General features: G+C 37.6%; 150 protein-coding genes, 5 tRNA genes, 5 pseudogenes and 1 CRISPR repeat array (1 of these 161 running past the window's edge). Of the genes and pseudogenes, 63 read left to right on the top strand and 97 right to left on the bottom strand.

All coding sequences use genetic code 11. From position 1 onward, the window contains the following. The 5 genes in view from H8R91_RS03450 to murD are tightly spaced (at most 17 nt apart) and all read right to left on the bottom strand, a layout consistent with a single transcriptional unit that may run on beyond the window. On the bottom strand, nucleotides 1-727 hold the 5' portion of the coding sequence (locus tag H8R91_RS03450) for a methionine gamma-lyase family protein (RefSeq protein WP_207722720.1). Its footprint begins 539 nt before the window's first position; the window shows 727 of its 1,266 coding nt (coding positions 1-727); it begins with the start codon at nucleotides 725-727; the stop codon falls past the left edge of the window. Between the two features lie 6 nt (nucleotides 728-733). Beyond that, nucleotides 734-1,510: a GNAT family N-acetyltransferase gene (locus tag H8R91_RS03455; RefSeq protein ID WP_186934870.1), complete on the bottom strand. Its 777-nt coding sequence runs from the start codon at nucleotides 1,508-1,510 to the stop codon at nucleotides 734-736. A gap of 17 nt (nucleotides 1,511-1,527) precedes the next feature. Next, complete coding sequence (locus tag H8R91_RS03460) at nucleotides 1,528-2,559, bottom strand: M42 family metallopeptidase (protein ID WP_186934871.1); 1,032 nt, start codon at nucleotides 2,557-2,559, stop codon at nucleotides 1,528-1,530. Beyond that, the gene (locus H8R91_RS03465; protein WP_186934872.1) at nucleotides 2,552-3,574 is read right to left on the bottom strand and encodes a M20/M25/M40 family metallo-hydrolase; all 1,023 of its coding nucleotides are present in this window, start codon (nucleotides 3,572-3,574) and stop codon (nucleotides 2,552-2,554) included. Before H8R91_RS03465 ends, H8R91_RS03460 begins: the two co-directional genes overlap by 8 nt. A 7-nt stretch (nucleotides 3,575-3,581) precedes the next feature. Beyond that, nucleotides 3,582-4,973: a UDP-N-acetylmuramoyl-L-alanine--D-glutamate ligase gene (gene murD / locus H8R91_RS03470; RefSeq protein ID WP_186934873.1), complete on the bottom strand. Its 1,392-nt coding sequence runs from the start codon at nucleotides 4,971-4,973 to the stop codon at nucleotides 3,582-3,584. A 193-nt stretch (nucleotides 4,974-5,166) separates the two neighbouring features. Between murD and H8R91_RS03475 the strand changes: the two genes are divergently transcribed. Continuing rightward, nucleotides 5,167-5,925, top strand: a complete 759-nt coding sequence (locus tag H8R91_RS03475; protein WP_186934874.1) for an SDR family NAD(P)-dependent oxidoreductase — start codon at nucleotides 5,167-5,169, stop codon at nucleotides 5,923-5,925. 40 nt (nucleotides 5,926-5,965) lie between these two features. Next, nucleotides 5,966-7,414, top strand: a complete 1,449-nt coding sequence (gene pdxR, locus H8R91_RS03480; protein WP_186934875.1) for a MocR-like pyridoxine biosynthesis transcription factor PdxR — start codon at nucleotides 5,966-5,968, stop codon at nucleotides 7,412-7,414. 122 nt (nucleotides 7,415-7,536) lie between these two features. On the opposite strand, the gene H8R91_RS03485 is transcribed toward pdxR, so the two are convergent. After that, on the bottom strand, nucleotides 7,537-7,797 hold the full coding sequence (locus tag H8R91_RS03485) for a helix-turn-helix domain-containing protein (RefSeq protein ID WP_022235179.1): 261 nt from the start codon (nucleotides 7,795-7,797) through the stop codon (nucleotides 7,537-7,539). Nucleotides 7,798-8,231: 434 nt separating this feature from the next. Between H8R91_RS03485 and dinB the strand changes: the two genes are divergently transcribed. Genes dinB through H8R91_RS03500 form a run of 3 tightly spaced genes read left to right on the top strand, consistent with a single transcriptional unit; the run spans nucleotide 8,232 to nucleotide 10,662 of the window. Continuing rightward, nucleotides 8,232-9,506, top strand: coding sequence for a DNA polymerase IV (gene dinB / locus H8R91_RS03490; protein ID WP_186934876.1), 1,275 nt, complete (start codon nucleotides 8,232-8,234; stop codon nucleotides 9,504-9,506). Between the two features lie 23 nt (nucleotides 9,507-9,529). Next, entirely contained in the window at nucleotides 9,530-9,769 is a 240-nt protein-coding gene (locus tag H8R91_RS03495; RefSeq protein ID WP_022235181.1) for a hypothetical protein, read from the top strand. 8 nt (nucleotides 9,770-9,777) lie between these two features. Beyond that, complete coding sequence (locus tag H8R91_RS03500) at nucleotides 9,778-10,662, top strand: SPL family radical SAM protein (RefSeq protein ID WP_186934877.1); 885 nt, start codon at nucleotides 9,778-9,780, stop codon at nucleotides 10,660-10,662. Nucleotides 10,663-10,753: 91 nt separating this feature from the next. Here the strand turns inward: H8R91_RS03500 and H8R91_RS03505 are convergent, their stop codons facing one another. From H8R91_RS03505 to H8R91_RS03545, 9 genes are all read right to left on the bottom strand, one after another. Next, the gene (locus H8R91_RS03505; RefSeq protein ID WP_186934878.1) at nucleotides 10,754-11,245 is read right to left on the bottom strand and encodes a DUF2798 domain-containing protein; all 492 of its coding nucleotides are present in this window, start codon (nucleotides 11,243-11,245) and stop codon (nucleotides 10,754-10,756) included. Between the two features lie 310 nt (nucleotides 11,246-11,555). Next, nucleotides 11,556-14,384: an excinuclease ABC subunit UvrA gene (gene uvrA / locus H8R91_RS03510; protein ID WP_186934879.1), complete on the bottom strand. Its 2,829-nt coding sequence runs from the start codon at nucleotides 14,382-14,384 to the stop codon at nucleotides 11,556-11,558. Nucleotides 14,385-14,448: 64 nt separating this feature from the next. After that, nucleotides 14,449-16,410, bottom strand: coding sequence for an ATP-dependent zinc metalloprotease FtsH (gene ftsH / locus H8R91_RS03515; protein ID WP_186935008.1), 1,962 nt, complete (start codon nucleotides 16,408-16,410; stop codon nucleotides 14,449-14,451). A gap of 91 nt (nucleotides 16,411-16,501) precedes the next feature. Next, a complete protein-coding gene (hpt, locus tag H8R91_RS03520; RefSeq protein WP_186934880.1) occupies nucleotides 16,502-17,047 on the bottom strand; it encodes a hypoxanthine phosphoribosyltransferase in 546 nt (181 codons plus the stop codon). Beyond that, nucleotides 17,040-18,383, bottom strand: a complete 1,344-nt coding sequence (gene tilS, locus H8R91_RS03525; RefSeq protein ID WP_186934881.1) for a tRNA lysidine(34) synthetase TilS — start codon at nucleotides 18,381-18,383, stop codon at nucleotides 17,040-17,042. Before tilS ends, hpt begins: the two co-directional genes overlap by 8 nt. Next, entirely contained in the window at nucleotides 18,376-19,743 is a 1,368-nt protein-coding gene (gene dnaB / locus H8R91_RS03530) for a replicative DNA helicase (protein ID WP_022235188.1), read from the bottom strand. Before dnaB ends, tilS begins: the two co-directional genes overlap by 8 nt. Nucleotides 19,744-19,775: 32 nt before the next feature. Further along, nucleotides 19,776-20,222, bottom strand: a complete 447-nt coding sequence (gene rplI / locus H8R91_RS03535) for a 50S ribosomal protein L9 (RefSeq protein ID WP_022235189.1) — start codon at nucleotides 20,220-20,222, stop codon at nucleotides 19,776-19,778. Nucleotides 20,223-20,240: 18 nt separating this feature from the next. Further along, a complete protein-coding gene (locus tag H8R91_RS03540) occupies nucleotides 20,241-22,193 on the bottom strand; it encodes a GGDEF domain-containing protein (protein WP_186934882.1) in 1,953 nt (650 codons plus the stop codon). A 29-nt stretch (nucleotides 22,194-22,222) separates the two neighbouring features. Continuing rightward, nucleotides 22,223-24,106, bottom strand: a complete 1,884-nt coding sequence (locus H8R91_RS03545; RefSeq protein WP_366477067.1) for a ribonuclease J — start codon at nucleotides 24,104-24,106, stop codon at nucleotides 22,223-22,225. Nucleotides 24,107-24,615: 509 nt separating this feature from the next. On the opposite strand from H8R91_RS03545, the gene rnhA reads away from it, so the two are divergent. The 4 genes from rnhA (at nucleotide 24,616) to H8R91_RS03565 (ending at nucleotide 27,475) form a co-directional block, all read left to right on the top strand. After that, on the top strand, nucleotides 24,616-25,059 hold the full coding sequence (gene rnhA, locus H8R91_RS03550; RefSeq protein ID WP_022234884.1) for a ribonuclease HI: 444 nt from the start codon (nucleotides 24,616-24,618) through the stop codon (nucleotides 25,057-25,059). A 42-nt stretch (nucleotides 25,060-25,101) separates the two neighbouring features. Further along, a complete protein-coding gene (nifS, locus tag H8R91_RS03555) occupies nucleotides 25,102-26,301 on the top strand; it encodes a cysteine desulfurase NifS (RefSeq protein ID WP_186934884.1) in 1,200 nt (399 codons plus the stop codon). 15 nt (nucleotides 26,302-26,316) lie between these two features. Further along, a complete protein-coding gene (gene nifU / locus H8R91_RS03560; protein WP_186934885.1) occupies nucleotides 26,317-26,745 on the top strand; it encodes a Fe-S cluster assembly scaffold protein NifU in 429 nt (142 codons plus the stop codon). A gap of 559 nt (nucleotides 26,746-27,304) precedes the next feature. Continuing rightward, nucleotides 27,305-27,475 (top strand): hypothetical protein, encoded by a 171-nt coding sequence (locus tag H8R91_RS03565; protein ID WP_022234881.1) that lies wholly within the window; start codon nucleotides 27,305-27,307, stop codon nucleotides 27,473-27,475. Nucleotides 27,476-27,515: 40 nt separating this feature from the next. Here the strand turns inward: H8R91_RS03565 and sigK are convergent, their stop codons facing one another. From sigK to H8R91_RS03635, 14 genes are all read right to left on the bottom strand, one after another. Then, the gene (sigK, locus tag H8R91_RS03570; protein ID WP_186934886.1) at nucleotides 27,516-28,211 is read right to left on the bottom strand and encodes an RNA polymerase sporulation sigma factor SigK; all 696 of its coding nucleotides are present in this window, start codon (nucleotides 28,209-28,211) and stop codon (nucleotides 27,516-27,518) included. Between the two features lie 84 nt (nucleotides 28,212-28,295). Then, nucleotides 28,296-29,984, bottom strand: a complete 1,689-nt coding sequence (locus tag H8R91_RS03575) for an ABC transporter ATP-binding protein (protein ID WP_186934887.1) — start codon at nucleotides 29,982-29,984, stop codon at nucleotides 28,296-28,298. 2 nt (nucleotides 29,985-29,986) lie between these two features. Beyond that, nucleotides 29,987-30,700, bottom strand: a complete 714-nt coding sequence (locus H8R91_RS03580; RefSeq protein WP_186934888.1) for a hypothetical protein — start codon at nucleotides 30,698-30,700, stop codon at nucleotides 29,987-29,989. Between the two features lie 87 nt (nucleotides 30,701-30,787). Then, nucleotides 30,788-31,669 (bottom strand): leucine-rich repeat protein, encoded by an 882-nt coding sequence (locus H8R91_RS03585; RefSeq protein ID WP_186934889.1) that lies wholly within the window; start codon nucleotides 31,667-31,669, stop codon nucleotides 30,788-30,790. Nucleotides 31,670-31,730: 61 nt separating this feature from the next. Then, complete coding sequence (locus H8R91_RS03590) at nucleotides 31,731-31,883, bottom strand: hypothetical protein (protein ID WP_022234876.1); 153 nt, start codon at nucleotides 31,881-31,883, stop codon at nucleotides 31,731-31,733. A 21-nt stretch (nucleotides 31,884-31,904) separates the two neighbouring features. Beyond that, nucleotides 31,905-37,604: a hypothetical protein gene (locus H8R91_RS03595; RefSeq protein ID WP_186934890.1), complete on the bottom strand. Its 5,700-nt coding sequence runs from the start codon at nucleotides 37,602-37,604 to the stop codon at nucleotides 31,905-31,907. Between the two features lie 472 nt (nucleotides 37,605-38,076). Further along, nucleotides 38,077-38,169: transfer RNA gene (locus H8R91_RS03600), tRNA-Ser, on the bottom strand. Between the two features lie 69 nt (nucleotides 38,170-38,238). After that, nucleotides 38,239-39,117, bottom strand: a complete 879-nt coding sequence (mnmL, locus tag H8R91_RS03605) for a tRNA modification radical SAM protein MnmL/YtqA (RefSeq protein ID WP_186934891.1) — start codon at nucleotides 39,115-39,117, stop codon at nucleotides 38,239-38,241. Nucleotides 39,118-39,457: 340 nt separating this feature from the next. Beyond that, entirely contained in the window at nucleotides 39,458-40,114 is a 657-nt protein-coding gene (locus H8R91_RS03610) for a TIGR03936 family radical SAM-associated protein (protein WP_186934892.1), read from the bottom strand. Beyond that, nucleotides 40,089-41,945: a TIGR03960 family B12-binding radical SAM protein gene (locus H8R91_RS03615; protein ID WP_186934893.1), complete on the bottom strand. Its 1,857-nt coding sequence runs from the start codon at nucleotides 41,943-41,945 to the stop codon at nucleotides 40,089-40,091. Before H8R91_RS03615 ends, H8R91_RS03610 begins: the two co-directional genes overlap by 26 nt. A 13-nt stretch (nucleotides 41,946-41,958) precedes the next feature. Continuing rightward, nucleotides 41,959-42,567 (bottom strand): site-2 protease family protein, encoded by a 609-nt coding sequence (locus H8R91_RS03620; RefSeq protein WP_186934894.1) that lies wholly within the window; start codon nucleotides 42,565-42,567, stop codon nucleotides 41,959-41,961. Beyond that, entirely contained in the window at nucleotides 42,557-42,919 is a 363-nt protein-coding gene (locus tag H8R91_RS03625) for a hypothetical protein (RefSeq protein WP_186934895.1), read from the bottom strand. The genes H8R91_RS03620 and H8R91_RS03625 overlap by 11 nt, the downstream gene beginning before the upstream one ends. Before the next feature lie 42 nt (nucleotides 42,920-42,961). Beyond that, a complete protein-coding gene (locus H8R91_RS03630) occupies nucleotides 42,962-44,314 on the bottom strand; it encodes an MATE family efflux transporter (protein WP_186934896.1) in 1,353 nt (450 codons plus the stop codon). 32 nt (nucleotides 44,315-44,346) lie between these two features. Further along, on the bottom strand, nucleotides 44,347-44,829 hold the full coding sequence (locus H8R91_RS03635; protein ID WP_186934897.1) for a VanZ family protein: 483 nt from the start codon (nucleotides 44,827-44,829) through the stop codon (nucleotides 44,347-44,349). Between the two features lie 225 nt (nucleotides 44,830-45,054). On the opposite strand from H8R91_RS03635, the gene H8R91_RS03640 reads away from it, so the two are divergent. Genes H8R91_RS03640 through H8R91_RS03650 form a run of 3 tightly spaced genes read left to right on the top strand, consistent with a single transcriptional unit; the run spans nucleotide 45,055 to nucleotide 48,357 of the window. Next, the gene (locus H8R91_RS03640; RefSeq protein ID WP_186935009.1) at nucleotides 45,055-45,504 is read left to right on the top strand and encodes a COG2426 family protein; all 450 of its coding nucleotides are present in this window, start codon (nucleotides 45,055-45,057) and stop codon (nucleotides 45,502-45,504) included. A gap of 46 nt (nucleotides 45,505-45,550) precedes the next feature. Further along, complete coding sequence (locus H8R91_RS03645; protein ID WP_186934898.1) at nucleotides 45,551-46,768, top strand: BaiN/RdsA family NAD(P)/FAD-dependent oxidoreductase; 1,218 nt, start codon at nucleotides 45,551-45,553, stop codon at nucleotides 46,766-46,768. Beyond that, nucleotides 46,765-48,357: an NAD(P)/FAD-dependent oxidoreductase gene (locus H8R91_RS03650; protein WP_186934899.1), complete on the top strand. Its 1,593-nt coding sequence runs from the start codon at nucleotides 46,765-46,767 to the stop codon at nucleotides 48,355-48,357. Before H8R91_RS03645 ends, H8R91_RS03650 begins: the two co-directional genes overlap by 4 nt. A 74-nt stretch (nucleotides 48,358-48,431) precedes the next feature. Here the strand turns inward: H8R91_RS03650 and H8R91_RS03655 are convergent, their stop codons facing one another. The 9 genes from H8R91_RS03655 to H8R91_RS03695 all read right to left on the bottom strand — a co-directional run bounded on the left by H8R91_RS03655 (nucleotide 48,432) and on the right by H8R91_RS03695 (nucleotide 57,050). Next, entirely contained in the window at nucleotides 48,432-49,256 is an 825-nt protein-coding gene (locus H8R91_RS03655; protein WP_186934900.1) for a leucine-rich repeat protein, read from the bottom strand. Between the two features lie 346 nt (nucleotides 49,257-49,602). Next, complete coding sequence (locus tag H8R91_RS03660; RefSeq protein WP_207722721.1) at nucleotides 49,603-50,448, bottom strand: hypothetical protein; 846 nt, start codon at nucleotides 50,446-50,448, stop codon at nucleotides 49,603-49,605. A 93-nt stretch (nucleotides 50,449-50,541) separates the two neighbouring features. Next, on the bottom strand, nucleotides 50,542-51,738 hold the full coding sequence (locus H8R91_RS03665; RefSeq protein WP_186934901.1) for a serine hydrolase domain-containing protein: 1,197 nt from the start codon (nucleotides 51,736-51,738) through the stop codon (nucleotides 50,542-50,544). Between the two features lie 12 nt (nucleotides 51,739-51,750). Next, nucleotides 51,751-53,985 carry an ATP-dependent helicase gene (locus H8R91_RS03670; RefSeq protein ID WP_186934902.1) on the bottom strand — a complete coding sequence of 745 codons (2,235 nt, stop codon included), beginning with the start codon at nucleotides 53,983-53,985 and terminating at the stop codon, nucleotides 51,751-51,753. Between the two features lie 73 nt (nucleotides 53,986-54,058). Beyond that, nucleotides 54,059-54,520 (bottom strand): DUF4358 domain-containing protein, encoded by a 462-nt coding sequence (locus tag H8R91_RS03675; protein ID WP_186934903.1) that lies wholly within the window; start codon nucleotides 54,518-54,520, stop codon nucleotides 54,059-54,061. A 65-nt stretch (nucleotides 54,521-54,585) separates the two neighbouring features. Then, nucleotides 54,586-54,662 (bottom strand) — tRNA-Pro (locus tag H8R91_RS03680). Between the two features lie 33 nt (nucleotides 54,663-54,695). Further along, a tRNA-Gln gene (locus H8R91_RS03685) sits at nucleotides 54,696-54,769 on the bottom strand. 246 nt (nucleotides 54,770-55,015) lie between these two features. After that, the gene (locus H8R91_RS03690; protein WP_186934904.1) at nucleotides 55,016-56,011 is read right to left on the bottom strand and encodes an ATP-binding protein; all 996 of its coding nucleotides are present in this window, start codon (nucleotides 56,009-56,011) and stop codon (nucleotides 55,016-55,018) included. Nucleotides 56,012-56,024: 13 nt separating this feature from the next. Then, on the bottom strand, nucleotides 56,025-57,050 hold the full coding sequence (locus H8R91_RS03695; RefSeq protein ID WP_186934905.1) for a DnaD domain protein: 1,026 nt from the start codon (nucleotides 57,048-57,050) through the stop codon (nucleotides 56,025-56,027). A gap of 161 nt (nucleotides 57,051-57,211) precedes the next feature. On the opposite strand from H8R91_RS03695, the gene H8R91_RS03700 reads away from it, so the two are divergent. Then, a complete protein-coding gene (locus H8R91_RS03700) occupies nucleotides 57,212-57,463 on the top strand; it encodes a TIGR03905 family TSCPD domain-containing protein (protein ID WP_186934906.1) in 252 nt (83 codons plus the stop codon). Between the two features lie 422 nt (nucleotides 57,464-57,885). Here the strand turns inward: H8R91_RS03700 and rpiB are convergent, their stop codons facing one another. From rpiB to H8R91_RS03775, 15 genes are all read right to left on the bottom strand, one after another. Further along, nucleotides 57,886-58,338, bottom strand: a complete 453-nt coding sequence (rpiB, locus tag H8R91_RS03705) for a ribose 5-phosphate isomerase B (protein ID WP_022233957.1) — start codon at nucleotides 58,336-58,338, stop codon at nucleotides 57,886-57,888. Next, a complete protein-coding gene (gene tsaB, locus H8R91_RS03710; RefSeq protein ID WP_022233956.1) occupies nucleotides 58,332-59,042 on the bottom strand; it encodes a tRNA (adenosine(37)-N6)-threonylcarbamoyltransferase complex dimerization subunit type 1 TsaB in 711 nt (236 codons plus the stop codon). Before tsaB ends, rpiB begins: the two co-directional genes overlap by 7 nt. Beyond that, on the bottom strand, nucleotides 59,039-59,464 hold the full coding sequence (gene tsaE, locus H8R91_RS03715; protein WP_186934907.1) for a tRNA (adenosine(37)-N6)-threonylcarbamoyltransferase complex ATPase subunit type 1 TsaE: 426 nt from the start codon (nucleotides 59,462-59,464) through the stop codon (nucleotides 59,039-59,041). The genes tsaB and tsaE overlap by 4 nt, the downstream gene beginning before the upstream one ends. Beyond that, the gene (locus H8R91_RS03720; protein WP_186934908.1) at nucleotides 59,464-61,131 is read right to left on the bottom strand and encodes a formate--tetrahydrofolate ligase; all 1,668 of its coding nucleotides are present in this window, start codon (nucleotides 61,129-61,131) and stop codon (nucleotides 59,464-59,466) included. The genes tsaE and H8R91_RS03720 overlap by 1 nt, the downstream gene beginning before the upstream one ends. A gap of 170 nt (nucleotides 61,132-61,301) precedes the next feature. Then, a CRISPR array of direct repeats spans nucleotides 61,302-72,936; the repeat unit is 30 nt; unit sequence ATTTAAAATCCAATATGGATAGATTTATAG. 185 nt (nucleotides 72,937-73,121) lie between these two features. Continuing rightward, nucleotides 73,122-73,400, bottom strand: a complete 279-nt coding sequence (gene cas2 / locus H8R91_RS03725) for a CRISPR-associated endonuclease Cas2 (protein ID WP_022234509.1) — start codon at nucleotides 73,398-73,400, stop codon at nucleotides 73,122-73,124. A 3-nt stretch (nucleotides 73,401-73,403) separates the two neighbouring features. Then, nucleotides 73,404-74,396 carry a type I-B CRISPR-associated endonuclease Cas1b gene (gene cas1b / locus H8R91_RS03730; RefSeq protein WP_022234508.1) on the bottom strand — a complete coding sequence of 331 codons (993 nt, stop codon included), beginning with the start codon at nucleotides 74,394-74,396 and terminating at the stop codon, nucleotides 73,404-73,406. Between the two features lie 9 nt (nucleotides 74,397-74,405). Further along, nucleotides 74,406-74,903, bottom strand: coding sequence for a CRISPR-associated protein Cas4 (cas4, locus tag H8R91_RS03735; protein ID WP_022234507.1), 498 nt, complete (start codon nucleotides 74,901-74,903; stop codon nucleotides 74,406-74,408). 9 nt (nucleotides 74,904-74,912) lie between these two features. Next, nucleotides 74,913-77,120, bottom strand: a complete 2,208-nt coding sequence (cas3, locus tag H8R91_RS03740) for a CRISPR-associated helicase Cas3' (protein ID WP_186934909.1) — start codon at nucleotides 77,118-77,120, stop codon at nucleotides 74,913-74,915. A gap of 10 nt (nucleotides 77,121-77,130) precedes the next feature. Further along, complete coding sequence (gene cas5, locus H8R91_RS03745; protein WP_186934910.1) at nucleotides 77,131-78,195, bottom strand: CRISPR-associated protein Cas5; 1,065 nt, start codon at nucleotides 78,193-78,195, stop codon at nucleotides 77,131-77,133. 12 nt (nucleotides 78,196-78,207) lie between these two features. After that, the gene (gene cas7i / locus H8R91_RS03750; RefSeq protein WP_177377674.1) at nucleotides 78,208-79,086 is read right to left on the bottom strand and encodes a type I-B CRISPR-associated protein Cas7/Cst2/DevR; all 879 of its coding nucleotides are present in this window, start codon (nucleotides 79,084-79,086) and stop codon (nucleotides 78,208-78,210) included. A gap of 18 nt (nucleotides 79,087-79,104) precedes the next feature. Then, a complete protein-coding gene (cas8a1, locus tag H8R91_RS03755; protein ID WP_186934911.1) occupies nucleotides 79,105-80,499 on the bottom strand; it encodes a type I CRISPR-associated protein Cas8a1/Csx8 in 1,395 nt (464 codons plus the stop codon). Further along, the gene (cas6, locus tag H8R91_RS03760) at nucleotides 80,499-81,239 is read right to left on the bottom strand and encodes a CRISPR-associated endoribonuclease Cas6 (protein ID WP_186934912.1); all 741 of its coding nucleotides are present in this window, start codon (nucleotides 81,237-81,239) and stop codon (nucleotides 80,499-80,501) included. Before cas6 ends, cas8a1 begins: the two co-directional genes overlap by 1 nt. Before the next feature lie 531 nt (nucleotides 81,240-81,770). Beyond that, nucleotides 81,771-82,577 carry an IS30 family transposase gene (locus tag H8R91_RS03765; protein WP_243237680.1) on the bottom strand — a complete coding sequence of 269 codons (807 nt, stop codon included), beginning with the start codon at nucleotides 82,575-82,577 and terminating at the stop codon, nucleotides 81,771-81,773. Between the two features lie 78 nt (nucleotides 82,578-82,655). Beyond that, nucleotides 82,656-83,099, bottom strand: coding sequence for a helix-turn-helix domain-containing protein (locus H8R91_RS12025; RefSeq protein ID WP_243237682.1), 444 nt, complete (start codon nucleotides 83,097-83,099; stop codon nucleotides 82,656-82,658). 347 nt (nucleotides 83,100-83,446) lie between these two features. Beyond that, nucleotides 83,447-83,683, bottom strand: a complete 237-nt coding sequence (locus tag H8R91_RS03775; protein ID WP_186934913.1) for a hypothetical protein — start codon at nucleotides 83,681-83,683, stop codon at nucleotides 83,447-83,449. Between the two features lie 419 nt (nucleotides 83,684-84,102). Here H8R91_RS03775 and H8R91_RS03780 point away from each other — a divergent pair. After that, a tRNA-Gly gene (locus H8R91_RS03780) sits at nucleotides 84,103-84,176 on the top strand. 700 nt (nucleotides 84,177-84,876) lie between these two features. Here the strand turns inward: H8R91_RS03780 and H8R91_RS03785 are convergent. After that, nucleotides 84,877-84,961, bottom strand: a tRNA-Leu gene (locus tag H8R91_RS03785). Nucleotides 84,962-85,146: 185 nt separating this feature from the next. Here H8R91_RS03785 and H8R91_RS03790 point away from each other — a divergent pair. Further along, nucleotides 85,147-85,794, top strand: coding sequence for an HAD family hydrolase (locus tag H8R91_RS03790; protein ID WP_186934914.1), 648 nt, complete (start codon nucleotides 85,147-85,149; stop codon nucleotides 85,792-85,794). A gap of 2 nt (nucleotides 85,795-85,796) precedes the next feature. On the opposite strand, the gene H8R91_RS03795 is transcribed toward H8R91_RS03790, so the two are convergent. From H8R91_RS03795 to proA, 5 genes are all read right to left on the bottom strand, one after another. Next, a complete protein-coding gene (locus H8R91_RS03795; protein WP_186934915.1) occupies nucleotides 85,797-85,985 on the bottom strand; it encodes a FeoB-associated Cys-rich membrane protein in 189 nt (62 codons plus the stop codon). Nucleotides 85,986-86,068: 83 nt separating this feature from the next. Further along, nucleotides 86,069-87,280 (bottom strand): cofactor-independent phosphoglycerate mutase, encoded by a 1,212-nt coding sequence (locus H8R91_RS03800; RefSeq protein ID WP_186934916.1) that lies wholly within the window; start codon nucleotides 87,278-87,280, stop codon nucleotides 86,069-86,071. Between the two features lie 21 nt (nucleotides 87,281-87,301). Continuing rightward, nucleotides 87,302-88,420 (bottom strand): peptide chain release factor 2, encoded by a 1,119-nt coding sequence (gene prfB / locus H8R91_RS03805; RefSeq protein ID WP_186934917.1) that lies wholly within the window; start codon nucleotides 88,418-88,420, stop codon nucleotides 87,302-87,304. 203 nt (nucleotides 88,421-88,623) lie between these two features. Continuing rightward, nucleotides 88,624-88,764 carry a hypothetical protein gene (locus H8R91_RS03810; RefSeq protein WP_186934918.1) on the bottom strand — a complete coding sequence of 47 codons (141 nt, stop codon included), beginning with the start codon at nucleotides 88,762-88,764 and terminating at the stop codon, nucleotides 88,624-88,626. A gap of 100 nt (nucleotides 88,765-88,864) precedes the next feature. Further along, complete coding sequence (gene proA, locus H8R91_RS03815; RefSeq protein ID WP_366477082.1) at nucleotides 88,865-94,621, bottom strand: anti-phage protein ProA; 5,757 nt, start codon at nucleotides 94,619-94,621, stop codon at nucleotides 88,865-88,867. Between the two features lie 211 nt (nucleotides 94,622-94,832). Between proA and H8R91_RS03820 the strand changes: the two genes are divergently transcribed. Both H8R91_RS03820 and galU read left to right on the top strand, forming a co-directional pair. Then, a complete protein-coding gene (locus H8R91_RS03820) occupies nucleotides 94,833-95,915 on the top strand; it encodes an RING finger protein (protein ID WP_186934919.1) in 1,083 nt (360 codons plus the stop codon). 21 nt (nucleotides 95,916-95,936) lie between these two features. Next, complete coding sequence (gene galU / locus H8R91_RS03825; RefSeq protein ID WP_186934920.1) at nucleotides 95,937-96,809, top strand: UTP--glucose-1-phosphate uridylyltransferase GalU; 873 nt, start codon at nucleotides 95,937-95,939, stop codon at nucleotides 96,807-96,809. A 225-nt stretch (nucleotides 96,810-97,034) separates the two neighbouring features. Here galU and H8R91_RS03830 read toward each other — a convergent pair whose 3' ends face one another. Continuing rightward, on the bottom strand, nucleotides 97,035-97,859 hold the full coding sequence (locus H8R91_RS03830; protein ID WP_186934921.1) for a histidinol-phosphatase HisJ family protein: 825 nt from the start codon (nucleotides 97,857-97,859) through the stop codon (nucleotides 97,035-97,037). 175 nt (nucleotides 97,860-98,034) lie between these two features. On the opposite strand from H8R91_RS03830, the gene H8R91_RS03835 reads away from it, so the two are divergent. The 11 genes from H8R91_RS03835 to H8R91_RS03885 are packed head-to-tail and all read left to right on the top strand — an operon-like array spanning nucleotide 98,035 to nucleotide 108,406. Beyond that, complete coding sequence (locus H8R91_RS03835) at nucleotides 98,035-98,304, top strand: ACT domain-containing protein (RefSeq protein WP_186934922.1); 270 nt, start codon at nucleotides 98,035-98,037, stop codon at nucleotides 98,302-98,304. A gap of 36 nt (nucleotides 98,305-98,340) precedes the next feature. Beyond that, complete coding sequence (locus H8R91_RS03840; protein ID WP_186934923.1) at nucleotides 98,341-99,702, top strand: PFL family protein; 1,362 nt, start codon at nucleotides 98,341-98,343, stop codon at nucleotides 99,700-99,702. 17 nt (nucleotides 99,703-99,719) lie between these two features. Continuing rightward, on the top strand, nucleotides 99,720-100,028 hold the full coding sequence (locus H8R91_RS03845; protein WP_022234490.1) for a hypothetical protein: 309 nt from the start codon (nucleotides 99,720-99,722) through the stop codon (nucleotides 100,026-100,028). Between the two features lie 45 nt (nucleotides 100,029-100,073). Beyond that, nucleotides 100,074-101,108, top strand: coding sequence for a V0D/AC39 family V-type ATPase subunit (locus H8R91_RS03850; protein WP_186934924.1), 1,035 nt, complete (start codon nucleotides 100,074-100,076; stop codon nucleotides 101,106-101,108). 33 nt (nucleotides 101,109-101,141) lie between these two features. Then, nucleotides 101,142-103,085, top strand: a complete 1,944-nt coding sequence (locus H8R91_RS03855) for a V-type ATP synthase subunit I (protein ID WP_186934925.1) — start codon at nucleotides 101,142-101,144, stop codon at nucleotides 103,083-103,085. 56 nt (nucleotides 103,086-103,141) lie between these two features. Then, nucleotides 103,142-103,579 carry an ATP synthase subunit C gene (locus H8R91_RS03860; RefSeq protein WP_022234487.1) on the top strand — a complete coding sequence of 146 codons (438 nt, stop codon included), beginning with the start codon at nucleotides 103,142-103,144 and terminating at the stop codon, nucleotides 103,577-103,579. 27 nt (nucleotides 103,580-103,606) lie between these two features. Beyond that, the gene (locus H8R91_RS03865; RefSeq protein ID WP_022234486.1) at nucleotides 103,607-103,915 is read left to right on the top strand and encodes a V-type ATP synthase subunit F; all 309 of its coding nucleotides are present in this window, start codon (nucleotides 103,607-103,609) and stop codon (nucleotides 103,913-103,915) included. Nucleotides 103,916-103,936: 21 nt separating this feature from the next. Next, nucleotides 103,937-104,533, top strand: a complete 597-nt coding sequence (locus H8R91_RS03870) for a FliH/SctL family protein (RefSeq protein ID WP_186934926.1) — start codon at nucleotides 103,937-103,939, stop codon at nucleotides 104,531-104,533. Between the two features lie 41 nt (nucleotides 104,534-104,574). Then, nucleotides 104,575-106,326 carry a V-type ATP synthase subunit A gene (locus H8R91_RS03875; RefSeq protein ID WP_022234484.1) on the top strand — a complete coding sequence of 584 codons (1,752 nt, stop codon included), beginning with the start codon at nucleotides 104,575-104,577 and terminating at the stop codon, nucleotides 106,324-106,326. A gap of 14 nt (nucleotides 106,327-106,340) precedes the next feature. Next, a complete protein-coding gene (locus H8R91_RS03880) occupies nucleotides 106,341-107,717 on the top strand; it encodes a V-type ATP synthase subunit B (protein ID WP_022234483.1) in 1,377 nt (458 codons plus the stop codon). A gap of 26 nt (nucleotides 107,718-107,743) precedes the next feature. Beyond that, nucleotides 107,744-108,406, top strand: coding sequence for a V-type ATP synthase subunit D (locus H8R91_RS03885; RefSeq protein ID WP_022234482.1), 663 nt, complete (start codon nucleotides 107,744-107,746; stop codon nucleotides 108,404-108,406). A gap of 545 nt (nucleotides 108,407-108,951) precedes the next feature. Here the strand turns inward: H8R91_RS03885 and H8R91_RS03890 are convergent. From H8R91_RS03890 to H8R91_RS03910, 5 genes are all read right to left on the bottom strand, one after another. Further along, the gene (locus H8R91_RS03890; RefSeq protein WP_186934927.1) at nucleotides 108,952-110,058 is read right to left on the bottom strand and encodes an SLC13 family permease; all 1,107 of its coding nucleotides are present in this window, start codon (nucleotides 110,056-110,058) and stop codon (nucleotides 108,952-108,954) included. A 59-nt stretch (nucleotides 110,059-110,117) separates the two neighbouring features. Further along, nucleotides 110,118-111,491, bottom strand: coding sequence for a thioether cross-link-forming SCIFF peptide maturase (gene scfB, locus H8R91_RS03895; RefSeq protein ID WP_186934928.1), 1,374 nt, complete (start codon nucleotides 111,489-111,491; stop codon nucleotides 110,118-110,120). A gap of 99 nt (nucleotides 111,492-111,590) precedes the next feature. Continuing rightward, complete coding sequence (gene scfA, locus H8R91_RS03900) at nucleotides 111,591-111,743, bottom strand: six-cysteine ranthipeptide SCIFF (RefSeq protein WP_022234662.1); 153 nt, start codon at nucleotides 111,741-111,743, stop codon at nucleotides 111,591-111,593. A 100-nt stretch (nucleotides 111,744-111,843) separates the two neighbouring features. Next, on the bottom strand, nucleotides 111,844-113,190 hold the full coding sequence (locus H8R91_RS03905) for an MATE family efflux transporter (protein WP_243237684.1): 1,347 nt from the start codon (nucleotides 113,188-113,190) through the stop codon (nucleotides 111,844-111,846). A gap of 19 nt (nucleotides 113,191-113,209) precedes the next feature. Continuing rightward, nucleotides 113,210-113,746, bottom strand: coding sequence for a histidine phosphatase family protein (locus H8R91_RS03910; RefSeq protein WP_186934929.1), 537 nt, complete (start codon nucleotides 113,744-113,746; stop codon nucleotides 113,210-113,212). A 167-nt stretch (nucleotides 113,747-113,913) separates the two neighbouring features. Between H8R91_RS03910 and H8R91_RS12030 the strand changes: the two genes are divergently transcribed. From H8R91_RS12030 to H8R91_RS03925, 3 genes and pseudogenes are all read left to right on the top strand, one after another. Next, nucleotides 113,914-114,117, top strand: a complete 204-nt coding sequence (locus tag H8R91_RS12030; protein ID WP_294657101.1) for a spore coat associated protein CotJA — start codon at nucleotides 113,914-113,916, stop codon at nucleotides 114,115-114,117. After that, nucleotides 114,110-114,364, top strand: coding sequence for a spore coat protein CotJB (locus tag H8R91_RS03920; protein WP_186934931.1), 255 nt, complete (start codon nucleotides 114,110-114,112; stop codon nucleotides 114,362-114,364). Before H8R91_RS12030 ends, H8R91_RS03920 begins: the two co-directional genes overlap by 8 nt. After that, a pseudogene (locus H8R91_RS03925) lies at nucleotides 114,364-114,456 on the top strand (manganese catalase family protein); the annotation flags it as partial. The gene H8R91_RS03920 and the pseudogene H8R91_RS03925, both read left to right, overlap by 1 nt. Nucleotides 114,457-114,523: 67 nt before the next feature. Here the strand turns inward: H8R91_RS03925 and H8R91_RS03930 are convergent. The 9 genes from H8R91_RS03930 to H8R91_RS03970 form a co-directional block, all read right to left on the bottom strand. Then, on the bottom strand, nucleotides 114,524-115,015 hold the full coding sequence (locus tag H8R91_RS03930) for a lipocalin family protein (protein ID WP_186934932.1): 492 nt from the start codon (nucleotides 115,013-115,015) through the stop codon (nucleotides 114,524-114,526). Continuing rightward, nucleotides 115,015-115,668, bottom strand: coding sequence for a hypothetical protein (locus H8R91_RS03935; protein WP_186934933.1), 654 nt, complete (start codon nucleotides 115,666-115,668; stop codon nucleotides 115,015-115,017). Before H8R91_RS03935 ends, H8R91_RS03930 begins: the two co-directional genes overlap by 1 nt. Beyond that, complete coding sequence (locus H8R91_RS03940) at nucleotides 115,649-116,656, bottom strand: DUF624 domain-containing protein (RefSeq protein ID WP_186934934.1); 1,008 nt, start codon at nucleotides 116,654-116,656, stop codon at nucleotides 115,649-115,651. The genes H8R91_RS03935 and H8R91_RS03940 overlap by 20 nt, the downstream gene beginning before the upstream one ends. 17 nt (nucleotides 116,657-116,673) lie before the next feature. After that, nucleotides 116,674-117,348 (bottom strand): stage II sporulation protein M, encoded by a 675-nt coding sequence (locus tag H8R91_RS03945; RefSeq protein ID WP_186934935.1) that lies wholly within the window; start codon nucleotides 117,346-117,348, stop codon nucleotides 116,674-116,676. Nucleotides 117,349-117,427: 79 nt separating this feature from the next. Then, on the bottom strand, nucleotides 117,428-118,228 hold the full coding sequence (gene proC / locus H8R91_RS03950) for a pyrroline-5-carboxylate reductase (protein WP_186934936.1): 801 nt from the start codon (nucleotides 118,226-118,228) through the stop codon (nucleotides 117,428-117,430). A 43-nt stretch (nucleotides 118,229-118,271) separates the two neighbouring features. Beyond that, nucleotides 118,272-120,371, bottom strand: coding sequence for an SH3 domain-containing protein (locus H8R91_RS03955; RefSeq protein WP_186934937.1), 2,100 nt, complete (start codon nucleotides 120,369-120,371; stop codon nucleotides 118,272-118,274). A gap of 14 nt (nucleotides 120,372-120,385) precedes the next feature. Continuing rightward, nucleotides 120,386-120,952 carry a hypothetical protein gene (locus H8R91_RS03960; RefSeq protein WP_186934938.1) on the bottom strand — a complete coding sequence of 189 codons (567 nt, stop codon included), beginning with the start codon at nucleotides 120,950-120,952 and terminating at the stop codon, nucleotides 120,386-120,388. A 1-nt stretch (nucleotide 120,953) separates the two neighbouring features. Beyond that, the gene (locus H8R91_RS03965; protein WP_186934939.1) at nucleotides 120,954-121,571 is read right to left on the bottom strand and encodes a J domain-containing protein; all 618 of its coding nucleotides are present in this window, start codon (nucleotides 121,569-121,571) and stop codon (nucleotides 120,954-120,956) included. Then, the gene (locus H8R91_RS03970; protein WP_186934940.1) at nucleotides 121,564-122,454 is read right to left on the bottom strand and encodes a DUF5685 family protein; all 891 of its coding nucleotides are present in this window, start codon (nucleotides 122,452-122,454) and stop codon (nucleotides 121,564-121,566) included. The genes H8R91_RS03965 and H8R91_RS03970 overlap by 8 nt, the downstream gene beginning before the upstream one ends. 176 nt (nucleotides 122,455-122,630) lie before the next feature. Between H8R91_RS03970 and H8R91_RS03975 the strand changes: the two genes are divergently transcribed. After that, complete coding sequence (locus H8R91_RS03975) at nucleotides 122,631-123,197, top strand: HAD-IB family phosphatase (RefSeq protein WP_022234647.1); 567 nt, start codon at nucleotides 122,631-122,633, stop codon at nucleotides 123,195-123,197. 81 nt (nucleotides 123,198-123,278) lie between these two features. On the opposite strand, the gene H8R91_RS03980 is transcribed toward H8R91_RS03975, so the two are convergent. Then, the gene (locus H8R91_RS03980) at nucleotides 123,279-123,473 is read right to left on the bottom strand and encodes a hypothetical protein (protein ID WP_186934941.1); all 195 of its coding nucleotides are present in this window, start codon (nucleotides 123,471-123,473) and stop codon (nucleotides 123,279-123,281) included. A 194-nt stretch (nucleotides 123,474-123,667) separates the two neighbouring features. Between H8R91_RS03980 and H8R91_RS03985 the strand changes: the two genes are divergently transcribed. Next, a complete protein-coding gene (locus tag H8R91_RS03985; protein WP_186934942.1) occupies nucleotides 123,668-125,107 on the top strand; it encodes a recombinase family protein in 1,440 nt (479 codons plus the stop codon). Continuing rightward, nucleotides 125,088-125,666: a manganese catalase family protein gene (locus H8R91_RS03990; protein ID WP_186935014.1), complete on the top strand. Its 579-nt coding sequence runs from the start codon at nucleotides 125,088-125,090 to the stop codon at nucleotides 125,664-125,666. The genes H8R91_RS03985 and H8R91_RS03990 overlap by 20 nt, the downstream gene beginning before the upstream one ends. A gap of 158 nt (nucleotides 125,667-125,824) precedes the next feature. On the opposite strand, the gene H8R91_RS03995 is transcribed toward H8R91_RS03990, so the two are convergent. The 3 genes from H8R91_RS03995 to H8R91_RS04005 all read right to left on the bottom strand — a co-directional run bounded on the left by H8R91_RS03995 (nucleotide 125,825) and on the right by H8R91_RS04005 (nucleotide 127,835). Next, on the bottom strand, nucleotides 125,825-126,043 hold the full coding sequence (locus H8R91_RS03995; protein WP_186934943.1) for a hypothetical protein: 219 nt from the start codon (nucleotides 126,041-126,043) through the stop codon (nucleotides 125,825-125,827). 81 nt (nucleotides 126,044-126,124) lie between these two features. After that, complete coding sequence (locus H8R91_RS04000; protein ID WP_186935015.1) at nucleotides 126,125-127,261, bottom strand: recombinase family protein; 1,137 nt, start codon at nucleotides 127,259-127,261, stop codon at nucleotides 126,125-126,127. After that, nucleotides 127,245-127,835 (bottom strand): hypothetical protein, encoded by a 591-nt coding sequence (locus H8R91_RS04005; RefSeq protein ID WP_186934944.1) that lies wholly within the window; start codon nucleotides 127,833-127,835, stop codon nucleotides 127,245-127,247. The genes H8R91_RS04000 and H8R91_RS04005 overlap by 17 nt, the downstream gene beginning before the upstream one ends. Before the next feature lie 211 nt (nucleotides 127,836-128,046). On the opposite strand from H8R91_RS04005, the gene H8R91_RS04010 reads away from it, so the two are divergent. Beyond that, nucleotides 128,047-128,358, top strand: a complete 312-nt coding sequence (locus H8R91_RS04010; protein WP_186934945.1) for a hypothetical protein — start codon at nucleotides 128,047-128,049, stop codon at nucleotides 128,356-128,358. 50 nt (nucleotides 128,359-128,408) lie between these two features. Here H8R91_RS04010 and H8R91_RS04015 read toward each other — a convergent pair whose 3' ends face one another. Further along, nucleotides 128,409-129,335 (bottom strand): ParM/StbA family protein, encoded by a 927-nt coding sequence (locus H8R91_RS04015; RefSeq protein WP_186934946.1) that lies wholly within the window; start codon nucleotides 129,333-129,335, stop codon nucleotides 128,409-128,411. A 106-nt stretch (nucleotides 129,336-129,441) separates the two neighbouring features. Between H8R91_RS04015 and H8R91_RS04020 the strand changes: the two genes are divergently transcribed. From H8R91_RS04020 to H8R91_RS04080, 12 genes and pseudogenes are all read left to right on the top strand, one after another. After that, nucleotides 129,442-130,035 carry a DUF6076 domain-containing protein gene (locus H8R91_RS04020; protein ID WP_302186616.1) on the top strand — a complete coding sequence of 198 codons (594 nt, stop codon included), beginning with the start codon at nucleotides 129,442-129,444 and terminating at the stop codon, nucleotides 130,033-130,035. 31 nt (nucleotides 130,036-130,066) lie between these two features. Then, nucleotides 130,067-130,972, top strand: a complete 906-nt coding sequence (locus tag H8R91_RS12040; protein ID WP_243237686.1) for a sigma-70 family RNA polymerase sigma factor — start codon at nucleotides 130,067-130,069, stop codon at nucleotides 130,970-130,972. 171 nt (nucleotides 130,973-131,143) lie between these two features. Then, nucleotides 131,144-131,266: a hypothetical protein gene (locus H8R91_RS12250; RefSeq protein WP_279287555.1), complete on the top strand. Its 123-nt coding sequence runs from the start codon at nucleotides 131,144-131,146 to the stop codon at nucleotides 131,264-131,266. A gap of 251 nt (nucleotides 131,267-131,517) precedes the next feature. Next, nucleotides 131,518-133,329 (top strand): potassium-transporting ATPase subunit KdpA, encoded by a 1,812-nt coding sequence (kdpA, locus tag H8R91_RS04040; RefSeq protein ID WP_186934947.1) that lies wholly within the window; start codon nucleotides 131,518-131,520, stop codon nucleotides 133,327-133,329. Between the two features lie 12 nt (nucleotides 133,330-133,341). Beyond that, nucleotides 133,342-135,410, top strand: a pseudogene (kdpB, locus tag H8R91_RS04045) (potassium-transporting ATPase subunit KdpB). A 12-nt stretch (nucleotides 135,411-135,422) separates the two neighbouring features. Next, on the top strand, nucleotides 135,423-136,025 hold the full coding sequence (kdpC, locus tag H8R91_RS04050; RefSeq protein ID WP_186934948.1) for a potassium-transporting ATPase subunit KdpC: 603 nt from the start codon (nucleotides 135,423-135,425) through the stop codon (nucleotides 136,023-136,025). Nucleotides 136,026-136,174: 149 nt separating this feature from the next. Further along, nucleotides 136,175-137,515 (top strand): TrkH family potassium uptake protein, encoded by a 1,341-nt coding sequence (locus tag H8R91_RS04055; protein ID WP_186934949.1) that lies wholly within the window; start codon nucleotides 136,175-136,177, stop codon nucleotides 137,513-137,515. 12 nt (nucleotides 137,516-137,527) lie between these two features. After that, on the top strand, nucleotides 137,528-138,175 hold the full coding sequence (locus H8R91_RS04060) for a potassium channel family protein (RefSeq protein WP_117704736.1): 648 nt from the start codon (nucleotides 137,528-137,530) through the stop codon (nucleotides 138,173-138,175). 22 nt (nucleotides 138,176-138,197) lie between these two features. Then, nucleotides 138,198-138,716 carry a type 2 periplasmic-binding domain-containing protein gene (locus H8R91_RS04065; protein ID WP_186934950.1) on the top strand — a complete coding sequence of 173 codons (519 nt, stop codon included), beginning with the start codon at nucleotides 138,198-138,200 and terminating at the stop codon, nucleotides 138,714-138,716. Between the two features lie 60 nt (nucleotides 138,717-138,776). After that, nucleotides 138,777-139,688 (top strand): magnesium transporter CorA family protein, encoded by a 912-nt coding sequence (locus H8R91_RS04070; RefSeq protein WP_186934951.1) that lies wholly within the window; start codon nucleotides 138,777-138,779, stop codon nucleotides 139,686-139,688. Between the two features lie 49 nt (nucleotides 139,689-139,737). After that, nucleotides 139,738-140,517, top strand: a pseudogene (locus H8R91_RS04075) (sensor histidine kinase); the annotation flags it as partial. Nucleotides 140,518-140,528: 11 nt separating this feature from the next. Next, a pseudogene (locus tag H8R91_RS04080) lies at nucleotides 140,529-140,816 on the top strand (winged helix-turn-helix domain-containing protein); the annotation flags it as partial. Between the two features lie 72 nt (nucleotides 140,817-140,888). Here H8R91_RS04080 and H8R91_RS04085 read toward each other — a convergent pair. The 3 genes from H8R91_RS04085 to H8R91_RS04095 all read right to left on the bottom strand — a co-directional run bounded on the left by H8R91_RS04085 (nucleotide 140,889) and on the right by H8R91_RS04095 (nucleotide 141,898). After that, the gene (locus tag H8R91_RS04085) at nucleotides 140,889-141,266 is read right to left on the bottom strand and encodes a TnpV protein (protein ID WP_186934952.1); all 378 of its coding nucleotides are present in this window, start codon (nucleotides 141,264-141,266) and stop codon (nucleotides 140,889-140,891) included. A 2-nt stretch (nucleotides 141,267-141,268) separates the two neighbouring features. Next, nucleotides 141,269-141,454 (bottom strand): hypothetical protein, encoded by a 186-nt coding sequence (locus tag H8R91_RS04090; RefSeq protein ID WP_186934953.1) that lies wholly within the window; start codon nucleotides 141,452-141,454, stop codon nucleotides 141,269-141,271. Between the two features lie 114 nt (nucleotides 141,455-141,568). Then, entirely contained in the window at nucleotides 141,569-141,898 is a 330-nt protein-coding gene (locus H8R91_RS04095) for an RNA-dependent RNA polymerase family protein (RefSeq protein WP_186934954.1), read from the bottom strand. 495 nt (nucleotides 141,899-142,393) lie between these two features. Here H8R91_RS04095 and H8R91_RS04100 point away from each other — a divergent pair, with 495 nt between their 5' ends. The 11 genes from H8R91_RS04100 to H8R91_RS04145 all read left to right on the top strand — a co-directional run bounded on the left by H8R91_RS04100 (nucleotide 142,394) and on the right by H8R91_RS04145 (nucleotide 149,586). Continuing rightward, nucleotides 142,394-142,678, top strand: coding sequence for a hypothetical protein (locus H8R91_RS04100; RefSeq protein WP_242956362.1), 285 nt, complete (start codon nucleotides 142,394-142,396; stop codon nucleotides 142,676-142,678). 44 nt (nucleotides 142,679-142,722) lie between these two features. Beyond that, the gene (locus H8R91_RS04105; protein WP_186934955.1) at nucleotides 142,723-143,010 is read left to right on the top strand and encodes a hypothetical protein; all 288 of its coding nucleotides are present in this window, start codon (nucleotides 142,723-142,725) and stop codon (nucleotides 143,008-143,010) included. Continuing rightward, a complete protein-coding gene (locus H8R91_RS04110; protein WP_186934956.1) occupies nucleotides 142,997-144,604 on the top strand; it encodes a hypothetical protein in 1,608 nt (535 codons plus the stop codon). The genes H8R91_RS04105 and H8R91_RS04110 overlap by 14 nt, the downstream gene beginning before the upstream one ends. A gap of 342 nt (nucleotides 144,605-144,946) precedes the next feature. Beyond that, nucleotides 144,947-145,294: a hypothetical protein gene (locus tag H8R91_RS04115; protein ID WP_186934957.1), complete on the top strand. Its 348-nt coding sequence runs from the start codon at nucleotides 144,947-144,949 to the stop codon at nucleotides 145,292-145,294. Next, entirely contained in the window at nucleotides 145,272-145,397 is a 126-nt protein-coding gene (locus H8R91_RS12255; protein ID WP_279287556.1) for a hypothetical protein, read from the top strand. The genes H8R91_RS04115 and H8R91_RS12255 overlap by 23 nt, the downstream gene beginning before the upstream one ends. 29 nt (nucleotides 145,398-145,426) lie before the next feature. Next, complete coding sequence (locus H8R91_RS04120) at nucleotides 145,427-145,777, top strand: DUF1643 domain-containing protein (RefSeq protein ID WP_243237687.1); 351 nt, start codon at nucleotides 145,427-145,429, stop codon at nucleotides 145,775-145,777. A 524-nt stretch (nucleotides 145,778-146,301) separates the two neighbouring features. Next, a complete protein-coding gene (locus H8R91_RS04125; protein ID WP_186934959.1) occupies nucleotides 146,302-146,739 on the top strand; it encodes a hypothetical protein in 438 nt (145 codons plus the stop codon). A gap of 2 nt (nucleotides 146,740-146,741) precedes the next feature. Next, entirely contained in the window at nucleotides 146,742-147,080 is a 339-nt protein-coding gene (locus H8R91_RS04130) for a hypothetical protein (RefSeq protein WP_022234622.1), read from the top strand. 191 nt (nucleotides 147,081-147,271) lie between these two features. Then, on the top strand, nucleotides 147,272-147,433 hold the full coding sequence (locus tag H8R91_RS04135) for a hypothetical protein (RefSeq protein ID WP_186934960.1): 162 nt from the start codon (nucleotides 147,272-147,274) through the stop codon (nucleotides 147,431-147,433). 110 nt (nucleotides 147,434-147,543) lie between these two features. Next, the gene (locus H8R91_RS04140; RefSeq protein WP_186934961.1) at nucleotides 147,544-149,052 is read left to right on the top strand and encodes a recombinase family protein; all 1,509 of its coding nucleotides are present in this window, start codon (nucleotides 147,544-147,546) and stop codon (nucleotides 149,050-149,052) included. A gap of 162 nt (nucleotides 149,053-149,214) precedes the next feature. Next, nucleotides 149,215-149,586 (top strand): TnpV protein, encoded by a 372-nt coding sequence (locus tag H8R91_RS04145; RefSeq protein WP_186934962.1) that lies wholly within the window; start codon nucleotides 149,215-149,217, stop codon nucleotides 149,584-149,586. A 127-nt stretch (nucleotides 149,587-149,713) separates the two neighbouring features. On the opposite strand, the gene H8R91_RS04150 is transcribed toward H8R91_RS04145, so the two are convergent. From H8R91_RS04150 to H8R91_RS04195, 10 genes and pseudogenes are all read right to left on the bottom strand, one after another. After that, a complete protein-coding gene (locus H8R91_RS04150; protein ID WP_186934963.1) occupies nucleotides 149,714-150,391 on the bottom strand; it encodes a DUF4405 domain-containing protein in 678 nt (225 codons plus the stop codon). Beyond that, nucleotides 150,388-150,837 (bottom strand): flavodoxin family protein, encoded by a 450-nt coding sequence (locus H8R91_RS04155; protein WP_186934964.1) that lies wholly within the window; start codon nucleotides 150,835-150,837, stop codon nucleotides 150,388-150,390. The genes H8R91_RS04150 and H8R91_RS04155 overlap by 4 nt, the downstream gene beginning before the upstream one ends. Nucleotides 150,838-150,857: 20 nt before the next feature. Then, complete coding sequence (locus H8R91_RS04160) at nucleotides 150,858-151,760, bottom strand: prolyl oligopeptidase family serine peptidase (RefSeq protein WP_243237688.1); 903 nt, start codon at nucleotides 151,758-151,760, stop codon at nucleotides 150,858-150,860. After that, nucleotides 151,747-152,394 (bottom strand): flavodoxin, encoded by a 648-nt coding sequence (locus tag H8R91_RS04165; protein WP_186934965.1) that lies wholly within the window; start codon nucleotides 152,392-152,394, stop codon nucleotides 151,747-151,749. Before H8R91_RS04165 ends, H8R91_RS04160 begins: the two co-directional genes overlap by 14 nt. Before the next feature lie 23 nt (nucleotides 152,395-152,417). Then, nucleotides 152,418-153,263, bottom strand: a complete 846-nt coding sequence (locus H8R91_RS04170) for an aldo/keto reductase (RefSeq protein ID WP_186934966.1) — start codon at nucleotides 153,261-153,263, stop codon at nucleotides 152,418-152,420. Between the two features lie 60 nt (nucleotides 153,264-153,323). Further along, nucleotides 153,324-154,493: an iron-containing alcohol dehydrogenase gene (locus H8R91_RS04175; protein WP_186934967.1), complete on the bottom strand. Its 1,170-nt coding sequence runs from the start codon at nucleotides 154,491-154,493 to the stop codon at nucleotides 153,324-153,326. Further along, nucleotides 154,486-155,262 carry an EFR1 family ferrodoxin gene (locus tag H8R91_RS04180; RefSeq protein ID WP_186934968.1) on the bottom strand — a complete coding sequence of 259 codons (777 nt, stop codon included), beginning with the start codon at nucleotides 155,260-155,262 and terminating at the stop codon, nucleotides 154,486-154,488. Before H8R91_RS04180 ends, H8R91_RS04175 begins: the two co-directional genes overlap by 8 nt. A gap of 2 nt (nucleotides 155,263-155,264) precedes the next feature. Further along, nucleotides 155,265-156,272: pseudogene (locus tag H8R91_RS04185) on the bottom strand (aldo/keto reductase). Nucleotides 156,273-156,281: 9 nt separating this feature from the next. After that, on the bottom strand, nucleotides 156,282-156,911 hold the full coding sequence (locus H8R91_RS04190; RefSeq protein ID WP_021949630.1) for a flavodoxin family protein: 630 nt from the start codon (nucleotides 156,909-156,911) through the stop codon (nucleotides 156,282-156,284). Between the two features lie 108 nt (nucleotides 156,912-157,019). Beyond that, nucleotides 157,020-157,916, bottom strand: a complete 897-nt coding sequence (locus H8R91_RS04195; RefSeq protein WP_021949629.1) for a LysR family transcriptional regulator — start codon at nucleotides 157,914-157,916, stop codon at nucleotides 157,020-157,022. A 488-nt stretch (nucleotides 157,917-158,404) separates the two neighbouring features. Here H8R91_RS04195 and H8R91_RS04200 point away from each other — a divergent pair, with 488 nt between their 5' ends. The 5 genes from H8R91_RS04200 (at nucleotide 158,405) to H8R91_RS04220 (ending at nucleotide 161,910) form a co-directional block, all read left to right on the top strand. Continuing rightward, nucleotides 158,405-158,545, top strand: a complete 141-nt coding sequence (locus tag H8R91_RS04200) for a hypothetical protein (protein ID WP_186934969.1) — start codon at nucleotides 158,405-158,407, stop codon at nucleotides 158,543-158,545. A gap of 165 nt (nucleotides 158,546-158,710) precedes the next feature. Further along, on the top strand, nucleotides 158,711-159,046 hold the full coding sequence (locus H8R91_RS04205; RefSeq protein WP_186934970.1) for a replication initiator protein A: 336 nt from the start codon (nucleotides 158,711-158,713) through the stop codon (nucleotides 159,044-159,046). Between the two features lie 96 nt (nucleotides 159,047-159,142). Further along, a complete protein-coding gene (locus tag H8R91_RS04210) occupies nucleotides 159,143-159,964 on the top strand; it encodes a ParB/RepB/Spo0J family partition protein (RefSeq protein ID WP_186934971.1) in 822 nt (273 codons plus the stop codon). Further along, nucleotides 159,961-160,134 (top strand): transposon-encoded TnpW family protein, encoded by a 174-nt coding sequence (locus tag H8R91_RS04215; protein ID WP_186934972.1) that lies wholly within the window; start codon nucleotides 159,961-159,963, stop codon nucleotides 160,132-160,134. Before H8R91_RS04210 ends, H8R91_RS04215 begins: the two co-directional genes overlap by 4 nt. Before the next feature lie 87 nt (nucleotides 160,135-160,221). After that, complete coding sequence (locus H8R91_RS04220) at nucleotides 160,222-161,910, top strand: recombinase family protein (RefSeq protein WP_186934973.1); 1,689 nt, start codon at nucleotides 160,222-160,224, stop codon at nucleotides 161,908-161,910. 550 nt (nucleotides 161,911-162,460) lie between these two features. On the opposite strand, the gene H8R91_RS04225 is transcribed toward H8R91_RS04220, so the two are convergent. The 5 genes from H8R91_RS04225 to H8R91_RS04245 all read right to left on the bottom strand — a co-directional run bounded on the left by H8R91_RS04225 (nucleotide 162,461) and on the right by H8R91_RS04245 (nucleotide 171,991). Further along, nucleotides 162,461-162,907: a phage holin family protein gene (locus tag H8R91_RS04225; RefSeq protein WP_186934974.1), complete on the bottom strand. Its 447-nt coding sequence runs from the start codon at nucleotides 162,905-162,907 to the stop codon at nucleotides 162,461-162,463. Between the two features lie 4 nt (nucleotides 162,908-162,911). Continuing rightward, the gene (locus H8R91_RS12045; protein WP_243237690.1) at nucleotides 162,912-163,361 is read right to left on the bottom strand and encodes a crAss001_48 related protein; all 450 of its coding nucleotides are present in this window, start codon (nucleotides 163,359-163,361) and stop codon (nucleotides 162,912-162,914) included. 18 nt (nucleotides 163,362-163,379) lie between these two features. Further along, nucleotides 163,380-164,300, bottom strand: coding sequence for a peptidoglycan recognition protein family protein (locus H8R91_RS04235; RefSeq protein WP_186934975.1), 921 nt, complete (start codon nucleotides 164,298-164,300; stop codon nucleotides 163,380-163,382). 2 nt (nucleotides 164,301-164,302) lie between these two features. Then, nucleotides 164,303-166,510: an LVIVD repeat-containing protein gene (locus tag H8R91_RS04240; protein WP_186934976.1), complete on the bottom strand. Its 2,208-nt coding sequence runs from the start codon at nucleotides 166,508-166,510 to the stop codon at nucleotides 164,303-164,305. A gap of 93 nt (nucleotides 166,511-166,603) precedes the next feature. Continuing rightward, a complete protein-coding gene (locus H8R91_RS04245; RefSeq protein WP_186934977.1) occupies nucleotides 166,604-171,991 on the bottom strand; it encodes a hypothetical protein in 5,388 nt (1,795 codons plus the stop codon). Between the last annotated feature and the right edge of the window lie 63 nt (nucleotides 171,992-172,054).

The following is a 172,054-nucleotide window of genomic DNA, read 5'->3' on the forward strand; positions in this document are numbered from 1 at the left end:
CCGTAGGAGCAATGCCGCCGCCTGCATTCTTAATGAGCGAACCTGCCATAATATCAACGCCGACAGACATTGGAGTAACCTTTTCAACAAACTCGCCATAGCAGTTATCGAGCATAATAATTGACTTTGGTGACGCTTTTTTGGAAATTTCACAAAGTTTTTTGATTTCTCTGTATGTAAGCGAAGGTCTTATGCTGTATCCTCTTGAGCGCTGGATATAAACCATTTTCGGCTTTTCTTCTCTGATTCTCTGCTCGACCGCCTCATAATCAACAGTGCCGTCAGCCTTTAAATCAACCATTTCAAAGTTAATGCCAAAATCTTTTAGCGACCCGGGATAATTGCCCTCAAGTCCGATTGCCGAGCGGATTGTATCATACGGCATACCTGTTACGGAAAGCATGGTATCGTTCGGTCTTAAAATACCAAAAAGAGCAACCGTAAGAGTATGTGTGCCGCTTGCAAAGTTATGTCTTACAAGTGCGTCCTCGGCGTCAAAAGCATAGGCATACACACGGTCGAGAGCATCTCTGCCGAAATCGTCATAGCCATAGCCTGTTGAACCCGAAAAATGACTTTCTCTTACCCCTGCCTCCTGAAAGGCTTTTATCATCTTCTGCTGATTGTATTCCTGAATATCGTTAATTTCATCAAGTTTGCTTTTGCAAAGCTCCATAGCCTTTTGCGAGGCCTCGATTATTCTGTTGTCTATATCAAAAAAACTCAAAATTTATCATCCTTTAAAATGGTATTCACTCCAGCTGTCAAAGCATTTGAATTTTAAATAATCGTAAAATGCCTTGTTTGCCTGCTCTGCCCTATGCACAAACACACGCTTGCCCTCTTTTACAAGAATGTTTGTAAGGTGATTTACTATGTATGTGCCGTATCCTTTGTTGCGGAATTTCGGTAAACACGCAACCGCACCGATTACAGCGCCCTGCCTGCTTTCCGCAACAGTCATTGCAACAGACGCAAGGTCGTTTCCGTCATACAACCCGAGAAGCCGCATTGTGCCGTGGCGCAATTTGTGGTTTATATCCACATAAAAATCCTCAAATTTCGGCGGAGTAAAATATTTATCCGCCGCCTTTGCAATAAGCTCGTAAGCCTCTTTTATCTGCGGTGTATCTATTCTTAAGTTATCGCTTTCAGATAATTCTTCTTTGCGTACAAGTATAGGACCTTGCGATTTTTCGTATCCGAACAAATCAAGATTGTATTTATTACTGCAAATCACCGAGGCTGCGCCTGCAACACGCATAAACGATGAAACCTCGTTTATGTCCGACTTATCGGTTAAGAATAAAATAAAATCAGTTCCGTTTCGTGCTATTGCGCCTGTCGGATTTTTGGTTTTGTCATCAAATACAGTCCAATAATCAACAAACGGAAGTACAGGCTGATAGCTTGTGCAAAGCGAAATTATGCGGCAGGCAAAAGGATCAAGTGCATCAAGACTTTCTATTGTGCTGATAAGTTCTTCGTAATTATCGGCAGTCAATATCATTTTTCATAATCCTTTCGTCAATATTCTCCGCCTGCAATTTTGTTTGCAAGCATTGAAGTGATTTTTAAAATATCATCGCAGTCGCTTGTATTTGCAACGGTAACACTGCTATGCAAATATCTGCAAGGAAGTGAAATTGCAAGGGTTTTTACTCCGCCTCTGCTCTGGTGAATTACGCCCGAATCGTTGCCGCCTGCAACCGCTCTTTTATATTGAGCCTTTGCACCCGTTTCCTCGGCACATTCAAAAGCCATTTCAGACATTCTCTTATCGTAAATTGTGCGTCTGTCCATTACAGAAATAACCGCACCGTCACCGAGATTGCACACCTGTCTTGTTTCTTCAACACCTGCAATATCCGCTGCGGTCGTGGTTTCCACAACAATGGCAAATTCAGGGTCTACGCTGTACGCCGCAACCTTTGCACCACGCAGTCCGACTTCTTCCTGTACGGCAAACACAAAGTGCATATCGTACTCAAGTTCGCTTTTTATAAGCTCAATAAGCGCAAGACAGCCAAAACGGTCGTCAATAGCCTTTGATTTGATTGTATAGCCGTTATTTTCGTATATAGAATTAAAATTCACACTGTCGCCGTAGCTTACAACGCTTAGCGCATCATCTTTGCTTGTTGCACCGATATCAATGTACATTTCGCCGTACTTCGGCACAGCGGTTCTTTCATCTGATTTGCTTAAATGAATAGGCTTTACACCGATTACACCGTTTACCTTATTTTTGCCTACGGTTACAGTTTTGCCGAGTACAACCCGTCTGTCAAGACCGCCGACTTCATCAAACTTAAGGTAGCCGTCAGAAGTAATATCCGTTACCATAAAGCCCACTTCGTCCATATGAGCCGAAAGCATAAGTTTTGCCTTTGCTCGGTTTTTGCCTTTTTTAAACACAATGATATTGCCGAGGTTATCCGTTTTGATTTCATCGGCAAACGGCTTTATTTCGTTTATAATAATTTCTCTTACACTGCCCTCGTCACCCGAAATACCTTCGACAGTGCAGAGTTTTTCAAGCAATTTAAAATCAGTCATTAAAAGCACCTCCGCCGATAATATATTCAGCAAGCAGAGCTGCCGTATTTTCCACATCAGAAATATCAATAACTTCAATCGGAGTATGCATATATCTTTGCGGAATCGAAACAACGGCAGAAGCAACACCGCTTTTTGTAACAGAAATATGGTCAGCGTTTGTGCCCGTTGTACCCGAAATAGGCTCATATTGAAAAGGAATGTTCTTTTCCTTAGCGACAGAAATGAGTTTATCGCTCATAGCCTTGCTAAGAATCGGAGAAATGCAAATCATCGGACCTTTTGCAAGTTCAACGCCTGCATACTGACCGCTTACATCGGGTTGAGATGCAAAACTTACATCAACGGCAATTGCCTCGTCGGCATTAATCCGGTAAGCACCTGTTTTCGCACCTGTTCCGTAAGTTTCCTCCTGAACGCTCAAAAGAATAACAACCTTGTACGAAAGTTCTTTTTTACCGATAAGCTCGGCGCATCTAATAAGAGCGGCAATACCGCATCTGTCATCAAGTGCGGGAGCGGTAATTCTGTTATTCATAAGTTCCTTCGGTTCGCCGTAAAATGTAAGAACATCACCGATTTTGATTTTCTCGGCTACCTTTTCATAAGGTAAACCGAAGTCAATCCATACCTTGTCAATAGGAGCTGCTTTATCTTCTCCGCCGTCAGACAGGTGCGGAGGCATACAACATACCACTCCTTTAACAGGCTCGTCCGAACAAGATACAAGTACAGCGTCTGACAATACCCTTACATCAATTCCGCCGCAGGAGGCAACCTTAACAAAACCGTTTTCATTAATCGAAGTCACAATAAAGCCTATTCTGTCAAGATGTGCGTCAAGCAAAATTGTTTTGTCTGCATTTGCATTGCCGAGTGTAGCGATTACATTTCCGTTTTTATCTATAGTTGTATCTGCAAAGGCAGAGAGTTTTTCGGCACAGAACTTTGCGATTGGCTCTTCACTGCCCGATACTCCGCCTATGCGGCATAAATCAAATAAAAGCTGTTTCATATTCACATTATTTCAAAGCGTTTACAATAGCCTTGAAATGATTTCCTCTTTCCTCAAAATTCTTGTACAAACCAAAACTTGCGCTTGCCGGAGAAAGCGAAACAATGTCGCCTTTTTCGGCGTGGTTTACGGCAGCCTCAACTGCCTCTTCCATATTTGTAACATTTATGATTGTAATTTCATTTTCGTTGTAGTTTTCAGCCTCAACAACTGCTTTTTCAATCTTCGGAGCAGTATCGCCGAGAAGAATGAGAACCTTAACCTTATCGTTGATTACAGGGCCGAGCGGCTCATAAGGAATATGTTTGTCGTAACCGCCTGCAATGATGATGATTTTTTCATCATAGAGCGAGAGCGTGCCGAGTGCTGTTCTTGTAGGGCTTGATGCAATGGAATCGTTGTAATACTTAACTCCGTTGTACTCCCTTACAAACTCCGCTCTGTGTTCAACACCGCCGAAAGTCTTTGCAACAGCCTTAATAGTTTCAATATCAACCATTCCCCATACAGCGGAAATAGCGGCAAGATAGTTTTCAACATTGTGCATACCCGGAATTTTAATATCCTTGATGTCCATAATCTTTGTAACCTTGCCGTAGTCGCTGTAGCAAACAGTTGTACCGTCAAGATAAGCGCCGTTTGCAAGGCTTTCTTTTACACTGAATTTTGCAAGCTGACCACGAACGCTGTCAGAGAAAGAATTTGCAATTTCATTGTCAAGGTTAAGCACCGCCTTTGAAAAAGCATTCTGGTGAAGTACGATGTTTTTCTTTGAATCCACATACTCCTGCATATCCTTATGTATGTCGAGGTGGTTAGGCGCAAGGTTTGTAACCACTGCAACATCAGGACTTTTTCTCATTGAAATAAGCTGAAAACTTGAAAGCTCAACCACTGCCACATCGTCCTCTTTAATGCTCTCGATTTCAGGGAGCAAAGGCTTGCCGATGTTGCCGCCGAGGTGTACATTCACACCGCTTGCTTTCAAAAATTCGGAGATAATTGTTGTGGTTGTGGTTTTGCCGTCGGAACCTGTAATTGCAATGATTTTACATGGGCAGAGGTCAAAGAACACTTCCATCTCGGAAGTGAGTACAACGCCTTTTTCTCTTAATGCAACAAGTTCAGGTCTGTAAAACGGTGTGCCCGGACTGCGGAAAATAATGTCGCCGTCAAGTTTTGAGAGGTAATCCTCACCCAAAACAAGCTCTGCGCCGTATTCTTTGGCTTTTACGGCATTTTCGCCGAGTGATTCAAAATCTTTTTTGTCATATGCAGAAACTACTGCGCCTTTATCCGAAAACAGTTTTATCAAAGGCAAGTTACTTGTGCCTATACCGATAAAACCGACTTTTTTACCCTTTATACTTTCAAAAAACTTATCTGCTAAGTTGTTCATAGAACTATCCCCTTTTTATAAAGTAAGAATTACATACATATTTAATTATACCTTGTTATAACAGAAAATTCAACCGTAAACAGCATATTGCAATATAAATTTTCGCAAATGCTTTTCGACTTTAAAAACTTGATTTAAACAAGTACATATGATACAATTATTTTTACAGATACAGTACGCAAAAGGAGGATTTATGTATAATTTAAAAGGAAAAACCGCTGTAATTACAGGCGGTAATTCAGGAGTAGGTGCTGCAACGGCTATGCTCTTTGCAAAAAGCGGAGCAAATGTTGTAATCAGTGCACGCCGTCAGGCGGCTCTTGATGAGGTTGCATCTAAAATCAAAGCAGAAGGCGGTAATGTGCTTACCGTTTTGACCGACATTTCAAAAGATGAAGATTGCAAAAATCTTATGAAAGCAACCGTAGATAAATTCGGCGGTATTGATATTTTGGTAAACAATGCGGGTGTTCTCGACACCGGTCTTGCACCTATTGATAAGTTTGACGATGTTGAAATTCAAAAATTGATTTCAATTAATCAGGTCGGTACAATGCAGTGTATTCGTGCGGCTCTTGAATATATGCAAGAGGGTTCGTCTATCGTAAATGTTGCTTCTGTTGCGGGAGTAAACGGCGGTGGCGGCGCTGCTTATGTTTCCACAAAATCCGCAATCATCGGTATTACAAAGCATACCGCTTTACTTCTTGCCGACAAATACATTCGCTGTAATGCAATTTGTCCGGGTACAATAGTTACACCTATGACTATGAATATGAAGCCTGAAAATCTTGATATGAAAATGTTTGGTGCAATGAGCAAACACGCTGACTTAAAGATAAAGCCTTGTATGGCAGAAGATGTTGCAAATATTATAGAATTTTTCGCATCCGATAATTCAAAGGCACTTACAGGTCAGATTTTAGTAAGCGATTTCGGTGCGTCGCTCTAATACTCTGTCACATACAATTAAATTTATACGGGAGTAGGATTTGTCTTACTCCCGTTTTTTATTTTGCGTATTGCTTAAAAACAAGTTAAATGCTAAAATATCTAAGGGTGATACTATGCTCTATGACTTTATAATTATTGACAAAACTTCTTCTGCTCCGCTTTATATGCAGATTTACGCATCAATAAGGCGTTCCGTGGAAAACGGAAGTCTTGTAAAGAATACAAAGCTGCCGTCAGTGCGCCAGCTTTCAAGCGGACTTGAGGTATCAAAAACCACTGTATCCGCAGCTTACGAACAACTATGCGTTGAGGGTTACATCAAAAACAAGCCGCAAAGCGGATATTATGTTGAGGCACAGTTTGAAAACGCCCCAAAGAAAAGCGAAAATACTCACAGCTCCGCAATTGCACACATTAAAAGATATGACTACGATTTCAGCGGCAAAAGCATTGACGATAAAATCATTAATATTGACGAATGGAAAAAGTATGTCAAAGAGGTAATAAACACGGGATATATGCTTATGTCGTACGGCGAACCGCAGGGCGAAACCGTGCTTAGAAATGCACTGCAAAAATACAGCCTCGGAGTGCGGAGCGTAAATACAAGTGCCGAAAACATTGTTGTGGGCGCAGGAACACAGCTTTTGCTCTACCTTTTGTGTTCTCTTGTGGGCACGAACAAAACCGTTGCAATGGCAAAATCAAGCTACATTCAGGCGGAATTTATTTTTAAAACCTTAGGACTTGATATAAAGTATTTTGATACGGACAGCAAGGGAATTACCATATCCTCTCTTGAAAAAATAAAGCCCGATATGGTGCTTATAAATCCGAATTTTATTGCGGAAAACGGTATGAGTATGCCCGTAAGCCGCCGACTTGAGCTTATTAAGTGGGCAAAAGAAAACGATTGCATCATCATTGAGGACGATTATAACGGCGAGCTCAGATACAGTACACACCCTATGCCGTGCGTACAGAATTACGACATTGAAAACACGGTATATCTCGGCTCATTTTCAAAAATTCTTTTGCCGTCGGTCAGAATCAGCTATATGGTACTGCCCGACAAGCTGCTGAAAAAATACCGACAAATCAGCCCGTACATAAATCAGACCGCCTCAAAAACCGAGCAGAACGCACTTGCAAAATATCTTGAAAACCGCAGACTTGACGCTCATTTAAGAAAAGCAAGGCGAGTTTATCTTGAAAAAAGCAAACAAATAACAGACTGCGTATATAAGTATTTTGGCAGCGACACACAGATAATATTCAACGAAACCTCGCTTTATATTTCTGTAAAAATAAAAGGAATTTCCGATTATAACGAAATACGAAAAAAACTTGACGAAAACAACATTGCGGTAATGCCCGAAAAAGCAGAAATCAATGCACTGAACCTAAGTTTTTCGGGTATTTCCGTTGACAAAATAGACGCAGGTATAAAGAGAATATGCGATGTAATACAGCAAGAGAAAAAGTAAACTTTTTAAAGTCCGAATTTCTCATTTCACAAACAACCGCACAAAGCAAACAGGTGACCTTACTTTTGTAAAGTCACCTGTTTAATGGTAGGAAATAATATAATAAAAACAATCAAGCAAAATTAATTTTTAATCTTCTCATCTCTGCCAAGAAGATAATCGACAGATACCTCAAGAATGTCTGCAAGCGCAACAAGCTCAACATCTGTTACAAATCTGATCTGTCCCTCGAGCTTAGAAAGACCCGATGCGTTCATATCTACTCCGCTTACCTGAAGCTGAGCAAGGAGTTCTTTTTGTTTCATTCCCTTTTGCTTACGAACGCTCTCAACTCTGTGTCCAATCAAGTTTCTGTCGCCCAAATCCTGTTTACGAAGTCTCATTTTTTTCTCTCCCCAAAATTTATATTTCTTTTTTAAAATTCTTTAAAAACATTGTAGACTTATTATATTACTTTATCAGAAAAAAAACAAGACTTTTTTGTAAATATTTTTAAAAAATTGAAATTTTTTTGAAATTTCAATTGCAATAGCATAATATTTAGCGAATACTAACAAATAAAGTTAATTTATATTGTCGATAATTCACAGATTATTAAATTTTTAGTTCATATGTGGAAAAATGTGAGTTATGTTAATATTCCTTTTTGGAATGTTGAAAGATGTTAAATACATAAAAACATATATTTAAGAGATATTCTTTACAAAAGTTACAAACGGTTACAAAATGTAATCATTTAGAAATTTTAAATTACCTCTTGACTTTTAAGAACATCTGTTCTATAATTTAATAAAACATTTGTTCGAGATGATTTTGTATGAAAATTTGTGACACAGTAAATTCAAAGCTATATAAAAATGACCGTGCTATTCTGCACAGCGACTGCAACTGTTTTTATGCAAGCGTGGAATGTCTTTTAAATCCGAATATAAGAGATTTACCCGTTGCGGTGAGCGGTGACGCCGAGAACAGACACGGAATCATCCTTGCGAAAAACGAAGAGGCAAAAAAGTACAATATAAAAACAGGAGAAGCTATATGGCAGGCAAAGAAAAAATGCCCTCAACTTCTGACTGTTCCCGCAAGACTTGATGTTTACAAGAAGTTTTCCGACAAGGTACGCCGAATTTACTCCGATTACACCGATATGGTCGAACCTTTCGGTCTTGATGAAGCGTGGCTTGACATTTCAGAAGACTATAAAAATGACGCACTCACCATTGCCAAGGAGATTTCACAGCGTGTAAAGGACGAAATCGGTATCACGGTAAGCATAGGCGTCAGCTTTAACAAGATTTTTGCCAAATTCGGCAGTGATTACAAAAAGCCTGACGCAATCACCTGCATTACCCGGGATAACTACAAGACGCTTGTATGGAATTCACCTGCCGGCGATTTGCTGTATGTAGGCGGTGCTACACGAAAAAAACTTGAACAGATAGGAATATACACCATAGGCGACATTGCAAATGCTCCGATCGGTCTGTTGAGGACTCACCTCGGCAAATGGGGCGACCTGATTTACGGCTTTGCAAACGGATATGATTCCTCACCCGTTGCTCGAATCGGTGAATATTCAGAGGTAAAATCTATCGGAAATTCAACCACGGCGGTGCGTGATTTAAAAAATCTTGACGACATCAAGGTTATAGCCTATGTCCTTTGCGACAGCGTATGCAGACGAATGCGTGAACAAGGATTTGTGGGCAAAACTGTGTGTGTGAGTATGCGTGACACGGGGCTTTCCACAATTACAAGGCAACATACTTTAAATACCTACACTTCCCTGACAAGCGACATTACAAAAGCCGCTATGGCACTGTTCAAAGAAAATTTTGACAATAAATCACCTCTAAGAAGCATCGGCGTATCAGTTACGGATTTTGCACACAATAACATTCCCAGACAAATGGATATTTTTTCGGACGAAAGAAAAATAATTGCAGAAGAAAAGCTTGATAAAACCTTGGATAAATTAAAGCAACGCTTTGGAAATTATATCATTCGTCCCGCATCACTTTTAACCGACAGAGAGCTGTCTGCCTTTAATCCAAAAGACGAACACACAATTCACCCTGTCGGTTATCTGTGAACTAACGCTTATCGGAGGCTATTATGTTTAAGAAATATGTTAAGGTTACTGCAACATTTGACTGTGACGGCAGCCTCGTACCGAATTATATTTTCTGGGATGACAACAAACGCTATCCCATCGACCGCATAACAGATGTACGCTATGCCACATCTTTAAAAGCAGGCGGTTGCGGTATTCGATATACCTGCAGAATTTTAGGAAAAGAAAGATATATTTTTCTCGAAGAAAATAAATGGTTTGTTGAAGTAAAAGAAAATTGAGGTATTTTATGCATAAAGTCAAAGCAAAGGGAATTTTATCCGCCTCAAACGGCATTAATATATACAGAGGTTGTCTGCACGGATGTATTTACTGTGATTCACGCAGTGACTGCTATCAGATGAAACATAAATTTGAAGATATTGAAGTAAAAGAAAACGCACCCGAACTTCTGGAAAAGACTTTATCGTCTAAAAGAAAACCGTGTATGATTGGTACGGGCGCTATGAGCGACCCATACATTCCGCTTGAAAAGGATTTAAGAATTATGAGAAAATGCCTTGAAATTATAGAAAAATATTCTTTCGGAGTTACCGTTCATACTAAATCGTCAAGCGTTATGCGTGATATTGATATTCTTGAAAAAATTAATCGAAAGAGCAAATCCGTACTGCAAATGACTCTTACAACCGCCGACGAAAAACTTTGTAAAATTCTTGAACCCAATGTTTCGACAACCGAAGAAAGAGTAAACACTCTGAAAGAATTTCAAAAGGCTAAAATTCCGACTGTTGTATGGCTCTCTCCGTTTTTACCGTTTATAAACGACACCAAAGAAAATATAGACGCTTTGCTTGATTATTGTGTCAAATCGGGCGTTAAGGGCATTATTTGCTTTAACATAGGAGTTACACTGCGAAACGGGGACAGAGAATATTTTTACAGTCAACTCGACAGATTTTTCCCCGGTATGAAAGAACGATATATGAGAACCTACGGAAATTCATATGAAGTTTTAAGTCCGAACAGCGATTACCTTATGAAAAGGATTGAAAATGTCTGTCAAAATGAGGGCATTATGTTTGGAATTGACAGGGTGTTTTCATACCTTCACAAATACGAAAATAAATATGAAAACCAGAATATACAGCTAAGTTTGTTTGATAATTTATAAAAGGATAATTTAGCATCAACAAATTCTAATAAATAAAAAAGATATACAATGAAAATTAAATCGACTGTATATCTTTTGTAACTAAAATATATTAATCTTTTTTCGCAGAAATATGCTTGTTTTCTTCTTTGTTTTTTCCTCTGCGGAAAATTAATCTGAAAACAAGACGAACAAACGGGCCGCAATAAAACATCTGATAACAAATAGCCATCGGAAAATTAAGCGCCCATGTCTGCACCCATGTACCGACTGACGGTATTTTGAACAAACAGGTTGCAATAAGGCTCATTATCGGGCACATAATACAGCAAATACATATTGAAATTGCATATGTAATAAACTGCGGTCTGTCAGTGGGCTTCATTACCGTAAACGCAAGTTTTGCGGCAATTTTGCCGACTATAAAAAATTCAAGAATAAAAGCGATCGGAGCCATAAAAATCAGTTCGTGCGTTGCCGCAAGAAAAGTTGTTCCGTCAACCTTGCCCGTATTAAGTGCAACATTGTAAACAATCATTCCGTACACCATAACGGTCGCCATAATGGCGGTGAATACTGCATCTTCAAGTTTGTTTTTTGGCATAATAAAGTCCTCCCATGATAACAATGTTTATGTGTTGTTCGTTATCATCACGGAGGATGTGCGTTTCCAATAAGACCATATTATGTTGTATTTTACTGAAATCAGCTTGAATATAATAGCATACTAACAAATAAATGTCAAGAATTTTTTTATTAAACGCAGGCAATACTTAGATTTCTAAGTATCAGCCTGCGTTTTGTTTAGTAATTTTTATTAAGTTTTTCAATAGTTGGGGTAAATTATGGTTTATAGAAATATTCATAAAACAATTATAAAAGTTTGTTAAACCATAATTATCCCACAACGCTGTTTAATTCATATTTAAAAACGGTTTTAAATACTGACCCGTAAATGAATTTTCATTTTTTGCAACTTCTTCGGGAGTACCCTCTGCAATTACAGTTCCGCCCATATCTCCGCCCTCGGGTCCAAGGTCAATAATATGGTCGGCAGTCTTTATAAGGTCAAGGTTATGCTCGATAACCACAACCGTATTTCCCGTATCAACCAGCTGTTGAAGAACATCAATAAGTCTGTGAACATCGGCAATATGAAGTCCCGTAGTCGGCTCATCAAGGATATACACCGTCTTGCCCGTCGGTCGCTTTGCAAGCTCGGTTGCGAGTTTTACACGCTGTGCCTCACCACCCGAAAGTGTAGTAGCAGGCTGACCGATTTTGATATAGCCAAGCCCCACATCACAAAGCGTTTTCAGTTTGCGGTAAATCCTTGGAATATTTGCAAAGAATTCCATTCCCTCTTCGGCAGTCATCTCTAAAACATCATTAATCGACTTGCCTTTGTACTTCACCTCAAGGGTTTCACGATTATATCTCTTGCCCTTACACACCTCACAAGGAACATAAACATCGGACAGGAAATGCATTTCGATTTTTATAATACCGTCGCCCTGACACGCCTCACATCTGCCTCCTTTTACATTAAAAGAAAATCTGCTTTGTGAAAAGCCTTTCATTTTAGCGTCTTGAGTTGTGGCAAAAAGTGCTCTTATGTCGGTAAACACACCCGTATAAGTTGCAGGATTTGAGCGTGGAGTTCTTCCGATCGGGCTTTGGTTGATGTCGATTACCTTATCCAGATTTTCAATGCCTTTTATGCCCTTGTTTTTACCCGGAATAATCTTGGCTTTGTTTAAATCACGGGCAAGAGTTTTGTATAAAATCTCATTAATCAGTGAACTTTTTCCCGAACCCGAAACGCCCGTTACGCAAACAAGTTTCCCGAGCGGAATCTTTACATTTACATTTTTAAGATTGTTTTCGGCGGCACCGAGAATTTCAATAAATTTTCCGTTGCCCTCCCTGCGTTTTTCGGGAACAGGAATAACTCTTTTATGGCTTAGATACTGACCTGTAATTGATTTTTCGCAAGCCTTGATCTCATCAACATCGCCTACGCACACAATTTCTCCGCCGTGCACACCTGCACCGGGTCCGACATCGACAATACAGTCGGCAGCGTACATAGTATCCTCATCGTGCTCAACAACAATAACCGTATTGCCCAAGTCACGAAGTCTTTTAAGCGTGCTCAAAAGTTTTTCGTTGTCACGCTGGTGCAAACCGATACTCGGCTCGTCAAGAATATAAAGCACACCCATAAGACTGCTGCCGATTTGAGTTGCAAGTCTTATACGCTGACTTTCACCGCCGCTAAGCGTTCCTGCAGAACGGGAAAGCGTAAGATAGCCAAGACCGACACGCTGTAAAAAGTTAAGTCGTTCACGGATTTCCTTTACAATCTCGGCAGAAATAATCTTTTCTTTTTCGGTAAACTCAATTGTATCAAGAAATTCAAGGGCAGATACAACGGATTTTTTACAGAAATCCGCAATATTAATTCCGCCGACCGTTACGGCAAGGCTCTCTTTTGACAGTCTGTCGCCGTGACATTCATCGCAATGAATTTCCGACATATATGTTTGGATTTCTTCCTTTATCCAATTACTCGAAGTATCCTTATATCTGCGCTCAAGATTATTTATAATTCCCTCAAATTTATGCTCATAACTGCCACTGCCGTAAACCGATTTACGATGAATAGTCAAGGTTTCGTCACCTGTACCGTAAAGCAAAATTTTGATAATTTCAGGTGATAGTTCCGACAACGGTGCGTCAAGTGAAAAATTATATTTTTCGGCAAGTGCCTCAAAGTACATAGCCGCAATGGAACTGCCCTCCATTGCCCAGCCGCTTCCTTTTATAGCGCCCTGTCGCACACTTTTACTCATATCGGGAATAATTTTATTTTCGTCAATCTTAAGAAATACGCCCAAGCCCGTACATTTAGGGCAAGCACCGAACGGATTATTAAAAGAGAACATTCTCGGCGATAAATCTTCAATACTCACACCGTGGTCCGGGCATGAATACTTCTGTGAGAACATTACATCTTCTCCGCCGACAATATTCACAAGAATGATACCGTTTGAAAGTTTAGAGGCGGTTTCTATACTGTCAGAAAGTCTTGAAGTAATTTCAGGCTTTACTACAAGTCGGTCAACAATTACTTCTATATTATGTTTTTTATTTTTCTCAAGCGGAATTTTTTCTGACAAATCATACACAATTCCGTCTGCTCTTACTCTCGCAAAACCCGATTTTCTTGCACTTTCGAGTACCTTTACATGCTCGCCTTTTCTGCCACGCACAACAGGAGCCAAAACCTGAATTTTTGTGCCCTCGTCGTAAGACATAATTTTATCTACTATCTGGTCAACCGTCTGCTGTCTGATTTCTCTGCCGCAAACAGGGCAGTGCGGAATACCGACTCTTGCATAAAGCAAACGCAGGTAATCGTAAATTTCGGTTACGGTGCCGACGGTTGAACGAGGATTTTTCGATGTGGTCTTTTGGTCAATGGAAATAGCAGGTGACAATCCCTCAATGCTCTCTACATTCGGTTTGTCCATTTGTCCCAAAAACATTCTTGCATAAGAAGAAAGGCTTTCTACATAGCGTCTTTGTCCCTCGGCATAGATGGTATCAAAAGCAAGCGAGCTTTTGCCCGAACCCGAAAGACCTGTTATTACAACAAGTTTATTTCTCGGAATTTCAACATTGACATTTTTCAGATTATGCTCTTTAGCTCCTCTTACTATAATTTTGTCGTGTTCCATCTCTTTCCCCTTTTTCCTTTATTCAGCAATTATAGCCTCTCATAAAGAGAGGCTATAAAAATTATTATTCGTTATCTTTGTTTTCAGCAGTATTTGCATTATCTTCTTCGGATTCGGCATCTTCTGCCTCAACAGGCTCAACATAAGTGCCGTTCATAACAGCCTCAAAGTCTTCGCCGCCCATTTTTTCATGCTTAATAAGGTAAGCTGCAACCTCATGAAGTTTATCAATATTATCCTTCAAAATGGTTTCTGCTCTGTCGTAAGCATTGTTGACAATCTCAAGAATAAGCTCGTCAATCTTAGCGGCAGTTCTCTCTGAATAATCTTGAGTATGACCCATATCTCTGCCAAGGAATACGGCACTGTTGTCTTTGCCGTAACAAATACAGCCGAGTTCCTTAGTCATACCGTACTTTGTAACCATATCACGGGCAGTCTTTGTAGCCTTTTCAATATCGTTAGACGCACCGGTTGAAATATCATCAAGAATGATTGCCTCCGCAACTCTACCGCCAAGACATACTACGATGTCTTCAAGCATTTCTGTGCGTGAGTTGTAAGACTTATCTTCAGACGGCAACGGCATTGTATAACCGCCTGCCATACCTCTCGGAATAATTGAAATCTCGTGAACAGGGTCTTGTGTAGCAAGCTCGTGGAAACAGATTGCGTGACCTGCCTCGTGATAAGCGGTAAGTTTCTTTTCCTTGTCGCTCATAACTCTTGTCTTTTTCTCTGCACCGACTACAACCTTGATTGTAGCTTCTTCGATTTCTTCCATAGTAATGGCTTTTTTATTCTTTCTTGCAGCAAGCAAAGCAGCCTCGTTAAGGAGATTCTCAAGGTCTGCACCTGTGAATCCTGCTGTTGTCTTTGCAATAGTCTTGAGCTTAACATCAGGAGCAAGCGGCTTTTTGCGAGCATGTACCTTAAGGATAGCTTCTCTGCCGTTGATGTCAGGATAGCTTACGATTACCTGTCTGTCAAATCTACCCGGACGCATAAGAGCAGGATCGAGAACATCAGGTCTGTTAGTTGCGGCAATAAGGATAACGCCCTCGTTTGCTCCGAAGCCGTCCATCTCTACAAGCAACTGGTTAAGTGTCTGCTCACGCTCATCGTGACCGCCGCCAAGACCTGCGCCTCTCTGGCGACCTACGGCGTCAATCTCATCAATGAAGATGATACACGGTGAGTTCTTCTTAGCCTGTTCAAAGAGGTCACGAACTCTTGACGCACCGACGCCGACAAACATTTCTACAAAGTCGGAACCTGAAATTGAGAAGAACGGAACGCCTGCCTCGCCTGCAACAGCTCTTGCAAGCAATGTTTTACCTGTACCAGGAGGGCCTACAAGGAGTACACCCTTAGGGATTCTTGCGCCGAGTTTATTATACTTATCCGGAGCTTTAAGGAATTCAACGATTTCTTCAAGCTCTTCCTTTTCTTCGTCTGCACCTGCAACATCTTCAAATGTGGTTTTGCGCTTTTCGTCATTTGTATTTTTGATTTTAGCCTTGCCGAAGTTCATTTCTTTTCCGCCAAGACCGCCGCCCATTTTCTTCATAATGAATATCCATACAACTACAAAGAGGATTCCCGTTACAAGTATAGGCAAAAATTCATATAAAAGTGTGTTGTCACTGCCTTTGATATAATCATAAGAAACAGCTTCGTCCGCCGATGCGGTGTAAACTGAAACATCGTCAATAAATCTTTCAATATCGGCAAGAGTACCTCTTACAACAACATTTTTTGCTGAGCTCTTGGCATTTTTTCCGTCAGGATCTGTAGCTGTGATATTATCATCCGTTGTATCCTGAATAATGCTGTCAGATGTAGCGATGTCCTTTGCGGGTTTAAGTTTTACACCCTCTTTAAGTGTAATTTCAATCACACCTGTTCCGTAGTTGACGGTATAACTCTGAACCTTGTCCTCTTTAAAAAGATTTACCAGTTGAGAGGTTGTGTAACTTTCAGATGAATTTTTGGTCATCAAAAATGCCACACCGAGCACAACCATAACCGCAACAGTGATATAAATAATTATGTTACGCAGTTTTTTGTCCAATAGGAATCACTCCTTTTTATATTATGAATTTAAAAGCGTAATTTTATGTATCCTGTGAATAAACAGACTCCTTAAGAACGCCTACATAAGGGAGATTTCTGTAACGCTCCGCATAGTCAAGTCCGTAGCCTACAATAAATGCGTCGGGAATTACAGAACCGACATAAGCAACATCAATATCGGTAACTCTTCTGTCAGGCTTGTTGAACAATGTACAAATCTTTACAGACGTAGCATTTTTTGCATAAAGATACTGTGAAATAAAAGCAAGTGTTCTGCCCGAGTCCACAATATCCTCAACAATGAGAATATGCTTGCCGTCAACAGAAGTTGAAATATCTTTCTGAATATTAACTCTGCCCGAGCTTACAGTTGAGTTGCCGTAGCTTGAAACAGCAAGAAAATCTATGCTGAAATCAAGGTTTACTTCCCTCATTAAATCAACCATAAACGATACGCAGCCCTTAAGCAAGCCTACCATTATAAAGTCCTTGCCATTATAATCCTTTTCAATCTCTTTTGCAAGCCTTTTCACAATATTTTTAATATCCTGCTCACTGTAAAGTATTTTTTCGATGTCCTTATGCACAAAAAATCCTCCCTTGTTCACATATTATAATAAATTTTCTTTTTTCTGCACTATAAGATGTCTGAACCGAATTTATCCCCTCACACCACAATATTTCATTATTCACTGCCACAAGCGGAAGTTTATCCCTCAATTCAGACGGAATTTTAAATTCATTCATAGCCTTTCTTAAAGGCTTGGTAATATTTCTGTCCTTGAAAAAAATTTTATCGCCCTGTCTGCGTGTGCGTATCACGGCATTTTTCGTTTCTTTTTCGGACATATAAATCGGATTATCGGTTAAATCGTCAAAATCTGTAATTTCTTTTACAAAATATTTTATATTATCAAATGTAAATTCTTTATTAATAACATTGGCAAATAATATTTCTTCACCGAAATTATTAACAGCTTCGGTATTTTCTATCCGCAGTATTCCCTGTTTTACCACAGCTCGGAAATTACCGCACAAATCAACACAACCGCTTTCAAAAAGAGCATTATCAATAAGTTCGATATGAATATGCTCGGGAATATCGGCTCCGTTTTCAACACAAATTTTTTTGATTACATTCTGCCGTATGATTTTATCCTGCTCACAAATCTTTTTTGCCGAATATCCGAAAGCAAGTCTGCTGTCGGCAACCGCTTTATCTGTCTGTTTGTCAAGATAAACTGACAGAATTTTTGCATCGTCGCACAGTCGCTTTAAAGAAGCTTCAAAACTCGGATTTATCTTTTTCAGCTCGGTGATTACATTATGACGGATTTTGTTTCTTGTGTAATCATCGGTAAGGTTTGTGCTGTCGGTCACATAATCAAGTGAATTTTCACGGCAGTAATTTTCAATGTACGCTCTGTCGCACAAAATCAGCGGTCTGATTATATAATCCCGCCTTTCGGGAATTGCACAAAGTCCGTTAAGCGATGTGCCCCTTACAAGGTTAATCATCAGCGTTTCCGCATTATCGGAAAGCGTGTGTGCAGTTGCGATTTTACAGTTAAGCTTTTTGGAAAGCTCGTCAAATTCTTTATATCTGACATTCCTTCCACAAAGCTCCGTACTGATTTTTTCTTTCTCCGCTATTGACGGGACATTTATTTTTTTTACAAAAAGTTTGACGGAAAGTTTTTTACAAAATTCTCTGCAAAATTCTTCATCTCGCTCTGCCTCTTCGCCCCGTATCATATGATTAATATGGATTGCGTATAATGTAAGATTATATTTTTCTTTTACAGAACAAAGCATATGAAGAAGTGAAACCGAATCTGCTCCGCCCGAAAGCGCAACGGCAACGGAATCATTTTTTTCAATCAGCTTATATTTATTTACAGCCGTCAAAAAAGGATTACTCACTTCTGTCCTCCGTACCTGTAAATCTCATAAACTCACCCTGCCAATGCATTTTTACCGTACGAGCCTCGCCGTGACGGTTTTTGGCTACAATACACTCACCCGAATTTTGATCTGCACCCTGCGGAGAATCGTCCTCGTTTTTATCGTAATATCCCTCACGGTAAAGAAAAAGTACGATGTCAGCATCCTGCTCAATAGAACCCGAATCACGCAAGTCGGAAAGCTGCGGTCTGTGGTCGGTACGCTGTTCGCTTGCACGGGAAAGCTGTGACAGTGTGATAACGGGAACATTCATTTCTTTTGCAAGAATTTTAAGATTTCTTGTGATTTCAGAAATTTCCTGAACTCGGTTATCTATTCTTCTGCCGCTGCCCATAAGCTGTAAGTAGTCAATAATTACAAGGTCAAGTTTTCTCATTCGTCTTAACTTTGATTTCATTTCGGTAATGGTAATACCCGGTGAATCGTCAAGATAAAGCTCCGACTTGCCGAGAATATCGCTTGCCGGAATAAGTCTGTCCCATTCCTCATCGTTTAGCTTACCTATTCTCAGCTTTGTACCTTCAATAAGAGCCTCTGCCGACAATAAACGGCTGGCAAGCTGTTCTTTTGACATTTCCAAAGAGAAAAAAGCAACCGTTTTTTTAGCCGTACAGGCAACATATCGTGCAATATTCAGCGCAAAACTCGTTTTACCCATACCCGGACGGGCGGCGAGCAAAATAAGGTCGCTTCGGTTAAGACCAGTAATTACTCGGTCAAGGTCGCCGATACCCGTAGAAACAGGTTTCATACTGTCGTCTGTTGTGCTGTTGAGAGCGTCAAGTCTGTCAAAAGTCTGCATAATAACAGAGTTAATTCTCTCAAGTCCCTTTTTCTCGTTACCCTGTCTTATGTCAAAGATTTTCTGCTCGGCAGAGTCGATAATAACAGATGTATCTTCCGTACCTGCCGTAGCGTCATCAATGATTTCTCTTGCAGCGGTAATAAGCCTGCGGATATTGTATTTATCTCTTATAACCTCCGCATAAGCCTCGGCATTGGATATTGACGGACAGTTGTTTACAAGGTCATAAAGATATGTCTTGCCTGTTGTTTCGTCAAACGAACCTGTCTGCTTAAGTTTTTCAAGCAATGTGACAAAGTCGATTTTGCCGCCGAAGTTGACCATCTCGGTCATCGTCTTGAAAATCAGCTTATGCAGTGAAACATAAAAATAATCGGGGGACTTGATGTATTCAATTACTTTATCAAAAACATCGCTTTCAAGAATAATCGCACCAAGCAGTGCCTGTTCAGCTTCGGGACTGTACGGCATATGAAGTCCGTCGTAGCTACTTGAAATTTGATTATCCGCCATTTGTCACCCCTCCTTTGCAATCGTAAATAAAATCAAGCCTCTGATACCTTAACGGTAATGTTTGCAACAATACCCGAATAAAGTTTTACATCGGCTTTGTAAGAACCGAATTCTTTAATATCACTTTCAAGAACAACCTTACGCTTGTCTATGTTGATATTATACTGTTTTTTGATTTCCTCGGCAACCTGCTTTGCGGTAATGCTGCCGAAAAGTTTGCCGCCCTGACCTGCTTTTGCTTTCATCTCAAAGGTTTTGCCCTCAAGCTGTGCTTTATAACCCTCTGCCTGCTTTTTCTCGGTAGCAATCTTAAAGTTCTTTGAGTTTTCAGCGTTTCTATATTCATTCATAGCCTGTGCATTTGCCTCTCTTGCAAGGTTCTTAGGAAGAAGAAAATTTCTTGCATATCCGTCAGAAGCATTTACAAGGTCGCCTTTTTTGCCAAGTGCCTTAACATCCTGCAAAAGTATTACTTTCATAATTGTCGTTCCTTTCTGCTATTTGCAACTTGCATCCTCAAGATTTGTATCTATAACTTCGATAAGCATCTTGAGAGCCTGTTCTTTATTTATATCACTAAGCTGTGTAGCCGACATTGTCTGATGTCCGCCACCGCCGAGCTTTTCCATAATAATCTGCACATTTACAGCGCCAAAGCTGCGTGCGGAAATACAAATTTTACCACCGCTTTCATAAATTACAAAAGAGGCTTTTACATTTTCAAGCGTGAGTAATTCGTCCGCTGCCTGTGCAGAGGCAAGTCTTACATCACCGTCAGCGCCCTTTGCGATTGAAATTGCGCAGTTTCTGTATATTTTTGCATCGCATACTATGCTTACTTTTTCACGGTAAGTTTCAATTGAATCGGAGAACATCTGCTTTACATTGATTGTAGTAGCGCCTCTTCTCCTCAAATATGCGGCTGCTTCAAAGGTTCTTACACCTGTTTTTAAAACAAAATTCTTTGTATCAAGCATAATGCCCGCAAGCAAAGCGTCCGCCTGTGCATATCCGATTGCTTTATCATCAATGCAGCTGATAATCTCGCTGCACATTTCACACGCAGACGAAGCAAACGGCTCGTGGCAGAAAACAAGTGCGTTATCTATATAATTAACCGCTCTGCGATGATGGTCAATAACAATGACCTTTTTACATTCATCGTAAAGCTGTGGACTTTCAAGAGAATTTCTCAAATGAGTATCAACAATGATAAGCAAAGTCTTTGGTGTAACCTGTTTCATTGCCTCATCGGGGGTAATAAATATATCTTTTCCTATGTTTTTCTCTGCATAATCAATCAGCTTTTCAGCCATAGTTTTTGTTTTATCAACAACTATTTTTGAATACAGATTAAAAGATTTTTCCATAACCGACTGCATACCGATAGCCGCACCGATACAGTCAAGGTCAGAAAATCTGTGCCCCATAACAAAAACTTTATCGCAATCGTTTATCGTACGCTTGATTGCATTTGCAATAACACGCATACGCACCTTGCTGACCTTTTCGGAAGTAGCGGAAGTACCTCCGAAAAATTCGTAAATATTGTTGCTTATAATAGCAACCTGATCTCCGCCTCTGCCAAGCGCCATATCAAGCGCCTTTCTCGCATTGGTTTCGCTGTCTTTGAGAGAGTTTATGCCTCTGCACAAACCGATAGATACCGTAGCGGTATGCTGACCCGCTTTTATGCTGTGAATTTCCTGTAATATTGGGAACTTTTGTTCAACAAGTTTGTCAACATCGGTTTCTTTAAAGATAATCATATAACGGTTATTGCCGATTATCTTAAACAAAGCGTTATACTCGTTCGCCCATCTCTGCAAGAACGACTGAACATTCAGAGAAACCTCGGAATAAATTTCATCGGATTCGTTTGAAAAGTCATCGCTGTTATCAAAAGTAATAATCGCTACACAAGGACGGGTTGCATTGTACTCACGCATAATTTGCCTGTAATATGTATTCTCCACAAAATAACAAACATATCCCTCGTTTGTAGAAATGACAAAGCCTACAAATTCATTGCCGTTGCAGGCGGTTTCAAATGTATCGTGGTCGGCGACTTCTGTTATTTTCTTGCCGCCTATGTAAGGCGAAATAATATCGCCTTCGGGATTTTTACCGTTGCAGAACTGCTTTCTGAACCTTGTATTGCTCCAAATTATCTCCCCCTCTGCACCAAGCACCGTGACGGGAATTTTGTATTTATCAAGAAATTCGGGATTAAATCCGTTGATTTTCTCGGCTGTACTGCGAACGGTGGTAGCTATATAGTTACGAAAGCGAAGGGTCGAAACGACAACTATACCTGCGGTTACAACCGACACGGCAATCTCAATGTAGCAAAGCACCGGGTCATAGCTGTATGATGCAAAAGACATAGCAAGCATTGCAACCGAAAATATAACAAATGTCGGCATAGTCGTAAAACTTTTCTTCTTCAATTCAAACCCTTCCTTTCGTAGATTTTTAATTATACTTCCTGTAAAATCGGAAGAATCATTGGGGTTCTGCGTGTTTTTTGTGAGATAAGTTTGGAAACATCATCTTTAATTCTGTTCTTGATTATACCCCACTCATGAATGTTGTTGTCTGCACAATCTTCAAGAATGTTGTTTGCAACCTGTCTTACCTCGTCAAGCAAACCCTCGCTCTCACGAACATATACAAAGCCTCTTGATACAATATCAGGGCCGCTGATAACATGACCATCATAAACATCTAGAGATGCAACGATAATGATAAGTCCGTCCTGTCCGAGGTGCTTTCTGTCACGAAGTACAATACTTCCGACATCACCTACTCCAAGACCGTCAACAAATACCTTTCCCGCAGGTACGGCAGGCAATTCTTTCATATAGTTTTCGTTGATTTCAATGCAGCTGCCGACATCGCCGATATAAATATCTTTTCTGTCCATACCGAGGAACATAGCAAGATCGGCGTGTTTTCTTAGGTGCTTTTGCTCGCCGTGAACAGGGATAAAATACTTCGGTTTTACAAGTTTATGAATAATCTTAAGTTCTTCCTGACAAGCATGTCCCGAAACATGAACTTCATACATTGATTCGTAAACGACCTTACAGCCCTTTTTGAGGAGTTCGTCAACAACATTTCCGACTGTTTTTTCGTTACCGGGAATAGGATTGGCAGAAATGATAATAAAGTCACCCTCGCCGACCATAACTTTGCGGTGGTCTGAATATGCCATTCTTGACAACGCACTCATCGGTTCGCCTTGACTGCCTGTAGTAACAAGAACAATTTGCTCTCTCGGGTATCTGTCAAGCATATCAAGGTCAATTAAAATATTTTCAGGCACGCTAAGATAGTCGAGCTCGCTTGCTACAGCCATATAATTGACCATACTTCTGCCCGAAAAAGCTACTTTTCTTCCGTATTTTTCCGCACAATTAATAATCTGCTGTACTCTGTTTACATTTGAAGCAAAGGTAGCAATAATAATTCTGTCGTGCTCCGCTCTTCTGAAAAGATTGTCAAAACTATCCGAAACCGTGCGTTCGGTCTGTGTGTAACCGGGACGCTCTGCGTTTGTGCTTTCAGCAAGAAGAGCCAATACGCCCTCATCGCCTACACGGGCAAAAGCCGACAAATCAATCATATCGCCTGTAATAGGTGTGCAGTCAATTTTAAAGTCGCCTGTATGCACAATTGTGCCTGCGGGTGTGCGGATAGCAAATGCAACCGCATCCGGAATTGAGTGGTTTACATGGATAAACTCAACACTCATACAGCCGAGTTTAATTGTTTCGCCTGCATTAACTCTGTTAAGGCTTGACTCATTATAAAGGCTGTGTTCCTTGAGTTTGTTGCCTACAAGTCCGAGAGTAAGCGCAGTTCCGTAAATCGGAATATTCACCCTGCCAAGTAAGAACGGAAGTCCTCCGATGTGGTCTTCGTGACCGTGAGTAAGCACAATACCTCTGATTTTGTCTTGATTCTGTTCGATATAAGTAAAATCAGGGATAACGAGGTCAACACCGAGCATATCTCCGTCAGGGAAAGCCATACCGCAGTCAACAAGAATTATATCGTTCTCGCACTCAATCATTGTAATGTTCTTGCCGATTTCGTTAAGCCCTCCAAGGAAAGCAATCTTTACAGACGGCTTGTTTTTAATCGGTTTAAACTGTTTTTGATAAGGCTTTTTGCGGTAATTCTTTGAATATTTAAAATTTTTATTACCGCCCTTAAAAGTACCTCCCTTAAAAGATTCGGATGCTCCCTTGCCCTGCGACGGCTTGTAAGAAGACCTTCCGTAATTTTTTTTACCTTTTGAGTACTTATTGTAGCTGTTGCTTTTTCTTCGATTATCGTACTTAAATTCTGTACTCACAAATTTACCTCCATATTTCTTAAAATTTATTAAAATTAACATTTCACACAATACAGGCATAAATTCCTTTTGTATGTATAAAAATATAAAGCCTGAAAATTCGTAATAAATACAAAGTTCTGATATAAAACGGTCATATCAGCAAAATGAAATATTAATTATTATATACAGTATAAATATATTTTGAATCCGTATTTAATACAGATTAAATCCTAATTGTAATCTTCTTTATTGTACCGCAAATCAAAGAGCAATGTCAAGCGTGTTAAAGAATTAAAAGACAATTTTAATATTACATTTAAGTAAACATTCCATATATTTCTATTTTAGTATGCTCAATATTTGAATTTTAAAATCATAATTACGGAAGATTTTAAAATTAAGAATTATGATTTAATAAATTCCGTAAATAATATAATTAAATTGAAAAAATAAACATAAAATATGGTTGCATTTGGTGATTTTGCGTATTATAATATAGGTTGAACATCAGCTAAGGAGAATTGCAAATGAAACAAGTTGAAATTTTTACAGACGGAGCTTGCAGCGGCAATCCGGGACCCGGTGGCTGGGGTGCGATTTTGAGATATAATGAGCACGAAAAAGAAATCTCGGGAGGAGAAGCCGTCACCACAAACAACCGTATGGAAATTAGTGCCGTAATCGGTGCGCTTTCACTCCTTAAAGAGCCTTGCAATGTAACTCTGTACAGCGATTCTCAATATGTTTGCAACGCATTAAAGCTCGGTTGGGCTAAAAAATGGAAAGCAAACGGTTGGATGCGCAACAAAAAAGAAAAAGCGCTTAATCCCGAGCTTTGGGACAAGCTGCTGTCTTTATGTGACATTCATAATGTTGATGTTGTATGGGTAAAAGGTCACGCAGGACATCCCGAAAACGAGCGTTGCGACCGTTTGGCGGTTGCCGAGGCGCACAAGTTTTCAAAAGCCTGACTGACCGATTTTTATATAGATATAGATAGGAGATTATCAAGTATGAGATATATTTATGCAGACAACTCCGCTACAACAGCTATATCGCCTACAGTGCTTGAAAAAATGATGCCTGTACTCACCGAGTACTACGGCAACCCGTCAAGCCTTTACAGAATAGGCGGTAAAGCCAAGGAAATTCTTGAAAACTCAAGAGAAAATATTGCAAAAAACCTTGGTGCTGCTAATGCTAATGAGATATACTTCACCTCAGGCGGCAGTGAATCTGACAACTGGGCATTAAAGGGCGTTTGCAGAGCCCTTAAGGCAAAAGGCAAAAAACACATTATCACTTCTAAGTTTGAGCATCACGCTATTCTTCACACATGCCAGACTCTTGAAAAAGAGGGCTTTGAGGTAACTTACCTTGATGTGTACGAAAACGGTATTGTTCATCCCGAAGATGTAGAAAACGCTATCAGAGAAGATACAGCTATTGTATCTATTATGTATGCAAACAATGAAATCGGTACTATCCAGCCAATTACCGAAATCGGAGCAATTTGCAAAAAGCACAAAGTAATTTTCCATACCGACGCTGTTCAGGCTGCCGGCTATGTAAAAATAAATGTTCAGGAGCAGAATATTGATATGCTTTCAATGACTGCTCATAAATTACACGGACCTAAGGGCATCGGACTTCTCTATGTAAGAAGAGGTATCAGATTAGAGAATTTAATTGACGGCGGTGCTCAGGAAAGAAATAAAAGAGCCGGTACAGAAAATGTTGCGGGAGTAGTAGGACTTGACGCAGCTCTTCAGGAAGCCGTTGACACAATGGACGAAAGAAGAGAGCATCTTGAAAAATTGCGTGACAGACTTATTGACGGACTCCTCAAAATTGAGCGTTCAAGAGTAAACGGCGACAGAGTTCACCGCTTACCCGGTAATGTAAATATGTGCTTTGAGGGCATTGAAGGCGAAAGCCTGCTCTTAAGACTTGATATGAACGGAATTTCGGCGTCTTCGGGTTCAGCTTGTACTTCGGGTAGCCTTGACCCAAGCCATGTTCTTCTCGCTATCGGTCTACCTCACGAAATCGCACATGGCAGTATGCGTCTTACTTTCTCGGCAGAGCTTACAGACGAAGATGTTGACTATATGCTCGAGGTTATTCCGCAGGTTGTAACATACTTAAGAAATATGTCACCTCTCTGGGAAAAAATTAAAAAGCAAGAGGCTCAAGAAGCCCTTAATAAATAAACAGGAGGCTTAGTTATGGCTTATTCAGAAAAGGTAATGGACCACTTTGCCAACCCAAGAAATGTTGGTGAAATTCCTGATGCCGACGGCATCGGTGAAGTTGGTAACTCAAAATGTGGCGACATTATGAAAATGTATATCAAAGTTAAGGACAACACTATTGTAGATGTTAAGTTCAAAACTTTTGGTTGCGGTGCAGCTATTGCTACAAGCAGTATGGCAACAGAGCTTATCAAGGGTAAATCTATTGATGAGGCTTTAAAACTTACAAACAAGGCAGTTATGGAGGCTCTTGACGGACTTCCGCCTGTAAAGGTTCACTGTTCTGTACTTGCCGAGCAGGCTATCAAGGCTGCTCTTGCAGACTACTACAAAAGAAACGGTATCGACCCAACACCTATCATAGGTGAAATCGGCGACTGCGACGATTGTCATTGCCATTAATCAAAATTTTAGGACAGGCTTTGTGCCTGTCCTTTTTTGTTGTTTCTTTATCAAAAGTTGAGATAAATTATAATTTAGCGGAGTGTAGGTCGGGCATTAAAATTTAGCTAACGCTAAATTATCCTCCCAAAAACAAAAAAGTTTACTCAATTTTTTCAAAAATTGCGGGTTTGGGCAGCGCCCATAAAATCTTCCGATACAACAATTTATCAGGCGCAAACAGCCACGCTGTTTGCGTGCTAAAACTAAGTTTTGTTAAAACAGGCGACAGCCTTTTATAAAAGAAATGATTAACTTTTCATTATATAACGAATAGCTTTTCTTTTTGCTTTCGCATTTAAAGACTAACGCCGTTGTATTCAAGCCGCCAAACAGCGAGCTGTTCGGCTATCGTTAGCTTGCATAAACGGAAAGTATTTGTGGGCTTTGCCCACACCCACGACCTTTGAAAAGGTCGACCAAACTTTTATAATTGTTTGGTAAATCATTTCGCTAAACAATAATTTATCTAAATGAATATTATTTACAAAACTGAAAATAATAATATCGGTGATGAAAAATGTATAAAGATATGCCGTTAGGCTTTGTAAATGCACTTGCAAAAAATGAAAGTGCAATGCAAAAATTTGCTCAAATGGAAAAAGACGAAAAAGAAATCGTGCTTGAAAAAGCGCACAATGTTTCATCCAAACAGGAAATGCAAAACCTCATCAACAGCATAGGCTCATAACTAAAGACGGTCTTTCGACCGCCTTTTTTCTTTAAAATAATTACAAATTTGAACTGTTATCAAAGCGTTTTCGTAAAAGTTTTAAAGCCTTGGTTTCAATTCTGCTTACATACGAACGGGAAATATTCAATTTCTGTGCAATCTTTTTCTGCGTAAGCGGCTCGCTCCCGTCAAGTCCGTAGCGCATAACAATTATCATTTTTTCCCTTGGTGAAAGTTCTTCGTTAATAAACTGACTGAGCTTTTTACTGTTGAGTTGAAAATCAATCTGCTCAAGTATATTGTCATCAACCGCCATTATATCAAGCAAAGTCAGCGGATTTCCGTCCTTATCGCTGTCAATCGCTTCGTTGAGTGAAATATCCTGCGCCGTCTTTTTAGCATTACGGAAATGCATTAATATTTCATTCTCGATACATCGTGACGCATAACTTGAAAGCTTAATTTTTTTGCTTATGTCATAGGTATTTATCGCTTTTATAAGTCCGATAGTGCCGATTGACACAAGATCATCTTGTTCACTCTGATTGCCGTAATATTTTTTTATAATGTGTGCCACAAGCCTTAAATTATGTTCAACAAGAATATTTCTCGCCTCTATATCCCCTTTTGCACTCCGCACAAGATACTCGTGCTCCTCTTTTTCGGAAAGAGGTTTTGGAAAAGAGCCGTTTCCGCAGATATGAAGAATAAAAAAGCAAAGGTACTGCCCCAGAAAATTAATTAATTCAATCAAAAAATCACCCCTGACAATGCTTATAATCGGATTTATACCTAATTATAAGTATTCAGTCAGGAGTGAGATTTTGCTTGTACCCACCTAAATATCGTAAGAAATAATTTTTTTATTCTTAATTACAATTTCTTTGTTGCAAATATCTTTTGCCGCCATTTTATGAGAAATCAAAATACAAGTTTTATCTTTGAGTGTTTTAAGATTTTTAAGCAGTTGAACTTCTGTTTCGGCGTCAAGTGCCGAGGTTGCCTCATCAAAAATAATAATCGGAGAATTACAGTAAACCGCTCTCGCAATCGCAATTCTTTGTATCTGACCCTCCGACAAGCCCTTTCCGTTCTCACCCACGACAGTATCAAGTCCATTTGGCAATCTGTTTATAAAATCATAAGCGCAGGCAATTTTCGCAGACTCAATAATTCTTTCGTCATCGGGATTATTCGATACAAATGCAATGTTATCTCTGATTGTACCAGAAAGCAGAAAATTACCTTGCGGCACATACGAAAACATACATCTTATATTTTTATCGACAAACACATTTTCTCCGTTTGAAAGTGAAAGATAAATCTCGCCTTTATCGGGTGAAATTACATTAAGCAAAAGCTTTGTAAGCGTACTTTTGCCTATTCCCGAAATTCCCGCAAGCAATGCAAAATCACCTTTTTTTAGCACAAGACTTGTATTTTCAAGCACATTTTCCCTGCCGTAGCTGAAAGTAATATTATCAATAACTATTTTTTCTGTCTTATCATACAGCTTTTCGGTATCAATTGCAGAATTATTTACCACATCTTCATTATCGAGATTTTCAATATCCATAAGTCGCTCCGCACTTGCAAGAGCAGAATAATATGACGGCAAAATACTGCTGATACCACGAACAGGGCCTTGAATTTGCGACACAAGCGCAAGCATAGAAGTCAATACACCGTATGTAATGGTATGTTCGCTGATTGCAAAAGCACCCCAAATTAAAGCATACATATATCCGAGGGCAAATATAAAAGAAAATCCGGTTGTGGCAACTATAGAGATATAATTTCTTATTCGTTTTATTTTAAAATTATTCTGTTGCAAATTCATAGCATTTTCAGACACCTTATTTTCAGCGCCAAAAACTTTTACCACAAGCAGACTTGAAAAAATCTCCTGAAAAAACGACCTTGTCTTACCGTCAGATTCCTGTACCGCCTTATGCAATGTTTTCATTTTTGACTTAAAAAGCAGCACAACAACAAACATCAGTGCACCACCGAAAACAAAAACAAGGCTGAAAGTTTTATCAATAGCAAACAGTACAACAAAAACACCAACCAATTTTACGATAAAATATACCATATTCGGCACTATAGAAATAATCGAACTGACTAAAACCGACACATCGCTTGTTATTCTGTTAAGTAGTTCGCCGGTGTGTATGCTTGAAATCTCATTATATTTTTTTCTGATAATATTATCGAAAATATCTTGTTTTATAGAAATTTCAAGTTTTGACGATACATTGAAAGTCAGCACCTTACTTATAATTCTTATGACAAGCTGTGCGATCGTAAGTGAAATAAGTATAATTGCGAAATACACAATTCCGCCGACATCAGAGTTAACCGCCGAATCCACAATACCCCTCGACAAAGTAGCGACCGCAACACCGAGATATGCCATTCCGCCGAAAATAAGAGACATAATTATAATACCTAAAACCTGTGGTTTGGCTTTTTTTACTATCCACTTATTGGTTTCGGAATCAAGTATTTTTTTCAGCTTTTCCATAGCTATCTCCTGTCAGTTAAAAATTTTTCGCAAATTTCCGCCGATTCAATATTCATATTGCATTTTAGCAAATAGAAATAATTTTCCTTAATCAACTTATCAGCCGTATTTAACATATATCCCGCATATTCATCATCAAGAGAAAATTTAATCGTATTTTTATATATTCTTGAAAAAATACTGTTTTTGTCAAGGACTTCAATACTGTTCTCCTCTGCCCTTTCAAGAAAAATAATGCCGCCGAGTTTTGCACGGATATTTTTATTTATGCCCGTTCCACCGTCAAAGGGCGAACCGTACACATACCAATCATTGTCAATAAATCTGATAATCGGTTTATCATCATTGATTATCTGTACATTTTCAGCGCCGAATTTTTTTTTCCACAGTTTAGTGTGCGTTGACTTGCCCACTCCCGAATCGGCAGAAAAAAGATACGCTTTGCCTTTATAAAGGATTGCAGACGAATGGAGAAATATTGCATTATATTTCAGAATTTTTTTATTGAAAGTATCGGCAAGAAAAATTGATTCCAAATTACCAAGTGTTAAGTGAGTATTTTTTTCTGCTCTTTTTCGTATATAATCCTCACGAATCGAAATTTTAATTTGAACAGGTTCGTTGCCCGAATACTCATAATTCTTTGCATTTTTTTCAAATGTCGGAAATTTAGGTCTTATATCGCTTATAATATCAGCAATTTTGTAAATTGGCATAACATCACCAAATTTTATTATATAACAAAATCTAAAAATAAGCAAGAAAAAGCACAGATGTTGCCACCTGTGCTTAAGTTTAATAATTTAGTTTTGACCGTGAGCGATAAATGTCTGAATTGCTGTAGCATCAATTATATCAATAATTCTGTCCTTGTTAAAGTCGGCAGCCTTAACAGCGTCATCTGTTAATACAGACTCACCTGCAATGTAACGCTGTAGAAGTGTTACATCATTAATATCTATCTTGCCGTCAAGATTAACATCACCCGAAATCACCTTTTTATCAAGATGAACAAAAGGAATGTTGTTCTGCTCGGCATAGCTTTCTGCAACTGTATCGTAATAGCCATATAAAGTTAGGTTAGGACAGTTGTAAAAAGCACCGTTTGCAATGTCTGTAATGTTCTTTGAAAGTGTAAGCTCGGTAAGTGCAGAGCAGTTATAAAAAGCATAGCTGCCAATAGACTTTACTGTGCTTGGAATATTAATCTTCTCAAGCGAAATGCAGTTGCCAAATGCCTGCTCGGGAATTACTGACACATTGCTGTAAATAGAAACATTCTTTAAAGCTGTGCAATCCTGAAAAGCAAACTCGCCAATGCTGTTTAGCCAACCGGGAATTATAATTTCCTCAATAGAACTGCAAGCGTAAAAAGCATATTTGCCAATGCTCTTTAATGACATTGCATTTGTAAATGAAATGCTTGTAAGCTTAGTATTGTTTGAAAATGCACGAGGAGCAATTTTTGTTACAGGGTAATCACTGATTGTGTTCGGCACTACAATATCGGTAGTACGATTATTATAATCATATCCGTAAATTACCGCCTCAGAATTTTCAATCAAATAATAAAAACCGTCTTTACTTACAAGGTATGAGTCTGCACTAAACTGAACGGCAGACATTAAAAGCAATGATAAAGCTAAAACAAAAACAGAAAGCTTTTTTGCAATGGTTTTAATCATAAAAATCACCTTTTATAGTAAGGCAGTCAAAAGACTGCCTTACCAAAATTATGTGTTATTATTAGAGGTCGCCCTCTTCACCGCCGGATTCGTAACCTGGATTCTCAGGATTGCTATATTTTAAACCAGGGTCATCGGTTCCGCCACCAGCAAGAATATCCTCAAAAGAGAATTTTTGAATCTCAATTTCAGGGGAAATATAAGATTTTTTCATAATTGCCTCCTTTTCTATTGCTTAACCTTCATATGTCTTATTGCCAACATTGAAGAATTTGAATTCCTGAGGAGCAGAAACGCTATATTCATCAGTAGTAGCATTGTAAATGTATGAGTAAGCAAGTATTGTGAGATTCTGGTTGTTTTCAGTGTTGTTTACATTCCAGCTATATTCAAGTCTGTTCTTGTTATCAAGATTTTTCTTGTTAAGCTTGTAGTTGTAAACCTTAGCGTCACCCATTGTCTTATCTGATAAGTTGCCGCTGTTAAGAGCCTTAACTTTTGCAAGTAAATCAGACTCATCTACTGTGAACTTATCAGTAGCGTCAGCAGCTGAACTGTGTTTGCTGTTTACAACAAATACTACACCGCAAACTACATCTTTATTAATGTCAGCACAAAGCTTTTTACCGTTGTAATTATAAGAAACTGCAAAGTCAGCATATACCTTATCTCTGCCTGGATCATACTGGTTTCTTGAATACTCAAGGAACTGCATTGTGGCAGATACACCTGACTTAGAAGCGTCAACATCTTTACCGTAGCAAGCGGTAATGAGATAATTGTCATAAGCAAGGAAGTTAAACTCTCTTGTATAACACTTAGCTACTTCAATGCCGTTGCTGTCATCAGTCTGGATTGTCCAGTAACTGAACTTTTCACCATTAGCATTTGTTTCAGGAGCAACAATGAGGTAATCCTCATCATTAGTACTCTGAGTTGTTGAGCCTACAAGATTCTTAGGTGTAACGAGTGAAGCATAGTTTACTGAATATGTCTGCTTTGGCTTATCATTGCCTAAGTCGGCTGTAACAGTTACAAAACCGTTGTCATACTTAGCAGGAACAGTAGCTGTTACTGAGAGCATAGCGTTGGTTGTAGGATAAACGACATTGTTAAGATCCCATGTGATAGACTGTACAAAGTTGTCTTCGTATGGTGCAACCTTTAAGAGGAATGACTCCTTAAACTTATAAGAACCGTCAACCTCATCAAAATACTTGTCAATGTCAGAACCATAGAATGTGCCTTTTACTGTGTAAGTTTTCCACCAATTCTGATTAATAGCACCTGCAGGAATCTGCTCCTGTTTAAAGCCGTTATTATTATAATACTCTCTGCTCTCGTAGCCAAGATACTTAAATGTTACATTGTAGTTAAATACATCAGCTGTAAAGTCAGTGTAAAGATTTATTGTATTAGTTTTGAACTTCTGACTAGTAGTATCAAACAATTCGGAAAGCTTTGCAGAATATGATTTATTTTCCTGATTATATTCCCATACTGTATCATCAGTTGCTTTTGTATATGTGTAAGTACCGGCATTATTTGTCTGGCGGTATGTTTCACCTACATTGCAATGTGAATCAGCAACAGGATTCATAGTGATAGTGATTGTATAATCACTTCCATTAGTTAAGTTTGCAAGGATTTCTTTAAGTTCTGCATTTCCCTTTAATGTCAAACTACTAATATCAGACTTAGATGTATAAACTACCTTATTGTTGCTATCAGTAATAGTAAGAGTAAATGTTGTTTTACCGGTACCGTTACTTGCTGCAGGAACCGGATTTGGAGCTGTGCTGTAAGGGTTGTAGTTAAATGTAATATTTGACTCAACTTCAGGCAACTTAAGATCTGAATAGTAGTTAAGAGCCATTACAGTCTGCTTGTCATTAACAAAGAGGTCTGAAACCTTAACCATATAAGTTATAGTTGCAGGAGCATTAGCAGGACATTCCTTATCGTAATAATCACCGTTAGGCTCTTTTTTCAATGTAGAAACACCGCTTGCAACCTCCGGATAGTAGAAGTTAAGGAAGTGTGACTTAGCATATGACTGAGTATAGAGTGTTACCTCAATATAAGAACCATCATTTTTGTTTACAATATTTTCAAGTGTTACTGAACCGGCATCACTCTGTGTAGCAACAGCCTGAGAAGCAACAGGATTGCCGTTAGCGTCAAACACTTTAGCTGTTACAGAGAAAATACCAAGACCGTTATGTGAATCAGGACCTGTATATTTTGAATGAGTTATTGTTACAAAACCTGTAGGATATGGCTCATACATTGCATAAAGCTCTGTATTTGTACCTACAGTATATGTTGCGTTAAGGTCTGTAAGGTTAAGATCTGTGTAACCTGTAACTTTACCGTCTGCACCATACTTTGGTGTAGCCCAACCTATAAACTTATACTGAGTACCGTTAGTAGCGTTCAATGTAATGATTGTATTTCTTTCTACAGAATCAGAAGCTAAGTTAGTGTGAGTAGAACCAACGCTATCCGTATAGTCAAAGGAAGCTGAGCCGCCTGTTACCTTACCGGTAATTTTAGAATCACCAGAAGGCTTATCAACTGTCCAAACATCATTTTCAGAATTTCTGTAAATGATACCAACATTTACATCCAGCTTATCGGTAGAACGAGCATAGTACCAACGACCGTCAATACGATAACCTGTGTTTTTAGGTTCAACAGATGTTGAAGCACCCATTCTGTTTTCATAAGAAATTTTAGCACTGTTATACTTTAAACCGGCTTTTACAATAGCTTGATATGCTTCTGTCTGCTCAGAAGGAGTTGCCTCAGTAAAGTTGCCGTGTTCGTCAACAGAACCTCTTGGAATAAAGTCAGATGGCATGCCCTGAGTAACATAATCTCCGGCGGAATTATATACATACCAAATAGTTGACCATTTGTTATTAATTGTACCTATTTGCATACTCTGGTTACCAACAGAAATAATCTGGAGTGGTTCAGCAGTATTAAGGCCGGTATTATTATTATTCTTAGCAGTTTCATTTGTATAACCAAGAATACTTACAAGCTCACCGTCAATGTTGGTAAGATCTTCATAATCTGTAGCAGTTTTATCAATAATTGTAGTACCTGCCATAGGTTTGTTATTTGTAGCATTATTAACAAGTAACTTCTGGTTTGACTCGGTTTTATCAGCGTAATACTTTACATCAAACTCAACGGTATCGTATCCCATACTGGTAAGCTTTTCAAAGTCATCATAGTCGTATGTCTGGTTATTATGTAACTGAACTTCGTTTAAGAAGAGCTTATGAACATCTTCGTTTTCGTAGTAGTTGTTATTAGTAATACCTAATACCTGTTTGGTTTTATCACAAGTAAATTTACCGTTAACATTAGTATAAGCGTACTTAGAAACCTTAGCGGCAAATCTGCCCTGAGAGTCACGCATCATAAGCTGACCGGGATAAGCACCGTCCATATTAATGTCTGTATCATTATACCAAGAATAAATTGAAATTGAATTTCCCCAAGGTGTCTGGAGTGACTCTGGAGCATTGGTGTAGATAGTAATATAGTTACCGTCTGCCTCAATTACTTTATTATAGTAAATTGGAGTGATTTCAAGATCCTTTGTTACAGTAATAGGTGAAGCAGTCTGATAAACATTATTGCCGTTATCTACTACATCTACCTTTTCGCCGTTTACAACAAAAGCATATACATAATAGCCAAGGTCTGCCTCTTCTTTGTTTACAGTACATGATACAGTAATCTGCTCTTTATCATTAACAACATAAAGATTATAGAAATCCTTAACACTTGTTTTGAGAGGTTTGTCACCACTCAACAAGGAAATAGTTGTTGTACCAAATTTATGACCAACTTGGCTACCCATTGTAGCGTAAACCTTATGAGAATTAGCCGGAGCTACAAAATATGTACCATTGATGATATATGTCTGTGTTTTAGAATTGTAAGTTACCTCGATATTAGTAATATCGTCAGTATTTTGGAACTGAACCAGTGGGAAATGTTTTCCGCCCCATTCTTTATTTTGAGCTTGTTTTACATAATTCTTAAAGTGATCATCAACTTTCACCGTAAAGGTGCTGTTGTTAGGAACTAAACCAGAATTTTTACCGTCTGTTGAGAAGGATAAAAACTGAGTATTATTTGATGAAATTGCAGAAACAGGGAATGTTACAGAATATGTACCATTGTTCTCATATACTGGATAGTTTGTTTTATATTTACCAGCGCTATCCTGAGAAAGTGCCTGATCAGAATCTGATAACATAAACTTCCAATCTGAAAGAGTGCCCGGGTGCTCTTCAAAAGTTGCAGTTACCTTTACATCGCCAACAACATTAATTGTAATTGAAGTTGAGAAAGAGTCCTGACCAGTTGCAAATACTACATTGCTTTCATTGTCAAATTCCCAACCGCTGAATACATAGTCTTTGACTGCATTAGCTTTAAGTGTGATAGTTGAGTTAGACGCAACAGAAATAGCAGAAGAAGTTGTGCCTTCGGCAACTGTGCCTGCTGTACCGTTGTAAGTATAACTTACATTACCACCATTATTGCTTGCAACAATAATGTTATGATTTTCAATCTTTTCATATGTAAGATAAACAGTTACTGTTGTGCCGGTTACAGAAGAAGCATCAAGAGTATAAGTATCACCAGTAGCGAACTTACCTTCAAACTTCCACTTAGGGAAGTAACCGTCAACTGACTTAGCTTTGAATGTTACAGAAGTGCCGGGTTTTGCATTTACAGACTGAACAGTTTCGTCAGTATTTGTTACAATATTGCCTGTTTCGTTATCTGTGTATGAATAAATGTAAGCTGCACTGCCATCTACAAGGTCTGCATTTAATTCAACAGATACAGGATCGGCAACAGCATATTCCCACTTAATTTTACCGTTACTTATTCCGGCAGTAATGTCAAATGTAATTTTAATTTCGTTATTTGCCTGACCAAGAATACCCCACTTATCACCACCGCTTTCTACAACAGTTTTAGTAGAGTAGGTATTTTCACTAAGTTCTTCATAAGATGCAGACCAATATACTTTACCTGTATTTTTATCAGTAATGGTAACATATAAATGATCTGTAGGTGTCATCGTACATGTATAAATGCCATTAGATTCTTTGGTAAATTTATAGTTATTACTTGTAGTTAAATCATTACCATTCATGTAACCTGTTACATAGAATTCATAATCGTTTTCAGTACTGTTTTCAGTAGTAATATCAATGGTAACATCATCAGTACCAGCAGCTAAAGTATAAGTACCGCTTGTACCAAGATCAGTACTACCCTGCATTACTTTTGAAAGTGAATAGCCACTGTTAGGTGTAACTGTAAGTGTATAATCTTTATCATTATCAACAGTAACAGCAGTGCCGCTTGTAAGAGTATTGTCACCAAGTTTTACTGTAGCATTGCTAAAATTAACAGTTACTTTGTGAGTAGTATTAGAATCTGCATATGTTCCCCATTCACCAGTAAAATATTTTGTATTAGAAACCCATCCAGTGGATACATATTCGTTACCGGTAGCTTCAGATGCTTTTAAATTATAAGATTGATTCCATAACATATCGCCCCAGCCGTTTTCAGTTTGAGCTTTGTCCATACGGCAAAAAATTACATTGGCATAACTCCCCGGGACTGTAACGCTATAAATTTTATTATCATCGGGAACAGCAGTACAATCTACCCAAGCATTGTCAGTATCACTATTAAAGAAATATGCAGCCCATCGCTCATTGCCTTGATTTATTGCTTTAGTATCAAAATACAATGTTGAACCCTTAGTAAAAGTGTCAGCCGCATTCGAAGTAACCATACCGACAAGCATAGTCGAAAGCATCATCATAACAGCAAGCACAATAGAAATCGACTGTTTGCCAATACGCTTGAAATTCGTTTTCATTTTTATTACCTCCATTAAAAAAATTGAAACATATGAGCCGAATAAGTCTGTACCGTCCGAGAGGGAAGTTTTGCTTTGACGGCGACCGCTTTTACCGACTGACCTTCGGTGAATTTGCTGTATTCGGCAGTCAGACCGTATACTAACCCATAATTTTATTCTTTTATATTATAACATTTTTAGGTTTTTATTTCAATATTTTTTTGATGTTTTGTCGATTTTGACATTTCTTTATTAATTATATACAAAACAAATATATAATTATTGTGCAATAATAATATTTTAAATTACTTCAAAGAATTATAATTTTATAAATTTTTTATAACAAAAAATTTTTGCTGTCAATATGCATAATTTGCATTGGTTTTGCAGTTATTTGTTATAACCGCACTTTTTTAGCAATATTTTTCACAATAAAGCATTATAACAAAAGAAAAAGCCTTGCCGAAATCGACAAGACTTTTTAAAATTATGGCGGAGAGAAGGGGATTCGAACCCCTGGTACGGTGATTACCGTACACATGATTTCCAATCATGCTCCTTCGGCCAGCTCGGACATCTCTCCAAAGACAATGCCTATTATATCAAATACGCAAAGGAAAATCAAGACTTTTTTTAAAATTAATAATACTTATTATTCGCTTTCCCTTAATACCTTGTTAATATAGTTAAGCACACGCTTTTTGTCTGCGCTCCACAGGGGGGCTACAAGTATTTTTTTATCTCCGTCACCCGTAAGCCTGTGTATTACGGTGGTTTTTGGGATAACTCTAAGGCATTTTACGAGTATATCCGCATATCGCTCAAGCGACAGAACGGGCACATTGCCCTTTTCGTATTCATCGCATAAGTCGGTATCCTTTAATATGTGCAAAAGCTGTAACTTAATGCCGTCAGAACATTTGCCCGCATATTCAGCACTCTGCACTATCATATCTTCCGTTTCATTAGGCAAACCGATTATAATGTGCGTTATTACGCTTATGCCCTCCTTGTGCAGGGGCTTAACCGCATCATCATACACGCTTAAGTCATATCCACGGCGAATATAGTCTGCCGTGCTTTTATGAACTGTCTGCAAGCCGAGTTCCACCCACACAGGCTTTATTTTATTAAGTCTTGAGAGCAAATTTACGGTTTTGTCAGGCAGGCAGTCGGGACGGGTAGCGACCGACAAAGCGACAATTTCATCGGGTTCTATAGCCTCGGTGAAAATTTTTTCAAGGTACTCAACGGGTGCGTATGTATTTGTAAACGGCTGAAAGTAAGCAATAAATTTTTTACAATCGGTTTTTCTGCCGATTCTCTCTTTAGCCTCCCGAATTTGCTCGGTTATGCTGTGGTTTCTGTCGGCGGAAAATTCTCCCGAACCTCCCCTACTGCAAAAAATACACCCCCGTGTGTCTATTTTGCCGTCACGGTTAGGGCAAGTCATACCGCCGTCAAGAGAAATTTTATATACCTTTTCGCCAAAGGTGTTTTTTAAATATTCGTTTAGAGAATAATAATACATAACTGCTCCGTTTTCGGTAAAATGCAAAATGACCGACTATGTCGGTCATTGCTTTGGTTAGAAAATTTAGAAGAGGAAAATCTATGAAAACTTCTTGTTAACTTTATTGTGCTTATATAATAACCAGCTTTTGTGACGATTATATGAATAGAAGTACAAAAAAATGTGAAACTTTGTGTGATTTTTTAAAAATCTTAATTACAGCTTAGAATACAGCTTGATATACTCAAGAAATTTTGCTGAAATTTCGTCTTCAAGTTTTTCAAATTCTTTGTCAATGCCGCCGTTAAAAAATTGCTTGGTATGAATTTGCATTGCGAATTGTAAATATAAACATAGTTTATCTAAATAATTCCATATCAGAATTATATAAATCCTCTCTCGTAATATCGGCGTAAAATTCTTCGCCCGCAGCATTTTCCAAAGCCTTGATAATAAGGTTCGGATTTGCGTTGTCGGTACTGCCTGCGGAAAGTACAATTTCAAGCTCGGCAAAATCACATTTTTCCGATAAAGAATAATTTTTAATACTTTTCTTTAAATCAACAGTCTTGTAACCCGACTTTGACTTCTTTTCAAGCATAATTTCTTCGCTTTCCAAAAGTTCTTTCAGTGCGGTATATACTTTATCAGAGTTAAGATTATCATTGCTGATTTTCATATTAAACCTTGCATACGCAATTTTTCCGGCTTTCATAATCGGCTCTGTAACCGCAAAAACTCTTATGCCCTGCGGCAGGCAGGCATTAAGATTGTTGATTAATTCTTCATCGGAAATATCTTCAATCAATTTTATATCCATACACTCGTTAATTCCTCTGAATCCGAGTGAAAGCGGCAGAGGAAAAGTTGCGAACGGGTGCGGATTAAATCCCTCGGTATGCCATATCGGAGCTTTGCTCTTGTGCAATGCTCTTAACATACAGCGGTTAAGGTCGAGGTGCGATATATAACGGCACTCGTTATCTTTCTTAAACCAAACTCTTGCGTTTTTCAAAGCACACACCCTCCCCGTATTTTGCCGCACCGCAGTTGTTGCACTTCAAACGGCAATGCGGTGTTGTTGTATTTTCATATGCTTTTTTACATTCTTTAATAAGATAATCCTTAGTTACGCCGTAGTCAAGGTGATCCCACGGAAATACCTCGTCAAACGAGCGCTGACGGTTTGCGTAGAATGTCGGGTCAATGCCGCACTCTTCAAAAATATCAAGCCATTTCTGCAAGTCAAAGCAGTCGCCCCAACCGTCAAAATGAAAACCTTTTTCGCAGGCAATTTCCATTGCTTTACACAGCTTTCTGTCACCACGGGCAAATACCGCCTCAAGGTAACTTGTGTCGGCATCGTGGTAATTAAACTGAATCTTGCGGGTTGTAATGCTTTCTTTGATATGCTGTTGTTTAGCGTGCAAAGTAGGGATTGTGTCCTGTCCGTGCCACTGGAACGGCGTAAACGGTTTTGGCACAAATGATGACACAGAAACTGTTACTCTTACACCCTTTCCCTTTGGCTTATTCGGGCAATTATAATAAGTATCGACTACAGCCTGTCCGAGGTCGGCAATTGCCTTTACATCGTCCATTGTTTCTGTAGGCAACCCGATCATAAAGTACAGTTTTACAGTAGTCCAACCGCCTTCAAAAGCTGTTGCGCAGGTCTGCATAAGCTCATCATGCTGAACATTTTTATTGATAACATCACGCATACGCTGACTTCCCGCCTCGGGCGCAAATGTAAGTCCGCTCTTACGCACTGTTTTGATTTTATTCATAATATCATCGGTAAAACCGTCAACTCGCAATGACGGCAGAGAAATACTGACTTTTTCGTCCTTACTCCACTCATTGAGTTTTGTAAGCAACGGCACAATCTGTGTGTAGTCGCTTGAACTCAGCGAAGAAAGCGACACTTCGTCATAACCCGTATTCTCACACAATGCTCTGCACTGCTTATTGATAACTTCGGGAGATTTTTCTCTTACGGGACGATAAATAAATCCTGCCTGACAAAAACGACAGCCACGAATACAGCCACGGAATATCTCCTGCACCGCTCTGTCATGCACAATTTCCACAAGCGGAACTACGAAATTATCGGGATAATAGCTTTCGTCCATTTTCTTCATAAGACGCTTGTGAACAACAGACGGAGCACCGTGCTTTGGAATATACCGTTTAATTGTGCCGTCCTCGTTGTACTCAACATCATAAAGCGACGGCACATACACGCCCTCTATCTGTGCACATTCAATGAGGAACTGCTCTCTTGACTTACCCTCTGCTCTGCACTTTCTGTAAAGCTCCATAACCTCAAGGTCAACCTCTTCGCCCTCACCTATGAAGAAAAGGTCGATAAAATCCGCAATCGGCTCGGGGTTGCAGGTGCAAGGGCCGCCTGCCACAACAATCTGCTTTAAACCTGTACGCTCACAGGATTTAATCGGCACACCCGAAAGCTTAAGCATATTGAGCACATTTGTAAAACTAAGCTCATACTGCAATGTAAAACCGATAAAATCAAAATCCGATACAGGGTCGCCGCTCTCAAGTGCATAAAGCGGAATATTATTTTTAATCATTTCTTCTTCCATATCAATCCACGGCGCAAAAACTCTTTCACACCATATATACGGAATTGAATTAAACAAACTGTATAGAATTTTCATTCCGAGATGCGACATTCCCACTTCGTAGGTATCAGGAAAGCAGAAAGCAAACCTCACATCAACATCTTTTTTATTTTTTACAACTGCGTTAAGCTCTCCGCCAACATATCTGCCCGGCTTTTGAACCTTTAGCAAAAGTTTTTCTACTTCCTTGCTGACCATTGTATTACCTCCGTCAGAAATACCTGTTATTTTTAAAAACTAATGAAAGTATAATATAACCGCATACAAACAACAGCGAAAAATTATAATCCGAATTAAAAAGTATTATAAATCCCAGCACAGCTATTGGAAATAATGCGATGAAAGTTATGATATTTACTGCCTTTTCCGCCGTATGACCCGTAAATCTGCGGCTAAGCAAAATATACAATAGCTGCCCGCCGTCAAACGACATTACAGGCAGTAAATTTAAAAGACAGAGCGACAGATTTACATAAGCAAATTTTAATAAATCTGTTCCAATACATAAGTATATCAGAAAAATAATAATAAAACAAATAAAATTAGCAAACGGCCCGAAAAAGACTATAAGAAAATTCTGTAAATCACTTCTTTGCTGTCGGCTTTCATCATTTATTGCAATTTCAAACAAAGAAATGCTGATTTTCTTCGGTTTGCTGCCGAAAATCAGCATCATTAAAAGATGCCCCGATTCGTGAATGACCACAGCAAAACTGCACATTACAAATCCGCCGAATATATCAAGTATAATACAAACGGCAATCAGGCAGAGCAATGTGTATGAAACACTGAATTTAATATTGAACAGTTCAAACTTCATCGTTTGTCGCAGTACCGAAAATTTCGGATAAATTGTAATCGTCGGGAGTATTTTCGGCTATAATTGATTTGTTAAGTTCGCCGTAATACCATTGACGGGCAGCAGTGTAAAAATCGCCGCCGACAGTTTTTATAACAAACGCAGCCAAAGCAAGCAATAAACATATTATAAGCTGCATCGTAACAAGGACTTGCGTATTGTGAGATTTTTTACGCTTTTGCGGCGGTAATTCTGTATTTTGAGGACTTTCCTCTTCCGTTTCCGTATGCGCAGGAGTTGAATATTCGGGGCAAGAGGCACTCTGCCAACCGTCATCGTATGTAATTTCATTTGTAAAATTTTCTTCTGTCAAAACAACCACCTCAATGCAATATATGCACTGAGGTGGACAAAATTAACCTAACTTTTTAAAATCGCCTTTAACAAGATTTATAAAGAAACAAATCGCAATAGTAAGCGAGAAAATCTCGGCAATCGGAAATGCATACCAAACTGCTCCGATTCCCCAAATTCTTGAGAAAATAAACGCAATCGGTAAAATAAGCACAAGCTGACGGGCAAAAGACATAATAAGACTTCTCATTCCCTTGCCGACTGCCTGGAACAAGGTGGTAAAGATAATACCCGCTGCGGCAGGAATAAAGCAAAGACTTATAATTCTGAACGCAGGCACGCCGATCTTCATAAGTTCCTCTGTGCCGCCGAACATTGAAATAAGCTGTTCCGGGATTATCCACATTGCCAATGTGCCTAAAGTCATAATAATTACGCCAATTATAATACCACGCTTGAGTGCGGAATATACACGCTTGCGGTTTCTTGCGCCGTAGTTGTAACCGATAATCGGCATAACGCCCTGGTTAAGTCCAAAGCAAGGCATAAATACAAAGCTCTGCAATTTATAATAAACACCGAGAACCGTTACCGAAGCCTCGGAAGCGGCAAGAATACCGTTAAGTCCTACAATCATAATCGAACCTATCGACTGCATAATAATAGACGGGAAACCAACGGCATATATGTTTTTTACAGTCTTCATACTGAATTTAAATTTTCTGAATGTAATTTTAATTAAATGAGATTTCAAGAAAATTATCAGAAGTGCAAAAATCATACTGCAAAACTGACCGAATACCGTTGCAACAGCTGCTCCTGTAACACCGAGTTGAGGGAACGGACCTATACCGAAAATCAAGAGCGGGTCAAAAATAATATTAATTACCGCTCCCGTGAGCTGAAACAACATCGGAAAAATCATATTGCCCGTAGCCTGCAAAGTTTTTTCGATTGTAACTTCTATAATCGCAAAGAGCGAAAAGCAGAGAACCACTGTAAGGTACTGTGTACCGTATTCTATGATATTTTCGTTGGTTGTATAAAGCATCATAAAAGGTCTTGAAATCACAATACCGAGGACAAGAAATATTGCGTAGCTGAAAAAACTTAACAGCAGACCGTGGGTTGCAACCTCGTTTGCCTCTTTAAAATTCTTTTCGCCAAGTCGTCTTGAAACAAGTGAGTTAATACCGACGCCCGTACCGACCGCTACAGCAATCAAAAGCATCTGCAACGGATAAGCAAGTGAAGTGGCATTAAGTCCTTCCTGACTGTACTGCCCGATAAAAATACTGTCAACTACATTGTACATTGCCATAATTGTCATTGAAAAAATTGCAGGCAACGACATAGTAAGTATCAGTTTTGTCATGGGCATAGTGCCCATTTTGTTTTCTTTTACATTTTCCATTCGTTTCTGTTTCCTTTCCTAACCTTAAATATTCATTTATTTTCACTTTTAGCGATAAAACGCTTTTTGTATATCAAAAAAATAAAAAACATTATTAATGTGCCGAAAATCACACCCGAAAAGTCGAGCAGTACATCTGTAATCATTCCCGCTCTGCCCTCTACATTAAGTTGTATGGTTTCGTCACAGACCGCAGTCGCAAGTCCGCAAAACATTACATTTATATAGTATTTATACGGTTTCAGTTTGTCAAAAGCAAATGCGCATGACATAAGCATTGCTCCTATTGCCGTATATTCACAGAAATGAGCGGATTTTCTCACTATATGGTCAGTAAGTTCGGGAGTAAAACCTAAAAAGTCTAAAATTTTCTGCAAAAATTCAAGTACATTTCCGCTTTCTTCCGATGATATATCAGCAGGCATCGAGGAATGAATAAATGCAAATGCCACAAGGGCTATCGTTATTATAATTAAAATCGCTTTGGCTTTTTTGCCGCAACTGTATGTAGCCATTTTTAGTCACCTCGTATTATTTTACACAAATCTGCATAATATGTCAATCGACAAATAAAGGAATGGTTATATTTTAAATGTATGTTAAAATTTTGCGTAAAAGCTGTAGTTTTTTAGATAAAAAATAAATTGCAATATATATCGGTATCTGTTATACTATTTTAGTACTTTTATTTTGAAAGGAGTATTGTTTTGTTAAACTATATCTTAGTGTTTTTGATTTCTATGGTTCCTCTTATTGAGCTGAGAGGTGCCGTTCCGTTCGGTGTAGGAATGCAGCTTGATTTATTCTGGGTGTATGTCCTCGCTATCTTAGGTAATATGTTGCCCGTACCTTTTATATATTTCTTTGCAAGAAAAATTCTTGTATGGGGCAGCGACAAAAAATTTATAGGAAAATTCTTTAAATTCTGCCTTGAAAAAGGCGAAAAGGGCGGTAAAAAATTGCAGGCAAAAGCTGGCAGAGGTTTGTTCTTCGCTTTACTTTTATTCGTAGGTATTCCTCTCCCGGGTACAGGCGCCTGGACAGGTACACTTGCCGCAAGTATGCTCGATATGGACTTTAAGTCAAGCGTAATTGCAGTAATGCTCGGTGTAATTCTTGCAGGTATAATTATGGGACTTGCAAGTATGGGCTTATTCGGCGGATTAAGCGCAATTTTTGCTCCAAAATAAAAACCGACGGGCAGCTTTGGCTGCCCTGTTTTTTAGGATGATTACTTTGAAAAATACAAATTATGATATAATAACGGTCGGTGCGGGTGCTGCGGGACTTGCGGCGGCTATATCGGCAAAACGAAATAACAGAGATTTAAAAATAGCAATTCTTGAGGCTCAAAGCAAAGCAGGCAAAAAAATTCTTGTTACAGGCAACGGCCGCTGTAATCTGACAAACACCAATGTCAGTAAAGAATTTTATCACGGCAGTTTTGATGTTTCTAAAATCTTAAACAGATTTTCCGCAGAAAAACTTATAAATTTCTTTTCAACCTTAGGTCTTGTATGCGACACAGAAACAAACGGACTTGTTTATCCTCATTCAAGACAAGCAAGTGCCGTGCTTGATGTTTTGCTTATGGAAATTAAAAGGCTGAAAATCGAAATCATATGCGACTGCAAAGTTGAACTTATCCGTAAAAAAGGCGAATTTTTCAATATCAAAACCTCGAACGGAGAATACACCGCCAAAAAAGCAGTTATGTCATGCGGCGGAAAGGCCTTTCCTGCAGCAGGCGGCACAGGGCTCGGACTTGATGTTATAAAAAATCTCGGTCATAAAATCACGCCGTTATTCCCTGCCCTCTGTCCTATTCAGGTCAAAAATGATTTTATGAAAAGTCTTAAAGGAATCCGTGCTAAAGCGGAAGTTACTCTTTATGACGGCGAAAAAGCAATAAAAAGCGAAATCGGCGAAGTACAGTTTACGGATAATGCACTTTCGGGAATTTGTGTGTTCAATCTCACAACTCTTTTACCCAAAACCAAAAATCCGATTATTTCCGTAAATCTTACAAAAGATTATTCGTATATAGAATTATTAAATTTACTTTATGACAGAAAAAAGCTGTTTGCAAATGAACCACTCGAAGAGTTTTTCACGGGTCTTTTTCATAAAAAAATAGGAACAGCACTTATTAAAAGCATTACAAACAAAGCATTGACAGAAAGCTGTAAAAAGTTAAGCGACAAAGAACTAAAATCACTTGCGAATTTAATTCAAAATTGGAAATTTGAATGTAAACAATGCAAAGATTTTTCAAAAGCGCAGGTAATGCTCGGCGGCGTAAACGGAAACGAAGTAAACGGCTATACATTTGAAAGCAAAGTTGTAAAAAATCTATACATCTGCGGCGAAGCACTCGATGTTTGCGGAGATTGCGGCGGATTTAACCTGCATTTTGCTTTTGCAAGCGGTATTATAACAGGAGAAAACCTATGATAAGAATAAGCAATATACATTTACCTCTTGACTACACAAGCGAAACCGTCTTAAATAAAGCGGCAAAACTTATTAATGTAGATAAAAAGTTTTTTAAAAGCTGTACGATTTTCAGACGCTCGATTGACGCAAGAAAAAAGGATAATATATTTTTTCTTGCAACCGTTGACGCAGAACTTTTTGTAAACGAAGAAAAGATATGCAAAAAATTTAAAAATGCCGAAATAGCAGAAAAATATGAATATACTGTTGAAAAATTCAGAGGTACGGTCAGCCCTGTGGTAGTCGGAGCAGGCCCTGCAGGATTATTTGCCGCACTTATACTTGCACAGAGCGGTGCAAATCCGATTTTAATCGAGCGTGGCAGAGATGTAGATACCCGAACGGAAGATGTACATAACTTTTGGAAAAACGGTATTCTTGACACAACAAGCAATGTACAATTCGGCGAAGGCGGTGCCGGAGCTTTTTCTGACGGCAAACTTACCACAGGCACTAAAGACACCCGTCAGCGCAAGGTACTTATTGAATTTGTAAAACACGGAGCGCCTGACGAAATTCTTTACAATGCAAAACCGCATATCGGAACGGACAAATTAAGACCGACAGTTAAAAGCATAAGAAATGAAATTATCCGCCTCGGCGGAAAAGTTATGTTTGAAACAAAGCTTATCGGATTTTCAGCAAAAGACAATTCTGTTACAAGTGCGGAAATTGAGCATAACGGAACTAAACAAACCATTGATACCAATGCAATTATCCTTGCAATCGGACACAGCGCCAGAGATACTTTTGAAATGTTAAATGAAAAAGCTATACCGATTGAGGCAAAAGCATTTTCTGTCGGCGCAAGAATTGAGCATCACAGAGAAATGATTGATAAATCACAGTACGGCAAATTTGCAGGCAACAAAGCGCTTGGCGCAGCAAGCTACAAGACAAATGTTCACCTTGAAAACGGCAGAGGCGTATATACATTTTGTATGTGCCCGGGCGGAAAAGTTGTAAATGCCTCAAGCGAAGAAAACCGACTTTGCACAAACGGAATGAGTGAATTTGCAAGAAATGAAGAAAATTCAAATGCCGCCTTACTTGTCGGGATTACACCTGCCGACTATCAATCGGAAAATCCGCTTGCAGGAATGTATTTTCAGCGTGAGCTTGAGCATAAAGCATTTGTTGCCGGAGGAGAGAACTTTAATGCTCCGGTTCAGCGTGTATGCGACTTTATTGAAAATAAGGCAAGTACAAAAATCGGTGATGTAAAACCGTCTGTAGGTCCCGACTTTACACCGACCGACCTTAATAAATGTCTGCCTGATTTTATAACAAACTCAATGCGACAGGCAATAGTGCAAATGGATAAAAAATTACACGGTTTTTCATACGGTGACGCTGTGCTGACAGGTGTTGAAACCCGCAGTTCATCGCCAATCAGAATTATGAGAAACAACAATTTACAAAGTATTTCGGTAGCAGGACTTTATCCGTGCGGAGAGGGCGCAGGATATGCAGGCGGTATTATTTCAGCCGCAGTAGACGGAATTAAGTGTGCGGAGAAAATTATAGAAAATTCCATATCAGAATAAAAGCAAAATTACAGCAAGCAAAAAGTGCAGTTCATTCGAGCTGCACTTCTTTTGTTTATAAGGTATATGAATATTTAATTTTGAGCTGCAATATACATCTGAAGTTCTGTTACATCTAATACTGTAAGCTGACCGTCACCGTTGAGATCGAGCGCCTCAAGTACCGCCTTGTCGCTTTCATCTATTATAGGCATACCGTCATCATTTTTAGAACCCGCAATATGTAACTGCATAGATGTAACATCGGAAACATTTACAATCCCGTCACCATTTGCATCACCCTTGAGCACTTTTTTGCCATCAATAGCCACAAATTTCAGCTTGTTGCTATCGGTGTAAGAGTTTACATAACTCTGTGCATACGAACCTTCGTAGCCATAAATTGTAATGTCTGAGTTAAGGAGGAAGAATAATCTATCGCCAATTGAGGTTACGCTCTTAGGAATAGTTACACTTTTAAGATTGTAACACTCTGCAAATGCATACTCTTCAATAGTTGAAACACCGTCCGGAATTACTACGCTTTCAAGACTTGTGCAACCCCAAAAAGCACAACCCTTAATGTATGTAAGAGTTTTGGGAAGAGTGATGCTTTTCAAATTTGTTTTATTATAAAACGCACCACGAGCAAGCATAGTTACGGTTTTGCCGTCAATCTGTTCCGGAATAACTACATCGGTATCACTGCCAAGGTATTCCCAAAAAATAATTGACTTGCCATCAATGTTCTCATAGCGGTAGTCGCCACTTGTTATAACATAATGCTCAGCATCTCTGCTCTGCGAAACCTTTGGAACATTTACTTCGGCTGCGTTTGCAGTAAATGGTATTGCCGAAAACGCAGAAGTAAGCATTGCGGTAACAATTATAGCTGTAATAGCTTTTTTAAATTTTTTCATTTTATAACCCCTAACTAATATATTTATATTTCTATGTTATCACTGCAAAAATGCTTTGTCAATAAAATGAATAAATTTTAACACTATTTTTCTGTATTGTAGATAGATATGACATAATTTGTGCAAAAAATTACAATCTGACTATAAAATCAAATGACTTCGGTTATGAAAAAACAGCGGAATTAGTCGAAATTCTTTTCAAACAAAAATTTTCGTTATGATTCTTTAGGGCGATTTTCAGATTAGAAAATTGTTAATACAAACTTCAAATTAAAACATAATTCACCTTAACTTTAATGAAACAAGCTAAAAGACAGACAGTAAAAACTGCCTGCCTTTTTCTTTGTCAGCCGTTACAGCCACACTCAAAATTACATTTTTCTCTTTCTTCAGGTCTTGCATTCGGCGGGAAGAATGATTCGTTAGGGAAATCTACCCTGCTGAATACTTCGCACGGGTCGTCGCTTTCAGGCTTACATTCCTTGCGAGGAATACAAAAATCATATGACGGAATCATAATCTGTACATTTCTCTCAAGCTGTGTAATTGTAAAAATACCGATAGTGGCACTTACGCTCGCATCTCCGGTCACAGCAAAATCGTCACCAAAGTATGTTATTACACATTCAGGTATAGGAGCACAAGGAAGCTGCGGAACACTTCCTTTTATAAGTCGTGCCGAAAGAGCCATAGGTTCGGAAATTTGTACTGTTGCATTTGGTAAAAACTCCGTGCAACCGCATGATGTAACAGGTTGAGAGCAAACTATACAACTGTCGCTCGAAAAACTCTTTGAATTTGATTCACTGCCGTAAAGAACCGACCTTTTACCGTAAATTGCAAGTCCGTTTACCCGTGACGGAATTGTTGAACCGCAGGTATATGCCTCAAGAGAAATATCAAAATAGAATGTAACATCAACCGCATAACAGCCACGATGAAAAGCGATTGATTCAACGCTTACATCGGCGGTTATAACGCTTGCCTTGCAGATTTTTACAGATGATGCGTTATTGATAACAGATTGACTGCAAGGTGTAAAATAAACCGCAAGATTGCTAAGGCAATCCTTTGAGCCGCAGCTGTCATAAATACGGCTTGCGTTTATGCAGACAGCGTCTGTGCATTTTTTTTCGGTAAGCGGTTCGTTGCCCGACTGCCGTGGTACTGTGCCGTATGATACATCTGGCATAAAAATTAACCCCCATAAAATGTATTAACAGGCTTACGCTCTGTAACAATACATTTTATGAAGGTTATACTTAATTGTGAATATTGAGTTGATTTATTTTAAATAAGGCTTTAAAATTTCATCAAGGTTTTTGTTTACAGCTTTCGGATTTGACTGCGTATAATTTGAAAAAGCGATGAACACTTTGCTCTGGTCCTGCGCAAATACAATTCTTGCATTAAATCTGTAGAATGCTGCGTCACAATAATAATTACCGCAATCGTCAACATACAAACCGTACGCAAAACTTGATTTATAAGGAGTGAACATTTCTTCTTTGGATTTTGCAGACAACAATTCACTTCCCGTAATAGCGTCAGTCCATTTAAGCAAATCACTCAAATTTGAAATAAGACCCGTAGAAGAATACGCAACACCCGGATAAATATTCCACTCATCGTCAAAAATATCCTGATAACCTGTAGCAAGTTGGTCTGTGCTCTCAAAGGTTGTCGAAGTCATTTCGAGCGGCTCAAAAATATTTTCTTTCAAAAATTCCTCATAGCTTTTTCCGCTTACCTTTTCGATTATGTCACCGAGAATAAAATAATCGGAATTTGAATAGCTGTAATTTTCTTCATCATTATCAATTTCTTGTGACAATATCCATTTTAAAATAACAGAATGATTATCTTTAGCGGAATTTTTCTCTGAAATATCGTACTGCGGAGCATTTGCACGCACGCTTTCGTCAGATTTGCCGAGATAATCCGGCAAGCCTGTTGTCATTGTAAGCAAATTACGGATAGTTATATCCGAACCGTACTTATAATCGGGATAATACTTGTCAAGCGTATCATCTGTGCTCAGCTTATCCTGCTCCTGTAAAATCATAACAGCCGCAGCGGTAAACTGCTTTGTAAGCGAACCTATGTAGTAATTTGTATTGAGTGAATTATATGTATGCGAACCCTTGTCGGCATAGCCGTTATTTCCTATATATTCAAAATCATTTCCGAGTTTATAATATACAGTTCCTCTGAATTTACTTGCAACAAGTGTATTATCGAACTTAGCTGTTATGCTGTCGGTATCTTGTTTTAATTTTGTAAAATTATATGCAGGATTAGTAGGTACTTCATCAGCAGTTGCAGGCGCAGCGGTAAGTCCCTGCGTCGATGCACCTGTAGAATTTGTAGTCTGCTGTGCTGTTGTAGCCGAAGATTCCGAATCATTGTCACAGCCTGTAAATGCAACTGCGGAACACGCCGCCATAGCTACGCACATTAATGATTTTGCTAAAGCCTTCAAAAAATCACCTCATCAGATTTTTTCCATTTTACTGAAATTAGCCATAAGAGTTTTTGTGCCTGCCTTATCAAAAGCAACTTCAAGCATTGTGTCGTTGCCCATTTTTTCGGTTTTCATAATCATACCTTTGCCAAATACCTTATGGAATACGCAATCTCCTTTTTTGTAAACAGTACCCGATTTAACGGCAGGTTTAGTAAATGTATTAAAACTTTTGTTAGGTGTGAATTTTGAACCGGCACCGATACTGATATGACTTGAGGATGCGGAAAAACCGTTTGTTGACGCAAAAGCCTTTTTCTCGCCTGTATAATTAAGTAATTCGGGCGGGATTTCATTTACAAAGCGTGATACTTTGTTATAGCTTGTATGACCCATCAACATTCTTGACTTTGCCTTGGTAATGTAGAGCTTTTCTTTTGCTCTTGTAATACCTACATAAGCAAGCCTGCGTTCCTCGTTAAGTTCATCGGGATTCATCATTGTGGCAATTGACGGGAACACACCTTCTTCAAGACCTGCAATGAAAACTACGGGAAATTCAAGTCCTTTTGCGCTGTGCAATGTCATCATTACCGATGAATCCGCTTCTGCATCATAGTTATCAATATCTGTCTGCAATGAAATTTCCTCAAGGAAGTTTGAAAGTGACGCTTCTTCTGCGTAATCCTCTTCAAATTTGATAATATTTGAAGAAAGCTCTTCGATGTTCTCAATTCTTACATCGGGGTTGTCTTTCTCTGTTTTTAAATATTTTTCGTAATCTGTATGTTCGAGAATGAGATTGTATAATTCCGCAAGAGAATAATCTCCGCTTTGTTCAGCCTCCATAAGACCGTCAATAAGCGCAACAAAACTCTTTAACTTTGTTGCGGCTCTTGAAAGCTGTGGATATACATCTGCATCTTTAATTACGGAATATATGCTTTCGCCGAGTCCTGCGGCAATTTCAGAGGCTTTTTCAAGTGTAGTTGCGCCAATACCACGCTTTGGCACATTAATAATTCTGCCCAGTCTGACATCGTCGTGCGGATTATTAATAACCTGAAGATATGCAACCATATCTCTGATTTCTTCTCTGTCATAGAATCGTCTGCCGCCGATTACACGGTGCGGAATACCGCTTCTTGACAAAGCCTGCTCAATTGAGTTTGACTGTGCATTCATTCTGTAAAGAATTGCAAAATCAGAGAATTTTCTGCCGTCTGCAACACCGTCAAGTATAGTTTTTGCAATAAATTGAGCCTCGTCACGCTCGGAATCGGAAGTATGCACCTCAATTTTATCGCCAACGGCATTTTCAGTCCACAAAGTTTTGCCCTTACGCATTGTGTTGTTAGAAATAACACCGTTTGCCGCATTAAGAATATTCTGTGTACTGCGGTAATTCTGCTCAAGTCTTATCATCTTAGCGCCTTTAAAGGTGTTTTCAAAAGAAAGGATATTTTCAATTGTAGCACCTCTGAATTTGTAAATACTCTGGTCGTCATCACCTACAACGCAGATGTTGCCGTATTTTGCGGCGAGCATACTTACAAATTTATACTGCACCTTGTTTGTATCCTGATACTCATCAACCATTATGTATTTAAACTGATTTTGATAAAATTCGAGTATATCGGGACAATTTTGAAAAAGCTCAACAGTCTTGCAGAGCATATCGTCAAAGTCCATTGCATCTGCGGTTTTTAGTCTTGACTGGTAAATTTCATATACTTTTGCCACGGACTGCTTGAGGTTATCGTAACCTGCTCTTTTGAGCATTTCCTGCGGAGTAAGCATTTCGTCCTTGGCTTTTGAAATTTCGTTGAGCACTCTTTTTACCGGCAACATTTTTTCGTCATAATTAAGCTGTTTTAAAATATCTTTTACAAGTTTTTTCTGGTCGTCAGTACCGTAAACGGTAAAATGACTTGTAAAACCGATTCTGTCGCCGTATCTTCTTAAAATTCTCGCACAGGTAGAGTGAAATGTAGCCGCCCAAATATCCGAACCGCCTTCCGGAACAGCGTTGCAGATTCTTTCTTTAAGCTCCCCTGCCGCCTTATTGGTAAAGGTAATTGCAAGTATCTGCCACGGTTTGCAAAGTTCAGACTGCAAAATATACGCAATTCTGTTTACAAGAACGGTTGTTTTGCCCGAGCCTGCACCCGCAAGTATAAGCAAAGGGCCTTCTGTGCAAAATACAGCCTGCTGCTGCATATTATTCATATGTGAAAACTGTTTTTTTAATTCTGATTGTACCATAGCAATATTCCCGTTAAAAGTTTAATAACACAGAAAACGGGCGAACTGCGTCCGCCCGTATAATCTGACGATTTTATTTTATGTAGCCGTAGAATGTTTCAAGAATTTCAGGACCCTGGTCAGCAACAATCATTGTAACATAGTTGCCGTCCTGTGTAACCTTGCAAGCCTCAACCATAGGAAGTTTTTTGGCATTATAGCCTGAATACTGTGTAACGATTGAAGTGTATGTCTTAGAAAGCGCATCGTTTACTCTTGATGCAGCGTCAGCGTCAACAGCCTCAACGAGTACGATTTCAACTCTTGAATTGCTGTCTGAATTGATTTCTGCCGCAAACTGCTTAACATCTTCTGTGTCTATGCTGTAATATTTTTTAAGATCATTAGAATCTGTAAGCTCTTTTAAGTCCAATGAATACTTAGAGTTGATGTCAGAAAGAACTGTTTTTAAATCAACCTCTTTGCTGCCTGAACAACCTGCAAGCGCAGTAAGGCAAAGTACAAATATTGTTACCAAAGAAACTACCTTTTTCATAATTAACCTCCAAAAATGTCTTATAAAAAAATTACGCCGAATCAGTGTGACCCGGCGTATTCAGATGGTCGAGGTGACAAGATTCGAACTTGCGACCCCATCGTCCCGAACGATGTGCGCTACCAAACTGCGCTACACCTCGATAAAAACAGCCCCGATTACTCGGGGCTTTTAATGGCTGAGGAATAGGGATTCGAACCCCAACAAACAGAGTCAGAGTCTGTCGTGCTACCGTTACACCATTCCTCAATGTTTATTGCTCATTGCTGCAAGCCGTGCAATCAACGATATATATTATATATTATGAAGTGCGTTTTGTCAACACTTTTTTGAAATTTTTTAAAACTTTTTAGAAGTTTTTAACTTTCGTTTAGCATTGACATGTTGCTTACTGTCACGCAATCAACAATAGCTATTATATAGCGGAAAGTGTGTTTTGTCAACATCTTTTTTCAATTTTTTCTAAAATTTGAAAAATACAAAAAATACGGAATTTTAGCTAAAACTTTTTTTGAGTCTTATATCGTCGCCGACAAAATTAAGCCTTACACCCTCTCCGTATATTCTTGAAATAAATCTTGAAGTATAAGTTTTTTCAAGTTCTGTTATTGAAAGGTTTGTGTTTATTATCAAAGGCTTTCTCAAAAGCATTCTTGAATTACACAAATTATAAAACTGTGTATTTGAAAAAGTATTTGAAAACTCTGTGCCTAAATCATCAATAATTAGTAAATCGCACTTTGTGAGCATTTCAAAATATTCGGAATCGTTGGACTCTTTGGAAAAATGCATATTGCTAAGCGTTGACATAAGCATAGGTGCAGACACATAGATTACACCGAAACCACGCCTTGTAACCTCATTGGCAATAGCGAGCGAAAGGTGGGTTTTGCCAAGACCTGTGCCGCCTCTCATAAGTATAGTCTTTGACTCGGGCGTAAAAGTCCTTGCGTACTGCACGCAATAATTATAAATTTTTTGCATCTTATCAAAAGGTGATACTCCGCTCTCCTTATCAACCTCATGACTGTACATATTAAGGTCAAAACTCTCAAAAGTGGAAAGTCTTAAAGGCGCAGTACGGTTAAGCTCCTCGCACGCAGTTGCTACAAGCAATCTTTTAAAACAAGGGCAATACACTGTTCTTCCGTCTTTTTCTATATATCCCGTATCTTTGCAGTATTTACAGTTGTAATGCGGTTCAAAGCAATTTTCTTCATAGCCGTTTTCTTTAAGCAGTTTTTTGACTTCATTTTGCATAGAAAGACTTTTGGCACGCAAATCCTGCGTGGCAGACTTTACATCTCCGCCGTTTAAAACCGCACGAACCGCAAGTATTCCGCATGAAGATATTTCTTTTTCAAGCTCCTCTATTCTCGGAACTCTTCTGTAAACCTCTTCACGAATCTGCTCCGCTCTTCTCTCGGCTTTGGTGCGCCTTTCTTCCATTTTTGCTTTTGTCGCTCTGTAAATTTCTTTACTGTATCCCATTTATATCACCACACTAAATACTGTCGATTGTATCTAATCTCTGCAAATCATTTATATTATATGATGTGTTGGCGTTATTCCTGTTTCCGCCTTTATTCTTATACTTATCGGGTCTGCTGTCAAATTTGTTTAAATCGTCAACATTGTAAATTCCACTTGAATTCCAGCGTTTTAAAATTCCGTTTATGTATCTGAAATCGCAGCTGCCCTTACTGTCAACACATCTTTCGTAAGCCTCTCTTAGCATTTCGGGAGAAAATTTCCACTCGTTTACCCACAAATCGGCGTATTCAACCTGCTTTTTAGTAGGAGAACCCGTATTTTTTAAACCGAACGCAGATGCTACAATCGTAAAACTCTGGCTTGCACGATGTGCTTGTTTTATTTTATTTTCGGCTTCCTCAATCGAGAAAACTCCCGCATCAGACCATCTCAAACCTATTGTTTCAATGGCTCTTATGTTAGATTTTCCGATGCTTATACAATACTGAATAAGCATTATAATTACCTCTACAGGCAAACCGCAGGTATTTTTAAGTAACAGTAACGACGATGCATCGGAGTTTGATAAAGGCTTGCCGAGGGCTGTCTGTGCCTCGTTTACAAGCATTTTAAATTCTTCGTCAACCGCAAGCTGTTGTGCCACATAAACATAATCAGGGCGCTGCGGTCTTACAAACATATGCGGAACTGTAGGCTCTTCCTTTTCAATCAGAGCGGCATTATTATTGCTTTCGACTTGTTTTACCGCAGGCTGTTCAGTCGTTTGCTGTTCTGCCTGTGCAGGCTCAAAAGCACCGTTATTTTGGCAAAAGATACCTTTCATAACCCAGTATTCAACTGCCTCCGGAATATCGGTTTCATTTACACCTGTCGCCTTACTGATGTCGCTTTCGTTCACATCTTCCCCACTGTGTCGCAAAAGATATAACAATACCTTAAGTTTAACGCCGTCCGAAAACTTAAGTCCCTCGTCTACAACAGACGAAGGCACGGCAAATATTGAATTCCAAGCACCAAGATTAATTTTCATAGACATTTCATATACCTCTGACCCAAAATAAATATTATAATCAAACTTTATCGTACACATTATTATATCACACTAAATTTAAAAATCGACACATATTTTTAAATTTTATAGATTTTTTTAAAGAAATATGTTAAAATACAGTTGAAATGTTTTAAGGAGGTAATATTATGAAATATACATACATTCCAAAAGGTGTTTGTTCAAGACAGATTAACCTTGAGATAAATGACGGAATTATAGAATCCTGCGAATTTATCGGCGGTTGCGCAGGCAACACTCAGGGCATTTGCGCTCTTGTAAAAGGTATGGACGCAGAAGAGGCTGTAAAGAGATTAAAAGGCATTGACTGCCGTGGCAGAGGTACATCTTGCCCCGATCAGCTTTCTTACGCTATCGAAGAGGCTCTTGAACTCGAATAAGCTCTGCGGCTAAAACTTTATATTTATCATAACATTAAAGCTCTCTTTATTTGCGTAAAGAGAGCTTTTTACTTTGGTTTTAAGATTTAGACGGTTTAATGCAGTGTTTTGTCTGAAAATTCCGGTGTATCACAAAAATTATAAAAGTTTGGTCAACCTTTTCAAAGGTTGTGGGTGTGGGCAAAGCCCACAAATACTTTCCGTTTATGTAATCTGACGATAGCCCAACAGCCTGCTGTTTGGTAACTTAAACAAAAGAGCTTTCAAAACCATAACCCTTTAGTTCGTTTTACAGCATATTGGTTTCATCAATTTTTGCGTTCACATCATCAAGTTTATTTTCAAGCATAACAGACATAAAGAATATCTTTGATGTCATTCAACACCTCTAATTCTTCGTCGGACATAAAAATCTCCCGAAATCAGTCAACCTTGAAAGTACCTGCCTCAATCTCATCAATCATAGCAAGACGCTTTAAGTGTCTGTCGCCCTCTTCGGGAGTATTGAGGAAAATTTCTGTAAACTTAACAGCATCTTCTTCGCTTGTAACTCTGCCGCCCATACAAAGAATATTTGCGTGGTTGTGTCTGCGTGTCATTTCAGCGCAAAACTCATTGCTTACAACTGCCGCACGAATACCCTTAACTTTGTTTGCTGCCATTGAAATACCGATACCTGTACCGCAGCAAAGAATACCAAGCTCACATTCGCCGCTTGCTACTGCTTTTGCAACTTTATAGCCATAAACAGGATAATCAACGCTGTCTGTGCTGTAAGTACCAAAATCTTTATATTCAATACCCTTTTCGTCAAGATATTTTTTAATTGCGCAGATAAGGTTATATCCGCCGTGGTCACATCCGAGTGCTAACATTTCTTTTCCTCCATTTTCTTTTTAAGTTCTCTTTCAGCCTGCGGCAGTCTTAAATACATCGGCATAAGTTCCGCAGCCGAAAGCACTTCTCCGTCATTAAATTTTTGTACAGCAATTTCTGCTGTTGATGACGCTCTTTGAAATCTTATACTGATTGGTGCGAGTTCAACATTTGGTAATAATTCTTTCATAGCATTATAGCAAAGCTCCGCACCGTCACCCACAAGTATAATTCTTTCGTCATAACTCTTAAGTTCTTCTGAAAGCTCGGCAACAGACAAAGCTCTGTCTTTGCAAAGTCTTTCAGGCTTTATGCCGTCACATTTGAAAAGCGCATTATAAACCTGCGAACAGCGAGCGTCCATAACAGAACAGATTATCCCATTTGCAGATTGCAAATTATACGCAAGGCTTTCAAGCGTCGATACCTCTATGCAAGGCAAATCATCGGCAAAAGCAAGTCCTTTAGCCGCTGCAACACCGATTCTTACACCCGTAAACGAACCCGGACCGCAGTTTACCGCAACGGCGGTAATATCAGTTGTCGTTAGGTTTGTGTTTGCAAGCAGACTTTCAACCATAGGCATAAGTGTTCTGCTGTGAGTAAGTTTTGTATTTATAAAGAACTCACCTATTATTTTGTTTTCGTCACAAATTGCGGTTGACGCAGCTGTGGCGCTTGTATCTATTGCAAGAATTTTCATTGCAGATCAACACCTTCAATTTCAAAAATTCTGTCATCATCATTTTCGCCCTTACTGATTCTGATTTTAATACAATCGGCAGGCAAAGCCTCTTCAATATTCTCACTCCACTCAATAATGATTATACCGTTATCAATATAATCAAAAAATCCTGTGGAATACAAATCATCCCATGTATTTACACGGTACATATCAAAATGAAAAATATTATACTTACCAGAATATTCATTGACAAGAGCGAATGTAGGGCTTGAAACATTTTCTCCTGCACCGAGCGCACCGGCAAGTCCTCTTGTAAAGGCAGTCTTGCCCATACCAAGACCACCAAAAAGAGCGATTACTTCCGTGCCGCACAACTTTTCGGCAATTTTTGCGCCGAGCGCCTCTGTTTCACGGGCATTATGAGTATTTACAGTAATCATCAGAATAAACCGTTAATTTTTCCTTCCTCGGTAACATCAATTTTCTCTGCCGACGGAACTTTCGGAAGACCGGGCATTGTCATAATATCACCTGTATATACAACTACAAATCCTGCACCGTTTGAAAGTGTAAGATTCTTTACTGTGATTTCAAAATCCTTTGGAGCACCGAGAAGTGTTGGGTCATCAGAAAGCGAATATTGTGTTTTTGCAATACAAACAGGAAGTTTTTCACCGCCGAGAGCCTGAATCTGCTTCAATGCCTTTTCGGCAGCCTTTGTATAGTTTACTCTTGAAGCGCCGTAAATTGTTTTTGCAATTTTGTCAACCTTTTCTTTGATTGTAAGGTCATCTGAATAAATAGGAGCAAAATCAGATGGCTTTTCGCAAGCCTCTACTACCTTTTTGGCAAGTTCTGTACCGCCTTCTCCGCCCTTTGAGAATACATTTGAGAGAGCAAAGTCTGCGCCTTTAGATTTACAGTAACTCTCGATAAACTCAAGTTCCTCTGCTGTATCTGTACCGAACTGGTTGATAGCAACTACAACGGGAACATTGTACTTTCTCATGTTATCAATGTGAACGCCAAGGTTTTCAATACCATTTTTAAGAGCCTCAAGATTTTCTGCAGAAACCTCTGCCTTAGGCACACCGCCGTTGTACTTTAACGCACGGCAAGTAGCAACAATAACTACGGCAGACGGCTTAAAACCTGCATATCTGCACTTGATGTCAAAGAATTTCTCTGCACCGAGATCTGAACCGAAGCCTGCCTCTGTAATACAGTAATCGCCAAGTTTTAACGCAAGCTTTGTAGCACGAATGCTGTTACAGCCGTGAGCAATATTGGCAAAAGGACCGCCGTGCATAATAGCAGGGGTACCCTCGAGTGTCTGAACAAGGTTAGGTTTGATAGCGTCTTTAAGAAGAGCTGTCATAGCACCGTCAGCCTTTATGTCCTTTGCAAAAACAGGCTCGCCTGCATATGTATAAGCAATAAGAATATTACCAAGTCTTTTCTTTAAATCAGAAATATCGTCAGCAAGGCAAAGGATAGCCATAACTTCAGATGCAACAGTAATTATAAAGTGGTCCTCACGAGGAATACCGTTCACTCTGCCGCCAAGACCGACAACAATATTTCTCAAAGCTCTGTCGTTCATATCAAGACATCTCTTAATAAGGATCTGGCGAGGATCAATCCCGAGAACATTACCCTGCTGAATATGATTGTCAAGCATTGCACAGCAAAGATTGTTTGCAGAAGTAATAGCGTGCATATCGCCTGTAAAGTGAAGATTAATATCTTCCATAGGAAGTACCTGAGAATAACCGCCGCCTGCAGCGCCGCCCTTAATACCAAATACAGGGCCGAGTGAAGGCTCTCTTAGAGCGATTACAGCCTTTTTACCAATCTTAGCCATAGCCTGACCAAGACCTGCAGAAGTAGTTGTTTTGCCCTCACCTGCGGGGGTTGGATTGATAGCTGTAACAAGAACAAGTTTTCCGTCCGGCTCATTTTCCAAACGATTGGCAAGTTCGTCTGAAAGTTTAGCCTTATACTTGCCGTAAAACTCCAGCTCATCCTCTTTAATTCCGATCTGTGCGGCAACCTCTTTAATCGGGAGTAAGGTCGCAGCCTGAGCGATTTCAATATCACTTAACATATTGAAAATACCTCCGTTCAAATATATTTCTTTAATTATAACAAAACTTTCCCCCTCTATTATTCCAATAAGAAAATATATTTTACAATAGAATATAAAATACTCGGGTTTAATTGCTGTAGATTAGGTAAAGTTACTTTGATGTATTCAGTTACAACGGATACTGTTGCGTTTAAAATCCGGCTTGGATAGATTTATAGTGAATCATCAGAGAAAACAATCGCTCTTGTTGATAAATTTAAAATTCAGTATGGATAGATTTATAGCACGGGTACAGGTGCTTTTGCAACGCTAACGATAAAATTTAAAATCCAATATGGATAGATTTATAGTCAAGGACTTATTGATTTTATTCAAGGCGTGTTTTCATTTAAAATCCAATATGGATAGATTTATAGGGAATCATTAACAAGTAATTCCAATTTAATGTTGAAATTTAAAATCCAATATGGATAGATTTATAGACGGGTGTGGGTGCTTCTGCAACGCTAACGATAAAATTTAAAATCCAATATGGATAGATTTATAGTGCTCGCTGATTTTTATTAATAATATAACCTTAGAAATTTAAAATCCAATATGGATAGATTTATAGCCCCTTGCCCTACGCTCGGAACGCATAACTAAATTGTTTAAAATCCAATATGGATAGATTTATAGGTCCACCTGTTCTATTTGTAGTACATAAATATATTTCGTTTAAAATCCAATATGGATAGATTTATAGTCAAAAATGTATTCAAACCCTTGGACTGTTTTTAAACGTTTAAAATCCAATATGGATAGATTTATAGGTTCTTTTCAGCGCTTGAACAATTAAATAAAACTTGCTTTAAAATCCAATATGGATAGATTTATAGTTCACTTGCTGTTCCCTCTGACGACCTTATCAAGTTCTTTAAAATCCAATATGGATAGATTTATAGGCTGGAATTTCAGCTGACGAAAAAGTTTTAAATGAATTTCTTTAAAATCCAATATGGATAGATTTATAGGCAAGATTATTTGCGATATTCAATGAGCTTTGAATCTTTAAAATCCAATATGGATAGATTTATAGGAACAAGCAAAAAGTTTTTTATTCCAACAACGAAGTCTTTAAAATCCAATATGGATAGATTTATAGGTATCTTAAAGCTGTACAATGATAAAACAAAATTAAACTTTAAAATCCAATATGGATAGATTTATAGGCCCGAAAAGAACGGAAAAAAATACCCGCTTGGGGTCTTTAAAATCCAATATGGATAGATTTATAGCTTGACGAATTATTACCAGCGCTCTGGTAATATGTCTTTAAAATCCAATATGGATAGATTTATAGGCGAAATGGGTATCAATGATGTTGAGAATATGCAACACTTTAAAATCCAATATGGATAGATTTATAGGAAGTAAATTACATAATCTCTCAATGTTTTTTAGCCCCTTTAAAATCCAATATGGATAGATTTATAGGCGGCTCAATTACTTTGCCAAAGCAGATAAGAGCCGCTTTAAAATCCAATATGGATAGATTTATAGTTAACCACATCACCTGTAAGCGGGCTTTCCTCAAAACTTTAAAATCCAATATGGATAGATTTATAGGCCCACAAGCGTGAGTACAGTATCAAATTTAATGCCCTTTAAAATCCAATATGGATAGATTTATAGGTCCGCTATCTTCGTCAACAATAGCCGAAAACGGTTTCTTTAAAATCCAATATGGATAGATTTATAGGACTTATCAACATCATTGTTACATACTGATAACATATACTTTAAAATCCAATATGGATAGATTTATAGGAAACATATCTGATAAATCAGTTGTTGAAAAATCAAACTTTAAAATCCAATATGGATAGATTTATAGGCTGGTCATATTGTCGATACATCATTTGAGGGCTTATCTTTAAAATCCAATATGGATAGATTTATAGGTTTAAATTTTTCGTTGTTAAAGAAAAATAAAAATACTTTAAAATCCAATATGGATAGATTTATAGGATTTAAGAAGTGTTTTTGTATAATCAAAATCAGCTTTAAAATCCAATATGGATAGATTTATAGCGTGAAAGCGATTATTATTGCGAATATGCTATTGATACTTTAAAATCCAATATGGATAGATTTATAGGTTAATGTTTAATATGTTTTGAAAAACTGATGTGTCCTTTAAAATCCAATATGGATAGATTTATAGGCCGTTAAACAAACTTTTTGACATTTCATTTTGCATCTTTAAAATCCAATATGGATAGATTTATAGTTTTGATATTGAGACAACAAGTTTTTACTATAATAACTTTAAAATCCAATATGGATAGATTTATAGTGATAATGAAATTGATGTCACTTTAGTTGACTACAACTTTAAAATCCAATATGGATAGATTTATAGGTTAAATCACCACAAACAAATGTTCCCGAAAATTACCTTTAAAATCCAATATGGATAGATTTATAGGTGTTAAAACCACAGCAAACACAACGAATATACGCTACTTTAAAATCCAATATGGATAGATTTATAGGCCTCATCAAGTGCAAATACTAATGTATCTATGCTCTTTAAAATCCAATATGGATAGATTTATAGGACGCAAAAGGCGAGTTTATCAACTATTTTCACAAACTTTAAAATCCAATATGGATAGATTTATAGGCGATAATCTTATTCTCTCCTGCTTTAAATTGCTCTTTAAAATCCAATATGGATAGATTTATAGGCTCTCCGCATTTTACACATACAATTCCGTAACTGTCCTTTAAAATCCAATATGGATAGATTTATAGGGTTCTGCTCATTCTTCGTCATCTGTGTAAATTCAACCTTTAAAATCCAATATGGATAGATTTATAGGCGCAACAGTATGTAATGTTTATTTCAACATTCGCAGCTTTAAAATCCAATATGGATAGATTTATAGGTTCTGTATTATCATCAATATTCACAAGCCTTACGCCTTTAAAATCCAATATGGATAGATTTATAGGTCGTTCATCTGTTTTCACCTTTTCCGTTTATTTATGCTTTAAAATCCAATATGGATAGATTTATAGGCTTGAAGGCACTACCGCCTCGGGCAAGACGACGGTTTTAAAATCCAATATGGATAGATTTATAGGATTTTCTTCTCCGTCAAAAACCAAACCGTCAACATATTTTAAAATCCAATATGGATAGATTTATAGGAGGATGCAAGCGTTCCGCCCGATGTGGGCGGAGGTCTTTAAAATCCAATATGGATAGATTTATAGGACGCCTGTAGGGCTATTTAAAAGGCTTATATAAGGTCTTTAAAATCCAATATGGATAGATTTATAGGATAGTTACAATAAAGATAGAGAAAAGAAAACACCACTTTAAAATCCAATATGGATAGATTTATAGTAGTAATAAATAAATGTACTATTGAATGTATGCGACCTTTAAAATCCAATATGGATAGATTTATAGGGACTGTTTGAACCGATACAGAGCGTTTAAGTTTAACTTTAAAATCCAATATGGATAGATTTATAGGGCAGGCTCAAAACTGCTACAAGTTCATTTAATTGTCACTTTAAAATCCAATATGGATAGATTTATAGGCCGAGTTGAATGCTGATGTTTTCCCTGTTGCCTTTCTTTAAAATCCAATATGGATAGATTTATAGTTTCATCAAAGGCTCTAATATACATATCACGAAATTTCTTTAAAATCCAATATGGATAGATTTATAGGTTTATAATTTTTGTGGTGCTTTTTCTGCTTTTTTTCTTTAAAATCCAATATGGATAGATTTATAGACTTATCAGTGTTACATACTCCTTTGCAAGCGTACCTTTAAAATCCAATATGGATAGATTTATAGTAGTACCGATTTCATCAATAAGCACTAAAGTATCACGCTTTAAAATCCAATATGGATAGATTTATAGGTAAAGCGCTTTTGCTTTAATATATAAATCTTTGAATTTAAAATCCAATATGGATAGATTTATAGGCCAAATCTTTTTCAACTTCATAAGTAATTTTAATTTATTTAAAATCCAATATGGATAGATTTATAGGATCATTACGAATAGATATTTGCTGTTTAATATATTCATTTAAAATCCAATATGGATAGATTTATAGGTTGGCTTTTGTACTTTCGAGCCTGTCCGCAGTTCAGATTTAAAATCCAATATGGATAGATTTATAGGAACCATCATTGTTTATGAAGAAATACTTTGAATTATCATTTAAAATCCAATATGGATAGATTTATAGGCGTTTCCACTGATAATATCAACAACCGTACCGATAAATTTAAAATCCAATATGGATAGATTTATAGCCTTGCAATAAATTCCTTGACCGCTGCTGCACGATATTTAAAATCCAATATGGATAGATTTATAGCTTGCGGCGGTTTCGGCTTTAGCTGAGTTGAGCGGAATTTAAAATCCAATATGGATAGATTTATAGCAACGGCAATATTACATATGACGGTTTACTTGCAAATTTAAAATCCAATATGGATAGATTTATAGACCGTTCTCGGAATGTGAACTTGTTATCCCATATTGATTTAAAATCCAATATGGATAGATTTATAGCTATACATATTATTGTATTAATGAGCTTGAAAACGATTTAAAATCCAATATGGATAGATTTATAGAAAGATTGTCACGACAATCTTCCAGGGCACGGAGTATTTAAAATCCAATATGGATAGATTTATAGACAAATATAATTATAATCAATTTCTTTTATATTCGATTTAAAATCCAATATGGATAGATTTATAGCGGCAGGTAAATGGAATTACATTCGATATTATAATAGATTTAAAATCCAATATGGATAGATTTATAGTGCGTGTAGCTTTAAAGAAAAACTGCAAAATTTAAGATTTAAAATCCAATATGGATAGATTTATAGTAGAGCCGTTTTGTCAAACTTTCGCGCTAAATGTGTATTTAAAATCCAATATGGATAGATTTATAGTTTGATATTGAAACAACTAGCTTTTATTATGAGAAATTTAAAATCCAATATGGATAGATTTATAGTGTTCAATTCGAATTTGAAAATCCCAAAAGGCAAAAATTTAAAATCCAATATGGATAGATTTATAGGCAAAGTTCCACGAAGTAAGCACAGACTATATTTTATTTAAAATCCAATATGGATAGATTTATAGCAAGTATAGATTATAAATCCTGCTCCAAAACCGTAATTTAAAATCCAATATGGATAGATTTATAGCTTTTTGAACAGATTAATATACCTCTTATCAGATGCATTTAAAATCCAATATGGATAGATTTATAGTCAAAAGTTTTTTCAGACATAGCAGACTTAAAAAACATTTAAAATCCAATATGGATAGATTTATAGTAGAATTTTAAAAAATTCTAATTGTTCAAGCGGATATTTAAAATCCAATATGGATAGATTTATAGGAATTTCGGAAAATGATTTCGTGTTTCGGTATGATAATTTAAAATCCAATATGGATAGATTTATAGATTCAAAAAGCTTTATCTCAACAGGGAATAATTACATTTAAAATCCAATATGGATAGATTTATAGACTGCAAGCATAGCCGACCGTTGAGCCGTAATTTTATTTAAAATCCAATATGGATAGATTTATAGACAAAGAGTCAAATTAATTTAAATGAGTTTTATACTATTTAAAATCCAATATGGATAGATTTATAGCTTGAAGAGTTATTTCCAGCGGATTGGTAATAAGTATTTAAAATCCAATATGGATAGATTTATAGGCTGACTTATCGAACTCCGATAACATAACAATTTTTATTTAAAATCCAATATGGATAGATTTATAGACTGCAAGCATAGCCGACCGTTGAGCCGTAATTTTATTTAAAATCCAATATGGATAGATTTATAGAAATACTGCTGAATATCAATCAATGTTTGCAATGTATTTAAAATCCAATATGGATAGATTTATAGTTTGCGTTAAATGTGTGGGAGAGCGCAAAAGGTGATTTAAAATCCAATATGGATAGATTTATAGTATTAAATCACCACAAACAAATGTTCCCGAAAATTAATTTAAAATCCAATATGGATAGATTTATAGACCGATACAGAGCGTTTAAAGGGCATTTTTGCGTTGATTTAAAATCCAATATGGATAGATTTATAGATTATATAACGATAAAACAATGTTAAAAGGTGTTTATTTAAAATCCAATATGGATAGATTTATAGATGCAAAAAGCGTTACTGACCTTTCTAAATATCTAATTTAAAATCCAATATGGATAGATTTATAGGCTCGAAAGTACAAAAACCAAACTTTTTAGCATAAGCATTTAAAATCCAATATGGATAGATTTATAGATTTGATGTAAACTGAATAAGATATGACTTCAAAGGATTTAAAATCCAATATGGATAGATTTATAGGAAAGCTGACTTTATCTGCTCTTCAACGAACGAAAATTTAAAATCCAATATGGATAGATTTATAGTGAAAACAACATCTTAAACATACCGCTAACAAAAACATTTAAAATCCAATATGGATAGATTTATAGTAATCTATAATGTCAATTTTTTTAAATTTTCTCATATTTAAAATCCAATATGGATAGATTTATAGTTGATAAAAAGCAAGCCGATTATAATGTCATCATATTTAAAATCCAATATGGATAGATTTATAGACTGCAACGGATTTTCAATTACATTAGTAAATCGATAATTTAAAATCCAATATGGATAGATTTATAGGACTGCCCAATACGGGATTGGCTATTATATATTGTGAATTTAAAATCCAATATGGATAGATTTATAGATTTCGCAAAATGATTTCGTGTTTCGGAATGATTTATTTAAAATCCAATATGGATAGATTTATAGTGTCACCTGTTCCCGAACCCTGCCAATATGGGACAGATTTAAAATCCAATATGGATAGATTTATAGAATATTGTAAAAATCACAACACTGTTTTAACTCTTATTTAAAATCCAATATGGATAGATTTATAGATTTTCTTTTACGCCGTTATCTTTTTGCCACTGGTATTTAAAATCCAATATGGATAGATTTATAGAGCACACTAAAGCGGGGAGCGGCAAAGTTTGTTAAATTTAAAATCCAATATGGATAGATTTATAGTCGCTTGCTGTTCCCTCTGATGTTCGTGTCAAATTATTTAAAATCCAATATGGATAGATTTATAGAATAAATATAACTATAATCAATTTTTATTGTATTCGATTTAAAATCCAATATGGATAGATTTATAGATGCCTGTTATAATCTACTTAACAAACAAAAAAAGAATTTAAAATCCAATATGGATAGATTTATAGTAAAGGTATACCGTTTTATGATTTTGAAAATGATTAATTTAAAATCCAATATGGATAGATTTATAGTATGACCAGTGTAGCCAGGGATAATTTGAGCAAAAATATTTAAAATCCAATATGGATAGATTTATAGGGTATCAAAATATATTGCACATCATAACCTAACTTAATTTAAAATCCAATATGGATAGATTTATAGTTAGATTGTATGTACATCTTTTTACTTGAACAACGATTTAAAATCCAATATGGATAGATTTATAGGCAAAAGTTTATCAAGAATTAAACATTGAACATATTTATTTAAAATCCAATATGGATAGATTTATAGGGGTATCAAAATATATTGCACATCATAACCTAACTTAATTTAAAATCCAATATGGATAGATTTATAGAAATTACTTATGAAGTTGAAAAAGATTTGGACTCAGATTTAAAATCCAATATGGATAGATTTATAGTCGTGCCGATTTCATCAATAAGAACTAAACAATCACGATTTAAAATCCAATATGGATAGATTTATAGTTTTTTCTCCTTTTCTAATTTTTTTCAAAATATAAGGATTTAAAATCCAATATGGATAGATTTATAGTTGTTGACCCTCGTATTGCGAAACATCATCAGAAACATTTAAAATCCAATATGGATAGATTTATAGATGACCAGTGTAGCCAGGGATAATTTGAGCAAAAATATTTAAAATCCAATATGGATAGATTTATAGCCAAAGATTTAAGAATTGTATCAACAAGACCATTATTTAAAATCCAATATGGATAGATTTATAGCATTCAGTGCCAAAATTAATTCAAGCAAGTCAAGCATTTAAAATCCAATATGGATAGATTTATAGATATTTTTTGAGCGTTAAGTGTTAGTTAGTCAAGTATTTAAAATCCAATATGGATAGATTTATAGCAAATCTTTTTCAACTTCATAAGTAATTTTAATTTATTTAAAATCCAATATGGATAGATTTATAGGTTTATTGCTCTGCGTTCTCACTGTTGTTTTTTTCGGATTTAAAATCCAATATGGATAGATTTATAGAAAAAAGTTTTTAAAAAAGTGCTTGCAGTCTTTACTATTTAAAATCCAATATGGATAGATTTATAGCGTTGATTTTGCGTTTATAGTTGACACTCTTACTCTTATTTAAAATCCAATATGGATAGATTTATAGCGAAGAAAACCCAACACATAAACCAGTAAGAAAATAATTTAAAATCCAATATGGATAGATTTATAGCTGCCATTCGCCGCCGTACAAAATTTCGTCATTGCAATTTAAAATCCAATATGGATAGATTTATAGCCAAGTCGTGCGGTGCAAACAGATTTTTTATAAATTTATTTAAAATCCAATATGGATAGATTTATAGATACAGTTAACAAGTATTGCATATATTTTTCTGAAAATTTAAAATCCAATATGGATAGATTTATAGCTTGACGAGTTATTACCAGCACTCTGATAATATGTATTTAAAATCCAATATGGATAGATTTATAGATATAATTAACTTGAGCAAAATTTGAAATGAAATTATTTAAAATCCAATATGGATAGATTTATAGCCGCTGTTTTCGTCCACAATTGGGAGAAAAGGTTTATTTAAAATCCAATATGGATAGATTTATAGTTTTAATCTTAATTCTAATGTTGTTTTGTCTGATGTAATTTAAAATCCAATATGGATAGATTTATAGATCTTTTATTATGAGAACGGTTGTTCGATAATTCCAAATTTAAAATCCAATATGGATAGATTTATAGCTTGCGTATGTTTCCGTTTGATGTTTCAAAAAAATTAATTTAAAATCCAATATGGATAGATTTATAGCAAAGCGGCTGTTATGTATATATGGCAATTTGGAGTATTTAAAATCCAATATGGATAGATTTATAGCATCATACAAAGAGCAAAATGCTCTGTATGTACGAAATTTAAAATCCAATATGGATAGATTTATAGACTGCAAGCATATCCAACCGTTGAGCCGTAATTTTCATTTAAAATCCAATATGGATAGATTTATAGGATATTGAAAAAAGCTACTCGAAGTTTAAAACGCTATTTAAAATCCAATATGGATAGATTTATAGTTGTAGCGAAAGTATGCCTTAGTAAATGAGGATAAAGAATTTAAAATCCAATATGGATAGATTTATAGAACAGTAACACTTGTAGCAAAAGCAACCCAATGGTATTTAAAATCCAATATGGATAGATTTATAGCAAATACAACAGGCTTTTAGTGACGGACTAAATAGATTTAAAATCCAATATGGATAGATTTATAGTAATGCCCGAATAATAAAACGGTTCATAGCAAAACTAATTTAAAATCCAATATGGATAGATTTATAGACGACGGATTTTCCTCGACGTCAGGGAGTTCACAAATTTAAAATCCAATATGGATAGATTTATAGAGAAATATCAAAAAGTTTGTTTAACGGTTGTAAATATTTAAAATCCAATATGGATAGATTTATAGGAACTTGCAATCACATTTTTTGATAATTTTAGAAAATTTAAAATCCAATATGGATAGATTTATAGAAATACTGCTGAATATCAATCAAAGTTTGCAACGTATTTAAAATCCAATATGGATAGATTTATAGTAAATCATTTAAAATTCTGCAATATTCATTAGATTTATTTAAAATCCAATATGGATAGATTTATAGACTAATCCACGCACAAAAATGATAACGGAGGGAAAATATTTAAAATCCAATATGGATAGATTTATAGTTTAACACTTTAATACACTAAAATATATTATATAGGTATTTAAAATCCAATATGGATAGATTTATAGTGTAAGCGCAACACTCACAATCGACGAATTTGGCAAATTTAAAATCCAATATGGATAGATTTATAGTGATATTCTCTCAATCACAAAAGCAAGAATTGAAAGATTTAAAATCCAATATGGATAGATTTATAGTGTGTGTGACTAATCCCTGTAATGACGAAATTTTATAATTTAAAATCCAATATGGATAGATTTATAGGAAATGGGTATTAGTGATGTTGAGAATATGTCACAATTTAAAATCCAATATGGATAGATTTATAGTGCTGTAGGATATGAAAAAGAATATTTAATAAAAAATTTAAAATCCAATATGGATAGATTTATAGTGCGTATGTTTCCGTTTGATGTTTCAAAAAAACTTAATTTAAAATCCAATATGGATAGATTTATAGCTTTTTAATAACAATATCGAAATTATAATTTTGTATATTTAAAATCCAATATGGATAGATTTATAGGATATTTAATCAGATAATCGAAAGTCTAAAATTAAATTTAAAATCCAATATGGATAGATTTATAGCTCGTGTGTTGATGTGAATACCTTTGCCATAATTTTATTTAAAATCCAATATGGATAGATTTATAGTATACTCTTGGGGTGTTTGGGTGACCTCGTGGGCAATTTAAAATCCAATATGGATAGATTTATAGTCATTTAGATAAAATTTTCAAGGCACCTTGACTTTTATTTAAAATCCAATATGGATAGATTTATAGACAATCCGATTATACATTGAAAACCTTGAAAATTCATTTAAAATCCAATATGGATAGATTTATAGAACGGAGGTAATCTTGAAGTCTTACGCGTTTTACTATTTAAAATCCAATATGGATAGATTTATAGGGAAGTAAATCTATAATGCTTTTCAGCAAATCGTATATTTAAAATCCAATATGGATAGATTTATAGTTTTTCGATTTTTATAATATTTACGAGCATTTACATTTAAAATCCAATATGGATAGATTTATAGTTCCAAAAGCAAACGAAACAGAAAAATACAACAAAGATTTAAAATCCAATATGGATAGATTTATAGCATAATCACCGATAAAAAATCCCTCTTCGGTTTTAATATTTAAAATCCAATATGGATAGATTTATAGGAACGCTGACTTTATCTGCTCTTCAACAAATGAAATATTTAAAATCCAATATGGATAGATTTATAGATACAGTTAATAAGTATTGCATTTATTTTTCCGAAAATTTAAAATCCAATATGGATAGATTTATAGATGTAAGTGTGTGTCAATTTTCCTGTTCTGCCTTTATTTAAAATCCAATATGGATAGATTTATAGGAACGCTGACTTTATCTGCTCTTCAACAAATGAAATATTTAAAATCCAATATGGATAGATTTATAGAATTCAATAATTTTCAATGTTTTTTCATTTTTCAAATTTAAAATCCAATATGGATAGATTTATAGTCAAAGGGGTGGTGAATTTAGTGAACAAAAAGCAAATTTAAAATCCAATATGGATAGATTTATAGTGTCTGTTCCTATATAATCATCAGTAACACCGATTGACATTTAAAATCCAATATGGATAGATTTATAGTTTTTGAACAGATTAATATACCTCTTATAAGGTGCAATTTAAAATCCAATATGGATAGATTTATAGCCGTGGGATAAAAGGATAAGTAATCATCGGCATTTTTCTGTGCTGTTTTGTCGATATACCAAATATTTATCAAATACTACTGTCATTTCAATATATCAAAAGCAACTATACCGATGATTACTTGATTTTTAGGTTCTGTCAACCTGCCGGGGGTTTTGTGCTATGTCAGGTCGACAATAAAAGCGTTACAAAAAATTTGATGTTTTATCATCCGTTTTTCCAAGAAAATCTTTATTCATCCACCGTTCTTCACGGGTATGAAACATTATTACCGAATCCTTGTCTTTTCTGATATAAACATCAAGTTCTTTTTGCAAAGCAAGTGAGTTTGCTTTACTTAAGTTTCCTTCAAAAACAGAGTTTTGAATATGTACAAGATATTTTTTGCAAATCTTAAATACCTTTGGAAGTATTTTTCTGCCTTTTTCATCACATATTATATCATATACAAGAATTACATACAATATTTACCACCACATTTCAAAGCCTTTATATTCTTTTTCTCCTATAATGTGCTTTATCAGTTTATAAAGTTCAAGTCTGATTAAGAATTGATAAGAAACATTTTTATTAAGTTCTTTGTGAAAAATAGTTGTCTTTAATTTTTCGTCAAATTCAGATGTAATTATTCGTGACGCTCTTTCGGTAAGCTGCAAACCGTTAAGTCCTTCTACAAAACTGCTTTCTGTTATTTGTTTTCGATTAAGCAAAGAAAAGATCAGACGATCCGCAATCAGCGGTTTGAAAATTTCCGAAACATCAAGTGCAAGAGAATATCGCCTTGTACCGGGCTGATGAAGATAGCTTATTGTAGGATTAAGTTGGGTTTTATAAATTTCCGCCAGAGTTTTTGTATATACAAGAGAATTGACATATGAAATAAGGCTGTTAATCATATTGTCGGCAGGATGATAAACTCTTTTATCAAATTCAATATTCTGATCAATAATTACATTCCACGCTTTGTAATATTCCTGACGAATATTACCTTCAATTCCCATCAACTCTTCTATGGTTTCTACATCTGCAAGTTTTCTCCTCAAATTTTCTATAGCAGCCATTTGCTCTGACACATTCTTGCCTCTGCCGTTGTAGTATCTTAAGTTTCTGTAAATATTATAAGACGCAGCAACTATAAATTCTCTTGCTATTGATAATCTGTTTGAATAGTCGCCGTAAGCAAGCACTTGCTTAACCAAAAGCTGACCTGCAAGTTTTGTTTCCTTTGGGCAAAAACTTCCTATGTAAAATTGATAGTAATTGAAGAAATGTACAAGTATTCCGTATTTTGAAAATAAGTTCAGCAATTTAGATGTGACCGTTATTTCATTCATAATATAAATTTCTTTAATATTTTCTATCGGAAGATCTTTTACATTTCCGTCGATTGCAGTAAATCTTAATGTGTTGTCTTTTTGAGTTAAATTGCCTGACGAATATATGTAATAACTTTCCTGCATTTTATCACCTCAAATACAGCACAAATCATAGTAAGCACATGATTTGCAAATTCTTTTACTTTTAAATTTTGGCGGCAAAGCAGCCGATATAATTTTTACTATATCAGCTGCCGCACTTTCAAGCTCTCTTTCATCTTCTTCGCTAAGTTCAACATTAAGACTTTGCTTTAGCAAAGGATAATCAATTCTGCCTTTTATTCCCTCTACCCCACGCTTTTTCAGATAATAAAGATAGTATTTAAGTTGAGCAATACCCGCTTCCTCTATCTTTCTGCTTTTCTTTACCTCATGTAAAAGTTTATGCTCGGTAATAAAATCAATATTGATTGTGTTGTCGATCATAATATGTTTTTTCTTTTGCTTATAAGTGGTTTCATCTATAAGTTTTCCGATTTTGACATTTTCGTTTTCACTTTCCATTGCCAAACCGTTTGAAAAATACCACAGCTTTCTTTTACAAACATAGTAATAATAAATATGCATACCCGAAATATTATTTTCGTCCATAATCATACCTCATATAAAATTATCAGGTTCTCCGTTATCATCAGATTTATCTTGCTTTTTGGTTTTCTTTTCCTTATCAAATCTGATGCCGCATTCGGAATCATAACTGCTGTTAATAACAGGTAATTCAGTATATGGCATTTTTAATTTTTTTATTTCGTAATCGTCAATTCTGAATTTAGGTACGGAAACCGTGAAGCCAAGTATTTCTTCGTTTGCCTTAAGTTTATCATCTCTTGAATAAGTATCTGATTTTAAAACTTCCAAAGCTTTTTCTATGGCACTTTCATTTTGATTATAAACATCAATCGGCACAGCGTCACTTCTGTCAATACTTCTTATTCCATCTTTTTTAAGAGAGAGATAATCGACATATTCTTTATAATATTTATAAATTTTACGATATTCTTGATAATATTTTGATTTTTCGATTTTTTCAACCGAAAGGTACTCATCTATAAGTTCTTTTTTAAGAACTTCAGAGATAATTCCGTCAACGCTTAAAATCGCCTGTTTTGACAACGAATGAATAGCATCGTCAACAAAACGATGTGCATTACCTTGAATTTCAGTAAATACAAAACAATTGTAAGATGAAAAGTCTTTATTACCCTTTCTGTTTACTCTGCCAAAGCGTTGGAACAGGGAAAATAAATCTGATAACTCGGTAATAAGAATATCAAAATCAATGTCAAGACTTGCTTCGACTACGGATGTTGAAATCCATATTTCAGGTATATTCATACTTTCGTTAGTTTTTTCAGAGGCTGCTAAAATCGCATTTTCTTTAGTTTTTCTGTCATTTTTTGTAAAATTGGAATGAAACAGATTTACCCTTGCGTTAATATCCGAATTTTTTATTTCGGTGTACCTCTTATTTGCAATATCAATTGAATTGCAAACGACAAGATATTTTTTTACTTTATCGCATATTGTATCATCAAATATTTTTATAATATCGTCAGACTGCAAGTTTTTTTCATATACTTTTACATTATGCCTTAGCTTACCTTTATCAGAAAAATCGGATGTTTTTACATCTGTTCCGAGTATTTTTTCAATCTCGTTTCTTACAAACGGAGGCAAAGTTGCGGTAATTACAGCCACTTTACCACCCAAAGTATGAATCATCTCAATTGCATAAATAATTGCAGCCAAAACATCAGGTGAATACATCTGTATCTCATCAATAATAAACTTTGAATATGACGCTACCGCAAGTTTGTATTCATAACCTGCATATTTCAATGCAAAGTCAAATATCTGATCAGGCGTACAAATTGTAATCGGAAGTGCAAGCTGTTTACTGCATTGTGCATACGCAAAATCATAATTTTTTCCGCTAATTATTGAATCTTCCAAATAATAGGATTTCATATCGGAGTGAACAAGTGCCACTCTTTCCTTGTAATCTTCTTGAGAATTATCTCCGCAAAGCTTTTTAATTCTTTCGTACATCGCATTGATAGCTGTTTTTAACGGCAAAACGAAAAAACATTTATTGTCCCCGCACCAAAGCAATCCCGCCTCGGTTTTGCCCATACCTGTAGGTGCTGTTACAATTAAATTGCTGTCGGTATTTTTAATGCAAAATTCTTGCAATTCATTGTAATGTATATTTCGGGTATTTTTCCAATTGTTTAAAGAATCAGTCAAAAAATCGTTGACCTTTTCGCAGTCAAGACCTGCACTTGCACTGTAATCGCATTTATGTAAAAGACCTTTTAATAAAACAGCGTATTGTTTTTCTTCATCAGAAAGTTCGGTTTCAAATAAAGCTTTGATTTTCTTAATATTTCTCTTCATTTTATTGTAAGAGTTTGTATCAAAGCCGAATTCAGCAAGAAATTTTTCTATAAGCTCACGGTTTTCTTTAAACACTGTAACAGGAGAGTCTTTGTTATAGTGATGATAAAGCACAGCAAAATATACGCTTATAGGTTTTATACATTCTGATTTATCAATAAAAAAAGTCGAAAGTATACTGTGTGGAATTTCTTGTTCAGGTTGAAAATTTCCGCCTTTAGTAATTCTTTTTTGAAATTGAGAATTTGCCTTACCGTTATCATGTTTTAAACACGAAACAAGTAAATCAGAGTATAAATCATCAGATTTTATATAGCCGAGCTTATAGAGCAGTTTTGCCTGCTCTATAAGCTCATTTGAATGTTGTCCGATTGTTTTGTCGGGTTTTGCAAGTTTATCTTCTATATTCATTACAAATACCTCAAGCTAAAAATACTGAATATATACCGTTCTCGGTTTTGTCAAGCATTATGCCTTTACAACCGTTTTCAATATAGTTAAGTTGACAGAAAATAATAGGTACACGATTAAACACTCGTTTTCTCATACCGCCCTTTAACTGCACAATTTTGTAATCCTTTGGCATTAAATATTTTGTACCGCCTGTGTATCCGCCTTCCGTTTTAGAGATTATATCCATATCGTCTTTATTAATTTCGAGATACTCGACAGGCATATAAACATCAAAATCAGCTTCTCCGTAATCGACATCTTCGTCAACATCAAAAAGCTCTGTTTGAGCACACTCAAGCACTTCTACAAAATCCTCTCCTCTGCCGATTGCAGTAAGATTTCCGATATTATCCATAATATCATTCATAGTATTTTCATCTGCAACTATATGAATGATAAGTTCAATATCGCAGAGAAGTTCATAATACTTAGGGCCTTTTGCAAGCGTTCTGAAATGGGAATACGGAATAGTATACTTTACCTTTTCGTACTCATCATACACAGCCTTTATATGCTTAATACGCTTATCAAATTCTTTTACTTCTTCGGCAGAAATATTTTCATCGGCTTTCATTTCTTTGAGCCGAGTTTTCATTTTATTAATGATTTTTTTATGCTTGTCAATTCTGCGTTTTGTACGCTTTAAAAAGCGGTATTCTTCAAGCAATTTTTCATTAATTACATTAATTGTAATGCCTTTTTCAAAGCTGTTTCCTTGAGCCTTTTGTGCAGTAGCCACAACCTGATATGCACTTGAAAGCATATCGGGATTTTTCATTTTTACAAGCAAATTTCTGTCATCATTAAGACTGTTAAGAAAACAATCGTCCTTATACATTTTTGTTTTTAGAGAACCGTACTTTCCCTGTACGCTTACTTGCATAGGATGATAAGATGTATAACCGCAAGCCTTGTGAATTGCTCCGATAACAGTTGAATACGGCGGTAAAGGAAATGTCATACGGTTTTGTACAGTTTCTTCTTTTTTGTAATTTGCACTGTTTTGTTTTATATGAAGTCTAATTGCTTTCATATTAATTCCGCCTTACTCCGAAAAATACTCTTTAACCTGACCTCTGAGATTTTCAAAAAATTCTGTCATACTTACAGGATTAAGTTCTCTTACAATTTCGTCCTCGTTTGAAAGCTCGCCATTACGCATAAGTGCACAACTGTAACCTTGAGCAAGTTTTTCCTTAATCGGCTCTATAATGAGTCTTTTGCCTGAAACAGAAACAGCATTTTCAAAAATATGAGTTTTTCTCGGTGAAAGACCGCCTACCACAAAAATCGGCTCTGCATTATCAAGATTTCCCTTAACGACAAGTGAAAGATTTTCTACTGCGTCAATAAGAGCAATTACTCTTTCACACTTTTCGGCGTTATCTGCCTCTGCACCAAAGTTTTCGTCCTTACCGATTTTTTCGAGGTCAATTGTAAGACTGTAAATTTTAGATGATTTGTCATATTCATACTGATAAGGCATAAGACCGCAATCCTTTGCATTGTTTTGAACATTTAAACCGTGTGCCATAGCATAATTGGTTGCAAGGTAAAGGTTATTGTGAAAACGGGCATCATTAATAAACGGCTCTGTAGCAACAGCGTCTGTAAGATAGAAAGAACTGTTACGGATGTATGTAACATCTTTTGTTGACATATATCCACCCTCAAGTGCACGGCATGTTGCGGCATTTACATCTTCATTAACAAGTTTCTGCATTGCTCCGTCGATTGATGTCTGTAAATCATCATAAAAGCCCGACTGAACACAGATAGCGTTTTTAAGGCTCTCACGACTTCTTGTAGCGTACTCTTTTCCGCCTCTGAATACCTTTTGTACACTTGAAATATTACCGAGGCTTTCGCCGTAGTTGCTTGTCATATTTGCGATTACAGTTAATGTTAATGCTTTATTTTTCATAATAAAATCTCCTTTATATTAGTTATTTTTTGAACTTACTTCAATTAATGCGCTTGCAAAAGCAAATGCAAGATCTTTATTTTCTTCCGCATTTTCAAGAAATGTATAGAAAAATGAAAATTCCATTCCGACATAAGCAGACAAACTAAGTATAATCTCTTTTGCTCTGTCGTAATCATGTGCGCAAAGAGCACTGATTATTTTTTGCTTATATGAATTAATTTTATTACTGCTTTTCATTTCAATTAGTTTTTTGGAAGTTAAAAATCCACAACTTTTTGCTGACTTAATTTCATCCATAATATCATTTCCTTTCCAAGATACATTTATGTCTATTAGCATATCAGTTCTGCTTTTTATATAGCCTTTAACGGCATTATCATCAAAATAAAACTTAAGCATCATTAAAATTACATCGTCAAGCAACACATTGTTAAGACAACGCATATAAACTTCTTTCTCAAGATTAAACCAATAATCATCATTGATTTTTTTGACAAAGTTTAATGATTTCCCCGATAATTCTCTTAACTTTTTTAATCTTTCAAGTCGTACAAAGAATGTTTCGTAATAAGCCTTATCCTGTGATTTTGATATAATTTCAACATCATAGCTTATATAATCCTTTGAATTTTGCAAAACAAGCATTAGTTTGTTTTTGTCGTCTTTATTTTCTGTACTGCTAAGTTGATTTGAAAAAGCATAGTTTGTTTGAGTTAAAGACTTAACAGAAAAATTGTTATTCACAAAATAAGTTTCTCTCATATCAGAATTTGAAAAAGCAAACGGTATAAAATCAAATTCTAAAATATCATTGCTCTCAAAACTTTCCTTTGAAAAACAAAAGCCGAGATTATTTGTTTTTCTGTCTTTGTCAACATTGTAGCCTCTAAGTCTGCAAGTGCTGTTATCTTCGGTAAAAATAAGTCGTTCATTGCAGTAATTCTTATAAAGGTTATTGCCGTTTTTAAAGATATTCTTTATAATTTCCGCCCTGTTTTCTTCAATGGTTGAAATAAAAATATCTTTATTTGTTCCATTAAATTTTATTTTGTCAAATAGCCCTTTAAGAACTGTTTTGCTCTTAACAAGGTCATTTACCAATTTAATTTGTTCTTCACTGAATTCTTGACTTTCGAGAATGTTTAAAATATTTTTGTGAGTCATATATTTTTCAAAATAGTTCTCTGCAAACTCAAGATATTTTTCTTCTGTTATATCTTCGCTTTTGTAAATAACACCGTCAAAGCCGTGGATATAATTATCGGGCTTTTCTTCAACATCACAGAGCACTTTGTAATCAATTCCAAAGTAATCAAAATATTTACATAAACCGACAACGGCTGCTGCAAACCTCCAATCGGTAGGCTGCAGCAAAGTGTCATAATCAAAGTAATCAATCTTTGTTTTCATTAATTCGGTTCACCTCCCTCCGATAAAAGCTCGGCAAAGCCAAATCCTGCGGATTTTCGTGAACCTATACCGCTTTTCAGTAGATAATTAATAACCGATTTATCGGCATTAATACTAAAACTGCCAAAACTGCATTCAATGTAGTTTTTATAGTGATAAACCACTGTTTTTTTTGCGTTTAACGGTTTAATTTCAAAGTTTGAAATTAACTTCTCGTCAAAACCGCTTTCAACAAGCTGCTCTTTAATTACCTGTTTTGCAATCTCCGTAAAATCCGGATTAGCAACCGAAATATACCTATCAGAATTATTCTCGGCTTTATGTAATCTGATACACAAAGGGCTAAGCATTTTTACAACAGCGGATGATGAAGTAACATTTTTTTCCGGCACAAGATTAACACTGACAAGTTTCATTTCGTTGCCGAGTGGAGCGGGAATCGGCTTGTCCTTTTGCTTTATAAAAGCAGACATAAAAATACATCCCGTATTATAGTCAGCCGTTGAAAAAGTAATGCTTAGTTGATTTTTCCCGAGTTGAATTTCCGTTTTAGAAAACTTCGGCATAGGCAGATTCACCGCAAAAGTAAAATTTCTGCGTTCCGGTGTAAAATAATATTTTTCATAATATTTTCCCTCGGCAATATCTGACAGTGACCGTTTAAAAAACGAAAGCATAATTCGTCGATAATCAATCGGCAGCTTATTGTTTTGCAAATAAAATCGCAATAAAATTTTCATATTTACCTCCATTTATTATTTTAATAGTATTAGATTTTGTTATTAGAGTTATGATATTTCACAACTCTAATTACAGTATAGCGTTCACAATTTTGTTTGTCAATACCTAATATATATTTTCTAAGAAAAATTTTTATAAATAAGCTTATAAATACATTTATTTTTATAAATTTAGTACATTTGATATTTACAATTAATTATGATATAATTTAATAAATCTTTCCAAAATGGATTTTAAATAATATTTATTTACACCACCTTTTTAATCTATCCAAATTGGATTTTGTCTTTACCAGCTTAAATGACAAAGTGAAATTAGGGTAAATATACCCTTTTCACAACAAAAAGCCAAATAAGCGGTTTTATGTGGCTTTTAAGAGAATATATACCCTCAAAAAGCCGAAATTTAATATATCTCACTGTCTTTTTTGCATGGCAAAGCAGACAGATTGAAATCTCGTTTTGTCAAAGTGAACGCAACCTGCCTTAGCTTAAAAATATGTTGCGGTCACCATCTGCAATTGTTTAAAGTTACCGTTTCAGCAGTGCCGGTGTTAAGTTCACTTCGTCTGCCGGTACGGTATGTAATCCCATCAGCCCCATCAACCGAAGTATGCTCTTGTCGGTGGTGGCTTCATAAGGGGATTTGTTGCCAAGCGATTCTCGGCGAATACTGTTAATATTGTTGGCAAGAAGGAGCATATCTTCCTGCGTGTATGGATTTAACGTCTTGCCCTTTGGCAGAACGTAACGGATAAATTCGTGGTTCTTCTCAATCTGTGGCTTTTGCCAGGATGCCTGAGGGTCACAGTAAAAGACCTTGGTTCTCTTCTTACCATCCTCGGTAGTTTCTAAATCTCTTGTATGCTTGAACTCGCTGCCGTTATCGGTGAGAATTACAGGAAAGACTTTGCGGAATTCTTCAAGTCCTAAAAGGCCTGTCAGCATATCAAATTGTTCCACTACGGTATCGGCTTTGCCGTCACGCATAAGAAACATCAGCATCATATTGGTGTTACAGAAATGCAGTGTCAAAAGGCGTTTCCCTTGTTCACGACATCCCTTTACTGTATCCATTTGAATTATGGGTGTATCGGGATGTTTTTCCATATATTTCAGGTAATCATCATAGCCTCGGTTTTTGCGGAATTCTTGGTTCAAAAAGCCTTCGGACACTTCTTTTTTCTTCCGTCTTGGCTTGTATGCCACCTTTCGTCTGAGGTCAATGTTTCCTACGCTTAAAACACCTTGGTCGATGTAACGGTAAAGAGTTCTTTGTGAAATACCAAGTTCATCGCCGTGTTCCGACCATATATGTGTCAGTGGTTGCCCTTTCAAAATTAACGGTGAAACCAATTCATCAAGTTTTTCAAGGTCTTCACCACGGGTTTGTATCTTGCTTCTGGAGTTGGAATATCACCGCTTTGCCATTGCATCTGCTTGCTGAGCATTGTAGTAAGCTCTATCTGCTTTGCATTTTCTTCTCCACACACAAACATTGCAAACATACGGCGGTTTGGAAAGTACAACGCAAGGGGTATTGTTGTATCTTGTGCAAAGTTCTCTGCAATCGTATTCACGGCAAGTCACGCACCGCCTTGAGCATCCATCCTTTCCGCATAATTCTTTGGTTTTGCACTCTCCTGCATAGTGACAATCATTTCCAAAGAAATGCTCTCCCGGTGCGATTGTTCTGTTTGCTCGGATTTCCCTTGAAACACATTCCGTAGTTTTTCCTATCTTTTTTGCTATCTTTCCTAAACTTAATTTTTGGTAAATTCCACATTCAATAACTATCCTTTCAGACAATGATAAACGACTCATATTTTCCTGCTTTCCGCAGACAGTAACCGTTTCCATTTTACCATACTCTTTTGTCAAGGTGAACCCGTGGTATTTCTCGTTTTTTCCTCAAAAATCCGAACTTCACTTTGGCAATTTAGGTTTGTCTTTACCATATTATAACATTTTCACTGTACCATAATCCGTACTTTGAATTTGATTTATAAAAAAGATAAAAGATAAAAGGCTCTCGATAAAAAATCGAGGACCTTTGCTTTTTAAAATCATTTTTCGTTATATATGTTGGAGTAATGATTATAAATTATGATTTACCGGAATATTTTGCAAGGCAATTATAAATGTTTGGTCAATCTTTTATAATTATGACGGTAGGGTAAACAAAATTTATCTCCATTTTTAAATATTTAAATCATTCTATGCTTTTTCCATCTGCCTGACAAATACCTTACAAGATATGCTGCAGCACGAGCATACCAATCAACAAACATACCGATCCATACACCTAAAACGTCCATATCAAGAACCATAACAAGTATATAACTGCAAACTATTCTGAATATCCACATTGAAATCACACTTACACCGAGTGAAAAGTTTACATCTGTACACTTGCACAATTTGAGATATATTTCTTTGTACATTCTAACATAATAAATGCATTTATTCAGATGTATTTTTAGTATATTATTACTATTAAAAATTAGCCGCTTATATATAATACTGTTTGAGATATTATATTATAAATTTTTTATAAATGTGGTTTTAAATCAAAGTTAATATTCACTAACTTCAATATTTGGCATTTTCTGCCATTTTTCTGTGTTACCAACATTTTATAATTGATTATCAAAGATATAATAAGTTATCCTTCGGTAAAAATTATAAGTAAGTAATCTGTATAAATGATATTATATATCTTGATGTATGTTAAAATTATAATCATCGTTAAACTTAGAGTTTAAATAAAACAGTTAAAATTTTCTTAAAAATTTTATAATCGGAAATTAACGCTTGACAAATATTATCTGTAATGATATAATACTATTTGTTACAGAGATAAGCGGATGTAGTTTAGTGGTAGAACTTCAGCCTTCCAAGCTGATCGTGTGGGTTCGATTCCCATCATCCGCTCCACAAAAGGTGCTGTAAAGAAACAGCATATTAAAAAGCCGAGATTCACGAAAAAGTGAGTCTCGGTTTTTTTGCTTGCATTGCTGAATATTGTATCCGGGCAATAATTGGTCGTTACCCTTATTTGCATTGGCAGTTATCTTTGTTCCGTCTATGTAGATATGCGACATATCCTGCTTTCCTTAACAGCAAGGTGTTTATTTAGATCAATATGATGAAAAACCTCGTTAAATGTATATACCGGATCAGAAATTTCTATTATTTTTTCAATTTCCGGTGGTAATTTTAATTGATACGGTGTATAATGCACCTTGTTGATATGTTTTTTCATTGATAGTAAATTATATCACAAAAATGACTGCATTCCTACCTTTCGGTCAGAATGCAGTCGTTTTTTATTTGGGCTGTTTTTTTACAGCTCCTTTTCTTAACGGTCGCCTTCAAGTCCCGTTATTAATTTACTTGTAAAACAAAAAAACAGATTAACAAAAAGCTAATCTGTTTTTATGGTGCGAGTGACGGAGTGAAAAAATAAGTACACTTTCTGCCTCGTTTGATACGGCTTGTTAAATTTATAAATATCATCAACGCTCTCCCTAAAAACAGTCCACCGGACTGTTTTCTTAACGGTCGCCTTCAAGTCCCGTTATTAATTTACTTGTAAAATAAAAAAACAGATTAACAAAAAGCTAATCTGTTTTTATGGTGCGAGTGACGGGACTTGAACCCGTACGTCGTGAAACACACGCCCCTCAAACGTGCCTGTCTGCCTATTCCAGCACACTCGCAAATATTGTCTGTCGACAACGATAAATATTATATCACTGCTTACTTACTTTGTCAACAGATTTTTAAAAAAACTTTTAATTTTTAACAATTTTATTTTTTACAAAACACACCTCATATTGACATTAATTTTAGAGTGTGATATTATCAGTTTGAAAATTTTTATAATAAATCAGGAGTAATTATTATGAAAAAAGCAATTTTATTTGATTTAGACGGAACATTGTGGCACACAAGCGATGTAATTCTTCCTATATGGAACGAAGTTCTTAAAAAGCATCCCGAAACTCAAAAGCAAATAACGCTTGAAGAAATGAACAGCTATATGGGCAAAACTATTGAGCAGATTGCAAACATTATGTTGCCGGAGCTTAGTGAAGAAAACGGCGTAAACATTATAAAAGAATGTTGTGCCGTAGAAGTTCCGTATCTTGAAAAGTCAGGCGGTCATTTGTACGATAACCTCGAAGATGTGCTTAGCAAACTTTCCGAAAAATATTTTCTCGGTATAATCAGTAACTGTCAGTGCGGTTATATTGAAGCATTTTTGAAAGCTCACAAACTCGAAAAATATTTTTCTGATTTTGAAATGTCAGGCAGAACCCAACTCACAAAAGGCGAAAATATCAGCCTTGTTATTAGCAGAAATAACATTGATTGTGCTTTCTATGTTGGCGACACTATCGGTGATCAAACAGCGTCAAAAGACGCAAAGGTGCCGTTTGTATTTGCCGAATACGGTTTTGGCAATACAGAAAATCCCGACTACACCATTCACAGTTTTTCCGAACTTTTAGAAATCAGCGATAAAGTATTTGCAGTTTTCGAAAAATAATATTAATTATCTTTTACAGAATTATTTTCTGTATTATCTTTGGTTTCGTTTTCTTTGACTTTGTAATAAATAATTGTCGGCTTGTGGGACTTACCGTTCTTTTTATTATGGTTTATATACACTATTACAAACACTACGGCAACAAGTGCAATTATGATTACAGCGGTTACAATTAATATAAATTCACGCATAAAAACATCCTCACATTTTTATTGATTAATTCAATTATAAATGTGAGGATGTAAATTTTTTAATGAATTATGTAGACGAAAAATTATTTTGTAAGAAAATAATTCATCATAGTAAAGCCTTTTTCAATGTAGTTGCCTGTTTCTCTTGCTTCTTTTTCGCAGAATACTTTTACACCGCTGTCAATCTCATTTTTACTGTCATAAATAAGATACGGAACAGGAGTAGAAGTATGTGTACGGATAGAAAGCGGAGTCGGATGGTCAGGACATACCAAAACAGCAAAATCATCGTAGCCCTTTAAAAATTCAACTACAGGACCGAGAATATGCTCGTCTATCATTTCAATAGCTTTTACCTTATTTTCAATTTCACCACGGTGACCGCACTCGTCAGGAGCTTCAACATGAATATATACGAGGTCTGCGCCCTTTTTAAACTCCTCAATAGCAGCCTTGCATTTACCGTCAAAGTTTGTATCAAGGTAACCTGTAGCGCCGTCAACATCAACACTGTTCATTCCTGCACAGATTGCAATACCTTTTAAGAGGTCAACGGCAGAAATCATACTGCCCTTTATACCGAATTTTTCACTGAAATTATCAAGTAAAGGCTTAGTACCCTCGCCCCAAAGCCAAATTGAGTTTGCAGGGCGCTTGCCTCTTGCTATTCTCGCCTGATTTACAGGGTGATCCTTTAAAAGGTCATAGCTCTTCTTCATAAGGTCATAAAGCTCGTCAACAGCCTCACCCTTTGGAATGTAATCTGTAATTACCTTGCCTGTAATATCGTGCGGAGGTGTAAGCACACCGGGATGCGGATTACCGTTGCTCCAAACAAGGCAATGACGATAAGATACGCCCGGATAGAAACGGAATACATCATTTCCGAGTTTTTCCTGAATATACTCAATAAGAATCTTAGCTTCTTCCGAAGAAATATCATCGGCGCAATAATCAAGAATTGTTTTATTTTCGTAATCTTCATCATCTGAAAGAGTAACAAGATTACATCTTAAAGTTACATCTGTATCCTTTAAATCAATACCGATGCTTGCAGCCTCAAGCGGAGAACGACCGCTGTAATATACGGCAGGTTCATAACCGAGTACCGATAGGTTTGCTACATCGCTGCCGGGTTTTAAACCCTCTGCTACCGTCTTAACAATACCGACCTCAGCCTTTGTGGCAAGGCTGTTCATACAAGGCTTGTTTGCCTTTTCCATCGGTGTAGAATTTCCAAGTGCCTCGTTTGGCTCATCGGCCATACCGTCACAAAGCATTACCAAATATTTCACTTTTATCTACCTCTTTAATGATTATTTTTGCAATGTGCCAAGACTTGCACATTTGAGATATGCGTTAATAAATCCGTCAATGTCACCGTCCATAACAGCCTGAATATTACCGGTTTCGTATGAAGTGCGGTGATCCTTAACCATTGTGTATGGCATAAACACATAGCTGCGGATCTGACTGCCCCATGTGATTTCTTTTTGAACACCTTTAATGTCTTCAATTTTATCAAGGTGTTCTCTCTCTTTAATTTCCATAAGTTTTGAAATAAGCATTTTCATAGCCACATCACGGTTTTGATACTGGCTTCTCTCAACCTGACTTGCTACAACAATACCTGTCGGAATATGAGTAAGACGAACGGCAGATGAAGTCTTGTTGACTTTCTGTCCGCCTGCGCCGCTCGCACGGTAAACATCCATTTTGATGTCTTCGGGAGCAATATTTACTTCAATGTTATCGTCCATTTCAGGCATAACCTCAAGAGAGGCAAAACTTGTGTGTCTTCTGCCCTGTGAATCAAAAGGAGATACTCTTACAAGGCGATGAACGCCTGCCTCGCTCTTTAAGTAACCGTAAGCGTTTTCACCCTCAACAAGAAGAACGGCACTTTTAAGACCCGCCTCGTCACCGTCAAGGTAGTCAACTTCTTTTACTTTAAATCCGTGAGCATCTGCCCAACGGTTGTACATTCTGTAAAGCATTTCCGCCCAGTCCTGAGCCTCTGTACCACCCGAACCTGCGTGGAAAGTAAGAATTGCATTGTTCTTATCATATTCGCCTGTAAGAAGAGTTTGAAGTCTTTGCTTTTCAAGACTTTCTTTAACTCCCTCTGCCTCGCTTTCAGCCTCTTCAAGAAGCGAAAGATCCTCTTCCTCATTTGCAAGTTCAATCAAAGCACAGGTATCTTCATACTTAGCCACCAAAGCCTCGTAAGCCTCAACCTTACCTTTTAGTGTGCCTGTACGCTGTAAAACTTTTTGAGATTTTTCTACATCGTCCCAAAACCCCGGTTCGGTAGCTTTAAGCTCAAGCTGCTGAATTTCAGAAAGCATACCTTTCATACCAAGAGCGTCTGACAAATCGTCAATTTCAGGTTTAAGTGCCTGAACCTTTAACAATAATTCCTCAAATTGTACCATAAAATATACCATTCCTGTCTTAATTTGATATATAGCTCTAAAAATCAGATTACTATTTTACATACAATTTTATTATAGCAAATTAGCCGATAAATGTAAACTGTTTTTTATAATAAGGAATTTGCGTAAATAATTTATTCCCGCTTTCCCGCCGTATATTCTCCCGTATTAACATCAGCGTCTTTAAAATGTGCTATATAATTTTAAGGAATAAAACCTGCCGATAATTTATAATAAGAAAAACATTCGGTTTTGCCAAGATGTTTTTCCATTATTTCATTCATTACCGACTGCTGCGGCATTTCACATTTTTCTTCAAAAAGCAAATGCACAAAAAACATCATACCGGGTTGCGGCGCTTTTTCATTGAGATTTTATTGAAAAATCTTTTCTTCATTATCCGGCATTATATTTTTCCTATCTTGTAATTATGTAATTATGTAATTATGTTTTATCTGTAATTTTTCCGTCCTGCGATACAACAAGTTTGCCGTTTTTGATTGCGTTATCGACAGCAAAACCGACCGTTGTATCAATGAGCGTGCCTGTTCTTGTAAAACCGAACTTTTTGGCACTTTCTTTAATAAGGTCAGATTTTTGCATACCGCCTTGTTCGCTCAAAACTTGAATGGCTGCATTTAATATTTCTTTTGAGGAAATATCGTCAATATTGCGCCTATTCTCGTTTTGCTCCGATACACGATAAACATTGTATTCATCAGGTTTTTGTTCGGGTTGCCATACGAATATCACCCCGTTGTCAGAGGTTTCGGAGTGCATTATTCTGCCGAGAATACCGTCAAGTATTGCCTCTGCCCTGTTACCCGATCGAGAAATGCCGTAAGCCGAAAGCACACTTTTGTACAATGCTTTTTTACTTATTGGTGCTTGAACAGAGATAATTTTAAACATCAGCTTTTGAATTTCGACCCCTGCCGCTGCTGTATAAAAACTTTCAGAACTTCCGAGAATTTGAGAATCGACTGTTTCGTACTTTCGCTGTCTTGTCTGTTCAATCTGTGTTGATGTATCAATTTTTTCAAATTCTAAATTTTGAGTTTTGCTTTGCTCTGAAATTTTTTGCTTGGTATTTTTGCCCGAAATCGCATTTTCAATTTCTGATTTAATCTTTTCAATTACACGAGCCGAATCATCGAGCCAATCAAGAGTCCATACACGCATAATTTTCCAGCCAAGACCTGCAAGCACATCGGGCTGTAATACAAATCTATCTTTAGATGTTGCGGAATTTTTGCAGTTTTCACCGTCGGCAAGAATACCGAGCAGATAACTGTCGGGATTTTCAGGGTCAACGATACCAATATCAATCTTGTATTCCGAACAACCGATATTGCAGTTCACCTTATAGCCGAATTTTTCTATCTCTTTGGCAATTTCTTCAATAACTCTATTATCGTTATGAACAGAAACTTTGCCGTCGGGTATAACAATATTTCGGTTCTGTCCCGCAAATTTCAAAAAGCCTTTAAGCCCTTCAACACCGAGTGCTCTTGTGCGTGACAAATCAATCTGCTCGGGAGTAAGAGTGGAATACACAATCATTTCCTGTCTTGCTCTTGAAATTGCAACATTAAGTCTGCGCCAGCCGCCGTCACGGTTAAGCGGGCCAAAGTTCATAGAAACTTTGCCGTCCTTATCGGGACCGTAGCCGACTGAAAACAGAATTACATCTCGCTCATCGCCCTGTACATTCTCAAGATTTTTAACAAATACGGGTTCTGCGGATTCGCTGTCGTATTTTTCAAGTTCGGGTTTTTTAGAAAATTCATCGGCAAGCATATCTTCAATTAAATTCTGTTGAATAATATTAAAAGTTACAACGCCGATACTCTTTGTACGCAGTTGTTCATCGGATAATCTGCGGATAATTTCATTTACCACAGCCTCTGCCTCGGCTTTATTCTGCTTTGTACCGCCCTTATCGTAGTAGCCGTCAATGTGTACAAGCTTAACTGCCGACACTCTGTCGTTCGGCGACGGGAATGTATAAAGTTTATTATCGTAATACTTCATATTGCTGTATGCGATAAGACTTTCGTGGCGAGAACGGTAGTGCCATTTTAAGTACATCTGCGGCATTGAAATTGAAAGGCAGTCATCAAGCAAACTTTCGAGATCTTCGTTTTCTATGTTTTCTTCATCAATTCTGTTTGATTTAAAGAAACTTGTCGGCGGCAACTGATTAGGGTCACCGACTACCACAACATTTTCACCTCTTGCAATCGTGCCGACAGCTTCGCTTGTCGGAAGCTGTGATGCTTCATCAAACACCACAAGGTCAAATTTAGGGAATGACGGGTCAATGTATTGCGCAACAGAAATCGGGCTCATAAGCATACACGGGCAAAGTCTGCGTAATAATGCAGGGATTTCGTTAAACAACTTTCTTATCGACATCATTCTGCCGTTGCTTTTTATCGCTCTTTTAAGAATACCGAGTTCGGAAGACGACGCACCCGCCGAACCCGAAACAGGCACTTGAGATGAAAGTTTAGCCACAAGTTCCTGAATAGTAAGTTTTGAATATTCATCAATTAATGCGTGGTATTCTTTTATAGTTTGCTCAAAGCTGTTGCTTCTGAATGTGCTCAAGCTCTCGTCAACAGAAATATATTTGAGTGCAAGCGCATAATACACATTGCATCTGAAAGCGTCAACTGCATTTTCCTTATTAACAATACCGCTTTCAACCGCATTACAAATACACTCAAGCTGTTCATTTGCAAGCTGTTCACGCTTAGCGTTATATTCCGTAACCGCATACAATTTGTCAATATTCTTACTTATATTATTAAGAGTATTTTCGGTGCGGTCAAGCCAATTGTTGCTCTGCTCATTATCAATATTAACTTTGAAAATGTCGGAAAATTCATTCCATTTTAATATATAATTTTCTGCACAATTAACATCGTTTCCAAGCTGTGCAAGATTAATATTCTTAAAAGCATTCAATATTGTTCTGATTTCATTATAGTTATACACACTTATCGCATTGTAGACGAAATCGGTTTTATCAATTGCCTGTTTAAAATCAGAACCTAATTCATTAAGTATATACCTAAGCTCATTACCGCAAGTCATATTATCATTGTGCAATTTATTAAAATTAATAAGTTGCTGATACCAATTGATAATATTTTCTTTGGTAACGGCATTTGGCATAACACAAAATGTTGCAACTTCTTTCAAAAGTTTTTTCTGTTTTGAATGTCTGCTAAGTATCCAACTTGATTGAGCGACATTCCATTCATTAAGAGCCTGAATACAGTTATATTCATAAATACCGCTTGTAAACACTTTTTCAATCTCTTGTTTTTCTCTGTTTTCGTTACAAATGCTTTCATAATAATTATTCAGCTTTTGACTTACCGCATTGTAATTATTTTCAAGAATAAGGCTTGGAGAAAAAGCCGAAGGAATAAGCAACGCTCTGCAAAGATTTAAAATGTTTTTGATTGATTTTTCACTTAATTCGGCATTGATATTAAATGTACCGAAAATTCTTTCAACGCTCGATTTTGCATTATTATATAGATTAAGCAAATTTACACAATCCGAATACAGCTTTTCTCTTAACGGTATAGAATATTCTGTAAGAGAAATATTTTTAAGCGGGTTATTAACTATATCACCTACACCGTCAACAGAATTTTTATAACTTAAAATTAAGGATGAAAGCTGTTCTATTCTGTCATCATTAACAGTGTTAATAACTTCTTGCGGAATTGTTATTTTATTCTTAAATTCGGCACAGGTTTCATATTGTTCTATAGCGTCATACACGGAAATTCCGCTCTCGTGCTTTTTATGAAGTCCGTCAATTACAGAATTCATACTCACACGCATAGCTTTCAGCCTGTCTGCTGTTGCTTTGTATTTTTCGGGATGCTTTATTCTGCCGACTTCAAGTGATTTTTCGAGTTGAGAAAGCACACTGCTTTTGCTCGCCTTATTTGAGTGAAGTTCAAGGCAGAACGGAGCAAGACCGATATTTTCAAGTCTGTGTTGAACCACATTAAGAGCCGCCATTTTTTCTGCGACAAAAAGAACAGATTTACCGTGATAAAGCGCATTTGCGATTAAATTTGTAATTGTCTGCGACTTACCTGTTCCGGGAGGTCCGTGAAGTACAAAACTTTTTCCCTTTGCCGCCTCTGCAATGGCAAGCATCTGTGAAGAATCTGCGCTCAACGGTATTGCAAGGTCATCGGGTGCGATGCGTTCATCAAGTTCAGACACCGTCAGCGGATTTTCTTCCTGCTCAACAGTAATTTTCTTATCAATAAGACCTGCAACAACCTTATTTTGCATTAATTCGTCGGCACGGTTTCTAAGGTCACTCCACATTACAAACTGACCGAACGAAAACTGTCCCAAGCAAGCCGTATCCACAACATTCCAACGCTTTTTGTCAAGAATACAATTACGAACCGTATTGAAAACAAGCGGAATGTCCGTACCGTGCTCGTCCTCGGGCAGTGGGTCAAGGCTCGGTATTTTCAGTTCGAAAATCTGCCTTAAATACTCAATTAATGTAACATTAATCTGGGTTTCCTCTTGTCTGCTTCTCAGTAAATAGCCTTTATTATGCGAACTTTTTACAAGCTCAACAGGAATCATAATAAGCGGTGCATAGCGTGGCTTTTCCGAAATATCGCTTTCGTACCACTTTAAAAATCCAAGTGCTAAGAAAAGTGTGTTTGAACCGTTTTCCTCTATGCTCGACTTTGTTGTTCTGTAAATATTTTTCAGAGTTTTTTCAAGTTCTTCGTCGTGCATAACCGCACAAAGTCTTTTGCTTTTAAACTCTTCGCTTGCAATATTTGTTGCAAGGTCATTTTCGTTTTCTATCTCATAAAGCCTTGCATCTCTAAGTGACGCAATCCATTCGCTCGGCAATTCCCGTATTGAAAAAGATACTCCGTCTGCAAGACTGTCCTCAAGAGCGGCAAGATCATGAGTTAAAATCGGCAAAGCGTTTTTGGTAATTCTGAAATTTAAAAGTGAGTTTCTCAAACTGAAATCGAGCAGCTTTCTCTCCCATATCTGTATTCTTGAAAGCGAACTTTCCTCATATCCGATTACACCTGTACCGCTTCTGTTAAGTTTCTTAGGTGCAGCTGCCTGATAATCAGAAACCGAATCAACCGTCCCGTCATAACCGCAAATACTGTTGCTATCTATTTTTTGCGGAATCGGTCGCAGTCCTCCCGCTCTTGCTCTTCTAACATCAACAGCACATATAAAATTTTCCGAATCTGACAGATTATTTTTTCCGTGCTTTACCGCTCTGTCAAAATCAATCTTTTCTCCCGCCGTAAAATCCGTACATTCAACAAGCAAAATATCTTCATTTCCGCTTACCGTTCGTTTGTCTATAGCCGAAAAATCATCAATTACACAATCAGCAAAAGTTTCCTCTTCAAGGCGGCAGCCGCAGTATGCGTGACCTTTTTTTATCATTATTAAAGGGAAAAGTCCTGCCGCCTCAAGACAAGACGCATATGTAACCGCAAGGTCAATGCAAGTACCTTGTTTCTGCTCAATTACAGAATAAGGAAGTCGCACACGCTGACCTACTTTTTCAAAACTTGCAGGCGGATTATTATACACAATATTTTTTGACTGTAAAGCGGCATAAACAGCAGCCATTTGCAGTTTTACAACATCTGCATTGCGGCTCTGATAACCTGTTATGCTCGGGTCTTTTCCCCATTTTCTTAAATAATCGGTTGCAATTTTAAGGATGCACGAGACAGCGGGATGATTAGGTGTCACAAAAGCCGCAATCAGTTCAGGCATTATATAGCAGCCGCTCCACTCATCATAGGCAAGCAAATCAATATTGTCACCGGCATTTACAAGTTCTTCTTCGCCGCATAAAAGCTGTACGCTGATCTGTGCAACAATTCTCTCTGTCAGTGAGAACAGAAACTCCGTAGATACTATAATATTAACAGGACTTACCTCAATTTCGGTATGCGGAGGTAAAACCTCAATTCTATGTGTAAACGGCTTTGCAAATTCAGGTTCAAAGGAAATTTTTAACATAATATCTTTAATTTCCTCATCGCTGTTATTTTTTATCGTTACGCTGCGCACAAGCGGAACATAGTTTTGCTGCATTGCAAAATTCATTGCTCCAAAGGTTACCACTTGTACGCTCACTTTATCATTCACAAGTAATCCTCCTTGCTAAAAAAATTTTAACATTTTCATTATATCAGATTTACCAATTTATTACAATATTTTGTAAATAAATATATTCTTTTTGCGGTTAAATAATAAAATTCAGAGATTATATACATTTAAAATATTATAATAATTTATGGTTGCAATTAATAAGATTATTTGTTATAATTAGTTTGTATAAAAATACCCGGAGGCAAATATGGATTTTTATAAATATAAATGCCCTGTTTGTAACAAACAGTTTAAAGAGGGCGATGATATAGTAGTTTGCCCTGAATGCGGCACGCCGCACCACAGAGAATGCTACGAGCAGGAGGAACACTGCTTTTATCAGGATAAACATTCACAAAATTTTTCATTTGAAAATGATCAACCGGACAGTTCCGATGACTTTGAAGCTGACAAAGAGAGCGGCACAGACAATGAAGTAATCTGCAAAATTTGCGGTCATCCAAACGACAATACTTTGTTTTACTGCGAACATTGCGGAGCGCCTCTGTTAAAAGACAATCAACCCAAGAATGATTCCGTAAACGGAAATAATAATGTTCCGCCGGATATGAACGGTTTTCCTTTCGGTCAAAATCCGCAAAACGGCGGAATACCTTTTATTGCGTTTGATCCGATGGCAGGTTTTAAGGCAGACGAAAAAATGGCAGATAATGTAACCGCAGGTGAGGTTTCAAAATTTGTCGGCAAAAATACAAACTACTTTATGCGTGTTTTCGGTTCAATCTTAAGAACAAATAAATCACGATTCAGCTTTGTATCCGCTATTTTACCCGGTGCATATATGCTTTACAGGAAAATGTACGCAATCGGCATTGTTATATCGGTAATCGTGGTAGGATTGCTTGCAGGCACACTTATTATACAATCCACACCTGAATTTACAGAGGCATACAACATTTATATGGATAATTACTCTGCCATACTTCAAAGCGGATACAGCGGTGCTAATGTCGGCGATTTATTTGCCGGTATGTCCTCTACAAATCTTTTGTACTTTGCTGTTCCGTACATTCTCGGAGCAATCAGATTTGCCATTATGCTTATCTGCGGTTTCAGAACAAACAGAATGTATTTTAAACACTGCATAAAGAAAATTTCATCAATTAAAAACTACGCTTCGAGTTTTGATAAAGAATCAGACGAAGAAGCAGCAATCACAAAGTCAAAAATTAACGAGCAAATTGAAAACAAGGGTGGCGTAAACCTTGCCATAGCAGTTGTGGCAACATTTGTATTTTTAGCAATCGCTTATATGCCGCTGTTCGTTTAAAAACAAATATCGGAGGAAAATATGAAAATTACAAAAGCAGTTATACCTGCAGCAGGACTCGGCACAAGAGTACTTCCAGCGACAAAATCAATGCCAAAGGAAATGCTCCCGATCGTAGACAAACCGACAATTCAGTATATCGTTGAAGAGGCAGTTGCAGCCGGAATAACAGATATTCTTATCGTTACAAACAGAGGTAAAGGCATTATCGAAGACCATTTTGATGCATCCCCTGAACTTGAGGCAATCCTTGAAAAAAGCGGCAAACTTGATTTTCTTGAAACAGTAAGAGGTATTTCAAATCTCGCAAATATCACTTTCATTCGTCAGAAAGAAATGAAGGGTTTAGGCCACGCTATTTTAAAAGCAAAGTCTTTTGTAGGCAATGAACCTTTTGCCGTACTTTTCGGCGACGGCGCAATCGTAGGCGAAAAACCAGCCATAGGTCAGCTTATTGAACATTACGGCGAGTTTGGCAAAGGTGTTGTCGGCGTTAAAAAAGTTGATGCAAAAGACATTCATAAATACGGTTCACTTAAAGTTGAGCATATTTACGACAATGTATTTAAATGCACAGATATGAAAGAAAAACCGCAAACTCCGGAAGAAGTTCTCTCACTTTACTCTATCATAGACAGATGTGTTCTTCCGTCAGAAATTTTTGAAATTCTTGAAAGAACACAGCCGGGCATAGGCGGTGAAATTCAGCTTACAGACGCAATGCGTGAAATCGCTGTTACAGACGGTATGACAGCCGTTGAATTTGAGGGCAAAAGATACGATATGGGCAATAAATTCGGTATTATTCAGGCTCAAATCGAAGTAGGTCTTCAACATCCCGAAACTAAAGACCAATTAAGAGAATACATAAAAGAACTTGCAAAGACATTATAATAAGCTGTCTTGACATAAAATAATTAAGCTAAAGCACAAAACAGACATTTCCAACTTTTGAGAAATGTCTGTTTTTTATTTGTTTTTATTCGGTTTATTAAACAATATTTATAGTTTTGTACATTAATAGATACAGTAACCAAAATTAGTGGTTGAATTATTTTAAACTTGCGTTATAATATGATAAACAACACAATATCTATTAAGATATACGATATAGTTTAATTAAAATTCTATCGGTATAGTAATCGGGCGACGCTTTTCAAAGATAGTATACGACTTAAATCCGCACTTATGTGCAAGTCTTATTCCCTCTTCTATTCCGTTTCCGACAGCAGTGCTTGTGTGGGCATCACTTCCGACAGTGATAAGCTTTCCGCCGAGTTCACGATAGCGCTTTAGCTGAAATTCATCGGGCAAAGTTCTGCCGATAGGTTTGAATAAACCCGAAGTATTAATTTCAAGAGCTTTCTTGTTTGAAATCAGTGTTCTGTATATATCGTCAATAACATCTTGATAAGGTGTAAGGTCGGGATATTCCCCTGTTGTTTCAAAAATATATCTTAAAGGATATGTAAGATGAGCAAGGCTGTCAAAGTCACTGAAGGTCGCTGTTTCTGCAAGTTCATTAAAATATAATTTCAAAATTTCGGAAATATTACAATTATTAAAGTCGATAAAATAGAAATCTTCCATATTTTTTAAATTGTGCAAAGACGCTAAAACAAAGTCAAAATCGCCAAAAGAAAGCGCTTTTTCGGTACATTCCGGATCGTGCATAGGCTCGCCGAGCTCTATTCCGCATAAAACCTTGAGTTTTTGTCTATATTTTATCTGTGCGTTTTTGGTTTGCAAAAATGACAAAGGTATTCTTTCGTTAAAATCTCCGAATTCTTTGTTATAGCCAAACTTGATAAAAGGTGCTTCGCAATGGTCGGTAATTGCTATTGCGTAAAATCCCTTATTTATGGCAGATTTACACATTTCTTCCACTGTATTTTCAGCGTCAAAAGAATTGTTTGAATGAGTATGAACATCACATAAAATCATAGTTATCAAGCCTCCGTAATAAATAATACCATATTCGCCAAATTTATGCAATATAAGGCTTTACTTTCTTAGATTTTAGTTATATAATAAGGTAATGATAAAAAACAATCATATAATTCTTTTATAATTCTTTTGCAGGAATAAAATTAAAATCTTGCAAATACGGAGGTAACTTATGAAAGCTATAATTACAGTAATCGGTAAGGACACAGTCGGAATACTTGCAAAGGTATCAGCTGCTTGTGCTGCTGACAACGCAAACATCGTTGAGGTAACACAGAGCGTTCTTCAGGATATGTTTGCAATGGTTATGCTTATTGAATTCAATGAAGATAAAATTGATTTTGAAAAGTTAAGAACCGACCTTGACGCTGTCGGAGAGGCTACCGCAACTAAGATTCATGTAATGCACGAAGATATATTCAACAGTATGCACAGAATTTAATTTGCCCTTAAATATGGATTGAAAGGATAAACACCTATGCTCGAAACAAAAGATATACTTGAAACTATCAATATGATTGATAACGAAAATCTCGATGTAAGAACAATTACAATGGGCATTTCACTTTTAGACTGTATTGATGACGATATTGACAAAGCCTGCACAAAGGTATACGACAAAATCTGCCGTTCTGCCAAAGACCTCGTAAAAACAGGCGAGGATATCCAGAGGGAGTACGGTATTCCTATTATAAATAAGAGAATTTCAGTTACCCCTATCGCAATGGTAGCTGCACCATGCCAGAGTAAAAAGGTAGTAAAATTTGCTCACGCACTCGACAAAGCCGCAAAAGAACTCGGCGTAAACTTCATCGGCGGTTATTCCGCTCTTGTACAAAAAGGTTTCGCAAGCGGTGACTATGCGCTTATAGAGAGTATCCCCGAAGCACTTGCAACTACCGATTTTGTTTGTTCTTCGGTAAATATCGGTTCAACAAAAGCCGGTATCAATATGGATGCAGTCAAAATGATGGGTAAAACTGTAGTTCAGACTGCTCAAGCTACAGCAGACCGTGATTGCATTGGCGCTGCAAAGCTTGTAGTATTCTGTAACGCTCCTGAAGATAACCCGTTTATGGCAGGAGCTTTCCACGGTGTCGGCGAGGCTGATACCGTTATCAATGTCGGTGTTTCGGGACCGGGCGTAGTAAGAGCTGCTCTTGCTAAGGGCGGCGAAGGCAAAAATATTGCCGAAATCGCCGACATGGTTAAGAAAACCGCATTTAAAATCACAAGAATGGGTCAGCTTGTAGCAAAAGAAGCAAGCAAAAGACTTTGCGTTCCTTTTGGTATCGTTGACCTTTCACTTGCACCTACACCGGCAGTCGGCGATAGTGTTGCACATATTCTTGAAGAAATGGGACTTGAAGTATGCGGATGTCACGGTACAACTGCTGCTCTTGCGCTTCTTAACGATGCTGTTAAGAAAGGCGGCGTAATGGCTTCGTCACATGTTGGCGGACTTAGCGGCGCATTCATTCCGGTATCGGAGGATGCAGGTATGATTTATGCAGCTGAAAACGAGTATCTCGACATAACTAAACTTGAGGCTATGACAGCCGTATGTTCAGTTGGTCTTGATATGATTATTGTACCGGGTGACACAAGTGCCGAGGTTATCTCTGCAATTATTGCAGACGAAGCAGCTATCGGTATGGTAAACACTAAGACAACCGCTGTAAGACTTATTCCCGCTATTGGTAAAAAAGCAGGCGAAACACTTAACTTTGGCGGACTTCTCGGCTACGGTCCTGTAATGCCGCTAAGAAAAGGCTCACCGGCTGAATTTATCAACAGAGGAGGAAGAATTCCTGCACCGCTTCAGGCTCTCAAGAACTAATTTCAGGGGGTGATTTTTTGAAGGATATGATTAAACAGATTGTTGAAGCAGACGCTGAGGCAAAAGCCTTCGATGAAGAAAATCAAAAAAACAAAGAAGCTCTTGCCAAAGAGATTGACGCTCAAGCAAAGGTAATCTACGATTCCTATATGTCAAAAGCTGACGAAACCATTGAGCGCCAGAGTGCTTATATTGACAAGGACATCAGACATCAGTGGCAGGATACTCGTCAGAAGCATAAATCTGTTTTAATTAAACTTAAATCTGATTTCGAGGCAAATGCTGACAAATGGTCAGATGAAATTGCTAAACGAACTATCGGATAACTATCCATTTATTAAGCATATTATTTTAAAGGAGGTGCGAAAGCTGTGTCTTCCACTTCGTTTGCGGTGCTTGCAAAAGCAAGAGCAAAGTTTGGTAAAAGACTTACCGAAAAGGACTACAACAGTTTGCTTAACTCAAACAGTGTTGCAGAAGTAATGTCTTATCTTAAGTCATATACGCACTATGCGGAGGCATTGCGTGATATAAATGAGCGTGATGTTCACCGTGGCAGACTTGAGGTTCTTTTAAGGCAGCATCTTTTCTATGAGTTTGACTCGCTTTGCAGATATGATTCCCAGATGAGCACCGGCTTTTCAGCTTATGTTATAAGCAGAACCGAGATTGAACAGATAATGCGCTTTCTCACTTTGCTGAATACTTCATCTACTGAAAAGTTTATTTATCAGTATCCGACATATTTTGCAAAACATACGGAGATTGATTTGCAGAAACTTGCGCTTGCAAGAAATTACGATGAATTTCTCACCATTTTGAGTAATACAAAGTATTCTCAAATATTTGAAAAATACAAGCCCGACGAAAACAATCTTTTGCCTATATCGGATATTGAAAATGATCTTTATACTTTTGTTTTCTCCAACCTCAAAAAGGTAATAAAGAGCAAAACAAAAGGCACTGAAAGAAAAGAGCTTATGGAGCTTTTTACCGTAATCAACGATTACAATAATTTCTCCCGTGTACTTCGTCTTAAAAAGTATTATAACCTTACACCGGAGCAAATAAAAAACAACCTGCTCTACCCTTTCTCAAGCATCAGTGAAAAAACTCTCGACAGAATGTGCCGTGCGGAATCCTCCGGAGAAGTATTCTCCGTAATGCAGGAAACTCACACCGGTAAGTTAATTGAACAAATAGGTTATGTTTACGCAAGTGACATCAGCCCAAGAGTAAAATACAAACTTGCAAGAAAGAATATGTATTTCTCAAACAATCCTTCTGTTGTGATGATTTCATATATGTTCGTTGCCGAAACCGAGCTTATGAATATTATAACCTTGATTGAAGGTACACGATATAAACTTGATTCTAAAAAAATACAGTCCCTGCTTATCGTTTAGTAAGCAGTACCACTAACAAAGAGGTGATTTTATTTGGCTGTATCAACCATGCAAGCTGTTAATATAATCGGCTTTATGGATGAGATTGACGATGTTATTACCGTTTTGGGAGAATCGGGAGTTTTTCATCCCGATGATGTGTCTGTTTTTTACAACAATACCCAAGGCTTTTCACATCTTCAGACCAAAAATATTTATGCCGAACATCTCACTAACCTCAAGGCTTCATTAGGACTTACAAAAAGGCAGTTCCCGCTTGTCGATGTAAGCAATTTTAATCCGACATATCAGGATATTCAATTGTTTTGCAATAAGATTTGCGATGAACTAAACGAGCTTGTTGAAGACAGAGATTTTGCCGCCGAGCAATTGCTTGAGGCAAAACAAAATCTTGACGAAACAAAGCACTTTGTCGGACTTGACATTGAAATAGAAAAGCTGCTTGAGCTTAAATATGTAAATGCAAGATTCGGAAGACTTCCTAAGGACAGCTATGTAAAACTGGAAAATTATAAGGATGACCCTTATATTGATTTTTCGGTGTGTACAGAAGATAAAGCTTATTATTGGGGCGTTTATCTTGCTCCAGCTGATAAGACAGAAGAAATTGACAGAGTTTTTTCAAGTCTTTTCTTTGAGAGATGCGACATAATCGGTGTTAATTCAACGCCAACTCTGCATATGAAAAAACTTACGGCACTTATTCCCCACCTTGAGGATGTTTACAAAGATACCGAAAAGCGTATTGACGATTATCTTTCCATTAATAAAGAAAGAATTTTAAAATATTTGTCAAAACTTGAAGAACTTTCTTTGTACTCAACTATAAGAACTAAAGCTTTGCAGTACAACAAGAGCTTTATTATTGTAGGCTGGGTGCCGACAGAATTTGCAAAACAGCTTAAAAAACGACTTTGCAAACACAGAAGCGTTACAGTTGAATTTTCAGACGCAAAGAACGAGATTAAAAAATCTCCGCCTGTTAAACTCAAAAACTGTTTCCTTGCACGACCGTTTGAGTTTTATACTTCAATGTACGGCGTGCCAAAATACAATGAAATTGACCCGTCACTTTTTGTTGCAATAACTTACATTATTATATTCGGTATTATGTTTGCCGATGTCGGTCAGGGTATCTGCCTTACTGTTGTAGGTATATTGATGTATAAAATCAAAAAGATGGCAATTGGTAAAATACTTGCACCGTGCGGTATTTCATCTGCATTCTTCGGACTTGTATTCGGCAGTGTGTTCGGATTTGAGCATTTGCTCGACCCCATGTACAAAGCTCTCTTCGGACTTGAAGAAAAGCCTATTGAGGTAATGAGCTCCGAAATGGCAACAAAGATTATTCTTGTAGCCATAGGCATTGGCGTATTCCTTTTAATTACCGCAATGTTCCTCAATGTCTACACATCAATCCGTCAAAAGGATTATGGAAGAGCATTGTTCAGCACGAGCGGTGTGGCAGGTATAATTTTCTACAGTGCAATAGTATTCGGTATTGCAGGTCAGCTTTTGTTCGGACTTCCCGTATTCAACGCTCCGTACATTATATTCCTGATTGTAATTCCGTTTATCTTAATTTTCTTTGCCGAGCCGCTTGGCGGATTGGTAAACAAAGAACCTGACTGGAAACCGGAAAGCTGGAAGGACTACATTGTTGAAAATATTTTTGAATCAATTGAAGTTCTTTTAAGCTATGTAACAAACACAATGAGTTTCTTGCGTGTAGGCGCATTCGTTCTTGTTCACGCAGGTATGATGATGGTTGTATTTGTTCTTGCCGAAACCGCAGGTCCTATTGCCTACTGGCCAATTGTTGTAGTAGGTAATGTTATAGTAATGGTACTTGAGGCTCTCCTCGTAGCAATTCAGGTATTAAGACTTGAATACTATGAGCTTTTCAGCCGTTTCTATTCAGGCGAAGGCAGACCATACGAACCTGTCAAGCTAAAACTTACACAAAACAGTTAAGTTGAAAAACTTAATTATATATTTTATTGTTTATTTATTTTTGGAGGTAAATCATTATGAGCATCTTAAATTTAGTTATGTTGGCACTCCCTGTTGTATTTCTTGTAGCATCAGTAGTTGTAGCTGTAAAGGCTTACGAAAAAGGTCATAACAGAAAGAAAACAGTTTTAATGCAGATTGCTTCATTCGCAGCAGTATTTGCAATTTGCCTTCTTTGCCCAATCGTAGCAGGTGCAGCAGATGCAAACACAGTTTCAGAGGCAGTACAGGTTGCTCAGCAGTCATCTAAGAGCTTTGCATATATCGGCGCAGCTATCGCAGTTGGCCTTTCATGTATCGGCGGTGGTATTGCCGTAGGTAACGCAGCTCCTGCAGCTATCGGCGCAACAAGTGAAGATCCAAAGGCATTTGGTAAAGCAATCATCTTCGTTGCTCTCGGTGAAGGTGTTGCCCTTTACGGTATGCTTATCTCAATCTTGATTCTCTTCAGCTAATTGAAGAAATAAAGGATATGACGAAAAATGAAATTTTTTCTTATAAGCGATAATGTTGATACTAAAATGGGTATGCGTTTTGCAGGTATTGACGGTGTAGTTGTTCATACGGAACAAGAGGTTACACGAGAGCTTACTAAGGCTATGGAGAGAGAAGATGTGGCTGTTATTCTTATGACAGAAACTCTTGTTTCTCTCTGCCCTGACCTTATCTATGACTTAAAGCTCAACCGCAAAAAGCCTTTGATTGTAGAAATCCCCGACCGTCATGGCAACGGACGCACCAAAGACAGTATCACAAAATATGTTCAGGACGCTATTGGCGTAAAACTCTGAATGAGCTGAGAGGTTATTAATATGGAAAATACCACAAAAACCGATAACTTTTTGCAAGCCATACAAAGATACACCGAAGAACAAAAGTCTATTGCCAATACTGAAGTTGAGCTTTTAAAGGAAGAAAAACTCAAAAAAGCCGAAGAAAACGGCAAGCGTGACAGCGAACGCTACATACAGCAGCAGCTTGAAGCTAAAAAGTATGTAGAAACAAGCAAACTTGCCAGACTTGTTCAGGAAAGTCAGAAAAAACTCTTTAGAGAAAGAGCAAAAATGACTGACGAAGTATTTGAAATGGCTGCACAAAAGCTTATTAAATACACAGAAACCAAAGAATATAAATTAAAACTTGTTGACAGTGCAAGACAGATTGCAGAACTTTTTGACGATAACCGTTGTGTTGTTTATATAAATGAAAAGGATATGAAGTATTCAACAGAAATCCTTGCCGCATTCCACGGAATGGCTGAACTTGTTAAAGACAACTCAATCAAAATCGGCGGTCTTAAAGGCTACTGCAAATCAATGAGAATTGTTGCCGATGAAACACTCGACACAAAGCTCGCTGCACAGAGAGAATGGTTTATTGAGAACTCAGGTCTGAGCGTTCTTAACTAATTGACCTTCTTGATTTTATCCGAAAGAAGATGGTAATACAAATGGAAAATAATGTTATTTATGGAATTAACGGACCTGTTGTTACCGTAAAAGATGCTGATTGCTTTGAAATGATGGAAATGGTTCATGTAGGTGAACAGAACCTTGTCGGTGAAGTAATCGGTATAACTTCTGATTTTACCACAATTCAGGTATATGAAGAAACAACCGGTCTTAAACCGGGAGATGTTGTTACAGGTACAGGCGCACCTATGAATGTACTTCTCGGACCGGGAATTATTGATAATATTTTTGACGGAATTGAGCGTCCTCTTAAGGCTATTGAGGAACAGGCAGGCGCTTTCATTGACAGAGGTGCATCTGTTTCTTCTCTTGATGACAAAAAGCTCTGGAATGTTACAATGAAAGTAAAGGTTGGCGACAAACTCGAGGGTGGTCAGATTTATGCTACACTCCCCGAAACACCAATCATTGAACACAGACTTATGGTTCACCCTGAACTTTCAGGCGTTGTTACCAAGGTTATGCCTGACGGTCAATACAAGCTTTTTGACACAATTGTTGTTATTAAAGATGATAACGGTGTTGAGCACAACCTCACACTTTGTCAAAAATGGCCTATCAGAACCGCTCGTCCTGTAAAGGACAGACTTGCATCTTCAATTCCGCTTATTACAGGTCAGAGAGTTATTGACTCTCTCTTCCCTATTGCTAAGGGCGGTACAGCCGCTATACCTGGCGGTTTCGGTACAGGTAAAACTATGACACAGCACCAGCTCGCAAAATGGTGCGACGCTGATATTATTATTTATGTAGGCTGCGGTGAGCGTGGTAACGAGATGAGCCAGGTACTCGAAGAATTCTCTGAACTTATCGACCCTAAGTCACAGCGTCCTATGACAGACAGAACCGTTCTTATTGCCAACACATCAAATATGCCTGTTGCAGCCCGTGAGGCATCAATTTACACAGGTATCACACTTGGCGAATATTACAGAGATATGGGTTACCATGTTGCTATGATGGCTGACTCAACTTCTCGTTGGGCCGAGGCTCTTCGTGAGATTTCGGGCCGACTTGAGGAAATGCCTGCCGAGGAAGGTTTCCCGGCTTACTTGCCTTCACGACTTGCCGAATTCTATGAGCGTGGCGGCCGTGCGGAAGTTCTTTCAGGCGGTGAGGGTTCTGTAACACTTATCGGTGCGGTTTCTCCGCAGGGTTCAGACTTCTCCGAGCCTGTTACACAGAACACAAAAAGATTTACCCGTTGTTTCTGGGCACTTGATAAGTCGCTTGCTTATTCAAGACATTATCCTGCTATTAACTGGATGAACAGCTACAGCGAATACTTTAACGACCTTGACCCTTGGTTTGAAGAAAACCTCGGTAAAGACTTTATTGAGTATCGTAACAGAATCAGCGCACTTCTTCAGGAAGAAAGCTCGCTTATGGAAATCGTAAAACTTATCGGTTCCGATGTACTTCCTGATGACCAGAAACTTGTCATTGAAGCTGCAAGAGTAGTTCGTGTAGGTTTCTTACAGCAAAATGCTTTCCACGCTGATGATACTTATGTTCCGCTTGAAAAGCAGAAACTTATGATGAAAACAATTCTTCACCTTTACGATAAGGCTAAGAAGGTTGTTACCAAGGAAATTCCTATTTCAAAGGTTATTGAGCTTGGTTTGTTCGATAAACTTACAAAGATGAAATATGATATTCCTAACAGCAAGCCTGAACTCTTTGATGAATATATCAAGGAAATTGATGAAAAACTTGACTCAATTATGTAAGGAGGAAACGCACAATGATTATAGATTATGTCGGCGTTAAAGAAATTAACGGCTCACTCATAGTTCTTGACGGAGTAAAAGGCGTTTCCAACGAGGAAATTGTTGATATCCGCCTTGATAACGGCACAGTAAGACAGGGCCGTGTCGTACAGATTGAGGGCGAAAAGATTGTTGTTCAGGTATTTGAGGGTACAAGAAGAATCAGCCTTACAAATACAAGAACAAGACTTACAGGTCACCCAATGGAAATGCCTCTTTCTCCTGAAATTATCGGTCGTGTACTTGACGGTGCAGGCAGACCTATTGACGGACTCGGAGATATTTTCCCTGTAAAGCGTGCTAACATTAACGGCACACCTATCAACCCTGTTTCAAGAATTTATCCTAAGAACTATATCAACACAGGTATTTCTACCATTGATACACTTATGACACTTATCAGAGGTCAAAAACTTCCTATCTTTTCAGGTACAGGTATGAAGCACAACGACCTTGCAGTACAGATTGTTCGTCAGGCAAAAATCAGCGGTGCAAATGCTAATAACTTCTGCGTAGTATTCGCAGCAATGGGTGTTCAGAAAGATGTTGCCGAATACTTCAGAAAGAGTTTTGAAGAAAGCGGCGTACTTTCAAGAGTTGTAATGCTCTTAAACCTTTCGAATGACCCGATTATCGAAAGAACACTTACTCCAAGATGTGCTCTTACTATTGCCGAGTACCTTGCATTTGAGCTTGAGATGCATGTTCTTGTTATTATGACAGATATGACCTCATATGCCGAGGCTCTTCGTGAGTTCTCATCATCAAAGGGTGAAATTCCTGCAAGAAAAGGTTACCCGGGCTATCTTTATTCAGACCTTGCATCACTTTATGAGCGTGCAGGTATGATTAAAGGCAAGAACGGTTCTGTTACACAGATTCCTATTCTTACAATGCCTAACGATGATATTACTCACCCGATTCCTGACCTTACAGGTTACATCACAGAGGGTCAGATTGTACTTGACCGTTCATTACAGGGACAAGGTCTTTATCCGCCTGTAAGCGTTCTTCCTTCACTTTCCCGTCTTATGAAGGACGGTATCGGTGAGGGTTACACAAGAGCAGATCATCAGGCACTTGCAAACCAGCTCTTTGCATCATATGCAAAGGTAATTGACGCTCGTTCACTTGCATCTGTTATCGGTGAGGAAGAACTCTCCCCTATCGACAAGAAATATATTGAATTCGGCAGACTGTTTGAATCAAAGTTTGTTAATCAGGGATTCAACGAAAACAGAAGTATTGAACAGAGCCTTGACCTCGGTTGGGAATTACTTTCTACACTTCCGAAATCAGAACTTGACCGTGTTGACGATCAGATTCTTGACAAGTATTATGTTGAGAAATAACCGTCAGAAAGGAGTGCTGAGCATCTATGGCTGTACAGGCTGTACCTACAAAAGGTAATCTGATGAACACCAAAAAGTCGCTTGCTCTTGCCAAAAACGGCTATGAACTGCTTGACCGTAAGCGTAATATTCTTATAAGAGAAATGATGACGCTTATCGACCACGCCAATGCAATTCAGGAGAAGATCGACAATGCATATGAAGAAGCTTACATAGCACTTCAGACTGCCAATGTTACAAACGGCTTTTGCGATGACCTTTCAAACACGATTCCTGAAGAAGACTCATTAAAACTTGATTCAAGAAGTGTAATGGGTGTTGAAATTCCGATTCTCACCATTGACGAGAAAAAACCTCAAACCTACCTGCACTACGGACTGCGACTTACAAACTCAGGTATTGATAAAACTTACGAGAAATTCACCGAAGTTAAGTATCTTACCGCAGAGCTTGCCGAGATAGAAAACAGTGTTTACCGTCTTGCGGTTTCAATCAAGAAAACACAGAAGAGGGCCAACGCTCTTAAGAACATTATGATTCCTAAATTTGAAGAAACCGTAAAGTTTATTTCCGATGCTCTTGATGAAAAGGAAAGAGAAGAATTCAGCCGTCTTAAGGTTATTAAGAGAACAAAACTAAAAAAAGCACAGGCTGAAAAAGAAAAACAAACACAAGCAGAAAATGCTTAAAAAAATCCCACTCTGAAAAAACAGAGTGGGATTTTACAATTTTAAGGGAAAATTTTTTATCAATAGTTGAATAAATTATGGTTTAGCAAATTGTTTAGACAAGTAATTATAAAAGTTTGGTCAACCTTTTCAAAGGTTGTGGGTGTGGGCAAAGCCCACAAATACTTTCCGTTTATGCAATCTAACGATAGCCGAACAGCTTGCTGTTGGCTTGAACACAACGACGTTAGCCTTTAAAAATGCGATAGCAATAAGAAAAGAAATTCGTTATTTCATTGATAAAATATAGGTTTTTTTAATGGCTGCCGCCTGTTTTAACAAACTTAGTTTTAACACGCAAACAGCGTGGCTGTTTGCGCCTGATAAATTGTTATATCGGAAGATTTTATGGGCGCTGCCCAAACCCGCAATTTTTGAAAAAATTGAGTAAACTTTTTTTGCTTTTCGGAGGATAATTTAGCGTTAGCTAAATTTCAATCCCCGACCGACACTCCGCTAAACCACAATTTTTAATGTTATCAAACATAAAAAACAGAACGCAAAAATCATTTAATCACAAGCCATAAAATTATATTTGCCGCCAAAAACAAAACATTAAATAAAGTAAATAATCCAAAGTATTTTGCGATACTTACATTTTCTTTCTGAATAAATTTAAACGATATAAGGCTTGCCATTGATGCTATCAATGTACCAAGACCTCCGATATTTACACCAATCATTAAATCTGTAGCATTATTTGTAAAACCTGAAAGTAAAATTGTGGCAGGCACATTTGAAAATACCTGACTTGCAAGCACTCCAACCGGCACTTCATTGCCATTAACTACACTCGAAAGCCAACCGTTAATTTGACTTATATTACCGAGATTACCTATGAATACAAAAAGAAATATGAAAGTAAACAGCAAACTGTAATCTACCTTTAAAAGCACCTTGCGGTCAAATATAAGTACAAAAACAATTACAACAGCAAGGAGTATAAGATAGTTTAATACTCGAAAAACACTTAATAGAGCAATTGCAAACAATGCAATATACATTGCTATAAGTCTTTTATCAAAATTTAATTCTTCCCTATTTTCATTATATACAATTGAAGATTTACCTGAAAATAGTGAACAACATACAAGCATAACAAGAGAAATCAAGGCATACGGCAAAATCGTCTTAAAGAAATCAGATATATTCATATTATAAGCCGAAAATAAGTACAAATTTTGCGGATTGCCTATCGGAGTCAGCATACTGCCAAGATTGGCGGCTATTGTTTCAAGCGTTACAACATATATCGCTCGGCTTTGCTTGTCCGCAAGTTTTAACAGCACTATTGTAAAAGGCACAAATGTTATCAATGCGACATCATTAGTAATCAGCATTGAGCTGAAAAAGCACAATAAAACAATCAAAAGTGTAACACCACGCATTGTTTTTGCCTTATTCAGCAAATTTTTCGCAAGCAGTCGGAAAATTCCCATTTTGTTTAGACCTGCCATTATTGTCATAAGCGAAAACAAAAGTCCAAGCCTGCGGAAATCTATATAATCAAAATATTTTTCGTTTGGCGTTACAAAAATCATTGAAATAATCGCAAGCACAAACGATACAGTAAGCACAATCTCTTTTTTTAAAAAAGTAAATATTTTACTCATTTATAAAATCACTCACCAAAAAGCGGTATGAGAAAACCCATACCGCTGAATTTATTGTATTAAAGCTCTGCTTCGGCAACTTTCATCATAATTGCACATTCCATACGCTTTTTAAACAGCTCACAGCCATATTCATAAATACCTGTAATTGAGCCTGTGGCATGGTATGCGTTTGCAGCACAGCCGCCGCTGCAATAAAGTTTTGCCCAACAATCTTTACAATTCGGTCTTGCGTACGCATTGCAAAGTTTAAACTCATCCTGAATAGCAGTATTTGTAACACCTTCATAAATGTTTCCAAGACTATATTTAGGGTCGCCTACGAACTGATGACAAGGATATAACTCACCCCACGGTGTAACTGCCATATACTCTGTACCCGAACCGCAGCCCGAAATTCTCTTGTAAATACAAGGTCCGCCCGTAAGGTCAATCATATAGTGATAGAAAGTAAGCGGTCTGCCCTCTTTTTCACGCTTAAGCATTTCCTTTGCAAGAATTTCGTACTGCTCAAAAAGAACAGGTAAATCATCATATGTAAGCGCATACGGATCATCTGGCGAGCAAACAACAGGCTCCATTGAAAGCTCTGTAAAGCCAAGGTCTGCCATATGGAAAATATCATTTGTAAAATCAGTATTGTTATGTGTATAAGTACCACGCACATAATAACCTCTGTTACCACGCTTTTTAACAAATTCCTGGAACTTTGGTACAATAATATCGTAACTGCCCTTGCCGCTTACGGTTTTTCTAAGGTGGTCATGTACTTCTTTTCTGCCGTCAAGGCTAAGTACAACATTATGACATTCTTTATTTGCAAATTCAATTACATCATCATCAACAAGCATACCGTTTGTTGTGAGAGTAAAACGGAAATTCTTGTTCTTTTCCTTTTCAATACTTCTTGCGTAAGCGACAATCTGCTTTACTACATCAAAATTCATAAGCGGTTCGCCGCCGAAAAAGTCAACTTCAAGGTTTACTCTGCTGCCTGAATTTTCAATAAGAAAATCAATAGCTCTCTTGCCTACTTCAAAACTCATTAAAGCTCTGTCACCGTGGTACTTACCCTGACTTGCAAAGCAGTATTCGCAATTAAGATTACAGGTATGAGCAATATGTAGGCACAAAGCCTTAATAACAGTGTTTCTCTTTTTAAAATCAAATGCAAGGTCCTCATATTTATCAGCAGTAAAGAGCTTGCCGTTATCCTTTAATTCTGTAACATCATCATAGCAATCCGAAATTTCTTCTGCTGTAATTTCAGGGATATCTTTGTACTTTTCAAGCATAGCCTTGATAATATTTTCTTTATCGGAATTTTCGTACATTTCAATAACATCATAAGCAAGGTCATCTACGCAGTGAACACTGCCGCTGAAAACATCAAGCACTATGTTATATCCGTTTAACTTATACTGGTGTATCATATATTTTCTCCAAATCCTTTTTATAGACAAAAGGAAAGCCGTTCTCCAAAAGGTGAAACGGCTGAAAATCCTTTTTAATGCAAAATTTGCACAGCTAAATTATTTCTCGCTGAGGCACTTCTCACACTGCTGGTTAGCAACGCCGCAAGATGTTTTGCAAGCTGACTGACAAGATGTCTGACACTCACCGCAACCGCCTGTTTTAACGCTCTTCTTAAGGTCACGAGTTTCAATAGTCTTAATTCTTTTCATAGAAAATCATACTCCTTGTAAGATTATATTTTTATTATAATACCACATTATGCGAAATTTGTCAATAACATTACAGGGCAATTTGTATAATTTGTAAGCATTATATCGTATATCCGTTACTTAACCTTCTGCCAAATCTGCTTTTCTTGTACATAATAAAACCTACTGCGGTTGTAATAACTTCGGTTATCGGGAATGTAAACCAAAAACTTTCAAGTCCAAAATGTGCAAGCACCCAACCAAGCGGTACAAAAAGCACAATTGTTCTCAGAATTGTAAGTGCGGAGCTTTTAAAAGCCGAACCGATTGCCTGAAAAAATACAGGAAAAATCAGTGATGTAACCATTGGTATAAAAGAAACGGCAATTACCCTTAACGCATATGAGCCTATTCTGATTACCTCGCTGTCCTTTGAGAATGTACCCATAAGTACATCGGGCATTATTTCAAAGCACAGTACACCGATAAGCATAAGTACCATTCCAAGTATAACCGAATCTTTTAGAGTTTTTCCGCATCTTTCTCTGGTTCCTGCGCTGTAATTAAAACTGATAACAGGCACTATACAGGTCTGCATTGCACCGAGAGGAATAAAAAATATTGTCTGCCATTTATAATATAAACCCAAAGCGGTGACTGCCTGATCGGAAAATCCCTTTAATATTAGATTTAATCCGAATATATACAATGTATATGCAGACTGCATAAGAATATTCGGAAAACCTAAGTGGTAAATTCTCTTTATGTATTCTTTGTATTTGGATATTTTCGGCGATCTTTTGCAGCCTTTTTTCATTACAATTAAAGCCGCCGCAATCTGTCCTACTACTGTAGCGATAGCTGCACCGGCAATGCCCAATTCGGGGAAAAATCCGATACCGAAAATTAACAATGGGTCAAGAGCAATATTAACAAAAGCACCCGCAATTTGAGCAATCATAGGTATTTTCATATTTCCCGTCGCCTGCATAACTTTTGTCCAAATGCTTTCAAAAAACAAACCAAAGCTAAATACACAAACTATTCTGCCGTACACAATTACTTCATCTATAATTTCCTGTGAATTTGTCGATATTTGTGCATAAAACGGCATTATAAACCAACATATAAGAGCAAAAACAAACCACATTGCAAACGCAAGAAAATTTCCTACGCCTGCTGTTTCATCACTTTTTTCCTTGTTGCCAACACCGAGAAAATGCGCCATGAGAGTATTTATACCAACGCCCGTACCGACCGCAAGCGCAATCATCAACAACTGTATCGGATAAATTATTGACAGCGCCGTAAGTCCCGATTCTGAATAATTACCTATAAAAAAGCTGTCTATTATATTGTACAATGCCTGTATAAGTTGGGCAAGCATAACAGGCGGTGCAAGTCTTAACAATATACTGAATATTTTATCATTGCCGAAATCCAATTCTTTTTTCTTTACCCTATCCAATTAAATTTGCCTCCACAAATCATTCAAATTCATATTTTAAAACAGCACAGTTCTTAACTCCGAAATTTGCATATTCAGTGTTAGTCATTTCATAGAAATATGAATTAATCACCCTTGATATTCCGTTGTGCGCAACAAGAATACAGGTTTCACCGCTCGCTTTTACATCATCAAGCAGATTATAAATTCTTTGCGCAAGGTGCAACATAGATTCGCCGCCGTCATATCTGCAAACAAACTCACCTTTGGCAATTCTGAACTCATCACCGTTTCTTGGAGTTCCCTCAAATTTTCCGAAATTCTGTTCTGTAAGTCTTGGCTCTTCAAAAGCAGGAATACCTGTTATTTCTGAAATATGCATTGCCGTTTTTTTAGCTCTGATAAGCGGAGAATAAAGGATTTTATCTGCCTTTATGTTATCGTTTAAAATCCTTTTACCTGTTTCTATAGCCTGTTCATGACCCTTTTGTGTTAAGTCAATATCCGTAGAACCGCAAATTTTATTTTCAACATTCCATACGGTTTCACCGTGTCTTACAAAATAAACACAGCCCATAAAATCATCCTTTCGTACACAAAACTTCCCTATATACTTTATCAAAATTTCACTGACAATTCAAGTTTTTGCCATAAAAAGTATTCCCGTAAAAGCAGTTTGGTACTAATTTTATACAAGTGCATAATATGTTATTGAGTAAACAAGCTCGGAAAGGAGAAATTTATGTGGACATTATCAATACAGTAATTTCAAGATACGCAACATCAAAATTTCCTGAAAAAACACCTCCGGCAATGGCATACGTTCCGTTTCAGGAAAGTAATCCAAAAACCTACTCCCCTGTTCAGGCGCTTGACGCAGGCACAGTTTTTCCGGAATTGAACAAGCCTTTTTACGGTAATAAATGCGGTGGTGTAAAAAATGACTGAAAGAGAAATTCTTTTAAAGAAAATATCAACATATCAATTCTCAATCCTTGATTTACAGATTTTTCTTGACACTCACCCATACGACCAACAGGTACTCTCGCAGATAAAAGAATGTAAAGAAAAACTTTTGCCCCTGATTGAAGAATACGAAGAAAAATACGGACCTTTACGCAAAGAGGCAAATACAGCTAATAAATGGCAGTGGGTTAAAAATCCTTGGCCGTGGGATAACGAGGAGGATTTGTAATGTTTGTATATGAAAAAAAATTGCAGTATCCCGTAAACATCAAACAAACCAATGCAAAACTTGCTAAAATCATTATTACGCAGTACGGTGGTGCATACTCCAAAACATATAAAAAACAGGCTGTTCGCTATAAAAGTGCGACAGCCTGTTGCTTTGATATTAATTATTTAAAGTGAAATAAACTTCGTAATCTTCATAATTCAATGAAATTGATTCAATTTTATCACCGTTACGGTGAATATAAAAACTTGTTGTAGTTTCTCCGTCATCAAAAGCGGCGGTAATTGTATCGCCGTTTACAGTATACTTTCCGGAGTGCGTACCGTCCTCTGATGTGCCGGGTGTGAGCCAAAGCGAAAAAGTACCGTCATCCTTAAATGAAAGCGAGCCTTGATACGAAGTATAGCTTGTATTATAAACCTCTGCCATTTCCACTTCATCGCCGCTTGCATTTACAGCACTCGATGATACCCAATCTGTACCAACAATATCATTCGCTTTATTATGCATTGTAAAAATCAAAGCTACTACCGCTACGACAATTACAAGTAGAACAACAGTGACTGTAATTGCCTTTTTACGGTTAAATTTATTTTTATTATCGGTATGATTTACTTTGTTTCTTTTTTTATTCTTTTTGCTTTTGCTCATTAATTTGCACTTCCAATTTTAAAATAAACATCATATCCGACATAATCAATCTTTATTTCGCTTGGAACATTGCCTTTGTACGAGATAATTTCCGCAGATTTATTTTTGTCATTTGAGTATGTCATATTAATTACGCCGTCAGTTACGGTATATGCACCATAGTTATACTCCGACTGGGTTATATTATCGGAAAAGAGTCCGTTTTTATCAAAGGTAATTCCCTCTCCGCCATATACAGAGCCGAAAACTTCTTTTACAGACGCTTCACGCTTGCCTACATTGTCAAAAGCCTTATACGGATACATCTCTGCGTCAAAATTCAGATTTTTGTCCGCACTCTCTGCACCGCTTACTACAATTGCCTGTGTGGTCGGTTCAACAGCAGCTTCTTCCTTTTCAGTGCTTTCCTCTGTAGTTTTCTGTATCGACTGCTCGGTTGTTTCTTCTGTAACAGCCTGTGTGGTTTCTGCTGCCGTCATCTGTTCTGTTGCAGCAATCGTTGTGTTATTGTTTTTATTATCGGAATTAAGTTCTCGCTGTACCGAATAAAAAGTAATACCGATAATCAAAAGCACCAAAAACGCAATTATAGCAATAAAAAGCCACAGACTTATTGTTATTTTAGGTCGTTTTTCAGCGTGTTTTGCTTTCATCAGATTTCCCCTCTGCTTTCTCTCTTTCCTTTTTCATCTTAATGATTACACTTCGCTTAACCATTTTTCCGTTATAGAAAATATATTCATCGCCGTCTTTATTCTCTTCGACATCAAGGTCAAGAAATTCATCGGCTATATTGTTTTCCTCATCTTCCTCGTCAATAAACTGACCTTTTCTTCTGTTGTCCATTTTCTTATCAATTTTTTTAGAGCGTTTTTCTTTTTCTGTCATAAGGTTATACATTCCGGGATAAACCGAGGCATTTATAACATAAGAAGCAAGCGCAGGCACAAGTACAAACATAAGAATTGCGGTTGTAATTATAAGCGCAATACTGCTGTCTGTATTGCCTACAAAAATAAGAATTGTAGCGCAAAAAAGCACAATTATAAAAAGACCGAATGTTGCAATAATATTATGCTTTAACTCACCGAATGACATAAGCGCACTGTTTTTATAAATATTTTTAAGTGACAAATCAAATGTAACTGTCATTGACGGCACATAAAAGAAAATAAAAAGAAATGCAACTGCAATAATAATTGAAATTATCAGGCAAACATAGAGCATTACAAGGAAAAACGAGTCTGCATTCGGCTGTGAAATTAATGCGCTGTACAGCCTTATTGAAAAATAACTGAATATAACCGCAAAGTATGTAATTACACCGTGAATTAAAAATCTTTTCCAATTGTTTTTTATGCCCTCAATAAATGTTTTGAAAACATCCACATTTTCTTTTCCTCTTGCAAGTCTTGAGGTAACAAGGGTTACGCCTGCAAAAAAAGGTGAAAGCGGAATAATCGAAAGCATAAGAATAAAATATCCGTTAAGTTTTAGTGCACTGTCAAGAAAATAAAAAGCCGTAACCAACACCGCAAGCGGTACGGCAAACAATAGGTTTGTAAAAACTATTTTACCGAAATTATTAAATAGGTTGTTGAAAAAATCAGTCAAAGCGAACTTTGCTTTTTTCCCTGCCATTGTTCGACCTCCATAGGTTAAAAATTAAAATTCCCCGCAAAAACTCCCCATAATGCAGCGTCAAGCACGGCAGAAAGAAAAGCGAGTATAAGGCAACTCACTCCCCTTGAAAGAAAGTCCGATATATACCTGTGCGAAGATCCGCCCATTTTTTTATCCGCTATAATCTGCCAAAACATATTTCCCGATGCGGTAAAAGCGGCGGAAGAAAATAAAATAAGTGCCAGACAAAATAAAAATGTTCCGGGCAACAGTACAAAAAGATAGAAAACTATACCTTTTAACGAATGAACCGAAAACAAATATCCGGCAGTAATTCCCGTACCGAAGCCCTTTAAAAACACGATAAAAGGCAGTACGGGGATTCCCCAAGGGGTTAATCCGAGTAAAAATACTGCGAACAAAAATATAAAATCAGATGCAAAGCAGGCACAAAATGTGTTAATTACATTTTGTGAAAGCCGTGCGTCAAGATTTGTAAAAAACAAAAAATCAAGAGAAGCAAGCATTTCCTTGTCGGCAGACATTGCATACACAGTTCCGCAGGCAAGTCCGACAATCAACATCGAAATAAACAATATATAAATTCCGTATCTCTTTATGTAATATTTTATATCTTGTGTTGTCAGAGAAAACCTGCCTGTTCTGATTAAATCTGTTTTTTCTTTTATCGAAAATATAAAGCCTTTCACAAAACATTCCTCCATATAATTATCCTTAATAAAAATATGCGGAATATTTTGCTTGTATGCTTATTATCTATTAATGTAATTACTTACCGAGCTCTTCTGCCCTCTTTGTGCAGGCAGCCATACCTTTTTTAACGGCATTATAAAAGCCGAGGTCTTTCATTGCATCAAGAGCAGCAATGGTAGTACCGCCCTTTGAACTTACTTTTTCAATGAGTGTATCAACACTGTCGCCGCTCTCTTTAAGCATTTTAGCCGAACCCTCAAGAGTTGCACAAATAAGATTCATTGCCTTGTCATAATCAATGCCGCACTCTTGAGCATAATCTGCCATAGCTTTTGCAAAGAGATAAATATATGCCGGGCTGCTTCCGTTTACAGATATAATCTCGTTCATATGCTCTTCTGCAATATATTCACAAACGCCGCTGCCCGCAAACATATTATAAACAATCTGTTTGTCTTCTTCAGAGATATTATCTGACGGGCAAAGTGCAGACGCACCATTGCCGAGCAAAAGCGGAGTATTAGGCATAACTCTTACTACAGGGCATTTACAATCAAGAAGATTCTGCACATATGCAATAGAAATACCTGCCGCAATTGAAACAAAAACTTTGTCAGCTGTTACCTGTGACTTTAATGCCTCAAGCACTTCGGGATAATTCTGCGGCTTAACAGCGAGAACGGTAATGTCGCTTTCAAGCATAACATCAGCGGCGGATTTTTTAATATTAATGCCTTTTTTGCTCATAATATCGCATTTTTCCTTGTCAAGGTCAAAAACATTAATAAAATCAGCCTTGCCGTCATTCTGTCCCATAAGACTGCCGATAATTGCAGTTGCCATATTTCCTGCACCAATAAAACCGATTTTCTTCATTATAATACTCCCTTTCAAATAAGTAATACCAATTAAATATTTATCACAATCCAAAGCTCGGGTTACGGGCGCAAGTATAACTGAAACCGTACTTGTTTTCGTAACCGTCCCTTATGTAATCACCGTAAAAGAATATTTCAGCCTCATCAACTCTTCTGTATAAAAGTCCCTCATAGCAATCGCCTGCCGCATGGTGATATGCAAAGAAATTCTTAGCATATGCAGACCGGCTTACATTATCAAGACTTCTGCTTGCTGACATTACAGAGGCATAGTCGGAATAAATATATCCCACCGTGCCGTCACTCAATTTAATTTTATACCAATTATCATTATAAAGACTGCCGTCAACGAAAGTAAAGGTTGTACCGTAAGACATAACGGATACAACAGAATAAGATGTTGACGCTCCGCTTCTCAAATTTACGCCGTCACCGCTTACATAGCCTTGCGCATTTGCAGACGGTTTTAATGCAGGCTGATATGCTGTATTAAGTAAAGTGTCCGACAAATCGCTGTCATTGTCAAGCGCATATGCTCCTACATTATATGTAAAGCACACAAGTGCATCGAACTGCTGTTGGTTACACTTTACATTATTTGAAATCATAAACTTATTAACTCGAGAAGTATATCCGCCACTGTTTACGGTTTGGCAAAGATAAGCATATGCCTCGGTTTTTGAAAGATTATTGTAAAATTGTTCGCCGGACCACACAACCTTGCCATAACCTAATGTTGCGTCACCCGTAATATAATCAGGTGTTACCGTAGGCAAAAATCCCTCATAATTTGCGATAAGAGAGATTATTTCATCGCTTGCACGGCGTTCACCGAGAACCGCAGTTGTAGTATCGGTTGAAGTTGTAACAAAAACTTCGCCCTCTGCATCATCTTCGACAGTTCTGTAATAGTTTTCGTCCTCTGCGAGCGAATACGCTGTATAGTTCCATGTACCCGAAGTATCAAGCACAGTTTTTGCAGACCAAATAATATTGTCGCCGTCTTTCTCTATTGAATCGGCGTGAAGTGTATAGCTTTCTTTTTCATTGGATATCGTAAAATACAAACCACGCTTTGTATTATCGGTTATAGCATTCAAAGTAACAAGGCTGTTAAGAGGCGCCGAATTAGGTGTGGCATATACGAAACGAACAGGCGCAGTTTTTTCTACAGTTACAATACAGGTACCTGCACCGTAGCTTGTTTCTGCCGAAATTACGGCAGTACCCTCGCTCTTGGCATATACAACACCGTCGCTGACTGTAGCTACATTTGAATTTGAAGTTTTCCAATCTACATATGAATCTGTGGTAAGAAAAACAGATTTGTCTTTATTTATATGAACCGCAGAATCGGAAATACTTACATAACTTCCGCTTGTAACCGTTACATAGCAACTCTCTGATATTCCGTCATATCTTGCGGTAATAACTGCCGAACCCGCAGCTTTTGCATATAAAAGTCCGTCCGAAGTTACAGATACAATATTAGAATTTGATGAAGCAAAGTTTACATTACCTTTTGCGCCGTTTACATACAAAGTGCTGTAGTTTCCTTTGTACATACTAAGACTTGTCTTTGAAAGTCCCGACTTTTGCGGTTCATCGGCATTAAGCGTTACATAATCCGCATAAACATATCCCCTTGTACCGCTGCTAAGTTCAATGTAATACCAATTACCGCTTTTTGAAACGGCGGTAATTTTTGTACCGTAATCAAGAGTAGAAATAACAGAATAATCTGTACCCGCACCCGATCTCATATTTACATCACTTGCATTTATGTAACCCGTTTTGAGAGTATCTGTAACCTCTTTTGCGGTAGCATATTCATAGTAAATATATCCCTTTGTACCGTCCGAAAGAGTGATTTTGTACCACTCGCCGTTGTACAGAGTTCCGTCGTCAAAGGTAAATTCTGTTTTGTATTCCATAACAGTCACAACACTGTAGCTTGTACCCGCTCCCGAACGAAGATTTACTCCGTCACCATTTACATAACCTGACGCTCCTGCCGTCACACTTGCGCTCACAGCCTGCTCTGTCTGTGAAAGTTCAGCCGCATTTACAGGAAGTGAAAAAAGCAACAATACGGCGGCAAGAATCGGGACTATTAATTTTTTTGCGCTTACTTTTCTCATAATACTACCCTCTGTCATTTTCTGTATTTTGGTTTTATAAGCTTGTTTCTGAGTACAACTATATAATATGTAACGAGTTTTGTTGCCGCCAAGTCATAAATTGTAAAGAATATATTTCCTGCAAGCAAGAAAATCCACGGTACATACATTCCGCCTATAGTGTATTCCTCTGCAGGCACGGCAAGTAAAAAAGCCGCTATAAAAAATGCTCCTATTACCGCTGCATTGAATACCACATATTTAAGCACAAACTGTACGGCTCTTGTTTTTATTTTTCCCTCTATTGCACCTTTAATTATCGGATAATAACCGAAAAACATAATGTAATATACAACAGCTTCCTTGTCGCCCGCAAGGAAAAGCGAAAGCAGTGAAACGCATATAAATGCACCCCACGCCCACTTATGACCTGCTTCGACTACAATCACCATAAGCACAATTCCTGCCATACAAGGAAAAGCAAAAGTACCGAGCGGCACTAATGATGTGAGCATCATAAAGACAAGCGAAAGTGCCGACAATACACCCGAAATTGTAACTTTAAAGGTTGTTTTTAACGGACTTGAAGATGACTTTTTCATATTAACAGCCCATTCTGCAACAGTTGCAAAGACAGTTTGTAAGACAGTTTACACAAAGACATGTGGTGCAGTAATCACACATAGCACCGTCACCTGTATTTGGTGTACCTTGAGTGTAGCCGCCGTAATTATAAGCCCTCTGATTATTCATATTATTAAGAGCCGCACGGTACTCCTGATTGTTAGGGTCCATATTTACAGCCTGTGTAAAGTAAGAATAAGCCTGATTTGCCCAACCCTTGCGATATGCACACATACCTTTAAGGTAATGCCATTCTGCGTCACGGTACTGTTGCTCTGTATTATCAAGAATCTGTTCGGCCTCGTTAATCATATTGCGCTGAATATAAATTCTTACACCGTGAAATCTTGTGGATTGGTGAGAATATCCGCCGGTTGCATTTGAAGTTGAACCCGAGCCTCTGCCCTTTTGCCTTAATTGATTTATTGTATCATAAGCCTCATTGATTTCCTTCATTTTTTGTTCGGCAACATCTGCAAGCGGACTGTCCGCATAATTGTCGGGATGATATTTTTTGGCAAGCTTTCTGTACGCTGCTTTAATTTCTTCATCGCTGGCATTTTCAGATACGCCAAGAACCTCATAAGGATTATTCATCTTTACTTCCTTTCTGCGACTCAAAAGATTTGTCCGAGTCCTTTTGGGTTTTATCTGTAATTTTATTCTGAATTTTCGGGAATCCTCTAAGCATCATATTGTCAAGTATCCCCTTAAAACCGTTTATATCAAGTAAATTATACGCATCATATGCCCTTGCAAGGCACTGATTAAGAGTGAGCGAAATAATATTGTTGTCTAAAGTTAAACCGTCCTCTTGTATAAAAGGGTTAAAACTTAATGACTTAGCGTCTTTTTCTATATCGTCTGCCGCATCCATAAGATAAATCCATCTGCCTATATTATATCCGTATTCGTATAAAACTCGGCTCTCGGTTTCGTCATTACCGTCTTTTGCAAGGATTTTTCCGAGCATTTGAGCTGTCGGGTCTGCCGAAATATCAACGGAAGCGCTTTTATCCTGTTCAATAACAGCCTGTCTTTCCATCATTTCAGCCACATATTCGTCAATCCACGGATAACGCTTTTTAGCTTTCTTTCTCTGATGTGAGAAAAACGGCTTAATCATTCTTGAAAACAGAGATTTAAAAAATCCGCTGTCATTTATATCATCAATAAGTTTGTAGTAAACGGTAATAATTGAAAAAGCCGCAGCCTTTTGGTAATCGTCATTTTTGCTGTAAGCAAAATTACATCTTTTAAGAGGATTGCAGGTACATCTGCCTTTCTTAAAACCGCCGCACGAAGAATGTAATGACATCAAAAGCATTGCGTAAAAAGTACAGTCATAGCTCAATGTAAGACGGGTTAAAAAAGAATAATCTTTACCCATTTGCTTGCAAAGTCCGCAGTAAACAGCCTTATATGTTTCAAACTCTTTTACAAGAAGTTCCTCTTTTTCAATCTGTAAATAACCGAACACTGTATTACTCCTATATTATTACTCACATTATACTATACTATATTTCAGGGTAAAAAGCAACAGTAAGTATGCCGAAAATAAGTGATTATTAGGTGAACAAGGGTATTGCAAAAATCTATAATTAATTATAAAATATAAATATTTATAAAACTAATAATTAACTAAGAGGTTTATTTATGAATGTATATGACTTTGATAAAACAATATATGACGGCGACTCAACAGCCGATTTCTATATTTTTTCTCTAAAAAGGCATAAAAAAATTTTATTGCTTGCCCCCTCACTTATCGGTGCTTTTATTAAATTCTATGTTTTTAAAATAGGCACAAAAACGCAGTTTAAAGAAAAAATGTATAAATTTTTAAAATACTGCGACATACAAAAAGACATAACCGACTTTTGGAATATTAATATTGACAAAATCAAGCCGTTTTATAAAAATCAACAGCAAAAAGATGATGTAATAATATCCGCATCCCCTGAATTTTTACTTGCACCAATATGCAAAACTCTCAAAATAAATTATCTTATGGCATCTGTCGTTGACGAACATACAGGCAAATACAGCGGTATAAACTGCCACGGTGAAGAAAAAGTAAGGCGATACAGAGAAATGTTTGGTGACACAAAAATTCACGAATTTTATTCCGACAGCTACAGCGACACTCCACTTGCTAAAATTTCCGAAAAGGCATTTATCGTAAAAGGTAACCGACTCCTTGATTGGGATTTTTCTAAATAAAACTGTTTATACAAAATTCTATTATATTAAATCAGGTCAATCCGATAAAAGATTGACCTGATTTTTTTGAAATATCAATATTTACAGATTTTTAATGTACTCTGAATTGTTTGAGTAAAAATTACTCATATGTTTTCCGACATTTTCAAGCATTTTCTGTACAGCCTCTTGTGCCTCTGCCTCGTCACGAGGCAAATACCATTTTACATTTCTCTCTTCGTCAACTTCATACCACAAATAATATTTCCCGTTAATCGGTAAATGTATTCTAACCATAAAACTTTGCCTCTTTGACAATTTATAACCACCCCTTAACTTTATTCTATTCCTACATATATATTATGTGCTCTGCAAAATCAATTAACAGATGCCAAGCAACATATATAGCAAAAATCAACACATTTTTATCTCTGAAACATATTATGACTTATAGCAAATTCACTTAGATTAAGCGATAGAAAGTGATTATTATGGAAAAAGAACTTAAAACCGCTGCGGCATATATCAGAGTATCTACAGACCGACAAACCGAGCTTTCTCCTGACAGTCAACTGCGTATAATAAAAGAATACGCAAAACAAAACGGTTACAATATCCCGTCAGAGTACATATTTCGAGAAGACGGATTGTCAGGCAAATATGTCAAAAAACGGCCGCAATTTATCGAGATGATAGGGCTTGCAAAGCAAAAGCCTGCACCGTTTAGTGCAATACTTGTGTGGAAGTTCAGTCGATTTGCACGGAATCAAGAAGAAAGCATTGTATATAAATCTATGCTTAAAAAGAATGATGTTTCGGTAATAAGCTGTTCCGAAACTCTTGATGAAGAAAATCCGTTTTCCTCACTTATTGAGCGTATCATAGAATGGATGGACGAATATTATTCAATCCGCCTTTCCGGGGAAGTGCTGCGAGGAATGTCAGAAAAAGTCAAACGAGGTCAGCCGGTGACTATTCCATCTTTCGGTTATGATATAGTCGATAAACAATATGTTATCAACGAAGAAAAAGCAGCAATTGTTCGTAAAATCTTTACCAATTATATAGACGGAAAGAGCAGCATGCAAATTGCATCCGAATTAAACGAAATCGGTGTCAAAACTACAAGAGGAAATCCTTTTGAAAACAGAACAATAGATTATATCCTGAAAAATCCCGTTTATATAGGAAAAATCCGTTGGAATCAAAACGGAAAAACAGATTACAGATATTCAAACAACAAAGATATTGTGTACACTCAAGGAGTACATAAATCTATTGTCAGCGATGAAATTTTTTATAAAGTTCAAAATTTGATAGAAACTAACGGTCGTAAACAAAGAAAAGGCATACACAATAATATTAAACAAGAATATATGCTGCACGGTTTAATAAAATGCAGCAACTGCGGCTCTGCATTAGCATATTCAAACAAAGGACTGCAATGCATTAAATACTCAAAATCAATATGTAAACAGTCACATTACATCAGCCTTACCAATATTAATAATCTTGTAATACTCGGACTTGAACAGGTTTTTGAAAACAAAGATTTTAAACTTTCGGTCAAGTCTTTATCTCAAACTGTTGCTGACTGCATTGATTACACTAACTTAATCGAAAAAGAAAATCAAAAAATACAACGGATAAAAAACGCATATCTTGAAGGAATCTACACCGTTGAAGAAGTAAAAGAATACAAAAAGTCTGTAGAAGATAAAATAAAAAACCTCTCTTCCCGTCAAGTTCAATTAAAACAAGAAAAAACTAAACCAAGAAAAGAAAATGTAAAAGAAAAGAAAAACTTTTTAGCAACTCTAAAAAGCCCTGCAATAAGCGAAAAAGAAAAGAACGAAATACTAAAAGGCTTTGTAGATTACATAGTCTTTAACCGCTCAACTTCTTCGGTTAATATATTTCTTTATATCTGATTATCACTTTTCGGAGTACGGTGGACCTGACGGAGAACTCGGCGCATCACTCAGATATTTAAGTCAGAGATTTACAATGCCGCTGCCGGAATTAAAAGCCACCTTAACCGACATCGGTACCGAAGAATTAAATCACCTTGAAATGATAGGTGCAATTGTATATCAGCTTACAAAAGACCTCACGGAAGATGAAATCAAAAAGCAAGGCTTTGAAGATTACTTTGTTGACCATACAACAGGCGTATATCCGCAATCGGCAGGAGGTTCACCTTATACAACCGCATCTATGCAGGTAAAAGGCGATCCAATTACAGATCTCCACGAAAATATGGCGGCTGAACAAAAAGCGCGATCGACCTATGATAATATCTTAAGATTTTGCGATGATTACGATGTAAAAGACGCAATAAGATTTTTGCGTGAGCGTGAAGTAGTACACTATCAACGCTTCGGCGAAAATCTGAGACTTATGACCGACAAACTTGACGAAAAGAATTTCTACGCATTCAACCCTTCATTTGATAAAAAATGTTTTAAAAACTGTATGAAAAAGAAATAATGCAAAATAAAGGCACCCCATAATATTCTGCGTACGGTTGCATAATTTATATTGTGTTGTTTTATACTTCATAAATGATTCTTGTTTTGCTATAAAAAACGCATAAATACAAGAATAACAATATAATAAAAAAGTCACGACTGCATATGCAATCGTGACTATAATGGTGGAGCGGGTGTCATCAAGGATGAACACCCCTCCGTTTCGGTATTTTCGCCCTCAAAAGCTTCCTCAATATCATCAAGCGGGATATTGTCGATGCTCAAAGGCTTCTTACTTGCGTTGATAATTAGGGTGAAATGATCGTCATACAAGTAGATGGATTGAACGAATATATTGATAATCGCTCTGCGCTTATTAAAATCATCAAACGGCATTTCGCACACATAATCAAGAAAGGCTAAAATCTGCGCTTCGGATAGGCAGATTTTCTTGTTGTTCTCAATAGCAAGCTGAGTTTACAATTCCTCTTTTTCTGCTTGTCGTTTATGCAGACGCTCAGTCAGCATATCAACCGATTGTCCTTGTTCAATACCTTCCCAAAGGTTTTCAATGGCAGCATCGACTTCCTTAATGGCTTTCTTGATTTCACGCACCGATATATTGTCGGGACTCTTGATACATTTCTCTGCAACACGCTTTGCAATATATCGGATTTTATCATAAGTAAGCATTTTTAGGCATTCGCTGACAACACGGTCTTCGATATATTGCTTGCCGATAATCTTCTTATCGCATTTCTTTTTGCGTGCCTTTTTGCACATATAATAGTGCTTGCCGGATTTACCCGTGCCGCCGTAGCCTACCATCATTTCTTTACAATGACCGCAGAAAAGTTTCGTAGTTAGGAGATATTCGTTTTCGCCCCTTGTTCGAGCGGGTGCTGATTTGTTTTTATTCATAAGCGATTGGACCCGATAAAATAAGTCGTCATTCAAGATGCGTGGCATTCCGCCGGGTGTTTCAACTCCTTTGTATAAATATATGCCGATATAGCGTTTGTTTTTGAGAAGGCGGCTAAGGCTGTTATATGTGAATTTGTTGCCGATAGAAGTTTTAACCTTTCTCCGCTGCAAATCCTTTACAATTTCCGCTTTGGTTTCACCACTTGCATATCGTTCAAATATTTCACGGACAATAGCCGCTTCTTCCTCGTCAACATAAAAGGTGCGGTCTGCTTTGTTGACCTTAAACCCAAGTCCCGGATTGTTGCCGTATGATAAGCATTTTTCGGCATTGATAGACATTCCCCGGTGTATCTTCTGCGCAAGTTCCACCGAGTAATATTCCGCCATACTTTCAAGAACGCCTTCGATAAGGATACCTGAAGCGTCATCGGTGATATTCTCTTTTGCAGATAAAACTCTGACGCCGTTTTTCTTTAATTTTGCCTTATAAATCGCACTGTCATAACGGTTACGGGCAAAGCGGTCAAGCTGATACACAAGTATCCCATCAAAGGTGTGTTTATCGCTGTCTGCAATCATCCTTTGAAATTCGGCACGGTTATCAAATTTACCGCTTTGTGCTCGGTCGATATATTCACCGACTACTGTGTAATTGTGTGACTCGGCATATTCATAACAGACCTTTATCTAAATATCTCGCACGGGCTTTTCTCTCAAGCTCGTGCTCTTGCTTTAATAATTCATACAAATGCGGAGACTTCTCCAAAATTTTCTCCGCACGGCGAAGCTTTTCTCGAACAGGCTTCATTTGTTTGCTGATCGCTTTTCGGCTCTCTTTGTTTTGGCTTTCATCCTCCGACGATTTTGGACGGCGGATACGATTGCTGATGTCGCTGCGCTCACGTTCCAGTGTCAAAAGCTCAGACCGAGATTGCTCAATATTTACCTGTAGGTCGGAAACTGTATGAATATCCTGCTCCTGCAAAAAGTGATAGTCGGCAATCAGTTCTTTCAAATCCTTTTCCGCCGCCCTTAAATCAGGTGACAGCAGCATTACATTTGTAAGCTCGGCGGCAATTTGAATTACTGTTATGATGATATAGAATATCATATTTACTAAAACTGTTGCCGCATCGTGGCTGTGGTCGATAGAGAATTCAAGCTTTCGCAGTTCATCTTCCAACGGAAACTTTTTAGGTCTGTACGGTGGGCGGTACTCCAAGGTGAACAGGCGGTATCTGTTCTCGGCGTTTTTATCCAACTGTGCTTGTTACGGTGTAAGACACACACCGTATGTGGTATTCGTCTGTTTTTCTGTGGCTTGCACCGTGAGGGAGCGACCTCATACAATTATTGTTTGTGCAAATCTTTCGATTGGTTCTGCTATTGGTTGATATTGGCATCACTTTTATTGTGATTACCGTCAGTTTTGAAAAATAGTGGAGTCATTGGTTTTAGTGGGGGCAATTCCTTTGGGTATTGCCATCACAGTACCGTCAAAAGCAGGAATCAGTGACATCTTAGAAGCTGTCAAGAAAATCGAGTACCGCTTCTTCGCTGTCGTCGTTTTTTCCTTTTCGGAAGGTGTTTGTGCAACGGGCTGTTACACAAGTTGTAATAAGCCGCTAAGAGGGTTTGTTTTTGCCGTTTCCTCTCGGATGGTGGATATAACCCTTTCGAGGAAAGCTTCTTCGGTTGCAGTTCTTTCTGACAGTTCCATATATCCGCAGATAGCAGAAATGACCGCCTTGCTGTATGAAACCTCTGCACCTTGCAGATATTAATAAGCCTTGCGGTCATTTTCTTTACTCAGATTAAAGCGTACTTTTAATGCTCATACCGCACCACCGTTTCTGTTAAGAGTCACGAGCGCCATATATTCATAGCCTTTGGCAGTGGCACAAATATCATCATTGATAACAACCCGGTTACGGTCATAATCAGCAAAGTTGCGAATAAGGCAACCACCGCCGCCGACCACATATAGTTTCATCAGTTTGGGATCGTATTCGTGTTCACGCAGACGGTGGAAGATACCGGCGGTGTATTCTTTTGCGGTTTTGATAACCGTTTCAAGATACTGCCCGTCAATATCTGCTGTGCCTTTCTTGAGAATTTCTGTGATTATCGCATCATCGATGGTTGTATGATAGTGCTTCATCATCTGCTCACGGATAAGCAGAGCGCATTGATGGGTGCCGTACTTCTCGGTAAACATACGCTGGGCATCAGGTTTCTTGTTTACAATCCGAAGCAGGTTCATTGTACCGTTGCCAATATCGCAGAGCATATTGACGCCCTTAAAATCACCAAGGTTTTCGGCAACAGCAGCGAACCCCTGCGGATAGATTTCTGCACCGACAATTTTAATGCGGTAATCGGTGTTACGGAAAGAAAATACAACATTGCTGTGTTGAAGCAGATATTTCTTAAACTCAGCCTTTTGCTCACGTACCCAAGTTAAGGGTAGTCCTGCGGCGATAAACACAGAAGCCTCGGTGAGGCGTTCTCTCCGTAACTCCCGTGCGATAGCGGCAAGGGTGAGTACATAATAGTCCTCGTCAGTAAACTTGTCTGCCGTAAATTCCTTATGACCGACGCCGATGGAATAGTATTTGCCGTTCCATTGGAGCAGGTCTCTGACAAAGGTGGGTTCGGTATCGCTTTTCATTACTCCGGTGGGAAAGCAGTAGTTCGCCGTTTTCATATTCCCGTAGCCGTGGTCGATACCGATAACGTACATTTCATTAAATTTTCTCATAATTTCATTTCTCCTTTTCTTACTTCAATTTGTTGTGCTTTTTGATTTGTTCGTACAGCTCTTTATCGGCGAGTAATACTGCTTTTTTGAAAAGCTTAGAGTTTTCGTGAGCCGTGTAAATGAAGCTGACCGATTTGACGAGGAACATTTGCTCCCCATAGCATTAGAAGTATTCGGCTCTGTGCCGTTTCCCGTGACAACGGAATATGTACCAATCAAGAAAGCCAGCCGCAGTAAAACTACTACTCTTGCACGCAGGCTTTATTTCGACAGCTATTACAGCTTTGTGATGACCGGCTTCTTTGAAGGCTTACATTACGGTCATTATCCAAGGAGGTGCGATATCTGCAAAAAATATTTCCTTATGACCTCTGCGGCAAGGCAAAAGTATTGTACAGGCTATGCGCCGTTTAAGCTCAAGGGCAAAGCCATTACCTGCCGGAAATACGCCGCAAGAATCAACCGTAAAGAATTAGCAGCGGGCAATCCTGTTATCCGCATCTATAAAAACCGCTGCTCTGTGCTCCGAATGGAAAGAAAACGAGGTACTGTCACAGAAGAATTTGCCGCCACAGCGCTTGATCTTGCAAAAGAGCGTATGCAGCAGGCAAAAGAGGACACGGAATATGCCAACAGTCAGTATGAGTCGGATATGAGCCGTGAAAAGCTCTACACCGAAGTCGATAAGCAGTTAAAATAACGGTAAGTATCACAGAACTGAGGTGAGTGCCGTGACAGAAATTTATATAGATAAAGCAGATTTAAATATGTATCAATTGCAGCCGGCACCGCCGAAATGGGATTTGCAGGAATATATTGTAACCTATCTGAAAGAGAAAGATAACCGCTATCTTGCTTGGTTTCTGCACTATTATGAAAAAACGCTTAACAACAATGTGCAGGAATATATGCGAAAGCTCTTTATGCCGGTGCATTTTGCGGATATGAAACAGGCATATATTGCCGGACTGCTCAAAGCATTAAAAAACTACGATATTAAGCAAGGCGCGCCGTTTACCTCGTTCAAGGAACGGTATGTGGAACGGGAGATACTGGACTATGTGCGCTCTATGCGTACAGACTTCACAGCACAAAGCATCGCAGAATATGCCAAGCTCCGTAAAGCAATGGCAATATGGTACAAATACGAGCGTGATTATTCAGATGAAACACTGATAAAGGTTGCAGGCGAGCTTGAGGAAACCGTTGAAAACGCTAAAGAAATATTACTCGGCGGTCTGCTCAATGAAAACCGGGTGGATTTGTATCGGCAATACACAGACGATGACGGTGAAGAATGCACAGAGGAGGCACATTCCGACGGTACCTCTGACACTTATACGCTGTTTATGAAAAATGAGCTGTATACCCGACTATGGGAAGCATACGAAAAACCGGAGTATACCGAACGGAAAATGTTATCTCAAAGACTCGGTTATTGCTTTGAATGCCATAGTGTGTTTTATATAGTTCATAACGATTTGGACGAATACGGTGAGCCGAAAAAGAAGCCAATCAAGAAGATGATGTATACGGATATTGCTACCGACCACGAATACAGCTCAGCAAATACGGCTCATAACAAGTGTGAAAAGGCGTTGGAGAAATTAAGAAAAGCAATAAATGATTTAATATAAATTAGCAAAAAGCGGCGGCAGGAAGATTCTATTCTTTCTGTCGCCGCTTTCCATTTTGGTAGGTATGTTCCGCTAATTTAGGCTTTATTTTTTCTTAACAGTAATCAATGAGGTCTTTTTCCCGTTTTTATTTCTCCTGTGCTATTCTTTTAGCGTAAGGAGGGATTAAATATGTCAGCCATATTTAAAGCTATACACAAATTTGATAAGCGCATTGAAGCACGAGCGGAGCATTTCGCATTCAAGCATCCGTATCTATCCTTTTTTGCGGTATTTATCGGTATGCCGATTTGAGTTCTCGCTGCCGTGTTTTTCTTCACCGTAATTATTACGGTTCCGATTGCTTTGATTTTCGGATGGCTGTAAGCGTCTTAATATAGTTTTAATGCGCTGTACATTCTGCTAATCCCGATTTAATCTTTTTGCTGTTAAAATATCAAACAAGGAGGTAAGACTATGAATATTATAATCGGATTTATCGGTCTTTGTGCTGCGGCACTGCTAATCTACTATGTTTACATACTGATGAAAGGGGATGAGCAAAAATGAGTGCGGTAATACAATACATACTCTATCTTGCCGTTCTTATTGTTTTGGCGATTCCGCTCGGCGCTTATATCAAGAAAGTAATGAACGGAGAGAAAACCTTTCTTTTCAAAATTCTAACGCCCTGTGAAAACGCTGTGTATAAGGTTATGCGCGTCAAAAAGGACGAGCAAATGAACCGGAAAAAATATGCCGTTTCCGTTCTGATTTTTTCAGGCATCGGACTTATTTTTCTGTTTTTGCTTCAGATTTTGCAGGGAGTTCTTCCCGGAAATCCGCAGGGGATTTCGGGTGTAAAATGGGATTTGTCCTTTAATACCGCAGCCAGTTTCGTAACCAATACAAACTGGCAAGCATACAGCGGCGAGTCCACATTAAGATATCTGACCCAAGCGCTCGGACTTACCGTGCAGAACTTTGTTTCCGCAGCTACGGGTATTGCCGTGCTGTTTGCCCTGATACGGGGATTTATAAAAGTAAAAGCCGATGGATTAGGCAGCTTTTGGGTTGATATAACAAGAATCGTCATTCATATTTTGATTCCGCTGAATCTTGTCATCTCCCTTTGCCTTGTGGGCGGCGGCGTGATTCAGAACCTGAAAGGCGCTGAAACCGTATCGCTCGTCGAACCGATTGCGGTAAGCGCAGACGGCGAAATTCTTGAAAACGCCGAAATTGACCTTGATACAAATACCGTAACAGTTGACGGCAAAAAAATAGAAGACGCCGAAATCGTTACCGAACAGTTTGTACCTATGGGTCCTGCGGCAAGTCAGGTCGCCATTAAGCAAACGGGTACAAACGGCGGCGGTTATATGGGCGTTAACTCCGCTCATCCGCTCGAAAACCCGAACGCCTTTACAAATTTGATTGAAATGCTTTCCATTTTGCTTATTCCTGCGGCGCTGTGCTTCACCTTTGGCAAGGCGGTAAAGAATAAAAAACAGGGCATTGCAATCTTTATGGCGATGTTTATATGCCTTGCGCTGGCGCTGGGCACGATTGCCGTCAGCGAACAGGTTGCGACGCCGCAACTTGCACAGGATGGTGTCAACGTCTCAATGACCGACCAGGCGGGCGGCAATATGGAAGGTAAGGAAACCCGATTCGGTATTGCAACATCCTCAACATGGGCGGCATTTACAACGGCGGCTTCCAACGGCTCTGTAAACTCGATGCACGACAGCTACACACCGCTCGGCGGTATGGTGACAATGCTCCTGATGCAGCTCGGCGAGGTTATCTTCGGCGGCGTTGGCTGCGGTCTTTACGGTATGCTTGCCTTTGCCATTCTGACGGTATTTATAGCCGGACTTATGGTCGGCAGAACGCCGGAGTTTTTAGGCAAAAAGATTGAACCTTATGAAATGAAATGGTCTGTGCTTGTTTGCCTTGCCACACCGATTGCCATTCTTATAGGAAGCGGTATTGCGGCTGTAGTACCGAGCGTGGCGGACAGCCTAAACAACGGCGGAGCGCACGGCTTTTCCGAAATGCTGTACACATATTCTTCCTGCGGCGGTAACAACGGCTCTGCCTTTGCCGGCTTTAATGCAAACACCGTATTTTTGAATGTTTCGCTCGGTCTTGTCATGCTGTTTGCCCGTTTCCTTCCGATCATGGGAACACTGGCGATCGCGGGCAGTCTTGCCGGCAAAAAGAAGATTGCAACAAACGCAGGTACACTTTCCACAACAAACGGTATGTTTGTATTCCTGCTGATTTTAATCGTCCTTATTATAGGCGCACTCAGTTTCTTCCCGGCGTTGGCGTTAGGACCGCTCGCTGAATTTTTCAATAATGTTATTTAAGGAGGCACTGTTATGGCATCAAATAATAAAAGTGCTTTTGCCGATAAAAAGATGCTCGGCAGAGCCATAAAAGATTCATTTGTAAAACTAAATCCCAAAACACAGGTGCAAAACCCCGTTATGCTTTTGGTATATATTTCGGCGATCCTCACAAGCGGACTGTGGATTGTATCCCTATTCGGACTAAAGGACGCTTCAAGCGGATATACCTTGGCAATCGCAGTTATTCTGTGGTTTACCTGTATTTTTGCCAATTTTGCCGAAGCGATTGCCGAGGGCAGAGGCAAGGCGCAGGCAGACGCTCTGAGAGCTTCAAAAAAAGATGTGGAGGCACACAAGATACCCTCTGCCGATAAGAAAGAACAGATAACCGCTGTTTCTTCCGCGTTGCTTAAAAAAGGCGACATTGTCATTGTGAAAGCAGGAGAGCAAATTCCGGGCGACGGTGAGGTTATTGAAGGAGCCGCTTCCGTAGACGAAAGCGCTATCACAGGCGAATCCGCACCCGTCATCCGTGAGGCAGGCTGTGACAGAAGCGCCGTAACAGGCGGTACAACCGTACTTTCCGATTGGATCGTTGTGCGGATAACAAGCAAAGTGGGCGAAAGCTTCCTTGATAAAATGATTGCTATGGTCGAGGGTGCTTCCCGTAAAAAGACGCCAAATGAAATTGCGTTGCAGATTTTTCTTGTCGCCCTTTCCATTATCTTTATTCTTGTTACGGTATCGCTTTATACCTACTCCATATTCTCGGCAAAACAGGCGGGAATTGATAACCCCACCTCTGTTACTACCTTGGTAGCGTTGCTTGTCTTCCTTGCCCCTACCACCATCGGCGCATTGCTTTCCGCTATCGGTATTGCGGGGATGAGCAGACTGAACCAAGCAAATGTACTTGCTATGAGCGGAAGAGCTATTGAAGCCGCAGGCGATGTGGATATATTGATGCTTGATAAAACCGGAACAATTACGCTCGGTAACCGCAAGGCGAACGCATTTATTCCCGTAGATGGTGTAAGTGAACAAGAACTTGCCGATGCGGCACAGCTATCCTCTCTTGCCGATGAAACGCCCGAAGGCAGAAGCGTGGTTATTCTCGCAAAAGAAAAATTCAATATTCGCGGCAGAGAGCTTTCCGACAAGAACATGACATTTATTCCCTTTACGGCGAAAACCCGTATGAGCGGCGTTGATTATGACGGCAACGAAATCCGCAAGGGGGCCGCCGATACCATGGAAAAATATGTAACCGAAAGCGGCGGAATTTATTCGGAGGAATGCGACCGAATCGTTAAAGAGATTGCGAACAAAGGCGGAACTCCCCTTGTTGTAGCGAAAAATCATAAGATTTTAGGCGTTATTCATCTGAAAGACATTATCAAGCAGGGCGTTAAGGAAAAGTTTGCGGATCTTCGTAAAATGGGTATAAAAACCATTATGATTACAGGCGATAACCCGATGACCGCCGCCGCCATTGCGGCAGAAGCGGGCGTGGATGATTTCCTTGCCGAAGCAACTCCCGAAGGCAAGCTTCAAATGATACGCGATTTTCAGAGCAAAGGACACCTTGTGGCAATGACGGGCGACGGCACGAACGACGCACCCGCACTTGCACAGGCTGATGTGGCGGTTGCGATGAACACCGGCACACAGGCGGCAAAGGAAGCGGGAAACATGGTTGATCTTGATTCGTCACCGACAAAGCTTATTGATATCGTCCGTATCGGTAAACAGCTTTTGATGACAAGAGGCAGTCTGACCACCTTCTCCATAGCGAACGATGTAGCAAAGTATTTCGCCATTATTCCCGCCTTGTTTATGGGACTGTATCCGGGTCTTTCGGCACTTAACATTATGGGACTTCATTCCCCGCAAAGCGCTGTTTTATCTGCAATCATCTACAATGCGCTGATTATTATTGCGCTGATTCCGCTGCACTCAAAGGTGTGAAATACCGTGAGGTTCCCGCAGGCAAGCTTTTGTCCCACAAACTGTTAATTTACGGTCTCGGCGGTTTGGCGACACCCTTCATCTTCGTTAAGCTGATTGATATGCTGCTTGTACTGTTCGGCTTGGCATAAGGAGGTTTTATAATGAAAACATTAAAAAATGTACTGCCGAGAGCGGCAATAATTTTTCTTATATTCACATTGCTCTGCGGCGTGGTTTATACGGGTGTCGTTACGGGGTTTGCGCAGCTTATTTTTCCCGACAAAGCAAACGGGAGTATTATTGAGGTTGACGGAAAAAAGTACGGTTGTGAGCTGCTCGGTCAGCAGTATACGGATGACGGACATATGTGGGGGCGCATTATGAATATTGATGTTTCAACCTACAAGGACGAAAACGGAAAAACTCTGATGTATGCCGCACCATCCAACCTTTCCCCGGCAAGCGAAGAATATGAGGCTTTGGTGAAAGAGCGTGTGGAAAAACTGCGGGAGACCAATCCCGACATGGACGAAACAGCAATCCCCGTTGATCTTGTGACCTGCTCGGGCAGCGGACTTGACCCCCATATTTCCCCCGCCGCCGCCAAGTATCAGGTGGCAAGAATCGCAAAAGCAAACGATATGACCGAGGACGAGGTACGGGAGATTATTAAGAAATGCACCGACGGTAAATTCTTAGGAGTTTTCGGAGAAGAAACAGTAAATGTTCTTAAAGTAAATTTGATGCTGGACGGAATTCTGTAATAGTTTTAAGGCGGAAGAGTTTCGGCTTTTCCGCCTTTATCTTTATGCAATCTTAATATCGTCTTTATCTTGCTTACGCCGATTTAATGCAGATTAAGATAAAATAAAGACAGTCTAAATTTGATATTAAGATCGCGAAGGTATCCGTTATGATAAAACGACAAAATCCAAAACACAAGCACATTACATCGTTCCAGATTATTATATTAGGCTTTCTGTCTGTGATAATTTTAGGCAGCATACTGTTAATGCTGCCCGTTGCAACAAGGGACGGCAAAGGCGCTGTATGTTCAGACGCACTGTTTACCGCCACCTCCGCAGTTTGTGTAACCGGTTTGGTTATACACGATACCGCTACATACTGGTCAATGTTCGGGCAGAGCGTAATACTGTTTTTAATTCAAATCGGCGGTATGGGCATTGTCACGGTTGCGGTTTCGGTTGCGGCTTTTTCAGGTCGAAAAATAGGTCTAATGCAGAGAAGTACTATGCAGGAGGCAGTTTCTGCACATCATGTCGGCGGCATTGTGCGGCTTACAAAATTTATATTAAAAACCTCGGTGTGCATTGAGCTGATTGGAGCAGCCCTGCTTTTGCCGGCTTTTATCCGTGATTTCGGAATTACGAAGGGTTTATGGTACGCCTTGTTCCATTCTGTTTCGGCATTCTGCAACGCAGGCTTTGACTTAATCGGCATTAAAGAGCCATTTTCGTCATTAACCTCTTATTCATCACAGCCTTTATTCAACTTCACGGTTATGGCCCTTATTATTATCGGCGGAATAGGCTTTTTAACTTGGGAAGATATTAATAACAATAAGCTTCATTTCAGAAAATACCGAATGCAAAGCAAGGTTATCCTCACGGTTACGGGAATACTGATTATCCTGCCATCGCTTTACTTTTTCTTTTTCGAGTATCAGAACCTTCCACTGGGAGAAAGAATCCTGACCTCTCTTTTCCAGTCTGTTACGCCGAGAACAGCCGGCTTTAATACCACGGATTTAACATCCTTCAGTGAGACAGGTCAAATGCTGATAATATTGTTGATGCTGATCGGCGGTTCGCCCGGTTCAACGGCTGGCGGTATGAAAACCACCACAATCGCCGTTTTGGTTTCATCGGCGCTGTCCGTGTTTCGTAAAAAGGAAGATACACACTTTTTCAAGCGGCGCATATCCGACGATACCGTGAAAAGTGCGGCAACTATCTTTTTACTGTATATTGGGCTGTTTATAGGTGGCGGAATGATCATCAGCCGCATCGAAAATCTTCCATTGCTCCCGTCACTGTTTGAAACAGCGTCGGCAATCGGAACGGTGGGGCTTTCGCTTGGCATCACCTCACAGTTGGGGATTGCTTCGCAGTTCATTCTGATTATACTCATGTTTTTCGGAAGAGTCGGAGGACTGACATTGATATTTGCGGCAATGAAAGGTACGGGGATAAACGTAACAAAATATCCGCAGGAAAAAATAACGGTTGGCTAAAGGAGAAATAATATGAAATCTGTTTTATTAATAGGGCTTGGAAGGTTTGGCAGGCATATTGCTATGAAGCTTAACGAGATGCGGCATCAGGTTATGGCTGTAGACAAAGACGAAAAAAGAGTAAATGCGGTATTGCCCTTTGTTATGAACGCGCAAATAGGTGATGCAACAAATGAGGAGTTCTTGGAGTCTTTGGGCGTAAATAATTTTGATGTTTGCATCGTTGCAATCGGGGACGATTTTCAAAGCTCGCTTGAAACGACATCTCTATTAAAGGAATTGGATGCCAAAAAGATAGTTTCCCGTGCGGCACGGGAAGTACACGCAAAATTCCTTCTGCGAAACGGTGCGGATGAAATCGTATATCCCGAAAGGCAGCTTGCGGATTGGACGGCTATCCGCTATACTGCCGACCATATCCTCGATTACATAGAGTTGGACAGCGATCATGCAATTTTTGAAATTGCCGTACCCGAAAAATGGATCGGAAAAACCGTTATTGAAGCAGATGTGCGTAAAAAGCACGGTATCAATATTATGGCGATTAAACGCGACGGTAAAATGAATCTAAATTTTGCGCCTGAAACAAGCTTTATACCGGGTGACACTATTTTGGTGCTGGGTGATACCAAAAACATACAAAAGTGTTTTCACATATAAATTCCGAAAGAAGACGGAAAGCATGAAAGAATTATTGTTAGTGTGCGCAGTGGCTATCATGATTGTGTTCGGTTACTTTATAATGAAAAGGCTTGACGATTTTTTAGAAAATAACCACCACTTAATTGACGAAGAAATTGCAGAAAACAGCCTTTTTATTGCGTTTGATAATCCTATGATCTTGGATTCGCTGATACCGCTATTTGAAAAGTTTTCAAAAGGAAAGCCGAATTGTCAGCTTCATTTCCTGTTCGGAAATACAGAGGATATATATGATAAGCTAAACAAAAATCGAATTGACTTTGGCTTTATTGAAAACAATGCTTCTGCAAATGACGATACATACCGCTGTCTTATCATTTCTACAAAGCAAAATAGTATTATCTGTGAGAAAGCAGGATGTACGATAGAACCGCTGGATCCTTCCGTAATTCAGACCGCTGTGATATGGAAAAAGGCTTCAAATAATGCCTTTGCAAATAGCTTCTCTGATTTTCTTTTTTCAAATCAAGCGGTGATCAATGCGGAATATGTAAAGTAGAAAATACTTTTATACTTGTGATATATGTGATATAATAAAAAGTAAAAAGGGGGAGTTGTAATGCAATACTTTATAAATTCAAAAGACGGGAGTCTGCAAGCCGCCCAAAACTGCGGCGATAAAAAGCCGTTTTTTACATTTATGAGTACGGCGGAATTTCACAAATGTAAAGAACAACTACCGTATTATAAAGAACTTCTTCACTGTCTTGGATCGATTCGTTATTGTAAGGCAGAGGTTTTCAAAAACTGCATCATCGGAACATTACGCCTGCCTCAAAAAAGTGAACAGCGTTCACCGCAGCTTTCCTTCAGCTTTTATTTGACGGGACAGTCGCTCTTATTTGTCGAAGATGTAGGCGATTTGAAATTATGGGTAGACAAACGGATAAGTATGTTTCAGGAGCTGAACAGTCCGGCTCATCTTCTTTTGCAGTTTATGGAGCAAATGATAGAGGATGATGTTCTCTATCTTTCTCACATCGAGTCAGAAACAGAAAAAATGGAAGAAAATATCGGCTCCGGCGGTTCGGCAGACTTTTTCCCGTTGCTTACAAAACACAGGCAAAAGCTGTCCGAATTAAATGCTTACTATGAACAATTGACAGATATCGGAGAGTTGTTTCAATCCCGCGCGTGTTCTTCATTTGCAGACGATACCGGGGACTGGGAAAAATTTACCCACCGTGCCGAGAGATTGCAAAATCATGTTCAGTTGCTTCGTGAAAATATGCTGCAGCTTCGTGAGCTTTATCAGTCTATGCAGGATGCACGGCAAAATAAGATTATGGGGATTCTCACAATCGTCACCACCTTTTTCCTGCCTCTTACTTTAATTACGGGATGGTATGGAATGAACTTTGCTTATATGCCGGAGCTGAAGTGGCGATACGGTTATCTGTCGGTGATTATTGTTTCTCTTATTATCGCAATAGGAGAAATCATCTACTTCAAAAAGAAGAAATTCTTTTAATTTTTCCAACTTGAAATATGAGACTTACAGGGGGGTATATGGATGAAATAATGCCCCCGTGTGCCGACATACAAAGCGTTATCAGGATATTGAAGAGTTACTTAATGCGGGAATAGACGCTTATACCACGGTAAACGTTCAGCATATTGAAAGTCTAAATGACACCGTTGCATCTATAACGGGCATTATGGTACATGAGCGAATCCCCGATTCGGTGTTTGACAACGCAAGTCAGGTTGAGCTTGTGGATATTGAGCCGCAGGAATTGATTGATCGGCTACAAGCGGGCAAAGTTTATAACCCGACTCAGGCTGAGCGTGCTACAGAGAATTTCTTTACCGTGGAAAATCTAACGGCGCTTCGTGAAATTGCCTTGCGCCGCTGTGCCGACAGGGTGAATCTGCTTACCGAAACCGTCAGAACGAAAAGTCACAACGATTATCATACCGATGAGCATATTCTTGTATGCCTTTCGTCGTCACCGTCGAATGCAAAAATAATTCGCACTGCCGCCCGGATGGCGAATGTCTTTAAGGGCGCTTTTACAGCGCTGTTTGTGGAAACTCCTGATTATCAGGTTATGCCTGAAGAAGATGTAAAACGCCTGCGAAGCAATATGCGTCTTGCAGAACAATTAGGCGCTAAAATTGAAACCGTGCACGGTGAAGATGTTTCCTATCAAATTGCCGAATTTGCAAGGCTTTCGGGAGTCTCAAAAATTGTGATAGGAAGAAGCTCCGCAACCCGAAAGAGCATATTTTCTAAACCTACTCTTACAGAAAAACTGATTGCAAACGCACCGAATTTAGATGTGCATATCATACCCGATACTGACGGTAAAAACACCGCATAGATTATGCCGCAGGATGCGCCTATCTCGGCGATGAAGAGCTACACCTTACACCTATTGAATATAAGCTTTTGTGTCTGCTTTCAAGAAATATCGGCAAGGTTTTAACCCATACCTTTATTACCCAGAACATTTGGGGCAGCAGTTGGGATAACGACATTGCCTCTCTGCGTGTTTTTATGGCGACGCTCCGCAAAAAGCTGGAGAAGGACGCAGATTCTCCCCAATATATCCAAACGCATATCGGCGTAGGCTACAGAATGATGAAGGTTGAATAATCTGTTAAACAGAAAATGAATAGCAAAAACTGTGCTGTAAATCCTTTTGATGTTTACAGCACAGTTAATCTTTTATGAAAAAATCAATTCATTATTTATGACTTCCTTTGCTCTGCTGCGGATATTGTTCATCCGACCAACCCATTTCATTTGGTTATCTGCTTTGAGTTTTTCTGTTACGTCCTCACGCTCTGCCATCTGTTTTACGAGTCGAAAAAACATATCTTCAGCCTGCTTATCCAGGTCAGTGAGGTAGCCGTTCAGTTTGCCACTTGTCAGCAGATTGAGATAAAAGACCTTGCGATTTTGCTTGATATACCGCAAATGTCGTTGTCCCCATAAGCCGACAGGCTGTTGTTCTCCTTCGGGCAGTTTTAAACATAGTAGACAGTAGTCACCTTGAAGTTCGTACCAAAGACCGTTCTTTTTGTCATAAATAACCTTTTCCATACTCACGCCTCCTTGTAGATCACTTTGAATTTCTTCTGTTTGGCATCAATGATTTTCAGTAAAACCTCGTCCACCGCATCGGTGTACTTACCATTAGCAATAAGGTTGTTTCGCATTTCATTCATACAGTCGACAACAATTCTATGCTCAAAATCATCAAGTGCTATGTAACTCTTCTCATCTCGCATATCAAATCCTCCCTTGCCAATATTTTAGCAAAAGTGAATGTATTTTTACAAATGTGTGATTTTATATTTACAAATAAAAGCCGCCTACTGCATTTACAATAGGCGGATAAACTATTATTCATTTTGATTTTTCATAATTGTTTTTACTGTATCAAAATATTCTTTCATTTCTTCGTCCTTAGGGTTGACGAATAGGGCAAAATTGATTTGTCCTAAAAGGTGATTAAGGTAATTAGCACGATTCTCCTCAATCCGCTCCAAATGGGATTCTAATCCATATTTCCTTATATAATAAATCTGTTGTCGAATCTGCTTTCTCTTTTCTTTAGAAATCTGCATATGAGAATTAACTACAATCCCTGTAACTTCTTGCCTTGCGTTGCTTCTTGCAACTCTTGTTTTCTCAGGATTTATAGAAAAACCTTCGTTATAAACAATTCTCAATATTAAAACCATTCTTTTCGTTTTGTTAAGAAAAAATATAAAAAGAACCAAAATCTTCGTGACTTTGGCTCTTTTTTATTTCGTATCAGAGCATCACCTTGACGGCAAAGCCGCCACTAAAAAAGTAGGTGTTCGTCCAATACACATTTGGTGGAGATGATTCGGACACGGAGAAAGTCACGGTTTAAAAATACTTGTGTCTGCCGAGTGAATTAAAAGGCTTTTAAGGAGTGTGATAAATACCTATATAAATACTATAAATTTGAATATCCTTAACTCACCAATTTTCGGCAACACAAAAGGATATTGCAAGGCAGTTAAAACTGCCTCCCCCACATCTCACGCTTAGTGCGTGGTGTGGTGTTTTGGCTTGCAATATACTTTTTGTTGCCGAATTTTTTGTCTATATATATTTTTACACTTTTGCGTGGAAAAGTACGGAAGATTTTTCCATTTTGCTGTCATATAATGTAAAAAGAGGGTGAAACAAGGCAGGTGATTGATATAGATAAAAATCAACAAAAATGCACAACATTAAACGGAGTTTATGAAACAATGAGCGAAATCATAGGCTTTGACAATGTGGTGAAACTGTATGAAAACTTTAAAGGTAGTCAGATAAACTTTCCTACCCGACTTTTTTCTAAGGAATTTGTCCTCGAAGAAGCACTCAAGGCATATGACGGAACATCGGAATCAATCAATCTGATTGCGACAAAATACTCGTATTCGGAACGAACAATCAGAAAACTATTAAAAAATCATTTAAACTCAATTTAAGCAAATCAGCTTAAATCATATTTTTATTCTTAGGAGGAATTTTAGTGTTACAAGTTATCATCTCAATCATAGGTTTAATTATTGCAGTATTTGTTTTTGCTTTGATAGCAGACAAGTTTCCGTCCATTACAAACTGCATACCATTGGCAATATTCATTTTTGTACTTTTATGGGGAGCAAGTATTTGTATTTCCTATATAGCGTGGTGGATTGGAATAATTGTAGCTATTGTCGCTCTGATTGTTTACATAATAAAAAAGAAAAAGCCTCTGCAAATGGACAACAACGAACCAATTGACAATAATCAGGAGGATAATAATGAATCTAAATGAATTTTTACAAAAAGAAAACTGTGCAAAAGAATTTAATATATGTGTGGGTAACATAAAAGTTTCAAATGAAAGAAATTTATACAATGCTTTAAGAAAATGGTATAAAAGCCTTGCAAAATCAGCACAAAACTCGTTTGATGAGGGTTATAAATCCTATAATAACTGTGAGGACATTATTTCTAAAGCAGAAGATGATTTTAAAAGCAGTATGGCAATTGTTGTTGAAGATTTGAAAGATACCTTTATAAATTTAGGTGAATATGATTATGACACCAATGCCGTTTCTGAACTAATCGAATCCGCAGGTTGCACAGAAATATTTGAAGAAAGATTTTGCTCTGTTGCCGAAAAAGTGTATTCTATTATGGGTGATGTTGAAGCTCAGAGAGAATACAGAGAACAAAGAAAAGAAAACAGAGGTCGTTGGCAGGGTGCTACTATAGGTGGAAATGCCATAACTGCAATAAGCCATCAAATTGATGTCGGTGCTATGAATATGGCGAGTGGTGCGGCACATAGTGTTGCAAATGCTGTCGGCAACTTTTTCACCGAAATGCAGGCTGAATCAGACCTGAAGAAATTATTCAAAAATAATGAAGTTAAGATTTTACTTTCTGAAGGTGTGTATTACTCAGCATATTCCGTAATTGAGGTATTTATGCAAACAGTCGGACAAGATTATGACTGGGGATATGTTAAAGATTGCGACAGCGATAAAGCACAAAGATTGATAAATAACCTTAAAAGCAATTCAATTGCTTCAGAGAATATTTCAAAAATCTGCATAGATGTACTTTCTCTTAATCCGTATAACATTGAAATATATGATTACTTATTAAAAAAATACGGTGATGACGGAAGTTTGAGTGCATTGGCAGAATACTTCGACATAGACGGTTTTTCAGCAATAAAGGAATCTATGGCACTTGACTATGTAAAAAAGAATCAGGGTACAACAGAAGAAGATGCCGTTAAAGCTAAACACGATTTAATAGAATATTGCAAAAACATAAGACTTGACATTACAGATGAATCCGAATGTATTACATACATAAATTCACTACTTGACGATTTTGATTTAAAATATCGAACAGTTGACGGTGTGGTCTGTGAAACAAGGGAAAGTGCTGATTTTTCAAGAAGCGAATTACCTGATATACTTGAATTTATGAAACAAATTCAGCCTTTAAAATCGGATCCGATATTGCCGTATGAAAATGACCTATTAGCAAAGAAAGAAAAATTTATCAACACATTTTCTTCTGAGGTTTCTAAAAAGCATTTAGAAACTATCAATACATATCTAAGTGATTTTGATAAACGATTTTGTAAAACAAAATTATTTTCAAGCGTTCCAAGAAAGCAAGCGGCAAAAGACAGAGCTTTATCATATGCAAAAGGACTTCGATATTCTACAATTGAGGAGTTTGACAGAGAATACGAAAAATATAAAGATTTTATTATCAAAAATCTTGGCGTAAACATTGATGAAGCTGTTGAAGCAAAAGAATATCTTGAGAAAAAGAGGAAACGCTTGTCAAGTCCATACGGTGGCATAGGCGGATTCGGCGGTTTCTTCCGCAAAAGAAAGTAATGCAATTTTTTAGTAAACGCATATATTTGCAAAAAGTGTATAAAAAACAAATAATTTTCATCATCTGAAAATGCACTCACCAAAAGGCGGTGGGTGCATTTTTATATAAAAAACAAGAAAGGAGCGAACAATGGAAGCACTTTGGTTTGTACTTGGTTTTACGGTAACAACAACCGTTGTACTCGCAACAGAAAAACTCATCATAAAAAATTAATTTGGAGGAAAAAATATGTTTGGACTTATTATGGCACTTACAACAAAAGTAGCGGTAGAAATGTTTGCAACAGGTGCAGGAACTGCTATTACACTTCTCTGCACAGGAACAAAGCTGAGGAAAAGAAAATGATTGAAATATTAACACCTGATGATGTATCAAAAATCAAGGACTGTTACATTGCAGAATATATTAAAAATCTTCTCACAAATCTTCTGACACAAACCTCTGACTGTTTGCTTGAAACGGTCGGAGGTATTTTTTATGTTGAGAATGAAAAAGACTTTGATAATTACAAAAAGTTTGGTTTGTCCTCAAAAATAACAGAAAGCAGATTTGAATGGATTGACTTGATAGGCAATGATTTTCTTGACGGATGTATTGTTCTTGACAATGACAGGGCAATAAATATCATCGGAAAAGTTTACTATTTCAGAAAAGGAGTATTAAATTATGAGCCTGACAAACACAGTTGAAGCAATCAGTACAGTAAAAACAACAGCGGTCTTTTCCAAAAACAGGAAAGACCGCTATTTATTAAAAATCGAATGGGATAACAGCAAAAATCACTTGCAATAATAATGACATTTCCCTCATTAGCAGATGAATTGATTTTTGACCAAACAACAATGCTTGTCAGGAACGGAGCGGTAAAAAATGATTTCGGCTCTGTTTCAATAATCAATCTCTTCTCATCAATCGACAACCCTTTGCCTAAAACAGACAAAACAAACACTTCTTTTGTAATGAGAGAATGTGACAATGCAGATGTAATAATAGTTGCATATGGCAGAAGCACAAGCTTTGAGGAAGAAAAGAAGGCTTTTCTCAATGCTTTGACAGAACACTATAATGACAAACTGCACACAATCATTGACTCAAAAGGCTTGATGTTCTCGCACCCTCTCTCACCCTTTGCACACCAGTGGAACATTCAGAAATTGGATTTGAAAAGATGATTGCATTGCCTTGAGATTTTCTCTTTGTGTGCGAGTGTGCATTGATTGAAAAAACGGGATTTCGGGGAAGAAGATTTTTCAAAAGGACTCTCAAAGTGAAAAATCTCCCGAAATTCCATCCACATTTTCGGTCTGCCCCGAAAAAAGCTTTTTTTCTTCTTTGGAATTTTGTCTGACAAAATCTCCGTCAATTTGCACAAACCATGGTTTTTATTTTTTTGCAAAAAACAACCTCTGTCAGAATTTTTCAGAAACTTTTGAGGAAGACTTTCAAGGGCAAAAATCTCCGCCACAATAATTCAACAGTTAAATAGCAATAATACACAATTTGTTTATATCCACAGTTATTTTTTAAAGCATTGACAACAAAAAAATTCGAGCCTATAATAGCAATACCGAATAAATATGAGGTGTTATTATGCAAAATAATATAAATTCAAATGATTGCATAAAAGAAAAAATTTCTTTGAGTAAAAAATTTCAAAGAATCGATATTTCAGAAGAAGAATATCAGAAAATACAAAATGAATTATCCGTTTGCTTTAAAAGTATTTGACAAGAGAAAAGCAGAAGCGATTGACTATGACTTGCTCAATAGCGGTTATGTCGGACTGGTAAGACTTAGTGCAAGCGACAATCACTATGAAATATGCGTAGCTAAAAACTACTTTGAGCAAATGATGAAGAATAACGGAATAGTTGATTTCCGCAAAAGACTTAAAAATCTGAGAGCAACAGGTGTACTCATTGCAGAAAAAGACAGACTTGTCGCAAGAGAGAAAATCATAGAAATCATTGACCTGAAAGTATATATTTTCAGATTTCAGTTTAATGACAAGATGATGTCACTTCATAATGCTTATGAAGAAATGTACTTTGACAAAATAGAAAACTCCGATAATAAAGACTTTCTGTCAGATGATGAAGTACAAAATATAGAAGAATGTCTTGGAGGTGAATGATTATGCCAACTTTTGATTTTATACCAAAGAAAAAATATGAATATATTGATGACGGTACCTACACAGGTATTCTTGACGATATATATTTCAGTCCCGATTGCCGTAACTGCTGGTTCACAATAAAGGTAGATTCAATAGAAAACGGCTATTTTAACTGTATGTTCTCTAATATGGATATAGTTTTAAATAACTTCTGTTGTGAGTATGTAGATGATAATAACTGTTTTTGCAGTGATAATGTACTCGGCAAAAAAATTGAATTTTCTGTAAGTCAAAGAAAATACGGCAACAAATCTTTTTCAAAAATAACAGCAATAAAAGTTATTTCCGATAAAGAATAATATTTTAAAAAATTAAATAAAAAATCCCTGCTTGCAGTATTATCTGCAAAAAATAATCATCAGATTTTATTAGATAAATGGTTATTAGTGGTTTGGCATAAGAGTTGTGTAATCTGGAATACACAAGCCAAGCATATAGAGTTTTACTCTATTTTAATCTCTTGATATACATAATATTAGGAGGTTTTAATATGAAAGAATCATTAGTGTGTTGCAGTATACCCCACAATCTTCTGCTTAAACAGGATTACGACAAGAGTATAGATAAAGCTGAACATACAGACAACCGCATTCCTTCGGATTTCTATAATGTAATAATAGATGTCCTCATCGAAATGCTTAATATAGATTAAAATATAAACTTTGAAAATCATCTGTGCAGTTGCTTTTCAGTGACTGCACTTTATTAAATTATAAATACATATTATTAAAATGAAGAATTATTCTTATAGGAGTGGTATATATGGAAGAAACAATAAAAGCAGTCGGATATGCACGATTTTCTTCTTCAATGCAACGAGAAGAATCTATAACAGCTCAAAAAAGATATATGATGATGTATGCCAAAAGAAACAATATGGAAGTCATTGATTGGTATTGTGATGAAGCAAAATCAGCAAAAACAGTCAACAGACCTGCATTTCAGAAAATGATAAATGACGCAAAGAACAATCCTGAATTTAAGGCGGTATTGGTACATAAAACAGACAGATTTTCAAGAAATCTGAGTGATAGTATTCAATACAAAAAACTTCTTGAAGAATACGGTGTGCAAGTCATATTTGTTAATGAGCGTTTTGAAAATAATCCTGAAAGTCATTTGTTATATCACATAATGGGTTCGGTCAATCAGTTCTACAATGAAAATCTTGCAAGAGAAGTAATGAAAGGACTGAAAGAAAATGCCTATCAATGCAAATTTACTTGTGGCAGACCGCCATTAGGATATGATGTTGACAAAGACCTTAAACTTGTCATAAATGAAAAGGAAGCCGAAGCAGTTAGATTGATATTTGAAATGTCTGCCGAGGGATACGGCTACGGAGAAACAATAGACAAGCTGAATATTCTCGGATACAAAACTAAAAAAGGATTGCCATTTGTAAAAAACAGTTTGTATGAAATACTAAAAAATGAAAAATACAAAGGTACATACATTTTTAACCGCAGTTGTTCCGCAAATGCTTTGAATAAAAGAAACAATCACAGAAGAAAACCCGAAGAAGAAATAATAAGGATTGAAAACGGCTGTCCTGCTATTGTTTCGTCAGGATTGTGGCACAGGGCAAATGCAGTCAAAAAGGCAACACGAAGCAACTTTACAAATGCAAAAAATACATATCTGCTCACAGGTCTTATACATTGCTGTGAATGTGGTGGCAAATTTCACGGAAATATCCGCTATAACAAAAACAACACAAATTTAGTATATAGATGCAGTGCAAAAAAGAATAAAAGAAAATGTGAATCAAAAGAGATAAGATGTGAATATCTTGACAGCTTTGTTATTGATAAGTTTGTTGAATTCTTCTTTAATGATGATAATATAAAAGTAATAACAAAGCAACTCAATGAGCAATACAACAAATCCTGTATATCGGATTTGGAATACAACGAAGCAAAATCAACCTTAAAAATTCTTGAAAAGAGCAGAAACAATCTCGTTGAAGCAATAGCCAATACAGGCATAAATGACATAATGTCCGACAAAATCAAAGAGTATGAAGAACAAATCAAAAAGACTGCCGAGTTCATTCAAAAGTATGAAAAGCAAAAAATTGACAGAGTAATAACGGAAGATGAAGTCAGAGAACAAATAAATCATCTCAAAGATTACTTTTACAACCCTAAGAATTTAATAAGAACAAAGTATGTTCTTTCTCAATATATAGACAGAATTGACATCTCAAATGAAAATGTTCAGGTGCAATTCAAAGTATCAATGTCCCCATCAGATAATGCTGAGGTTTGATAAGGCAGTATGATAAAACTTAATAAAACTAAGGCATTGCAATGGCAGATGAGGCTTTGACTGTAAAAGGTCAGAGCCTTTTTCTGTTTCTTAAATCCACACATTTGTCTTTTCGTTTTGTATTCAGCATAATGAAGTTACCAAATCCAAGGAGGCTTCAATATGAAAACAAATTTTGAAAATATAGGCGGTAGTTATTCGCAACAAGGCGATTATCTTTTGCCAACTCTTACGCTACCTGATGAAAACCAAAGGCAAATCAGTGTGTGGGCAATGAGGCACAGACGCTATTTGAAATCAAGTCATCGAGTGCTTTATTACAATCTTCTTACATCGGGTAAGCTTTACAATTACCTTGCCGATGTTGAGCTTCAGGCAGAGAATTTGTTTGAACAGACAATAAAATCACTTGCTGAGCAGGAACAAGTTACGGAAAAACTCAAAGCCGAAAATATGATGTTGTGGGTGCAAAAGATGAATAATATTCGCAACAGAGCAACAGAAATCGTTAATAAACAAGTGATTTATAAATGAGAAAAAGGCACAACTTACGGAGAAAATTTTCGTATGTTGTGCCTTAATTTTTTGTGAAATTGAATGTACAAACTTAGCGAGCAGACCATTTGGTTATCCAAACGATAATTTTCTCGTTAGGGATACCCTAAGACCCGCTTTTTGTATTCGACTTTAATATTGAAAAAACAAAGTGGCTCAATGTTGCAAAGGAAAACATGATTGACATATAGTCAAAGAGATAAAGCAGTAGGTGTTCGTTATCGCCAAGGAGGAAAAACTGATTTTTCAGGAACAGGTAAGATGCTATATCCCGTTTGAAAAATGCGTAAATTCCGTATGCAAAAATAAGTATGAATATTATTTTGAATGCAGTCTTCACTTTTGGTGAGAGTTGCTTTTTCTTTTTTATCATTAGCAAAATCATATTGAAATGAAGTCCGAGGTGGAGCGACATAAATATAAAGCCCCAATATGCAGAAAGCATATGGATTCTGTTCGCTTCATAGGTTGATTTTATATTCAAAAATGCAAACAGATGCCTTGAAACAATTACCCCGCTGACGATTGTTCCGACAAATGATATAAGCACAAGCAAAACAAGAATATTTTGAAAAATTCTTATAGGTGTTTGCCTGCCTTTTGTTAAATGCTTTGCCCAATTTATATTGAGTGCGTGATGAACAACAAAAAGCACAAACATAGCAACGCCAACTACCTCGTGTGCAGTTGAGCCTAAAAGCTCGTAGGACATCAAAAGAAGCAGAGCAAATGTCATTAAAATATCAATTATCGGCTTTAGTTTTAATTTTGTTTTTGAATTCATACGGTTTTGTTTAAGTCTTCAGCCTCTTTGCTGTTCGTTGCCATTCCCATATATTTCATACCGTAAAGTTCGGCAAAGCGTTTCATCGTGTATTCGCCTGCGTCAAGCATCCACTTTTCGGGTGCCGCACCTTGGAATACAAAATATAGCTTTCTGCCTAAGAGCTCGCTCTCGTCAACCTTGCCGTAAAAACGGTCTAAAACATTACGAACAGAGCCGCAAATATTGTGCCAATAAAGCGGAGAACCGATAACGATTGTGTCAGCCTCTTTCATTTTTTCAATCACTCTGTCAAGTCCGTCATAAGGTAAAGTTTGACCGTATGAGCCGATTGTGAAGTTAGTTAAATTAAGTGTTTCGTATTTCTTGCCGTTCAAAAGAATTGAGGCAAGATTAGCAGTATTTCCGTTTTCGTTCGGACTGCCGTTAATAAAAAGAATTTTCATAATATTACCCTCTTAATAATTTAATGTTCGCCGAAAAGCCAAGACATAATGGTATCGTCCTCGGCGAAAAGTCCGCCTCCGCCATGTTCGTTTGGAGCGTTTCGGCTCGTAAAATAATCTCTTTCTTTAATATCAAGAACAAGAATTTTGTTGATTTCATCATCGGTCAAGCCTTGCTTTTTGTAGAGATCATAGAGCGTATCGTAGGCATTTTGAGATTTTTTCGAGCCGTAGTATTCGTCATCTCTGCCGATAGCTATATAAACGGGCAGTTTTGCTTTTGCAACGCTTTCATATTCTCCGTCCCATTGAGAGCTGACCTGCAAATATGCCGTGAACAAATCAGGTCTCTTACCGACTGCTTGCGACGCAGTTTCGCCGCCACCTGAATAGCCCTCTATATAAACCTTTGATTTATCTATATTGTAGGCAGACAAGAGATATTCGACAAGAACGATAGTTTCATCTGCTGAGTCTTCGTCCCAGCCGTTTAACTGAGGTGCGACAATAATCATATTACTGTTATATTTTTGTGCCTCAAAGCCAAAGTTTTCCTGACGGATATTTACACCGACACCTTGAAAATACAAGCCCTCATAACCGGGCAAGGTGATGAAAAGAGCGTAAGCCTTACTGCCGTCATAAGTTTTTGGAACATAAAGATTGAAATGAATATCACTGTTATTTTCACTATGCAAAATATTTTTAACGCTAAAGCCACGGTAAGTGTCCGTGCCGTTTGTGACGGCATAATTTTGTTTGGCAGGCTGAGTAGTTTGTGCTTTTGACGAGCTTTCGGCTGTTGTATTTGTTGTATAACTGCTCGGAGAATTACTTTTAATTGAACAAGCTGAAAGCGTAGTCACCGTAACAGTAACCGCCAAAAGCACAACTGTAAATTTGTGGATTTTATTTAAGGTCAAGACCGTTTACCCAAGATTCGACCTTGCTTGATGAGGCACCTGAAGAAAATCTTTCGCCGTCCTGCCAATTGCCTGTGCCTGCCATATCTGCTAAAAGGTCACCACTCTGACCTAAGCCTGATGATGTTGATGTGCAAAACGGAATAACGGTTTTGCCGCTGAAATCATTGCCCTTAACAAAATTGTTTACAGGCCAAGCAGCAATGCCCCACCAAATCGGATAGCCGATAAATACTGTATCATAATCTGCCCAATGATCAGGCGTAGTCTTTGTAAGTGGTACATCACGCTTGCTTTCGTCGTTGTGCTCAACACTTACACGGCTGTTGTCATCAGTCCAGTTAAGGTCATCGCTTGTGTAAGGGTCAACAGGTGTAATCTCAAACAAATCTGCTCCGGAAGTGTCGGCTATAGTTTCTGCAACAGCTTTTGTGCTACCTGTTGCAGAATAATAAACAACTAATATTTTTGAACTTGTATTAGAATTTTGGGTGTTTTCATCGGTAGATTTTGAAGTATCTGCCGTTGGTGAACTGCTTGGGGTTGTATTTGAATTGTCGCTCGAATTATTAGAGCAAGCTGCGAACGAAAACACAAGCACAAGTGCCAAAAGAATTGAGGTTAATTTTTTCATAATCTTGATCTCCTTTAGTTTAATTATTTTTGTTCGTCAACAGGCGGTATCATCTCGGCATACTTTTTAAGCATTTCCTGTGTTGAGGTATAATATCTTACACCCTTATCAAGTAATGATATTTTTGCCATTTCTTCATCAGTAAGTGAAAAGTCAAAAATATCAAAATTAGCCTTGATATGGTCGCTGTTCTTTGAACCCGGGATAATAATATTGCCCTCCTGAATATGCCAACGAAGAATGATTTGAGCTGTCGACTTACCGTATTTTTCCGCAAGGCTCTTAAAGAGTGGCTCATTTAGAAGTGCATTATCGCCGTGACCCAACGGATACCAAGCCTGAATTTTAATATCCTCGTGAGAAAGGAATTTTTTAAGCTCCTTTTCCTGATAATACGGGTGCACTTCAGTTTGAAGAACGGACGGCTTAACCTCGCACATATTTAGAATTTCGCAAATCTGCTCTTCGTTAAAGTTTGAAAGACCGATTGCACGAACCTTGCCGTCCTTATATGCCTTTTCCATTTGCTTATATCCTGCAATGTAGTTTCCGGAAGGCTGATGAATTAAAAGCAAATCGATATAATCTGTTTGAAGTCTTTCAAGCGTTTTGTCTACTGCATCGTCCTGCTCATAAAATGACGGCCAAAGCTTTGTTTCAAGAAAAATATTTTTTCGGTCAATGCCTGCATTTTTCATTGCTCTGCCTACTGCTTTTTCGTTGCAATATGCATTTGCCGTATCAATAAGCTGACATCCGTTTTTGAGAGCGTAGGTTGCAGATGCTTCTGCTTCGTCAGGTGTGAGCAAAAATGTTCCGATACCCTGCATAGGCATTTCTACGCCATTGTTTAATTTTATAAATTCCATACTGATTACTCCTTTTCTGTTTGAAAATTTAATATCTAAAATTAGCTTTAGATTAAATAGTTATTTGCATTCTTCAAAAATTTTTAATATTTCTTCGTGTGTCATTTTTTTGTATGCACCCGGTACAATGCCGCATGAGTCTGCAATTTCTTTAAGGTTGATGTTTTCATCAATTCCAAGTTCCTTAAAGGTTGTCGGCATACCGATTTCCTTAATAAAATCTGCCAGGGCCTCAACACCTGCCTTTGCAAGCTCTTCGTCTGTTTTGCCGTCCTTTGAAATGCCCCAAACATTAACTGCAAACTGAGCAAACTTCTTTTCGCCTGCCTTGCAAATATGTCTGTAATAAACAGGATGAAGAACGGCAAGACCTGCACCGTGATTGCAGTTAGTGTATGCGCCGAGCTGATGCTCCATTTGGTGACATTCAAAATCCGTCTTTTTGCCAAGTTTGATGATACGGTTTTCTGCCATTGTTGCGTCCCACATCAGGTTACTTCTTGCTGTGTAGTCCTCGGGATTTTTGATAGCGGCACGCAAATTGGTGATAACATTTTTCATAAGAGCCTCGGATATATCGTCCGATACATTGCTTTCATTCGGCTCGCTGAAATAGATTTCCATAATGTGTGAAAGAGTATCAAAAGCACCCGATACCATTTGAAATTCAGGAACGCTGTAGGTGTAGGTCGAATCAAGCATAACGAATTTTGCGTTATGCTGAGGATAATCTTTGCCTGTTTTGATTTTAAGTTCTTCGTTTGTGATTACGGCACCGCCGTTACATTCACTGCCCGTGCCTGAAACAGTGACGATAATACCAAGCGGCAACGGTTCAAAATCAATCACACCCGGTCTTGCCCAGAAGTCAGACCAAATATCACCGTCATATTTTGCTCCGAGTGAAATTGCCTTACAGCAGTCCATAACACTTCCGCCGCCTACTGCAAGAATCAAATCGGCATTGCTTTCTTTTGCAAGTTTGACGCCCTCAAGCACCTTGCTGTAAGTCGGGTTTGACGGAATACCGCTAAACTCAACAACTGCCTTGTTTTCTTTTTTGAGTACGGTTATAACCTCGTCATAAATGCCGTTTTTCTTAATCGAACCACCGCCGTAGCAGAGCATAACCGTGTCGCCGTAAGCTGAAAGAATATTTGAAAGATATTCTTTTACACAGCCTTCGCCGAAATATACCTTTGACGAATTTTCAAAAATAAAATTATTCATAGCTTTCTCTCCTATCCTGAAAATTTGATTTTATTATTTCATCGAGTGATACATTTTCATTCCTGTATCGCTCGTTTTTGTTTTTCTCGTGCTTAATGATAATTGCCTTTTGAGGGCAAGAGTGAACGCAGGCAAGGCAGTATTCGCATTTTTTGCTTCGCCTTTGTGCGTAATCTGTCAGCACAATTATATTGCCTGTCGGGCAAACCTTTTCGCATACCTTACAGCCGATACATTTATCGGTTATTTTAATCATATTGCCGTTATTAAATGACGGAATGATTTTATTCAGCGTTGCTACTTGCTTGTGGAGTTTCCTGTCTGCGTCTGTTGCAGTTGGAACACCTTTTTTCATCAGTCTGATATTCTTGATTATATGTGCAATTTGAGCATCTGTATCTTTATCAATTTTCTTTTCTTCTGCCATATCAAAAACCGGCAGGTAATTATCAACGCAGTGAACGGTATCTATATAATCAAAGTTGATACCGAGAGCCTTAAACTCGTTATATGTAAACTCGGGGCAGTCGCTTGCACTGTTGCCGTAGGTTAAAATAAGATATATATATTTTATATCAAACTTCGATTCTTTCAAAAACTCTTTTACCGTATTCGGTATTTCGCCGCAATAAACAGGGCAAACAATACCGATTTGGTTGTCTGAATAGATTGACGAATTTTTGATAACCTGCGGTATGCTGACAGGATATTCGTCAATACACTTTGCAACATAAAGACTGTTGCCCGTTGCGGTGAAATAAAATACCATAATTACTCCCTCTTTTTTATCACTTTTGACCCACCGAAAACAGCGGACATATTTATATTATCAAGCTTATTATCAATCGCTGATACCTCACCGCTCGTTAATAAAATATCTGCCGAGCCTGCGTTTTCAATCAGTCTGTCAAGCTTTCTTGTACCCGGAATAGGTACTATATACGGTTTTTTGCACATCATCCACGCAAGCGAAATTTGTGCAGGCGTTGCGTTTTTATCCTTTGCAAGCGTATTTAACAGCTCAAGCAATTCTTTATTTTGACGAACACCGTCGGCAGTGAACTGTGGCATAACTGTTCTGTAATCCGTGCCTTTTTCAAACTTTGAGTTTTCGTTGTACTTACCGCTTAAAAATCCGTTTGCAAGAGGCGAAAATGCAACGAAACCGATATTAAACTCCTCAAGAACAGGAAACAGCGATTCATAATGCCTTGCCATCATTGAGTAGCGATTTTGTATGGCAGTCAGCGGACAAACCAAATTTGCTTTTCTTATATTTTCTTCGGTCGCTTCGCTCATACCCCAATGCGTTATTTTACCCTCTTTAATCAAATCTGCCATTACTCCTGCTACCTCTTCAATAGGAACATTAGGGTCGAAACGGTGCTGATAGTATAAATCAATATGGTCTGTGTCAAGTCTTTTAAGCGAGCCTTCAACCGATTTTCTGATAACCTCCGGTCTTGAATTCGGTATAAGAGGTGGGTTTGTGGCATTGCTTGTTTTGTCAAATTAAATGCCAAACTTTGTTGCGATAATAACCTTATCACGGTATGGCTTTAACGCTCTGCCTACAAGCTCCTCGTTATCGTGTGGATTATTTGCCGTACCGTAAATCTCTGCCGTGTCAAAAAAGTTATAGCCTAAATCAACAGCCTTTGCGATAAGCTCGCACATTTCATTTTTATCGGCAGGTGAGCCGTAAGCGTGGCTCATTCCCATACATCCGAGACCGACAGCCGATACCTTTAAGTCTTTGCCTAAAATTTTGTAATCCATTATTTCTCCTTAGTGGTGAAAATTTGTAAATGTAATCTGTTCTTTTTCTGGAAGTCCGAATTGCTCCTTGCCCAGTGCAATACTCTTTGCCATAAAAGCAATGTTTCTGCCGAGCGTTCTCATAGTCTGCAAGCCCTCTTTGTCCTGCAAAACCTCTTCTGCCTGGCCACCGTAAACCATATTCCAATACTGACTTGTGGCAATCGGCATAGAGCTGATTGAAAAATATTTGTTGAGCACATCGTATGATGCTGTGTTACCACCTCTGCGACAGGTTGTTACTGCTGCACCAACTTTCATTGTCTTATCAACATTCGCCGTACTGAAAAACAATCTGTCAAGAAATGCGATTGCTCCACCGGCAGGAGATGCGTAATAAACAGGTGCTCCGATAACAAAAGCGTCTGCCTCGTTAAATTTAGGTGCAACCTCGTTTACAATATCATCGAATACGCACTTACCGATTTCCTTACATTTTCTACAAGCGATACAACCGTGCACATCCTTGTGACCTACATGGATAAGCTCAACCTCCATACCTTCTTGCTCCAATGTGTTTTTTAGTTCGGTCAATGCCGTGTAAGTACAGCCCTTTGCTCTCGGACTGCCGTTTATAAGCAATGCTTTTAACTTTTTCATATCTGCCACTCCTTCGTTATTTTTCTTTTCAACTATATTATAAGAAAAACGAGACCTCGTATGAAGTCTCGTTTTGTTATTCAGTATATACCTTTGGGTTATAACTGCTTATTTGGTTTTAACTATATTCTTAGCCGCATCTAAAACCCGTCGAACATTTTCACTTGGAGTCATCGAATGTAAAAGACCGTACGGAATGCTGTATTCCCACTCAACAGGAATAACTTTCAGCAAAGGATGAACATTTGCCCAACCCGGTATCGCAAGCAAAACATCGTTCGTGTTTTCGCATCTGTTAAATATGCTCATATTGTAAAAATCAAAATCAACAATATGTATCTGCGTATGATTTTGCCAAATATCGTCACGCAATCGGTCAACATAATTGCTCCATCCACGGTGCATAAGCATTAAATTTTCGCCGTATAAATCGCTGATTTGAAGTTTATCCTTTTGTGCAAGCTTGTGGTGAATGGATACTGCACAGCAAAACGGCTCACGGGATAATTGCAAGCCCTCGCATTTTCTGAGTTTAAGCATTGTGTCGTCAAATATTCCGCCGATAATATCAATGTTCTTTCCCAAATTCGCAAGTATTTCTTTTGCGTTTTCGGGTGTGTTCTCAAATGGAACAATCTCAAATTTTATATCCGGGCATTGCTCTTGAATTTTCGGCCACATTTGCATAAGTAATTGAGCAGGAGTTGTAGGCGACGAGCCGATACGAATAATATTTTCGCCCTCGCTCATTGCGTTTTTCGCCCTGACAACACTGTCCTTGCAATAGCCGATAATGTACTTAGCGTCCTGATAAAGCGACTTGCCTGCGTTAGTCAGTATCAACCCACGGTGCGTACGCTCAAACAAAACCAAGTCAAGCGAGCTTTCAAGCAGATTGATTTGCTTAATAACGGCAGTCGGCGTGATATACAATTCCTCTGCCGCTTTGTTAAAACTTCCTGCGTCCGCAACCTTTATAAATGTTTCTATCTGTGGATTATACATCATCCCACCACCTACATAACAAAATTAAATCACAATCTGTTGTATATCAAAATGATAAATCTTTTTCTTAATTATACTTTAAAACTCTCAAAAAATCAAATTGACTAATAAATAGCCGTCTGAACACACAGGCGGTTATTTTAATTTTTTAACTTTTCCATCTTATGGGGATACAAAACGCTTCCCCCTGTTCAAACAAGTGAGGGGGTAAATAAAAATGTTTTGCAAATCAAGAAAATGGGTGTGCATTTTGACACCTCTTGTCCAAATGAATAGAGAGGTAAATATTAAAAAATATAAATTTTTCAAAAACACCCCCCAAAAAAGCGTTCTCAGTTCTAACAAGTGAAGGGGTAATAAAAAAATATTTGTCAGAGGGTTAATTTTTGACCGTTTTCGTTGCCTACCAAGTGAGAGGGAAAATTTATTTGCAAATAGGGGGTGCAAAATGCCTCTCCCGGTTCAAACAAGTGAAAGGAGTTTTTACAATGCCGAGATTATCAAAGAAAGCAAAGCAAGAATGGGATTTTTTCATAAATCCCGAAACAGGCAGACGAATATACAACAGCCTTTGTCTTAAATGCAAAAACAAATGCAAGCAGAGCCACAAGACAATCGTTGTTTTCTGACCGAAGTACAAATCCAAAAGAGGTGCAAAAAGCGTTAAAAATTGCCGTGAATATGATGACAGCGGTTAATTTGATGTAGAGATACTTGTTTTCAATAAATAGCCGATACAAAAGAAAAAATTACCGATTTTGGCACCAAATCAATACAGAAACAGAGGTGATACAGTGAACAAATATTTCAAAACATCGGACGCCAAAAATTTTGCTTTCTACAAAGTACCGAAAGCGTTATTTGAAGAAAAGTACAAATCGGTTTCAACCGATGCAAAAATGCTGTACGGACTTTTACTTGACCGAATGTATCTGTCCGTCAAAAACGGCTGGATAGATAAACAAGGCAGAGTATATCAGTATTTTACGATTAAATCAGCACAAGAAAAACTGCATTTCGGTCACGAAAAAATATGTAAATTGTTCTCGGAACTTGAAACTTCGGACTTAATACTTCGCAAAAAACAAGGTCAAGGTAAACCGAGCATTATCTATCTGAAACAATTCTGATTTTCGGTTTTCTTGATTTCCGAATAGCGGAAGGTAATAAGACTTAGAAGATTAAGACTGTTACCAGCCGAGAAAAGAATATATATGGAGGTTAAAATGATAAAAAACATAAGCATAGATTTGCTTGTTCCTTTTGAAAATCATCCGTTTAAGAAAAGAAGCGGAATTGAGCAGCAAGAATTAACAGAGAGCATAAAAGAAAACGGATTGCTTGAACCGATAATCGTTCGTTCTTTTCCGGCCGGTAAATATGAAATTATCAGCGGACACAGACGAGTTGAAGCCTGCAAAGCGTTAGGGATAACAAGCGTACCCGCAATAATCGAAGAACTCACAAAAGACGAGGCGATTGTGCAAATGGTGGATTCAAACATACACCGTGAACATATTTTACCAAGCGAAAAAGCTTTTGCATACAAAATGAAATCGGAAGCTCTAAAGCATCAAGGGAAAACTTGTGGACAAGTTGTCCACAAGTCAAGAGATAACATATCCGACACCGAAAGCGGCAGAAATGTTCAGCGATATATCCGCCTGACATACTTAATACCCGAATTGCTTAAACTTGTTGACGAGGAAAGAATAGCCTTTACTCCTGCGGTGGAAATTTCATATCTGTCGGAATATGAACAGCAAATATTGCTTGAACAAATCGAATTTACCGACGCTACGCCGTCATTATCGCAGGCACAAAGATTAAGAAAATTCAGTAAAGACGGCAACTTTTTCGTCGATACGGTTTTCGCCGTTCTCAATGAAGAAAAGCCAAATCAAAAAGAGCAAGTTAGATTTATGGAAGAGGATATACGCAAATATTTCCCGAAAAGCTACACCAAATCCGATATGCAAAAGACAATCATTTCCCTGCTTGAAAAATGGCAGAAACAAAGAGAAAGAAACAGGAGGGACGAAAGATGACAGATAAAAACAAATCAATATATGCACCGTATTTTGAAAAGAATGATGAACTGTTCTTTATGAAAATAGGCAACACAACTTATGAAGTCAGTACACATTTTAATCCTAACGGCAGAGAAAATGTGCTTCAACAATTTGAAGATTTACTTACAGAATTAAAGATAGCATAAGTTTGCACAATCGACACTGCGGCATTGCAAGTGTACAATACCTATACATTTCAATGCCCTGTTGTCACAGAAAGGAGCAGATAATTTATGGCAACAAACAAAAATATACAAGGACAAGAAGAAAAAATCACCGCTCTGTATTGCCGCTTATCTCAAGACGACAATTTAGAGGGTGAGAGTAATTCAATATCAAATCAAAAGGAAATTCTTATGACTTATGCAAAGAAAAACGGATATTTACATCCGCAATTCTTTGTCGATGACGGTATCAGCGGAACAACATTTAACCGTCCCGGTTTTCAGGAAATGGAAAGCCTTATTGAAGCAGGTAAGGTATCAACCGTAATTGTAAAAGACTTATCCCGTTTTGGCAGAGAGCATTTGCTTTGCGGTCATTATACGGAAATTGTCTATCCGACCTTAGGTGTCAACTTCATAGCCATACAGGAAAATGTTGATACCACGAAAGGCATGGGAACGGAAATGATGCCGTTTCATAACATTTTTAACGAATGGTATGCTGCACAAACTTCAAAGAAAATCCGTGCCGTTAATGAAATGAAAGCCTCAAAGGGTATGAGGATTTCTTCAACAGTGCCTTATGGTTACAAGAAAATTGAAGGTAACAAGGAGCAATGGTACATAGATGATCCTGCGGCTGAAATTGTTAGAAAGATATTTAATCTTTGCATTTCGGGTAAAGGTCCGTCGCAAATTGCAAGACAACTTGAAGCCGAAAAAGTGCTTACGCCGACAGCATATTTCAATTCCGTAGGTAAGAAAACAAGCAATCCTATGCCTATTAATATCTATCATTGGAGAGAAAATTCTATTGTTCATATTCTTGAAAACAGACAATATACCGGCTGTACTGTAAACGGCAAAAGTACAACAGTCAGTTATAAAGTGCATAAGAAAATTGAGAAATTACAAGAGGATTATCAGATTATTCCAAACACACAAGAAGCAATTATCAGTGAAAACACTTGGCTGAGAGTGCAAGAACTCAGGAAGAATAAAAGGCGAAATACCGCAACAGGAAGAAGGAGTTTGTTCTCAGGTTTAGTATATTGTGCCGATTGCGGTTCTAAACTTCACTTTTGTGCTTCTAAAAGCTTAAAGAAAAATCAAGAGTTTTGGAGGTGTTCTTCCTACAAAGACGGTCGTGGTACTTGCACAATTCACTTTATACGAGATGTTGTACTTGAAGCAATCGTTAAAGAAGCCATATCCGAACTTGCGGATTTTGTTCGTTGCTACAACAGTGCATTTCTTTATCTTATCTCCGAAAAGAAAGGTGCAGAATCTATAAATCGAGAAAAATCTTTGCGAGCCAAAACCGAAAGTGCAAAGCAAAGAATATCCGATTTAGACAAACTATTTTCAAGAATTTATGAGGATAATATTCTCGGTAAGTTATCCGATGAGCGTTATTCCCGTATGGCAAATGAATACGAAGCTGAGCAAAAGCGACTTATATCAGAGGTTGAGGAAAATGAAAAAGTTCTCATTGAACTTCAAAAGCAAACTGTCGATATGAAGATGCTTTATCAGGGACTTATGGAATTTACAGAGATGAAACAACTTACTCCAACTGTTGTAAACAAACTTATTGAGCGTATAGAAATTTACAACAATGAGAAAAAGCATTCTCACAACAATGTTAAAGTGGATATTTACTTTACGGCAGCCGGATTATTTGACATTCCGACAGAGCAACAGCTTATTGATACAACGGAAAGAGTAAAACAGAAAAAAGCGGAGAAATCCGCTTAAATAATAAAGAAAAAGGTGTAACCCCCTTTATCGGGATTACACCATAATTCCTTAAATACTGCCTTATTAGCCAATGGCTAATACTGATGGGGATTGTTTTTGTGTTCATACTGAAACTATAAAGAGAAAATATCTTTTTGATTATGTCTGCGAAAAGGTTGATTTTGAGCAATGGAACATAGAAAAACTGAACAAATCAGAATCGGAACATAGAAAAGGAGCATAGAAAAAGTGACTTATTTGGTAGACACTGACCGTATGCATACTCACACCGCTAAAAAATCCGATTGGAATGGGAGTTTTTGGGTAATATGGTGAGTTATTCTGTGTACGGTTGCATAATTTATATTGTGTTGTTTTATACTTCATAAATGATTCTTGTTTTGCTATAAAAAACGCATAAATACGAGAATAATCGTATAATAAAAAAGTCACGACTGCATATGCAATCGTGACTATAATGGTGGAGATGAGGGGAATCGAACCTATAATATCACAGCTAAACACTAAATATATTAATATCCGTGTTGCATTTTGTGTTGCATTTCAGTTATTTTTTATAATTCGTATCATCATCCACAGAATCTTTAAGCCTATGAACAATGTTCACGAGAAACTTTGGAATCGGCGTACCGAGCTCAGACAAATTCTCAAGAATTGAAATAAGTTCGTTAATAATAAGCCACACGCACACGATAAGACCACAACAATATGTAACGCCAAAATCAAATCCTGCTGTTGCAAGGCCCGAACAAATTAAATAATCAACCACACCGCCAACTGCAACGAGCACAAGGTAGCTAACTTTCTTCAGTATTCCGATTAAACCTGTTTTACTTTTTAATTCACCGTTTCTGTACGCCGATGTCAGCCCTGTAATATAATCAATAAGCATTACAGCGATGAGCACGAGAATTGGGATAAGTAAGATATTAAAATATGATATCAGAGCTCCGATAGCTACTGAAACAGTAGCCTGAATAATATTGTCTTTCATTGTTTTATACCTCCCACAAATTGATACCTTCCATAACCGCCCTTGCTTCGAGTACGGCAATATAGTCTGCCATTGATTTAATCTGCATATTATATGTACTGCGTGGACAAGTCGGAACGAAAGATAGTTCTCCCTTATCCCAATTATCAAGCATTTTCTTCAATCCCTTATAACGGATTACCAATTGCTGATACTCTGCAATAAATCTTTCTTTATAATCATTGCTTTTCATTAATACAACTGTATCAATCAAAGGTTTATTTCCAATTTCATCATAAGCTTCTTCAAAAACTGACTTTGGACTCCAAGAGATATAACCATCAGAATATTTTACTATATATCCCTTGTCATTTGGATTTTCGTTTTCAGGGATATTCCAGCCTCTGAATTTGTTATAATCACCTCTTGTCATACGTTCAGCTTTAATTTTTTTAATTCCAATATAATTTACCATAATATTTTACCTCCAAAATTATGTCAATGTAATCTGCACACCGTCAATTTTAGTGCCGAGAAGTCCTGCGTAACCGTCCTGTGAGCTGTCTTTTTCTGTGTTGTGCTGCCAATCCCAGAAGCCTGCACGCTGCTTACGCACTCTGTATGTAGCTTTATAGTCACCCACACCGCTGAACTCAACCTGTATAGCGTCAATAACTTTACCTTTAATACCTGCATAGCCATTGACATTATCGTTAATGTCATAATCAGTTACCCAAGGCAACCAATCTCCGTTAAGCAAATGCACTCTGTACTTGATGTTGCCCTTGCTGACCTTTACTGCAACTGCCGAAATAGCTTGCTTTTTTCTTCCTGCGATATTTGAGAGTCCTTTGATTTCATCATACCATTTGTTATCTGCATAAACTCTGTATGTCAAGGTTGGCTTTTTAAGTTCTTTATTTTTCTCTGCTTTTTCGTCAAGTTTATTCCAAAACTGTTCTCTGAACAGTCTGTCTTTCTGTTGTGAGCCACACCAAAATGCAGGACATAATTTGCCGTTTGCATCATAATGTCTAATAACTCTTTCTTTAGAAATGTTATACTTTTTCATAAGTTCTTTTGTAAGTGCGATAACATTTTCAAGTGTTCTGCCTGTACATTCTTTTGTTGAACCAGCAATTTCAATTCCGATTGAGCGACAATTAATATCCCAGTCGCCTGCATGCCAAGCAATATTTTTATCAGCAACCGAGCGAACAACAGTTGTATCATCAACAAAATAATGTGCAGATGTTTCAACTACATTATTCTTAAAGTAATTACCGTTATTCGCTGCTGTGTCACCGTCGTTGCCGGTGTAATGAATAACAAGTGTATCAATTTCCGAAAATTTTCTGTTGCTCTCTGTGAAATTACCTTTATTGCACCATATTTCTTTAAATTTATACGACATATTTATACCTCCGTTATATAAGTTACAGTAGTAATAAGAGTTTCATCTTCCGCAAATGTTGAACCTCTTTTCACAAAATAAATCCAAGTACCGTCAACCTTCACATTGCAAAGTTCATTTTTAGATGTCATTACAATAATACTTGCATTTCTCATAGATGTATCTGCTTTATAAGGCAGCCCTGCCATTGATACAAAGCTCTTTCCTGCGACAAATTTGCTCATTGTTACTGTTACTGTTACAACATTACCGCTTTTTGCGTAAATAACACTTCCCTCGTTACCTGTATGAGCGCTTGTTGCAGGTGTTAATGTTACGCTGCCTTTTACATTTGTTGAACTGTCAAGTTTCTTTTCAATCTCCTTGTTAATTGTATTAATACAATCGTAAATCATACCGCTCGTTACATAGTTAGGACTGTTCTTCGCAGGTACAGTATCAAACGGCATTTTGTTAAGTTTGTCCTTTAGTGCCTTATCCAGATATGTTTTATTGTAAGTGTCGGTAATTCCGTATCCCGCCAAAGTCGTTGCCTTGTCCGCTTTTTGAACATCAAAATTTTTTACAGAAGCTATTATACCTGTCAAAGCATTTTCTTTTTTTAATCTATACATTTTAATTTTGTTGCTTTCTGATGTCGAACCACAAAATATTCTGCCGTTATCAGCAACTACACTGCAAGTTTTAGTATCCGTTTCTATTGTTTTTATGTATACCGGATTGCTCTTGTCAGAAATATCCCACACAGATATACCTTTATCATAGATATCCATAATAATATAATCGTCACAAATAGCTATGCTCGCAGGGGCAGGTTCACCAGAAGTGCTTTCGGTTCTGTCTGCATTCGGCATTTTTGATAGCGATACGGTAATTTTATTAAGGTCGCTTATGTCAACAGTTGCAACACCTGTCATAGTTTCGCTCAATACTCGTCCCGGATAAGGAGCAACGGTGCAATAGATATACGGATACGAACAAGCTATACCCATAGTATGCAAACATTTGTCTTTTAGATTTCCGTTCCATAAATTTCTTAGATTACATTCATATATAAGTGTAGGAGTTTTTGGCACCGTAACATCATAAATTCTCACAAGGTCACGGTCATATCCTGCAATTGCAAGAAATATATTATCACCGTTGCTAAGAAAAGTCGGCTGTTGATATTCCTCATACCCTGTTCTGTCACTGTCATATGCCCCCGCTCTGCAATCATATTCATACAGTAATTCAGGAGTTAGAGGATTTGATGAAATATCATATAACAACCATCCACCCATTTGTTGAGTTACACAAAGAAGTGCATCGTTATATGTTGCAGTATAATGGCTCTTGCCAAAATACAGTGTTTTTTCTACTTTCTGTCCGCTCACCGTAACAGTCACGGTATAAGGCTTTTTTTCATAATTGATTGTTGAAATATTATTATTAGATAAATTAATAATATCAAGGTATCCGCCGTAAGCGGTACTTGCAGAAGTTTGCGCTCCCGATGCACTTTCACGATAAGCAGCATAAAGATGTCCGTTTCCAATTGAAATTCCACGAGGATAATAACCGCCGTGACCGCCAAGTGTTGATATATTTTGTGGTATTGCTTCATTTCTTATATCAATTTTGCTTATCGCAAATTTTGAATTACCGCTGTGGTATAAATAGTCATTATATACACACATAGCTCTTGCAGTCGTTTTAGTATCGGCAATCATAGATTCAGTCGGGCTTAAATTACATAAACGCTTAACCTCTGATTTATCCGCTTTGTTTTCAACCGAGTATTTCATCTTAAACACGGTTTCGTTTATTATTTGTAACAATTTTTTATACAAATCAGAATTTACAAAATCTTTAATAATTATCCCTTTGCAAATATTTACAACTGCAATGTTAGTAGCAACTGTCACGCTTTCATTGTTTTCGTTATTGTAAACGCCTGAAATTCCCAATTGTATTTTAATATTATTTCTAAGAACCTCCGCAGGTATTTTTACAGTCGCTGTCATATTGTTAATCTCGGTTGGCACACTGTAGGTATCGTCAACAGAATCTCCAAAGAAAGTAGCTGTAACGAGATCGCATTTACCCCAATCGTCATCACCTTTAAAATCAAGTTTTATTTCAGAGTATTTATTTTCCGCACTTGTAGGATTAAAACCGTCTTTTTTCTTTAAAGTATTTTTATATACCTCAAAAATAATTTTGTTCATACTTTCACCTCTTTACTATAATTTTAAAATCTATATACCCCTAAAACAACCCCACCGCAAGGGTGAAAATTCTCCCTTGCGGTGGTAATTAATTTACTTTATTTTGTTTTGATATTTTTTCAAAGCCGTTTTCGCATTCTCCCAACTTCCGTAAATTCTCGTCAATTGAGTAACAAGTTCTCTTGTGCGCTGCCTGTCATTGCCTGTAGATGCCTCTATATATTCGCCCCACAGTTTATCTGTTCTGCTTGTGCTTCTCATAGCACTCTTTATCTCCTTTTTTGTTTTTCCTCCTTTTTCTATAAGATAATTTTCAATCATACTATAGTTTTCAGTATCACCGTTAATCAGGGCGTCAAATAAATCAGAATACCTGTACATAACAAGTTCATTTTCCTCACTTGTATCATCAAATACAGATGTACTTCCCGTTTCATCATCAGACTTTGATTCATTAATCTTATTGATTACAAATTCAGCGCCTTTTTCGTTAAACCCATTGTCAATAAGCTCCTGTTTTCGGTCCTCGTTATCTTCAATTTCAGACACAAGCTTAGCCTCGCTTTTAATAAATCTATCAATAGCTTTTTGCACATCTTTACTGTCAAAGCCATAATCAATAACTTTTTGCCTGTATTTTTCGTAGTCAGCAAGATTACCGTTAGCCTTAGCCACACCCGCCTCTTCAATATCATCGTCAGCCGAAAGCGCAGTAACAATTTTGCTTTTTATGTAATCAGTAGCCTCACTTTCTGTTTTACCCTTTTCTTCTATAAGAATTTCTTTCCACATATTTTCGTAATGTTCCGCTCTTGTATCATTGCCGCTCTTTTTGTCTTCAACTATGTAATAGTGCAAGTAATCAGTATTCACATTACCCTTGCTGTCCGTAATAATTCTTCCGCTGCCTTTAGCCACATCATTGTAATAAGCATATATTGATGAGCCAAACCTTGCAAAATTAGTACCCGGAATACCCAGACAATCAAGCAATGTTTTAAGTGCGTCCAATGCTTTTCCGCTTATCAAATCCTTGACCATATCATTAATAGAATCAACACTCATAGCCTGCAAGCCGTAATAAGTCTTACCTATGTCAATAGCACTGCTTACCGCACTATACAAATAATCACCCATAGCAAAGCTGCCAAATATTCCGTTGAGCACCTCATCAAGATAGTTAAGTGCGATTTTTTGTCCGGATATATTACCCTCATCGTCAAACAAATCATCCCAACGATGATACAAACATATTGATGACAACAAAGACAAAGCGCCTAAGAGCAAATTAGCACTAATGGCACCGGAACAGCACGAAACAAATTTTAACACTGCGGCTTTTTTAGCAGCTTTGCTTTCTGCCGTACTGTTAATCTTATCATCAGCCATTCTTGCTTTCATTTCAAAGAATGAATCAAATATTGTATTACCGATTGCCATATTTTGAGAGCGGAAGGCATTAAGCGACAGTCGCCTTAAATTCTTGTTCCTCATGTACTGTGGCTTTGATGTAACCATGTTGTTCGGCTGGGTTTCGTCAATACACTTCTCGAACTGCCTTGCAACCTCTCTGTAAAAAGCGTCAGTCCCCTTTTTAAGGTCAGTGGTCTGCTCAACATGCAGCTCTGCCGCATACAGTAAACTTGAAGCCACTCTGTTATCCATTTTGCTGACAATATCAAGAAATCCCATACCTTTGCTTGTCAAACTCATTTCTTTGCTAAGTTCGCCGATTACAGTACCGTTGCCCTCTTTTCTGTACCATAAATACGAAGTGTACTTATTATATAAATCAAAGTCAACCTTGTTTCTGAATAAATTCATAGCCGCAAGCGAAACATTCTTAGCGCCAAAGTATCTGTTAGCAAGAGGAAATGCAGAAACCTGCTTTATCATAGAGCCAAAGTTAAAGGCAATCTTCATACCCATATAGTTGCTTTGAATTTTATCAAGAAAAGTATTATCTATGGTGTCTGCTCTCTGCTGTAAATCACCGATGAGTTTGTCAATGTAATGTTCTGCAGATACGCCGTATCTTTCCTTTATGGTTGATTGCAAAGTAGCTGAACCGTCAGAGTAGTTATATACTTTTTTAAAATTTTCAATCGGTATCAGCAAACCGCAGTATTCGCTTACCGATTTTACTTGTTTTACAAAATTTCTCAAAGCGTCGTCAATCACAATAGGAGTATCCGACCATTGACGCTGTTTTGTAAATCCACGACTTTTAAGTCTTGTATCGTGAAACTCGGTTTTAAGATTCTTTTCGTACTTTCCTGCATTAGGGTCAACCTTTAAAGGATAATAATCTTTTACTGTGGCAATCTTCATTCCGTACTTTGCCATACTTACTTCATTAATCTCCTGCTTAAGTGTTTGATTATACACTTCACTTATTGCGGTAGCAAGCTCCATTAATACCTTGTCATTCTGTACATACTTTTCAATTCTCTTAAGACTTTCAACATTAAATCTTACCTTATGTGAATTTTCATTAGCTGTTCGCTTTAATTTTTTATTGCTAAGTTCAAGGTTTGGCAGTACGGTATAGTGTCCTGCTTCATTTGCATAAGTTTCCTCTGTGCCTCCAAGTAAATGAATATGGCCGCTTTTCTGTCTGTCGGTAAGGTAAATAGCAAGCAGCACACCCTTAGTAATCGGCACACGCCTACCGGTTTCTACATCCCTAAAATCAAATTCCTTTACATCTTCATTCTGTATACCCTTAATCTCTTTTTCGTACTTAAGTGTAACTTCCTTAATTCTGCTTATTGCTTTCTGCTGAATTGTAATAGCCTTGTTTTCGCCCTCATGCAATCCGCTGAATAATTTATAAATAATGCTGTCATCGTGATAATTACTAAGCATTCGTCCGTATCTCACAGGGTCAAGATGAGTAGCAACAAAACTTTTACCGAGTTGCTTTGCCGGAGCTGCTAAAACATTCTTCATTTTTGAATAATCAACTCTTGCTTTATTATTTTTTACCTCTTGCATAGCCTCATTGGCAAGCTCCTTAAAGTTCTGTTTTCTGCCGTCAACAATAATCTGCACTGCATCCCTAAGAGATTCGTCAAGCATTTGCATTGTATCATATATGGCAACAAGTTCGTTTGAAGTAAGCGTATATATATTATGTCCTTTCACAAGTGCTTTAAGATTTTCGAGTTGTTTATTTACCGGTTCTTTATAACTTATACTTTCAATATCAATAAAAGTATTTTGAGGTTTTTCTTTTTCTTTTTTCTCCAAATCTGTAGAAGGAGTCGGTTCCGGTTTCATATTATTATATTCTTTGGCAAGTTCAGCAACGCTCTCACCGACTTCTTTAATTCTGTTCCATTCACCGAAGTATCCGGGTGTAGCGTTCTTAGCGTCTTTAACGGTAAAACAACTAAGCACATCAATAATAGGTCCTTTTAAATTATCCGGTATATATTCATTATTTTTAGCCTTGCCGTCAAGCCTTTTCGTTAGTCTGTCGCACATCTTTCCTAACTTATTCAGGTAGAGTGTCTTTTCCCTATTTTCGTTATACTCCTCTCTTATTGTCTTATAGTGGCTTGCAATAATCGCCTTTTGCGCTTCAATAATTTTATTGCTGTATGCATTTTTGTTTTTTTCTACTCTAACCTTACTTTTTTCTTTATTAAGTCGAGAAAACAATTCTCTTGAATGTTCAACTCGTTTGCGATGCTCCTCTTTTTTCTCTTGACTTAATTTAGCATTTCTCTTCCACAGTTCAGTATTTCTTTCCTTTGCCTCCTTAAGCTCTTGCCTATATTGCTTATTTTTAGCTTCCGCAATTTCAGTAGCTATATTAATTGCCTCTTTCTGCGAAGTTTCAATTTCTTTAATCAACTTTTTGTCTGCTTTCGTATCAGCCTTAAGTTTTTCTGTCTTTGCATTTATAATCTTAGAGGCACATTCAAAAGCCATTTGAATCGCAGCCGTTTCCGGAGTTTCATAAAATGAATTTTCCCCCTCAAAATACGGGTTCTTATATTTAGGCTTTAACACATTATTTACAAGGTCCTCAAGCCATAAGTATCCCATATCACCGTCAGCGTTTTCATTAAGTAAGTAAGGATAATTTTCTTCAATATGCGTAATTACATCTTCAATATAATATCCTTTTCCGCTTTCCTTGTTTTTAACTACAACATATGTTTTGCCAAACATCTTTTTGCGGTAGTTTGCTACCGAACCGTAGTCTTCCTCAATTTGCTGTACATCTCTCGGTTTTATAAGCAGTACTTTGCCTTGGAGCATATCAAGTACAAACTCTCGTTCTTCACGCATAAGAGTTGTGTCATACTCACCGCTAAGCAAAATACCGCCCTTGCAGTCATTTACAAGTTCTTCAAATAAATCTGTAAAATTCGCATCTTTCTTTCCTATGCTGTCAACAAAGTTCTTAAGTTGACTTGCAAGCTCTTTCTTGTAATTAGGGTTATACTTGCCTTTTATACCGTATGTCTGCATTATACTTCCGGCAATTCTTAGGTATTCTTTCTCATCAAGTTTTACATTCTTTCCCTGTGCAAGTCCACTCTTTGCAGTTTGTGCCGCACTTTTATATATTTTCGCTACTGCTATTACAGGATTTTTTTCAACTGCCTTTTCGTAGTCAATTCCCTGCGGTGTGCTTTCATCATCAAGCCAATCATTAATGGTATCATCTGTTGCGTACTTTATGTCGGAGGTATCTTCATCTAACTGTACTGCGGATACTTCTCCTTTAGCATTTGCATCACTTGTTCCTCTGATGTTGCTTTCTTTATTATATCCGTAACGGCTAAAATCGCCTGGTAATGTTGCTCTAAGCCCTGTGTCATCTCCCCCTTTTTTATAGATATAATCATACGCATTATAGTGTCTGATATTTTCTTCTCCATACACAAATGGAGTAGTTTCCCAGATTTCTTCATACTTTCTTCTACTGTAATTTCTTTGTTCATTGACATAACCAAGAATTTCCTCCTTAACATATTCTGCATATGTTTCATTTTCAGCATTAATAAGAAGCACACTGTAAATTTCAGGATCATTATATGTTCCGCCAATCGACACAATTTTGTTGTTTACCTCAACAATTCTTGTACCGTCAGCAAGCATATTATCTGTCCTACTGTTTAATCGTCTGTCTAATTCACTGAATTTTTCATTAAGCAACTTCATGTCTTCCCTGTTAAACAATCCATATGCCCATCCACGCTTATTATACACCTTGATTTCTTTATCATCAAGAGTTTCAAGGTTATCATATTTAGTAAAATCTTTATCCGCCGAATACCCTGCATCACCGCTATTAGCAAATACAACATCTTTCCTGTCAATGTCCGGACGGATGTTTTTTCTTTGCTCTGCATTGTAATCTCTTCTGGCAGAAACATCTCTTGCTTCTCTTTCTCCGGCAGTGTTATAATACATTGCCATTGCTTCTTCATCGCTGTATCCGAGATTTTTCCAGTATTCCAAATTACTTCCGTTCGCAAAATTTTCTATTCCCTGTATTGCGTGCTGAATTTCGTGAATAATCGC

Origin of the sequence: Ruminococcus intestinalis (assembly GCF_014288065.1) — a bacterium.
GTDB classification, from domain to species: Bacteria; Bacillota; Clostridia; order Oscillospirales; family Acutalibacteraceae; genus Ruminococcoides; species Ruminococcoides intestinale_A.

Coding starts and splice junctions, on each gene's coding strand:
- H8R91_RS03455 (WP_186934870.1), bottom strand. CDS start 1,510: ATGATATTGACTGCCGATAATTACGAAGAACTTATCAGCACAATAGAA.
- H8R91_RS03460 (WP_186934871.1), bottom strand. CDS start 2,559: ATGACTGATTTTAAATTGCTTGAAAAACTCTGCACTGTCGAAGGTATT.
- H8R91_RS03465 (WP_186934872.1), bottom strand. CDS start 3,574: ATGAAACAGCTTTTATTTGATTTATGCCGCATAGGCGGAGTATCGGGC.
- murD (WP_186934873.1), bottom strand. CDS start 4,973: ATGAACAACTTAGCAGATAAGTTTTTTGAAAGTATAAAGGGTAAAAAA.
- H8R91_RS03475 (WP_186934874.1), top strand. CDS start 5,167: ATGTATAATTTAAAAGGAAAAACCGCTGTAATTACAGGCGGTAATTCA.
- H8R91_RS03485 (WP_022235179.1), bottom strand. CDS start 7,797: ATGAGACTTCGTAAACAGGATTTGGGCGACAGAAACTTGATTGGACAC.
- dinB (WP_186934876.1), top strand. CDS start 8,232: ATGAAAATTTGTGACACAGTAAATTCAAAGCTATATAAAAATGACCGT.
- H8R91_RS03495 (WP_022235181.1), top strand. CDS start 9,530: ATGTTTAAGAAATATGTTAAGGTTACTGCAACATTTGACTGTGACGGC.
- H8R91_RS03500 (WP_186934877.1), top strand. CDS start 9,778: ATGCATAAAGTCAAAGCAAAGGGAATTTTATCCGCCTCAAACGGCATT.
- H8R91_RS03505 (WP_186934878.1), bottom strand. CDS start 11,245: ATGCCAAAAAACAAACTTGAAGATGCAGTATTCACCGCCATTATGGCG.
- uvrA (WP_186934879.1), bottom strand. CDS start 14,384: ATGGAACACGACAAAATTATAGTAAGAGGAGCTAAAGAGCATAATCTG.
- ftsH (WP_186935008.1), bottom strand. CDS start 16,410: ATGGTTGTGCTCGGTGTGGCATTTTTGATGACCAAAAATTCATCTGAA.
- dnaB (WP_022235188.1), bottom strand. CDS start 19,743: ATGGCGGATAATCAAATTTCAAGTAGCTACGACGGACTTCATATGCCG.
- rplI (WP_022235189.1), bottom strand. CDS start 20,222: ATGAAAGTAATACTTTTGCAGGATGTTAAGGCACTTGGCAAAAAAGGC.
- rnhA (WP_022234884.1), top strand. CDS start 24,616: ATGAAACAAGTTGAAATTTTTACAGACGGAGCTTGCAGCGGCAATCCG.
- nifS (WP_186934884.1), top strand. CDS start 25,102: ATGAGATATATTTATGCAGACAACTCCGCTACAACAGCTATATCGCCT.
- nifU (WP_186934885.1), top strand. CDS start 26,317: ATGGCTTATTCAGAAAAGGTAATGGACCACTTTGCCAACCCAAGAAAT.
- H8R91_RS03565 (WP_022234881.1), top strand. CDS start 27,305: ATGTATAAAGATATGCCGTTAGGCTTTGTAAATGCACTTGCAAAAAAT.
- H8R91_RS03575 (WP_186934887.1), bottom strand. CDS start 29,984: ATGGAAAAGCTGAAAAAAATACTTGATTCCGAAACCAATAAGTGGATA.
- H8R91_RS03580 (WP_186934888.1), bottom strand. CDS start 30,700: ATGCCAATTTACAAAATTGCTGATATTATAAGCGATATAAGACCTAAA.
- H8R91_RS03585 (WP_186934889.1), bottom strand. CDS start 31,669: ATGATTAAAACCATTGCAAAAAAGCTTTCTGTTTTTGTTTTAGCTTTA.
- H8R91_RS03590 (WP_022234876.1), bottom strand. CDS start 31,883: ATGAAAAAATCTTATATTTCCCCTGAAATTGAGATTCAAAAATTCTCT.
- H8R91_RS03595 (WP_186934890.1), bottom strand. CDS start 37,604: ATGAAAACGAATTTCAAGCGTATTGGCAAACAGTCGATTTCTATTGTG.
- mnmL (WP_186934891.1), bottom strand. CDS start 39,117: ATGTATTATTATTCTCTAAACGAATATTTAAAAAACACCTTTGGCGAA.
- H8R91_RS03615 (WP_186934893.1), bottom strand. CDS start 41,945: ATGGTCAGCAAGGAAGTAGAAAAACTTTTGCTAAAGGTTCAAAAGCCG.
- H8R91_RS03620 (WP_186934894.1), bottom strand. CDS start 42,567: ATGAAGTTTGAACTGTTCAATATTAAATTCAGTGTTTCATACACATTG.
- H8R91_RS03630 (WP_186934896.1), bottom strand. CDS start 44,314: ATGGAAAATGTAAAAGAAAACAAAATGGGCACTATGCCCATGACAAAA.
- H8R91_RS03635 (WP_186934897.1), bottom strand. CDS start 44,829: ATGGCTACATACAGTTGCGGCAAAAAAGCCAAAGCGATTTTAATTATA.
- H8R91_RS03640 (WP_186935009.1), top strand. CDS start 45,055: ATGGTTCCTCTTATTGAGCTGAGAGGTGCCGTTCCGTTCGGTGTAGGA.
- H8R91_RS03650 (WP_186934899.1), top strand. CDS start 46,765: ATGATAAGAATAAGCAATATACATTTACCTCTTGACTACACAAGCGAA.
- H8R91_RS03655 (WP_186934900.1), bottom strand. CDS start 49,256: ATGAAAAAATTTAAAAAAGCTATTACAGCTATAATTGTTACCGCAATG.
- H8R91_RS03660 (WP_207722721.1), bottom strand. CDS start 50,448: ATGCCAGATGTATCATACGGCACAGTACCACGGCAGTCGGGCAACGAA.
- H8R91_RS03670 (WP_186934902.1), bottom strand. CDS start 53,985: ATGGTACAATCAGAATTAAAAAAACAGTTTTCACATATGAATAATATG.
- H8R91_RS03675 (WP_186934903.1), bottom strand. CDS start 54,520: ATGAAAAAGGTAGTTTCTTTGGTAACAATATTTGTACTTTGCCTTACT.
- H8R91_RS03690 (WP_186934904.1), bottom strand. CDS start 56,011: ATGGGATACAGTAAAGAAATTTACAGAGCGACAAAAGCAAAAATGGAA.
- H8R91_RS03695 (WP_186934905.1), bottom strand. CDS start 57,050: ATGTCTATGAAAATTAATCTTGGTGCTTGGAATTCAATATTTGCCGTG.
- H8R91_RS03700 (WP_186934906.1), top strand. CDS start 57,212: ATGAAATATACATACATTCCAAAAGGTGTTTGTTCAAGACAGATTAAC.
- rpiB (WP_022233957.1), bottom strand. CDS start 58,338: ATGTTAGCACTCGGATGTGACCACGGCGGATATAACCTTATCTGCGCA.
- tsaB (WP_022233956.1), bottom strand. CDS start 59,042: ATGAAAATTCTTGCAATAGATACAAGCGCCACAGCTGCGTCAACCGCA.
- tsaE (WP_186934907.1), bottom strand. CDS start 59,464: ATGATTACTGTAAATACTCATAATGCCCGTGAAACAGAGGCGCTCGGC.
- H8R91_RS03720 (WP_186934908.1), bottom strand. CDS start 61,131: ATGTTAAGTGATATTGAAATCGCTCAGGCTGCGACCTTACTCCCGATT.
- cas1b (WP_022234508.1), bottom strand. CDS start 74,396: ATGCAGGAAAGTTATTACATATATTCGTCAGGCAATTTAACTCAAAAA.
- cas4 (WP_022234507.1), bottom strand. CDS start 74,903: ATGGACGAAAATAATATTTCGGGTATGCATATTTATTATTACTATGTT.
- cas3 (WP_186934909.1), bottom strand. CDS start 77,120: ATGAATATAGAAGATAAACTTGCAAAACCCGACAAAACAATCGGACAA.
- cas5 (WP_186934910.1), bottom strand. CDS start 78,195: ATGAAAGCAATTAGACTTCATATAAAACAAAACAGTGCAAATTACAAA.
- cas7i (WP_177377674.1), bottom strand. CDS start 79,086: ATGAAAAATAAAGCATTAACATTAACTGTAATCGCAAATATGACAAGC.
- cas8a1 (WP_186934911.1), bottom strand. CDS start 80,499: ATGAAAACAAAGATTGATTACTTTGATTATGACACTTTGCTGCAGCCT.
- cas6 (WP_186934912.1), bottom strand. CDS start 81,239: ATGAAAATTTTATTGCGATTTTATTTGCAAAACAATAAGCTGCCGATT.
- H8R91_RS12025 (WP_243237682.1), bottom strand. CDS start 83,099: ATGGAAACGGTTACTGTCTGCGGAAAGCAGGAAAATATGAGTCGTTTA.
- H8R91_RS03775 (WP_186934913.1), bottom strand. CDS start 83,683: ATGTACAAAGAAATATATCTCAAATTGTGCAAGTGTACAGATGTAAAC.
- H8R91_RS03790 (WP_186934914.1), top strand. CDS start 85,147: ATGAAAAAAGCAATTTTATTTGATTTAGACGGAACATTGTGGCACACA.
- H8R91_RS03795 (WP_186934915.1), bottom strand. CDS start 85,985: ATGCGTGAATTTATATTAATTGTAACCGCTGTAATCATAATTGCACTT.
- prfB (WP_186934917.1), bottom strand. CDS start 88,420: ATGGTACAATTTGAGGAATTATTGTTAAAGGTTCAGGCACTTAAACCT.
- H8R91_RS03810 (WP_186934918.1), bottom strand. CDS start 88,764: ATGATGTTTTTTGTGCATTTGCTTTTTGAAGAAAAATGTGAAATGCCG.
- H8R91_RS03820 (WP_186934919.1), top strand. CDS start 94,833: ATGGATTTTTATAAATATAAATGCCCTGTTTGTAACAAACAGTTTAAA.
- galU (WP_186934920.1), top strand. CDS start 95,937: ATGAAAATTACAAAAGCAGTTATACCTGCAGCAGGACTCGGCACAAGA.
- H8R91_RS03830 (WP_186934921.1), bottom strand. CDS start 97,859: ATGATTTTATGTGATGTTCATACTCATTCAAACAATTCTTTTGACGCT.
- H8R91_RS03835 (WP_186934922.1), top strand. CDS start 98,035: ATGAAAGCTATAATTACAGTAATCGGTAAGGACACAGTCGGAATACTT.
- H8R91_RS03840 (WP_186934923.1), top strand. CDS start 98,341: ATGCTCGAAACAAAAGATATACTTGAAACTATCAATATGATTGATAAC.
- H8R91_RS03860 (WP_022234487.1), top strand. CDS start 103,142: ATGAGCATCTTAAATTTAGTTATGTTGGCACTCCCTGTTGTATTTCTT.
- H8R91_RS03865 (WP_022234486.1), top strand. CDS start 103,607: ATGAAATTTTTTCTTATAAGCGATAATGTTGATACTAAAATGGGTATG.
- H8R91_RS03870 (WP_186934926.1), top strand. CDS start 103,937: ATGGAAAATACCACAAAAACCGATAACTTTTTGCAAGCCATACAAAGA.
- H8R91_RS03875 (WP_022234484.1), top strand. CDS start 104,575: ATGGAAAATAATGTTATTTATGGAATTAACGGACCTGTTGTTACCGTA.
- H8R91_RS03880 (WP_022234483.1), top strand. CDS start 106,341: ATGATTATAGATTATGTCGGCGTTAAAGAAATTAACGGCTCACTCATA.
- H8R91_RS03885 (WP_022234482.1), top strand. CDS start 107,744: ATGGCTGTACAGGCTGTACCTACAAAAGGTAATCTGATGAACACCAAA.
- H8R91_RS03890 (WP_186934927.1), bottom strand. CDS start 110,058: ATGAGTAAAATATTTACTTTTTTAAAAAAAGAGATTGTGCTTACTGTA.
- scfB (WP_186934928.1), bottom strand. CDS start 111,491: ATGATACACCAGTATAAGTTAAACGGATATAACATAGTGCTTGATGTT.
- scfA (WP_022234662.1), bottom strand. CDS start 111,743: ATGAAAAGAATTAAGACTATTGAAACTCGTGACCTTAAGAAGAGCGTT.
- H8R91_RS03910 (WP_186934929.1), bottom strand. CDS start 113,746: ATGGGCTGTGTTTATTTTGTAAGACACGGTGAAACCGTATGGAATGTT.
- H8R91_RS03920 (WP_186934931.1), top strand. CDS start 114,110: ATGACTGAAAGAGAAATTCTTTTAAAGAAAATATCAACATATCAATTC.
- H8R91_RS03930 (WP_186934932.1), bottom strand. CDS start 115,015: ATGAGCAAAAGCAAAAAGAATAAAAAAAGAAACAAAGTAAATCATACC.
- H8R91_RS03935 (WP_186934933.1), bottom strand. CDS start 115,668: ATGAAAGCAAAACACGCTGAAAAACGACCTAAAATAACAATAAGTCTG.
- H8R91_RS03940 (WP_186934934.1), bottom strand. CDS start 116,656: ATGGCAGGGAAAAAAGCAAAGTTCGCTTTGACTGATTTTTTCAACAAC.
- proC (WP_186934936.1), bottom strand. CDS start 118,228: ATGAAGAAAATCGGTTTTATTGGTGCAGGAAATATGGCAACTGCAATT.
- H8R91_RS03955 (WP_186934937.1), bottom strand. CDS start 120,371: ATGAGAAAAGTAAGCGCAAAAAAATTAATAGTCCCGATTCTTGCCGCC.
- H8R91_RS03960 (WP_186934938.1), bottom strand. CDS start 120,952: ATGAAAAAGTCATCTTCAAGTCCGTTAAAAACAACCTTTAAAGTTACA.
- H8R91_RS03965 (WP_186934939.1), bottom strand. CDS start 121,571: ATGAATAATCCTTATGAGGTTCTTGGCGTATCTGAAAATGCCAGCGAT.
- H8R91_RS03975 (WP_022234647.1), top strand. CDS start 122,631: ATGAATGTATATGACTTTGATAAAACAATATATGACGGCGACTCAACA.
- H8R91_RS03980 (WP_186934941.1), bottom strand. CDS start 123,473: ATGGTTAGAATACATTTACCGATTAACGGGAAATATTATTTGTGGTAT.
- H8R91_RS03985 (WP_186934942.1), top strand. CDS start 123,668: ATGGAAAAAGAACTTAAAACCGCTGCGGCATATATCAGAGTATCTACA.
- H8R91_RS03995 (WP_186934943.1), bottom strand. CDS start 126,043: ATGCCGTTTGATGATTTTAATAAGCGCAGAGCGATTATCAATATATTC.
- H8R91_RS04015 (WP_186934946.1), bottom strand. CDS start 129,335: ATGAGAAAATTTAATGAAATGTACGTTATCGGTATCGACCACGGCTAC.
- H8R91_RS12250 (WP_279287555.1), top strand. CDS start 131,144: ATGTCAGCCATATTTAAAGCTATACACAAATTTGATAAGCGCATTGAA.
- kdpA (WP_186934947.1), top strand. CDS start 131,518: ATGAGTGCGGTAATACAATACATACTCTATCTTGCCGTTCTTATTGTT.
- kdpC (WP_186934948.1), top strand. CDS start 135,423: ATGAAAACATTAAAAAATGTACTGCCGAGAGCGGCAATAATTTTTCTT.
- H8R91_RS04055 (WP_186934949.1), top strand. CDS start 136,175: ATGATAAAACGACAAAATCCAAAACACAAGCACATTACATCGTTCCAG.
- H8R91_RS04060 (WP_117704736.1), top strand. CDS start 137,528: ATGAAATCTGTTTTATTAATAGGGCTTGGAAGGTTTGGCAGGCATATT.
- H8R91_RS04065 (WP_186934950.1), top strand. CDS start 138,198: ATGAAAGAATTATTGTTAGTGTGCGCAGTGGCTATCATGATTGTGTTC.
- H8R91_RS04070 (WP_186934951.1), top strand. CDS start 138,777: ATGCAATACTTTATAAATTCAAAAGACGGGAGTCTGCAAGCCGCCCAA.
- H8R91_RS04085 (WP_186934952.1), bottom strand. CDS start 141,266: ATGGAAAAGGTTATTTATGACAAAAAGAACGGTCTTTGGTACGAACTT.
- H8R91_RS04090 (WP_186934953.1), bottom strand. CDS start 141,454: ATGCGAGATGAGAAGAGTTACATAGCACTTGATGATTTTGAGCATAGA.
- H8R91_RS04110 (WP_186934956.1), top strand. CDS start 142,997: ATGAATCTAAATGAATTTTTACAAAAAGAAAACTGTGCAAAAGAATTT.
- H8R91_RS04115 (WP_186934957.1), top strand. CDS start 144,947: ATGATTGAAATATTAACACCTGATGATGTATCAAAAATCAAGGACTGT.
- H8R91_RS12255 (WP_279287556.1), top strand. CDS start 145,272: ATGAGCCTGACAAACACAGTTGAAGCAATCAGTACAGTAAAAACAACA.
- H8R91_RS04125 (WP_186934959.1), top strand. CDS start 146,302: ATGAATTATCCGTTTGCTTTAAAAGTATTTGACAAGAGAAAAGCAGAA.
- H8R91_RS04130 (WP_022234622.1), top strand. CDS start 146,742: ATGCCAACTTTTGATTTTATACCAAAGAAAAAATATGAATATATTGAT.
- H8R91_RS04135 (WP_186934960.1), top strand. CDS start 147,272: ATGAAAGAATCATTAGTGTGTTGCAGTATACCCCACAATCTTCTGCTT.
- H8R91_RS04140 (WP_186934961.1), top strand. CDS start 147,544: ATGGAAGAAACAATAAAAGCAGTCGGATATGCACGATTTTCTTCTTCA.
- H8R91_RS04145 (WP_186934962.1), top strand. CDS start 149,215: ATGAAAACAAATTTTGAAAATATAGGCGGTAGTTATTCGCAACAAGGC.
- H8R91_RS04150 (WP_186934963.1), bottom strand. CDS start 150,391: ATGAATTCAAAAACAAAATTAAAACTAAAGCCGATAATTGATATTTTA.
- H8R91_RS04155 (WP_186934964.1), bottom strand. CDS start 150,837: ATGAAAATTCTTTTTATTAACGGCAGTCCGAACGAAAACGGAAATACT.
- H8R91_RS04165 (WP_186934965.1), bottom strand. CDS start 152,394: ATGAAAAAATTAACCTCAATTCTTTTGGCACTTGTGCTTGTGTTTTCG.
- H8R91_RS04170 (WP_186934966.1), bottom strand. CDS start 153,263: ATGGAATTTATAAAATTAAACAATGGCGTAGAAATGCCTATGCAGGGT.
- H8R91_RS04175 (WP_186934967.1), bottom strand. CDS start 154,493: ATGAATAATTTTATTTTTGAAAATTCGTCAAAGGTATATTTCGGCGAA.
- H8R91_RS04180 (WP_186934968.1), bottom strand. CDS start 155,262: ATGGTATTTTATTTCACCGCAACGGGCAACAGTCTTTATGTTGCAAAG.
- H8R91_RS04190 (WP_021949630.1), bottom strand. CDS start 156,911: ATGAAAAAGTTAAAAGCATTGCTTATAAACGGCAGTCCGAGAGCAAAG.
- H8R91_RS04195 (WP_021949629.1), bottom strand. CDS start 157,916: ATGTATAATCCACAGATAGAAACATTTATAAAGGTTGCGGACGCAGGA.
- H8R91_RS04200 (WP_186934969.1), top strand. CDS start 158,405: ATGCCGAGATTATCAAAGAAAGCAAAGCAAGAATGGGATTTTTTCATA.
- H8R91_RS04210 (WP_186934971.1), top strand. CDS start 159,143: ATGATAAAAAACATAAGCATAGATTTGCTTGTTCCTTTTGAAAATCAT.
- H8R91_RS04215 (WP_186934972.1), top strand. CDS start 159,961: ATGACAGATAAAAACAAATCAATATATGCACCGTATTTTGAAAAGAAT.
- H8R91_RS04220 (WP_186934973.1), top strand. CDS start 160,222: ATGGCAACAAACAAAAATATACAAGGACAAGAAGAAAAAATCACCGCT.
- H8R91_RS04225 (WP_186934974.1), bottom strand. CDS start 162,907: ATGAAAGACAATATTATTCAGGCTACTGTTTCAGTAGCTATCGGAGCT.
- H8R91_RS12045 (WP_243237690.1), bottom strand. CDS start 163,361: ATGGTAAATTATATTGGAATTAAAAAAATTAAAGCTGAACGTATGACA.
- H8R91_RS04235 (WP_186934975.1), bottom strand. CDS start 164,300: ATGTCGTATAAATTTAAAGAAATATGGTGCAATAAAGGTAATTTCACA.
- H8R91_RS04240 (WP_186934976.1), bottom strand. CDS start 166,510: ATGAACAAAATTATTTTTGAGGTATATAAAAATACTTTAAAGAAAAAA.